Raw genomic sequence first — 222,804 nt, forward strand, 5'->3', positions numbered from 1 at the left:
CGGTCCACCAGTCCGATGCTGTGGGACTACCCGTGCCCGAAAGGTCTGGGAGTCCGGTGATTGGACTCCAAACCTGAAACTCCCACCGCTCGGGATTCCTCCGCGTTCACGCGGAGGAGGATGTCAAGTGCTGATTGTTACCTGGCCGTCGTTGTCGATGCCGATTGTGGTTGCAGAATCGTCGCTCGGGAACGTGTACGTCTCCACGGTCGTGTCCCCGTCGACGGTCACCGCAACCTGGTACTCGCCGTTCTCCGTGAAAGTGTCCAGTTGTGTGTCTGATTCAGCATCGAGCGTACGGCCTGCCGAATACACCAGCTCTTCGCCACTGGTGATTTCCACCACAACCCCGTGACTGGTCTCATCTTGATTGACCAGTTGCATTCTATCTGTCGGGCTACTGCTATTCTGGAACGCACTACAACCCGCCGTCAGGACTAACGCGCCGACGAACAGGCTGAGCGCAAGTTTTCTCGTTGGACTGCTCTCTGACCTATGCCAATTCTACACGCCCGATCACACCCAGAAATGCTAATATTTCTGGTAGAATTTGGGGACGCACGAAGTGCCAGTCCAGAATATTATGAAAACCTAACGTCAGATGCGGGTTTTCGGTCGAGAATCGGGGTTAGAGAACGGCGCTGTAGCTCACAAGGAAGTTGACACGGGGTGAGCTCCGTGAATCAGCCGTAGTCGACAGCCGTGATTTCACGGCGGAACGGTTTTGACCGGATACGGTAGTCGCCGGCGAGATCCCATCCTCGCCAGATTTTGATCAGCATATCCACGAGGACCCACGCATTGTACAGGGCGACGGCCCAGAGCCAGAACAGGACCCTGATAGCGTACTTATCGGTGTTCGTGAACGGCATAAAGTTCTGTTTCACGACCCGATAGTCCGTCTCAACGTTCCATCGCTTAGCGTAGTCCTTGAGCTTCTTCTGGACCGATTCGCGTTCATTTGGCACGTCGTGGCTGGTGACGTAGACGAACCACGGCCCGTCGTAGTCGTCGACGTCGTGGTCCTCGAAATCCTCCAGTTCCAACTGTCCGCTGTCACTGACGAAGTCCTCGAGTGGAGTCTGGCTTTCCGGTAGGCTGAGGTTCGTTTTGCCTCGCTTCACGCGACGAGCAATCAGGCGCGTCTCGTGGCGGTGCGGATGACTCCTGCTCCTGTTGATCGTGTAGTCTCTTGCCCCAGTGATTCGCTGTCCACTCAGCCCTTTGATCCAGGTCTTGATTTTGGACCCGCTCATCCGGAACCGACACGTGTAGTCGATTCCCTCCTTCTCGAAGTAATTCAGAATCGGTCCAGAGGCGAATGCACTGTCAGCGAAGACCTCTCGAACAGACATAAAGTCTCGAATGAACTCCACGAGATAGTGGACAGCAGCATAGCGCAACGACCGTTCACGCATTGGGAAAACGACCGGCTTCATCGTCTTGTTGTGCTGGCGGTCGTAGACGCTGATCGTGATGAACTTGTAAGCCTGTTCGCCGCCTTTCGTCCCGACAGTGCCTTCCGGGAGTTGCGGCTTTCCGTCTTCCCAGTTCTTCGGGTGGAAGACGAAGTCCGTCCCGTCAATAATCACGTCGACGGGACGGGCAAACATCCCGTTCCGTTTGGCTCGCTTGAGGAAGTTCCGGAAAATCTGCTCGAAGTCCTTCATATAGCCCGTCGCCGAATTCGCGTCGAGAGCCTCGAAGAACCCCTTTATCGAGATATCGCCCGGTTCATTGTCGAGGTGCGGGTAGATGTGTTCGTACTCTCGCTGCTCTTCGGGACGATCGCGGTCCTCGATCATATCGCTACAGCTCGTCTTGTTCGCGCTGGCCTCTGAGAGAATACTGAACAACGAGTCCTGTGGATGGGTGATTCTCGCTTGATCCCGTTCGTCTCGGACGGCATCGAACTCGCCTACGAGCTGGCGATAGGCCCTTCGGACCTCTTCGTTCGATACTGGTGCTTCCTTCCGCAGGGCCATCGCATCTGGATTTTCAGTTGCTGCCAGACCGAATTCCTTAGCCAGCGGTCGTCGGAACCCATTTACTGACTGTTCGATCCGGTCGAGCGTGCCGGGGGTTACCCGTTGTGTACAGAATCTACCAATAGCACCCCGGCTTGGTGCCGTTGCGTAGGGATCGTTCTGGTCTGCCTCGAATCCCATCGGTTCGAGTTCGCCCTCAAAGTGCTGGAGGAATCGTACGAGATCAGCACGTGAATCGAGTCCCGGATGCAGACATTTCGCGTAATAGGCCCGACAGAGGGCGTCAATATTGGTTCCTCTACTCTTTTGGCTCCCGCCCTTGAGCTCCGGCTCGAAAGCACTCATCGGATAGTCAGCAGCGATATCGAATACACGCCGATCTAACTTCTCCAGAAGTTCGTTCTGCTGACGGGGAGTTAGATCCTCGAACGTAGCCTCGTTGTCGGCATCTGGTGCTACTTGCTTGAATGCAGGTATCGTCGCTGTGCCTACCGTCCGGGCCTCATCATAGGCGGTCTCAAAATCACGATCGTCGTCGTTGTCATCGTAGAAAATGCAGTCTATCTCAAGACTGCCGTCTTCAGCTACCGTAATCGTCGACAGAGGATAGATCTCGCGCTGGCTACCGTTCCGATGGCGGCGGCGCGAAGACTTCACAGTCACCGGTAATCACCTTGGTGATGTGAGTGAAATAATAGAGGCCGGTGTACAGTCATTATAGATTTGAGTACACTGACTGAGTATAAAATCCGTGGTCAAATCTAAGACAACATATTACTCAGCTTAGCACGTTGAAATTAGAGTACGATGTGGTTGGGGAGACAGATTCTGTCAAATACGAACTTCCCAACGGTAGTGTGCGAGGCTGAACCAGTAACAAAGTTTTGTACCCTGAACTACCTATCTTTGATCTAATGGTGGTCGTTGACTTTGAAGACGGGATTCCGTTACCGATCGGGACCCAACTGAACACACCGGGCAGAAGAGTCCACGCAAATCCACTTATACGTCTATTGGCGGACGATATTGAGGTTCATTCCTCGACTAAGAGCGGGTGGCCCACAATTATTCTCGGGGAGCAAGATGATTCTCGAATCGGGGTCGCAGTGGACTATCCTGGAGACTGGCACGAAGGCCCAATTGACGAGATCAATATTGTCCTCACGGAGGATCAGAACTGGTCAGCCGTCGTCGCCTATCGGAACCAGACCACTGCTATAGAGGACGGAAATTATGAAATTGACAATTATGAGGGCTACGAACTCCACGAGTGGAATCCTGAGACCCACCCAGAGGTTATTGAGGACTGCGTTGACCGAGAGGTAACACCGATATTCTATACAGCAGATGCACCTGACAGCTACAACGCTCATACCTACCAGTTGGCCAACTCATACAGGACACTCAAGAGGATGTTCGGACTCTCTCGCTACTCCCAAATAGAGGATCGGCAAGAACGGTTGTATACTCTTGTAGTCCCTCAGGACGTCCGATGGGAGAAGGAAGACAGGAGTATGCAAAAATTAGCGAAAGATATCCTGAATCAGGATTCTGACTCATAGAATACCTTTCACATCATATAGAAATCGCTCAGTATAGGCAGACGTTCTATCAAATCGGATCGTCATTTTCTCGAGATCTGTTAGGAACGAGTTTCTGAATCGCAGAGTGGATTCAGCAATAAGCCTGTGAAACGCTATGTGGAGAGCACAATTAGTCCTAACAAGGATCCAAATGATGCACACATTATCATAATAATTCGGAATATCCACCTATCTATAGCTTTAAGCTCATTCTTATTTTCCTCACTTGCCGCTTGATATATCCCTACTAATTCTTCAAGAGCCGAATCCCTTGGGATAGCATTCATCTCGGCTGTGACCTCCCGATCAAGACCAAACCCCCAATGTTCACCAAAGCCTTTGTACTTCACTACAGCCAGCACAATAGCCGCCACCTCCAATCCAATTGGAAGTAACAATTCAGAAAATCCGATGGGTAGTTGTGCTTGCAAAGTCACTCCGGCAATAGCTATTAATATACTGAGAAGAATTATGTTAAGCCTCGCAACCCTCAGGAGAGATAGCCGTCTTTGTCGTAAAGTCTGAAGCTGCTGTTTGTGCGTAGCTAATACGGCCTCAAGAATCAGTTCACTATTATCTCCATCCATATGTCATATTTTCCCGGTGAGTAAAAAACAGTATTACGAAAATTAGGCTTGTTCTATTGGCTGATTCCCCATCTTACCGCGTGGAATTAATACCGTGATGAGAGTCCTATGACATCCCGACACATAGATTACCCAGCATCGCACGTTGACGTAAGCGGTGATGATGCCGATTATGGACTACACAGACCAACCTGTCTTCTCACCAGTAGACTGCAACAAAATTTGTTTCCAGGTATATCTTATTTGACTTCCCATCTGATGATCCGCTCGGGTAGTCGCCCTCGAATGAAGATGAGTCAAGGAAATCCGCACGTTTTCGAGGAATGTTTTCCAAACCATACGCCTCTAAATCTGATTCCGATAGTTCGGATGCAAGGGAAACCTCCACTCGTTGAAGAAGGGCCTCTTTAGCTTCATGGGACTCATTCTTAAGAGATGAATCGATTTCGTCTAAGACCGTGCTAACCGTTTCTGGAGGAAAACTACGGTCGGCCTCCGATTCAAGCCAGTTCAAATAATCGCAGACCGAGTCTTCGAAGTCCTCTGATCCACTTGTGGATTCTTCATTCGACTCTTGGAACTCGGAAGGAAGATCTTCGATATCGCTCGCTGTTTCAGGGAAAACAGTGCTAAGTATATCGACTAATTTGAGCGGACTCCAGTCAGAATTCGGCTCGGGATTATCAAGACGACCATAAATTGTAAACTCATTCTCACTGAACAGAACACGGGATGGTTCCTGCCAAAGATTATCCTCATCGATGAACCCCGCAAGGTATAGCTTGTCGGTATCTACGTTATGCTCTTCTGCCCAATCATTAGCGACGATGATTCTGTTTACTTTCTCACTATCTTCCGATTCCATCTCTTCTTTATATACGCCATAATTGGAAACTTCGCATTCAATTGGAATTAGGCCTGCCATCAGAATTTCCATTAATTCCAAAACCATCGCGATCTCGTCAGCTGAGACTCCTTGTTGTTGGAGTTTTTGCCTAAACTCTTCCTCAGAGGAGAATGATTCCACTATATCTTCAAACGCATCAAATATTAGGAAATATTCATATATCTCTGAGCTTTTTAGTGTCGCATCGAGCTCAACTAAGCTTCCTCGTAAAAGCTCCTGAGTTTGAGGGGTTCCGCTTAGTTCAGTAGATTCTATATCTGTGGCAACGGGGGCGGCAACGTCGGTACTCGGCCGTGTATCTCTATGATCAGATATATCCAAGTCGTTCTTCCTGATTTCGTACAACTCCTTAAAATTCGATTGAACTACATACCGCTGGACGGTTTCATTAGTTTCAGATTCATTACTCCCAACGGAGGCACCAATCGGCCCTAAGGAACCTTTTATGCTTGAAGAGATACGTTGCTTCTTACTTGTTGTTTGTTGCTGCGTAATCCCACCTGTAGTAGAGGATAGTAAGCTGATTAGTGCAGTCTGGTCAAGATATACGAACTCTTTAAGTTCTGGATAAGAAGCCCAACCAAGCCGCTCGGCGGCGTTATTTTTTCTTCTGACACCCCACCAGTAGACTGCCTCAACTGCTCTCGTAATTCCACCGATCATAATTGATCGGCTCTCCTCTCATAGCTAATTATCAGATCAGTCATCGTTATCTGTTCTCGTCCCGCATTTACACTAATTATCCCTGCCTCGTTTAACAGAGACTCTAAATCGGCTCCATTCCAACCTTCTGTCATTGAGGCAATTTCTCCTGCATCTACCGAATCTGCTACTTCATATTCCTGTCGTAGTGAATTGAATATCTCAGCCCGTCCTTGAGAGTCTGGGATTTCAAATTTCACCTTCCAATCTAAGCGTCCAGGTCGCAGCAAGGCTTCATCAATATCATCCACCCGGTTTGTTGATCCTATAACCAACAATCCTTCTGATGCCTTATCCACGCCGTCCATCAGCGACAACAGTTGCGCTACAACACGATTTCCAAATTGCTGGTTTGGTCCGTCACCTCGCTTACTCCCTAAACTGTCAATCTCGTCGAAGAACAAAATTGAAGGTTCATTATTTTTAGCATCCTGAAAAAGCGCGCGAAGTATCTCCTCTGTATCGCCAACCCACTTCGTAACGATCTCGGGTCCACGTATTCTGTAAAAATTAGCGTTGGACTCCGATGCTAAAATCTTAGCAAAAAACGTCTTGCCTGTGCCTGGCTTCCCATAAAAAAGAGCACCTAATTTTGGTTCGGTGCCAACCTGTTCAAGTTTATCACGACTATTCAGCATCAGATCGACTCGTTTCTGGACGTGCTCAAGTTGCTCCCACATCCCTCCAAAATCCTCAAAGCCGACGGTGAGCTCTTCAGAAGAGAATCTAAGGTCGTCGACATACTCATTAATATCTGTTTTCTCCGGAATTAGTGAATCTCTCTGAATAGGAGACGGATTGATACAGTCCTCTATTATGGCCCTGTCAGATATTTCAACTGTGTTGTCTTCCTTAACAGTAACTCCGTCTCCAATATCATAAACGGATAGCCGGCCACCAACATCTACGACTGCACGTTCATCAAGAACCTTCTTGACAACGCCAATAGTATTGCCACGGTCGCCACCAACAGGATCAATTATCGCCTCAACCTCATTATGCCGGTTAACGAGTATTGCATTCCCGCTATCAGGTGAAAGATCGTCCGGACATTCCAAGACATCAATACCACCGGTACCCCACTCAACCAACAGCAGATCTACTTCACCATCACTTACTACCCTGGCTACAATTGCATATCTCATAAATCACTCATCTTCACAGACAGTTTCTCTCAGCTCTTTCAACAACTGAGGGTGGTTTTCCTCAAGAATCTCGAGATCTGTGGGCAACTCATCATTAATTCGAGAACGGATTTCGGAGATCGCTTGGTATCGGCGGTTTTGATTCTCTTCATCCGCAAGCAATTCTCTATCTCTTTCTGTAAGCAGTGCTCGGGTCCGTCCCATCTTAGTTTGCCTATCTGGACACATTGACTTCCAATTACCGCTCCCGTCTGTAATAGTTAACCCATATGTGAACGTTAACCCATATGCAAACCTTTAATGTGGTTGGAAAATACAGTTGTTCCTAAGAAGCGCGGGATACCGGCCAGAAACTGGCCGGAGCGTGCTGGAACACGCCCGACCGTGCTTCCCGGTAAGGAAGCATGTCAATGAAGACGTCCGCCGGACTTGAGAATTCCGGCACGGATAGCGAAGAGAGTCGGACAAACAACGACGAAGAGGACGGCGACGTTTCACGCCGCCAGTTCCTCGGCGCTGCAGCTGCACTGTCGGTTCTTGGTTCTGCCCCAAGCAATACAGCCACCAGTTCGAGTGAGCCAGAACAGTCCGAAGAAGAGCTCTGTGCTGATATCTACGAAGAGCAGATCATCCCTGCCCGAACTCACCTAATCGCCATCAAAGGTGAAGGGGCGGAACCGGCCAAAGCAGAACTGGAAGAAGCGGTGCGCCGGCTTGAGGCATTCTTGGAGGGCTCCGATGCCTGAGCCGCGCGTGACCGCCCGCATCGTCCGAACTGAGGACGGTGAAACGTACCCTGAGTACTGCGTCGGCGGCGTCGGCTATGGTAGTCTCGACGCGCTCGAAATGGCTCTCAAGGACCGATAACGCCGATGATTGAAGACATAGACCGCGATGTGTTCGTGCGGGTCCAGACCGACCTGCTGGTGATCGGTGACAGCATAATGACCGACCGCCATCACGCCTCAAGCGGCAACTACGAGGATGATGACCCGCAGAATCAGATCGGTGGGATCATCCCTGCATTCCCGTTGTCGGGCTGGCTTCGCCACGGAATCGAGGAGGTCGTCCAAGAATACGGCGGGACGGCCTGCCATCCTGGTGAGGCCAACGCGAACTTTATGAAAGCCGACGTCTACGACCGCGATCTCGACGCCGGCTACCACGAGAAGGGCGCGTGTACGGATGACCCGAAGGAAGACGACGGCTGTGTCGTCTTCGACCTCTTCGGCGGCTTCGGCGGCGTTCCCGGCAAGGTGATGCGCCGACCGATCCAATTCTCGCCAGTCCGCTCGAACGTCGACTACACGCGCGGGCAGGCCGAAGGCCACTATCGACGGCTGAACCGGAACGTCGTCTCCCGGAATCGAGAGGATAACCGTGAGCCGCTACGGAACGCCGAGATCGACGCTGTCGCGAATCTCGAAGGTGCGTGGCATCTGTCCTTCCGTGAAACAAAGCCCGAGTTCGTCGGCCTACTCGCCGAGGCGATCGACTTCCTTGACGAGCATCGCACTGACTTTATGCACCAACTGGGCGGTGCCCGCAACTTCGGGGCGGGAATCGTCGACTGTGAGCTCATTAACCCGCTGTACAATGAGCGCGAGCTGAAGCGGGTCTTCGACCGCGGAAAGGGCAACACGAACGCGATGGACGAGAAAGACGAGCGGTGGGCAGAGGAGTACCGCCCCAGCTTCGTGGAAACCCTCGAAGATCGCATCGCTGAGGGGCCGTAGGATGACGGAAAACACGACACTCAGCGACTTTCAGAACGTCGGCGAGCGGAACCCTATGGTCGCGGCCTATCGCCACGATGCTCACAAGCTCAACGGCGAACCGCATAGGACTGCTCCGGACACGTTCGCTGGTGTACCGGTCAATCAGTCGATCCCACACGGCGCAGATTCGGATGCATCAGCGTTGAGTCGGCCACCTGGGAAACCAGAGAAGACGGTTGACAATCACGACACTCACTATCGGCTGTCGCTGCTGACTGGAGAGAGCGCCTACGATCCAGATGACTTCGCTCGTCCGATGCTCTCAGAAGCGATCAGCGACCTGCTGACGAGTTCCGACCCAGAGACGATGCATCGGACGTGGCTCACGTCCGACGTGGCCAGCGGATTCAACGAGTCGGTCTACTACCCCTATACGAGCCTGAAGTACCACACTCTGCTCGTGGCGGCGCTCCTTGACGCCTATCAGCAGAACCAGGAGTTCGAAGACCTCCTGCTGATCGTCGACGACTCAGACGAAGTCGAGCCGTTTCGGACGATCTATACCGGAGAACAGTTCTCGCTCCGGCTTGGTTCGGAATCAGGCGGGCGTCCGTGGGCACGCTTGGGTAGCCGACCGTGGCGGTCGTGGGCGGCCACGTGGATGCGGTTGACCGCGAACCCTCTGAAAATCGATCAGAACAAGCAGACGATGGTACTGGACGCGAACCTTCGTCGGATTGGTGCGTGGAGTACCGCACTCCAGTACATCGAGGATTTCGAGGAGGAGTACGGTCTATGACCCGCATTCAGCAAGTCCACTGGGAGTTGGAGATGGACTACATCGGCCATCCCTACTACGTGAGCGGGAACGCGATCCTTCACGCGATTGGGCACCAGCTCACCCACGATGATGCCAAACGTCTGAACGCCAGTCACGGGATGTTCGTCCCCGGTCAGTTCGGAACGTATCCCGAAGAACACGCGCAGGACGGGATACTCCCGTATATGGGCGCGACATTGCCCGATGTCGAGGCGTACGACGACCTGTTCCTCTTCCGGAACCCCCACCATCACTGGCTGCTTGACAGCCGTGCGAGGGACGCGTTGAACACGCACGATCCCCGGCCACAGAGTGGAGAGATGGCATTAGCTCACGAGACGATTATGGGACGTCCTGAGGAGGCATACGCGCAGACAGAGACGACGTCGTGGTTCATCCACGCCTATCTGCACGCCGATGACCCTGATACGCTGCCGCTGGGCGAGGACGTGCTCGATGGCATCCAGTTCGGTGGCAGGCGGAACTACGGCTACGGCAGTGTCCGGCTGAAGGATACGCAGGTCGTGGATCTGGAGGCCTTAGACTACTCCCGGCTGCGAGGCGCAGATACCTACCTCCTCGAGCTGGTGTCACCGTACGTTGTAGACAGTGAGTATCCCGGCGCAGATGGAGATACAGTACCGTGGTGGTGGTCGGTAGATCACGACGATGGACTCCGTCGCCGTGCAGAGAAGATCGTCGAGCAAGGAGAGGTCTACGACCTCGTGACCGTCGACCACGGCCAAGTCGTCGGATATGCGAGCGATTCGCCAATCGAGACGGCGAAGAATGCTATCCGCCGAGTCGGGACCCACTCGAAGTATGGGTTCGGCGAACTTCGCGTGAAGCCGATCGAGACCGAGGAGCCGGAGATGAACGGCAGCGAACTGGCCGGTTATAGAAAGGAATCTGATACATCGGCCTAATCAGGGGGTGATTCACGAGAATAAACATACGCAATCTGTGAGAAAATAGGATTGATTTCAACCACTCAACCGTGTCAAGAATATAGAGCTCAGAGAGCAGTTGGAGGGCTCACAGCCCAACATCGCAAACGGGACGGAAAAAATTTGTCAAGAAACCGTCGTTAGGTTTGCACGCTTGTTCTGACGGGTGATTCGCTTGTGCAAAGAACACTCGTGAGCGGATCTATGCCTCACTCGCTCCGGGCGTTCTCCGGAGCGCGGTACGATGCCGAGGGCTAACGGTCACCTTCATTACAGCCTCGCGACAACCCTGGGTCATCTCACAGATGTCTACTCAGGGGTCACAAGCGGACCTCTCTGGGTTCGATACTGGGCGTTCGACTGTCAAATCGGGTTTGGGTGAGTGTGGGGGCGTACAGGTAAGCCAAGACGTAACCACGTTTTGAGATGCCGATGGCGTCATCTATTTGTAAGGTCACTGAGGGAGTACTGCATATCCGAAATGAGCCAGGCGACGCTTGCTGACCGCCCGTACGTCAACTCGAATCTCTTCTCCGGGCACTATCTGGATGAACGCCTTCGCGATCGCGACGAATGGGAGTGCGACGCCGCCGCTCAGGAAGCCTTCTCTGAGCTGCAGTCGCTCTACGAGCTCGAAGGTGAACTGGTACCGGGGTACAAGGAAGACGCCCTCATAGACGACTGGATCGGGGAGATTCTGGACATCCTTGGATACGGAACATCCGAAGAAGTAACTCTCCCGGAAGGTGGCGGCTTCGTCGACGAACTTCTCTTCGAGACACCAGACGATCGGCGCGACGCCGCGAGGGTCTACCTCCATTCCGAGGAAACGACGGACCTCTTCGAGCGGGGGATCGGGCTCGTCGAGGCCAAACAGTGGGACGCCGACTTCACGAAGCGGTTCAGCGAACAGCGCCCGTACCGGAACGCCTCGCATCAGATCAAACACTACCTCGAAAACACGCCGTCGAATATCCAGTGGGGCGTGCTCACGAACGGGCGGAAGTGGCGGCTCTACGGGACGAACAACTACGAGACACAGACCTACTACGAGGTCGATCTGCCCGAACTCTTAGAGCGCGGTGACCTGGAGGCGTTCAAATACTTCTACGTGTTCTTCCGGCCGGCGGCGTTCCACGAGTCGGGCGGCACAACGTTCCTCGACGAAGTCTGGTCCGAGAGCGAGACCGCATCCCAAGAACTCGGGGAAGATCTGCAGGACAACGTCTTCACCGCGCTGCGCGTGCTCGGGAAGGGGTTCGTCGAGACGGACAACGGCTTCGATATCGACTCCGACGACGACGAAGCGCTCGACGAGCTGAAAGAGCAGTCGTTGGTGCTGCTGTATCGCCTGATGTTCGTGCTGTACGCCGAATCGCGTGGGCTGATCCATCCCGAGGATCGCTCGGCGCAGGACCACTACGACGAGAACTTCAGCCTCGACGAGCTCCGTATCGAGATCCACGACGAGATCGGCGAGGTAGACGAGGGTTTCGCCGAGGAGTACAGCGAGTACTCCACGTCGATGTGGAACCGGCTGGAGAATCTCTTCAGCCTGATCGACGAGGGTGAAGAGGACCTCGGGATTCCGCCCTACAACGGCGGGCTGTTCAACCACGACGAGCACGCCTTCCTCACCGAGCACGGGGTGAGTGATCAGTATCTCTCCGAAGTGATCTACCGGCTCTCGACGGTCGAGAACGACGACGGCCGGTACGTGCTCGCGGACTACGCCGACCTGGACACGCGGCACCTCGGCTCGGTGTACGAGGGCCTTCTGGAGCATCAGTTCCGCATCGCGCCGGAGCAGTACGCGGCCGTCTCGGAGGACGGCGGACAGGTCTGGAAGCCGGCCACGGAGGTCTCAGTCGCCGACGCAGTCGAGACCGTCGACGAAGGCGGACTGTACGTCGTCAACGACGAAGGCGAGCGGAAGGCCACGGGCTCGTACTACACACCGGACTACGTCGTGACGTACATCGTCGAGGAGACCGTCGGGCCGCTCGTCGATGAAATCCGGGAGGATCTGATTGACCAGGGCTTCGAGCCCGGAACACAGGAGTATCTGGGGCCGTTTCTCCGGCGGGTGACCGACCTCCGCATTCTGGATCCCGCGATGGGAAGCGGGCACTTCCTCACGAAGGCAACGGGCTATCTCTCCGAGCAAGTGATGTCGGAGGTCCGAGAGGCCGAATCGGAGTTCGGCGTCGCCTTCGACGAACAGCACATTCGCCGGGAGATCACCAAGGAGTGTATCTACGGCGTCGACCTCAACGGGATGGCCGTCGAGCTGGCGAAGCTCTCGATGTGGCTGGAGACGCTGGCCGCCGATCGGCCGCTGGCGTTCCTCGATCACCACTTCAAACAGGGGAACTCGCTCGTCGGGAGCGACATCGAGGACATCGAAGAGCTGGAGTCGGACGCGAGCGAAGACGACGACTCCCAGTCATCTCTCGCTGAGTTCGGCGCGACTCGTGAGGGCACGATCGAGCGTCTGATGGATATCTACTCGGAGTTCCTCGCGATCGAGAACGAGAGCATCGAGGACGTCCACGAGATGAAGCGGAAGTACGCCGAAATCGAACAGGACGACCTCCGGAAGCGCCTGGTCGCGATGGCGAACGTGCATACGGCCGAGCGGTTCGACGTCGACGTTCCCGGCGGGGCCTACGAGCGGATGGCGAAGGCGCTTGAAGATGATTCCGAGTGGGAGGCCGTTTCAGAGGCGGACTGGTTCAAAACGGCGCAGACGTTGGCTGCGGAGCAGGATTTCTTCCACTGGAAGCTGGAATACCCGGAGGTATTCTACAAGGAGGGCGGCTCAGAAAGAGAAGATGCTGGTTTTGATGTGATTCTTGGCAACCCTCCTTACGGATACCGGAAAATACCCTCAGATGGTCAGAAAAGATACTACGAGTCATCTTTTGAGAGCCACCAGTATAACTATGAATTCTATATGTATTTCACCGAACAAGCAATTGACATCTGTAAACAAGGGGGCCACTCGTCATTTATTATACCAAATACATACCTATCTGCAGAAAACTTCTCGCAATTTAGGGAATACATCCTCGATAAAACTTCAATATCTGAAATATTCTACTTAGGGCTGGGTGTTTTTGACGGGGTTACGATTGAATCGGTAATTCAAAGATTGCAAATCGGAGGCAGTAACGAAGATGTACTGATTAAGTTTGGAGGAAACGGATCTACTGTGGACACATCAAAAGAATACAACATTGACCAATCTCAGTTTGAATCTTCAGAGGACTACGTTTTCAATATAAATGTCTCTCCGGAGCGTAAAGAACTGGTTGAGAAAATGGATCGCGTTTCGGTAGATCTGGGCGAAATATCATACACAACGGTGGGAATCAATACCGGATATATTCGGGATGTCCTCGTCTCTGATAAAAAAGAAGACAATCGGTATCACAAGATGCTGAGTGGGAGTAACATCGGACGATATTCGCTAAATTGGGATGGTAGATGGATTTGCTATGACCCAGATGTTATCAAGGAATATGGCGATAAAGCCCGAACACTACCTCCTGAGTATATTTTCACGGAGCCTAAGATATTGCTCCAAAGAACCAGACGAGGTCTGGATAGGAAGCTTGTAGCAACGCTTGATGAGAATGAGTTTTACAACTTGAATAGGGTCTCAAATGTAGTTTTAGAATCAGATGCTTATCAGTTAGATTTCCTCACAGCGGTGCTAAATTCGACTCTACTGGATAGGTATTTCAATTGGATTTTTGACGAATACGAAGTAAAGCCAACGCACCTTCGGGAACTCCCGATTATTCAGGTAGACGAGATTTCTGTAGGGGAGAAAATCAGAGATATAATCCCGGAAGAGCCACCCAAAAAGATCCAAGAAAAAGTTGGATCCTTAGCAAGAGATATAATAGAGGATAAACAGTCTCGTGAAAATCTGAATCTATCGCTCACAGACTACATTGGTACGGCTTACGACGGCCCTTCTCTGACAGACATAGGGCTTTACCAACCCCCGAAAGGCGTCGGCGACACGAAACTCACGGCCACCAAAGAGGACTACGACAACCTCCGAATCGGCTCAGTATCCACCGAACGCGACACTGGCGACACGGTCGTCATCCACGCCACGGCGCGCTACAAGCCGGAAGACGAAGACGCCCACGAGACCGATCGGTGGGGCTACACCGAGACCGAGCCGATCCCGGCGATGCGGCTCACGGATCTCACCGAGGTCGAAGCCGAGCTGGTCGAGGCGTTCGTCCCGGTCGCCGTCGACGAGGCGGGCGGCTTCGCGAACTTCCGCGAGACCGCGACGAAGACGAACTCGCTCGTCGACCGACTCGAAGCGCTGACACTCCCAGATCCCGACGACGTCGCCGACGGGCTGGAGCGATATATCGACGCAAAAGAGCGCGCTGCGGAGTTAGACGAGAAGATCGAGCGGACCGACGACCTGATCGACGAGATCGTCTACGAACTGTACGGGCTGACCGACGAGGAGATCGAGATCGTGGAGTCTGCTGTCGGGGAGTAGTGCTGATCGAGGCGGCGACACGCAGCTAACCGTCCACCGAGCACCATTGGGGACTGGTGTCGGCGGCGGCATTGGCGTAGGAGTCGCAGTCTCGACGTTTCGGCAGGCCCAGACGTTACGGGTCGCGCTCTGGGCCGTCTGCTCGGCGTCGTAGAAGCGACCCCGGTCCTCGAATTATATCTCTATATATGGGTTCTTTGAATCTTTGAGGTATTCTCTGGCCGGCTTCGACACTCCCTGCTGCTGGTCTTTGCGGAACTGACGCGCCTCCTCAATGTGGGCGAGTCGTCTTGGCTTTCCGAATGTTCGGCGGAATTCAGCATCGGTCCCGAATTTTTGTTTTAACCCATTCCCATTGGGGTCGTACGTTGGTGGGGTAGATGGAAGTCCATCCACATCAGGGAGTGACTGATTAGCTTCCAGATAGCCTTCTAGATCTTCGTTGTTGTCAGACCGAACTTTGAGAGCACGGGCTTCGTTAGGAATCATAGTACTGCCGTACCGATTTGCGCCGCTCGGTCCTCCTTCTGAGGAATATCGTCGATATTCCCAAGCACCATTGAGAAGGGTGCTGAATGCGTGGACACCCAGATCTGTCGCGTAAGAGCCGAACCACTCGGAACGGGGGGCGATAATCGGGATCGACTCCCGAGTGCTGATCTTAGATAGACCTTCAACAAATGTTTCCATTCGAGCAGATCGATTAGTTTGCCAAATTCTATTAGGATAGTAGACAGTTAGGGCAATCCCTGCATAATCAGATCCGGTGACCTCTTCCTCTAAGGTTTGCAGCGCCTTCTCTGCAGTATCAGTGCTTGCATCCGTGTCGAACGACCGTGGGTTCAGATAAATGTGGAAGTACGCATCTGTGTTCTCGTGACCATCTACCGCCTCCAGCATCTTTTCATTCGAGGTGACCCAGGCTGTAACTAGATCCGTATCCCAGTCGCGTTCAAGTTGTGGAACCGGTGGAACTACTACTGAGCTGGGGCGTTTGGACGCTTCAGAGGCGATAGTATCGAAATATCCCACATAGTGGTCTGGATCTAAGCTGGTCCAAGCCTCCTCTGAAGAGTCGACTTTTAGACTAGACCGTGAAACGAGGCTGGCTCCATCGGTCTCTTCCAATAGCCGGTTGACATTTGCGTGAACAAACGGTTGGACAAACTCTGGAAGTTCTGCTTGGGCCTCAGAGTGCTTACCTTCGCGGAGTAGTCGTTCAAATCTGTCTTTATCGTATCCTGGTAGTCTGAAAAGGTAGTTCACTAAAGTCTTCGTTCTTTTATACCAATACAGTTCAGGCGGATCAAAGAAGACTAGTGGATGTTCCTCTTCTAATCGCTCAACTTCGCTTTTTCCGACTTCGTTTCCATCACCGTCAGTTCTACTTGTTACCTCATTTTTGCTCCGCAGCCAAGACCACTTGGCCGCCGGCACTGCGATTGGGTTGCTCTCATCAAGCGAATCGATATGATCAAGCAGGGCGCGCAACCCTTCAGCACCTTTTATTTCCGGTATATACGTGGGCGCGAGAATATCATCGTGAGCGCCGATACGGAGGGCTTTCTGATCCGGTCCAGTCTCATACAGGTAGGAGTCTTGCGTAACCATCGATTGGAAACTGTATCCTAATATTGATTTTGAGGTAACATAATTGTGTTGGTAGTATTAACAATCTCCTACTGTACGTGTCAGACACTAGGTTTGGAGGTCCTGCGTCCCATTTTCGACAGAACCGACGTAGATAGCCGACACTCGATCCTCGTGACCACTATCTAGAGGTTTATAGAATTTCAACGTCCGGTGTGTTTGATCGTGATAACGTACCGTTCCCAGAATTAGATCATCATCAATATAATCGCCTAATGTGATTGTGTGCCACCCTTTTGAGAAGGTCGGCGGATCCCGGACTTGGATATGAATATGTCTGACTCGGGAAGTTCCCTGAACTCCATCAGGGGTGTAATGAGCATCTTCTGAAATTTTCTCGTCGATGCTTTGGAATTCAACCGCTTGATCATCGATTTTCAATTCTAAAGAGGATTCGCCAGTCTCACGAACCGTCTCAAACGCATCTGAATGCGAAGTAGGGTGAACACCGGTTTCAACAATGTCTGTGGCGCCACATTCAGAGCACTGGAATTCTGTTTTCAAAGATTGCGAAAGGGTCCGATCTCCATCGCCCGCAAGCCCGGATTTCGGCGATTGACTAACCTCAACGCGATCGTTTTCTGTAGCCCCACAATTGAGACAGCGAACTTGGAACATAGGTCTCGTTGAATTTCGAACATTTTAGTGGTGGTGGTAAATTTCGGTGGTTGAACCTCTGGACGATCCTGATCGCAATTTAATACAGTCATCATAGACGTGAGCGCGAGCAGGTAGAAGTGGACGCGGCCACGTTCCACGCCACCGAGCTGAAGCACGAACAGACGAAATTCGTGCTCGACGACTTCCACCAAGTGCAGAATCCACGGTGGATGACAGACTAGTACTTTGAGTTGGTGCCAGTGAAGTACGACGAACTGAGAGCTTGAACTAGGCTCTGATTTTGGCTAATTAGTCATCTAACAGCTGTTTCAGGGGTTTAGGAGACTGTTTACGAAGTATTAGAAAATACTATATCCCACAACGCTTACCACTCGGGAGGTTATCTTCCCAACCAAGCGGGAGAATTGGAAACACTACTATGCCCGACGTACTGCTCCCACTGGCACTCGCTTATGTTGACGGCAATGACGAGATCGAGGGAGCGACGCGGTTCCAGAAACTCGCATTCTTGAGTCAGGAAGAGACGAATATTGACCAACTCCATAAATTCCAAGCGGACAAATACGGTCCATTTTCTCCCTCACTGGCGGCGGCAATCGATTCTTTAGAGAACAAGGGCCTGATCAAAAAAAGGGTAGAGAAGACACGATCAGGCAAACAAAAGTACAACTACAGGATCACGGATGCTGGGCGGCGGGTCATTAAATCCCTCCAGCAGGACGATGACAAGAAGGAGAAAGTGGAGGACATTCTGAGTGCCACCCAAGAAATTAAACGCAAAAACAAAGATATGCCGCTGGATCGGTTGCTGAGGTACGTTTACAAAAAGTATCCCAGCTACACCACAAAAAGCGAGCTGGACATCGCAGATGAGGTTCGATAGAAGGGACTACTCATCCGCACCTTCCTCCTCATCACCCTCCAAATCGTCAGTAGACGTCCCTTCTTCGTAGTCCGAGAGATTAGTAGATGCCAGTTTTTCTACAGCCTCTTCTGCTTCCTCTCGATCTTGTTCGTCGATTTCACTCTCTTCCATCCGCCCTTGATTCGGGTCCTCGTTCGTGAAGACGATATACGAGATCGCGTCAGACTGGATTAAGATGCTCCTGCCGAGGTCTTGCGTATCCGTCTCGGTCCCATCTTCACCAATAACAACCTCAAACGGATCTTCAAGAAATAGCTCTCGTTTTGATGATTCCCACGCTGTATCGTTGAAATTACCCCTAACGATGCTACCGTCGTCAAGCACAATGTCCAGCGGCTCACCGTCTACGGGGATTTCGTCGAATGCGTACTCCCACGGCTCGCGTGGGTCAAGAACCTGATCCGATTTGATAACTTCACTGTCGATCAGTCCAACGACTCCTCCACCGACCCCAATCACGACCAAGTGAAGCAGATAAAGAATCGATATCTCTGCAATCGAGAATTCCAACTCGGAACGAAGGACTGTCTGGAGGTTATTTTCGATCGCGCCACCAACGGTCTTCGCCACTGGAACAACTGCTCCGGAGAATGCGTATAGAATCGCGATCGAGACTAAACTCACCAGAACGCTCCAAGCAACCCACTGTATTCTGCTGGGAGATGGATTTCGCTGAGCGTACTTGAAGAAGAGTTGGAGTCCAAGTACACCCGGAGCTAATAGCAGCAGAATCACCACCAGACTCAACGATACGCCGGTCACCATTTTGTCAGCTCACTTCCCAGCACTTGCTTAGACGCCCAGGCTGGCGTCGCCCCGTGAAAGACAAAGGTTGGTGGCGTGGCAGGTCGGTTAAGGCTTCGGTATCGACAGTTCCCTCTCCACATATCCCAAAACGATTACCTAATCCAGGACTGCCCACGATGAATCGGTGTACGCCACTTTTGAGTAAGAAGGTTGGCAGGCCGAAGTGAAAGTGAAATATTGATGTGCTATTCCCACCGCTGTGGTGGGATTATGCAACTGAATAAAGGGGGTACTGAGGCATCTTACAAGTAAGAAACCACAGCCAAGTCAGACTCAGAGCTGTTTTTAAACAAGGACAGAATTTGAATAGAGACATCTCAGATATTCATCCATTTTGGCGCTACCCAAACCCGGCCCACCACCCAGGCCGCACAGCGTGCGGCGGCCGCGGAGCCGGGATCGGCCGTCGGAGATTCGCATCCAGTTCGCCTTCCAGATAGAGATGCCCATCAGTCGTGATCGAGTAGCGATCGTCGAGGCCGTCGCGGCGACGCCGATGTAGGAAGCCGGCCTCCGCTAAGATTTCGCAGCGTTGTCGGACCAGCGCTGCTCGTCCATCAAGATCGACAGCAATCTCCCAGGCCGTCAGCTCCGGGCCTTCATTGAGGTGTTCTAAGATGCGCTCATCAAGGATGATCATCCAGTTTGCCGATTGGAGCATCTACGCCTCCGCCGAAGCGTCCCCGTTGTCGGTTTCCTCCTGTTCCTCCAGTGACGAGGCGTCGAGCTCTCCGTTCAAGTACTGTTCTCCTTCCGAGGTAATACCGTAGACGCCGTTCCCGAGACCGTGTACCAACCCATACTCTTTGAGCCGGCGAAGACGACGAGAGACGGAAGACGGGTTGATATGAATATGGTCGTCGTTGGCGAGAGGTGTCGGAGCCGCTGGTCCTTCCTCACTGAGGAGTTCAAGGAGTCGGTCATCCCAGATAGTCATCCAATCCGCGCTTTTCCTGCGTCTCATTACATATACCATCCCGAATATAACACTTCGTTGCATCGGTGAGCACGAGAAGTAACATCAGATGTTACTTCAGCACTGTCGTTGCATTTATCACATATGGCGTTAGATGTGCAGTTAGCAGGCCCGAGAGAGATACCCTCGGCTCAGTGAGACTCAGTATAGGTCGCAGTACGGTGGTACCAGCACCGTACTGCGGCGGGTTCTGCGGAGGCAGAACCAATGTCGACTTTCGACACTGCGGCCCTTCGAGGCCGCGCGACGACAGACGCACCGACTCCAAATAACAGCGGCGACTGCGCCTTTTGCACGAACCGAGCGACCGGCATCGACGCGCGCACCGGAAAGGCGGTGTGCCGATCGTGCGGTCGGGCACTCGACGACAGCGGGCACCGACTCGTCACCGACGGCGGCTACCCCGAACCGGACGTGCTCGACGTCGTCGACGCCCCGGAAGGGAAGTCCTGCCGGCAGTGGGTCGAAGGCGACGACGGGAAGATGGTCGTCTGCGGCGAGCCGGCGGCCGTGATCGTGGTCTACGACGGGCTGACGAGACCCAATCGAACGAAGCCCCGGAATCTGCTCGCCTGCGACGACCACGGCTGGACGCGCGATCGCGACGTGCGAGCGGCGGTCGCGGGAGGTGCCGCGGAATGAGCGGCAGCACCTCACAGACTCGATTCTTCTCGGAACCCTCGGGCGAGTCCGTCGAAATCGAGACGAGCGGCCGCACGATTCGGCCGCTGATGGCGCTGCCGACGGTGCTGGTGGACGAAGCGAAACTGCGATTCGACGCGGGCGGCCTGCACACGACGGCCGTCGACCCGGCGAACGTGGGAATGGTCGGGATCAATGCGAAGCCGGCGGCCTTCGAGGGCTATCACGTCGACGGCGCGGACGACGTGCTGATCGGCGTGAATCTGACGCGTCTCAAATCCTCGCTCTCGGACGCGCGACTCGGGAAGTCGACGGACGACCCGGTCGAGTTGGACATCGACGCGACGCGGACGCTCGTGAGCATCGATCGCGAGTACGACGTGACGACGCTGTCGCGGACGGACGAACTGCTGAACATCGAACCCGAGTCGATCCGGCAGGAACCGGACATTCCGAACCTCGAACTGTCCTACCGCGCCGAGCTGGACGTCGACGCGTTCTGCGACGCGGTCGACTACATTCCGACGGACCACGTCGAGCTCGGCGAGTTCGACGGGCACCTGATTCTGAAAGGTGACGCCGACGGCGACGAGATGACGCGGTCGACGCGAATCGACGTCGGCGACGTCGCCGAGCCGATCACGGAGACGCCGACCGAGAACGCATCGAGCATCTTCTCGATGAGCTATCTCCGCGATATGGCGAAGGGCCTGAAGAAGGCGAAGGTCACGTCGCTGTCGGTCCGGTGGGGCGAGGAGTTCCCGCTGATGCTCGACTTCGAGCGGCGCGACGACGAGACGGTGCTCTACGAGGGCCGGTATATGCTCGCGCCGCGGATCCAGTCGGGAGGTGCCGAATGACCGACGACGCGCTCACGCTCCGCGCGTCCGGCCCCGCGCTGACGACCACCGAGACGGAACGCGACGGCGTCGCGATCGAGACGACCGTCACGGTCGACCTCGAAGCCACGCTGGACGTCGGCGCCGACTGGCTCGACGAACACGCGACCGTCTTCCGCAGCGGCGGCGCACAGCTCGCCCACGCGAACGTCGCGCGCTTCGTCACCGAGACGCTGAGCGACGCGGAAGCCGAGTACGAGCCCGAAGACGAGAGCGAGTGGGACCTCCGACTCAGCGGCTCGATCGCGGCGTGGCAGGCCGCGGTGGTCCCGCTGGCGAAGCGCCACAGCTCGCGGGTCGCGGGCGAGGACGACGTCGCGAACGCGGTCTGTGCGATCCTCGACGACCTCAGCGAGCACGCGGCCAGCGACCGCCCGCAGTTGGCGCTGCTGGACGTTCTCGAAGACTACGACCCAGACGACTACGCGAAGCAAAACGTCCTCAACGCGCTGTCTGCGCCCGACAGTGAGCTGACGACTGAGGCGACGCCGACCGCGGAGGTGTCTGCGGATGACTGACGACGACGTGCTCGCGCACCTGGCCGGCTACGGCGCGATCGTGGCCGTGCTCGCGTCGGCCTCGTGGTCCGGCGTCGCGGGGATGGCCCTCGGCGGGCTCTTCGTGATCGCCGTGGTGATCGTACTCGGTCTGGAGCTGTTCCGCTATCTCACGCGGCGACTCCGGCGAGAGGCCGAATCTGCGGCAGCGGGGGTGTCCGCCAGTGACTGAGGTGCTCGCCTGTCCGAACTGCGATTCGTCGGCGAACATCTTCCGACGCAGTCCCGAGAAGGCCGTCTCGAAGCTCGACGACGGCGACGGCCGCTGGCGCTGCTCCGATTGTGATTCGGAGTTCGACGAGCCGGTTCGTCGAGAGCCGAAGCGCGGGCCGCGCCCGCAAGGCGGGCTCGCCGGCCGGCTGATGAAAGCCGACAGCAGCGACGTGACTGGGGTGGCAGATGACTGAGTACGTCGAGATGATGGGTCGCGCCGATCGCGCGATGCACGACGTCGCGCAGTTCCACCTGCACGAGTTCGCGGCCGACGTTACGGGGGTAACCGATGGTCGCGGCCGGGAGGGTTCGCAGTGACGCCGACTGCGCCAGAGTTCACGCCACGAGAGGCTGTCGACCGATGGCTCGATCGGCAGTTGCTCGATAAGGCGGATCAGACAGTCAAGGGCTACCGCGGCCGGCTGAAGCACTTCGTCGACTGGGCGGAAGCCGAGGGTGTCGAACGGATGAGCGACCTCTCGGGGTGGGATATCGAGTCCTACGAGACGCGCCGGCGGAGCAACGATTTGGAGCCGATCACGCTCCGCAACGAACTGCTGACGCTGCGGCAGTTCCTTCGATACTGCGCTCGGGTTGACGTCGTCGACGATGCGGTTCCGGAGGCGGTCGATTTGCCGAAGGTGTCGAAGAGCGACCAGACCGACGAGACGTTCCTCGAAGAGGACGCTGCCGGGCAGCTTCTCGAAGCGTTCCGAAGCGGGGAGACGCGGCATACTCGTGGCCACGCGTTCCTCGAACTGGCGTGGTACACGGGCGCTCGGCTGGGCGCGATTCGCGGCCTCGATCTCGACGACATCGACTTCGGACAGGGGTACGTTCATTTCCACCACCGACCGGAACAGGGGACACCGCTGAAGAACGGCGTCGACGGCGAGCGTGTCGTCGGGATTTCCGAGCAGGTCACCGAAGCGTTGCGGACGTACATCAGAGACCTGCGACCGAGTGAGACGGACGAGTACGGCCGGAAGCCGTTGTTCACGACGGCGCACGGTCGAATATCGCGAAATGCGCTGCGGACGACGAGTTACTATGCGACAGTGCCGTGTCGTTTCGGGGACTGTCCGCACAATCGCTCGCAGTCGTCTTGTGAGTGGTTTTCGAGCAATCAGGCATCGAAGTGCCCGTCGTCACGAAGTCCGCACCAGGTCCGTTCTGGCTCAATCACGTGGCAACTGAATCGCGGGCTTCGGGCGGACGTGGTTTCGGAGCGGGTGAACGCCTCGGTCGAGGTGATCGAGCAGCACTACGATCAGGCGAGCCCGGTCGACGAGTTTCAGCAGCGACGGCAACGGCACCTGGACAAACTGGACTTTGAGGGAGACGAAAATGAGTAATCGACAGACGGAACTGGCGGAATCGCAAGACCGGAAAACTGCCCCAACCCACTTCCTTTTGCGCGGAATCGACGCACAGAGCGCACCCTTTTTACTAGTCGGTCCCACAGGATCTGCTCCTTGAGCAGCGACACGTAGCCGCTGGAATCGAGTGACCTAGAGGTTTCAAACCCATTTTGCGGGTGATACACCGGAGACAACGAAAACTGCTATGTACCTCTTTGTGGTCTGTAAAGTGCTCGTCTGCAACGACGAAGCCGCCGACGGGACAGCAATCGCGACGAAGCGATCACCGTAGAGGAGACAGTCAGACGTATCGCTTGGCACGAACCTTTTAGGACTGGTATCCAAGCGTCAGATATGGACATCGACCTCGGATTAGAAGGCAACGTAGCGCTGGTCACCGGGAGTGCGACCGGCCTCGGGCACGCCTGTGCGGAAGCGCTCTCGCGCCAGGGGGCGAAGGTCGCCCTCGCCGCGCCGAATCTGGACGACCTCGCGTACGCCAGCGACAGGCTCCACGCTCTCGGCGAGGGCGAGATTTTCGGTCTCGAACTCGACGTGCGCGACCCTGACCATCTGGGGGCACTCGTCGAGGAGACCGTCGACCAGTATGGTGGCATCGACCACCTCGTGACGGGACCGCGACCACTCGAACCCGAGCGGTTTCTCGACGTCTCCAACGAGGACTGGTTCCGCGGGTTCGACCGGCTGTTTATGAGCGTCGTCTGGGCCATCCGTGAGTCTGCCGCGCACCTCGAAGCCTCCGATCAGGGGACGGTCGTCAACGTTGCCAATCCCGCCATTCCGGCACTCACCGAGGAACTGTCGGTGGCGACCGCATACGGGCGCGCGGTCCAGGGACTCGTCGAGAGCCAGGCCACGGCGTTCGCGCCCGACGTCCGCGTGAACGCAGTCGTACCGGGCCCCCACGAGACCGCAGACTTAGAGGAGTTGCTCGCCCGACGGGTCGATGCCGGCGAGTTCGCCGACATCACGTCGGCGTGGGACGCTGTGCTCGCGGACTGTCCCTACGAGTCGCCGGGGCAGCCGCTCGACCTGGGGAAGGTGGTCACCTTCCTGTCCAGCCAGCACGCGAGTTTCGTCAACGGGGCGACCGTCCCGGTCGACGGTGGGTCCGGACTCTGATACTGTCAGACAGCAGTTCGTGAATGATGTTGGCACCCACGGGGTGCCGATGATTTTCACATCGTTCTGTCCGACAGTATGAGCGCCGGTGTCGAATAGCCGCGGCGAGGGAGAGTCCCCGACGAGATACCGCTATTCCAGGCGTTCGAGGTCTCCGCGACGTTCGCGCTGCATAATCCCGCTCGCGAACAGCCGCAGTTTCGAGACGAGTTCGGCTTCCGTTTCGTACGTGGCGACGCGGAGATCCCACCGCACCTGGGCCGAGCGGATCATCGCGCTCGTGACGTCGTCCCCGTGGAGGAAGATGAGCCGATCACTGTGGGTTTCCGAGAGAGCCTCCAGAACGCTTCCAGCTTCTTCGCCGACGCCGAAATTGTGGCCGAGAAAGGGCAGCACAAACGCAGTCGCGTTGCTGCACCGCGTGTATTCGATGCTCTGTGTCGCCGCGTCGACGTCGTCGGTGTCTACGTCCACGTCGAGCGCGAGGAACGCGTTCACGCCGGGATCGACGCGGAGCTCGCCCTGTATGCGCCGCAAGAGCGCCTGCGCGCCGTCGATCTCGTCTCTGTTCTGAAAGAGACGACGCAGCGGGCCGGGGAGGTCGGCCACGTCGATATCGCGGCGTTCCTCCTCGCTGAGGACGTAGTTGAGGTTGAACGACTTGTAGGGACCCATCAGATAGAACAGAAACCGATCGTACGTCACCTCCCCCAGCCGATCGAGGATGCGGTCGCGCGTGATCGCTGTCATACGCCGCGGTATCCAGCGGCAGTATTTAAAAAGCGGTGTTTTTAGCGATATTCGGCTTGAGAAAAGCTAAACGTCTCGTGTCCGTACTTCGAGGCACGATGGCGACGAATCACTCCCAGACACTCGGGGAGGGGCTGCCCGAGGACCCGGCAGATCTGCTGCCGGAGGAAAGTGTGCTCTCGCTGGACGACTATCTCGCGATGCACGCCGCGGTGGGGCACCGGACACGCTACGAGATTCTCTATCGGCTCGTGCACAGCGGGGATATGAGTCCCAAAGAACTCGAAGCGGCGATGGAGATCGACGACAGCACGCTGCACTATCACCTGAACAAGCTCGTCGACGTTGGTCTCGTGGAGAAGCGCCAGCGGACGGAGCGGGGACAAGACGGCCTCTACACGTACTACCGGGCGACCGTGTTCGGAGCGGTGACGTTGACTGAGGGCGTGGATGAGCTGATCCGCGGCGAGCAGGAGTTCGAGTCGATGTACGACAGTTCCGCCGAGGACTGATTCGGCCCGCGTGTACTCATTTTAGCGCACCGATTCGTGTTCGGTCCGCAAAGCACGGAATTTCCTGGACTTCGGGAGTTCTCGTATTGGCGTCGCCGTCGACGGTGCCGAGTCCGTCTTCGACCTGTAGTTCGGCCGCTCGGGTGTCGATCGTATCCCACGCACTCTCGACGACCGATTCGAGCCGGACAGGGCGGGGGTCGCTGATGTCTTGTCCCTGTGTGGCTAGCATCAGCACCTGCTCGATGAGGTCCTCCATCCGGTCGGCCGCGCGGGCCGCTCGGTCGACGTGCGGCGAGTCCAGGTCCCTTTGTGCAAGGCGCAGGGACCCGGTCACGACGTTGAGTGGGTTCCGGAGGTCGTGGGAGATGACGCCCGCGAACGTCTCCAGCCGCTCGTTCTGGGCTTCGAGCGTCTGCTCGCGCCGCACGCGACCCAGCGAGTGCGTGATCATATCGGCGACCGTCCGCAGAAGGTTCACCTCCGTGTCGTCCCACTGGCGGTGGGACTCGACGACGTCGAATCCGACGAACCCTTCGAGCGACCAGTTGTCGACCATCGGCAGAAAAACGGCCGACGCGACGCCATCGCTCGACAGCAACTCGCAGAGGTGGGTGCCTCGTGGGAGCTCGCTCGTCCGAACGACCGTGTTGTCGAAGCGTTCGAGCCGACGGTGCAGCCACTCGAACTCCTCGAGGTCGAGCCGCTGGGCGCTCCAGGGAACGACGCCCTCGTCGGTCCACTCGGTCGTCCTCTCGAAGCCGCCGTTCTGAGCCTGGAAGACGTAGCCACGGTCGGCACCGATGTGTGTCCCGACGCTTTCGAGCCCCCATCGCAGTTTCGTCTCCAACTCGTCGGGCTCGGCGCTCATCAGACTCGTCGAGATGTCGAGGATGAGGTCGTAGAGTTCGATCTGGTGGGATGCGTCGGTCTCCCGGGAAAACTCGAACTCCGATCGACCGTCGGCTTCTTCGCCGAGCCCGTCCATACCCCCGGTTTCGCCGATTCGCGTTGTATCTTTTGCGCTCCAAATATCAGCGGAGAGTCTCGCTCGAGGGCGGCGCGGTCGGAGAGAAAAACTGTAACGGCCGCCGCGTTGCGACACGCCGGAGTCGCAAGCGCCGCCAGCAGCTATTTAATTTCAGAACACCAACACTTGTGTATGGGACTCAGTGCCCGCAACGATCTGGCTGGAACCGTGACCGCGATCAAGAAAGACGAGATCACGGCGGAGGTGGTGGTCGAACTCGGCGACGGTCAGACAGTCACCTCGACGATCACGCGCGGCTCCGCAGACCGGTTGGACCTCGCGGAAGGCGACGAGGTGTCGGCCGTGATCAAAGCGAGCGAAGTGATGATCGCCAAAGAGTGACGCCGCGCGACTGCGCGATTAGCCCACTTTCGGAAGCTCGACCACGAAGACGGCTCCGTCCGAGTCGTCGCCGGCGTTTCCTGCCGTCTTGTCTTCGATGGCGACGTCGCCGCCGTACATTTCGACCAGCGTCTTGACGAGATACAGTCCCATTCCGGTCCCTTCGCTTTCGAGTCCTTTCTCGCCACGTCCGAAGATTGTGTCTTTCTGACTGTCGGGCACGCCCGGCCCGTTGTCGGCGATTCGGACGGCGACGGTCTCCTCGCGCTCTGTCGTCGACACCTCCACTTTGGGGATCTCCGTGTCGTTGTGCTGGACGGCGTTCGTCAACAGGTTCCGGAAGACCGAGCCCAGCATCTCGTTTGCCCACACCGCCACCGAGGGAACCGTCCCCGAGACGGTGATCACCGCCTCCGAGTACGTCGAACGAACGTCGTCGAGTTCGGTTTCGAGCGCGTTTGCGAGGTCGACCTGCTGGCGCTCCCCGTCGGTCGTGAGCATCACGTCTGCGATGCTCCGCGCGGTTCGTGTCAGTTCTACCGCGTGCATCGCTCCCTCCTGAATCGTCTCGATGTGCTCTCGGCCCTCGTCGTCGACGTGGTCGGTGAGGAAGTCGGCGTACGCCGTGACTAACTGCAGGTCGTTTCGGATGTCGTGGCGGAGCATCTGGTTCAGCACGTCGAGGTTGTCCCGCTGTTCTTTGAGCCGCTGTTGGAACCGTTTGCGCTCGGTGATGTCCTGTACGACGCCGTCGATGACTGTCTCACCGCCGACCTCTCTGGCGATCGCGGTGACCGCCCCCCAGATCGTCTCGCCCGCGAGGGTTTCCAGTTCGAACTCCTCGTCCTGGACGAATCCCTGATCGAGCAGGCGATCGGCGAACTCGCTGTACTCGCTCGGGTCGACGTAGAGATCGCGCACGTGTTGCTCGCGCAGGTGAGCTTTCGAGTCGGCGTCGAAAATGTCGACCATCGCGTCGTTCAGGAGCGTGAACTCGTCGTCGGGGCCGGGTGTGTGCTGATAGACCCCGATCGGGAGGTTCGTGACGAGTCGTTCGTAGCGTTCGAGCGCCTGCTCGCGTTCCTTGCGCTCGGCGATGTCTTGGACCACCTTGTGGACGTGTTCGTTGCCCGCCGCGTCTTCCGACAGCGACGCCGTGACGATCACGTCCTTCGTCGCGCCGTCGAGCGTTTCGAGTTGCACCTCGCGTCTGACCTGGTCACCGTCGGTGTTCCGTAGCGCCTCCATCAAGTCACTGCGCGCTGTAGGGTTCACGTAGAACTCCGCCACGCGCCGCCCGCGGAGTTGGTCGGCCGAGGTGGCCTCTAAGAGCGACACGAGCGCGGGGTTGACGTACTCGAACGTGCCGTCCGGCGTCGGATCGGTTCGGAAGACGCCGCTGGGGACGGTCTTCAGCATATTGTGGGAGAGTTCGAGCTTCTGTCTGTACTGTTCGCGTTCGGTGACGTCGTACTGGAAGCCGACGTAGTTGGCGAGCGCGCCCGCGTCGTCGTACAGCGGGGCGACCGTGATCCGGTTGTAGAACTCGGAGCCGTCTTTGCGATAGTTGCAGAGTTCGACTGTGACGGGCTCCTCGGCGTCGATCGCCTCGCGCATCGCCGCGACAGCGTCCGGATCGGTCTTTTCGCCCTGCAGGAACCGGCAGTTGCGGCCGACAATTTCTTCGGTGGCGTAGCCGGTGAGGTCATGAAATGTCTCGTTCGCGTAGATCAGCGGGTTGTCTTCCTGGGCGGGATCGCTGATCGTGATCCCGATCGGAGCTTCGTCGACGACCTTCGATTTTCGTTCGAGTTCGGGTTCGTGGGTGCCGGATGAAACTCTTCTCACCCGAGCGAGTACGAACTCCCCCGCGTCGTCGCCTTCGTCCATCTCTACAGTCGACGTACGCAGTTCGACGGGGGACACGTCGCCGACGCCGGTCGTCAGTCGAACGACGAGGGTATCAGCGCCAGTGTTATCGCCTGCGAGAGCCGAGGCGACGTCTCGGTCAGACGACGTGAGCGTCGAAAACGCCCGACCGACGAGGTCGTCTCGTTGCCCGCCCACGACATCGCAGAACTGTTGGTTGCACTCGCGAATGACGCCCGCCGGCGAGTCGAGAAGCACGAGGCCGTCCGGGTCGGCCTCGAAGAGGGAGTGATATGCTGACGCTGAAAGAGGCATACCGAGGGTAATCCCACCGTACTCATAAATCAGTTCGGAGCGACGGCGCCGAGTCACAACGCTCATACCGGGAACCTCAAATTAGGATACATCTACCGTCGCACCGATGTTCAAGCCATATAGCGTAATTATCGTTTTCCTGGTAGTATTCGCCGGCTGTGCCGGATCTTCACAGACTGCTGAGACGCCGGCGCCGGAGCCCACGCGGACCGGGACAGCGACGACCACCCAACCGTCGCACCCGCCGAACCTCGATCAGCGGTTGTACGGGGTTGTGACTGCGGATAACCGATCCGAATACGCGTCAAAAGCCGGTCTGGCCTACGACAATAGATCGGTCCAAGTCGTGGTCGAGTTGACTTCGGGTGCATCGCTTCCGGAGGGGTACGACGTGCGCGTCGAACTGCGGCAAGGCCAGCTCGTCCAAGGCTACGTCGCAGTCGACCAACTCGTCGGCCTCTCGCGACACGAGAACGTCTCTGCGGTCCGACCGCCGAAGGAGCCACAGCCGACGTAAGATGGACCGAAAAAAGCTTCTCGTCCTCGCGACGGTCACCGTCCTGATTGTGGCGGGTGCGGTCCCTGCGGTCGGGGCCGGTGGTGCGACGAATACGGCAGCTAGCGACAGTAGCTCGCTGTCTACCCCCGGCATTGGAACGCCCACAGATCAGAGTGCGACTGCCTCGGACGACGACGCGAACGCGACCCCACCGGAGGTCAAAATCGAATCCGGACTCCTCGACGATCAGACCGCCACGTCGTCGTCCGGACCATCGCTCACGACTGACGCACAGAGCGGGGAGATGGTCGACGTCGTCGTCGAAGCAGCGGCGGGGAACGGGGACGCCGTCGCCGATCGCGTTCGCGGCAACGCCGGGGCCGTCGCACTCAGACACGGCAATCTCGTACAAGCGCGCCTCCCACGATCGGCGCTGACAGCCGTCGCGAACACGCCTGCCGTCGAACGCATCCGCCGACCCAACCGTCCGACGACGGCCACCGTCGACCGCGGGAGCGTTGTGAGCGAAGGGCTCGCAACGATGAACACCTCCGGCGCGTACACTGCAGGCCACTACGGCGACAACGTCACCGTCGCCGTGGTCGATATGGAGTTCAATGCGACGAATCCGGAGATCAGCGACAACGTCGCGGACGTGTACAATCCTGGAGGGGACTTCACGAATACCTCGGACGCACACGGGACTGCGGTCTCGGAGGTCGTCGTCGACACCGCACCGAACGTCTCGCTGGTGTTGATCGACGTCGAATCCGGCGTCGACCTCCTCGATGCGATGGATTACATCCGCGAGGACACGTCCGTCGACGTGGCCGTGATGTCGCTGTCGTGGTACAACGTGGGGCCGCTGGACGGCAGCGGGGCGTTCAACGAGGAGTTCGAGCAGTCCGCGGCAAACGGAACCGTCTGGAGCGTCTCCTCCGGCAACGCGGCAAACGGAAACCACTGGCACGGGAGTTGGCAGGACGGTGACGGCGACGACTGGCTGAACTTCACGAGCGACCGGGAGTTGCTGACCGTCGAAAGCAGTGGCAGCGGGAGCGTGTGGCTGCAGTGGGACGATTGGAAGCAGAGCGATCAGAACTACGACCTCTACCTGTACGATAGTAAAAGCGATTATCCCGACAACCCGGCCGTAGTGTCTAATAACGTTCAGAACACGACATACACTGGTGAGCCGACAGAGGCGATCGGTTTAGGAACCGGCGCAACCGGGACCTACTACCTCGCCATCAAGCGCGAAAACGCGGCGACGGAACCAGTCACGTTCACGCTGTTCAGCGGCGACAAACAGTCGCTCACGCCATCCACGGCTGCTCGGAGCGTGACCAATCCGACGACGGACGCAGTGCTGACCGTCGGCGCGACGCGGTACGACACTGACGAGGTCGAAGCCTTCTCCTCGCGCGGGCCGACACTCGACGGCCGAATCAAGCCCGATATCGTCGCACCTGATGGGGTCTCGACGGACGCGTACGAACCCGATCGCTTCTTCGGAACGTCCGCGTCGGCGCCCCACGCCGGCGGCGTCATCGCGCTGATGGCGGATAAAAACGATTCGCTGAGCCCGAGCGAGACGGTCTCGGTGCTCGAAACGACCGCGAACGAGAGCGCCGTACCCGGAACTGAACCCGATAACGGCGCCGGATCGGGCCTCGTCGATGCCGCTGCAGCAGTCGGATCCGTCAGCTATTCAGAGACCACGCCGCCGTCGCTCACGAACACCGCTGCCGTCGACGCGACAGACAGCGACGGGGTCGTCGTCGAAGGCGATACGGTGACCGTCAACGCCACCGTGACGGACGACGACAGCGGCGTGAAGAACGTCACGGCGAACGTCTCGGCGTTCGGCGCGGGGACGATCGCACTCACCGACTCCGACGGGGATGCAAAGTACAACGCGACGTTCACTGTCGACGCGCCGCCGGACGCCTATGGCGCGGAGTACACCGTTCCGATCACGGCGTACGACGTTGCCGAGAACAACGACACGGTCCAGACTAACACGCTCCAGTTGACCGACGCGGAACCGCCGTCGATCACTGACGCGACAGCGGTCGACCTGTCGGACGGCGACGGAGCGGTGACCGCACTCGAGTCGGTGACGATCAACGCGACAGCGACCGACGCCGAAAGCGGGGTGGACCGCGTGACCGCCGACGCCTCTGCCTTCGGGGCTGGAACGGTCACGCTCACCGACGCTGACGGCGATGCGGTCTACAACGCGACCGTCGCGGTCGACGCCGACGAGACGTCGCCAAACGGAAGCTACGCGATTCCGATAACCGCAGTCGACTACGCCGGCAACAGCAACGCGACGGACACGAACGAACTCCAACTCAACGTCAGCGATCGCACGGCGCCAAGCATCTCCGGATTCTCGGTCCGAGTCATCGATACGCGGACCCTGTACACGACGTTCAGCGCGAGCGAGACGCTCTCCGATGTCGAAGTTCGGATTACCGACGTCGCGACTGGAACGACAGTCCAGACGTTGACCGAGGCCGATTTCGGCAGTGAAGACGGATTCTACTCCAACATCACCGGCCTCAAAGAGGCGGGTCGCTACCGCGCCACGCTCGTCGCGGCCAACGACTCGGCAGGGAACAACGGCGCGAGCGGACAGAGCGCGAGCGTCCAACTCGTCGTAGAAGACGTTACGGTCGAGCATCTGAGCGGCCCCGAACCGGACAGCGACAACCTCACGTCGCGAGTATACCTCACGCAGGGACCCGACGGACTGCTCCAGATGCAACTCCGGGATAAATCGGGTTCAGACCTCGTCAACCGCACGGACCTCTCGGACATCGGCGTCGCCTCGGACACGCGGCTCGCGATCAACGTCACCGTGACCGACTGGACCCCGCGTCTCCTCCTCGGTACGGGCCGAAACGCGACGTGGGACACTACCGCCCTGGACGCGAACACGACAGCGATCAACGTCACGACTGCCCCCGCCGACGTGCAGTACAACCAATCACAGCTCGATGGGACGAACGACCCCTGGTCGGAGACCGACCGCGCAGACGTCAGCGCGAACGCGTCGGTCGATATGGCAGTCTCCGATCTGGGGTCCTTCGATGCCGCGCGGCGCGACAGATTCACGGGTGCGATGCTGACGACCGACGCACAGTCGTTCGGAGCGCCGGAGTACGACGAAACTACCGGCGGACTGCGTCTCTACGTCGCCGCTCCGCACTACAACGTCGACGGCGGGCAGAACCAGGGGTTCTTCACCGCATTCCTTCCGACGGCCGTGCTCGACGACTGGGGCGTCTCCGATCCGGCGAACATCGAGGTCTCAGCGATCGGGACGACGGCGGAGCCAGCGTCGAGCACAGTGACCGCCGAGGGAATCCGACTCGAAGTCCCGACCCACTACTCCGCTGGTGACGTCGAAGTCGCGCCGGACGCGACGCCGCCGGCGGTGCGAAACCCGACGATCAGTGACCAGACGGACGGCGACGGGATGGTGGCCGACGGCGACCGCGTCCGGGTCGCGGCGACCGTCACAGACGGCGGCAGCGTCGCTTCGGTCGAGGCCGACGCCTCGGCCTTTGGTGGCGGGACGATCGACCTGCGCGATGCGGACGCCGACGATACCTACACCGGCAACTTCACCGTCGACGGCGCTGCGATCGGATCGGGCGATTCGTACGCGGTCGCGGTGACCGCGACCGACGCAGTTGGAAACGCGAAGACCGCGTCGACCAACGCCCTGTCGGTGCCTGGCAGCGGGGACAGCGGAAGCAGCGGTGGTAGTAGCGGCGGCAGTGGTGGTGGCGGTGGCGCACCCGCTCCGGCGCCTGCACCGACCCCGACTCCGACGCCGAAGACGACCTCGAACCTCACTGAAACCGACGCCGGTGCCGAACTCAGCGTCCGGAACGCCAAGTCCGGTGAGACCGTCGGCGCGGCGTTCGGCAATCGCACGCGGTCGGACGTCGGCACGGTGACGGAGGTACGTATCACCCCGGCCAGCGACACGGAGAGCCTGCGAATATCGGTGACGCCCCCGACGCGGACGACGGCGGAGGCACCCGAACTGACCGACGGGGATCCCGTCGGCTACTTCCACGCGGACGCGACCGGCGTGTCGGACGACCAGATCAGCAACGCGACGCTGCGCGTCTCCGTGTCCAACGCGTCGCTGCCGGCCGGAACCGCTCCCGAGCAGGTACGGCTCTACCGGCACCACGACGGCGCGTGGCAGCGACTGAACACCACGCACATCGGGAACGGCACGTACGAGGCAGAGACACCCGGGTTCTCGGTGTTCGCGATCGGAACCGAGCCCCGTGATGGGAGCGGCGTCTCGGCCGCCGAAGAGTCGACAAACACGCCGACAGTCACCCCCGCTGCGTCGTCGGCGGTCGGACCGGCAGAGACGACTCGATCCCCGTCGACGTCAGTAGCGACGACGGCACCGACGTCGACGGAGCAGTCCGCGCCCGGGTTCGGGCCCGCCGCCGGCGTCGTTGCCGTGGTGGCTGCCGCGCTCCTCGCGCGCCGACATCGGTGACCCCGGGCAGGCCGTCCCGCGGGTGACCCGGGTCACCGAGCATCGTTTTCAGCGCGTGGCATCGAGGAGAGGACTTAACCCCGTCATCTCCTAAGGCGTGCGCGTGGAGTCGCCGTACGACGTACTTGGAATCGACGCCGACGCCGACGAGGACGAGGTCGTCAGGGCGTATCGCCGGCGAGTCAAAGACGCCCATCCCGACCACGGGGGGTCGCTCGCGGAGTTCAAACGCGTCCGGCGCGCGTACGAACACATTACTGCCGGTCGAGACCCGTCCACGTTCGATGCGCACCTGGAAAACGGACACGCCGATACTGCCCAGTCTGGTGGGGCAGGTGCGGCCGACCGCGAACGGGAATCCGGCGCGTCGGGGACGCAGCCCGGAGCCTCCGGTGCGGAGGAGGAAGAAGACGACGAAGACGAGGAACTCGGTCCAACCGTCGAGTACCTGGATTACGAGGTCGTCGAATCGCAGGGCTGGGAGCTGACCGACGAGGACCTCTTCGAGAAGGCCGAAGCGGCCGACCTCGGCATCGACAGCCACGGCCTGCTCGTCGTCGAACCCCAAGAGACCCTACTGGAAGCCGCCGAACGGTACGGCTTCTCGTGGCCCTACGCCTGCCGGGGCGGCGCGTGCGCGAACTGCGCTGTCGCCGTCGTCGAGGGCGAACTCGAGATGCCGGTGAGCACCGTCCTGACTGACGAGATGAAAGAACGGGGGATCCGCCTCTCCTGTATCGGCGAACCGGTCACCGACGATCTGAAAGTCGTCTTCAACATCGAGCGGCTACCCGGCCTCGCCGAGCTCCGACTGCCCGCAGAGCAGTTCGACAACGCGCGGGCGGACGACTGATAGTGATTACTCTCACTGTTGACCGCCGAGCGCCACTCCCGGTGGCGATGGTCGGTGGTAAGAGACGAGAGTAATCATTATGAGGCTGATCGGATCGAGCGAGACGGTCGAATCGGTCACGGCGATCTCGTCGGGACTCGAAACCGCGGGCAGTCGAGCTATTTCGGGTGTCGCTGCTACCAGTCGGCTGGGAACGGGACGAAGTTTCAAGACAGCAGCCGGCGTACGACCAACTGGAGGCTACTCCGACTATGGATATTACTGATATTGCCACTCCTGATTTCGTCGAGGTCGACGCCGACAAGCGCTTAGGGAAGATTCGTGCCATCTTCGAGCGGGAAAACCCCCGCGGAATTGTCGTCACGGAGGATGGCGACTACGTCGGCGTGATCGGCGAAAAACAGCTCGTACGTTCCCGGATGGAAGACGATACGAAGGCCTCCGTCGTTATGAAGTCCGCGCCCCGCGTCGACCGCCACGAGGACGTCCGGGAAGTCGCACGGATGCTCGTCGAAGGCGACGTCAAGGTCGCGCCCGTCTTCGAGGGCGAGAAGCTCTACGGCATCGTCGCCAGCGACGCGATCCTCGAAGCCGTCATCGACAGCCTCGATGCGATCAGCGTCGACGACATCTACACCGAGGACGTCGTCAGCGTCGGCGAGAAGTCCCACGTGGGACAGGCGATCAACAAACTCCGGGAGCACGGAATCTCGCGACTCCCCGTCGTCGACGAGGACTCCGGCAAACTCGCCGGTATCGTGACCACCCACGACCTCGTCGAGTTCGTCGTCCGCGACGACAGCCGACAGGGTCGCGGCGACCGGCGCGGCGATCTCGACCGGATGCTCGATCTGCCCGTGTACGACCTGATGTCCTCGCCGGTCGTCACGACGACGCCCGCAGAGAGCGTCGACGAGGCGGTCGAACGGATGTTCGAAAACGACATCTCCGGGCTCGTCGTGACTGCGGACGACCAGCTGATCCAGGGGATCGTCACGAAGACGGACGTCCTCCGGGCGCTCACCTTCACCGAAGAAGAGAGTATGGACGTCCAGATCACGAACGTCAGCCTGCTGGAGACGCTCTCCCGTCAGGAGATCGTAGAGTCGATCACCACCGTGGTCGACAAGTACCAGCAGATGCAGGTCTTCCACGCGCACGTCCGCTTCCACGAGCACAAAGAGAAGCTCCGCGGCACGCCGCTCATCCAGTGTCAGATCCGCCTGCGGACCAGCCACGGACAGGTCGCCGGCAGCGGTGAGGGCTACGGCGCAGAGCACGCCTTCCACGTCGCACTCGACAAGCTCGAACGCAACGTCTTAGAGCTGAAGGGCCTCAACGCCGACGAGAAGTACCGCGGACAGCTCATCCGGAAGCTCGGCGAACTGTAACCGGCTCTCCCCGCCTTTTTCGACTGCCTACAGTTCGACAGCCGACAGGCCGTCACCGGTGATCTCGAAGGTCGCAGACTCGCCGGCGGGCTTCGCGCGATGCTTTTCCAGCGTCGCTCGGCGATTCCCGCCGCGGAACCGTTCGAGTCGCACGACTGCGCCGGTCCAGTGTTCCAGCGTGTGACCCCCGAGCGCCCTCGTGCGGTCGCTGTCGGGGTCGGTGAACACCTGATTCGTGATGGCCACCGCGAGGTCGTGCTTTCGCGCAAGCGAGAGCAGATGCGTCACCTGTCGGGCGACGCGGCGGAGCGATTCGCCGGCGTCGCCGTCGCCGGTCCGTTCGAGCCGGTAAAAGCCGGTGGCGCTGTCGAGGACGATCAACTCCGCGCGCTCGGCGAACCCCTCGGCGTCGCGGACGGCTTCCTCCTGCTCTTCGAAGTCGTGGGCCTCCGAGACGATGAGCCGGGAGGTGACGTCTTCGACCGTTTGCCCCTCGTCGGACGCGGCCTCCGCGAGCTGTCGGAAACGATCGACTGAGAGCCCCTCGGTGTCGATATAGACGGCCGTTCCGCCGTCGGCCGCGACGTTGACGGCTGCAGAGAGCGCGACGTTTGTCTTCCCCGCGGCCGGCGGGCCGTAGAGTTGCGTGACGGTGCCGCGCTCGAGGCCGCCCCCCAGCAGGTCGTCGAGCGCTCGGCACCCCGTGGTGAGTGCGTCGGACACGCCGGAGTCTCGGGCGGCTTCGGCGAAAAACTCCCCGGTCCCGCGCTCTGCAGTGCCGCCCGACCCAACCACCCGTCGCACCGCGCCGGCCAGCCCTCACAGGCACGACACCTTTTATACCGAGACGCCGAAAAACCGCGCAGTGATCGTCGTCGCCACCGACGACTTCGAACTCTATCACGACGTCGTCGACGAACTACGGGATCGCAGGGTGACGTTCACCACCCAGACGCCGAGCGAAGCGCTTCCCGAGCGCGCTCGGGTGGTGATCCGGTCGCCAGACGACGACCTTACGCTTCCGGCAGGCGTCGACTCGGTGATCGCGACGCCCGAGGAGGCCCGTCGCGCGGTCGAAGAGGCGGTTTCGATTCTCCGTGGGGGCGGCGGCCGAACGATCGTCGGGGTCGATCCCGGAACGCGCCCGGGAATTGCCGTGCTCCACGGCGACACGGTCGTCTCCGCGTTCCAAGTCCCACTCGCTGACGCTGTCGAGACCATTCGGAGGGAGATCGGCGACGCGCCCGACCCGCTCGTCCGCGTCGGCGACGGCGCGCGACTCCAGGGCTCGCAGTTGATCAACGACCTCGACGACGTGACCGTCGAACTCGTCGACGAGACCGGTACGACGCCGTATCTCGGGACCGGCGCGCGCGGGATGGGCGACGTCCTCGCCGCGGTCAACATCGCGCGGCTCTCGGGCGAGGAGCGGGAGTCAAGAGAGATCGAACCGACAGCGGGCGAACTCCAGCGCATCAAGGACCGCTCGCGCCAGCAGTCTGCCGACGGGCGAACGATCGACGAAGGGCTCGCTCGGCGCGTCGCCGCCGGCGAACTTACAGTCAGCGAGGCGCTCGCGACGCACCGCGAGCGCGACGCAGACGACGGGGACGAGGACGAGAACGAGATCGAAGACGAAAAATCGCGAGAGCAGCCACGCAGCGACAGTAATTGAGGCCGAGCCGGTTACTCCGCGTCCCGGACGGCGTCCTCGGCGCGCCGCATCACCTCGCGGACGGGGAGGTCGGTCGCCTCGGTGACCGCGAGCGCGTCGTCGTACTCCGCGCTGTAGTCGTAGATCTCGCCGTCCGCGTCGGCCGCGACCTTGACGGCGACCTCGTAGCGTTCGCCGTCGACGTCCAGCGTCGCCGTGCGGAACTCGCGGGATGCGACCCAGCGGTGTCCGGCCCCGTGCTCGCGAACTCCGAGCGTTCCGGTCTCGACTGCGAGGCGGTGGGCGACGCGCTCGGCGTCCTCGGGCTTGACGATCACTTTTACCAGATGGCCCGGCCGCGACTTCTTCATCGTCGCCGGCAGGATGCTCACGTCGCGTGCGCCGGCTTCCTGCAGCGTCTCCTGGAGGCTCCCGAGCAGTTCGGGCGCGACGTCGTCGAGGTTCGTCTCCAAGACGGTGATCTCGTCGCGGACGAGCCGTTCGCCGCCGTCGCCGACGATCGCACGGAGGACGTTCGGCCGGTCCGGGAAGTCGTACCCGCCTGCCCCGTAGCCCGCGGCGTCGACGTCCAGCGTCGGCAGCGTGTCGACGCCCTCGGCGATGTGCGCGAGAATCGCCGCGCCCGTGGGCGTCAGCAGTTCCGCGTCGACTGGGCCGCCGCGGAGCGACCAGTCGGCGTCGGCCGCGATCTCGACGACGGCGGGCGCGGGGATCGGATATTCGCCGTGTGCCATCCCCTGCGTCCCGTCGCCGGTCGAGAGCGGCGTCGTGACCACGCGCTCGACGCCGAGGTCGTCGAGCAGGAGCGCGACGCCGACGACGTCCGCGATGGCGTCGTCTGCGCCGACCTCGTGGAAGTGGGTGTCTTCGAGATCGGTGTCGTGGACCGTGGCCTCGGCTTCCCCGAGTCGGCGGAAGATGGCCGTCGCGTCCGCCTCGACGCTCGCGGGGAGCCCCATCGCCTCGACGAGTTCGACGACCTCGGCGTAGGTTCGGTGCGGCCCGTGGCCCTCGGCAGGGATCTCAGTCGAGTGGTCGTGACCGTGATCGCTGTCGTGGGAGTGGTCGTCGTGGGAGTGATCGTGGTCGTCGTCGTGGGAATGGCCGTGACTCTCGTCGTGAGAATGTTCGTGTGTGTGGCTATGGGAGTGGCCGTGAGAGTGGCCGTGGTTGTGAGCGCCGTTGTCGTGACCGTCCTCGTCGTGACCGTCCTCGCTCTGGTCGTGATCGTGACCGTGATCGTCGGACGCCGACTCGTCCTCGTCGAGTAACACCCGGACCCGCGTCGCGGCGATCCCGTTTTTGTCGACGGTGTCGATGTCGTACCGAATGCCGAGCGCGTCCTCGACAGGAGCGAGAACGTCGGGGTCCGCACCGGCCGCCAGCAGCGCCGCGAGCAGCATATCGCCGCTGGCTCCCATCCGGCCGTCGAAGGCGAGTGTACGCATACTCGATCCCTCGCTGTGCGGCGGCAAAGATCCACGCATCGATGCCGCGGTCGGTAAGGATTTGTACCCCCGAAGCCAACATTGTCATAGAGTGTCACGGGACGGGTTCGGTCCCCGTACTGGAGGTATCAGGGAAGGACTTAACCGGAGCCGTGACCGACTGGCGGGACGTATCCCCGCGACCCAATCATGAACGAAGTTCAACTCGAAGTGGCGAAGGCGTACCCGAACGACTCGGGCCGCGGCATCGCCCGTCTCGACCCGGACACGCTGCTCCATCTCAAGCTCTCTCCGGGCGACATCATCGAAATCGAGGGCGCCGAGACCACCGCGGCGAAGGTGTGGCGCGCGGACCGGCAGGACTGGAACACCGACACGGTCCGTATCGACGGCTTCACGCGGCAGAACGCCGACGTCAGCATCGGCGAGCGCGTGACGATCCGAAAAGCCGAGGAGACGAAAGCCGACAAGCTCGTCCTCGCGCCGCCCGAGGAAGCGAGCGTGCAGTTCGGCTCCGACGCGGCCGGGATGGTCAAACGGCAGATCCTCAAGCGGCCGGTCGTCGAGCGCGACATCGTGCCCGTGATGTCGTCGACGAATCATCCATTTATGCGATCGCCGGGGCAGGCGATCCCGCTCATCGCCGTCGAAACCGAGCCCGACGGCGTCTGTCTCGTGACCGAAGACACGGAAGTCGAACTCCGCGAGGAGCCCATCTCGGGCTTCGAGAAGACCGGCGGCGGGATCACCTACGAGGACATCGGCGGCCTCCAAAGTGAGATCCAGCGCGTGCGGGAGATGGTCGAACTCCCGATGAAGCACCCGCAGATCTTCAAAAAGCTGGGGATCGAGCCGCCGCAGGGGGTGCTGCTCCACGGGCCGCCGGGGACCGGCAAGACGCTGCTGGCGAAGGCCGTCGCCAACGAGACCTCCGCCAGTTTCTTCTCTATCGCGGGGCCGGAGATCATCTCGAAGTACTACGGAGAGTCCGAACAGCAGTTACGCGAGATCTTCGAGGACGCAACCGAGGAGTCGCCCTCGATCATCTTCATCGACGAGCTCGACTCGATCGCGCCCAAGCGTGAGGACGTGACCGGCGAGGTCGAGCGCCGCGTCGTCGCCCAACTCCTGACGATGATGGACGGCCTCGAAACCCGCGGCCAGGTCATCGTCATCGCGGCGACGAACCGCGTCGACAGCGTCGACCCGGCGCTCCGTCGACCGGGCCGGTTCGACCGCGAGATCGAGATCGGCGTCCCCGACGAGGTCGGCCGGAAGGAGATCCTCCAGATCCACACTCGCGGGATGCCGCTGTCGGACGACGTCTCGCTCGACCACCTCGCCGACGAGACGCACGGCTTCGTCGGCGCCGACATCGAGTCGCTGACGAAGGAGGCGGCGATGAAGGCGCTTCGGCGCTACCTCCCCGAGATCGACCTCGACGAGGAGGACATCCCGCCGAGCCTCATCGACCGGATGATCGTCAAACGCCAGGACTTCCAGGGCGCGCTCGCGGACGTCGAACCCTCGGCGATGCGCGAAGTCCTCGTCGAACTCCCGAAAGTTTCGTGGGACGACGTCGGCGGGCTCGAAGATCCGAAGCAGACGGTCAAAGAGAGCGTCGAGTGGCCCCTGACGTCCGAAGACAGATTCGAGCGGATGGGCATCGACCCGCCGAAGGGCGTCCTGCTCTACGGCCCGCCCGGGACCGGCAAGACGCTCATCGCGAAGGCGGTCGCCAACGAGACGAACGCGAACTTCATCTCGGTCCGCGGCCCGCAACTGCTCTCGAAGTGGGTCGGCGAGTCCGAGAAGGCCATCCGCCAGACGTTCCGGAAGGCCCGGCAGGTCAGCCCGACGATCATCTTCTTCGACGAGCTGGACAGCCTCGCGCCCAGCCGCGGCGGGGAGACCGGAAACAACGTCTCCGAACGGGTCGTAAATCAGCTCCTGACCGAACTCGACGGCCTCGAAGAGAACGGCAACGTGATGGTCATCGGCGCGACCAACCGGCCGGATATGATCGACCCCGCGCTCATCCGCTCGGGGCGGTTCGACCGCTTGGTCCTCATCGGCCAGCCCGACGAGGAGGGTCGTGAGCAGATCCTCAAGATCCACACCCGCAACTCCCCGCTCGCGCCCGACGTGAGCCTGCGCGAGATCGCCGAGATCACCGACGGCTACGTCGGCTCCGACCTCGAAACGATCGGCCGCGAGGCCGCGATCGAGGCGCTCCGCGAGGACGGCGACGCCGAGGAGATCGAGATGCGGCACTTCCGCAAGGCGATGGAGTCCGTCCGGCCGACGATCACCGACGACCTGATGGAGTACTACGAACAGATGCAGGACCAGTTCAAGGGTGGCGGCCGCGAAGGTCTCGGCGAGCGCCGCGACGGCCGGATCGGCTTCCAGTAGCGCGCTTGCTCTCTTTCCGTCTTCTTCTCTAGCGGACGATCGTCACCGGCACCGGAGACCGGCGGGCGACGTGTTCGGCGACGCTGCCGAGCACCAGCCGCGAGACGCCGCGTCGACCGTGACTCCCGACGACGACGTGGTCGACGCCGAGGTCGCGCGCCGTCTCGACGATCGTTGCCGCCGGACGGCCGACCTCGATCTGTGTCTCGATGTCGCCAGTCGTGTCAGCTTCCACGCCGTCCGCCGTGAGGAGTTCCCGTCCCTCCGCGAGAATCTCTCCAGCGTCCGCCTTCGCCTCCTGATACCACTCCTCGGAGCCGCTGGGGAGGACGCCGGCGCTGTAGCCCGCCTGCACGGGGTTGATGACGTGTAGCAACGTCACGTGGGCGTCGCTCCACTCGTCGACGACGAAGCGGAGTGCGTGGCGCGACTGCGGCGACCCGTCGAGGGGGACGAGCACGTGCCTCGGCATAACTGCGGGTAGATTCCCGGGGTATATAAAACGGCCTCTGGCGGCTCGCGATTAGTCCGACCGGCGCTCACTCGCCGTGGCGGGTGAGACAGACCGGCAGCCCCACGAGTTCGACCGGCTCGGAGTTGTCCGGGGAGTAGACGACGGCCTGTCCCTTCTCCATATACGGGACCTTGTCTTCGAGTTCCGGCGGGATGTTGACGCTCTTGATCGCGTCCTCGTCGCCGAGGTTGAGCACGAGTCTGGTGTTGATCTGCTTGAATACGGATTCGGCGACGTCCTGTGGGTCCTGTGTGACCAAGAACAGGCCGAGCCGCTCTTTGCGACCCTGTTTGGCGGCCTCGGTGAACTTCGAGATCACCTTCCGCGCCTGGACGGTGTCGGCGTCGGCGAGGAAGTTGTGGGCCTCGTCCATCCCGAGCAGTAGGGGAGTCTCTTTGATCCGGTTCGAATCCGGCGCGTTCGAGAGCTTGTCGTCGATCAGCATACTGGAGACGGCGAGGACGAACAGTTCCTTCGCGCGGCTGGTCGAGAGGTGATACGTCGGGACGACCGTCAGTCCGCCGGGGCGGACGAGCTGGTGATCCAACTCGGTGATCGGCCGCGCGGACTGATCGAAGACGCCGTTCGGCACGCCGTGAACGCGACGCTTGACCGCGTCGAACGTCGATTCGTGAACCCGGCCGGACTCGTCGAGCTGCTCGCGCAGGGCGGGGTCGTCGAGGAACGTCAGGAACTCCGCGTACGTGCCGCTGTTTCCGTACTCGCGGAAGAACCGTTCGAGGAGGTGTTTGAGCGCGGGGTACTGATTCTCGTTGAGGCTGCTGCCCGCGACGAGCCAGGGGCGGTCGCGCGCCATCGAGAACGGGATCGTGAACTCCAACTGCTCTGCGCGGTGGTTGTCGCCGCCGTAGGGGACGCCGTCCTCTTTCGGGACGAGCGCCAGCGTGTCGTCGTGGCCGCCGTGGACGATGCCCTCGCGCTCGTAGCGCCGGGCGGTCGCGTCGTCCATCGCGGGGTTGTCGTCGTGCATCTGCGCGTACTCGTCCTGGGGGTCGAACTGGACGACCGCGAGCCGGGCGGACCGGCCGTCGTCCATCTCGTAGGTCCGGTCCTCGGCGAGCAGTTGGCGCAGAACGTTCTTCGTGGCGTGCGTCTTCCCGGAGCCGGTGCCGCCGGCGACCAGCGTGTGTCTGAAGACGAGGGGGTCTCCGTGGTCGTAGTCGTCTCTGAGCCGGTAGTCGATCGTCGGCGGCTGTGCCGCGGTCCGCACCTTCTCGCCCCCCACCGAGAGATGGCCGAGGAAGATGCCGTCGCCGGGGATTTTCAGCCCCGTCTTGATCTGGTCGGGATCGGTCGCCTCGGCGACGACGGCGCCCGGCTTCGGCACGCGGTCGACTATCCGGCGTTTGAGGTCGCCGTCGCTCTCGCCGGCCTCGCTCCCGCCAGCCTCGCTCTCGCCGTCGCTCTCGTCTTCGAACAGGACCGCGAGCGGGTCCAACGAGGCGACGAATTTGTAGTCGCGTTCCTCGAACTCGTCGCGGCGCATCGCCCGCCGCGCGTGGATTTCGGTGGCGTCGTCGGTCTGGAACTCCTGGGCGTACTCCAGGGCCGTAATACGAGAGAACAGCAGTTCGTCGTCCGGATAGGGAACGAGGAGGTACTTTCCGAGTCGGACAGTGTCGCGGTTCCCGGTCGTCACGTACGCTCGCAGCGACGTGTCGTCGCCGTCCTCGGCGACGCGGAGGCCTTGAGAGACCGCGATGGCCCCGATTCCGCGGTCCTGACCCGCAGGAGCGGCGTCGTAGCGCTCGAACGCGACGTCGCCAGTTGAATCGTCTGACCCGGCCGCGCTCGACGGCGTGCGATCCGCCGACGTCGCTTCCGCGTCCGTCTCCTCGCTCGTCGACGGCGCGGCGTCCCCCGCGGTCGATCGGTTGCTATCCGCTTGCCCGGAAGCGCTCTCGCCCGAACCGGGCTCGAAGTCGCCGAGATCCACCATATGTCTCGTGACTGCGCCGGCGACGATTAAAACACCTCGCCCGCCGGGCGAACGTCGGTCGGAAGCGCGTCCCCCCGGTCGACGGTCACTGGTTCGTCTGTCGGGCCCCTTTTCCCCGCCGGGACCGAAGGTCTGGTATGCTTCTCATACGCGGCCACGCCGGCGGGACCAACCTGACCGGGACTATCTTCGAGCGCGGCGAGCGCGCCCCTTCCTACAAGGGAGCGCCCGACGAGGACGCGCCGTACGTCTGGGTCTGCGACGAGTTCTACGAGGTCGAAAGCGGCGGCTCGGAGACGACCATCGACGGCGAGACGATCAACGTCGCGTTCGAGTCGCCGATGCCCCGCGGCTTCGAGACGCGCGAGCGGGCGATCGAGGCGGCCAAAGACCACGTCCGGACGCAGTTCGCCCGCGTCGGCGTGGCCGAGTCCGACGTCGAGATCGAAGTCATCAAAGAAGAACCGGGCGCTGAACACCCGTAGTCGGCCCCGAGTCACTACGTTCGGTCCCGACGTTCCGCTTTTTTCTGCTACTCCAGATCGCCCCACCGAACCTCGTCGTAGCGCTTGACCTCGTCGCTGTCGAGCGTCTCCGAGAACTTTCGTCTGAGCGAGGACTTCTCTCTGGCGCTGATACGGGCGAGTTCGTCGGCTTTCGCGACCGCCTCCGGCGGGCCGCGACGGGCCGCGACGTCGCCGAGAATCTGCCGGATGATCGCCTCGCGGATGTCATCGTCGCGGGCGAACGCGTAGGGCGTCTCGACGCGGTAGAGCACGTCAGTCTGGGGCTCGTAGACGACGAAGAAACACGTCTCGTAGAGCTGTGGGTCGAGTTTCCGCTCGACTCCGTACGCGTCGCCGTCCGCCGCGACGGTGGCGTCGACGCCGCCGCGAGAGACGAACCAGTTCGTGAACGTCAGTTCGTCCGTCCGGCGGCCCTCGGGGCCGCGAGTCCCCTCCCGCCCGGGAACCGACGTGTCGTCGTCGCGCCGTTCGAGTAGTTTGGTGAAGAACGCGGCGTCGTCGGTCCACGGGACGTCGATCTCTCGGTCGCCCTCCCGGAGCGTGCCGACGATCCGCTTCGAGGCCGGATTCTTGACGAAGCCGCAGATCGGCACGTCGCGTTCGACGAACGACTCGACCAGCCGGACGTAGTTCTCGACGACCGAACGCGGTTTCAGTTCCTCTGAGAGGGCTCTGAGTTCGGCGTCGCGCTCGCGCCAGTTGAGCAGTTCGACGGGGTACAGCGGGCCGTCGAGGATCAGGAGGTCGGAGACGGTCTCGGCGTGTTCCAGCGCGTGGGAACTCTCAGCGAGGTAGAGCGCGAGCGCGTGGACGATCCCCTCGGCGTAGCGGTTGACCTTCGGGACCTGCATCACGCGCCACCGGCAGTACCCCTCGTCGACTTTCCGCCAGGGTTCGTCCAGCGGGACCGTATCGTCGTTGACGTGGGCCGCCGCGACCATACTCCGGTGGCGGTGAAGCTCCAGATCCGAGGGGACCGACGCCATCGCGGCCTGTGCGAGGTCGACGACGAGTCCGTTCTTGAACGTCGTGGGGTTGATTGTCCCCGAATCGAGGCCGTGGACCGTCTCGAACGGAGCAGACGCGAGCGCGACGTCTTCGGCGTCGACGGCGCGCAGTCGCTTTTCGTCTACTGGTTCGACGACGACGCGCCCGTTGGGACCGTAGAGGGGATCGAGAAAGCCCTCCCAGATCCGCGCCGCGACGTCGACGTGGTCTGCGTCGTCCACGTGGCGTGCGAGGTACGCCGCGAGGTCCGCGATGCTGTCGACGTGGACGGGGTCGAGTGTCACGTCCGTGTCGTGGCGACAGAGCGAGAAAAAGCCCCCGTCGTCGCCGTGAGAAAAGGCAATACGTCTCGGGGACTTACCGGCGTCTGTGACAATCTCTGCGGTGGGGTTCGACCTCGACGAGACGCTCGCCGTCCCGACGCGGGATCGGGCGACGATCCTCGGGGACGCCGCCGACATCGCCGGTGCACCGCCGCTCTCTCGCGAGGCGTATCTGGAGGCGCACGCACGGAACCTCACCGGCGAGACCCGCACGCCGATCTTCGCGGATCTCCTCGCCGACCACGAGACTGACACGGACCCGGAAGCGGTCGCGAGCGCGTATCGGCGGGAAATCGCCGATGCGCTCGTCCCCGTACCGGGCATCGAGGCGTTTCTCGACCGACTGCGCGAGGAGTACCGGGTCGGCCTTCTCACGAACGGTCCGCGCGTGGCCCAGCGCGACAAACTGGGGATCCTGGGCTGGACCGACACCTTCGACGCCGCGCTGGTGACCGGCGAACTCGACGCGGGAAAGCCCGACACGGCCGCCTTCGCGGCGCTCCTCGACGCTCTCGGAACCGACGCAGCGGAGACGGCGTACGTCGGCGACGACGTCGAAGCCGACATCGCGGGCGCGGCCGACGCCGGACTCACGCCGATCCAGGTGCTCTACGAGGGCGGGCCGGAGCCGTCGTCGCGCGCGGCCGTCCATCTCCAGAGAGACGAACTCGTGACGCGGCTGCCGGATCTTCTCGACGAACTCTGATACGCGACGTCCGCAGCGAAGCTCCTACTCCGACGACGACGCGACCGCCCGGAGCGCCGGGAGCAACCACTTGACCTGCGCGCCGTCCTCGACGAACACGAGCGTCCGCGGCGGGTCGACCGCCTTCGGCCGGACGCGAAGCCCTTCCTCGCGGGCCGTGTCGGCGACGGCGTCGACGGCAGTTTCGAACTCCACGCGAACGCGTTCGGGTTGGACGAACACCGACGCGACGCGAGTGCTGTCGCCGTCACCGTCGCCGCTGTCGCTACTATCTTCTCGTTCGATTGCGTAGGCAAACGCGCCGTCCGGCGTCGGCTCGACGTCGGGGTCGGCGTCCGTGACCGAGAGCGACCGCAGGTCGTCCTCGTGCCCGGTGACCTCGGAGGCAAGAAACTGCGCGATGCGACGCCCGTCCGTCAGTCGCTCCTCGACCATACTGGCGCGTTCGACTCGTGGCGAAAAGAGGGCTCCGTTCGCCGACAGCGTTCTTTCGAACTACTCGTGGAGATCTGCTTACTCACCGAGATCTGCTTTCGCGGTCTCGATCGCGTCGCCCGCATCGACGTCCTGTTCGCGGGCGTACAGCGCCGCCGCGGCCTCGACCGAGATGCCGAGTCGCCGCTGACGGTCGTTCACCTCCGCGACGACGTCCTGTTTGTCGTAGCCGGCGGCGACGAGAGCGTCGAGGATGCGCTCGAAGGCCGACTGCTCGCGGAGGATCGACTGGTCGGGCTCGTAGTCCTCGGGGACGACCACGTCCGCGGGCTCGAACTGCGCGACGACCTCGCCGTCTTCGCGCGCGAGCAGCCCGCGACCCGCTGCTACGTCGATGAGCCGCTTTGCCTGATCCGGCGAGAACCAACTCCGATCTAACGAGAGCGCGACGACGAACTCCCCCTCGCCCAGTCGCGTCGTCCCCTGTTGTTTGAACGGGACGGCGACCGCTACTTCGAGGCTCATATCACGTCTGGATACGCGCCCGCACAAGGAGTCCTCGGTTTCCGGTCAGTACTGACCGGCCGTGCCGAGCAGCAACAGGAGCGTCGCGATCACGGACGCCACGCTGCTCGCGGCGGCGAGCGGGACCGCCGAGACGATGCCGACGACGCCGCCGCAGGCGAGACTGACACCCATCCCACCGAGCACGTAGTCGAATCGCGTCGGAGCCTCCTGCGGAACGGCGTCGACCATCCTGTAATTAGATATAATTAGAATCCCAAAAGAATATCTTGTGGTCCCGCGCGGTCGCCGTCGCTACGAGTCCGATGGCGTGTCTGTGTCTGACGCCCCCGACGTGAGGCCCTTCAGCGCCCACAGGACGAGCAATGCGCCTTCGATCCGAGCGGCGGTGTACACCCACGATTTCGCTTCGGCCTCGCCCCTCGTAGCGAGACCCACCCAGAGATCGGTGATTCGACGGGGTGCGAGCAGTTCGGCGATACCGAGCGCGAGTGCAGCGGCTCTGAGGAGCATACGAACATATCGTGTCGGAACGATAATACGTCTTCCGTCGGGTCACTCGGACGAAAGCGCCGAACCGCCGGGCTGTCCGGTCCCGGTCACGACACTTGCGCCGTCGCCTTCCGACTCAGCGGTGGCTCTCTTCGGCGTCTCAGATGGGTCGGGAAAGACGATCGTCGCTCCCGCCATAATCGGAGCCAGGAGACCGGCAGCAACGACTCCTGGGTCCCCGAGCGACCCCTGTACGAACACTTCTGTCCCGGGCTGGAGGTCGGCGTCGGCGACGGTGTCCGACGCAGCGGCGAGCGCCTCCGCGTGCGAGTAGGTCCGGCCGGCAGCCGCGAGCAGTGGGTCGCCCGGCGTGACCGTCGCGGGGTGGACCGCGGGGTTCTCGCTCCAGACCTCGGTCTCCCAGTGAGTCGTCGAGGGGTCTGTCGGCTTATCGCCGTAGACCGCGAGGCGGTGGCCCGGCGGCAGGTCGAAGTCGTCCTCGCGCTCTGCGGGTGCGACGACCGCCCGAGGGACGGTTTCTCCGATGTCGTCGGCGAAGCGCGTCACTGCACCCAACTGGGCCGCGCCGAAGAACGTGAGCACTGACTCGGGAAGCGCCTCCGGCACCACGAGAACCTCGTCGCCCTCGCGGACGCCGAGGTAGCGGAGGACGTTCCCGGCCTTATAAGAGGTCGTGATGAAATCGTAGTAGCTGTACGTGCGACCGGGCTCGTCGGCCCGGAGCGCGAGCCCCGAGGTCCGGCGCTCGCGAGCGACGAGGTCGCCGACGATGTCGGGATCCACGCCCGGCGATGGGAACGCGGCATCGGCGTCGTCGTCGGAGTCTGCGTCCGAGTCGGCGTTCATATCTGTGGGTCGTCTCCGGGGTGCAAAACGGCGTCGGCCGCCGCCGCGCAGGCACTCAGGGCGCGCCGGCCACGACGAACGTGCTCGATTCGTCGGCGTGGAGCTGGCGGCTCGACGCCGGCGCGACGCGGACGGCGTCGCCGGGGGAAAGCGACACGTCGTCGCCGTCGATGGTGATGCTGCCCGCGCCGTCGACGAGGTAGTACACTTCCTCGTGGCCGCCGTCGGCGTGGTCGTGTTCCATCCCGCTCCAGTCGGCGTCGACGTCGACGACGGTGAACCCGAGGTTCTCACAGTCGAGTTCGTCGCGGAGGAAGTACATTCTGGGGGCTTTCTCCTCGCCGTCTTCGTAGCTCGCTTTCGTGTATGACATACAGAGAGTGTTCGGCCGCGAGACACGTGAAAGTGAGGGCCGTGGTGAGCCCAGCCGACAGTATGGACAACTGCCGAGCCATACCCGCTTAGGGCATTGTGTTGTCGCTCTGGCCGATAACACGCACGTCTGGCTCGTCTTCGGCGCGCCGCGGGTCGGCACCGTCGACGACTTCAGGCCTACGTCGTCGACGACGAGGAGGAGTAGCGAGAACAGTCGCGGAGCGGAGGCGGTGCGGTGGCGGTCACGGAGCGGTAGCGGTGCGGTCGCAGTAGCCGAGCAGTAGCGGTCGCGGCGCGGAGGCGGTCTTCCCGTGTCAGTACCGCGAGGCGAGCGGGCGCTCGCCTCGCGGCTTTTTCCTCTAGGTTTTTGCGCGGTGGGTTCCCGCAGCGGCGCGAAGCGCCGCGAGGAAACCCACCGTGGAAAAAGGTAGATTAGAACGAATTCTTGATCTTCTCGAAGAAGCCCTCGTTGACGTCGATGTCCTCGCCGCCGGCCTCGGCGAAGGCTTCGAGTGCCTCTTTCTGCTCTTCGTTGAGTTCCTCGGGCGTCACGACCTGCACCTGCACGTAGAGGTCGCCGTGGCCCCGACCCCGGAGATGCGGCATCCCCTCGCCGCGGATCCGGAACTCCTCGCCGCTCTGGGTCCCGTCCGGAACGTCGAGGTCGGTCGTGCCGCCCACGGTCGGGACCTCGACCGTCCCGCCGAAGACGGCCTTCGGGAACGAGATCGGAAGGCGGTGATAGAGGTCGTCGCCTTCGCGCTCGAAGTCGTCGTGTTCGCGGACGGCGACGTCGATGAGCAGGTCGCCGTTCGGACCGCCGTTCTCGCCGGGCGCGCCCTCGCCTTCCATCCGGAGCGTCTGGCCGTCGCGGATGCCAGCCGGGATGTCGACCGAGAGCGTCGCCTCCTCGCGCGTGACGCCGTCGCCACCACAGGTCGAACAGGTCTCGCTGTAGGTTTCGCCCGAGCCCTCACAGCGCGGGCACGTCTGCGTCTGCTGCACGCGGCCCAGCGGCGTGTCGCGGACGGTCGTGGTCTGGCCGCGGCCGTTACACTCCGGACAGGTGTTCACCTCGGCATCCTCCGGGTGACCGCGCCCGTTACATTCCGAACAGGTCTCGGGGCGGGTGATCGTGAACTGCTTTTCGACGCCCTCGTAGACCTCCTCGAGGTCGAGCGTGACCTGCGTGCGGAGGTTCTGGCCCTGTCGCGGGCGGTTGCGCTGTCGACCCTGCCCCTGACCGCGGCCGCCGCCGAAGAACTGGCTGAAGATGTCCTCGAAGGGGTTGCCCTGGCCGCCGCCGCCCATTCCGCCGAACGGATTGCCTTGGCCGCGACCGCCGGCACCGCCCGCGCCGCCGCCGACGCCCCCGCGCTTTTCAGCCTGTTCGAAGCGCTCGTGACCCAGTTGGTCGTACATCTGGCGCTTCTCGTCGTCGGTGAGGACCTCTTTGGCCTTCTTGACCTTCTTGAACTTCTCCTCGGCGTCCGGCTCCTCGGAGACGTCGGGGTGATACTCTGCGGCCTTCTTCCGGTAGGCCTGCGTGATCTCGTCCTCGGTGGCGTCCCGGGAGACACCGAGTACGTCGTAGAAGTCCTCGCTCATTCGTTGTCGAATCAGTAGTTGGTTGAACTACTTCAACGGAACGGGTCGCAGAGAGTACGCCGTGGCCGAGCCATCCTGGTCGGACCACCACAGCAGGTCCTCGTGGCCGGGCTTTTGTACACCGCGGGTGAGAGGGCAGGTATGAAAGCCGTCCAACTGACCGGGCACGGCGACCGCGACGTCATCGAATACGACGAGTTCCCCGACCCAGAAGTCGGCCGCGACGAGGTGCTCGTCGACGTGAAAGCCGCCGCGCTGAACCACCTCGACATCTGGACGCGACGCGGACTCCCCGGGATCGATCTCTCCTTCCCGCACATTCCCGGGAGCGATATGGCCGGCGTCGTCGCGGAAGTCGGCACGGACGTGACGCGCTTCGAGCCGGGAGATCACGTCGCTCTCATCGCGGGCGTCGCCGGCGACGACGCCGAAGGCAGCGGCTCCGAGTTCCCGCGGCGGGACGATCCGACGCTCGCGCCCGACTTCCACATCATCGGTGAACACAGCCGCGGCGTCCACGCCGAGTACGCCGCGGTGCCGGCTGCGAATCTGGTTCCGGTTCCCGACCACGTCGACTGGGAGGTTGCCGGGTCGGCGTCCCTCGTTTTCCAGACCGCCTGGCGGATGCTGATCCACCGGGCCGAGCTCCGGGCGGGCGAACGCGTGCTGGTCCACGGTGCGTCCGGCGGCGTCGGCCACGCCGCGGTCCAGATCGCCGACTACGCCGGCTGTGAGGTGTTCGCGACCGCCTCCTCCGAGGAGAAACTCGCGTATGCGGCCGACTGCGGGGCGGACCACGGCATCAACTACGAGGAGTCGGACTTCGCCCGCGACGTCTACGACCTGACGGACGGCCGCGGCGTCGACGTCGTGGTCGATCACATCGGCGAGGCCACCTACGACGACTCGCTGAAGAGCCTCCGAAAAGGGGGCCGATTCGTCACCTGTGGGGCGACGACGGGGCCGAATCCGGACGCCGCGCTGAACCGGATCTTCTGGAACCAACTGGAGGTGATCGGCTCGACGATGGCGACGCCCGAACAGGCCGAGGAAGCGCTCGAACTCGTCTGGGAGGGTGTCCTCGAACCGCGGATCCGCGCGACCCTGCCGATGAGCGAGTCCGCGCGCGCTCACGAAATGATCGAGAACCGTGAGGGCTTTGGCAAAGTGGTCGTAATTCCGGACAGTGAGCTCTGACGACGAGGGATACGTCCATCGGCCGGGTGGCGAGGAGACGGCAGCCAGCGGAGCCTCGGCCGACACCGAGGCGGAGCCCGATGGCTTCGGGATGCGCGGTTGGGTGCTCGTCGGCGTCCTCGTCGTCTGCACGCTCGTCGTCCCCGGTATCATCTACATCCGCCCGGGAATCCTCTCTGCGATCGGCATTCCCTACATCGCTTCGTTGCTCGTGCTCCCGCTCGTTCCCGCGGCCGCGCTGGGTCTCACGGCAGTCTGGGCGATGACCGCCGCGACGAAAAACGAGTGAACGTCCGGCGAGTGACGCGGTTTTTCGACGATATCCACTGAATGCGCTTCGACTTGTAGGTTTCCAGAAAGACTTATCAGTATGTATGTGTGAGAACATCTCGCACAGATGTTCGAAACGTTCTCCACGAGCTACTACCTGGGGCGACTGTACGTCGAGCCGTCGGATCGGGACGTCCCCGCGATCCAGCGGGCGGATCACGAGCGGGTAAACGAGCACCTCTACGGCGACGAGGGGCTCTTCCGCACCGACGCGCCGCTCGTGATGAAACTCGATCGTGGCCACATCCCGGTCCTCGGCGACGACGAGGTCCCCTCGGGAACGCTCGCCGTCCCCGAATCGGTCACTGACGCCGACCTCCCGGCCGAACGCGACGTGTTGCTGGCGCGACCCGACCGCGCGGCCGAACTCCTCCGGTACTCGGGCTATCGTTTCGGCGACGACGAAGCCGTGGCGTGAGGTCGGGCCGGTAGCGACCCCCCGACAGCGCTGATTTTTGGTCGTTGCTCCGGTGTGTCCCGCAGTCTGAACGAGAACTGGAGCGCCTGCCGATCTGAGCGATCGAGGGTCGTCTCCGAGAACCGACAGTATAAGTGGCCCGGGGTCGCGCGTCGTGGTATGCTCGACGAGTTGCTCGGCCGCGCAGAGCTCAAAGCCCGGATCGAGGAACTAGAGGAGGAAAAACGCCACCTCGAACGCCGCGCCGAGGCCGAAGAGGAGCGCCGATCGGAGGCGGCCCGGAAGCGACAGGAGGCCGAGGCGGAAGTCAACCGACTCGAAGACCGGATCGAAGGGCTCGAAGAGCGGGTCGAGCGGCTCTCGGGCGACGAGACGGTCGACGTCGACTTCCGCGGTAGCGAGGCCCTCCGCGGCGAGCGCCGGGACGAGATCCTCTCGCGACTCGCGTCTTTCGAGACCGCCCCCGAAGGCGCACTGACCGCGATGGTCGACGAGGAGGTCCCCGAGGCCGTTTCGGACGCGCTCGGCGAGCGTGCGGCCCTGGTTCGTCGCGCCGCGCCCTGTCTCGTCTGCGTCGACGACGCCGGCCTCGTCGCTGCCGCGCTCGAACCGCCGACGCCGCCCGCGCCGTTCGCCGCGTGGGATTCCGAGTTCAGGCTCGATCGGTCGTGGTTCGCTCCCGCCGCACCGACGTGGGTCGCCCTCGTGCGCTCGGATCTGTTCGCGCTCGGGATCTACGACGGCGACGCCGTGACGCTCGTCGACGACATCGAGTCCGACGTGATGGGATCGCACTCGAAGGGCGGGTTCTCGCAAGCACGCTTCGAGCGACGGCGCGACCAGCAGGTCGACGACCATCTCGATCGGGCGCGCGAAGCTATCGAGACGCATCTTGATTCGGACGTGCGCGACGGTTCGATCGAGCTTCCAGACGATGCCGATCTGGTCGTACTCGGCGAACAGACGGTGCTGGGACAGTTCACCGACCTCGCCGACCGGACGGCTGCCGTCGACGCCAGTGGCGCCCCCGGCGAGGCGCTCCAGCGAGCGGTTCGAGAGTTCTGGACGGTCCGGCTGTCGCTGCTCTGATAGAGATTGTCGCAAGTCCTCATATAGTAGCGTTTGCAACTGATTACACAGCCAATCGCACGACTGCGTGCGATTCGGTGCGTGAAGACTTGCAAACGCTACTATGGATTTCTCGCCGGACGGTACGGCGAGAATCTCCGAACAGTGACGATAATCTATGAAGAGTGGCCAAACCACGAGGATTAAAACCGCTGTCGGCCTCGATTCAGGTATGACCGCAGGCTCAGACAGCGACGACCCCGAACGGGTCGTCGTCCTCGCACACGAGAAGTTCCCCGAGCGGGCGAAGACGGCCACGGGCGTCCTCAAGTACGCCGATTACGACGTCGTCGCCGTCCTCGACCGTGACCGCGCCGGAACGGTCACGACAGACCACCGGCGCGACCTGCCCGAGGTGCCGATCGTCTCCTCGATGGCTGACGCGCCCGAGGCGGACACGCTCCTGATCGGCATCTCGCCGATCGGCGGCGACTTCGACGACTCTTGGCGGCCCGACGTGCGTACCGCGATCGAACGAGGCTGTGACGTCGTCGCCGGCCTCCACTACTTCCTCTCCGAAGACGAGGAGTTCGCCGACCTCGCCGCCGAGCACGACGTCGCCCTCCGCGACGTGCGCAAGCCGAAAGAGGACCTGACCGTCGCCGGCGGCCGGAGCGCCGACATCGACGCCGAGGTCGTGCTGACGGTCGGGACGGACTGCTCGGTCGGGAAGATGACGGTCGCGCTCGAACTCGTCGAGGCCGCCCGCGAGCGCGGCGTCGACGCCGGATTCATCCCGACGGGCCAGACGGGCATTATGATCGCCGGCTGGGGCAACCCCATCGACCGCGTCGTCTCGGACTTCACCGCGGGCGCCGTCGAGGAGATGCTGCTGGAAGTCGGCGACGACTACGACGTGCTGTTCGTCGAAGGCCAAGGAAGCATCGTCCACCCGGCGTACTCCGCGGTCACCTGCGGCATCCTGCACGGCTCGATGCCCGACTCGATGGTCCTCTGCCACTCGGCGGGTCGCGAGGCGATCCACGGGTACGAGTCGTTCTCGCTGCCCTCGCTCGACGAATACGTCGACCTCTACGAGAACCTCGCCGCACCCGTCCACGAGGGCGAGGTCGTCGCGGGCGCGCTGAACACCTCTGACATCGAAGACGACGCGGAGGCACAGGCCGCCGTCGACGCCTACGCCGAGGAGCTCGGTCGGCCGGCGACCGACGTCGTCCGGTTCGACGCCGACGCGGTCCTCGATGCGATCCTCGGAGCGGAGTGACCGATGCTCTCGACGGAGTTCGAGCGCGTTACGCTCCCGCTCGCGGACGCGTTCACGATCTCGCGCGGCACCCAGACCACCGCGGAGAACGTCGTCGTCCGAATCACCGACGACGAGGGGACCACGGGCGTCGGTGCCGCCGCACCCTCAGCCCACTACGGGGAGACGGCCGCAACCGTCGAGGCGGTCCTCCCCGACCTGCTCGCGGTCGTCGAGTCCGTCGACGACCCGCACGCGATCGCGGCGATCGAACGGAAACTCCGCGGCGTCGTCGAGGACAACCCGGCGGCGCGTACGGCGGTCGACGTCGCGCTGCACGACCTCGCCGCGAAGCGCCTCGGCGTGCCGCTGTACCGACAGTGGGGTCTCGACCCCGAGCAGGCACCGAAAACGTCGTTCACGATCGGACTCGACGAGACCGACCGAATGCGCGAGAAGACGCGGGCCGCCGTGGACGACGGCTACGACGTGCTGAAAATAAAACTCGGTACCGACCGCGACGAGGAGATCGTCGCCGCCGTCCGCGAGGAAGCGCCCGAGGCGCGGATCCGCGTCGACGCGAACGAGGCGTGGACACCGCGTGAGGCGGTCCGGATGACCGACCGACTCGCCTCCTACGGCGTCGAGTTCGTCGAGCAGCCGGTTCCGGCGAGCGATCCCGAGGGCCTGCGGTTCGTCTACGAGCGTTCCGCGCTCCCGATCGCGGCCGACGAGTCCTGCGTGACGCTCCCGGACGTCCCGGCGGTCGCCGACCGAACGGACATCGTGAATCTGAAACTGATGAAGTGCGGCGGACTCCCGGAAGCGCGGCGGATGATCGCCGCCGCTCGCGCGCACGGACTGGAGGTGATGCTCGGCTGTATGATCGAGACGAACGCCGCCATCGCGGCCGCCTGTCACCTCGCACCGCTGCTCGACTACGCGGACCTCGACGGGGCGCTTCTCCTCGACGACGACGAGTACGCGGGCGTGCCGATCGACGGCAGCGAAATCCGTCTCGACGCGCTCGCGGATCGCGGGCTCACAGGGACGGGCGCACGACGGACTGAGTGAGCCGACTCCCGCCGAGCGAGCCGACGCCTCCGCAGGTTCTTATACCAATCCGACGCCAGCAGGCGTGTGAGATGACGTTCGTCCCGCGTCGGGCCGCGGTCGTTCGGCACGTCGACGCGGGATTGGTTGTCGGTGCCGACTGTTCGCCAGCCCACAGCGACGCGTCGCGGTCGTGTCAGGCCGATCGCTGGACTCGGCCCACCACAGTCGCGACTCTCGGCCGCTTCCGTTCCGCCGGACACACACGCTTAACCGCGCGCGACGAATAGTCGGACGTAGATGTCCCAGGTCACGCTCATCGGCGACCGGCTCGCGTCTCCGGGGACGGAGTTCGTCTACGAGGGCGAGTCGTCGGCGTGCGAGGGCTGTCCCTACCGACAGCAGTGTCTGAACCTCACCGAGGGCGTCCGCTACGAGGTGACGGACGTTCGCGAGAACGGACAACTCCTCGATTGCGCCGTCCACGATACCGGCGTTCGCGCCGTCGAAGTCGAGCCAGCCTCGATCACGGCCAACGTCGCCTCGAAGGGAGCCTACGCCGGCAGCAAGGTGACGCTCCCCGGCCCGTGCCCCCACACGGAGTGTCCGAGCCACGAGTACTGCGTACCGGACGGTGCGGACTTCGAGACGGAGTACCGGATCGACGAGGTCCGTGGCGACCCGCCCCACGAGTTCTGTTATCTCGACCGAGAGCTGACGCTCGTCGAACTCGCCCCGCCGGAATCGTAGTCGGAGCACTCGTCTCGCTCCACCGTTCGACACCCGGTTGCTCCGGATGTCCGCCTCACGCGAGCGTGCCGAGCCGATCGGCCGCGTAACCGAACACGTCCTCGTAGCCGTACGCCGAGAGGAGCACCGGGTAGAACTCGCTGTCTGCGCTGTAGGACTCTCCATCGGCGGCGGCGACGGGGTCGCCCGGCGCGACGCGCTGGAAGTTGTCGACGAAGACTCGGTAGTCTTCGGCGGGGTCCTTCGGAATCTGATCGAGCAGGCGGAAGACCGTCACTTCGTCTTCCTCCCGCCGGTGTAGCGACAGCGGCGGTTCGACGTCGCCTTCGATCGGCGCGGGCAGCACACCCGTCGCCGACAGGAACGCGCGAACGAGCCAGTAGGCGTTCGTCGCAGCCTCCTCGGTTCCCTGTAGCCCGGTCTCGACCTCGATCGTGTGTGCGTGATCGATGAGCCGACCGCCCGCGAACGAGCCCGTCTCGACGAGGTACTCGATCGGGAGGTGCGGACAGATCGCCCGCGACACCGCGCCGACCTCGTCGACGAGTGCGAACGGCTCGGCGTACGACTGCGTCGAGTGCAGCGAGAGGACAGTCTTTCCCCTGAGTTCGCGCACGAGATCGTGCGCGAGTCGGCCTTCGTGCGTCGTTGCGTTCGGATCGCCCGGGAACGTCCGGTTGAGGTCCTCGTCGAGGTAGCGGACGTCGGCCGCAAGCGCCTCCTCGTTGGCGACGATGAGCTTTACCGGCCGCTCGACGTCCGGATCGGACGCGATGAAGCGTTCGATCGCCCGCTCCCCGCAGGGTTCGTCTCCGTGGACCGATCCGACGACGGCGACCTCGGGTGTCCCCTCCCCGAGTTCGTAGATTCGCATTGATTCTCGTCAAGTGACGGAGAGTCAAATCTCTTTGTTTGTGGGGACCGAAGCAGCGAACGTGACAGACCACACCCGCGACGACACAGTGGGGCCGCCGACGACCGGTACGCCGACCGGTTGGGATCCGACGCGGGCCGCGTCGAACGGGTGGGAGCACGGGACGCTTCGCCGGGCGACGATCCACGGGGTCCGACTCTACAACTCGGGGGCCTTCCACGAGTCGCACGACTGCTTCGAGGTGGAGTGGTACAACTACGGTTCGGGGACGACCGAAAGCGCGTTTCTCCACGGAATGGTTCAGGTCGCCGCCGGCGCGTACAAGCACTTCGATTTCGAGGACGACGACGGAATGCGCTCGCTGTTCCGTACCGCGCTGCAGTACCTCCGAGGTGTCCCCGACGACTACTACGGCGTCAACGTCCACGACGTCCGAGGGACGCTGGGCGACGCACTCGACGACCCGACAGTCCTGGAGGGGTGGCGGATCGAACTCGACGGTGAGCGTCCGGCGGCAGATAGACTGGACCGCGAGTACGCCGAGCGGCTAGAGTAAGCGGACGACGGCAGTCACGCGCTGTCTTCCACGTCGCTCGCCCGCGCCAACTCCTCGAAGGCCGCCCACGAGGGATCGACGTCTGGATGTGAAATCTCCGCACCGTCGACCGCGACGCCCGTCCCCGATTCGACCGTTCCAGCGACGCCGACCGGCGTTCCCTCTGACTCCAGCGCGCCGACGACGTCTGCAGTGCGATCGGGATCGACCGTCAGCACGAGCGTCCCGCCGGTGGTCGCCTTCCACGGGTCGATCCCCAGCGCGTCGGCGGTCTCGCGGACGCCCGGCAAAAGGGGGATTTCGTCCGTGGAGAGATCGAATCGGACGCCAGCACCGTCTGCGACCTCGACGAACGCGCCGAAGAGTCCGCACTCGGTCGCGTCGTGCATCGCGTTGACGCCGCCCACCGCGGCCGCCGTTATCGCGTCGCGGACGCAGGACGCGTCGTCGAGGCGGGACTGCGCGGCCGCCAGCGTCGCCGCGTCGAGGTCGAACTGCTCGGGGAACAGCGACGTGAGGAGCCCCGTGGCCTCCACGCCGGGACCCTTCGTCACGAGCACGTCGTCGCCGACGCGTGCGCCGTCCGGGCGGATCAGGTCGTCGTGATCGCCGACGCCGAGCGCCGTCGCGCCGCCGACCCACGGAAACGAACAGCCGCTGTAGCGGGCGGTGTGGCCGGTGACGATCGAGACGCCGAGGTCCGCGGCCTCTCGGTGCATCGACTCCCACAGCGTCGCGAACGACTCGTCGTCGAACTCGGGCGGGAGCGTGAACGAGATGGCGAGATGAGAGGGAGCGAGTCCGGAGACGGCGACGTCAGCGAGGACGAAATCGAGCGCGAACCGCCCGGCGCGCTCGAATCCGAGGCCCGGAAGGACGGAGACGGGATCGGTCGCGATAGCGACGGCCGTACCGTCGAGATCTAGCACGCCGAAGTCGACGCCGTGCGTCGGACCGAGCGCCACGTCGTCGCGGTCGGCACCGAGATGCGGGAAGACGTACTCGTCGAAGAACGAGCGATCGACTTTGCCGAGATCCGCCATATTCGACGGTCTCTCCGGGGCGATTTGAACGTGGCGCTGTCGCCCGATCGTCAGCGGGGACCAGTCGCTCACGACGTTGTTTCGACAGTCGGCCGCAGGGGGTCGCCCCCCGACCGACCGGCTCATGAAGGGACGCGAGCGCGAATCCAACGGAGCTCATCCCGCCGGCGCGACGACCTCGCGTCACCTGACCTTTTCCCGGGTCCGTATAAGTATCTCGCTAAGTGTACTCTTAAGATATATATAGTCCGAGGGGCGGCGATGGAGCCAACTGCGACACCGAAGCGATCGCCGGCTGGAACCGGAGAGCGGAGTTAGGGGGCCGTGCGAAACTGCCGCGTGAGTTCGGCCAGCACCCGATCCGACTCTTCGTGGTGCAGCCAGTGCGTGACGTCACTCGCTCGCCGGAGCCGCGTTTCGAGTGCGGTCACTGGTCGGGATCGACCGAGATCTGGTCGACGAGCGCTTCTTCGACGGAGTCACGCTCCCACTCCCGCGGTGTACTGCCGCCGGCTTCGGCGCGGATCTTCTCTTCGAGGAGGTTCACTGCAACCGTGTTCGCTCCCTCCGGGACGATGAGGTCGGCGTGCCGCTTCGTGGGCTCGACGAACTGTTCGTGCATCGGCTTGACCGTCGAGAGGTACTGATCGATGACGCCCTCCAGATCGCGCCCGCGGTCGATCACGTCGCGTTGGATACGGCGAAGGATTCGGACGTCGGCGTCGGTCTCGACGTACAAGCGGAGATCGAGCATCTCGTTGACCTCCTCGTCGTAGAGCGCGAAGATCCCCTCGACGATGATGACGTCCGTCGGTTCGACCGTCTCGGGATCGTCGGTCCGGTTGTGGGTCTCGAAGTCGTAGGTCGGCATCTCGATGGGCTGTCCTTCCAGGAGCGTCGATACCTGCTCGCGGATCAGTTCCCACTCGAACGCCGACGGGTGGTCGTAGTTGACGTCCTCACGCTCCTCGAAGTCGAGGTGGCTCAGATCCTCGTAGTAGTTGTCCAGCGGGATCCGCGTGACGTCGTCGCCGACGTTCTCGGTGATGAGGCGCGCGACGGTCGTCTTCCCCGCGCCGGTGCCGCCCGCGATCCCGATGACGAACGAGGGGATGGTCATCTCTTGATGGGCGGGTCCCCGAGCGCTTGAGCGTGGCGATTTGGAGGTCTGCTGGTGCGTCTTTGGGACAAGTGAACAAATCCGACCCGGACGAGATTGGACAATCACTGACACGCCTCCCTAAAACATCAGGAGTCGATCAGTACGACCCCACGCTCGTCCTGGCCGGGAATAGCAGACACCGGGTACGGGCGGATCTCACCACGTGAACTGTTGTCATTGTATAGTGCATATACCCGAACGCACAGTATTGTAACGGATACATTTATACGGAGGAGTCCCCTTCCGAGGGATATGGCACGTGATATCGTACGGCGCGACTTTATGAAGCGCGTCGGTGCGGCTGGTGCAATCGGTGCAACTGGACTCGCAGGCTGTATTGGAAGCCCCGGAGATAGCGGCGGCGACGGTGGGGGTACCGAAAGCGGAGACGGTGGCGGCGAAACCACAACGACCGGCGGCGGTGGCGGCGGCAGCGGCGGCCCGGAAGGCCTCGTCGTCATCGGGTACCCCGAAAGTGGGGTTCAGCTGTTCCGTGACTACTACAGCCAATCTGACGGCAGCGAGGAGATTCTCGTTCCCGACGGTCTCCGCGACGGCGCGATGCCGGGCCAGGTCGGGAACGAGATGGCGAACGTCACCGGGACGGCCCCGGCCGCTGGCGGGCCGAACCAGGAGGCGTTCAACACGCTGTTCCAGGACGAGTACGGCTCCTCGCCCGGCGTGTTCACCTCGCAGACGTACGACTCCGTCGCGATTCAGCTCCTCGCGAACGCCGCGGCCGGCGCGAACGACGGAACCGCGATCCGCGATCAGATGCGCCGGATCGCGAACCCGGACGGGATGACCGTCACGCCCGAGAACCTCGTCGAGGGCGTCGAGGCGGCCGCAAACGGCGAAGACGTGAACTATCAGGGCGCGTCGTCGGCGACGAACTTCAACGAAGACGGCGACCCGGCGTCCGCAGCCTACTCCATCTGGGAGTTCGCCGACGGCGGGACGAGCCAGGTCGAAGTCCAGAACTTCGAGGGCGAGAACCCAGACGGCGCCGGTCCTTCCGCCGACAGCGGACCGGGCGGCAGCGACCGCGAGATGTCGGTCGGAATCTTGCTCCCCGAGACCGGTGACCTCGCCTCCGTCGGACAGCCGATGATCCAGGCGGCACAGATCCCCGTGAAGCAGATCAACGAGGCCAACCCCGCTGGTCTGTCGGTCAACGCGCAGATCGAGGACACCCAGACGTCGCCGAGCGCCGGTACCTCGGCCGCCGAGACGCTCGCGAGCGCCGGCGTGCCGAGCGTCTGCGGGTCGGCGTCCTCGGGCGTCAACGTCCCCGTCTCACAGCAGGTGTTCATCCCGAACGAGATCGTCGGCTGTTCGCCGTCGTCCACCGCGCTGTCGGTGTCGAACCTCGACGACGACGACTACATCTTCCGGACGGCGCCCTCGGACTTCCTGCAGGGCCGCGTGATGGCGCAGGTGATGTCCGAACGGCTCGGCGTCAGTTCCGTCTCGACGCTGTACGTCAACAACGACTACGGCCAGCAGCTCTCGGATCGCTTCAGCAGCGTCTTCTCCGAGCAGTTCGGCGGCGAGGTCTACCACAAGGTCGCCTTCAACAAAGGCGAGTCCTCGTACTCCTCCGTCATCGAGACGGCGCTGTCGGGACCGGACAGCTAGAGCGGCCCGTTCGATCGATTCCGAATTTTTTCGACGGCGACAACCGAGTAGCGCCGCGAGCGATCGCTACCCGGCACCGTCTGCTGTCGTCTGAGGTCGTCACCGGACACTGTCTACTGCAGTCCGTGGGATCGAAAAGAAGGTGCGACGGCCGTATTATCCGCCGAGGAAGTCCTGACGGACCTGCTCGTCGTTCAGCAGCACGTCGCCGTCGTCCATATACCGATTCTGGCCGTTCGCGAGGACGTAGCCGCGGTCACAGCGCCGCAGCGCCTCCTTGGCGTTCTGCTCGACCATCAGGATCGCCGTCCCGTCGTCGTTGATCGCGTCGATGCGGTCGAACATATCGTCGACGAGGTCGGGCGCGAGGCCCGCAGAAGGTTCGTCGAGTAAGAGCAGCGAGGGATCGAGCATCAGCGCGCGGCCCATCGCGAGCATCTGCTGTTGGCCGCCGGACATCGTGCCCGCCTTCTGGGTCTGCCGCTCTTCGAGGATCGGGAACCGGTCGAAGACGGCGTCGAGGGCGTCCTGTGGCACCTCGTCGAGGATGTACGCGCCCATCTCCAGGTTCTCGCGAACCGTCAGCGACGCGAAGACGTTGTGGTTCTGCGGGACGTAACCGATACCCTCGTGGATGATCTCCTCCGGACGGAGGCCGGTGATGTCCTCGTCCTCGAAGGTCACGGTCCCGCCCATATGGGTCGTGAGCCCGAAGACGGACTTCATCACCGTCGACTTGCCGGCCCCGTTCGGACCGACGATGGTGACGTACTCGCCGTCGGCCACGTCCATATCGACGTCGGTCAGGATCTGGAGATCGCCGTAGCCGGCGTCGAGATCCCGAACTTCGAGTAAGGACTGGTCTCCGCGCTCCGGAATCGTCTCACGGGAGACCGCGGCGCCGTCGCCGTCGGCTCCCCCAGTAGTGTCTGCGCTCATACGTTCCCTCCGAGGTAGGCCTCGATGACCTCTTCGTTCGCCTGTATCTCTGCGGGCGTGCCCTCCGTCAGGACCCGGCCCTGGTGGAGGACGATGACGCGTTCGCAGTTCTCCATAATCAGGTCCATATCGTGTTCGACGAGCAGGAACGTGTACCCCTGCTCGCGGAGTTCGTGAATGTGATCGAGGAGCCGCCGCTCCAGCGACGGATTGACGCCGGCGAACGGCTCATCGAGCAGCAGCATATCCGGGTCAGTGAGCAGCGCCCGCGCCATCTCCAGGAGTTTCCGCTGGCCGCCCGAGAGGTTCCCGGCGTACTCCTCGGCGATGTGGTCGATCTCGAAGAACTCGAGTACGTTCCAGACGCGGTCGAGCAACTCGGACTCCTGCTCTATGACGTCGCCGCGGAACCCCGGCGTCACCGACCGCCACAGCGCCTCGCCGCGCTGGTACTTCGGTGCCAGCATCATATTCTCGAGCACCGTCATCTCCTGCAGTTCGCGGGCGATCTGGAACGTCCGGACGAGCCCCCTGTTCGCGATGGCGTGGGCCTTCTCCCCGGTGATGTCCTCGCCGTCGAACGTCACGGTTCCGGAGTCCGGCTGGAGCATCCCCGTGATGAGGTTGAACGTCGTCGACTTCCCGGCGCCGTTCGGGCCGATCAGTCCGGTGAGGCTCCCGCGTTCGACCTGGAAGGACGCGTCGTCGACGGCGGTGATCCCACCGAAGGACTTCCGCAGACTGTCCACCTGCAGCGGGTACTCCTCGCTGACGCTCGGGCCGCCGGAGCCGAGGTTCAGTTCCGTCGGCGCGTCGCCGACAGCGCCGGCGCCTGACGTGGCCCCGGATTCGACACCCGGTTCGTCGCCGTCGCCCGCGTCGGCCGCCTCACTCATCGGAACCACCTCCGGAAGCGGATTCGCCGCCATCGGTCTCCGCTGTTCCGCGCGCACGCGCCGCGGTCAGCGGGATGCCGGCGGCCGTCTCCTTGCGGTAGCCGAGCATTCCTTCCGGTCGGTTGTGCATCAGCCAGATGAGCACGAGTCCCATGAACACGAGTTGGAGTTGTCGGATGCTGTCGATCGTGTAGAAGAACAGCGGTGCCGGGTCGAAATTCGAGATGAGCGGCGCGATTGCCGGACCGAATCCCGACGGCGCGTCCGCGTTCGGCAGGACGGTGTCGACGAGGTTCTTCAGGTACCGCGGCCCCTGATAGAGCAGCGCGGCGAAGACCGCGCCGCCGAGAACACTTCCCGTGTTCGACCCCGCGCCGCCGATGATCAGCGCGATCCATACGAAGAACGTGATCCGCGGCCGGAAGAAGTTCGGCGTGACGGCACCGCTCGTCATCAGCCAGAGGATGCCCGCCAGGCCCATCAGCGCACAGCCCAGCATAAACGCCTTAATTTTGAACCGGTTCGTGTTCTTCCCGAGCGAGTTCGCAACGTCCTCGTCTTCACGGATGGCCTTGAGGACGCGGCCGAACGGCGATTCGCCTGTGCGCTTGAGCAGCCAGTAGAACGCCGCGACGAAGAAGAGCAGCACCACGCCGTAGACGAGGCCGTCGACGACGGGTTTCGGGTTGTTGGGAACGAGCACCTCGAACGAGTCGACGAAGCCCAGATACGCGTCCCAGAGGCCGAAGAATCCGAAGAACGCCTCCAGCGGGTCGGTGAAATCGAGGATGAGCCCCGATCCGCCGCCGAAGCCGACGCGCTCGCCGAGCAGTTGGAACTGCTGGAGTTCGCCCGAGAGGAACGAGAAACGGACGATTTCGGACATCGCGATCGTCACGATAGCCAGGTAGTCCGCTCGCAACCGGAGTGCCGGGAGCGCGATCACCAGCCCGAGAAGCGCCGCCGCGACCATCCCGGCGATGATGCCGACGACGAGCGGCAGTCCGAGCCCACCGACCTGCGCCGCGCCGCCAGATTCATAGAGCGGTTTCGAGACCAGCGCCATCACGTAGATACCGACGGCCATGAAGCCGACGATACCGATGTTGAACAGCCCGGTGTACCCCCAGTGGAGGTTGAGCGCGAGCGCGAGCATCGCGAAGACGCCGATGTAGAACGTGAGGACCGCGATGGTGTTGAGTTGGCCGCGCAGCGAGTAACCGAGGCCGACGCCGATCAGGACGTACGCGGCGTAGATAACCAGGAGAACAGCCACGATGAGCCCGGCGTCGCCACCCGGTAAGCGCGCGGAGACGTCGTCGCGGACGCTCATGCTGTCGACCTCCCGGAGAAGATGCCCTCAGGTTTCACGAGCAGCAGGACGATCATCACCGCGAAGGCCGCCGCGCGGGCGAACGCCGACGGGATCCAGATGACCGACACCGACGCTGTCAGCCCGATCGCGAGGCCGCCGACGATAGCGCCGTAGATCGAGCCGATGCCGCCGAGGATGACCGCGGCGAAGATGAGGAGCAAGAGGAGCCACCCGTCGTTGAAGCCGAGTGTGCCCTTCCAGAGGATGAACATATAGCCGGCGACGCCGGTGAGGCCGCCGCCGATGACCCACACCGAGCGCACGACGCGCTCGGTCGGGATCCCCGTGATCTGGGCGAGATCCTCGTTGTCCGCCATCGCCCGCATCGCCTTCCCGAGTTTCGTCATCTGCAAGAGCAGGTGCACGGCGAGCATCAGCCCCCCGGCGACGACGACGACTGCGATGTCGTGGGCGTTGATTCGGACGGCCCCGTCGACGAAGTACAGCGAGATCGACGGCGGCTGTGACGTCGTGCCGCGGACGCTCGATCCGAAGACGAACTGCATCAGATACCGCAGCGCGAACGCGACGCCGACGCTCGTGATGAGAAGCGTGATGCCGTCCTCGTCGCGGATGGGCTTGAAGACGAGCCGATCGATGCCCAGCGCGAGGACGACGGTGGCGACACCGGCGACGAGCGCGCCGGCGGCGACGGCCAGCGGCGTCCCGGTGACGCCGATGCCGAGCGTCCCGCCGAAGACGGATCCGCCCGCGCCGACGAGCAACAGCGCCCCCACGTCGGCCCGACCGAGGCCGGCGACGAGGTACGTCGTCGCCCACCCGGAGAACGCGCCCGCGGTGATGAAATCACCGTGCGCGAAGTTCGCGAAGTTCAGAATACTGTACGTCATAGAGAGCCCGATGCCCGCGAGACCGATCACCAGCCCGCGCATCAGCCCGTCCCAGACGAGCGAGCCGACGCTGCTGAACGACGTCTGTCCGGTCGCGAGACCGGAGAGCAGGTCGTACAACAGAATGATCCCGACGAGCGCCAAGAGAACGGAACCGGGCCGTGCCACCGCGAACTGACGTCCGCGTGTGTATGTCTCGGCGATACCCATTGATAACTATCCTCACGATGTTTGCGGTCGGGAAACGATGATAAGTCTTTCTTCCCGCGGTGACGCGCCGACGTGATTCGGTCCAGGGTCGGGAGCAATCCGAACTGTTTCGTCAGTTGTCAGGTACGTTCCCCTGTCATTAGATATCACTCACCGATTCGTTCAAGCGGCCGGGGTGTCTCAACAGGGACGATGACGTCGCGCACGCGACCGTTGCTCGGACTCGCGACGCTCGTCGCGGGTATCGGCACCGCCGGGAGCCTGTATTTCAGCCTCGGGCTGGGGCTGGTCCCCTGCGAGCTCTGCTGGTACCAGCGCATCCTGTTGTATCCGCTCGTTGTCGTTCTGGGCGTCGCGACGCTCGAAGACCGTCCGGGCGTCGCTCGCACCGTGCTGCCGCTCTCGCTGCTCGGCCTCGGCGTCGCGACGTACCACGTGGTCCTCCAGGTCCGACCCAGCGTCGGTGGGACCTGTTCGGTCGGTGGCGGCTGTTCGTCGATCCTCTATCCGATGCTGGACGGCCTGTTGACGATCCCCCGGCTCTCGCTGATCGCGTTCGTCCTCGTGACGGCCCTCGTGACCGCCTCCTGGCGGCTTCGCGGCCGAGCGTGGCCCTAAACGGGATCATCGCCCGACGTCGTAGGATCGATCATCGGGCGCGGGTAGTCGACGCCGAGTTCGACCCCGTATCTCGCCTGTTCTGATTCCGACAGCGTCCACGGTTCGTGAGCCTTCTGTGGGACTAGCCCGTCGAGTTCGGGAATCCAGCGCGTGACGTACTCGGCTTTGGGGTCGTACTGGTGGGCCTGCGCGAGAACGTCGAACGCCCGCTGTCGGGAGTCGTTGCCGACGCCCGCGATGTACGCCCAGTTGCCGTAGTTCGAGGCCGGATCGTAATCGAGGAGTTGGGTCTCGAAGTACGCCGCGCCGCGTCGCCAGTCGATCGTGAGGTCGTTCACGAGGAAGGACGCGACGTTTTGTCGTCCGCGGTTCGAGAGATATCCGGTCGCGTTCAGTTCGCGCACGTTCGCGTCGACGAAGGGGATACCCGTCTGCCCGGTTCGCCACCGTTCGAACTCCTGTTCGTCCCATCGCCAGTTGACGTCGTGGCGGCGTCTGAGACCGCCGGGGGCGAAGAACTGCGCGCCGTGCTTCGCGAGTTGGAACTGAAAGAAGTCCCGCCAGCGGAGTTCGGAGACCAGCCAGTACGTCGAGTCGTTCGAGACTCGCTCGCGCTCGTAGCGCTTGACCTCCTCGAAGACGCGCCGCGGCGAGAGATTGCCCTCGTTGAGCCACGGAGAGAACTTCGAGGAGTAGTCGGGACCGACGAGACCGTTTCGCGCCTCGCGGTACTCGCGGAGGTGGCCCCCCTCCCAGATGTACGACGTCAGGCGGTCGAGTGCGGCGTCTTCGCCGCCCGGAAAGGGGTGGACCGCGCGCTCGTCGATCTCGTCGGCGTCCTCGCCGGCCCCGAGTTCCGCGTCCGGCGATCCAAGTGAATCGACCGCGACGTCGACGTCCGGGATCGAACCGGGGCGAATCGCGTCAGCGTCGACGCCGGTGTCGTCGCCGCCTGGAATCGGCGCCAGCGACGGGCGCGGATACGTCTCTCGGACAGCCGAGTCGGCCTCGATCGACTTCCGGAACTTCGTGTAGGTGTCGCTGATCGCGGTGTACGGCGTCGGGAGGTCGGCGATATGATGGAGCGTCCGCCCCCAGAACCGACGCGGCGTGACGCCGCGCTCGCGCAGTGCTGCCGTCACCGCTGCACGAACCGCTCGCTCGTCCGGTCCTGGGAGGTCGTGGAACGTCACGACGTCGGCGCCCACGGCGTCAGCGAGGTTGGGCAGCACGACTTCGGGACGACCACGACGCACGAGGAGGTCCGAGCCGAGCCCGCGCAGTCGGTCGCGCAGGCCGTCGAGAGATTCGCGCCGGAAGCGCACTCGCCGCGTCCCCAGTTTCTCGTAGCGGAAGGAGTCGGCGCCACCGTACGGCTGCATCCCGTGCGTCCGCGGGTCGACACAGTAGACTGGGAGGACTCGGTCTGCCGCGGCAGCGGCGGCGAGCGCTTCGTTGTCGTGCGTTCGCAGGTCCCGGCGGAACCACGCGATGGCCGTGTCGGGCATCACTGTCGAGAGGGAGCGGCACGTACCTGAGCGTGACGGCCACAGCCACCCGCAGTGTACGCCGCGTCCGGTCAGTTACCGCTGAGCCGGTGCCACAGGGAACTGCGCTGCGTGAGGAGTTGATAGAGTGCGGAGAGGACGACGACGCCGAAAAGCAACAACCCAATGAGCGCCGGGCTGAGCGCACGCACGACCGGGACGCCGATCATCGCCGCGACCTGTGAGAGCGCGCCGAGCAGCCCGAGTCCCAGGTAGTACTCCGCCCACGAGATGCCGTACTGTGGGACGACCTCCATATAGACGCCGACGTCTTCCGCGTTGTCTGCCAGCGAGACGGTCTTCGCGTCGGGGTCGTACTCGACGATCCCGAGTTTGTCGAGCTTCGGAAGGTGCGTTTGATGCAGCGAGACGTACACGCTCTGTCGGACGTTCCGCGGCGGTGGCGACTCGTCGGCCTCGATGCCACCGATGTGCTCGGAGAGATCGGAGACCGTCTCGGTACCATCACCCGCCCGTAACCGTTCGAGTACGAGCCGCCGCCGATCGTTTCGGAGCACGTCGTGAATCTCAGATGCGGCAAGCTCCGCGCTGTCGGCCTCCGGCTCACTCCCGCCCCCACTCATACTACTCCACTCTGTGAGGGCTACCTACATGAATGTGTCCGAAAATGACGTGTCTGCGACTGCTATCGGTGTGAGAAAGTGGGTCGATATGTGGACCCAGGCCGGCCCGGCGCCGAGACTGCGACGTTACTCGGTCGGGCGCGGACGGGCGGTAAAGAGCGTCTGTACCAGGCTGTACGGATCGTAGACCGACTGGTGGCACTGGCAGTAGACGTCGTTTTCCGCGTTGAACTTCGCCGAACCCTCGCTCTTGTACTTCGGGACGCAACAGAAGTGCGTGCACTTGTTGAGCCACGCGATGAAGCCCTCCTCCGTCGAGGCTTCGATCCAGGGGTCGTTCTGGGCCATCTGTTCGACCTGTTCGGACTTGATGACCTGGATCGGAATGACGTCCTCGGCGTCCTCCGAGCGCCACCGGCCGGTCGCCGGTTTCCCGAGGCCCGGATCACCGACGTCGTTGGACCATTCTCTGTAGTCGGAGAAGTCGTCGACGTGGAGTTTGTCGCCTTCGGAGTACGTCTCGCTCTGCCAGTCGTAGCCGGGGTTCGAGCCGACGCGGAAGTAGTTGTCCGAGTCGTAACCGGGCTCGATCCCAGCGTAGGATTCGACGCCGCAGTACTGGAACCACTCCGACGTGTAGGCCACGCCCGAGCCCTTGTAGTCCTCCGTCTCGGCGATCTGGACCGAGATCCCTCCTTGTTGTTCGGTCTTGACCTCGGGCCAGACGCCCTTGAGATACCCCTCGTCGTCGATCTCGACGGGAATCTGTGGCATTCCGCGCGGCGCCGGACCCGCGGTGTTCTCGATAGCGTACGCCTGCGTCGAACCGCCGCCCGCGCCGGGCGACTGCGTCGCAGAATTGATTGCGGCCGCACCCGTCGCGCCGACGCCGGCGAGTGCCGCGCCCCCCACGACACCTTTGACGAATCGGCGGCGACCCGAGTCCGCCGGGTACTTGTCGCGCTCGCTCATACCCGAGTGTTCGTCCCGCCGGTAAAAAGGATGACGAAACCCCCGGTCCGTCTCTCGTCGCTGGAACTCCCGACGGTCGCTTAGATAATATCACGGATTTCGATCCAGATCTGAAAGGGCGTTCGACCCGAAACACAGAATGGAAATTTCTCGACAACTCGGTGGTTTTTTACTCGGACGACAGAATATCCCACGGTATGGGATTACACAGTAGGGACGTAAATCAGGACGTCCGTGAGCTTGGAGCGCTCTTGGGCGACGTATTGGCCGAGCAGACGTCACGAGGATCGTTCGAGACCGTCGAAGACATTCGGACCGCCGCCATCTCGTACCGGAAGGGCGAACGGGAGTCCCGGGCGGAACTCGATCGACTCCTCGACGGCCTCTCGCCGGAGGGCGAAAGCGTCGTCGCCCGCGCGTTTACGACGTACTTCGAACTCATCAATCTCGCAGAGGAGCGCGAACGCGCACGCGTCGTCCGTGAGGCGTCCCAGGCGGACAACCTCGAAGACGGACTCGTCGCGACTGTCGAGACGCTCATCGAAGCCGATGCCGACGCCGAAACCGTCCAGCAGGTGCTCGACGACGTTCTCATCGAGCCGACGTTTACCGCACACCCGACCGAGGCCCGCCGAAAGACGGTGAAGGCGAAACTTCGATCGATCGCGAGCCGGCTAGAGGAACTCGACGAACGGCGCGTGACGGACCGCGAACACGATCAGTTGTGGCGGAAGATCGACGCCGAGGTCACGAGCCTCTGGCAGACGTCGCAGGTTCGCGAGCGCCGCCCCGAACCACAGGACGAAGCGCGGAACGTTCAGTGGTATCTGGAATCTATCCTCTTCGACGTCGTCGGCGAAGTCTACGCCGAGTTCGAGGATCTTCTCGCAGACGAGTATCCGGAGGTCGACGTTCCCAAACTCTTCGAGTTCCGGTCGTGGGCGGGTTCGGATCGCGACGGCAACCCATTCGTCACGCCCGAAGTGACGACCGATACGCTCGAACGGCAGCGATCGGTGGTGCTCGAAAAGTACAGCCAGTCTCTCAAGCGTCTCTCGGGCGTGCTGAGTCAAGACGGTCGCCGCATCGACATCGGCGCCGAACTGGAACGCTCGCTGAAGGCCGATCGCTCGCGGCTGCCGGGCGTCGCCGACGAGGCGAAAGAGCGCTACCCGGGCGAACCGTACCGTCAGAAACTGAAGCTGATGCGCGAGCGCCTCCGTCGCATCGAGGACGTCCGGCCGGACGGCTACGGCGACGAGGCGGCGTTCCTCGACGACCTCGAAGTCATCGACCGTAGCCTCCGATCGACGGGCGCGGATGTCGTCGCCGACGAGTACGTCGAACCGCTGATGCGGCAGGTCGATACCTTCGGATTCACGCTCGCGAGTCTGGACCTCCGCGATCATCAGGAGAACCACACCGAAGCAGTCCACGAGGCACTCGAACACGAGGGCATCGACTACTACGGCCGCGACGAAGACGGGCGGATCGAGGTACTGACCGAGGCGATTCTCCAGGACGAACCGATCCTCGATCTCGACGAACCCGGCGACGTCTCCGAGACGGCCGAACGCGTCCTGCGACGCTTCGAGATGCTCGGCGAGTGGCAACGCGAGTTCGGCGTCAGCGCCATCGACACGTACTGCATCTCGATGACCGAGGAACCGAGTCACGTGCTGGAGGTGCTCTTCCTCGCCGACCAGGCAGGTGTCGTGTCACTCCCGGACCACTGCGGACTCGACATCGTGCCGCTCTTGGAGACGGAGTCGGCGCTCAACGGCGCGCGCCGGATTATGGGGACGCTCTTCGAGAACGCGGCTTACGCGAAGGCGCTCGACGCCCGCAACGACGTCCAGGAGATCATGCTCGGCTACTCCGACTCCAACAAGGAGAACGGGTTCCTGGCCGCGAACTGGGACCTCTACAAGAACCAGCGTCGCCTCGCGAACATCTGCGACGACTTCGACGTGAAGATGCGACTGTTCCACGGGCGCGGCGGGTCGATCTCGCGCGGCGGCGGGCCGATGAACGAGGCGATGCTGGCGCTCCCCAACGAGACAGTCACCGGACAGATTAAGTTTACCGAGCAAGGCGAGGCCATCGCCGAGAAGTACGCGAACCCACAGATCGCCGAGCGGAACCTCGAACAGATGCTGAACGCGCAGGTTCGCTCGCGGTACCAGGCGATCTGCGAGCCCGAAGAGGACGTCAGCGAGGAGTGGGTCGACGCGATGGACGAGATGGCGACGACGGCCCGAAAGCAGTACCGCGACCTGCTCGAATCCGACGGCTTCGTCTCGTACTTCGGGCAGGCGACGCCGATCGGCGTCATCGAGGACCTGAATCTCGGCTCCCGACCCGCGTCGCGATCGGGCGAACGCACCGTCGAGGACCTGCGGGCGATCCCGTGGGTGTTCTCCTGGACGCAGTCGCGCTGCATCATCACCGGCTGGTACGCACTCGGCGCGGGGATCCGAACGTATCTCGACGAGGGCGGCGACCTCGGCGTTCTCCGGGAGATGTACGAGGAGTGGCCGTTCTTCCGGACGACGCTCGACAACGCGTCGCTGGCGCTCGCACGGACCGACTTCGACATCGCAGAGCACTACGCCGAGCTCGCGGATCCGGACCTCCGCGAGGAGTTCTTCCCGCACCTTCAGGCGGAGTACGAGCGCGCGCGCACCGCCGTACTCGACGTCACCGACCGGGAGGCGCTACTCAAGCGTGAGTGGCTCGACGAGAGCCTTCGACGCCGGAACCCCTACGTCGACCCACTGAACCTCCTGCAGACGCATCTGCTCGCCCAGACGCACCGAACTGACCACGAGGAGCAGACGCTCCGACTGACGGTGAAGGGCATCGCGGCAGGAATGAAGAACACGGGGTAGACTGCGGGTCAGATCCGCTGAGACACTCCGCCTCCGAAGGGGATCTGGGCGAACAGTCGGCACAGCAACTCCCGATGACTCGGGCTGACTCCCGCGTCGACGTGCCGAACGACCGCTGCCCGACGCGGGGTGCGTCCTACGTCACGGCAAGGATGGCCCCGGCTTCGTATATAAACGCTCGTTCGAGAGAGCCGTCGTCCCTGCCCGCCGGGATGATGAGACGGCTACGGCTGATTCCAGGGCGCATCGGGAGCGTCGACGACGCGGTGGCGGCGGTCGATACCGTCGATCGCGGCGACGTCTTCCGCCTCCAATTCGAGGTCGAGCGCCCCGTAGTTCTCGCGGATGTGCGCCCGCGTGGCCGACTTCGGGATCGGTGTGACGTTTTCCTTCGCCAGTAGCCACGCGAGCGACACCTGCGCCGGCGTCGCGTCGTGTTTCTCGGCGACGTCGACGATCGTCGGCACGTCCGCGACCCGCCCGCGGACGATCGGCGAGTACGCGACGAGCCGGTGCTCGTGTTCGACCGCGTATTCGTGGAGTTCCCGCTGGGGGAGCAGCGGATGCATCTCGACTTGGTGCGCCGCGAGCGGGGCGTCGAGGCGCTCGATCGCCGTCTCCAGTTGGTCCGGGCCGAAGTTGCTCACTCCCACGCGGTCGACGACGCCCTCGTCGACGAGCGCGTCGAGCGCCGGCAGCGTCTCGTCGGGATCGTAGCCCGCCGCGGGCCAGTGGACGTACAGGAGATCGATCGTGTCCACGCCGAGGCGCGCGGCGCTCGCGCGTGCGGTCTCGGTTACGTCGCCGTACCCGAGGTTGTCCGTATCGAGCTTCGTCGCCACGAGCACCTCGTCGGCGCCGCGGTCAGCGCGCGCGAGACCCTCTCCGACGAGCGCCTCGTTGCCGTACCCCTGGGCGGTGTCGACGTGGTCGTACCCGAGATCGAGGGCTGTCGCGACGGCGGCCGGGCACGTCTCGGGGTCAGTCAGCTTGTACGTTCCGAGTCCGAGCGCCGGGAAGTCCATACTCGACTTTCGAATACTAGGCTCTCGACAGTTTCGGTGCCCGGAGCAGGTGTCGATCCACTGACGCCGGTGTTCCTTTGTCAGTTCCGCACCAACGTGGCCGTATGTCCCGCTCCGACTCTCCCCGACTCCTCGTCTACGGTGCCTACGGATACACCGGTCGTCTCGTCGTCGAACGAGCCGTAGAACACGGCTACGAACCGCTGGTCGCCGGCCGCGACCGCACGAAGACGCGCGGCGTCGCCACCGCCCACGGCCTCCAAGCACGACCGTTCGCAGTCGAAGACGCCGCCGACCACCTCGGTACCGTCGACGTCGTCCTCAACTGCGCGGGGCCGTTCGACCAGACGGCCGATCCGATGGTCGACGCCTGTATCGAGACCGAGACCGACTACCTCGACATCACCGGCGAACTGCAGGTCTTCGAGCGGATCCACCGCCGCGACGGCGACGCCGAGGCCGCCGGCGTGACGCTTCTGCCGGGAGTCGGCTTCGACGTCGTCCCGACGGACTGCCTCGCGACGCACCTCCACCGTCGCCTGCCCGACGCGACTCACCTCTCGCTCGCGCTCGAATCCGAGGGCGGCGTCTCGCCGGGGACGCTGAAGACGATGCTGTCGGACATCGGGTCCGGCGGAGCGGTCCGACGCGACGGCGACCTCCGCTTCGAACAGATCGGCGCGCGGACCCGCGTCGTCGACTTCGGCGAGGGGTTGCGCCGGGCGATCTCGATCCCGTGGGGCGATCTCTCGACGGCGTATCACTCGACTGGGATTCCGAACATCGACGTGTACCTCTCGCTTCCGAAGAACGCACGCCGGGCATTCTCGCTCTCCCGGTACGCCGGCGGCGTGCTCGACGCCGACCAGGTACAGCGCGCCCTCTCGTGGCTCGTCGACCGGTACGTCGAGGGCCCCGACGAAGCGGCCCGCTCCGCGGGCGAAGCGCACATCTGGGGCGAAGCCAGGTCCGACGACGACCGCGTCGTCTCGCGCCTCCGCACGCCCGACACGTACCGAATGACCGTCCGGACGGCACTGTTGGTCGCCGAAAAAGTGCTCGACGGCGAGGCACCGACGGGCTATCAGACGCCGGCCTCGGCGTTCGGGCCGGATCTCGTCCTCGAAGTGCCCGGCGTCGAGCGGGTCGATCTGAACGGTGACGAGGTCGTCGGAGAGGAGTCGACCGCGGCGGAGTAACGCGCTGCAGGAAGGGTGAGACGGGAAGATTCGGACAACTATGCGTGTGGGTCGCTCGCAGGGGATCGGTCGCTCCGAAACGGTTTTGATGCGGCCTCGCGCACACTCGGTATGCCGAAGGAACCCGACACCGGGTACGACCCCACGCTGGGTCGGAAGTTCATTTTCGTGACCGGCGGGGTGATGTCCGGACTGGGCAAAGGTATCACTGCGGCCAGCACCGGCCGTCTGCTCTCGAACGCCGGCTTCGACGTGACGGCGGTCAAGATCGACCCGTACCTCAACGTCGACGCGGGGACGATGAACCCCTACCAGCACGGCGAAGTGTACGTTCTGAAAGACGGCGGCGAGGTCGACCTCGACTTGGGGAACTACGAGCGCTTCCTCGGGGTCGATATGACCTCGGATCACAACATCACGACGGGCAAGACCTACCAGCACGTCATCGAGAAGGAGCGCGCGGGTGATTACCTGGGCAAGACCGTCCAGATCATCCCACATATCACCGACGACATCAAACGGCGCATCCGCGAGGCCGCCGAAGGCACCGACGTCTGCATCGTCGAGGTCGGCGGCACCGTCGGCGACATCGAGGGGATGCCGTATCTCGAAGCGCTGCGGCAGTTCGCCCACGAGGAAGACGACGAGGATATTCTCTTTACCCACGTCACGCTCGTCCCCTACTCGAAGAACGGCGAACAGAAGACAAAGCCCACCCAGCACTCCGTCAAGGAACTCCGCTCGATCGGGCTCCAGCCCGACATCCTCGTCGGTCGCTGTGAGAACGAACTCGACCCCGAGACGAAAGAGAAGATCGCGCTGTTCTGTGACGTTCCGACGGAGGCCGTCTTCTCGAACTCCGACGTCGAGGACGTCTATCACGTCCCGCTGATGGTCGAAGAGGAGGGCCTCGATCAGTACGTGATGGAACGGCTCGACCTCGACTCCGAGGCGCTTTCCCCGGCCGAGCGCGACAACCGCTGGCGCGAACTCGTCACCCGCGAACGGACCGACGAGGTCGACATCGCCCTGGTCGGCAAGTACGACCTCGAGGACGCCTATATGTCCGTCCACGAGGCGCTGAAGCACGCGGGCATCGAGCGCCGGACAGAAGTGAACGTCCTGTGGGTCGACTCCGACGAGATGCTCGATCATCACGAGGATCGGCTCAAAGGGGCCGACGGCGTCGTCGTCCCCGGTGGCTTCGGCTCCCGCGGGACCGAGGGAAAACTGAAAGCAATCGAGTACTGCCGCGAGAACGACGTGCCCTTCCTGGGGCTCTGTCTCGGCTTCCAGATGGCGGTCGTCGAACACGCGCGGAACGTCCTGGGACTCCCAGACGCCCACTCCGCGGAGCTCGACCCCGACACCGAACACCCCGTCATCGACATCCTGCCCGAGCAGTACGAGGTCGACGAGATGGGCGGCACGATGCGGCTCGGCGCACACGACACGCAGATCGAGGCCGGCTCGCTCGCCGCGGACGTCTACGGCGACACGGTCTGTACCGAGCGGCACCGGCACCGCTACGAAGTCAATCCCGAGTACATCGAGCGGCTCGAAGAAGGCGCGCTCGATTTCTCCGGGCGGGCCAACAACCGGATGGAGATCCTCGAACGAACCGATCACCCGTTCTTCCTCGGGACGCAGTTCCACCCCGAGTTCCGGTCGCGACCGGACCGAGCCAGCCCGCCGTTCGTGGGCTTTCTCGACGCGGTCACCGGCGAACTGGACGCGCGCGAACTGACTGACGAAACAGAGGTACAAGCCTAATGGTCGACGTTGATTCATTCATCGACGAAGCGGTCGAAGAGATTTCAGAACAGGTCGGCGACGAAAACGCCATCATCGCGCTTTCGGGGGGCGTCGACTCCTCGGTCGCCGCGGCGCTGACGTACCGTGCTATCGGCGATCAGCTCACGTCTGTCTACGTGGACACCGGGCTGATGCGGAAAGAGGAGACCGAACAGATCCGCGAGACGTTCTCGTATATGGACTCGCTCCGCGTCGTCGAGGCGCAGGACCGATTCCTCGACGCGCTCGCGGGCATCACCGACCCCGAGGAGAAGCGCCACGCCATCGGCGAGCAGTTCATCCGGGAGTTCGAGCGCGAGGCGAAAGACGCCGACGCCGACTACCTCGTTCAGGGGACGATCTACCCCGACCGGATCGAGTCGGAAGGCAACATCAAATCCCACCACAACGTCGGCGGCCTCCCGGACGTCGTCGACTTCGAGGGCATCGTCGAACCCGTCCGCGAACTGTACAAAGACGAGGTTCGCGAGGTCGCTCGCGCGCTCGACTTAGAGGAGATCATCTCCGAGCGGATGCCGTTCCCCGGTCCGGGGCTCGCGATCCGCGTCGTCGGCGAGGTCACCCGCGAGAAGGTGGAGGTCGCCCGCGAGGCGTGTCACATCGTCGAAGAAGAGACCGAAGAGCACGATCCCTGGCAGGCCTTCGCGGCCGTCATCGGCAAGGGGACCGGCGTCAAGGGCGACAACCGCGTCCACGGCTGGATCGTCTCGGTGCGCTCGGTCGAGTCCCGTGACGGAATGACCGCGCGGGCACAGGAACTCCCCTGGGAGACGCTTCAGCGCATCCAATCGCGGATCACCGGCGAGAACGAGAACGTCGCCCGCGTCGTCTACGACGTGACGCACAAACCGCCCGCGACCATCGAGTACGAGTGATGATCCTGGTCGCCGGCCCCGACGTCGACGGACTCGGAGACGCGCTCGAAGCGCTCGGAGCGGAGGTCGTCCGCGTTGAGGGCATCGCGAACCGCGAGTCGCTCTCTGCGGCCGGTCTCGAAGACGCCGACACGCTCGTCCTGACGGATATGGACGACGCGTCGGCCATCCCGGTCGCGAAGGAGGCGAACCCGGACATCAAGGTCGTGACCTACGCCACCGACTCCCTGCCGGAGTTCGCGCGCGGCCAGACCGACCTCGCTATCGATCCCGCGCTCCTGTCGGCCGAGGTCGTCGCCGACGAACTAGTCGAGGGGCTCGTCGGCGAGCAGGCGGAGTAGCGCGGCGTTCCTGCGTCCGCGTCCGACGCGTCGGACGCGGACGATTCCTGAATCAGTTTTCCCTGTCACTCGGCGAGGCCGAGAACGGCCGTCGCTGCGGTCTCGACGTCGCCGACTGCGTCGCCGGGCGCGTAGACGCCGAGCCGCCACTGTGCGCGTTCGGCGGCCCGAAGCGCGCCGACGAGTTCGGAGGCCTCCGAGAGTCGTTGTACGGCCCCGCCGACGACGACGCGCGAGCGGGACTCCGTGAACCGTGGCCGCGGCGGCACGTCCAGCAGGACGTGGTCCCGGTCGACGCCGGCGCGGTCGGCTATCTTGGCGGCCGCCTCGCGGGACGCCTCGTGTCCCATCTCGACGACGTCCGCGGGAACGCGCCCGAGCGGCTCCCAAACGGCCCGCTTGTAGAGGTCGCGGTACTCGATCCGGCGGGCGAGGTCGGGCGTCGTCCCCCGGAGTGCGACCAGCAGGTCGTGGTCGGCCATCCGGCGGAAGGTCTCGACGTCGACATCGCCCCGTGGCCCGGTCGAGTTTGACGCGTCGCCCTCGCTGTCGAGCAGTCGGATCGAGGCGCGTTCGAGCATCGCGCCCGCGATGCGGGAGACGTGGTGTCGGTACACCGTCCCGTTCATCAGCGCGCGGGCGAGCAGCAGCGACTCGGCCGTTTGGACGTTCCCCGCCGCGAGAACGAGCAGTCCGTCGCGGTAGCGAAGTTCTCGGACGAGTCGCCCCACGTCGATCGTGCCGTAGGGGACGCCGGTGTGGTGGGCGTCGCGGACGAGGTAGTCCATCCGGTCGACGTCCAACTCGCCCGACACGAGCTGTCCGAGTTCGCCCTCGCCGCGGACGAGCGCGGCGACACGCGCGGGATCGAGGCCGTGCCCGCAGAGGACCGCCGCCGCGTCAGTATCCTCCAGCAGCCACCCGATTTCGTCGTGATCCGCCCCGGTTCGTCGCCGGATGACGTCCTCCGTCTGGTGGCCGTACGGGCCGTGCCCGACGTCGTGTAGCAACGCGGCCGCGCGGACGTGTCGCGCCCGCGTACCGTCGATGCCGAGGTGGTCGAGCGCGCGGTCGGCGAGGTGATAGACGCCCAGCGAGTGTTCGAGGCGGGTGTGGTTCGCGGAGGGATAGACGAGTCGAACCGTCGAGAGCTGTTTGACGTGGCGGAGGCGCTGCAGCAGTGGCGTATCGAGGAGGTCGCGCGCGACGGGACCGAGCGAGATGTAGTCGTGGACGCTGTCCTTGATCGCGTTCATACCCGACCTGCGCGAGCCGGCTGCAAATAGCCCCCGCCCGGACAGCCCTCGACTGGCCGGTCTCAGTCCGGCGGCGCTCCTCGAATGCCGGGCGCACAGAGACCGCTGCCGGTGAAGGAACGTTCAAACGGTCTGACCACCTTGGCCCGATATGGTCACGTTTCTCGCCGGCGGAACGGGCACACCGAAGCTTCTCGACGGCGCGGAGCCGGTGTTCGATCCTGCGGAGACGACTGTCGTCGCGAACACCGGCGACGACGTCGAGTTCGGGGGGCACCTCGTCTGCCCGGACGTCGACACCGTGCTCTTCCACGGTGGCGGCGTCCTCGACACCGAGACGTGGTGGGGGATCGCCGACGACACGACTGCGACGCACGAGGAACTCCGCCGGCTGGCCGACGCGGCCGGATTCGACGAGGGGCCGCGCTACCTGGACGGCGACGCGCAGACCGCCGGCCGCGACATCGCCCGCTGGCGGCGCTTCTCGGGCGTCGCCGAGTTTATGGAGATCGGCGACCGCGACCGCGCGGTCCATATCACCCGGACTTCGCTGCTCGACGAGGGGCACTCGCTCACCGAGGTCACGGGAACGCTCGCGGACGCCTTCGATCTCGACGTCGAACTGCTGCCGATGAGCGACGACCCGGTCGCGACGATCGTCCACACCGAGGAGGGTCCGATGCACTTCCAGGAGTACTGGGTACACCGGCGCGCGGAGCCTGCGGTGACGGACGTCGAGTTCCGCGGCGCGTCGTCTGCGACGCCAACGCCCGACGTGCGCGAAGCGCTCTCGGAGCCGGTCGTCGTCGGGCCGTCGAACCCCGTGACGAGCCTCGGGCCGATGCTGGCGATGGAGGAATTCGCCGACGCGCTCGATTCGACGCCCGTCGTCGCCGTCTCGCCGTTCGTCGAAGACGAAGTATTCTCGGGGCCCGCCGCGGAGTTGATGGCGGGGGTCGGCCGCGAGCCCTCGACGGCGGGCGTCGCCGCCGCGTATCCCTTCGCCGACGCGTTCGTCCTCGACGAGGCGGACGGAACCGACCTTGACCGGCCGGTCGTGCGGACGGACACGCGGATCGACGGCCCGGGCGACGCCGAGCGCGTCGCTCGCGCCGCAGCGACGGCGCTCGCGGAGGTCGCCTGATGTTCGAACCGCGCGTCGCGCTCGCGAGTCTCAGCGGGGAGGCCGACGCCGCCTGGGCTCGCGCGGGGAGCGACCACGCCGGCGCGGCGTTCCTCGGCGGCGTCGCACTCGACGAGGCGACCCGCGAGGCGGCCCGCAAACTGGTCGCACGCGACCGCGAGGAGTTTCTCCCCGACGACCCGCTCGTATTCGTCGAGGACCAACTCGACACGCTCTCTGAGGTGCCGATCCGTCCGGGTGTAAACGTCAGGAGTGCGACGCTGGAGCCGATCGCAGACGCGGCGCGAATCTGCGCCGAACACGATGCGATCCTCGAAATCAACGCCCACTGCCGACAGACCGAGATGTGCGAGGTCGGCTGCGGGGAGTCACTGCTCCGCGACACCGGTCGCCTGTGTGACTACGTCGATGTCGCGAGCGACGCTGGTGCGGCGGTGAGCGTGAAGGTCCGCACAGAGGTTTCCGGCGTCGACCTCGTCGAGATTGCACAGGAAATCGACGCCGCCGGTGCGAATGCGGTCCACGTCGACGCGATGGACACCGAATCCGTCGTCGCCGACGTCGTCGACGCGGCACCGGACCTGTTCGTCGTCGCCAACAACGAGGTTCGGGACCGCGAGAGCGTCCGCGAGTATCTTCACTACGGCGCCGACGCGGTGAGCATCGGCCGGCCGAGCACCGACGCCCGAGTCCGTCGTCGCGTCCGTCGCGCGGTCGAGGGGTGGTTCGCAGAAACGGGTCGCGGCGAGCAGACGGACGCCGCCCAGAGCAGCGGGACGACCCCCGGATCGCACGAGGAGGTCGACACACAGTGAACGATCATCGCGTCACTGGGGCGGACGGCAGCCGGCGTGGTCCGGCCGAGAACGCCCAGCTCGCGCTGCTGCTCGACGTCGGGTCCGCACCCAAGCCGGGGAACGTCGACCGCGACCACGACCACGACCTCGCGGAGCTCCGGATCGAGCACTTCCTCGCGGGTGCGGTCGGGTCGGGTGCTGGCCTTCGGCGCGCGGCCGCCGGCGCGCCGGTCGGCGTCGCCTTCGAGCGCGCGGTCGCGGGGATGAGCGAGCAGTCCGGCGGCAACACGCAGTTCGGTTGTCTCCTCCTGCTCGCCCCGCTCGTCCGCGGGGCGGCCGAAGGGCAGTCGCTCTCGCCTGAGAAAGTCACGGACGTCGTCGAATCGACGACTGTCGCCGACGCGGCGGACTTCTACCGCGCGTTCGAGCACGTCGACGTCGCGGTCGGCGATCCGCCGGAGGACCTGGCCGATCTGGACGCGCGTCGCGGCGCGGACGCGATCCCGGCGCTGCGCGATCGCGGGCTGACGCTCTACGACGTGATGGCGCAGAGCGAGGGCGACGGCAACGCGAGAGAGTGGACGACGGGATTCGAGCGGACGTTCGCGACCGCCGCGGCGATCCGCGACGACGACGGGCCGATCACCGACCGCATCTCGCGGGCGTTCGTCGACCGACTCGCCCGCGAGGAGGACACGCTCGTGCGGACGAAGCACGGCCCCGAGGTCGCCGCCGACGTGATGCGGCGCGCGGCGGACGCCCGCGGCGATCCCGACGCCGTCGCCGAACTCGACGAGGAATTCGTCGCGGGCGGGATCAATCCGGGCACCACCGCCGACCTGCTCACTGCGGCGACGTTCGTCGCGCTCGAATGGGGGGTCGAGGTGTGAGCGGCGGGAGCAGCGATCGGGACGGTACGGGCACCGCCGCCGACGGCGACGAGTGGCCGGTCGACCTCCGCGGCGTCACTGAATCGGTGGTGACGACGCTCGGTCCGAACGACCGCTGGAACGTCGCCGCGCTCGGACTGCACGCGCCCGACGAGCGCGGCGGCGACGAGGCTCCGGCCCCGGTGACGGCGACGACGTGGGGAAACACCCGGACGCGCCGGAACTTCCACCGGCAGGGCGGCGGCGTGGTGCAGTTCGTCTCTGACCCGCGGACGTTCGTCGAGGCGGCGGTGACGATTCGCGAGGAGGACGACCCCGTGCTCCCGGACGCGCACGCCTGGGTCGACATCGAGGCCAGGCAGGTCGACGCCGGCGAGTCGGGCGCGACGCGCTGGGAGCGGTGGGAACTCACACCCATCGAGTCCGCGGTCGTCGAGACGACGGTCCCAACGATCAACCGCGGCTTCGGGGCCGTGATCGAGGCGACGGTCGCAACGTCCCGACTCGACGTCCCCGCCTACGACACCGACGAACTGCTCGCGCGGCTCCGCTACTTCGCCGAGACGGTCGAGCGCTGCGGGGGACGCCCCGAACGCGAGGCGTTCGCCGCGCTCGACGACGCGACGGGGTGGCGCGAGCGACTCCCCGCAGACGCGGACGTACCGCGATTCGACGGTGAGGGGGGCTGAGCCCTCCGGAGCGTCCTGTGCGCGTGGTGTCCGACGCCGGTTCGCATCGAAGACTCCTTGTTCCCCCTCGCCGACGAGACGAGTATGAGTGCAGATCAGCTCGACGACGCCGCCGCGACCGCCGAGAGCGGCGAGAGCGGCGGGGCCGACCTCCACGAGAACGCTATGCAGGACGTAATCGCCGTCGACAGCGACGACAACCGGACGGGGCTCGTCAACCGACTCGACGCCCACACCGGCGACGGCATCCGTCACCGGGCGTTCACCTGCCTCGTCTTCGACGGCGACGGCCGCATCCTGCTCGGCCAGCGCGCGCCCGGAAAGCGGCTCTGGGACACGCACTGGGACGGCACCGTGGCCTCGCACCCGGTCGAGGGACAGTCCCAGGTCGACGCGACCGCGCAGCGACTCGAAGAGGAACTCGGCATCACGCCGGATCAGTACAGCGACCTCCGCGTGACGGACAAATTCGAGTACAAGCGCTACTACGAGAACGCCGGCCTGGAGTGGGAGGTCTGTTCGGTCCTGAAGGTGACGCTCGACGACACCAGCCTGGACCCCGACGAGGACGAGATCGCGGGCCTGCTGTGGGCTGATTACGAACACCTCCACGACCACCCGCAGTGGTACCGGCAACTGCGCCTGTGTCCGTGGTTCGAGATCGCGATGCGTCGCGACTTCGAGGAGTAGCCGGCACCTGCGGCGGCCGAGACGGAATCCCCTTTTACGCCCGACGCGTTCCTCCGACGATGACCGAGGACCCACCGGAGCCGGAACTGTACGACTCGCTCGACGGACAGGTCGCGCTCGTCACCGGGGCCAACCGCGGCCTCGGCCGTCAGATCGCCGCGAACCTCCACGATCTCGGCGCGACGGTCTTCGCCGCGACGCGCTCTGTCACCCACGACGTCCCCGACGAGTGGGAGCACCTCCTCGTCGACGTCACCCAGGAGGGCGAAATCTCCGACGCGGCCGACGAGATCTTCCAGTCGGCGGGTCGGCTGGACATCGTCGTCAACAACGCCGGCGTCGCGGAGTTCGATTCCGACATCGTCTCCGAGTCGGTGAAGACGATCGATCGCACGCTGGCAACGAACCTCCGCGGCCCGATGCTCGTATGCAAGCATATGGTGCCGCTGCTGTTGCAGACCGACGGCGGTCGCGTCGTCAACCTCTCTTCGGGGATGGGCGCGCTCGGCGAGGGACAGTCCGGCGGCTCGCCCGCCTACCGCGTCTCGAAGACGGGGCTCAACGGCCTCACCGCCTACCTCCACGGCGAGTACGCCGACCAAGGACTGCTCGCGAACTCGGTCTGTCCGGGCTGGGTGCAGACCGAGATGGGCGGCGAGGACGCCGACCGCTCGATCGAGAAGGGCGCAGAGACCCCGACGTGGCTCTCTCGCTTCCGGCCGGAGTCGCCGGCCGGCCTGTTCTGGCGCGACCGCGAAGTCATCGACTGGTAGGGACCGGACGAGTTGGCGTCGCCCCGCGACGCGATGGGGACAGTTCTTTGATGCCGGCCCGCGTCGGATCGGATATGTCGAAGGAACCCGGCGCCCGGGAGATTCCGGGCGCGCTCGCGGACTACGCGGCGGGCGTCGCCGATGTGATCGCCCGCGGACTCGTCGTCGCCGCCGCGCCGATCCTCCTGCTCGCGCTGCTCGCGCTGGCGGTCGTCGGTGGCGGGGTCGCACTCGTCGTCCTCGCGGTTCTCGCCCCCGCCATCGCCGCTGCGGTCGCACTCGAAGTTCCCTCACGAGTCCGCGAACGGTTCGCGTAACGCCGGCCGGGATACGCGCCGTTCGCCCGCGAGGTGAGTCGGCGAAAAATCGGAGGGTTAAACCTCCGGGAAACAATATCGGAGACTGCGCGAGGGTGGCCGAGTCTGGAAAAGGCGGCGGACTCAAGATCCGCTCTCGTAGGAGTCCGTGGGTTCAAATCCCTCCCCTCGCACTCGAATCCGTGAGCCTCGGCGAACGGTTCGATCACCACGGAAGGGTTTGAATCAGGGAGCAGCTTCGTTGCGACCGTGGTTCAAATCCCTCCCCCCCGTATTTCGGCAGAAGTTCAGAGCGACAGCGTTTCTCGGGCGGTCACGACGCCGTCTCGTTCAGATAGTAGAACTGCGGTCTCTCGGAGTTCCGAACAGTCGTGATCGTCTCGCCATCGAGTCGAACGGCGAGCGTCTCGTAGTCAGGCGGGAGCGCGACGGACGAACTCATCGTCGTCTGGGGGACGCAGTCGGGGTCGGTGGGCTTACTTGGTGTCTCCGGGCGCGCCGTGAACGCGAGCACCCAGCGGCCGTCTGCGGTCTCGCTCAGATTCGCTCGGATTTCGAGGTCGGGGTCGTCGTGCGTGAAAGTGTAGTTCTGGAACACGACGCTCCGGTACTCGGATGTCGCTGTCTGACCGACCCACGCCCGCGGCGCGTCGGCGTCGGCACAGCCAGTCGCTGTCGTGGTCGTCATCGACGGAACGGCGACCGACGACTGCGGAAGTGCCGTGACGTACACGGCACTGCCCGCGATCAGCAGGCCCACGACGAGGCCAGCGAGAAAGACCGATACTCGTTTCGCCATACAGTTAGTTGAATATCTGACACCGTAGTCTTTCCGAGCCGCCAGCAGTCTCGGCGTTCTGGCGGCGAGTCACTGCCCGAAACGGGCGATCCGATCGGCGTACGCGGGATGTGTCGAGAACAGTTGCAGGAGCCACGACCCCTCAGGCTGGTCGACATCGGTCGTCGCTCCGAGCGCCGTCAGGAGAGAGGCGACCGCGTGTGCCGACGTGTGCTGTACGGCGGCCGCGTCGGCGCGGTACTCCAGCCACCGCATCGCGCCGTAGGCGGCGACGCGCTCGACGGCGATCGTGACGAGGAGACTGAGCGTCGAGAGCGGAACGAGCGCGTCGAACAGCGTCGTCGTGACCGCTGCGCCGACGGCGAGGACCACGACGCTGACGCCGCCGCGGACGAGCACGTGACGCTCGCGGTGGTGGCACGCCTCGTGTGCGAGCAGTGCGGCCAACTGCGCGGGCGGAAGCGTCGCCAGCGCGAACTCGCTGACGCCGACGACGTCCCGAAACGGACCGCCGATCGCGTAGCCGTTCACGGGGCCGTTCCGAGTTCCCGTGACGGCAAGCACCTCACAGTCCAGGGCCGGAATGGCCGTCTGTACCGTCTCGGCCTCCGCCGGTGTGAGCGGACGGACGTCGTAGTGGAAGACCGCGAGGACCGGCGAGAGCGCGACAGTCACCGCGAGCAAGCCCACGACGCCCCAGACCCACACCCGGAACGGAGCGGTGAAAACGAGCACGACGGCCGCCACCGACGTCGCCGCTGGAACGGCATTTGCGAGCGCCCGTCGGCTGATCGCGCGCGGCGACGGGAGGTGGCCGCGGGTCGGGTACCGGGGCATCGTGCCGAACTCCAGGTACGCCGAATCCAGAATCCGCTGATAGAGGACGACCACGACAATCGCGACAGCGAGGGGAGTGGCGAGGTGACGCATCCAGGGACCTCAGTTCGAGGGCGGCGCTGTGACTGTTAGCCGCCGAATCCCTCGTGGGCGGTACGCAGAGTGCGACGAGATCCGTATTAGTTAGCCGCGACCTTTCGCGAGAAGCGCGCGATTATCGGATCGAAATCGAATCCTAGCGACCGAAGCGACGACGGCACTTCACTCCAGCAGCGACTCGCCAGTCATCGCCGCCGGTTTCTCGATGGCCATCAGTTCGAGCATCGTGGGTGCGATGTCGCAGAGCGACCCGCCGCTCCGGACCCGCCGCCCGCCGTCGTCGCCGTCGGGCGAGATGTAGATGAACGGCACCGGGTTCGTCGTGTGTGCGGTGTGGGGTTCCTCGGGCGTCCCCATATCGTCGGCGTTACCGTGGTCGGCGGTGATGAGCGCGTGCCCACCCGCTTCCTCGATTGCGGCGACGAGACGGCCGAGCTGTTCGTCGACGGCTTCGACGGCCTCGACGGCCGCCTCGAAGTCGCCCGTGTGGCCGACCATATCGGGGTTCGCGTAGTTGAGCACCATCGCGTCCGGGTCCGCCGAGTCGATGAGATCGATCGCCGTATCCGTCACCTCGGCGGCGCTCATCTCCGGCTGGAGGTCGTACGTGGGCACGTCGGGGCTCTCGACGATGCGGCGGATCTCGCCGTCGAACTCGACCTCGCGGCCGCCGTTCAGGAAGTACGTGACGTGGGCGTACTTCTCCGATTCGGCGAGGCGGAGTTGCGTCTTCCCGGCCGCCGCGAGGGTCTGGCCGAGCGTGTCTGTCGGCTCCTCGGGTGGGAACGCGACCGGGAGGTCGAACGTCTCGTCGTACTCGGTCATCGTGACGACTCGCGTCTCCGGCGGGTGGGTCTCGAAGGGCCACTCGGGATCGATGTCGGCGAGGAGGCGAACGAGCTGGCGGGCGCGGTCCGGCCGGAAGTTGAAGAACAAGACGGCGTCGCCGTCTTCGAGCGCGGGGCCGCCCTCGACAAGCGTCGGTTCGACGAACTCGTCGGTGTCGCCGCGGTCGTAGGACCCGCGGACCGCCTCGACGCCCGTGGTCGCCTCGTGGTCAGCCTCGCGGTGGACGATGGCGTCGTAGGCGCGTTTGGTCCGCTCCCAGTTCTGGTCGCGATCCATCGCGTAGTACCGCCCAGAGACGGTGGCGACGTCGCCGGTGCCGTTGTCGTCGACGACCGCTTCGAGCGTCGCGAGGTAGTCCTCGCCGCCGTAGGGGTCGGTGTCGCGCCCGTCGGTGAACGCGTGGGTGACGGCGTCGACGCCGCGGTCGGCGGCGAGTTCGATCAGCGCGTGGAGGTGGCCCTGCTCGGAGTGGACGCCGCCGTCGCTGAGCAGTCCCATAAAGTGCACGCGGCCGCCCGTCTCTGCGACGTGGTCGAAAGCCGAGACGATTGCCCTGTTCGTCCGAAACGAGCCGTCGGCGATGGCGTCCTCGATGCGCGTGTACGCCTGCTTGACGACCCGGCCGGCGCCGATATTGAGGTGTCCGACCTCGCTGTTGCCCATCTGCCCTTCGGGGAGGCCGACGCGCCGCCCGGACACGTCGAGCGTTCCGTACGCGCCGGCGTCGGCGAACCGGTCGAAGTTCGGCGTCGATGCCGCTTTCACCGCGTCCCGCCGGTCGTGATCCCCGAGGCCCCAGCCGTCGAGGATGACGAGCGCTGCCTGCATACGCGGGGTGAGGCGAGGCCACGGTGAATAGGCTTCGTTTCGCCGCGCCGTTGAGATGACTGGGGCACCACAGCGTGCGCACGGACGCGACACCTTCTTTCGGTTCCCCCCCGTCGGTGGACTCGATGGCTGGTCGGCACGAGGAATCCGGAGCGAAACGCGACTGGCGGGCGCGGCTTCGCCGCCCGTTCCCCGAGCGCTGGGTGGCGTACTATCTCGGCAACGGCGCGAGCCTCGGGTGGCTCCTCGTCGTCGACGGGGCCGCGTTCCTCCTGGGCGTCAGTTTCTACGTCCACTCGGACCCCTCGCTCGCAGACCTCAGTTCGCTCCTGTACCCGCTGTTCGGCGACTCACCGACGGCGCTCGCGCTCGCGACGCTCTCGGTCGCGACGCTGCTTCCCAACCTCGGACGCCGGCTCTCGGAGGCGCCGTCGAACCGACTGTTGACGGTCGTGCACACGCTCGCGTTCGTCTGGCTCGTGAAGTACGGGCTCTGGACGGCCGTCGCGCTCAACCTCCGGCCGGATCTCTACTTCGGCTTCACCCCCGCCCTGCTGTGGGAGTACTGGGGCATCCTCATCACGCACCTGTTCTTCCTCTTGCAGGCGGCGGTGATCCCGTACTACGGTAAGACCTCTCGGGAGGCGCTGGCGGCGGCGCTCGTCTTGCTCCTCGTCAACGACGTCTTCGACTACGGGTTCGGCTTCTACCCGCCGCTGCGATACGATGCGGGCTCTCTCTTGGCGGGGATCACCGTCGCGCTCTCGTTTCTCGTCGTCGGGTACGCCGCCTGGACGTTCGACCGCAACGACTCGCGCTGACCGGGAAAAAGCGGGCGAGCGTCCACCGTACCCGAAAATGCGTCAGCGTCTTACGTCTCCGAGATTTACCTTCGGTTATGGACTCTGCGGTACTCCTAGATCTCCTCGGGAACGAGAACCGGCGGCGCATCCTCCGGCTCCTCTCGCATAAACCCTGTTACGTCACCGAGATCAGCGAGTACCTGGGGGTCAGCCCGAAGGCCGTCATCGACCATCTGCGACGGCTCGAAGAGGCCGGCCTCGTCGAAAGCCGCACCGACGACCAGCGGCGGAAGTACTTCCACATCGCGCGGAACCTCCGATTGGAGGTGAGCGTCTCGCCGTATCGTTTCGGCGCGAAGAGCGCCTATCCGGCCAGCCGGAGTCTCGATATGCGTGGCCGCTGTCAACACATCTCACTCGACATCCCCGGCGAGCAGACGGGCTGTGAACCGAGCGAGGAACGCGAGCGCGACGGCGACGACGACCGGGAGCAGGCAGCCAATGGGCCGATCGAGAGCGGTGCAGACGCGCCGCGGGACCTCGACGAAATCCGGCGGCGCGGCAGCGACGCAGGCGGTGTCGACAGCGACGACGACGTCGCCTCGCTCGCACGCCAGTACGCGTATCTCGAAGACGTCGAGAGCGAACTCTCGCTGGCGCAGCGGTGGGTGCACGGGCGCGTGACCGACGTCCTCGATCAGTTGACAGAGCAGATCGGCGCGGAGGCCGACAGCCGATTCTACGCCGAAGTGCTTGCCGCCATCGCCCGCGAGACGCGGAGCGCCCGCGAGGTCGCCCGCGAACTCAACGCCAGCCCCGAGCGGGTCGAGACCGCACTCGATCGGCTCTCCGAGCGCGGACTCGTCTACCACGACGGGACGGGCTGGACCGTCAACTGATACCGAGACCGCGTCGCACTCACTGCTTCGTGAACCCTGCCGACCCACTCGCTTTTTTCGCTCGGGGCCGAGAGCACGGATATGGACGAAGCAGAACTCGCCGCCCGCATCGATCACACGGTCCTGGGGCCGACGACGACGGTCGACGACGTCGAGCGCGTGCTCGACGAGGCCAGCGAACACGGAATGAACGCGTGCATCCCGCCGTGCTACGTCGCTGAAGCGGTCGCGTACGCGCCGGACGTCACGCTCGCGACCGTCGTCGGCTTCCCGCACGGACAGCACTCGACGGCCGCAAAACACGGCGAGGCCGTCGACGCCTGGCAGACCGGCGCGGACGAACTGGATATGGTGCTCAACGTCGGACGGTTGAAAGCGGGCGACGACGAGCGCGTCGCGGCGGACATCGCCGAGGTCGTCGCCGCCGTTCCGATCCCGGTGAAGGTCATCCTGGAGACGGCGCTCTTGACCGACGACGAGAAACGCCGCGCCTGCGAGGCGGCAGTCGAGGCCGGTGCCGACTTCGTCAAGACCTCGACGGGGTTCGCCGACGGCGGGGCCACCGTCGCAGATGTCGGACTGATGGCGGAGTACCTGCCGGTCAAAGCAAGCGGCAGCATCGGCTCCTACGAAGACGCGATGGCGATGCTCGACGCCGGTGCGGAACGGATCGGCGCGTCCTCGGGGGTCACGATCCTCGACGGCGCGCCCGAGGCGGTGGAGGAGTCCTAGAAACGCCTCTCATAGTGGTCGGAACTGTGCAGAGTTTCTCGCCATACCGTTCGGCGAGGATCTCTCGGACTTCCGACAATCCGTATCAGTCGTCGCGCATCTCGCCGAGTCGGTCGACGAGCGCGTCCGTGTCGACGTCGGACTCGACGTTGACGTCGCCGTCGTGGTCGTGCTCGTGGACGTTGACCGCTTCGCTGTCGTCGTCCTCGTCGGTCGTCTGCTCCTGCTGCTCGGATTCGTCGTAGCTTCCGAAGCCCATACCCTAACATCCCGCCCGCCGGTGAAGAACCACACGAAGCAAAGAGCGCGCGTGAGACGCTCTCACTCAAGGTCCCACCGGATGCCGAACGTCGTCCAATCGCCGCACCAAAACGTTTTGACACCGCTTTGTGTTGGTCGACGTAGATGATGATCGGTCGGTGGAAGCAGACAGCGAGTGGGGCGAGCATCGCGTTTCTCGGAATCCTCTTCGCGTCCGTGACGCTCTTCGACGTCTACGAGGACTACGCGCTGCAGGCCGACCCGCTCTATCTCACCCTTCTGGAGAACGCCGCACCGATCGGACTGGACCTGATTCTCGTCGCCGCGGGGGTGACTCTTGCGAGACGGACAGACGTGCAGACGGCGTTCGTCGCGCGGACCACGACGTGGAGTTTCCTGGGCACGCTCGTGATGCTCGTGATCACGCTGTGGGTGTATCTCTTCCAAGTCATCCAAGGCCAGATCAAACCGCAAATCATCTTCAGCCACGTCGTCGCGATGGGCGCAGTCGCTGGTCTCGGTGTCGGCGTCTACGACGGCCAGCGCCGCCGACGCGAGGAAGAACTCGAAGTCGAACACGACAAGATCTCGGCGCTCTTCGACAATAGCTCGGAATGCATCGCCGAAGTCGAGTTCGTCGACGACACTCCCGTCGTCCGCGCGATCAATCCGGCGTTCCAAGAGGTGTTCGGGTACACGCCCGGATCGATCGAAGGGGAGTCGCTCGACGACGTCGTCGTCCCGCCGGGAGACGAGCAGCGAGCCAGCGCGATCAGCGCACGAGCGCAACGCGGCGAGCGGTTCGAGATCGAGGAGCTGTTCCGGCTGACGGCATCGGGTGAAGTCCGCGTCTTCCGCCTCCAGGCCATTCCGTTCGAGGCGGCCTCCGCGGACACTGACGGGTACGCCGTGTACACCGACATCACTTCCGAGCACCGCCACGAACGGCGTACGACCGCGCTCCACGAGGCGACGCGTGAACTGGTGACAGCCGGCTCCGTCGAGGGGATCGCAGACGCTGCCGTCGACGCCGCGACCGAGATTTTGGACCTCGATTTCACCGGGATCCACCTCTACGACGAGGACTACGGGGAACTGCGTCCGGTCGCATACTCTCAACAGGTGGCCGAGGTCCTCGGCACTCCCCCGACGTTCGGCCCGGGCGATGCGATCGCCTGGAACGTGTTCGAGAGCGGCACACCGCGATACGTCAGAGATCTCGCGGCGTCGGAGGAGGCGTACAACGAGGACTCGACGCTTCGGAGCGAACTCATCGTCCCGCTCGACGACCTGGGCGTGCTGTTGATCGCTGCGCGGCAGCCCGGTGCGTTCGAGGAGTCGGAGTACTCGCTGGCGAAGATCCTCGGGGCCAACGTCGCCGCCGCGATGGAGCGTGCAGAGCGGGAATGCCGGCTCGAAGAGCAGAACGAACGGCTGGAGACGTTCACGAGCATCGTCTCACACGACCTCCGTAATCCGCTGAACGTCGCCGACGGCTATCTCGAACTGGCGCGCGAGGGCGACGAGGCCGCGTTCGACCGCGTCGACGACGCGCTCCGGCGGATGGACGAACTGATCGAGGACCTGCTCACGCTCGCGCGGCAGGGCGAAGCCATCGACGAGGTGCGTGAAGTCGACCTGACCCAGGTCGCGCGGCGGGCGTGGACCAACTCAGCCACGGCGGACGCGACGCTCCACGTCGACGGCGCAGACGCGATCGAAGCCGATCCCGGCCGACTGCAGCAGCTGTTCGAGAACCTCTTCACGAACGCCGTCGATCACGGCGGCGACGACGTCGCCATCCGTGTTGCGTCGATAGACGGCGGCTTCACCGTCGAAGACGATGGACCAGGGATCCCCCAGGCAGAGCGTCACCGGGTACTCACCGAGGGGTACACTACCGAAGACGACGGCACAGGATTTGGGCTCGCAATCGTCGAGGAGATCGCCGACGCGCACGGATGGACGGTAACGATCGACGAAAGCGACTCCGGCGGCGCGAAATTCGAGTTTTCCACCGGCTGCTCATCCGCCTGAGCCCGAGTCGATGGCCGCGTGCTGATGGGACCGACCTGTACGCACCGCGGATCCGTGGATTCGTTCCGTCGGAGGGTCTCCAGCGACCGGGACGACGACTGCGCGCCGTCGACGCCCAATTCCGTCGAAATCGCCTTCGTCAATCGTCTAAAAGCCGATTCGAAAATATGGAGTTATCCCGCTGGAGTGCAGTCACCGAGGTAGACTCACCCACAGGACAGTACTATGTCTGGAAAATACGATCTCGTAATCGTCGGCGGCGGCATCAGCGGGGCATCGCTTCTCTACACGACTGCAAAGTTCACCGACATCGACTCGATCGCGCTGATCGAGAAGGAACCGGAGATCGCGGCGATCAACTCCCATCACACGAACAACTCCCAGACGCTGCACTTCGGCGACATCGAGACGAACTACACCTTAGAGAAGGCCGAAGGCGTCAAGACGGGCGCAGAACTGCTCGCGGGCTACCTGGAGAATCACGATCCCGACCGCGAGATGCACGCAAAGCGCAGCAAGATGGTCCTCGGGGTCGGCGACGAGGAAGTCGAAAAGCTCGAACAGCGCTACCACGAGGACGGCTTCGGCGACCTGTACCCGAAGCTGCAGCCGATCGGTCGCGACGAGATCGCAGAGATCGAACCGAAGGTCGTCGAAGGGCGCGACCCCGGCGTGGATATGCTCGCGCTGCAGACGCCCGACGGCTACGTCGTCGACTACGGCGAGACCGCGAAGTCCTTCGTCGAACTCGCCCGCGAGGAGTCGAACGTGGACGTGTTCACGGGCACGAAAGTCGAAGACGTCACGAAGAACACCGAGGGCTACACGCTCACGACGCCGCAGGGACCGTTCGACTGCGACGTCGCGGTCGTCGCCGCCGGCTCGCACAGCCTCCAGATCGCGAAGGAACTCGGCTACGGCGAGGATATGGCGCTCCTGCCGGTCGCCGGGAGCTTCTTCCTCGCAGACGACAGCCTCCTGAACGGCAAGGTCTACACGCTGCAGATGAAGAAACTGCCGTTCGCGGCGGTTCACGGCGACGCGGACGTACACGACGACAGCATCACGCGCTTCGGGCCGACTGCGAAGCTCGTGCCCGCGCTCGAACGCGGCCGGCTCTCGACCGTCAGTGACTTCCTCGACGTGTTCGGGCTGAACGCCGCGTCGTTCCTCAGCTACGCCAACATCCTCGCCGACCGGATCCTGCTCCCGTACGTCCTCACGAACCTGCTGTACGACGTGCCGGAGGTCGGCGCGCGGTCGTTCCTCCCCGAGGTCCAGAAGGTCGTCCCGAGCGTCGAACTCGACGACATCGAGCGCGCGAAGGGCTACGGCGGCGTCCGCCCGCAGATCGTCGACACGAGCGCGAAATCGCTGGACATGGGCGAGGCGAAGATCGTCGGCGACGACATCGTCTTCAACATCACACCCTCGCCTGGCGCGTCGACCAGTCTGAAGAACGCGATGCGCGACACGAAGACGATCCTCGACTTCTTCGAGGCGGACTACGAGTTCGACGAGGACGCCTTCCGCGCGGACACGATCGAGAACTTCCCGCGCGGGGAGTGAGGCGCGCGTCGACGCCGATCTAAACTCCCGCGTTATAGGGATTATCGTAACTGTTCGGAGATTCTCGCCGTCCCGTCCGGCGAGAAATCTATGGAGACGTACGATAACCCCTATAGTTCTGCGGACCGAGATAGCCCCACGCTTGGAGGCGGTCGCCGTCGCCGCCGATCCACCGCTCGCCGATGTCGTCGCGGTAGTAGCAGTTCGGGATCACGATGTCGTCGACGCGTCCGTAGCACTGCTCGCGGGCGGCCTGCATCGTTTCGCCTTTCCCAGTCACGACGAGTGGCATCCCGCTCTCGCCGGCGGCGCGCCACTGGTCGTCGACCCGCCTCGTGTCTTCGAGATGGATGCCGCATCGATCCGGGGTGTCGAAGACGATCGCGGCGTTGCGCGAACTCTCGTCGTAGGTTTTCGGGTCATCGAACGGGAACGGCGGCAACACGACGCGGACGCCGACCTGGAATCCCCGGTGCGTCGCGAGGTCGGGGTCGTTCCCGCGAGCGAGAGCCGCGAAGAACTGTCCGGTGGGTGACTCGAAAGACTCCTCTTGGAGCGCGATCGTCGGATAGCCGAACCGCGGCGTGAACTCGAGCGGGAAGATCCCGCTCTCGTTGACGATGCAGTTGAGGTCGATGCTCCCGACGTAACCCTCGCCTGCGAGCCAGCCTTCCAGCTTCCCGAGCGTCTCCTCGAACAGTTCGTTCCGTTCGCTCCAGAACATCGAGGTCCCCATCTCGCCGGTCGAGGGGCCGATGTTGCCCGGAAACAGCTTCTTGTGCTCGAAATTGAAGTTCACGCGGTCGACGAATCGCTCGCCGTCGAAGAAGCCGCAGACGGCGACCTCAACGCCCTCGACCTTCCGCTGGAGTTGGAAGCCCTTCATCCGGTGGCCCCACGCCTGCTTGTACGCCCGGAGGACGTCGACGACGTCGCTGCCGTCGTCTTCACTGCCGACGTACAAGAGCCGCTTCACGTTCTGGACTTCGCCGAGCGGCTTGATGACGTATGCGGCCGGATTCTTTTGCACGTGTTGAATGGCCGCGTCGAAATCGTAGAAGACGTGGTGTTCGACGGTGTTTACGCCGTGTTCTTCCAGGATGTCCATCGCGTACCCGCGGTCCGCTTCGAGGCGGTCCGTATTCGGCGTCCCGCCAATCACGGCGTGGCCGTCCGCGCGAAGCTCCTGCGCGAGCTCGCCGGTGCCGACGTCGGAGCCGACCCAGATGTCGTCGAAGACGATCACGTCGGCCCACTCGACTTCGGCGCGCCAGTCGTCGGTTTTGGGGACGAAGCCGTCGCCGATCTCGCGGTCCGCTTCGGTCTCGATGTAGTACTTCACCTCGTGGCCCTCCCGGTGGATCTGCCACGCGAGGTCCGTGACCAGGGCAGCATCGGCCGAGACGAAGAGAAATCGCGCTGGGTCCATAGGGGAAATTTCGGTCGGGACCAACTTGAGTGTGTGCAGTGGTGTCACGGGTCGTCCGGCGGTATTAAGAAAGTCGCTTCCGAGATGTAGCCTGATGGTAGATCTTCGACGCGTCGCCCTCGACATTCTGAAACCACACGACCCGTCGATGCTGGAGTTCACGGAACGAATCGCGGCCGTCGAGAGCGTCGACGGCGTGTCCACGTCGCTCATCGAACTCGATCAGGAGGTGCAGAACGTCAAAATAACCGCGGAGGGGACGAGCCTCGAGTACGACGCGATCGAGGACGTGATCGAGAGTCTCGGCGGCACCGTCCACTCGATCGACCAGGCCGCCTACGGCGAGTACGTCGTCGAAGAGCGGCGGACGTTACAGGACGACTGACTCGACGTGTCATCGACACGCCGCCTCCTTCGGGAACTGATCGGGCGAGAGGACGTCCTCTCGATCGCGCGACGGTACTTCGTCTCGAACGGCTTCGACGGGACCCTGACGAGCATCGGCGTCATCGTCGGCGCGGTCCTCTCTGGGATTCCCGACGGCCTCACCGTCATCAAGATCGGCCTCGGCGCTGCGGTGGGGTTGGGAACCTCGGCGATCTGGAGCGTCTGGGAGATCGAGCGCGCCGAGACGACCGCCAAGATCAAACGCATCGAGCGGGCGATGCTGACCGACCTCGACGACACGCGCGTCCAGCGCGAACAGCGGGGTGCACGCGTCTTTCACGCCGCAGCCAGCGGTCTCGGTCCGCTCATCGGGATCTTGATCCCGCTCGTCCCGTTCACCGTCGAGGGGACGATGCTCTCGATGGCGGAAGCCGGCGTGGCCGGGGTCGCGCTCGGGATCGGGATCCTGGGCGTCTTCGGGGCGTATATGAGTTCGATCTCGGGGCAGCGCTGGTACGTTTCGGCGATCCGAATGGCGCTCGCGGGCCTCGTGGTCGCAGTGATCAATCTGTTTCTGCCCGGCTGAGTGAGGCCGGGTGCCTCACGCAGACTCTGTCAAGTCCGGCTCCGTATCCTCCGCCCCCGACTCCGGCGCTGAGTCCGAATCCGACGCCATATGGTGCTCTATGTCGTGACGTCGCGTCAGCCACCCGACCAGGACGAGAAGCGGCGCGCCGAGGACGAATACGACCCCCAGCAGCCCCCAGTCCGCGAGGCTGAGCGGGACGGTCCCGAAGTAGTCGTTCAGCGGCGTGTACAGCACCGCCAACTGGAGCGCGAGCGACGTGGCGACCGCACCGGCGAGCCAGCGGTTCGTGAGGACGGGCGTCCCGCGCGCCCACCGGACCACGTACAACTTCACGAACTCGAAGCCGACAAAGCCGGTGAAGACCATCGTCATCGCATAGGGCGTGACCGACGGCGCGCCGTCGAGCGTGTAGAACAACAGCCCGAGTAGCAGGACTGTCGCCGTCAGCCCGGCCCCGGCGATGAAGCCTCGCATATCGGCGTCGATGATCCCGACCACTCGCTCTCGGGGCTGGCGCTCCATCACGTCGCCAGCGGGGTCGGTGCCGAGTGCGAGCGCCGGCAGCCCATCGGTGAGGAGATTGATCCAGAGCAGTTGGACCGCCGGGAGGACGAGATAGCCAAACAGTGAGCCGATGAAGACGACCGCGACCTCGGCGGCGTTCGCACTCAGCAGATACGCGACAAACTTCCAGATGTTGTCGAAGATCATCCGCCCGCGCCGGATCGCGTTACGGATCGTCGCGTAGTTGTCGTCCAGGAGGATGATGTCGCTGGCCTGTTTGGCGACGTCGGTGCCGCGGACCCCCATCGCGATGCCGACGTCGGCGTTCTTGAGCGCGGGGGCGTCGTTGACGCCGTCGCCCGTCATCGCGACCGCGTGGCCGTTCGACTGCAACGCGTCGAGTATGCGGACCTTGTGCGTCGGTTCGGCCCGGGCGAACACGTCCACCTCCTCGACGCGCTCGCGCAGGGTGTCGTCGTCGAGGGCCTCGACCTCCTGACCAGTCAGGACGTCCGACTCGATACCGACCTGTGAAGCGATAGCGCGCGCGGTCAACGCGTTGTCGCCGGTGATCATCTTCACGTCGATTCCGGCGCGGTGAGTGTCGGCGATCGCTGATTTGACTTCCTCGCGCGGCGGGTCGATCAGCCCCTGCAGGCCGACGAACACGAGGTTCGATTCGGGTCCGCCGTCGTCGTCGCGGTCTTTGTACGCGAAACCGAGGACGCGGAGCGCCTGCTCGGCGAACGCGTCGATCTGCGCTTCGACCCGCGCTTTCGTCTCCTCGTCCATCTCGACGGGGCCGTCCGGGCCGAGGACGCGCGTCGACCGCCCGAGGATCTCCGTGGGCGCGCCTTTGACGTAGACGACATCGTCGTGGATGGTCGCCATCCGCCTGCGCTCGGAGGTGAACGGCACTTCGTCGCGGCGGGGACGTTCGCTGCGTCGGCTGTCGACGTCCAACCCCTGGGCGGTCGCGGCGGCGACGAGGGCGCGCTCTGTCGGGTCGCCGTCGTCGATCGTCGCGTCGTTGCAGAGTGCGCCGATCTCCAGCAGTCGTTCGAGACGCTCCTCGTGCACCGTGGCGTCGGAGTTGGCCGCGTCCGCGGCGTCGTCAGCAGTTGGTGCGCCGACCTCGAACTCCTCGTCGAGGACCCACGCGGCCCGGACGCGCATCTCGCCCTCGGTCAGCGTCCCGGTCTTGTCCGTGCAGACGACGTCGACGGCCCCGAGCGCCTCGACGGCCGGTAGCGTGCGGACGAGCGCGTTCTCGCCGGCCATCTGCCGCACCCCGAGCGCGAGCGTCAGGGTCACGACGGCCGGCAGTCCCTCGGGGATGGCCGCCACCGCCAGCGAGACGGCAGTTAGCCCCGCCTGGACGAGCCCACGCCCCTGGAAGACGAGCAACGGAACAATCAGCGCCGACAACCCCACGACGCCGATTCCCAACCGCTTGGCGAGGCGGTCGAGATCGCGCTGCAGGGGGGTCTGGGGGTCTTCGGCTCCGATTAGCGCCGTCGCAATCTCGCCCATCTCCGTCTCCATCCCCGTCTCGACGACGACGGCGACGGCACGGCCGCGGGTGACGTTCGTCCCCTTGTAGAGGATACTTTCGCGCTCGGCGAGCGGCGTCTCGGCGTCGACCGGATCGGCGTCTTTGCCGACGGGAACGCTCTCGCCCGTCAGCGCCGCCTCGTCGACTTCGAGGTTGTGGGCTTCCAGTAATCGGGCGTCGGCGGGGACGACGTCACCCTGGGAGACGAGCACGACGTCGCCCGGAACGAGGTCCGTCGCTTCGATCCGCTCCTCGCGTCCGCCACGTCGGACGCGGACGTCCGGGGCCGCCATCTCCCGGAGGGCTTCCAGACTCTGCTCGGCGCGGTACTCCTGGACGAAGCCGAAGACCCCGTTCAAGAGGAGAATGATCCCGATGAGAACGGCGTCGACGACGTGGCCGATCGCGAACGAGAGGATCGCCGCGACGAGCAACACCCAGATGAGCGCGCTCGAAAACTGTGCGAGGAAGATTCGGAGCGCGCCCCGCTCGTGACCGCCGGTGATCTCGTTCGGTCCGACGTCGGCGAGGCGCCCGGCGGCCTCCTCGGGTGCCAGTCCGGCAGACGTCGTCTCTAACTCCTCACACACCTCGTCGCCGGAGCGGCTGTGCCAATCCATCGCTCGTCCGTAACGTCGCAGCACCGACATATATACTGTATGCCGTGTGACTTCACATCACAATGCAGCGACGGCGACGCGCCCCTGCCGCGCTGGCGCGTCCGACTGCTCCGGTGGGTGGAAATTCTCGCGATCGGAGGTGGCTTTTTGGTCTCTGCCCGCACCTCTGGAAGTATGACGACGTACGTACTCGCAACCAACCACGTCGACACGAGCGCGAAACTCTGCGATTACCTTCTCGATCGGGTGTCGGGGAGCGACGAGGTACACGCGGTTAACTCCCTGCCCGGTGGCAGCGCGACCGACACCGACGACGTCCGCGACGGCGAGGAGGCGCTGAACGTCGTCTCCTCGCGACTCGACACGATCACGACCGTCGAGTCCCACCAGTTCGTCCGCGGCAACGAACCCCACGAGGACGTCATCGAACACGCCGAGGAGATCGACGCCGACGAGATCGTCATTGGCATCCGGAGGCGCAACCCGACCGCGAAAGTGGTCTTCGGCAGCACTGCACAGCAGATTATGCTGCACTCGAACCGACCGATGGCGGTCGTCCCGCTCGTCGACGTCGAGTAAGAGGGCTTATCGTAACTGTTCGGAGATTCTCGCCGTATGGTCCGGCGAGGAATCTATGGAGACGTACGATAATCCGTACAAGCACAGTCGACGCCAGCGGAGAAGTTCCCGTCTCGCTCTCGATTCAGTTTTCGGCGTTGCTTTCGCTCTCCGAATCCTCAATCTCGCCGTCTCGCTCCGCGTCGAGAACTGCCTCGGCGAGCATCGGGATGAACGTCCCGATGTCTGTCACCATCCCGATGGCCTGTGAACTCCCGCGGTCGAGCAACTGCGTCACCGTCGCCGGATTGATGTCGACGCAGACGACGCGGGTCGTCGAGGGGAGGCAGTTACCGACGGCGACCGAGTGCAGAAGCGTCGAGAGCAACAGCACCAGATCGGCCTCTCTGGCCTGCTCGCGGATCGCGTTCTGCGCCTCGATGGCATCCGTGATCGTATCCGGGAGGGGTCCGTCGTCGCGAATCGACCCAGCGAGCACGTACGGTACGTCGTTTTCGACGCACTCGTACATCACACCCTCCTCGATGAGCCCCTCCTCGACGGCGGGTCCGATTCCGCCGGCGCGGATGACCTCGCTGATCGTGTAGATGTGGTGTTTGTGGCCCTTCCGGGGGTGCTCCATCGTCTCCATATCCATCCCAAGCGACGTTCCGTAGAGGCCGCGCTCGATGTCGTGCGTCGCGAAGCCGTTGCCCGCCGAGAGCATATCGACGTATCCCTCCCGCACGAGGCGCGCGAGTTCGTCGCCGCCGCCGGCGTGGATCACTGCCGGTCCGGCCACGACGAGCACGGATTCGCCCCGCTCTTTCGTCGCGACGAGCGCCTCGGCGACGTCGTCGATCAACGACTCAGAGGGACGCTCCGCGGAGACGCCGCCCTGCATAAACCCGAACGGGCCGGAGCTGTCGCGCGGTCGGTCCGGGGGCTTCACGCGAATCCCCGCCTCGTCGGTGACGACGAGGTCGCCCTCGCGGATCGCGTTCAGTACCTTCGTCTCGGCTCTGACGGGGTCGCCCTCGTCGCCCTCCTCGACGACGATGGCGCAATCCATCTCGATGTTCTCGACTGGCACCCACTCTCCGTCGTAGCGGATCTCAGTCGGGTGGTTGGTCGTCGAATAAAAGCCCTTGGGGACGACCTGGTCTTTCGGTGCGGGCGTGACGTGCGCGTCGACCGGGTCGGTGAGGTTCGCGCCGTTCTGGTGGAGTTCGTGGAGGATCTCTTGGAGCGTGTCGGCGTCGTCGGCACTGACGCGCATCCGACAGTAGGAAGTCTCGTCTTTGTGTCGTCCGACGTCGAACGTCTCGATCTCGAAGGAGCCGCCGAGATCCATCACGATGCCGAACGTGCGCTGTAGCGTCCCCGAGTCAATAATGTGGCCGTCGAGTTCGACCGTTCGCGTGGCGCTCATTCGGGCAACTGCGTTCGGGAGCTAAAAGACGGTTGCGGCGAGGCCAGTGACGCGGCGTGCTGCAAACGACCCGGCGGATCAGTCATCCACCACGGCATCGAGGAACGCCAGGCCGTGGCCGACAGCCTGCTCGAAGCCGTCCCCGTCGTAGAGACCGAAGTGCCCGACCGGGAGTCGCAGGAGGGTCGCGTCCGCCACGTCCTCGGCGGCCGCTTCGATCTCCTCGACCGGGACGACGTCGTCGCGCTCGCCGCCGAGGAAGAGCACCGGGCAGGCGAGTCTATCGCGGTCTTCGCCGCCGGTGTGCCGCGCGAGCGAGAGGACCGAGCGTGCAGGCGTCTCGTTCTCCCACTCGCCGTCGCCGACGAGGTCGCAGTAGCCGCGATAGGCGCTCGGCGTGGCGACGAGTGCGAGGTTCCCATCGTCGCTGCTGCCGTCGTCGACGACCGGAACGGTGTGGGGACCGACGAGGAGTGATTGGACTCGGTCCCGGACGCCCGCGAGCGTCCCTCTGGCGAGGAATCCGATCCCACGGGCACGGAGGAACGCCCGACCGGAGAGGATCGGCGTCTGGGAGACGACGGCTTCGATCCGCGGGTCGTCGGCCGCGACGTCGAGCACTGCGCCGCCGGAGAGATCCGTCCCCCAGAGGACGATTCGATCGGTGGCGACGTCGCCGCGGCCGCGCAGTCCGGCGAGCGCTGCTTCCCAGTCGGCGCGCTGACGCGCGGGTGAGAGGAGATTCCGCGGCTCGCCGTCGCTGTCGCCGGCATATCGAACGTCGAAGTGGAAGACGGCGTAGCCGGCCGCGGCGAGCCGTTCGGCGTAGCGGTCGAGCCCGAACGCGCTCGCGCCGACGAGGCCGCCGGTCATCACGACGAGCGCCGGATCTGCGGGTCGGTCGGGGCGGTACAGCCGCCCGACGCAGCGCTCGTCACCGCTGTGGAACGTCATCCTGACCGTCGAGAACTCGTATCTCGACGGTCGGTTTCGACGCGCGCGCTGGTCGGGCTCTGCGTCGTTCCACTCGCTGTTCGCGCCGGGACGGGTCACTGTTCGCCCTCCGCGAGGGTTTCGATGACGCGTTCGGAGAACGCCTCGCCGCTGATGTCGTAGTCTATGTACTGCCGAAACCACTCGGCCTCGGCGTACCAGGTCCCCTGGACGTCGTCGTCGTGTCGGAGGACCGTCGCCTCGACGCGCGTGGGCTCCCAGTCGTCGTGTTCGGCGGCCTCGATGAACGTCCGAAGCGCACGGCCCATCTCCTGGTGGTTCACCGACACGTCGGGAAACGCCGTGAGATAGACCAATTCGACCGTCTCGCCGGTCGGGTCGACCGACTCGACGCTGATTCCGTTGGACCGAAGTTCGCCTTCGAGTCCGGAGATGACGTCGTTCATACGTTCCCCTTCCGCGTGGAGCGAGTAAACTGTTGTCGCGCGGACGAAACGTCGGACCCCACCGGCGACCCGTTCGGCCGAAATCCATTTTTTCTCTGACCCCTCTAACGTACGTGACTTCCAGCCGTGCTCCTCTCTCGATTCTCTACGTCGACGACGACCCAGATCTGGTCGCGCTGGTGAAGACCTATCTCGAAGGCGACTCGACTGACGTCGACTGCACTGTCTCGACGGAGACGTCGCCGACGGCCGCACTCGATCGGATTCGGTCGGCCGATTCGGACGTCGACTGCGTGATCAGCGACTACAATATGCCCGAGATGAACGGGATCACGTTCCTCGAATCCGTTCGCGAGAGTCGTCCCGAACTCCCGCTACTCCTGTTCTCCGGCGAGGAGACGAACGACGTCGCCGCAGAGGTCGTGCGAGCGGGCCTCACGGACTACCTTCAGAAAGGGATGGGCACCGACCAGTACACGATGTTGATCCGGCGCGTCGAACACGCCGTCGAGGGCGGGGGACAGTTCGACCCGGAGGCCCAGACCGAACTCGACGGCGTCGGGGTCGTCGGGACGGACGCACACTTCGAGGAGGCCGACGACACCTACGCGTCGTTCTACGGCTACGATTCCGACGACGTCGAGGGCAAGCACTGGACGGAACTGCACCCCGACGAGGAGGTCGAACACATCCGCACCCACGTCCTGCCGGTGGTCCGCCGTGGCGGCGAGTGGAGCGGCCGCAGTCGCGGTCTTCGCTCGGACGGGAGCACGTTCACCGAGTCGAAGATGGTGACTGCACTCGACGACGGACGACTTCTGATCGCCGTCTCGGAACTCGACGACTCCCAACTCAACACAGGCGGCTGAGGGACCGCACTACGCCTCTTGGACGCGGAGTTCTAGCCCCCACGTCGCCTGGACGGTCGGCTCCGCGTCCATCTCGGACTCCGGAGGCGCTGTCGACACCGAGTGCGTCCAGCGGTACGTTCCTGGCTCGTAGTAGCCCTCGGTTACGGGGTCGTCCCAGACCGAGTAGACGTACGTCTGCGACTCGCCGGCCGCCCAGACGCGCCGCGCACAGCCGTAGGCGGGGTAGCCGATCGGACCGTCGGGATCGTACTCCCAGCGACCATCGACGCGCGGTTCCGGTTCGTCGCGAGCGCCGTAGAGCCACAGCCCGCCGTTCTCGCTTCGGCCACGAGATCGGTTGAACGGACGACAACCGTCGACGCCGACGCTGAGTGCGCGTTTCGCGCCGAGATTTCGGGCGGTGAGAACGAGCGTCGCCGGATGTCGATCGGTGACGGTCGGCGTCGGCAGTTCGGCGTCGATCGCGAAGGCGACGTCGTCCGGGAGTGTCCCGAGATGGACGATAGAGACGCGACGCGGGTGAGGATTCCCTTCGGAACCGAACGGGAACGACGAACGATCGAGACAGCCGGCGATCGAACCGACAGAGAGCGTCCCGAGCGCAGCGAGGGCCTGGCGGCGTCGCATACGAGTCCGTCGCCGGAGCCACGCAAAAGGTCTTCTGCGTGGTGCCGGCCGGTGCTCATACTGTCGGACAGAACGATGTGAAGCGTATCGGCACCCCGTGGGTGCCAACATCATTCACGAACTGCTGTCCGACAGTATCACACCTCGACGCGTAGCCCGTCGCGAGCGAAGCACACGTCGCCGTCGTACTGTGACTCGATCGAGGCCAGCATCTCCTCGTGGCGACCTTCGGTGTGTGGATAGAGGTGGGTCAGGTACACGCGGCCGATGTCGTGGCCCGCCAGCACCTCGCCGAGTTGCGACGGCGTCGGGTGATTCGAGACGTCCACGTCGTCCGGGAACGAACAGTCGTGAGCGAGAACGGCCGCGCCGTCGGCGAAGTTCGCGAGGCTAGACGCCGCCTCGCCGTCGCCGGAGAAGACGACGTCTCTCGATACGCCGGACGATCCGTCGCTCTCGCCGTCGCTCGCCGAGAACCGATACGCGAGGCAGTCCAGCGAGTGCACCATCTCCGTCGCCGAGACGTCGAAGCCGGCGACCGAGAACTCGGTCGGCCCGACCTCGCGGACGCTCAGATCGACCCGATCCTGGAGGTAGTCGTGAACGTCGAGGAGGCCGTCGAGAAGCGACTTCGTCCCCGCGGGACCGACGACTTCGAGGTACTCCTCTCCCGCCAGCCAGCGCGCCTTCAACAGCGGGAGGAGGTCCGCGACGTGATCGAGGTGGTGGTGGGTGAGAAGCACCGACGAGACGCCTTCGTACCCTACGTCCGTGCTCGCGAGTCGGTGGAGGACGCCGCTCCCGCAGTCGACGAGCAGCGAGCGGTCGCCTGATTCGAGGAGGAGCCCCGTCTGCACCCGGTCGGGGACGGGCATCGCGCTTCCGGTTCCGAGGAAGGTGAGACGCATCGCCGGGGCTACGACGGGCGACCGGATAGTCGTTCGGGACGGGTCCGTCTCGAACTGAGCGATAGCCGGAGGCTCGTATAGGGATTATCGTAAGTCTCCATAGATTTCTCGCCGGACGATACGGCGAGAATCTCCGAACAGTTACGATAATCCCTAGTAGTTCCGGTGGCAAACAGTCGGCACAGCGGGTGAGCTCCCGCGTCGACGTGCCGAACGACCGCTGCCCGACGCGGGACAGTTCCTACGTCACGGGGTCGCTGGGCCCGTGATCGGATATAAATCCACGCCGATAGCCGGTCGGGGTTCTACCACCCGGTTCGGGCAGAACCCACTTACTCCTGGGCCCCAACCTACGGACGATGGTACAGAGCGGGCGTGAACTGCTCCGATCGGCGGCTGCAGACGCGGCGAGCGGCGGCGCAGGGAACGCCGACAGCGGGGCGGGCAACGGCGCCGCAGACGACGGAGATCTGGGGAGCGCCGACCCCTACGATTTCGATCCCGATTCCGTCGACATCGCCGACAGCGACGTCCTCGATCGGCTGGAACCTGCAGTACGGGAGTGGTGGATCGATCAGTTCGGCCGCTACGTCCAACAGAACGGCGGGTTCTTCACGCCCCCACAGCGCGAGGCGATCCCGCTGGTCGACGCGGGGACGAACGCGCTCGTCTGTGCGCCGACCGGATCGGGCAAGACGCTCGCGTCGTTCACGGCGATCCTGAACGATCTGTTCCGACGGGGACGCGAGCACGAGGACGGCCTCGACAACGCCGTCTACTGCCTCTATATCTCCCCGCTGAAGTCGCTCGCGAACGACATCCACCGCAATCTGACCGTTCCGCTGGAGGGAATCCGCGATCGGATGGACGAGCGCGGCACCGACGTCGAAGTGCGGCACGCGATCCGTCACGGCGATACCGACTCCGCGGCACGGCAGCGGATGCTGGATGAGACCCCACACATCCTCAACACGACGCCGGAGACGCTCGCGATCCTGCTCAACGCGCCGAAGTTCCGCGAGAAGCTCCGATCCGTCGAGTACGTCGTCGTCGACGAGATTCACAGCCTCGCGGAGAACAAGCGCGGGACGCATCTTTCGGTCTCCTTAGAGCGCCTCGAAAATCTGGTCGATACGTCGCCGACTCGCATCGGCTGTTCGGCGACGGTCGAACCGTTGTCGACGATGGCGGAGTTCCTCGTCGGCCGCGACGCCGACGGCGACCCCCGCGAACACGAGATCGTCGACACGCGGTTCGTCCGCGACTTCGACCTCCAGTTGGAGTGTCCGACCGACGACCTGATCCACACGCCGCGTTCGGACGTTCAATCGGGGTTCTACGACCGCCTCGACGAACTGATCCGCTCGCATCGGAACACCCTCGTGTTCACGAACACCCGTTCGGGCGCAGAGCGCGTCCTCGAAAACCTCCGGGAGCGTTACGAGGACTACGACGACGCCAACTCGGGCTGTCACCACGGCAGTCTCTCGAAAGAGCGTCGCCAGGCGGTCGAGGAAGGGCTGAAAGACGGCTCACTCGACGTCGTGACCACCTCGACGAGCCTCGAACTCGGGATCGATATGCCACACCTCGATTTGGTCGTACAGGTCGGCTCGCCGAAGTCCGTCGCCTCGCTGCTCCAGCGGGTCGGCCGCGCGGGCCACAGCCTCGGCGAGACTGTCGAGGGGCGCGTGATCGCACTCGACCGCGACGAACTCGTCGAGTGCGCGGTGATGCTGCAGAAGGCCGAAGACGGATTCGTCGATCGGGTGTTCGTCCCCGAGAACGCCCAAGACGTCGCCGCTCAGCACGTCTACGGGATGGCGATCAACGCCGTCCGGCCCGAGCGGGAAGTCGTAGACACCCTCCGCAGAGCGTATCCCTATCGAAACTACGCCGAGGCGGACTGGGAGCAGTTGCTTCGCTATCTGACCGCGGGCTACGAGGGACTCGAAGACAAGAACGTCTACGCGAAAGTCTGGCGCGACACCAACGACCCGCCGTCGGGTGAACACCACTACGAGGAGTTCGACGTGGGCGAGCGCCTCCTCGGCAAGCGCGGGCGGATGGCGCGCGTCATCTATATGACCAACATCGGAACGATCCCGGACTCGTTCACCTGCGAAGTCTTGACCAGACAGAGCGAGGAGTGGGTCGGCACGCTCGACGAGAACTACCTCGATACGTTGGAGAAAGGCGACGTGTTCGTCCTCGGCGGCGATCGGTTCGCCTATCGCTACCGCCACGGCTCGAAGGTGTACGTCGATCGGACGAACGCACGCGCGACGGTCCCTTCGTGGTTCTCCGAACGCCTCCCGCTCTCGTACGATCTCGGTCGGGAGATCGCCGCCTTCCAGCGGGACCTGCTCGATCGCCTCTCCGCCGGCGGACGGCCCGCCGCCCGGGAGTGGCTCCGGGACTTCCCGGTCGACGAGAACGCCGTCCGCGCCATCGCGCGCCTCTTCGACGAGCAGCGCCGCTACGCCGGGGCAGAGAGCGTCGCCACCGACGAGCGTCTCGTCGTCGAGGAGGAACTCGACCGCGAGACCTACCGGCGGCACTTCTACGTCCACTCGACGTACGGCCGGCGGTTCAACGACGGCCTCTCGCGACTCGTCGCCGCCCAGTGTGCCCGCCGCTCGAACGCGAACGTCCAGATCGCCGTCGCCGACAACGGCTTCTCGCTGTCGATGCCGCTGAATCGGAAGGTGGACGTCGGCGCGATCCTGCGCGACCTCGACCCCGAGGCGGTCCGTTCGGAACTCCGCGCGTCGCTCGACGGCACGGACTTACTGAAGCGCTACTTCCGCATCGACGCCACCCGCGCGCTGATGATTCTGAAGCGCTACAAGGGCTACGAGAAGTCCGCGGCCGAACAGCAGGTCTCCGCTGAGATGCTGCTCTCTTTCGCCGACGACCTCGACGACTTCGCGGTGATAGACGAGACGTATCGGGAGCTAATCGAGGACAAACTGAACGTCGCCGCGATAGAAGACGTGCTGAAAGCGGTCCGTGCGGGCGACGTCGACGTGGTCACGACGCAGGTCGACTCGCCGACTCCTCGCGCGTTCGGTCTCGCGACGCTGCTGGCGAGCGACGTCGTCCTCGCCGAAGACGAGAGTGCGGCGTTACAGGAGTTCCACGCGCGGGTCCTCGAAGAAATCGACGGGAACGTGGCGCGCGCATCGGACGGTGGAGAGCCCTCCAGCCCCGACTGAACTGGCAGACCCGCTGTGAACGGGAGTCGTTGCAGTCGTTCGTGACTGTTTAGGCGGTTCGACCGACAACTATCGACGATGGCCACTACGCCGTCCGTCGACGTAGCCGACCTCTCGCCGCAGGCCTGGCGACTCCTCCGCGTCGCCGCAGGCTACGAACAGCGGACGGTGGAACAGGAAGTCGACGACATCCTCCAGGCGCACGTCTCGATGCTCGAATCAGGAACGCGAGCGCTCTCTCAACCTCGTAAGCAGGAGCTTTTCGACCTCTATGCGGCCGAACTCGACGACGACCAGATCGAGGCGCTCGCGACGCACTTCTGATCGTACACGAGGCCCAGCATACGAGACCGAGACGGGCCGAATGCTCTCTCGTCGCTTTCGAAAATATTAATGATTCAGTTTCGCTAGAGCCGCGTATCAATGATACAGCTGGGTAACTCGCAAACACAGAAGCGACTGATACTGTTCGCGGTCGCGATCCTCGGCACGGCCGTGATTGCGGCCGCGCCCTCGCCGGAGGGCCTCTCGATCAGAGGCCAGTACGCGGTGGCGACGATGTTCTTCGCCGGTTTCCTGTGGGTGACCGGAACGCTCCCGCTGGCGGTGACGGCGGTGTCGATTCCGTTCGTCCTGACGGCGCTAGGCGTGTACGACGACCTCGACACCGCACTCGTCGGGTTCGCCGATCACCTCATCTTCCTGTTCATCGCGGGATTCATGCTGGCGAACGCGCTGCAGAAGTACGACATCGACCGGCGCATCGCGCTGTGGATGATGTCGAAGATGGGCTCGTCGCCGCGGCGCCTCGTCGCGGCCGTGATGCTCGCGACTGCCTTCCTCTCGATGTGGGTCTCGAACACGGCGACGACGGCGATGATGACGCCGATCGCGCTCGGGGTCCTCACGCAGGTCCTCGGCCGCGAGGACGTTGCTGCCGCGGCTGCCGACCCCAGCGCCGACATCGACGCCGACGTCGCCACCGACGGCAGCACCGGGACTGTCGGAGTGGCAGATTCGTTCACCAACCTCCAGATCTCGATGCTGCTCGGCACCGCTTACGCCGCCAGCGTCGGCGGGGTCGGAACGCTCATCGGGACGCCTCCGAACGCTATTTTGACCGCCCAGCTCAACGAGATTCTGGGATACGAGATCGGGTTCGCACAGTGGCTGCTGATCGGCCTGCCGATCGTCTTCGTCACGCTCCCGCTCGTGTGGTACCTTCTGACGTACCAGATCTACCCGCCGGAAGTCTCGAACGTCGAGTCCGCGCGCGAGGAGGCGGCGAAATACCTCGAAGAAGAGGGCGAACTGAGCACGCGCGGCAAGCGCGTCGCGTACATCTTCACCGCGACGGCGGGGCTGTGGGTGCTCGGCGGCCTGGGCGATCTCGTCGGCCCGTTCCTGCCCTCGGTCTGGGCGACGACGATCTTCGGCGGCGGCGGGATGACCGTCTTCGGCGTCGAAGGCCACCAGGGCATCCTCTACTACGTGATGGTCGGGCTGGCGGCGATTCCGGCGCTCGTGCTTGCAGACACGATGGAGTGGGACGAACTGGTCGACATCGACTGGGGGACGATCCTCCTGTTCGGTGGCGGGATCGCACTCGCCGACGCGCTGGCCGCGACGGGCGCGACTAACTGGATCGCAGACACCGTCTTCAGTTCGCTGACGGGCGCGCCGATCGTCGTCGTGGTCGGCGTGGTCGTCCTGCTCGTCATCTTCCTCACGGAGATGACCTCGAACACGGCGACGGCGACGATCATCATCCCGATCCTCATCAGTATCGGGAGCGTCTTCGCCGCCACGCTCGGTCTCGCCGAGGTGTCGGCCGCGGTGTTCCTCGCCGTGTCGGGCGCGGTCGCCGCGAGTTTCGCGTTCGCGCTCCCGGTCGCGACGCCGCCGAACGCCATCGTCTTCGGTTCAGGCTACATCGAACAGCGACATATGATGAAGGCGGGCGTCATCCTGAACCTCGTGATGACGGCCGTCCTCACCGGGCTGATCTGGCTTCTGTTCCGGTTCGTCTGGCCAGTCGTGCTCTGGTGAGCGCGAAAAGCAGCGTCGAATCCGCGTCCGCGTCCTACGCCTGATTCGATTCTTCGTCGGCCGACCACTCGCCGCCGACGCGGTCGACGCCCATCAGATCCTCGCCTTCGTGCTCGGTGAAGGATACCTTCAGATTCTCCTCGGGGACGGCCCACGTGTCCGCTATCAGACCCATCACCGCGAGCGCGAACGAACGACGGCGTTCGAAGGATCGACCCTCGCGGATGTCAGCACTCAAGAAGCAACACGGCCCATCGACCGCGCGGCCGAGCGAGAGGTTCGCATCAGGATGCTCGCGGATCACCACGGCGACGTGACCCGTCGTCGTCGCCATCTCGTCGGCGTAGAGTTCCGTCACCGCGTCGGTGAACGCTTCTTTCTCCGCGTCGGTCGCGGACACCGTCGTATCGAACTGTAGCAGTGGCACGCCCACGCCTACGCGAGGAGTCGGATTATACCATTGGACAGTGCGACGACCTCGTGGACTGGCGACCCCAGCGCACGGAAGCACGCAGTGCAGCAACGTGAGTCGCGAACGTCTGGCTCTGCTTCCCGTCGTGCTCAGCGCCGGGACCACTGGAGGAGCCGCTCGTAGAACGCGTTCGAGGAGAGGGCCTCGGCGTCGCCGACGAGCGCGAGCGCCTTTTTCGCCCGCGTGAGCGCGACGTTGGTGCGGCGGAAGTCCTCGAAGATGGGCCCATCGAGCGCGCCGGTGGCGACGAACGACACCACGATGACTTCCTTCGAGGAGCCCTGAAAGCGGTCGACCGTGTCGACAGTCACGTCGGTGCGGCGGGCGACCTCGGCGACCTGCGCGCGGAACGGGGCGATGACGCCGATGTCGTCGGGATCGACGCCGGCGGCGACGTACGCGTCGACGATCTCGGCCACCCGGTCCGCCTCCACGGGGTTCGTGTTGCCGACGCGCTCGCCGTCGGGATCGACGAAGGCGACGGGATCGCGGAGTGCCGCTGGCAGCGACGCCTCGTCGACGCCGAGATCCGAGAGGCGCTGGGCCGCGACGGCACCGTTCGCCGGGCGGAGCGCGCCGTCGTAGAACTCCGTCGAGGAGAACGCCTGGATGCGCTGGGACATCCGATACTGGCGATCGAGCAAGACGGACGAATCGGGGTGGGACTCGATCAGCCGCTCGAACAGCGACGTCTGGAGGTCGTTTTCGGCCTGGACGACCGGTGGGAGCTGCTCGTGGTCGCCGACGAGGACGAACCGGTCGGCCAGCGAGACCGCCGCGAGCGTTCCGGGCTCGGTCAACTGTGAGGCCTCGTCGACGAGCGCGACGTCGAAGGACTGCTCGCGCATCACGCGCGAACCGCAGGTGGCCGTCGTGGCGGCGACGACCGGCGCCTCGCGGAGCGCCGCGGCACGGTCGTTGGGCTCTCCGCCGCGTTCGAGCCGCACGTCCATCATATCCTCGCGGACGCCGTTCTCGGTCCCGACGCGGACGACGTCCGCGACGCCCTGGTCGCGCACCGCTTCGAGCGCGTTGTCGACCGCGCGGTTCGTGAACGCAGACAACAACACCCTGTCGCCGCGGTCGACCAGCGCGCGGACGATCTGTGCGATCGTGTAGGTCTTGCCCGTCCCCGGCGGGCCGTGGACGAGCGCGAAGTCTTCAGCGTTGACCGCCAGCCGCACCGCGCGGTTCTGTGCGTCGTTGTTGTCGACGTACGTCTCGGCCGCTCGGTCGGCGAACGCCGGGTCGCGACGGCCGAACACGGCGTCTTTTCGGTCAGGGTCGCCCTTCAGAATGAAATCGTGGAGCGCGGTGAGCATCCGGTCGACGCCGATCTCGGAGGGATAGACGTCGAGTCGACGGACGTCGAGCGGTTCGTCTGCGGTGATCACGACCTCCTCGCCCAACTCGCGGATCCGACAGAGCTCGGCGTGTCCGTCGACGGGGTCGCCGTCGCTCGCGAGCGCGACATCGCCAGCGCGGAGTTTCGAGACGGCGTCGCCGGGCTTTCTCGCGCGGAGTTCCCACCGGCCGTCGTCGAGTTCCGTTCGCCCCGCGGGTTCGAGGTCGATCAGCGCTCGGTCGTCGTCGGCTCGCTCGTCGGCGGACTGCTCCCAGAGCTTCCGGTATTCGGCGTGGACCTCCCGGCGCTCGGCCTCGATGGCCTCGTAGAACCGATCGAAGTACTCCCGTTCCTCCGGGGGGACCGCGTTGCCGACCTGGCCGGCCTTCGACTCCTGGTCGAGGCGTCCCGCGACGACCATACAGGTGTCGCGCTCGAAGCAGTACTCGCACTTCGCGTCGGCCTCGTAGCCGGTCGGGACGTCGGCGTCGTACTCCATCGCGGCGATCTCGTTTCGCGTCCGGACGACGAACTGCAGGAGGCCGGTGCCGATCGAGAAGTCCTTGGCCGGCGAGAGGTCACCCGTCTCCTCGTTGCGCTCTAAGGCGGTGTTTTTGGTGTAGAGCAGTGTCCCCGTATCGGCGGGCACGCCGCGCTCGGAGAGGACGAGCGCGTAGGCGGCCGCCTGAATCTTGTCGTGGAAGCGCGGCTCTCGCTTCGTGTTCTTGCCGGTCTTGAGTTCGACGGGCATCCCGCGGCGGAGCGCGTCGGCGCGGCCCTTGATCCCGAACGTCGGCGAGATGAGAGTGTACTCAGAGCGCCACTTGTCCTCCTCGGTGAGCGTGCCCTGGGCGAGCCACCCCTCGATCGCGGCCGCGTTGCGACGCACCTCGTCGCGGACCTCCTCGGCGTCGTGGCCGAGCAGTCCCAGTTCCAGGCCGGCTTCGTGGACTCGGTCCTCGATCGCCGTGTCGAGGTCGCGGTCCCGGAGCAGGTCGCCGAACACCTCGTGAACGATCGTCCCCTTGACCACCGGGTAGTTGAGCGGGATTCCCGAGAGCTTGTTCAGATAGTACATCCGCGGGCACTGCACCCACGAGCGCACGTCGGTCACGTCGACGAGAAAGCCCGGTTCGAGGACGACGTAGGACTCCCCGGTGGTCGAGTAGGTCGTCTCGCCCTGATACTCCGACTCCTCTACCCCCGTCGCGAGAAGTTCCATCCCGGCCTCGGCGTGCTCGACGGTGTGCGTCCACTTGCCCCAGAGGGTGAGTTGGACTGTCGCCGCGTCGGCGTCCACGTCGGTCTCATCCAGCACCGGCGCAGCGCCGAGCGCGTCGCCGTCGGGACGGACCGTCACCTCCGCGAGCGAGCGCGTTCCGTAGGTCGTATCTACCTCGCGTTCGTCGCCAACGTCGACGATGCGGCCGCGCAGCTTCACGTAGCCTACCTGCGGGTCGGGCGGTAAGACGCTATCGGTCGGTCGGATTCCATCGTCGGCCCGGTCTCACTATCCCCGCTCTCGCTGTCGACTGGACCTCACCGCCGACCGCGGTCCGGCGCCGGGAGGAACTCCGCCCACCAGCGGATCAGGAACCACAGGAGGACGGCTCCGAGCACGAGACCGGAAACGAAGCCTGCGGCGACGAATGTGAGCGATCCGCCGGCCTGGATGGCGATGAGTGCCCCCGAGAACGCGACGAGCGCGATAAAGCCGATCTTGAGTCGCTGGCTCGCGAGGTCGCGCTCCTCGTCTGTCATACTTGGCCCGACCACTCAGGATCCCTCCATCTGAGTTCCCATCGGCTGGCGTCTACCGGAAGATGCACAGACTGCGCGTGGTTCCGCGGGAAGACGGCTCACTGGAACCCGCGGCCGACGCCGTCCTCCTCGACGAGGTCGTCGAGATCGTTCGAGAGCAACTCGTCGGCGTCGGCGAACTCGTCTGTGAGGTCGTCGAGGCGGTCCGGTCGGCCGTCGAACTCGTAGTCCATCGGGCCGAACGCCGGGCTGTCGAGTGCGTCCATCATATCCGTGAAGAAGTCCTCCGGCGTCGTCGGCGCCTCTGCGTGGACTTTGACCGTCTCTTCGAGGTGCTTCGCCATCGACTTGGCGTGGTCTTCGTCCTCGGGCGGCGACTGGACGGCGAAGCGACCACCCTCGTCGCGTTTTCGATTCGGAAGGAGGGGTTCGAGGTCGTCGTCGATCCGCCGGGCGACGCGGCTCCCGACCCCCCGGAGTTCGGTCGGATTCTTCGTGTACGTCTTCAGCGCGTACACGCCGGCGTCCGGGTGGCCGAGAAAGAGATCCTCTCCGAGTCCGCCGCGCCGATCGCCGGCGACGGCCCGCCACCCGTCGGGGTCGACGTCAGCGTCGGTCACGTCCGCGAGGATATCCTGCCAGTCTCTGACGCGCATACGCGACCGTACAGCCCCCGACAGAAAGAGTATGACGGTTGCTCCCGGGTGGTCTCGCCGTGCTACGGCTCGACGCGAGCCAGCCACTCGGCCGGGTTGTCGAGTTCTGCGTTAGTCGGGAGGTTCTGCGGACGCTCCCAGACGGCCGCGGCGGCCGCGACGCTCCGACGATCGGCGATCGTCTCGAAGAAGCGCGCGCCGCGCTCGTACTGTCGGCGCTTCAGCCCGAGACCGAGTAGCCGACGGGCCAGCCGTGCCAGCGGACCGCCACCGCGACGCCGCGCGTCGAGTTTCGCGCGCAAGTCCTCGTACTCGGCGTCGAACGCGCGGTCCATCAGCATCTCCGCGTAGCCCTCGACGGCGGTCATCGCGACGTTGAGGTCGTGGAACGCTTCGCTGTCGAGACCGCCGCTGGCGAGCGTCTCTAAGCCGTCTTCCATCCGAGATTCGAGATACTCCGACAGCCACGGGGCGGCACCGAACTCCGCGGCGTGAGCGACTTCGTGGAAGGCGATCCAGCGGCGGAAACGGGGGTAGTCGACGTCGAGTTCCGCGGCGGCCGCGACGATGTTCGGGTGGACGAAGTAGAGGCCGTGGTCGCCGTTTCCGGCGTCGTCACGCCCGTGTCCATCGCGGTCGGCCAAGAGGAGCGGATCGTACTGTCCGAGGACGTGGGAGGCGAGGAACGCGAGCACGAACGACATCGACCCGGTGTTTATCACGCGCGTCGCGTTCGGGAAGGCGACGCGAACGTCCGATTCGAGGGGGTGCATCACTCGGCTGAACGTCGAGACGTTCGCGTCGATCCAGTGGTGGCGGTTCTGGACTTCGATCGAGTCGGGCACGTCGAAGGTGAGGCCACCGACCGCTCGCAGTCGCTCGCGGGCGTCGCGGACGTCGGCCGCGTAGCCTTCGCGGTCCGCGGGCGTCAAGTCGAGATCACCCGCGTCGGCAGCCCCCTTCGCAGCCGTCGCGACCGCCGCCCAGTCGATCGTTCGATCGCTACCGCCGCCGGACGCGCCCGCGATCGCCCGAACGCTCCGATAGAGGTCCATACACACTCGTGGGGGCCAGCCCGCAAAACCCTTGTTCACGGACGGGCGGGTCTCCGGGTCGTGGGAGCCACTACACGGCGCAGTTGTTGGGGCCGAGTTCGACCCCGGTCGCTTCGTCTTCGTCGAGGTCGCGCCGCCCGCGATTCACGTCGATGACGGTCTCGTAGTTCGGCGGCTTCTCGGTCGTTCGGTCGGTGACGCGATCGACGAACGCCGACTTCTCGAGTCGGAAGAGTTCCAGTCCCTCGCGGAGTTCGCCGAGTGTCGCCGCGACGAGTTCGCCCGGCCGGCCGACCCCGAAGCGCCCCTCGGCGTCGACGGAGACGTGGCCGGGGAGGACGACGACATCGTCCGAAAGTGGTGCGTACGTCTCGTGTAACGTCTCGTAGAGGAGTTCCGCGCCGTGCGCCGCGCCGCCCTCGCCGAACTCCAACTCCGTCCGCCCCACGGATTCGACGAACAGCGCGTCAGCCGAGAGGAGATACTGCTCGTCGACGACGAGGTTCATCTGTTCGGTGGTGTGGCCCGGTGCGGCGATGATATCCGCGTCGACGTCGCCGACGGCGAGCGTGTCGCCGTCCGCGATCGGCTCGTACTCGTAGTCCACGTCGCGCTCGGTCGCCGCCGCGCTCAGGTAATAGGGGACCGAGAGCCGCTCGGCGAGCGCGCGCCCTCCGGAGATGTGATCCGCGTGGACGTGCGTGTCCACGACGCCCGTGATCGTCAGCCCCGCGTCGGCCGCGACGAGTTCGAACTCGTGATCCTGGCGGGTGGCGTCGACGACGATCGCCTCACCCGCGTCGTGGTCGCCGACGACGTAGCCGAGACAGCCCTTCGCACGCCGTTGTACCTGCGCGAGGAACAGGTCACTGTCCGTGTCGACGTCGACGACGTCGTAGAGTTTGCTCCAGTCCTCCATCCCACCCTTGACGACGGAGACGTCGTCGTGACCGCGGTCCGACAGTTCGAACCCGAACGACGTCGAGGTGAGCCCCCTCGCGCAGATCACGGCGACCGGACCGCTGCCGGCGATCGCGTCGACGTCGTCCCAGTCGAGATTGTCGCCGAGCCCATCGATCGGATGATACGGGACGTTCACCGCGTCCGGGACGTGCCACACCTCGAAACTCTCGGGTTGGCGCGTGTCGACGATGGTGAGATCGTCACCGGCGTCGGTCGCCGCCGCGAGGTCTTCGACGGTGAGCTGGTGAAGTAGCGTCGGCATACGTGTGTGTATGCGTGTCACACGAATAACTATTGCCACGGTGCGAGCACGACCGCGCGGCCGCTATCTGTCGTCAGCCGTGCGACGAGAAAAGGCGATCGAGCGTCGGAAAGCCGCGTTAGATCTCGGCCTCGAAGTCTTCGAGGGCGTAGACGGTGTCGCTTCCACGGCGGTCGAGCGTCTCGTTGGCGAGCAGCCAGTAGACGACCGACAGCGCGCGTCGACCTTTGTTGTTCGTCGGCACGACGAGGTCGACGTTGCTCGTCTGGTTGTTCGAGTCACACATTGCGATGACCGGGATGCCGACCGTGATGGCCTCCTTGACGGCCTGGGCGTCGCCGATCGGGTCGGTGACGACGAGGACGTCCGGTTCGATGTAGCCGTCGTAGTCGGGGTTCGTCAGCGTCCCCGGGATGAATCGGCCGGTCCGGGCGCGCGCGCCGACCGCGTCGGCGAACTTCGTCGCCGGGAAGCGGCCGTACTGGCGCGAACTCGTGACCAGGATCTGCTCGGGGTCGTAGTTCGCGAGGAAGTCTGCGGCCGTCCGGATCCGCGAGTCGGTCCGGCTGACGTCTAAGACGTACAGCCCGTCGTCGCGGACGCGGTGGATGAACCGCTCCATATCCTCGGTCTTCTGTTGGGTCCCGATGTGGACCCCCGCGGAGAGGTAGTCCTCGACGGGGATGAGGAGGTCGGCCTCCTCGTCGGGCATCACGTCCTCGTCGAACGTGGGTGCCGCGTCCTCTTCTTCGGGTGCTTCGGCCTCGGCAGCCTCGTCGGCCGCGCTCTCGTCGGCGACCTCGTCTTCGGCAGCCTCGGCGACCGTTTCGGCCGTCTCGGCGTCGGCCTCGGTCGTCTCGACGTCGTCTGCGGCTTCGTCCGCGTCCGTCTCGTCGTCGACGACTTCGACCGCGTCGTTGTCGTTCTCTGTCATACTGCGTCGTCCGCGATGCGGATGAGTTCGTTGAGTTTGGCGGTTCGCTCGCCCTGCACCGTGCCGGTCTTGATGAAGCCGGCGTCGGTGGCGACGGCGAGGTGTGCGATCGTCGTGTCCTCGGTCTCGCCCGAGCGGTGGGAGACGACCGTCTCGTACCCGTTCTCGGTCGCCAGCTCGATCGCGTCGAAGGCGTCCGACAGCGATCCGATCTGGTTCGGCTTGATGAGGATCGAGTTGGCGGCGCCGGCGTCGATACCCGCCTGCAGGCGCTCGACGTTCGTCACGAAGAGGTCGTCGCCGCAGATGAGCGTCTGGTCGCCGACGCGTTCGGTGAGGTCTGCGAAGCCCTCGTAGTCGTCCTCGTCGAGGGGGTCCTCGACGTAGACGAGGTCGTACTCCTCGACCATCTCGGCGACGTAGTCGACCTGTTCGGCGGTCGATTTGACGTCGTCACCGTAGACGTAGCCGTCCTCGTCGGCGTCGTAGAGTTCAGCCGCGGCCATATCCAGGCCGAACTTGATCTCGAATCCGAGTTCGTCGGCCGTCTCGGAGACGGCCTGATCGACGACTTCGAACGCCTCGGCGTCCGAGATCGCCGGTGCCCACGCGCCCTCGTCGCCCTTCGCCGCGGGAACCCCGCGTTCGTCGAGGATCTCGGAGATGCGCGCGTGCACGGCGGCGTTCGCGAAGACGGCCTCGGAGATGCTCGGCGCGCCGACCGGCGCGGCGAGGAACTCCTGGATGTACGTCGCTTCCTTGGCGTGCTCGCCGCCGCCGACGACGTTGCCGAGCGGCGTCGGGAACGACGCACCGCGGAACGTCCCACCCAGATGCTGGTACAGCGGAGCACCGAGCACGTCGGCGCCAGCCTTCGCGGCCGCCATCGAGATGGCGACGGCGCTGTTGGCACCGATCTGCGAGAAGTTCTCCGTGCCGTCTGCGGCGTGGAGTGCGGCGTCGACGTCGCGCTGGTTGCCAGCGTGGACCGTCCCGACGAGACGCGGGATCGCGTGTTCTCGCGCCGCCGCGATGGCCTCTGCAGGCTCCAGTTCGATCGCCTCGTACTCGCCCGTGCTCGCCCCGCTTGGGGCCGCTGCACGGCCGAACCCGCCGGATTCGGTCAGCACGTCCGCCTCGACCGTCGGGTTGCCGCGGGAGTCGAGAACGCGCCGGAGCGCAATGCTCGTGATGAGCGTCATTTCAGTTCCCCTCGCGGTTTACCGTGAACGGCAGCACGCCGGCGTCGTACTCTTCGGCGGCGACCAGGATCGGTTCGGACTGGTCGGTGTCTACGAGTACCGGTGCGCCGTAGGACACCTGCAGCGCTCGCGCGCCGAGGATGCGGGCCTTCTCGTATCGGTTGTACTGGGTGCGTCCGCTCATTGGTAAGGTGCGACGACGTCGACGAGGTCTTTGTGCGAGACCATCATCCGCCGACAGCAGTGTCGTTCTACCCCGAGGTCGTCGAGGACCTTCGCCGGATCCTCGTCGCCCTCGCGGGCACGCTCCTTGAACTCGTCCCAGTGTTCGCCGACGACGTTGCCGCAGGTGAAACACCGGACGGGTATCATCATAGTTGGATCACCTCAGCGGTAGGACTTCTGATAGCGCGCTCGTGCACCCGGTCCGCCCCACTTCTTGGGCTCGGACTGGCGCACGTCGTTGACGAGGAGCGAGCGGTCGAAGTCCATGTACGCGTCGCGAAGCTCCGCGTCGTTGAGATGCTGCACTAGCCCGCGGGCGATGGCCGTCCGCGCGGCGTCAGCCTGCCCGGCGAAGCCGCCGCCGGAGACGCTGACGTCGATGTCGACCTGCGATCGGAGATCCTCGCCGGCGATGCGGAACGGCTCCAGCATCTTCAGGCGGGCCATCTCCGGCTCGACGAGCTCGACCGGCTGGGAGTCGATTCGGACGCGACCCTCGCCGTCGCGCACGGTTGCGCGGGCGATGGCCGTCTTCTTCTTGCCAGAGGTATTCGTTACCATGTGACTTTCGCACCCAGGTTCTCGGAAATCTCTCCGAGCGAGAGGAACTTGATGTTCGAGAGTCGATCCAGCGTGGTTCCGTCGAGCGCCTCGCCGTCCTCGTCGAACGGGTTGCCCACGTAGACGCGGACGTTCGAGAGCGCTTCTCGGCCTCGCTGTTCTTTGTACGGGAGCATTCCGCGAACCGAGCGCTTGAACATACCGTCCGGGCGCGTCGGGTAGTGCGGGCCGCGGTCGGAACCGACGTTGGCGCGCTTGCGGTAGGTGCTCATCACGTCGTCCTCGGACCCCGTGATGACGGCGTCCTCAGCGTTGACGATGGCGACCGACTCGCCGGCGAGGGCCTTCTGGGCGACCTCGCTGGCGACACGGCCGACGATGCAGTTTCGCGCGTCGACGACGACGTCGGCGTCGAATTCGGCGAGGCTCATCGAATCACCCGTACGTTGCTGCCGTCGGGGTTCTCTTCGATGATGCGTTCGAGCGCCACCGTGTCCCCGACCTGTTCGATCTTCTTTCGAGCGGACGACGAGAAGTCGACCGCCGCAACTGTAACGTTCTTCTGCAGCGCACCACTCCCCAGCACTTTGCCGGGGACGACGACGGTCTCGTCTTCTCGTGCGTATCGTTCGATACGCCCGAGGTTGACCTCCGCGTGGGTGCGCCGCGGCTTCTCCAGACGGTCCGCGACGTCCTGCCAGACATTGGCACCGGACTCGCGAGAGACCGCCTTCAGCTCGGCGATGAGACTGTTGAGTCTCGGATTCGTCTTACTCATTGTCTACCTCCTGAGAGTGAGAGAAAACGGAGTGCAGGGAGCAGGATTTGAACCTGCGGACCCCTATGGGACAGCGCCCTGAACGCTGCGCCGTTGGCCAGACTTGGCTATCCCTGCTCGCACTCCGTTCTACTGCATGCCCCTTCAAACTCCTTTCGATCTGGCGACGCCGTCCGCGACCGCGTGCGACCGCGCCGTTCGCGGCGCTCAGGGTACGCGTCGCCGGATTCGGCGACGCGGCGGGCGAGCGTCGGGTGATGAGTGAAGGGACAGACATCGTACTATATCGCTACCTTCTCTTCGAGTTCGGCTGCGCGGTCGCCGAGCGATTCGGCGGCCCGCAGGACCAGTTCCTCGACGGTGAACGACCCGTCCGTCTCCACGTGGAAGACGAACGCCTCGGGCACGTCGTGGACCTCGACTTCCTTCCCCGGATACCGGTTCGTGAGGTCGTTGTCGAACGTGTCGGTGGCGACGAGGTCGCCGTCTTCGGCGCTCTCGTCTGCGGCGTGTTCCGCGGCCGCCTCCTCGATCACGCCCCGCAGGATGTTGGGCTCCTGCGACTCGAACTCGCCGGCGTCGCCGACGGCCTCCACGCGCTGGAGGTGTCGGTAGCCGACGGAGACGCCGCCCTGGTGTTTGGCGTGCGCCTTCCCGCTGTCGAGGACCGCGTCGGCCTCGAATTCGAGGTGCTGATCCTCTTTCAGCTCGACGATGGGGACGTTCTGATCGGCCGGCTGCACGAGGTCGTCGGCCGACACGAGGTCGCCCGAGTACGCTGTCGCCGGTCCCTGAACGTCCAGTGAGAGGGTGACGACGTCACCCTCCTCGAAGTCGTCGAGGGGCGTCGTCAGCGGCACGAGCCCCAGTCGGAGGCCGATCATCTCGTCGAACATCACCGACGAGTTCTCGACGAACCGGACGGTGTCGATGCTGAACGTCGGCACGTCGGCGACCATCGCTCGGCGGATGCCGTTAGCGACGGCTGGCGACACGCCGCGGACGAGGAACCGGGCCTTCCGGTCGCCGCGTTCGATGAACTCGACCTCGAAATCGTTCGTCATCTGTTAATCCTTAGAGACGGCTGTTTTTCGGCGCTCGAGTCCCGTCGTGCGGGATCGGTGTGACGTCCTCGATGCGGCCGATTTCGAGACCAGCACGGGCCAGCGCGCGGATCGTCGCCTGCGCGCCGGGGCCGGGGCTCTTGTTGCCGTTCCCGCCCGGGCCACGGACGCGAACGTGCAGGCCCTCGATGCCGGCTGCTTTGATCTCTTCTGCGACGGACTCCGCCATCTGCATCGCGGCGTACGGCGATGCCTCGTCGCGGTTCTGCTTCACCACGGCACCGCCGGACGACTTCACGATCGTCTCGGCGCCGGTCAGATCCGTCACCGTGATGAGCGTGTTGTTGAACGACGCGTGGACGTGGGCGATACCCCACTTGTCTCGGGTTGTCTCGGATTCGCTCATGGATTACTCCTGCCCCTCTGCGCGCTCGGGGTGTAGCTCGTCCGCGAGCGGACTCGTCTCGTCGAACTCGATGCCGTCCTCTTCCGCGACCTCGACCTTCTTCGAGGGACGGGAGACGCGGGCGTCGCCGACGACGACGTGGCCATGGACGATGAACTGACGCGCCTGCTTGGGCGTGCTCGCGAGGCCCTTGCGGTACGCGACAGTCTGGAGTCGGCGTTCGAGAATGTCGGTGACGTCGAGTCCGAGGACGCGACTGATGTCGTCGTCCTCCGAGAGGATGCCGTAGCGGCGGAGCCGAGTGAGGAACTCCGCGCCGGCCGCCTCGGCTTCCTCCAGGTCGCCCTGGGCCTCGCCGATGAGGCGTCGTGCCTCTCGTCGGTAGTTACGGAGCTCCGATTGGGCTCGCCAGAGCTCCTCTTTGTTCTTCAGGCCGTAGCGTCCGAGAAGATCGCCCTCCTGAGCGATGCGCTCGCCCTGGTAGGGGTGATTCGGCGTCTCGTAACGCTTGGTGTTGTTTCCGGTCGCCATCGTTTACTCTTCCTCGCCGCCTTCGGCGGCCTCCTCGGCCGCCTCCTCTTTGATCGCCTCGACGTTGACGCCGATCGTCCCCTCGGTACGTCCGGTGGACTTCGTCCGCTGTCCGCGGACCTTCTGTCCGCGCTGGTGTCGGACGCCCTTGTAGGAGTCGATCATCTTCATCCGGTTGATGTCGTGGCGGCGCTTTTCTTCGAGGTCCGAGCCGGTGACGTGGGTGGTCTCCCCGCTGAAGAAGTCGCTTCGGCGGTTGGCCATCCACTCGGGGATGTGCTCGTCGAAGTTCTCGACGGCGTCGACGACTGCGTCGATCTCGTCGTCCTCGAGCAGACCGAACGTCGCGTGTCGGTCTACGTCTGCGGCCTCGGCAACGATGCGCGCCGTGCGCTTGCCGATACCTTTCATGTCGGTGAGACTCCGCTCTACCGTCTTCGTCCCGTCGAGATCGGTTTGTCCGATCCGGACGAAGTATCGGAGGTCTTCCTCCTCCTCGGGAGCGTCGTCCTGTGGTTCTTCTGCACTCATGACTTTTTGGAAAGTCTGGTGAGCGTTGCGGCGGGGATTCGAACCCCGGAGGCATTACGCCACAGAGTTAGCAACCCTGCGCCTTGGGCCAGGCTTGGCTACCGCAACACACTCGGTCTGGTACTGTCGCCCTCTCGGACTCGGGAGCGGACCTCCCTACAGCGTATCGCAGTCTGAACAAGTCGTGGTCACTACTTAAACATCACGATAGGGCACTGGAGTGAGACCGATCCACACGGCCTCGTCGCAGCCGAAAAGTGGCCGACTGCGACCACCCGACGGCCACGGATCGCAGTCCGCTTCGAGCGGCGCGTCGGGACTGATTCCACCGGCGACGGACCCACACACCGAGGTCGTTCTCAAGTGCGGCTCCCGCTCTGTCACGCCGGTGTGGTACGAGATGACGTAACGGGTGTGCGCGGGATCGGTCAGGCTGCCGGCAATATATACCTGTGGACGACAATTTCACACCTGTGAGCACCGACGCCCCCGCAGCCGATTCGACACCTGGACGACCCGTACGCCTCGACAGCGAAGCCGACCTCGACGCCCTCGTCGCCGAGCACGACCGTGTGCTCGTCGAGTTCTACACCGAGGGCTGTGCGCTGTGTGCGAGCATCGAGCCCGTGATCGGCAACGTCGCCCGCGCGCACGACGACCTCGCCGTCGGCGTGGTGAACCCGCGTGACGATCCAGTGCTCATCGAGCGCTTCCAGATCCAGAGCGCGCCGACGCTCGTCCTCTTCGAGGACGGCGAAATCGTCGGGAGGCTGGCCAGCGGCTTCCAGGGCGGCGACGCTATCGACGCGTTCCTCGAGGACCCAGAATCGGTGTAATCGACCGCTGAGCGAATCACCCGCTGCTCGATTGCTGACGCTATCTGTTCTCTGACCCGTTCGTCGCTGACGCTGTCTGCTCTTTGACCCGTCGTATCTCCAACTGACGGTCGCCGCTTCCTATTCGGAGAGAAATGCGGCATCCCGAGTCGGTCGACGACCTAATCGTCGACGGCAGGGATTTGCTGTCCGGTCACCCGTTCGACCACGGCCAGGAAGTTGTCGAAGAGCTGTGTCACGGCTTCCGTCTCGGCGTGTCGATCGGGCGTGATATCCGCGAGGACCGCCTCGACCGTCGCGTCGGGGACGTCACCGCGCTTGTCTTCTGCGACCTCACGCGCCGTTTCGAGGTCGTACTCGGGGTGGAACTGAACGCCGAACGTCGGTCCCAGCGAGAACGCCTGGCAGGACTGCTCGTTGCCGGCGAGTTCGATCGCGCCGGGGGGGAGCTGCAGCACCTCGTCGGAGTGCGACTCGAAGGCGAGAAACTCGCCGGGCAGCCCCGTGAAAAGCGGCGAGTCGTCGTAGCGCTCGATGCGGCGATAGCCGAGTTCGTACTCGTCCATCTCGGCGACGCACCCGCCGAGCGCGTCGGCGAGCAACTGGTGGCCCCAACAGACGCCGAGCATCGGGACGCCGAGTTCGTGCAGGTCTCGGACGAGTTCGACGAGGGTGTCCATCCACGATTCGCGTTCGTAGACGGCCGTCTGCGACCCCGACACGACGACGGCGTCGTAGGGCCACGAGCCGTCGGCACCGGGCCACTCGGGGAACTCGCTCTCGCTCACTGTGAAGACCGTCACGTCCGCGTCGAGCGCGCGCCGGAAGTTCCGCTCGGCCGCAGTGTCGCCCACGGATGCGTCGAAGAGGGCGATCTCGGGCGTGGTCATATCTCCCGATACGTGGCGGCGACCCATTAATATTGTTTAGAATGTTCACCGACGCGCACAACCGCCACGAAAGCCGGGCCGGTCGGTATGCGTCGGCACTGAGCAGTCACTACTACTGGGACGATGCGGGAGGCGTCGGACGTTCAAACCGGCAGCCAGACGCCAGCGACGCCGTGCGGCACCCAGGAGGACCGAGAATCTCCACACAGGTATGTCCGGCAGGTCAGGAGTGAGAGATCGGCGCGTCGATGTACTCGTCGTTGACGACCCACTCGCCGTCTTCTTTGATCATATACTCGCCGTAGTAGGGGACGCGGTTGGCGACGGTCTCGCGGAAGGTCTCGCGGATCTCCTCGCGTGTCATCTCGCCCATCGAGCGCAGATCGTCGTTACGGTTCAGACAGCCCTTCAGATACCCTTCGTGCGTGACGCGTACGCGGTGACAGTTCGCACAGAAGTTCGGGTTCTCGACGGGATCGACGATCTCGACCATCCCCTCCCCGACGTAGTACCGCCGGCGATTGTGCATCTCGCGGGTCTCGACCCGATCGGCCGTCTCTGCGAGCCAATTGTGGACGCGCTGGATGTCGATGTTCCACTCGGGGTGGCCGGTCAACTCCGGCATATACTCGATGAGTTGGAGTTGGAGTCCGGGGTTCTCTGCGACGTGGTCGACCATCCCTTCGACGTACCCGGCCGTGTGTTCGAAGACGACCATATTCAGTTTCACCGGGTCGAGTCCGGCTTCGAGCGCGGCTTCGACACCTTCGATGACTCTCTCGTACGCGCCGGACTGCGTGATCTCGGCGAACGCCTCGGGGTCGAGCGCGTCCTGTGAGACGTTGACCCGTTCGAGGCCGGCGTCCCGGAGGTCCTCGGCACGACCCGGGAGAAAGGTTCCATTCGTCGTCAACGAGACTTCCATCGAGTCGGGCGTGCGTTCGATGATCTCTTCGAGGTCTCCTCTGAGCATCGGCTCTCCGCCGGTGAACTTTACCTTCCGGACGCCGAACTCCGAGACGACTTCCAGAAAACGCACGACGTCGTCGGCGCTCATCTCGTCGTCCTGTGGGTCCATTGGGCCACGAGTGTCGCCGAGCCCCTCGTTGTGACAGTAGACGCAATCGAAGTTGCATCGGTCGGTCAGGGAGACGCGAACGCCGGACACCTCGCGCCCGAAGTCGTCTTCGAGCATCGTCAGTGTCTTCGTGGGGATGCTGATAAATTCGCCGCCGCTCTGGACCGCTACGTAATCATTTATATTTACACTTTGGGTCGGTATTACCCAGATCCGTTACCTCCCTGGTCAAAACCCTTATCGGCCGTTCCCCCCGACTCCGCTGTATGAACGTCGAAGCCGTCCGCGAACGCCTCCGCGCGGTCTCGGATCCAGACCTCGGCGACGACATAGTCTCGCTCGGTCTCGTCAACGCCGTCGACGTCGACGACGCCAACTCCGTTCGAATCTCGCTCGCGCTCGGCGCGCCCTTCTCGCCGACCGAGACGCAGATCGCGAACGACGTCCGGGACGCACTTTCGGACACCGAGTACGACGTGGACCTCACAGCGAGCGTCCCCTCGGAAGTCGATCCCGACGAGGACGTACTCCCCGACGTGACGAACGTGATCGCGGTCGCCTCGGGGAAGGGCGGCGTCGGGAAGTCGACCGTCGCGGTCAATCTCGCGGCCGGGCTCTCGAAACTCGGCGCGCGCGTCGGCCTGTTCGACGCCGACGTCTACGGCCCGAACGTGCCCCGGATGGTCGCCGCCGACGAGGCCCCGCAGGCCGCAGACGACCAGACGATCGTCCCACCCGAAAAGTACGGGATGAAACTGATGTCGATGGCCTTCCTCGTCGGCGAGGACGACCCCGTCATCTGGCGCGGTCCGATGGTGCATCAGCTTCTCACCCAACTCGTCGAGGACGTCCAGTGGGGCGAACTCGACTATCTGGTGCTCGACCTCCCGCCGGGCACCGGCGACACGCAACTGACCGTCCTCCAGACGCTGCCGCTCACGGGCGCAGTGATCGTCACGACGCCGCAAGACGTCGCGGTCGACGACGCACGCAAGGGACTGGAGATGTTCGGCAAACACGACACGAACGTCCTGGGGATCGTCGAGAACATGTCGTCGTTCCGGTGTCCGGACTGCGGATCGAGCCACGACATCTTCGGCGCGGGCGGCGGCGAGGCCTTCGCCGCCGAGAACGATCTGCCCTTCCTGGGTGCGCTCCCACTGGACCCGTCGGTCCGAACCGGCGGCGATGGCGGCGACCCGGTCGTCTTAGAAGACGGGGAGACAGCCGACGCCTTCCGGCTGATGACCGAGAACGTGGCGGATATGGTCGGCGTGGTTCGCCGGCGCGACGCCGCGACGAGGCAGTAAGCCCGCGCCGAAGCGCTCACTCGTGGCTCTGCCTTTCCCCGGATGCAACATCTTTTGACTGCGGGGGACCGACACCCGGTGTGGACGCCGAACAGGACTCGCTCGAGAACCCTTTCAGTATGGACGCCGACTGCCGAAACTGCGCCGGCCTCTATGACGCCCGGACCAACGTCGTGCACGGCTACGGCGACGTCGGCGGGGAGTTCCTCTTCGTTGCCGAACGGCCCCACGCCGGCGCCGATCGGACCGGCGTGCCCTTCACGGGCGATGCCCCCGGCGAGCGCCTCCAGTCGATTCTGGGCGAACTGGGCTTCGCGCGCTCGGCCCCCGACGCCGACGAACCGGACCTCCAGAACGCCTTCGTGACGTATCTCACGCGCTGTCGACACCCCGAGCGCCCGCCGACCGACGAGGAGGTCCGGACGTGTGAGCCGTACCTCAACGCCGAAATCCGGATGATCAACCCCGAGATCATCGTCCCGATCGGCCAGCGGACGCTCGACGCGCTCGCGACCGACTACACGACGAACAGTCCCGGCGACGTCGACGTCGAGGACGCGCACGCGACGACGATCCGCGGGCGCGGCTTCGAACTCGTTCCGATGCTCCCGCTCGAGGCCCAGACCGACGCCCAGACCGAGGCGTTCGTCGAGCATCTCCTCGACAACGTCTTCTCGCGGGACTATCGGCAGACGAAGGGCCGTCGCGGCCGCTGAGTTGCTGAGTCGGGCGATAAGCCCCTTCCGCGGACGCTAAGTCGCTGACGCAAGCGCAGAGTGAGCGGCCGTGCCGAGTCGGATGCGGGAACGTCGGGTTGAAGAGCGCCGACCGCCGAGAGGAAGGTATGACCGTCGTCGCCGTCTTGGCCGATCCGCCACGCCCGGGACTCGCACTACCGAGGCTCGCAGAGACGAGCCCACTCTCGGAGTCGGAGGCCGCAGAGCTCTCGGAGGCGATGCTCCGCGATACGCTCCGTGCTGTCGAGCGCTCCGGAGGCGAACTCCTCGTGAACTACCGTCCGGACGACCACCTCCCGGACGCCTCCGTCGATCCCGACGAGTCGGCCGAGGACGCGCTGCGTGCGATCGCAACGGACGTTCTCGACGACCCCGAGGAGGCGCGCTTCGAGGTGCAGGTCGGCTCGAATTTCTCCGCGCGTGCGGGGAATACCATCACACACCTCCTCCGCGAGGAGGGCGTCCAGTCGGCCGCCGTCGTCCGCGGTGACGCGCCGTTCTTACTCCGCTCGACGGTGGATTCGGCGGCGATGAAGCTCCGCACCAACGAGGTCGTCCTCGGACCGTCGACCGACGGGCGCGTCTACTTCGCGGGCTTCAAAGCCCCGATCGACTTCGAGGGCGCGTTCACCGCGCCGGAACTGGAGACGCTCGTCGCCAGCGCGAACGACGCCGACCGCGGCGTCGGATTTATGCAGATGCAGCCGACGGTCCGGACCGGCTCGGATCTCGCCACGCTGGTCTCGTCGATCCGCGCACGCTGGCAGGCCGAGCGCGTCGTCCCCGAGCACACTGCGGAGTTCGTCGTCGACGCGGGACTCTCGGTCGTCGCGGACGACGCGAGAGACGGCGACCTGACGCTCGTGCGGGAGTAGGCCGCGCCCGCGCCTCGGTCTCCCGCCTCCGCGGCCCGTCGGCCGCGACCGACAACTCTTAGACGCGCCGTCAGAAACGACCACCTGCGGTGGGATGGCAGAGCGGCCTATTGCGCCTGCCTTGAAAGCAGGTGGCGTTATGCCTCCTGGGTTCGAATCCCAGTCCCACCGCATATTCTACCGCACACGACACCACCGACCACCGCGAGCGGTGCGTCTATCGTGGCCTCGTCGCCATCGCCCGCGCGCCGACAGATGCGTAACGGCTTTGCCGTGGCCTCCCAACACGCGGGTATGGACTGGCCACACGACCCCGACGGCGAGCAGGGATCTGAGGGACGACGCAAGTACGGCCACGCGGTGATCGCAAAAAAGGTCGACGAGGACGAGGACTTCCCGCTGTCCCGCGAGGAGTTCGTCGCGGAGTACGGCGACGACCCCGTTCGACTCGACTACGAGCGCGTCGTCTCCGTCGCTGATATCTTCGAGCACGTCGACCAAGCGGAGTTCGACGACTTCGTCTCGTTCCACAAGGCCGTCGGTCGCGCGATGCGCGAGAACGGCTACTGGTTCTACGAGGGCGCAGAGAAGTTCGTCGGCTCGAACGAAGCCTGATCGCTGACAGCTGTCGATCGTTTTTCATACTGCCGGACAGAACTATAGCAACATTTGCAACTGATAGGGATTATCGTAACTGTTCGGAGATTCTCGCCGTATCGTCCGGCGAGAAATCTATGAGGACTTGCGATAACCCCTATGATTGCTCATCCGATCACACGACAGCGTACGATCGGATGAGTGAAGACTTGCAAATGCTACTATATGTGGGAAGTATCGGCACCCCGTGGGTGCCAGATGATTCGTGAACGGCTGTCCGACAGTATCAGGATCCGTCGCCGAAGAGCCGCTGCCACAGCGACCGATCGCGTGCACGCTCGGCGAGCAGCACCGAGCACTCGACCTCTTCGATGACATCAAGGACGAGCGTAGCCCGCCCGTCGACGGCTGCGAGGTACGGAAAGACCGCCGCGGCCGTTCGCGCCGCGTCGGCGTCGTTCGAGACGGGGACAAGGGGCCGGGCGAACAGCGGATCGACCTCACTCATCGGCTGGGTGTGTCGACCGCTCGTCGTCCGCCGCGTTCGTTGCGTCCGTCGACGGCCAGCGGGGTGCGAACTGATGGCTGAACGAGACGCGTCGCCGACCGAGAGGAGGTGTCGTTCCGGAGTGCAATCATACGGGATTCGTATGGCGCCATCGGGTTCCCACTTCGGGTCGCACAACTGTTCAAATCGCAGTCACCCACGCGCGGTAATCCTCAGCACGGTCGTACACGTCCACGAACACCTGATCGGCGAACGCCGCCAGCCGATTGGCGTCCGAGCGCGCGGTGATGCGAACGTTCGTTCCCTCGGCTTCTTCTGGGGACTCCAACTGCTCGACTCGGAACTCGGGGAAGTCGTCGACCAAGTCGTTCAGCCGCTCTAACTCCGCGTCGTCGACGTCGAGGTTGAACGTGCTCTCGGCGAACTGGACCCACGGAGCCGGGGAGTCCTCCCCGTCGACGTCGGCGTCGTGGTCGGCTTCGAGGGTCAGGAAGGCGCTCGCCCGCTCGCGGTGGGCCGCGATGGCGTCGGCGAACAGTTTGCGTCGCTCCGTCGGGTCGTCGGCGTCGAATCTGCTCATACGGACTCCTCTCGGGCGATCCTGAAAAGATTGCTCGAACCGAGCGACGTGATGTGTACTAACATACGACACGATATTGTACACGGTCGACAGACGCGTTTCTTCAACGTTATACGGGCGGACGCAGACTGGTGCGATATGGGCAAGCACATCCTGCTTCTGGGCCCGCCGGGCGCCGGAAAGGGAACACAGTCGAAACGTCTCGCCGCCGAGTTCGACCTCGAACACGTGACGACCGGCGACGCGCTCCGTTCCAACAAGCAGATGGACATCAGCGATATGGACACGGAGTACGACACGCCGGGCGAGTATATGGACGCCGGCGAGCTCGTCCCCGACGAGGTCGTCAACGCCATCGTCGAGGAAGCGCTCACGAGCGCCGACGGCTACGTCCTCGACGGCTACCCGCGGAACCTCGAACAGGCCGAGGTCCTCTCGGAGATGACCGACCTCGACGCCGTCGTCTACCTCTCGGTCGATACCGAGGAACTGGTCGACCGGCTGACCGGCCGCCGCGTCTGCCCGGAGTGTGGCGCGAGCTACCACGTCGAGTTCGAACCGCCGGAGGAATCGGGCGTCTGCGACGAGTGCGGCGCCGAACTCGAACAGCGCGACGACGACACCGAGGAGACGGTCCGCGAGCGCCTCCGCGTCTACGAGGAGAACACGGCCCCCGTCGTCGAGCACTACCGTGACGAGGGTGTCCTCGTCGAGGTCGACGGCGAGGGCACGCCGGACGAGGTCTTCGAGTCGATCGTCGACGTCGTCGACGAGTAACGACCGCCAGAAGTGAGCGGCCGCCGCGACGGTTCCAGTTATTTCTTGGCGATCAGGCGTGGGCTGACCTGCCGAGTGACGCGTGCTGACACGCCGAGAGTAAAAGCTTCATAACCGATGGGGGGTTATCTGCGGGTAGATGCCACGAATCGAATCGAAGGTTCGCACCCTCGTCTCCAAGGACGACGGGATGCGCGAGGCCGTCGAGACGGTCCTCGATCAGGCCGACGACGGCGAGGTCCGGTGGCTCGACGTGAAGGGCGACCTCACGTCCGGCCAGTGGGGCCGCCTCATCGAGAAAGAGATCCTCGTCGAAGGCGAGGAGGGGTTCCAACTGGCCGACGCCGAAGCGACCCGGGAGGGTCTGGAACCCGCTTCGAGCACGACCACCAGCGGGTCCGCCAGTAGCGCGTCGACGTCGGACTCCGACGACGAGTCGTCGTGGTCGACCTACGACAAGGGCGCGGCCGTCGTCACGCTCGGGCTCTTCGTCGGCTACTCCTGGAAGCCCCTCCGGGACGTCATCGGCACGACGATGGACGTCGCGCTCGGACCGCTCGGAGAGATGCTTCCCTTCTACGCCGTCGTGATGATCCTCGCGCTGGCGACGGGGCTGTACTCGACGCTGCTGCAGGCGAACCTGATGGATATGGACAAGATGTCCGCCTACCAAGAGCGGATGAAAGACATCCAGGAACGCCGGAAGGAAGCGAAGGAAGCCGGCGACGACGCCGCCCTCGACGCGATCCAGGAAGAGCAGATGGACGCGATGGGCGATCAGCTCGGGATGTTCAAAGAGCAGTTCCGGCCGATGGTGTGGATTATGTTCCTCACGATCCCGGTGTTCCTCTGGATGTACTGGGCGATCGGCGTCGGCCAGAACGCGACCGCACACGTTCCACTCGATCCGCTGGTGCTCCCGCTTCGCGGACAGGTCGCGTGGACCGAGTCCGTGATCGGTCCGATCCAGGCGTGGATTGTCTGGTACTTCCTCTGCTCGATGGGCTTCACCCAGATCATCCGCAAGAGCCTGAACATCGACATCTCGCCGACGACCTCCTGAGCGGACACGACACGTCTGCCCTCACACGGCGTCGGCCGTAAAGACAACCTCTTTTACCCGCCTTCCCCCAGCAAGAGTATGTTGTTGACCGTCTCTGGCCCCCCGGGGGCCGGCAAGAGTACTACCGTCACGGCTCTCGCGGAGGCGTTCGACCTCGAGCACGTGAGCGGCGGCGATATCTTCCGCGAACTCGCAGCCGAGCGCGGGATGACCGCCGTGGAGTTCAATCGGCTCGCCGAAGACGACGATCAAATCGACCGCGACCTCGACCGTCGGCTGCGAACCGTCGCACTCGAACGCGACGACGTCCTGCTGGAATCGCGGCTCGCCGGCTGGCTCGCGGGCGACGCCGCCGACCTCCGGCTGTGGCTCGACGCGCCGATCGAAGTCCGAGCCGCACGGATCGCCGAACGCGAAGACAAGCCGGCAGAGACTGCACTCGCAGAGACCCGCGAACGCGAGGAAAGCGAGGCGCTCCGGTACCAGGAGTACTACAGCATCGACATCTCCGATCTCTCCATCTACGACGTCGCGCTGAACACGGCCCGCTGGAGCGAGGAGGACGTCCCCGACATCCTGACGGCGGCAGTCGAGGCGTACGATCCGGCCGCAGACGAAGGAAAGTACCCCGTCGAGGGCGTCAGCTACGACTTCTAATCCGACCCTTCGACAATGACATCACTCCGCGGACCCCCTGACGAACGCTCCGTCGACGAACTGCTGTCGTTTGGCGTCGTAAATCTCGACAAGCCACCCGGCCCGTCGGCGCATCAGGTGTCCGCGTGGGCCCGCGACCTGACGGGCGTCGACCGCGCCGCACACGCCGGAACGCTCGACCCGAAGGTGACGGGCTGTCTCCCCATCCTGCTCGGCGACGCGACGCGGCTGGCGCAGGTGTTTCTCGAAGGCGCCAAAGAGTACGTCGCAGTCTTGGAACTCCACGGCCCGGCACCCGCGGACCTCGACGCCGTACTCGCGGAGTTCGAGGGCGAGATCTATCAGAAGCCCCCACGCAAGAGCGCCGTCGCGCGTCGCCTCCGCTCCCGGGAGATCTACGACCTCGAACTGCTCGAAGTGAAAGACAGGCAAGCCCTGATCCGCATCCGTTGTGAGAGCGGGACGTACATTCGAAAGCTCTGTCACGACCTCGGGCTGGCGGCGGGGACCGGCGCACATATGGGTCATCTCCGGCGGACCGGAACCGATCCCTTCGACGACAGAGATCTCGTTTCGACGGCCGACCTGACGGATGCGCTCGTCTTTGCCGAGGAGGGCGACGAGGAACCGCTCCGCGACGTCGTCAGCCCGGCCGAACGAGCACTGACGCACCTCCCGCGACTCACCGTCGCATTCTCGGCCGCCGAACAGATCGCCGAGGGCGCACCGATCTATGCCCCCGGAATCGTCGACGTCGACGACGCCACAGCATCTGCGACCGACGGAACGCTCGTGGCGTGCTTCACCCCCGACGACGCAGCGGTGTGTCTCGGACGACTCGTCGGCGATCCCGACGCAGATATGGGCGAGGTCGTCTCGATCGAACGGGTACTCGTTTAAGCACTCGGAGCAGCTGTCGGGTCTTCGATAGCGCGCGACCGTCACGTGTGAGCGACTGTCTTCCAGCGCGAGGAAACGAAGGACTTAACGGTGACAGCAGTCTCTGAACGAATGCACCCTGGGACCGTGGGGTAGTGGTATCCTCTGCCGATGGGGTCGGTAGGACCTGAGTTCGACTCTCAGCGGTCCCATGGCCGATTTCTCCAAGAAGTTCGGGTAACAGTTGAATTAGCCGTTAGTCTCGGGGGTGCGTCAGCGTGACGCCGCTCGACTTCGCAGCAAAACGCGACAGTGGCTCGGCCAGCTGGAAACGCGCCGATCCTGAAGCGGCACTAATCGAGCGGCTCTCGTGGGACACGTGGCTCGTCACACTCCCAGACGGCGACGATGTTCTGGGCGACAGCGACGTCCACGACGCGATCTTCGACGCGATGGCGAACGCCGACGCGCCGATCGCGAAAGCCGTCGACGAGTACGTGGCCGGAAAGATGGCCGCGCACCGGTCGAGGGTGTACGAGGGATGACGACGCTGCCCGACTACAGCGGCGGCGTCGATCGCGACGACTGGCGCGAGTACGTCGTCGAGGATTCGCTGACGGGCTACCTGATCGACATCGCGGGATGCAACGAGGTCAAAACGCGAAACGGCTGAAGTTGCTGTGCTGTCCGGTCTGCGGCAACTCGTGGATGTGCAGTGGGACGCGGAAGGCGAGAATCCGCTGGCCGCGCATCTCGAAGTCGCGCACGAGCCTGAAGACTTCGGCCTGTCAAAGCGAGGTGACCGCCAGTGACACTCAGAGAGTGTGTCGCTCGAATCGCACCAGCCAGCGAGGTGCACCCTGACCAGAAGATCGCGGGGTCGCTGACGGCTGAAGAGGCCGGCATCGCGCTGTTGGTTCTGTCTGGTCAGGAACGGCGAGTTCGAGAAGGCTGGCATCGTCGCCAACGCTGGTGCTGCCGAGGAGGTCGACGATGAGCCGGTCTGAACGCGTGGTCGGCGCGGCAGAGAACGTCGACCTCCGCGAAGCGGACGACGTGACGCCGTTCGATCGGGACGTCGACGACCGACGCGTCATCCCGGCGTACTGCTGTACGTGCGAGAAATCGACGACGATTCCCGCGGAATCAGGCCGGACGCGACGCTGGGAGTACGAGGAGCTGAACGCATCACACGTGGTCGATTACTGGAAGGAAGACTAATGAGTACCACGCGTAGCGACGACCGCCGGAGAAGAAGGTCATCTACTGTACCGAGTGCGGCTCGGTCCACCCGCTCGACGCGCAGTGCAAACCGTGGGGTGACGAAGATGTCTGAAAACGGAAACGATAGTCTGCGAGGAGTAGTTACTCAGATTCAGAGTGATGTGACACGACACCGTCAAATTAGGGTAATACTGAAGCTACCGACATCTGAGTCAGTTTTGGGCCGTGAAGTGAAGCGATCCACCACTCCCTGCAGCCACCTCTTCTTGATTCCGGCGGGAATCGATCACCGCTCCACAATTCGGACACTCGTAAGTGAGCGAATTGGCGAAGACGTGGATAATCCAGTCTCCATTGATGTGGCTCTCGTGACCGCACGCAGGGCAATAGAGCGTCGCCTTGTCGGCCGGCTGTCGCTCAGTAGTGGAAGTAGATGGCGTCACTTCCATATATACTCCCCAGACGGGGATAACGGTGTCGTACTTCAGCACGAGCGCTGACTCGTTACTGACGGTAGGCAGGATAGTCCCAAAGACGGAGCCTCGCACTACTGCGAGGCGGTCAACGAGCGACTGCCGTACGCTGAACAGGACTGTGCGTACTGCCGGCGATACTTGGAGGTCAGCGATGGCGACACGTAGCGACGATACGACGGCCTCGAAGCCGCCCGCGGTGATCGACGTGGACGTGGTCGGCGATCGTGTGCTGGCGACGGTCGACCGCGGCGACGTCTCGATCGTCGTCGGGGGACCAGCGGGGACCTCCGGCGAGGAGCTCAAGGAATTGCTCGGCGACGTGCCGGAGAAGATTGAGTTCGTCGCGGAACTGTTCAACGGGGGCGATCGCTGATGGCGGCGTGTAACGCCGACGGCTGTGAGGAGCAAGCCATAGCGATCGTGATCGACGAGGATGGTTACCGGAACGCCTACCGCTGCCGGGGCTGCCTCGCGTCCGATCTCGACCTCGGAGGTTCTGACTGATCGAGTAGCCCTGGGGTAAAATAGACGGACAATTCCGCGCTAACAAGATTTATTCCGTCTCATCTCGTACGGCGCGTATGGAAGAACCGCGCGAGGAGCTGAAGGCCGACGCCGACGAGCGTGCCGAAGCACCCGACTTCGAGGCTCTGACTCCTCCGGAGGAGTTGGTGCGTGGCGACCGAACGCGGGACGACTTCTTCGACGCCGTCCTCGCCCTCGACAGTCCGGCAACGGCGAAGGAAGTCGCCGAGCTTGCGGGCCACGGTGTCGATGCCGCACGCGAGTACTTGGACTGGTTCGAGCGGATGGGGATCGTAACGCAGGTCACGGACTCACCAGCCACCTACGAACGGAACCAGGAGTACCTGAACTGGCGACGGGTCCAGAAGCTCCGCCAGCAGTACGCTACTGACGAGCTTCTCGACTTTCTGAAGATGGAATCAGAGCGCGCAGAGACGTTGCAGAGCGAATTCGAAGTCGAGTCGCCGGACGAAATCTCGATTACACGCTATGCGAGCGAGACAGACCAATCCATCGAGGACGTCTGGGAACGCCTCTCTGCGTGGCAGACAGCCCGCCGTCGGGTGGCGCTGCTCGAACGAGCACTTACGACACGGTCCGGTGACGGTGCCGATATGCAGTCAGCGGTATGAGCGGCGACGACGAGAACGCGTCAGATTCACGTAGCGGTGCACCGATCGATTTCGACCGACTCGACGCGATCCGAGAGCGTTTCTCGGCTGGTGACCGCTTCGAGCGAATCGACGACCAGCCAGCGTTTGCGCCGGAACGACTGGTCGGGGTGTACGACCAGCGGTTCTACCCGGAACGAATTCGTGCTGCCCGCCTGGAGGTCGTCTGGTACGAAAACGGAGACTTCTCGATTCACTACCACGAGGAACACGAGCGTGGCGAGTTCGATCACAGATGGGACAGGCACCCATCCAGTCACAACACCCGTGACCACGTTCACCCGGGGCCTGATGCACCGACGCCCGGTGACGACGCGTCACATCCGGCTGATTGGCGAGACGTGCTCTCGACGGTTCTCTCGGAGATCGAAGCCCGGCAGCGTGCCTTCTGGGGCGAGTAGCGGAGGCTTCTGACCCCCCGTGATCGATCCGCGACTCTTCTTGCGCGATCGCTTGGAGCAGGTCGCTTGCGAGGTGGAGATGCAAGCGAGATATTCAGCAGACGTCAAACGCTATCGTTTCGAAACTGCAGTAGGTCCACTGTGACGGGGAGGTTGTCGAAGTCGTCGTCTGCGCCGACGACCAGTGTTGCGTTCTGCTCGTGTGCGAGCGTCACGGTGTGAGCGTCCGCGAGAGAGATGTGGCCATCGGCTTTGATTTCACCGGCGACCCGCCAATCCGCCCGATCAATTTGCAGACCGCGACGTTCCAGGGTACGGAGATCGCGGTCGGATTCCCGAAGGGATTCTTTCGTTGGCTTCCCCTCATCCGTCCCCTCGAAGCGCGCGATGAGATAGAAGATCTCGCTGGCGTTCGCCTCGGCGATCCGACCCGGCACACCTCCCGCAAAAACATCGGTCAGTAGATCGGCGACAGTATCGTGGCCGGGCTCACTGTAGAGGAACGCGATGATAGCCTCGGTGTCGAAAACGTAGCCCGAACTCATTCGTCGACGTCCTCGTCCGCAGACGGACGAAGCCGTTCAGCGCGCTCATCTTCGCGGCGGCGTTCTTCGTCTTTGTGCTCGCGCACTTTGTCCAGCACCTCACCAGGCTCGTGCTCACCGGCGTGGATGCCGTGGAGTTCCTCAACCGAGGGAACAGGCTCGATGACGATGCGTCCCTCCTCTTCGTAGACGAATACTTCTCCCGGCGTTTCGATGCCGAACTTCTCACGCAGCGCTTTCGGAATCGTTGCTTGCCCTTTCTGCGAGACTTGTATCACTTGCTTAGCTTGGGTATTACTCGACATTATTTGTTGTACTATATTCTTCGTGTATTACTAAGCGTGTCGCCGATGAGATTCGGAACTCCGGACATCTCCGCGACGTACGGGTCCACACAACCGGCACGAGCTTCGAAAAAGAATGCCGTCCCGTGGAAGCTGACAGTCAGGGCTTGAACGGTGCCACCTTTGTACTCGTACCTTCGTCTTCGAGTTCGGTTTCGAAGTTGGAGATCGAGTTTCGAATTAATTTGTTGTTCTCCGCCACGGGTTCATACTCACTGCTCGTATCGTTGTTTTCCTTGTGTACAGCGACGCCGATCTGCCCTTCTGGGTCGGTTTCGCCTTTGAGGGTGTTGTTGACCACTTTGTTGTTGCTGACGGATGCGTCCATCTGGGTTAGCGCTCCTCCATACGGTTCGGTCACTGACTCAAGCAGAGCCCCGTATTCCACCTTCTCCACCTCGTTGTTGGTGAATTGGTTTTTATCAGCAGATGCGTTGAACCATCCCCACGAACCGCACGATAGGCCGATATCAGCATCCTTGACAGTGTTCTGTTTAACACTCACACCATCGCTTTCGAATATGAGGATGCCGGCGGCAACAGGTCCCTCGTCGCTGTACCTGTTCCCAGTGACCTCGTTCTGATGGACGAGTCCCTCAGCTCCGAAGCCAATTTGGATTCCATTCGGACCCCAAGCCTCACCAATATCGCCTGAGGTTTCAACCGTGTTATTTCGGACTTTGGCCGTTGGTGACGGGTGAGCGCCTCCGTCACCGTTTGCGCCGATGCCGCCCCTCTCGTAATCTCGGACAATGTTTCCAGTTATCTGAACGTCGGAGTCACCGTAAGCGAGGATTCCGAACGTCTCTTTCCCGCCAACACCGACGTTTTTGATAGTGTTTGAGTCGATGGTGCCGGACGCGTTCCGATACAGCACTGCGGGTTTGCGTCTTGCATCGGGCTGTTCTGACTGACCATCCAGGGTCAACCCCTCGATGTCGACGTCAATAGTGCCGGCTCCGCTGACATCCCCCGAATCCACTGTCCCGCCGAACGCGAAAACCATCGGCTCCCACGTTGGGCCGCTCTCCGCGATCGTGAAACTCTCCTTTGATGTTCCGGGCTTGATCGTCGGAGTCGTTCCCTCCACGGCTTTCAAATTCAGTGATTTGTTAATTACGAGCTGCTCGGCATAGGTTCCTCCGTCGATGCAGATCGTATCACTCGACGAGGCAGATCCGATCGCGTCCTGGATCGAGGCGTAATCGTCTGGAACAGTAATATCACAATTTCCGTTTCCTTTCCCCTTCCCATTGCCGGGACTCGCGAGTGCAGTACCAGTTAATCCGGAAACACTGACTGTGCCGATTGCTAGTGTTTTCAGTGTCTCTCTGCGGCCGAACGCCTTCGTTGTCGAATTGTCTTTTTCAGCCATAGGCAGTCAGCTCCTCATTCTCGAATATATAATCGTGAACTTTGTTGATATACCTTGACAAGTATAAACCAAATGCAGAGTATAACCAAGAAAGTTGAAGATAACTAGATCACTCAGACTCAATCTGATTACTTTCTCCTCCCACAAATAAAATATAATATTCATTCATTGTCTATATTATACGATCCGAGGTTATGTCGCACATCGTTACTGTAAATCAGGAGACACTAACCCAGCAGAGAGTTCTGGGACGTTGCGACTACTGCACGACCTATGGGAATGTCGAAAGAGTCCAAGCGATGTTAGCTGCTCGTCCCAGTTTGACATTGCGCCGCAGTCTGTTTGAGAAGTAACCTCCGAACCGCTGTTTTCGCGATTGACTCGTTACATCCTATGTGCCCACGTGAGAGCAGCCGATTCGTCGGCCACCCGTCAGGACACACCCTTCTACCCCGGTATAAATCGGTTATACCGTTAAGCTACAGAACAATGCGGTTACGGGCCCTTCATTCAATTGTATGACGAAGAGAAACCCTACCGACGATCGAGGCAGAGAGACCGAACCGAACTTCTATCTCCCCGCCGGATCCCCCTCAATGTCCGTCGCCGGTCGGATTGAGCGTATCTGGGCGAAGTTGTTCAGCCACGGCGTCGAAACGCCGGCGTAGCTGCGAATGAATGCGGTGAACCACCCGGTCCAGGTAGATTGGATCGAGTTCTGAGTGGGACTCATATTCTGACTACCGTGTACGAGGAGTAGGCACTCGAGACAGTATTTATCGTGTCAACCCACCTTGACTAACCGACTCACTTAACACACCACACGCCCACAACTACGACTCCGATAGCAAACATCGCAGTGTACATCTTCGTCGGATATCTCAAAACTCATTGATTGCAGAACCATACAACAAATACGCAGCTACAGAACAATGGCCGATATTAAAGCGGTCGTCAGAGTCGAGCACCCTGACATAGTGCTCACAGAGACAGTCAACCACGACCGAAGCGCGAAAGTCAAATCGGTGTCAGAGGCGGGAACTGATCCCACATCGGGGAAGTTCTTCTATCGTATCGAGTCCTCGGACTTCTCGCGGTTTGAGGAAGGATTGCGGAGCGATAACACCGTCGGCGAATTCGAACGCGTTATCGAAACCAGAGACGAGGAAGCCATCTATAGCTTCGAGTACACGGACGAAGCGAAAATCCTCTCGTCGGTTATTTCGACCGCGAATGGTGTCACACTCGAAATGGAGAACGAGGGAAGGGCGTGGATATTCACGATATGGGTGCCCGAACGAACGAACCTGACCCATCTCTGGAACTATGCACAACAGCACGACATCGACATCGACTTACTGCGCGTGAACGAATACGATAGTTTGGGCACCAAAGACGCGGGGTTGACCGATAGCCAACGAGAAGCACTGCTCGTTGCATTGGAGACAGGGTATTTCGAAGAACCACGGAACGCAACGCTCAGCGAGGTCGCCGCTGATCTGGACATCTCACAACCCGCCGCCAGCGGTCTTCTTCGGCGTGGAACCAAGCGACTCGTCGTATCGTCTCTGGTGGATGACAGTGACGTATCAGATTGATCAACGTCTCAAAACGCACTGACCACCTACCGTCTCTGACAGTAGGCCCTGCGGTCAGCTTGCTACGCGTCAGTCCGAAGTCGACCGCACGCCAGACAGCAGCGATGCCGCCTCGAAGTCCATCTCCAGCCGCCCTTCGACCCCGAGAAGCGTCGCGATCGTCGGCGCCACGGCCCGCGCGTCGACCGGTCCGTCGGGTGACAACGTCTCCGGAGCGGCAGGGCCGCCGAGCCCGTACACTCCTCGCGTCTCCTCGTCGACGCGGCCGTGTGAGCCGCCGATCTGTGTCGGGTCGAGCGAGGCCAGTCCAGCATCGCCGACGAAGAGCTCGCAGGGGTCGAAGCCGGGCTTGGCGTGGATGTCCATATCCGTGGCGTACGATGGGGCCGCCTCGTTGGCGTCCCACCAGTAATACTGGAACCAGGCGTCTGGTTCGGCGACTAACACGAGGTCGCCCGCGTTCGGATGGTCGATACCCCGCGCCGCCGTTCCGTCATCGTCCAGCATCTGGGCCACGCCGTCGAGCGCTTCGAACGTCTCGCGGGCGGCGGCGACCACGTCAGCGTCGGCGTACACGTGCGCGACTTGGTGGTCGACCATCGCGAAGGCTGCCGAGCGTGAGAGATCGACCTCCTCGCCGCCGTGGCCGTCGTCGGTCACCGAAAGTAGCCCCGCTTGTCGAAGCGCGCGGTTGGGGAACACCGGCGTATCGACCGAGTGGAACCCGTACTCGCTGACGACGTTCACGACTGTCTCCTGCCAGCGCTCGTCCGCACGGAGGAACGACAGAAACGAACCGAGGAGTTCGTCGACAGTTTCGAGCGCCGCGTCGGTCTCGGGCGCGTCGGGGCCGTGCCGCTGCGCGTCGTAGTCGAGGTGCGGGACGTACACCCAGAGTAGGTCGGGGTCGAACCGTTCGATCGCCTCGCGCGCGGCGGTCAGGATCCACTCGCTGCTTCGCTCGTTCGCGGCCGGCCCCCAGTAGTTGTGGAGCGGGAAGTGGCCGTACTCGGCCTCCAGATCGTCGTACAACCCGTCAGGATTGGTCCAGCAGTTCATCTCGAGTATGTTGTTGTCCTCGTCTTCGATCGGCGACGGCGTTACCGACACGTCGGCGTTCGTCCCGACGAGGTGCTGGAAGAACAGCGCGCCGGTGGTGAGACCGGCGTCGGCGGCGGCTTCCCAAATCCGAGTGCGGTCACCTCGGTCGCGCTCCCAGAAGGCCACCGCGTCCGCGTCGCGGTCGTACTCGCCGTTCGCCACGTCGCCGTGGGCCGCTGGCGAGCGTCCGGTCGCGAGCGTCGTCTGGGCCGGGACCGTGACTGCGGGAAACGGAGGCCGGAGGTCGGCCGTGTGCTCCTCGTCGAGCAACCCGGTCAGGTTCGGCGCGTGGCCACCGCCGAGGTGGTCAGACTGGAGACCGACGACGTCGAGGACGACGACGCGCCGGTCCGCGGCCGGCCCGTCGGAGACGGTCATTCGACAGCCGCCTCCATCGAGTGGCGGTCGACGTACGCGTCGAGCAGCGCGAACTGTCGCGAGAGGTCGTGTTCGTCGACGCCGATCGGGGCCTTGAAGAACGACGCGAGATGCCGCTGGAGCCCCCCTTCGCCGCGCTCGTCGGCGTGGGCGAGCAAGCGAACGAGGTCGAGCACGAGCGGAGCGGCGAGTGCCGAGTCCGAGCCCTCCCAGGTGAACTGCATCTTCATTTCGGTGTTCAGGAAGCCCTCGAAGTGGACGTAGTCCCAGGCGGTCTTCCAGTCCCCCAGCGACGGTGTGTAGTCGATGCGGACCCGGTTGTGCTCGATATCGGGCAGGATGGAGTCGAGCACGCCTCCCTTGCTCGCCAATTTGCCGGCCTTGTTGGCCTCGTCTTCGAGGACCTGACCGTCGTCGTTGCCGAGGACGTTGTGGCCCTCCCAGGACCGCACGTGGAGGTTCCGCCCGCCGAACATCGGCGCGAGTGCCGACTTCACGAGAGTCTCACCCGTCTTGGCGTCCCGTCCCGTGTGCGGAACGTTCCGATCGTCGGCGAGTTCCCGGAGGCCGCCGAGTGCCGAGCCAGTGCTCGGCGTGAAGTTGACGTAGGGGTGTCCGTCGACGATCGCGGCGTACGCGTAGAGTGCGCTCGCGGGGAGGTCGCGGTCGTTTTCGGCGATCGCCCGCTCGAACGCATCGAGCGTGTCGTATCGGTCCGGATCCTCCAGCGGCGGCTCGGTCGAGGCGACGTTCACCACCACCACACGATCGAGGTCGTGCTCCCGACGGAACGCCCGGTAGTCGTCTCGGATGCGGTCGACGACCTCGCCCACCGGGAGCCGTTCGTCCAGCGAGCCCCTGTCGGCGAGGTCGTCGACGGCCGCCCCGCAGTTCAGCGCCGTTCCCGTCTCGATCCGTCTGTCGATGTGGCGGAGGTCCTCGGCCACTGTGTCGACGATTTCCGGAGATGGGACGCCGTTCTCGGAGAGATTTCGCGCCGACTCCAAGAGGCTCTGCTCTCTGATGTCGTGGCCGCCGAAGACGAACTCTCCGACGTCGGGGAGCGCCAGTCGCGAGTACGGCTCCCGGGCCGTCACCAGGCCAGTCGTGTCCGTTTCGCCGCGGGCCAGTGCTCGCGCGCCTGCTATCGCGGTGGTCGCGACGTTTCCGCGCGCGCCGGTCAGCCAAACACCTGTGCTTGTCATTGGCGTAGGTACTCCGTGTCGAACTAGCGACATTGTTATGACACGCCTGAACGAGACAGGTACCGCTGGGAGGGCGACACTCGATCGAACGGGCCTGAGAGCGCTTATTTGACCTTCTATTCGCTGTTTTTTCTGTTTCTGCAGCCGGTAGTAAGAGACTCATAACGAAGTGAGAACTACCTGATAGCTGAATCGATGCGCGTGATCGACCCCCACATGCATATGGTATCACGGTCAAGCGAAGACTACCGCCGAGCCCGGCGGGCGGGAATCGAGTGCTGCATCGAACCGGCGTTCTGGAGCGGGACAGACAAACGTCACGCGGGCTCGTTCTTCGACTACTTCGAGCACATCACCGACTTCGAGACCGAGCGCGCCGAGCGCGCGGCCGGGATGGACCACTACGTCACCCTCGGGCTCGAACCAAAGGAGGCGAACTACCCCGAGATGGCCGAGGAAGTGATGGAACGGCTCCCCGAGTTCCTCGACCGCGAGAACGTGGTCGGCGTCGGCGAGATCGGGCTCGATCAGGGGACGGACGCCGAGGAGTACGCGTTCCGCAAGCAGCTCCGGATGGCCGAGGAACGCGAACTCCCCGTCATCGTCCACACGCCCCACGAGAACAAGCCGGAGGGAACCGAGCGGCTCGTCGAGATGATCCAAGAAGAAGACGTCACCGAGGAACGGATCATCATCGACCACAACACCGAGAACACGATCGACACCAGTCTGCAGACCGACTGCTGGATCGGATTCACCCTCTATCCGGGCAAAATTGCGGACGAGAAGGCCATCGACCTGCTCGAGGAGTACGGCACCGACAGGATGATACTCAACAGCGCGGCCGACTGGGACCCCTCGGACCCGCTGGCGGTGCCGAAGGCCCGCGACAAGATGCTCGACCGCGGCTGGGACCGCGAGGCGGTCCGCACGGTCGTCTTCGAGAACCCATACGCGTTCTTCGACCAGTCGCCCAACTTCGATTACGAGCCCTGAGAGCCGATGCAATTTGCATTCTCAGCCAACGCGTTCCAGCCGTACGATCAGCTCGAAACCGTCGAGATTCTGGCCGACATCGGGTACGACGGGGTGGAACTCCTGCTCGGCGCGTCGCACCTTCACCCCGCAGACACGGGCCAAGCGGACATCGCCGCGGTCGAGAACGTGCTCGACGATACGGGCCTCGAGATAAGCAACTGTAACGCGTTTATGATGACTGCGGAGGGCTTTCAACACCCTTCCTACGTCGAGACCGATCCCCGGTACCGCCAGCAGCGCATCGACTACACGCACGAGTCGCTCCGTCTGGCCGACGCCATCGGAGCCGACTCGATTTCGATCCAGCCGGGCGGCCCCGTCCCTGCAGACCGGTCCTACGAGTGGGCGATGGAGACGTTCAGAGAGAGTATGCGGTCGATCGTACAGATCGCCGAACCCCTCGACGTCGACGTGCTGATCGAACCCGAGCCGGACCTGCTGATCGAGACGACAGACCAGTATCTCGACATCGCAGACCGTGTCGACTCGGAAGCGGTCGGCTGCAACTTCGATGCGGGACACCTCTTTTGCGTCGGCGAGGACCCCGCCGAGGCCGTCGGCCGGGTCGTCGATCAGACGCCCCACTACCACGTAGAGGACATTCCGGCCGACCGCACGCACGAGCACACCCAACTGGGCGACGGCGCGATGGACATCGACGGCTTTCTCGAAGCCGTCGCGGAGACGGGCTACGATGGATTCGTCACCGTCGAGCTATACCCGTATCAGGAGACCGCGGCTGAGACGGCGCGCGAGGCGTACGAGTATCTCGACGAGCACGGGTGGATCTGATCGGACGATGGCTCACTCTCGACGCGGCACACGCCGGGTTCGACGCACTGTGGCCGCGTACGCCGAGTTAGTTCGCGTTCCGAACCTCTTCACTGCGCCGCCGGACGTGATAGCCGGGGCCGCACTCGCCGTCGCCGCGGGCGGGACGGCCACGGTCCCGGCCGTCGCCGGCGTGGCCGCCGCTTCGGTGCTGCTCTACGCCGCTGGGACGGCCCTCAACGACTTTTTCGACGCCCCCGTCGACGCGGAGGAATGTCCGGAGCGACCGATCCCTGCCGGTCGAGTATCGCGCCCGACGGCCGGTGTTTTCGGAGCCGCGTTGCTGCTCTGTGCGGTGCTCCTCGCAGTCGCTGCAGCCGGCGCTACTGCCGGAATCGGGGCACTCGCGGTCGCAACGGCGGTCGTCGCGTACGACGGCGTGCTGAAGGGCGGACCGGCGGGGTTCCTAGCGATGGGCGCGGCGCGCGGACTGAACGTCCTGTTCGGGACGACGGCTACAGACGCGACGGTCGCGTCGCTGCCCCTGTGGGCGCTCGGTATCCCGGTCGTGCTCGCCACGTACGTCGCGGGCGTGACGCTGGTGGCCGCAACGGAGACGACCGGGGCGTCGCGACGGTCGGTGGTGATCGCTGGCGGCGCCGCCGGAGTCGCCGGGACGGTCGCGGTGACCCTCCTCGCGACTGTCGGCCTCACCGCCCACGGACTCGCTGCCGGCGTCGGCATCGTACTCGCGGCCGCGTTTCTCGTCGTGACGGGACGAGCGCTCGCACGGGCCTACCGTGACCCGTCGCCGGAGACGGTCGGCCCGGTCATCGGGACGTGCGTGCTCGCGCTCGTGCCGCTCGATGCGGCGGTCGCGGCCGTCGCTGGCGCCGGATGGGCGCTGGTCGCGATCGCGTTCGTCGGTCCCGCAGTCGGACTGTCACAACTGTTCGCCGTCTCGTAAGGAGGATGATGACACGTATGCATCAGAGACACACGATTCACCGAGCCGGATTCGAATCGACGACGGCGCACCGACGACGAACCGTAGCTGCCGGCCGCCCCGGCAGGCGCAGAGGGGGGCAGTGATGGTCGAGTTGGCCTTCTCGACGAACGCCTATTCCGAATACGGACTTCCGGAGGCGGTTCGGCGCATCGCCGATCACGGCTACGCTGGCGTCGAGATTCTCGGCGACGAGCCCCACGCCTACTTCCCGACGTTCGACGGCCGCGAAGAGCGCGCGCTGTGCGATGCCCTCGCGGAGACCGATCTGTCGGTGGCGAACGTCAACGCGAACACGGCGATGGGCTACTACGACGACGCGCCGCCCTCGGCGTTCTTCGAGCCGAGCGTCATCACCGACGACGAAGCGGCCCGCGAGTGGCGCATCGAGTACACGCACCGCGCCATCGACCTCGCGGAGGCGGTGGGGTCGCCCGCGGTCTGTCTCGCGACCGGCCGACCGCTCGCGGGCAACCCGCCGAAACGGGCGCAAGAGACACTTCGCGCGTCGCTCCACGAGATCCTCGACTACGCAGAGCCGCGGGGCATCGACGTCGGCATCGAGTTCGAACCGGAACTACTCGTCGAGTGCACCGACGAGGTGTTAGCCCTGATAGACGACGTCAGCCGCGAGTCGCTGGGCGTCAACCTCGACGTCGGGCACGCGGCCGTGTACGGCGAGGACCTCACCGAGACCATACACCGAAGCGCGGGCCACATCACCGGCGTGCACGTAGAGGACATCGTCGGCGGCCGCCGGGGCAAACACTACCACCGGATCCCCGGCGAGGGCGACCTCGACTTCCGGGCCATCTTCGACGCGCTGGACGACGTCGGCTACGACGGGTTCGTCACCGCCGAACTGTACACGTACCCGCACGAGCCCGATCGGGCAGCCGAGCGTGCGTACGAGGAACTGGTGCAATACTGCTGAGGTGCAGGACTATTGAGATCACTCTCGCTTCCTGTCGGGCCTGCGGCGGACGTCAGTGGCCACTGGCAAAACAACGTCCGGCGCTCCCGAGACAACTCTGGAGTGCTGCAATACGTCACGGACGTCTGGCAGACAGCATCAGCACTCGGATATCGACCGACATCACCTTCCTGCTACGCCACAGACTACCGCTGTGTCAGAGACGTTTCACGGCGACGTACTGCGTGTCATTCCACCAGACGAACTCACCGAGCACGATCTCGAACCGGCCTTAGAGGAACTGGCTGCATCGCGTGGCGTCCTGGTCTGTCGCCGCGGGGGCCATCCCTCGCTGTTGGAACTCATATGGGCGTTCGTGAGGCGAGACCCAATCGAGGCGGTCACTGTCGTTGCGGACGTCGAAGACGAGGACATCACCGAGGGCGACGAGATAACCGCACAGATCACAGAGACGGAACTATTCGGTGTCTACGAGGTAACCGGCACTATGGACGTTGACCGGGCTTGATACTGTTCGCGAAATAGTAGGGGCCTGATAGTCGCAGCGCGCGGCAGCGCGAATAGCTGCGTGTTCGTTGTCAGGATCGATCGCGGGATCCAGAGACCGAACCGAGTTGGTTCCGATAGCTATCATTACTCGCCTCCGACTCCACTGCCGGTAGAACGCGGCATAACTCGCGGCGATTGGCCGATTAGTGAGGAAATATGCGTTCTATAACAATACACGCGCCAGCGGACTACAGAAACTGTGACCGACATACCTCGACCAGCGTTGCAACTCTACAGCGTGCGAGCGCTCGACGATTCGCTCCCGGACATCGTTCGCCGGGCCGCGGCGGCCGGCTACGAGGGCGTCGAATTCGCCCATCGCTTCCGGGAGGAACCGCCAGAGGCGGTCGCGGCCGCCCTCAGCGAGACCGGGACTGTCCCTGTCGGCGTCCACGCCGAACTCCCGCTCGTCGAAGCGGCCCTCGAAGGCGAAAACGACCTCCTCGACCGCTGCTCGACGATCGGCTGTGACCGATTGATCGTGCCGCACATCTCGTTCGGACACCTCAGATCGCGGAACGCGGTTCAATCCCTCGCCCAGCGACTCCGCGACGCCTCGGTGGCGTTAGACGACCACGGCATCGATCTCGGCATACACAACGTCCGGCACTACCTCTGGCCGCTGCTGCCGGACGTCGTGGAGACGATCACGGACGCAGCACCGTTGCCTCCCGGCGTCGAGAACGCCGCGACGATGGCGGCCAGTCGTGCACTCCGCGCGGGTCGCCAGCCGAAAGCCACCAACACCGGCCTCTGGAATCTGATCACGCAGACGGAGGCTACGGACCTCTTCTTCGAAGTCGAGGTCGGAGAGATCCGTGCCGCCGGGTTCGATCCCGTCTCCGCGTTTCCGATGTTCGGTGATCGACTCGAACTACTGCACCTGCGAGACGTTGCACCCACCGGACGCTTCGGAGCCTTCGAAGACGCGCCGCACGGGGAGGGCGTCCTCGATATGGAACGGATCTTCGCCGCCGCTCGCGACACGGGCGTCGAGTGGATCGTCTACGAGAACGAACTCGACGTCGACGCCGACTCGAAGATCGATCACGGGGCCGCGTTCCTGCGCAAACACCTCGGCCAGAACCACGATCCCGACGTTCGCCTCGCAGACGCCGAGTAGGGGACGATCTCGCGGTCACACAGCGGGCGGGATCACGCCGCGAGCCACTGCCGGATCGCGCCCACGACCAATCGATCGAGTGCCCGGGTCGCGGTTCCGAACGCGACGAAGAAGACGGCCGTCTCCAGGAACGCCCGAATCACGAAGCCACCGGGATCGGCCGTCGAAACGACCCGGACGAGGGAGGGAATTGTTGTCATCGCGGTATCGAAGGTCCAGGCGGCGACGACCCCGCCGACGAGCAGCGCTGCGAGATAGAACTCCGTTTGCGGTTCCGAGAGCGTGCCGCGCTGTGTTGCCTCGTGACGGACTGCGTCCGCCGTCCCGACGCCGAGCGCCGCCAACTGTCGCCGCGCCTGATCGAGCACCGTAACGACCAGCACGAACCAGAGCGCGGCTGCGAGCCCGAATCCGATAGTCGACGGTGCGACTGATAAGATGTCCGCGAGGACTGCAGTGACGCTCGGAGTGACGCGGTCGACGACGACGTAGAACAGCGCGTATCCGAGGACGGCGTCGATAGGGCCGTACGCCGGCACGGACGGGCCACTGCCCGCTTCGACTGGGCGGTCGGCGTCGGGGGCCATACGTACACAGACGTTTCGGGACAGTATCAAAACCGTCCCCGACGCCACTCTCGTAGCTCCCCCGGGTCGGTCTGCTGTTCGCTGCCGTGACCGCCCCGTCTACCGGAAGAGCACGGTCGGCCGGCGGGCGACTGACGCCACCGATTCGTCCGCGTCGATACCGGGCAGTCGGATCGTCGCCGTCGTGCCACCGTCGTCGGCGGCGCCGATCCGGAACGACCCGCCGTAGCGCGTCACGATCCAGTTGACCAGCCACAGTCCCAAGCCCGAGCCGTGTTGCAGTGCGGTTTCGTTACCAGAGGCGATGACTCCCGCTTCCATCTCGTCGATTCCGGGGCCGTCGTCCCTGACCGTGAGTTCGATCCAGTCGCCGTCGTCGACGACGTCGATCGCCACCCGCGGAGTAGGCGACGGGTCGTGCTTGATGGCGTTCTCGACGAGTTCCGAGACGGCCCGCCGTAGCTCCGGGCCGGCACAGATATCTGTACTCGTTCGGATCGTTCGTTCGATCGTCGCCTCAGCGAAGGCGTCTCGGTGACTTTCGAGGACCGCCGCGACGAGCGCGTCGGGGGCGAGCCGCCGGGGGTCACGGTCGCCGCGTGCGTACTGTTCCAGTTCGCGGGCGCGATCGGACAACTCGACCAGTTCCTGTGCGATGTGCTGGATTCGGTCTTCGGCGTCGGTCCCGGTCTCCATCGAACGCTGTCGCTCGCCGTTCCATCCCAGGATCGCGTTCAGGTCGTTGCGCAGATTGTGCCGGAGCACCCGATTGAGGAGTTGGATCAGTTCCTCGGTTCGCTTACGCTCTGTGACGTCGTTCTGGAACCCGAGATAGTGCGAGAGCGTCCCCCCGTCGTCTTCGACGGGCGCGAGGCGGACCTGATTCCAGAAGGGGGTCCCGTCCTTCCGGTAGTTGATGAGCTCCACCGTCACCGGGTCGCCCGCGTCGATCGCCGACCGGAGGCGACTCACCGCGTCCGGGTCCGTCGCCTCCCCCTGGAGAAACCGACAGCTTTGGCCGGTCGCCTCCGCGGCCGGATATCCCGTTACGCGCTCGAACCCGCGGTTCACGTAGACGAGCGGGTTGTCCGGCTTGCGCACGTCCGCGATCGAGATACCGACCTGCGCCTCCTCCATCGCTCGGTTTTTGACGCGTAGTTCCTGCTCGCGCTCTTTCCGATCCGTGACGTCCCGACCGACGCCCTGGATCCCGACGACCTTGCCTCCGCCCGTCACCGGCGTCGCGTTGACCTCGATGACGACGACAGTACCCGACTGATCGAGGAAGTCCAGTTCCATCCGCGCGACCCCCTGTTCGTCGAGGACGTCTACGTAGCCCGCCATCGCCTCCTCGGCCGACGATTCCGTCATAAAATCGACGAAGGATTCGCCGACCAACTCGTCGGGGTCGTAGCCCAAGATCCGCTCGACGGCCGCGGACACGTAGGTGAATTTGGCGTCGAGATCGAGCCGAAACAGGATGTCGAAGCTCGTCTCGGCGATCCCCTCGAACCGGCGCTTCTCACGCCTCAACCGTCCGTTTTGCTTCTCGATTTCGCGCTCGTAGGCGTCCCGTTCCAGTTCGCTACTGACGAGTTTCGCCAGGAGTTCCTGAAAGACCTCCTCGGCTTCCGAGAACGGTTCCTCGCGCTCGTCGTCGGCGGCAAAGCAGACCGTACCGTAGATCTCGTCGTTCACGACGACTTTGGCGCCGATGTACGTGCCCAACCCGAACGTCTGGATCGCTTGCTCGTCGATAGAGGACGCGGCCGCGTCGTGCGTCGCGAACGGGCTCTCGAGTTCGATCGTTCGCTTACAGTAGGCGTCCCGGAGTGGGCACTGTTCGCCCGGCTGGATGAGGTGGTGATCACCCGTCGCCTGGACGATCTCCTGCATTCCATCTTCGATTCTAGTAAGAAATCCGATAGGAAGGTCGAGGTAAGCGGATCCGATTTCGAGCGCGCGCGTGATCTTCTCTTCAGTCTCCCGATTCGGATCGGCGAACACGTCGTAGAGCCGCTCGCGATACGAATCGGAATCCATACTATTTCACCGTGAGCGCGGTGGTTAGAAAAGCATGACGGCTAGCCGCAGAGGGAGAATCGAGACTCCGCCTCGTTTCAGTGGGGCCGGTGTCCCACCGGGAAGTTCGATTCCCTGGGGAGTGCGAAGTTGTACAAAAATCCATCGACGGCCTGCGCCCCTCCGCGGTCGATGTCGGGTTTATACGGATGAGCCGACCCTCGGACGGACTGCAGTATGTCCCCCGACTCTCGGCCCTCCACCGATCGAACGCGACGGCAGTTGCTCTCCGGCGGCGGCGCGGCACTCGCGGTGTCCCTCTCGACACTGACGGCTGGCTGTCTGTCCAGTCTCCCGCCACTCGGCGGCGATCAGCGCTACGGCCGCGTCGGCGTCCCGCCAGCAGGCGACCCCGGATACCGAAAGTGGTTGCCGGCGCCGTCGAGCGTCGACTCCTCGGCCGATCCGTACCACTTCACCGCGCTGGGTTCGACCGCGCTTCGTCCGGAGGCTCCCGAAAAGTTCGTCGGACGGCAGGCCCACGCCAGAGCCGCACTGGACGCCTTCGGCATCGGCTTCGAGAACTACGACCGATTCGTCGGGTCGAACTTCGGTGTCGTCGTCGAGGCGTCGTTCGACCGCGCCGAGGTCACACGAACCGTCGCCGGCACCGGCTACGAACGCGACGGCGACTACCGCGGATACGCGACGTTCGTCCGGTCTGACGTCCCCCGCCGGGTCGCGATCGGCGACGACGCCATCGTGTGGACGAGCGCGTACCAGCACGACGCCCCGAACCTGGAAGCGCTCGTCGATGCCGGAGCGGGCGAGCGACAGCGGTATCACGAAGCCGACGCCGCCTTCGATCGACTCACGGCGGCTGCGGGCGGCAACCCCTATCTGGGCGTCAACACGGGCGTTCGCGACCCGACAGACCGCCCGGTGATGCTCGCCGACGCGATTCGGTTCGACGACGACACCGCCTATCAGGTCGTCCACTATCACTACGCCGACGGCCGGGCGCCGACGAGCGCGGCTCTCGAAGCAGCACTGCGCGAGGACGACTACCGGTTCGTCGACGGCGCCGACGAGTTCGACGTCCGGGTCGAGGGGCGCGTCGCGACCGTCGAGACGCAGGTCCCGCTTCGCTCCGACCGCGAACTCGCCCCCGAGTACGACCTCCCGCAGGTGACGTGGGGAGCGACCTACGATCCGGGCGCCGACGCGGTGACGTTTAGACACGAGGCCGGCGAATCGGTCCCCGCCGACAGGCTCTATTACGACCTCGATCGCCCGTCTGTGCCCGGGAAGATCGAAAAGCGCGACCTCTGGACCGGCACTCGGGAGGTTGCGGCCGGTGCAGAGACGACCGTCGATCTGAGCGATGATCCGGAGGCGACCGGTGTGAGCCTCGTCTATTCGACCGGCGGCGTCGGATTCCACGTACTCTTCGGCCGCGACGTTCGGGGTGAGACCGATGACTAGCGTCGCTGTCGTGACGCCGAGCGCCGGTTCGTCGCGTTCCACGGCCGACCGACAACCAACCGCAGAGACGATCCAGTATGAGACCCAGAATCTATGCCGGAGTCGGATGATACGTGAGGGTGAGATGGCCGACGTGGACCTCGCAACCGTCGTCGCGCTGCTCGACGACGAGCACGTGCGGTCGATCCTCGTCGCGACGAGCGAGACGCCGCGTTCGGCCACCGAACTCGCAGCGCGCTGTGAACTCTCGACGTCGTCGATCTACCGTCGGCTCGACCGCCTGACAGAGGCCGACCTCGTCGGCGAGCGGACCCGACCGCGGTCGGACGGACACCACGAGACGGTCTATGCCTCTCGGCTCGACCGTTTCGAGGTCACGATCCGCGACGGCGAGTTGTCGTGGGAGATCGAACGCGAGAGCGACGACGTCGCCGACCAACTGACGCGGCTGTGGGGGAAGCTCTGATGTCTGTCGCCGGACTCGGCTCCCCGATCGGCCTGCTGGCGGGCGCTGCAGCGACACTCTCGGCGCTCCTCGGTCTCTATATCGGGTATCAGGCGTATCGCGGCCTCCGCCGGAACGACGAGCGCTCGATGCGGTGGCTCTCTGTCGGAATGATTCTCCTCTTCGGGCTGACGTACACGCTCGCTGTCGCCGGCCAAGGGCTGATCGCGTTCCGCGTCCTCCCGATCCGCTTTCAGAACGTGATCCGCCTGCTCGTCCGGACGACCCAGGTCGTCGGACTGGTATGTATCGCCTACTCGCTTCAGATCGCGACCGGGCGGTGACCACCTCCCGCGCTTCGACAGGATCTGTTCTGCGCCCCCGACAGCGACAGTATAATACCGGACCGGGGTCGCTGTAGCCATATGGAGCGATTCGACGTAGCAGTCGTCGGCGGGGGTCCTGCGGGGTCGGCCGCCGGACACGCCGCCGCGTCGGCCGGCGCGTCCGCGGTAGTCCTCGAAAAGGGGGTTCCGCGCGCGGATCGGCCGGACCGACTGGGACCGGACTCGACGGACGCCGCGGGCATCCTCGACTACTGGGTCGACATAATGGGCATCCACCCCGACGAGATGCCCGACGACGTCGTCCTCGGCGAGTTGGATCGAGCGGAGTTCATCGGACCCAACGAGTCGATCACGCTGCGGTCGACCGGGATCGAATCGTCGTACGACAACTTCGGATTCTGTATGCAGCGGGCGCGCTTCGACGACTTCCTCCGCGGCCGCGCGGAAGACGCCGGAGCGTCTTATCGGGTCGGCGTCTCAGTTCGGGGCGTCGAGAGCGATCACACCGGCGGCGGACCGCGGCACCGCGTCGAACTCGCGAGCGGCGACGCCATCGGCGCCGACTTCCTGATCCTCGCCGACGGCCCGCAGCGACAGGTCACGACCGGCGTGCTCGACGAGTATCTCCCGTTCGACATCACCGAGCGCCTCTCGACGCGGGAGACGAACCACATCGCCTACCAGGAACACCGTCGCCTCCCCGAGGAAGTCTTCGAGGAGGTCGCGGGCGCGATCAAGTTCTGGTGGGGGTATATGCCGGGCCACACCGCCTACCCGTGGATTTTCCCGAACGACGACAACGTCGCGCGGATCGGCCTGACGATGCCGATCGGGATGGAACTCGACGACCTGGCGAACCCCGAAGACTACCCGCTCTTAGAGCCCGAGGACGACCGGATCCCGCAGGGCCGCGAGTACATCCGCCGGCTCCTCGAACAAGAGTACGGCGACGAGTACGACATAGCGGAGGATTTCCCCCTCGTCGAGGACCGCGGGAAGTCCGGTGGGACCGAGACGTACGCCATCTCCTCGACGCGGCCGATCGATTCGCCGACCGACGCGGGCATCGCCGTCGTCGGCGGCGCGATGGGGTCGACCTCGGCGTTCCACGAGGGCGGCGATCACACGGCCGTCCGGACCGGCGCGATCGCGGGCGAACTCGCCGCCGCCGGGGATCTTTCGCCGTACAACGACCGCTGGAAGGACGCCATCGGCGACGAGATCCTCCGCAACGTCGCGATGGCTGACGTCGTCCGCGATTACGACCCAGACGACTGGGACTGGGCGTTCTCGACGGCCCGGAAACTCCTCGACAACAGCGAGGGCTACGGACTGTTCGACACGAGCAACATCAGCGCGGGCTTCAGCGCCGCGCGACTGGTGACGACCTACAAGCGCACAAAGTTCTCGTTCCGCAACGGCAAGTACGTCCAACTCACCGAATCCGAATACACGCTGTAGCGCGCTGAGTCGGAACGGCCTTGAGCGTCGACTTCGTAATACGGGTGCGCACCCTTAGTCCCCGCCCGAGTACTCCCATCACGGGAGCGATGACGAGGCGGCGAACCCGGGTGTGCGACATATGGGACGTCCGTGCCCCAAAGACGGGCCGCCTGACACGAGGGTTTCCCGGCCGACGCGGCACGCAGCCCCGGGATGAGGCCGGCCGTTAGTGTTCCGGGCGTACATCGACCTTTTGCAGCGCTCGCTCCGCTCGCTTGCAAAAGCTCGACCAAAAGCCCGCGTCAGGGGCTTCGCCCCTTCCTTGGCCTCGCGCTCACATTCGCTCGCGCGGGTGAACCATAACTAGTAGAAACTCGCCCGGTAGTGTTCCGGGCGTACATCTTAAATTACTTACTAAAAGTATTATAAATAGCATATAGCATCGGCTACAATCTTTTGTCGAGGTCGGTCTCCCGAAGTAAACTGGTATACTACTGTAAGGCTGGGAAATTGCTGCTGATGAAGAGCATAAAACGATGACTGCTGGGTTGCTTTTCTCCGATGGTGATCGATTCGTATCGGTATCAGAATACGCTTCGTGGTATCAACATCTGCGATCCTCTGGACCACAGACGGACGCGAGAGAGAATCCGGGGAAGCCTTTAGTACATCTAATACAAAACAGTACACACATATGCCAATCAGTGCTGATCGGTTCGAGGAGATCGATAACGACGAGGGACAACCAAGACCCGAGACGAATGCTGCCAGGATACTCGAATTTCTCGAAGAGCATGCACACGAGGCGTTCACTCAAACCGAGATCGCAGAGGCGACCAAGGTCAAGCGTGGCTCGGTCGGACCGACACTGGTTCGGCTTCGGGAACGCGGGCGAGTAGACCACAGAGGACAGTACTGGCGAATCAGTGATCACGACCGGAGCGTTGACGCCGCAACGATTCATGCGAGTGAAGTCGCAGCAAGCCACGAAGAAGCACCGTTCGAGTACGACGAGTGGCAGCAGTACGCGGCCGATCCGCGTGAACAGCGTGAGTGATACCTATCAGAAGGGGGACGTCTTCTGGGCTCCCGATCCCTTCAGACAGGGATCGAATCCTCGACTCTGGTTAGTTCTGGCCGCAGAGCAGCTACCGTATCCCGGCGAGGAGTACGTTTGTGCTGCACTCACGACAAGCGACCTTCCGGCAAACCACGAGGTCGGAGATGCGTGGATTACTGGCCGAAACCCCGATAAGACATCGTACTGTTCTCCGTGGGTTATTGGAACGGTCAAACACCGTGCCGTAGCGAATCCACAGGGATGCATCACAACGGAGTTCACCGATCAAATAATTACTCAGAGTAAAGCGGTTCTTGACGGGTCTTGGGAGCTGTCGGAGTAGATCAGGAAACCGTGTGCTCGACTCATTATACTTCCACCGAGCCTACTAGTATATTTTCGCCCGGTAGTGTCCCGGGCGTACATTCTTATATGCTACTAGAATTAATTGTAAATAATTCAACTAGTTTCAACTGGGTCTATTGTCTGGACAGAGTAGTCCACAGAGAACCCCATTATCGGCGTATCCCCGGGAAAATCGATGATGACGGGCCGGGAATAATGTCTGCCGGGGGTGCTGTGTGTCTGTCAGGTTTGGATGTCCACGCTGAATAAAGCGCGCGTATTGCTCACTCCTGGTTATCGGATTTCAGGGCCACTTCCATATCGTTTGTCTCTATATCCCGAGCCACTCATCGTTGCGGATCTGGTACCCCTTTGCCCGGCAGAACTTGGCCGCTTGTCGCCGTACAGCACGGGATCCCGGAAGTTTTTCTTTGTCTCGAATGCGTTCGATAATCCAATCGCTAATGGCCTGGATCCCTTCATCGTCGTCATCGGCGTCAATGGCTTTGAGCTCCTTGAACGTCATTTCGTAGGCTTTGCGCTGTGACCAACGGAGATCCGCGTTCGGGAGCGTCTCGCTGGCTTCTACAACCCGTTTCATGGCCGCGGCGACGGTCGGCCGCTGGACTGCAACACTGACGGCAACGGGCGAATCGAACGTCTCCTCGTCCGTCGCCGGCAAGAGTTCTTCGATCGTGTAGCTCCCGTCGGCCGATTCAACCTTGAGGTCGCCGGCGGCAGCGATGAGCTGGGCCCCCGTTGCCGGGAATTCAACTGATTCGAGTTCCGACTCAAGATCGCCGAACTCTTCTGCCTCTACCGGTGGCTCCGGTTCGTCCCCCCGCTCTAGTTCTGCGGCAACGTCGCGCTCTCGCTGACGTCTATCGGTGTCCCGCGCTTGCTCCTCTCGGCTGTTCTTGTCATCTGCCATCTTCGATTGTAGGCTCTCTAGTCGGATAGGCCTGTGGCTGGTGAACCAGGAATTCCTAGCGCCTTACTGTCATATTGATGATACTAACGGCTCAAAGTTCACCCGTGTTCAACATTATCACAGAGTCGTGTCTCCAATCCCAGAGTTCGGCATCTGTGTCGTATTTACTGGTTTAAAGCCCCCAAAACGTTCTATTTTAGTTCCACCGGACCTACTAGTAGAAACTCGTCCGGTAGTGGTCCGGGCGCACATTTTGGAGATACTAATAGAGTCAATTACGAATGGTTGACTGGCCCTATGGGAGCCATCATTCATACGTATTGTCACGTAGTGGGTGTCTCTCGCTGTGTTTGGATTCTCAGCCGCACACAAGGAGAGTGCATCACCACGGACGAGAACCCCAGAGCCGATCAACGCCGTTCCATACCCAGATAGAGGACGACAATAGCACACAGATAGAGTGTCATCCCCCCGACGACCCCCCACGTCAACATATTCGACGGGTCGAAGTTGTGCCAGACTCGGGCAACACCAACCAGTACCATCGTGAACCCGAGTATCTGGCTCTGGACCAGTATGCGGGCGGCACTCCAGCGCAGGTCGAGCACGACGACCCCGTTGACGACACCGAAGAGTGCGAACCAGCCGGCAAGAATTCGTGCCGTCAGCGGGGAGACTGCCCACGGCCACGCACCAATCATTATGTCGGGGAAGATAAACAGGATGACGGCACTGACGGTGACGACGACGCCGAGGCCACCTCCCAGCACTCGGACTGCTCGTGGTAGAACGGGTCCACTGTCTCTCTCCTCTCTGGGGTCAGTCCGGCAATTAAGTACCCATAACGCGGGGACGAGCACCGGCGTGACAGCGTAGAGAATCACCCAGAGGTAGAACGTGTGGTGGCTGTGGTTGAAATTTTCCCAGTGGAGGACAGTGGCGATGGCCATCGCCCACGTGAACGTGGCGATGCCGAGAAACACCGGAGCGACCCTGTGCCACTCGTCTACGGTGGCGACTCGGTAGAAAAAATACACGCCCGCTCCGTAGCCAGCACCCATTATGATCGGTGTCATCTCGGGCCGAATCGTCCACGCGAAGAACTCAGCAGTCCGAGTTGGCTCCCCGTAGAGAACCAGAAATGCCGCGGCGAGAAACGGGATGATGAGACGTGCGACCCATCGAGTGATAGGCAGGACCTGGTCCTCCCGATTCTGCGCGTCCCCCAGCAACACCTGTACTCGTGGCTGTTCAGTCAGTTTCATCGGTAATCCGACCCACTCTCTGATCCGATTTCGGGGAGAGTGTTTTCCCCGGTAAACAATCGCCCCGCCGAAGATGGACGCTCAAGCAATGTCGACTGCCAAAGCTACTCTCGGACGGCTTGCGATCTGGTACACGTCGGTTCATACGACACCAATCCCTCATTGTTATTCGTTAACATATATCATAAAGGTTCCCGAATCGACACCGTACCATCGCGTCGAACCGTGGGAGGCAGACGAAAATAGCGCGTCGCCCCGAGGTACTATCGTCCGCCAGGACCGACTAACTCCTGAATCTACCAGGCGTTTGTCGGTTGCGACAGTACCGTTTGCACCTCACGCGCGATCGCACGACAGCGTGTGATCGATGCACGATCGTTGCAAACGCGAACGTTAGTCTTGCGCAACTGTCTGGCCCGCCTGCTCAGGTGCGGGCGCAGGTGGTTCGTGGGTTCCGAAGTCGGGGTGCGTCTCTTCCATCCAGACGTACACGATCGCCCCGGAGACGAACATCAGAGCGGCGATGATGTAGAACGCCGCCTCGGCGTTCACGAACTCCATCGAGAGCCCGATCAGGATTGCACCGACGCCATAGCCCGAGTCGCGCCACATACGGTAGACGCCCATCCCGGTCGCGCGCCACGTCGGATGGGCGGCGTCGCCGGGAACGGTCATCAGATTCGGGTAGAGCAACGCCATTCCGAGGCCGGACACACCAGAGAGCACGGTCCACGGGAGATAGCCCTCGACGAGAACCATCCCGAGGACGCCAGCCCCAGTGAGGAACATTCCGGCGAGGACAGGTGGCCGGCGGCCGATGCGGTCGGCGAGTCCGCCGGTCGCAATCTGCAGGAAGTACATCGCGCTGTGAACGCCGACGACGAACCCGACTGCCGCGATTCCAAGCCCCTGGCTGGTGAGATACAGCGGGACGGCGAGCCAGAACAGCGTATCGACGAACTTCTCGATGTGGCCGGCCTGTGCCGCCGCGAACAGCGTCTTGTCGCCGTAGGTTGCGCGCTTCAGCACGTCGACGAACGGGAGGTTCGCGTCGTGGTGGTCTTCGTCGTCGACCTCCGCCTCTGCGAGTTGGACGGTCTCTTTGATCAGGAAGATCGAGATGAGGAACGCGAGCACGACGACGGCTGCGAGGAAGTAGAACGGCTCTGGCCGGAGGCTCGTCCGGGCCGCGATGACGCCGGTGACCCAAGCACCGACGGCGACGCCGGTGTAGCCGAACGCCTCGTCGATACCGACGGCGAGACCGCGCTGATCCGGCCCCGCGATGTCGATTTTGGCGTTGATCGCCATACTCCAGGTCAGCGCCTGGTTGATGCCCAGCAGGACGTTCCCGACGGTGATCCAGCCCCAACTGGGCGCGAAGATGAGAATGACGGGAAGCGGGAGCGCAGTCACCCACCCGAGGACGAGCACGGGCTTGCGGCCGTACTCGCCGCCCCACTTGCCGGCGTAGAGGTTGAGGAGCGCCTTGACGAAGCCGAACGAGACGACGAACGAGCCGATCACGAACAGCGACTCGACGCCGAGCACGTCCCGGCCGAGAACGGGTACGACCGCCCGTTCGGACCCGATAGTCAGCCCAGTCGCGAACACTAGGAGGACGTGCAGCGAGAACTGCCCGAGGTGTTCGCGGATACCCTGTTTGAGTTCAGTGTCTGTCCTCATAGATCACTCCCGTCGAACGTCACGGCGCGCTGCTCTCCGTTGGCGTCCGGTAATTCGTTACTGACTCGATCAGGGCTGCGTTCCGGCATCAGTATACACCCGTATGAGACATATTGGGATATAGGTACTGCCGGACATAGCCGGTACTGTTAATTTATCTTAGCACAGAGACAACACAATGAGTCTGTACGAGGCTTCGTTTCGGGTCAAACACGAGTGTCCGTATCGCGAAATTTCGGAGCATCACCCGGATCTCACCATCCGTGAGTGGTATCTGAGTGACTGTCAGGTAGTCGAACTCACGTCGCCAGGAACGCCGGCGGACGAACTCCTCGACGAAATAGGCGACCTCGGAACGGTTCTGCACAGGTCGGTCGACGAATCGGGCCTTCACGTCGTCACCCAGTCTTGTCTCTGCTCGCTCGAAGACTCGATCATCGAACGGTTCGAGAAGTACAACACCCTGTATCAGCCACCGACGGTTCACCACCAGGGCTGGGAGCACTACTCGGTGATCGCATTCGACGAGAGCGACGTCCGCGCACTCCTGCAGGATCTGGAAGCCGATCGCGACATCGAGGTGCTCTCGAAGACGGCGATCACGGAACAGCAGATTCCCCACAGTATGCTCGCCCCGGTCGATCAGTTGTTCGAAGACGTGACCGACCGACAGATGGCGGCGTTGCGGTTGGCGTTAGAGAGCGGGTATTACGAGCAGCCCCGGAAGACGTCGCTCCGAGCGCTGGCAAAGCAGACGGCCGTCGCGCGCTCGACGTACGAAGAACACCTCCGGAAAGCGGAGAACAAGATTCTCACGAACGCCGGACAGTTTTTGCGACTGGTTACGGCGACGTCAACGGGAGACCCATTAGAGATAGAACGGAACCGACAGCCCGAGCAGCGAGCAGACTGACCAAGCCGTTTCATACGGACGGTATCGGTACTCCGTCCGGGGCGATCGTGAGGGTTGTAACGGCGTCCTCGACGATCCCGAGACAGACCTGTTGTCTCGTGTGACTGGACGCATTGGTATCGAGCACGTTTCAGGCAGACAGAATCCACCGACCCGCATCCAAACGCTGGAGTCGGCGCCGCTCAGGAAGTGGTCGCGAGTGCGTCGATATTCCGCAGCGCCCGCCGGCAGACCGCCGCGTACGGGGCTGCGAGCAACGGGATCTCGAAGGCGGCGCAGCAGCCCCCATCTACTCTCTCGACGCGATGCCCCGTCGCCGGAATGCCGGCGACGCGCCAGGTCCAGCGGTGGTCGGCACAGGAGGTGACGACGAACGAGACCCGGAGGCCGCCGACAGTTCGAATGCGGCCGGTCGTCCCCTCGCTGATCCGACGGTCCCGACACTCGACGGCAGTTATCGACGGCCCCCACCGCGGCCACTGCTGGGTGTCGATGAACAGGTCCCACACGCGATCGGGTGCGGCGTCGATCTGCCGGGAGACGATCAGTCGGCGGCCGTCCGGCGTCTCCGCGATCTCGCGGTGCGTCGTCACAGTGTGACAGACGACTGCCGTGTGAATAACACTCACGGCGGCGCACGGTGGTTGTCGAGAAGTGGCTCGCCGTTCGATTAGATGTCGGCGACGTCTTCGATGGCGTCCGTCAGGGCCTTGATCGACTCGAGGTCGTGTTCGCCCATATGACCGATGCGGAACGTCTTCTCGCCGAGGGTCGAGCCGTAGCCGTTCGAGAAGACCATATCGTACTGCTCGGAGACGGCGTCGATCGTCCCGGCGACGTCGATGCCCTGCGTGTTCTCGATGCAGGCCACCGTCTGGGACTCATAGCCCGTCTCGGGGAACATATCGAAGTGTTCGTGCGCCCACTCGCGCGTGTACTCGGCCATCTCCCGGTGACGGTCCGAGCGCCCCTCGTGACCCTCTTCGAGCATATACTTCATCTGCTTGCGGTACGCCAGCATTATCGGGATCGCCGGCGTGGAGTGCGTCTGACCTTTCCGATCGTAGTAATCGAGCGCGCGCTGGAAGCCGCCGTACCACGACGCCTCGTCCTTCTCGAGTTCGCGCTCGTAGGCGTCGTCGCTGACGACGCAGACGGCCAGTCCCGGCGGCATCGCGAACGCCTTCTGCGTCGAGGCGAAGATGACGTCGATGTTGTGTTCGTCGATGTCGACGTAGTCGCCGCCCAGCGACGACACCGCGTCGACCACGAAGTAGGTGTCGGGGTACTCGGCGACGACGTCACCGATCTCCTCGATGGGGTTCCGGACGCCGGTCGAACTCTCGTTCATCACGCACGCGACGACGTCGTAGTGTTTGTCACTCTCTTCGATCGCCGCTCGCACGTCTTCGGGTTTGACCGCCTGCCCCCACTCGTATTCGAGGCGGTCGACGTTCTTGCCGAGCCGCTCGGCCACGTTGGCGTGGCGCTCGCTGAAACTCCCGCAAGTCGGCACGAGTATGTTCTCGTCGACGAGGTTCAGCGTGGACGCCTCCCAGAACTCCGTCCCCGACGCCGTGAGGATCATCACGTCGTTGTCGGTGCCGAGGAAGTCCTTCGTGTCCTCGACGATCGTCGTGTACAGGTCCGTCATCCGGTCCATTCGGTGACCGAACATCGGCTGGCACATCTCCTCGATGACGTCCCCGCGTACCTCAGTCGGCCCCGGGATGTACAGCGTCTTGTCCGGATAGTCGTCTTTGTATTCGCGTTTCTGGGTCACGGAATCACCTAGCTACGGTCAACTGCGCAGCGGGAGGTCATGGTACTTTTGATTCCCCACTGGGATGGACGGCGGTGCTTCTGGCGTGGCTACCTGTGCGGGGCCGGTTGGGATCTGACGGCTGATGAGTTGCCCTCGCCTGCTGCTGTACCGCGAGCAATATTAATAACAAGAAAATATCGAATAGCCAAATTTATTATTTTGTGTCATAGATTTATTACTCGATGGCACACATTCACCTCGGCGAAGGTTCGTTCCCGCTCTGGGCGCTCGCTCTCTGGACACTCATCGGTACCGGGCTCATCGGCGTGGTCGTCTACCGCATTCGGAAAGGCGGTATCGAGACCCGCCAGATCGCGCTCGCCGGCATCGCCGGCGCGGCGAGTTTCGCGGTCTTTCAGCTGAACATCCCAGTGTGGGGCGGGATCCATATGAACCTCACCGGCCTCGTCGGCATCCTCGCCGGGCCGCTCCTCGGCGCTCTGATCGCGCTCGTGGTGAACATCTTCTCGGCGGCGCTCGGACACGGGGCCGTCGGATTGTTGGGCGCAAACACGCTCGTCAACGCGTCGGAGGCCGTCGTGGCCTACTACGCGTTCCGCACGCTGGTCGGATTGGACTGGGACGTCTTCCCCGCGAGCACGGGGGCGGCGACGCTCGGTCTCTCGGCCGGCGCGGTGTTGATGGGGGCGATCATCGTCGTCAGCGGCGTCAACGGGAGTGCCCTCCCCCGCGCTGACCTCACGGTCGCTGTCGCCGGATTGGTCGGGCTGAATCTGGGCGTCGCCGTCGTCGAGGGGCTCTTGACCGGGTTCGTCGTACAGTTCCTCGCGTCGGTCCGCCCCGACCTCGTCGGCCTCGTCGACCGCCTCGGCCGCGACGCCTCGGAGGTGACGGCCTGATGAAGCGCTGGACGCAGTACGGCAGCCTGCTCGGCCTCCTGGCGGTGTTTTTCGCCGCGGGGCTGTGGGGTTTCGCTGCCACCGGCGGCGCGGTTCCGTGGGCCAAGCGGTCGGCGACGACGCTGCAGCGCGGTATTCAGGAGGGCGGCGGCGGGCTCGTCGACCTCGGACGCGGGGTCGTCGTCGCCGGCCCGATCCGGAACGGTGGTCTGGTCGTCGAGTTCCTCGCCGTCGCGGCTCTCTTCGCGCTCGTCGGCGTCGGACTGTACGTCTACGCCGACCGATACCGCGGCCTCGAAGACGCAAAACGGACGGGGCGGTAACCGAAGATGCTCTCGAATCACGTGCCGGACCCGCGACTCGTCACGGCCTACGCCGAGCGCCGCGACGGGCCGCTTCACCACGTCAACCCCTGGACGAAACTCGGCGTCGTCGGCGCGCTCGTGCTCGCCGTGACGGTGGTCGACCGGGCCGCAGTGCTTGCAGGCCTCTACGCCGTCGTCCTTCTCGTGTACGTCACGGCGGGGCTCCCGGCCGGGCGGTTGCTGCGCTGGTACACGGTCCCGATGCTCTTTATCGTCTCCGTGGCGGGCCCGCTGGCGTTCCTCGAACCGGGCACGCCGATCGGTGGCGCGCTCGCGACGCCGCTCGGCGACGTTTCGGTGACGGTCGCCGGTCTCGTATTGTTTCTCGAACTCGGCTTCCGGTCGCTGACCGTCGTCACGTTCACGCTGGCGGCCGCGATGACGACCCGGTACTCCGACGTCGCCTACGTCTTGGGGCGGGTCCTTCCGCGGCCGGTCGACCAAGTCGCGCTGCTCACCTACCGGTTCACGTTCGTGATGATCGAGACGCTCGAAGACCTGGTGAAAGCCGCTGTGGCCCGCGGCGGGAACCTCTCGGAGTTCTGGTCGAACAAGCGCCTCTACGCACGCATTCTCGGAATGACGATGCTGTCGGCCATCGAGCGGGCCGAACGGCTCGTCAAGTCGATGGAAGCCCGCGGGTACGACGGCGACCTGACGCTGTACGGCGACGTGCCGCGGCCGCCGGTCCACGAAACCCTTCTGGTCGGCGGTTCCTACGCCGCCGTGCTCGGGTACGCCGCGATCACGACGGGGGTGGTGCTGTGAACCGCGCGGAGACGCCCCTCGTCGATCTGCGATGTGAAGCGCACACGTACCCGGACGGAACAGTCGGAATGCACGACGTCGAGTTCAGCGTCTACCCCGACGAGGTCGTCGCGCTACTCGGCGGGAACGGCGCGGGGAAGTCGACGTTGCTCGAGCATCTGAACGCGACGCTCGTCCCCGACGAAGGCGAACTCGTGATCGAGGGAACGCCCGTCGCCAACGGCGACGAGCGACGCGCCCGGAAGACGGTCGGCTTCGTCTTCCAGGACGCAGACGCCCAACTCGTCGCGCCGACCGTCCGCGACGACGTGCTGTTCGGGCTCCAGAACTACGGCGTCTCGGGCGAGGAAGCGATCGAACGCGCTCGCGACGCGCTCGATGCGGTCGACGCTGGCCACCTCGAAGACCGGATTCCGCACTACCTGAGCGGCGGCGAAAAACGGCTCGTGGGGCTGGCCGGCGTGCTGGCGCTGCAGCCGAGCGTGATCGTCCTCGACGAACCGCTCGCGGGGTTGGATCCCGAACGCTCTCGGCTGGTCGCCAGACATATCGAACAGGTCCATAGGGACGGCGTCAGCGTCGTGCTCTCGACGCACGATCTCGACTTCGCGGCCGAGGTGGCAGACCGCGTCTGCGTGATGGCCGACGGCAACATCGTCGGCTGTGGGACACCGCGAGAGGTGTTCTACGACGACGAACTGCTTGCGACGGCGAACCTCCACCCTCCGAGTCCAGTCCGCGTCGCCCGGTCGGCGGGCCTCGACACGTCCGAACGGCCGGTCACCGAGAGCGAACTCGCCGCCGCCATCGCGGACGCGTCGACGACCGATCGAACCGCCCGCACAGTCGCCGACGGGACGGACGTCTGATACTGTCGGACAGAACGATGTGAGGCGCATCGGTACCCTGTGGGTGCCGATATGATTCGCGAACTGCTGTCCGACAGTATGACCCTGTCGGGACTACTCCTCGCCGGACACTTCCGCGTGGTCCTCGACGCGCCGGCTCACGTCGAGGCGGTAGTTCTTCAGGATGTCGCGCCCCAGGAGAAGCGGATGCGTCATATGCGTCCGGTCTTCGATGTTCGCGGCGACGGTGTACTGCTCGCCGCCGATCCCGACGACGAGGTCAACGACCGGCCGCGTCTTGGACTGCTTCGAACTCCCCGAGCGCACGCGCGAGACAGTATGGATCGGGCCCGCACCGATGTCCGCGGCGAGCCGCAGATCGATGCTCGTTCTGGACGCTCCGGAGTCAGACTTGGCTACGACCGTCTTCCGTCCGCTGGTCCCGCTGACGACCACCTGTTCGGTGAAGCCGATCGTGATCGCTTCCTCGGGAGAGACTGACACCGGCGCCGGTTTACAGGCGGGCACCGAGTCGTCGAGCGTCGACGAGAGGCTCTCTACCCGCTCGAGGTCGACCGAAGCGCCGGCGTGTTCGATCGCCTGCCGAGCGATGTACGGGGCCGGACTGCGCCCCGTCGCCCGGTAGAAGCCTTTGAAGCCGGCCGTCGGGTTCACTTCCAGAATGTACCAGCCGTCGTCGCCCTCGATGAGATCGACGCCGGCGTAGTCGAGGTCGATCGCCGCCGCTGCTTGCCGAGCGAGTTCTAAGACCTCCGCTGGAACGGATTCTGTCACGTCCTCGATGCTCCCGCCGCGGGCGACGTTCGTGCGCCAGTCGCTGTCGGCGGCGTAGCGGCACATCGCGCCGATCACCTCGTCGGCGACGACGTACACCCGAAGATCGTGCGGGGGTTCGTCGTCCCGACCGACGAACTCCTGCAGAAACGCCCGTCGCTTCCCGACGCGGGCTGTCAGCGGATCGCTAGTCTTCACCTTCCACGCGCCGCCGCCGTGCGTCCCGATGGCTGTCTTGTAGACCGCCTCCTCCCCGAACTCCCCGCGGAGTTCGTTGAGCCGGTCGTTGCTGAGCGCCAGTGCGGTGCGCGGAACCGGAAGCCCCTGGTTGATCAGTTCGACTGCGGCGGCGGTCTTGTGCACCGCCTGCGCCGTCGCATCCGGAGTATTCAGCATCGGTCGCACGCCCGCTAGCGTCCGCGCTAGCCCGAGTTCCTCCGCAGGCTGATCCGTATTCGAGAGGAGGAGTCGATTGACGACCACGTCGACGTCGGGATCGAGCGTCGCCTCGTCGCCGCCGAGCCGCACGACCGTATTCTCGGATCGGAGCCACTCGGTGTCGTGGCCGAGCGCCTCGACGGCGTTCAGAATCGCTTTCGTCTCCTTGCTGTTGTGGAGGCTCAAGACGCCGACGCGGACCGGCGTCTCACTCATCAGTAGGTCTCTCCGCGTATCGGATGATTTCGTCCATCGTTGGCACGCTCCGGGGCGGACCGTACCGTCACGAGCGCAATTGTTATGCGGATATTTCTCACGGTCCGAGAACGAATACGGCCGGATTACCGGACGCTGGCGGTCGAGAACGGCGACGCATCCGCCCCAGTCTCAGAAGAGCACGAACGAGGGAAGATACAGCAGCACGCACACGGCCGCACCTCGCCGGTCGATGCCGCGCTGCCAGTACATCAGCCCGAGGACGGCCAACGAGACGGCCAGCATATACCCGGTCGAGACGAACACGGTCTGTGAGTTGGTGACCGCCACGTCGGCGACGAGCGCGCCGATGCCCAGCGAGAATACCGGATCAGTGATGTTACTTCCTAGAAGAGAACCGACCGAGATGCCGGCCTCGCCGCGCCTGGCCGCGAGTCCGGCGACGGCGATTTCGGGCGCGGTGGTTCCGAGACCAGTCAGGAGGCCGACGAGAAATTCGGGGATGCCGAGGAGTCGAGCGATGGCGATCCCGTTCGTCACCATCAGATACCCGCCGACGACTACCAGCGCGATCCCGGCGACGATCCAGGGAATCGCCCGCTGTGGAGGTGTCTGCTCTTCGGCGACTTCTTTCGTTACTTCGCCGCCGCCTTCGTTCGAGTAGAGGTCGTGGAGGAACGCGACGTACGCGAGCATCATCAGCGCCCCCTCCGAGCGGATTATCTCCCCGTCTTCGAGAACGAGGATCATGATCACCATCGCGAGAATCATCGCGCCGCCGTAGACGAGGACGTTCCGTCGCTCGGCTTCGATCCGGGCGATGAAGGCGACGACGCCGATCGCGAGCGTGATCTGCGCCGTCTCTGACCCGACGATGTTCCCGACGAGGAGGTCGCCGGCGCCGTAGACCGACGCGTAGATCGAAGTGGTCATCTCGGGGATCGACGTCCCGATCGAAATGACGGTGACGCCGATGAAGAAGGCCGGCACCCCGTAGTACAGTGCCAACTCCGCGGCCGCGTCGATGGTGCGGTCGGCACCGACTAACAGGAGCGCCAGGCCGGCGAGAAATCCGGCGACTTCGAGGAGCATCCGATATCGGACAGACGCTCCGATCCGAGTAAAAGGTGGGCGCCGACGGCGACGGACGCTGGTCCTCCGAGACGGGGACGGTGCTACGAGGTGGGGGCTGCTTCCAAGAAAACAAGAACCGAAGTGAGAGTAAAACACGAATAGATCAAACAAGCGAATATGGCGGGGCCACAGCAGTCCAGCGGTGGGGACGACGACGCGCTCGAGGAGGGCGAACTGCCGAGCCCGGAGAGCGATGCCGCACGCTCCTGTAAGGCATTCATCGACCGGGAGTGGCGCAAACTGCAGGAGTGACCGACAGCCCGGCGCGCTGCGTCAGGTCTGCGCGCTACGCTTCGCTGTGACTCGTCCCCGCCGTTTCCCGGTGGGGAGAGGGCGCCGACTGCAAAACCGGAGAAAGCGGACTTAATCGGGATGAAACGGGTCCGGAGCTGCTGAAATCCGCACGCACCGTTTTCACCATTGATATGCCATCCGCACCGAGAGCGGACCGGAGGCACCACCGATGAAACTCCAGACGATCGTCGCGATCGGTCTCGCAGCACTGATGCTCACCACGGGAGCGGCCGTGGCTGTGCCCGGTGCAGCGCCGACCGACGCAGCCGGTTCGACGAACGGCGCCGCCGACGCACACGGCGAAGCCACCCACGGAGCCGATACAGCAGCCGCTGACCGAGCGGCCGACCGACCAGAAATCGCGTCGGAAACACCTCACGACGCGAACGCCGCGTCGGGGGACGGTCCCCGCGCGGACCTCCCCGACCCGGTCCCGGACCGCGTCGCGCAGATCCATTCGCTGATCCGCCAGTCGCTGGCCGGGACGCTCGGTGAGCCGCTCGGCCAGGCTATCGACAGTCCGAGCAGCGATGACACAGCCGCTGAACACCCCGCTGACGAATCTCGATACCGATGATCGCTCTCCAGTACGCCGGGCCCCCGCCGCTGGCCGGCGGATTCGATCCCCTCGAAGGGCTCGTCGTCTTCGCCGTGAGTCTCCTCATCGGCGGGGCGGCGATCCACGTCGCGGCCGAACACGTCGTCTCTCGGCGGCGGACGGCCAGCCTGACGTTCGAACACGCCATCCTCACGGCGCTCCTTGGTGCAGTCGTCTGGGCGCTGCTCGCCTGGATCCCGCTTGTCGGCTCGCTGCTCGCGCTCGCGGGCTGGGTCAGCGTCATCCGCTGGCGCTACCCGGGCGGCTGGGTCAAGGCGGGCGTGACCGGCGCGGCCGCCTGGGCCGCCGCGGTCGTCACGCTCGCGGCCCTGGAACTGCTCGGCATCAGCGCCGTGTCGGCCCTGGGCGTTCCCGGGGCCTGACAGACTCCCGATTCTTCTCCGTAGCCGCGCGGCGCTATCCGCTGATGACGGTTCCAGCGGCGTCGCCGGCCAAGAACGTCTCCAGGGCGTCGGGGCCGAACACGTGCGCCGGCGCCCCGAGTTCGAGGAGCGCACGGACTTTTGCGGCCATCCCACCCGTCACGTCCGTCGACTCGGAGCCGCCGAGCGCGTCCGCGACATCGTCGAAAGCCGTGATTTCGGGGATGACTTCGCCGTCGTCGTCGTAGACGCCGGGCACGGTCGAACAGAGCCCGACGCGGTCGGCGTCGAGGCCGTTCGCGAGCCGTGTGACCAGTTCGTCGCCGCTGATGATCGTCGCGCCCGCGTCCGCCTGCGCGATGACGTCGCCGTGGAGGACGGGAACGAACCCCTCGTCGAGCATCGTCGCCGAGGAATCGAGCGGAAATACGAGGTCGGCGTCGGCGTCGCGTGCCCCGACGGAGAACGGGTGGACCGGCAGCGCCGGGACGCCGGCGTCCTGCAACCGCCGGATGACTTCGTCGTTCAGGCGACGCATCGCGTCGTGGATCGCCCACACGCCCGCGGCGTCGTGGCTCCCCTCCGAGAGGCTGACGCCGTGTTTCTCCGCCTGGTGGTGGCCGAAGCTCCCGCCGCCGTGGACGAGAGCGAGCCGGGAGACGTCGGCCGCGGCGATCGTCTCGACCGCCGCGTCGAGAGCTGCGTCGTCGACGGTCTCGGGCGTCTCCTTGTCGGTGACGACGCTCCCGCCGAGTTTGAGGACGACCGTCACCGGCGCTCACCCTCCGCGTTCGGCTCCGCATCGGAGCGCGCGCTCGCGTCCGGCCCCAACTCCTCTACGCGGACGCCCTCGCGGTCCAGTTCGGCCCGGAACGCGTCGCGGCACTCGGCGGTGTAGCGCAGCGCTGTCCGCGTCTCCGGCGTCTCGTCGAGCGCGACGATACAGCCGCCGCCGCCCGCGCCGGTGAGCTTTGCGCCGTGGGCCCCGGCCTCGCGGGCGGCCCAGACCATATTGTCGAGCGTGCGCGAGGAGACGCCGAGCGCTTCGAGCAGCCCGTGATCGAAGTTCATCAGCCGGCCGAGTTCGGAGAGCAGTTCGTCGGTGGGTTCGGATTCGGGGTCGGCGTCGGCGAGCATCGACTCGCCGGTGCGGACGATGTCGCCGATGCTCTCGACGGTGTCGGCCGCGAAATCGTACTCCTCGCGGAGCGTCCGGACGCCCGCGACGAGTTCGCCGGTGTCTCCCGCGCCGCCGTCGAAGCCGACGACGAACGGGAGGTTCGGCGTGTCGATCTGTCGGCAGTCGTCGCCCTCGACGCGCACGGCTCCGCCCATCGCCGAACAGAACGTGTCCGCGCGCGAGGCCTGGCCGTCCTGGACGTCGTACTCCGCGCGGTAGGCGCGGTCGGCCAGTTCCTCGGGCGCGAGCTCGACGCCGAGCTCCCGCGTCGCGGCGTCGATGCCGGCGACGACGACGGCCGCCGAGGAGCCGAGCCCCGCGCCGAGCGGAATCTCGCTCTCGACGGTGATGTCGAAGCCGGCGTCGGGTGCGTCTGCGGCGTCACGGGCCTGTTCGACGGCGGCGTCGACGTAGCCCACCGCGGCGTCGACGAGCCCTTCCGGAACGTCGACATCGGGTCGGTAGCCGGTGTCGCCGGCGTACTCGACGGTGAAGCCGTCGAGACTCAGATCTCGCGCTTCGACTCGGATGTGGTCGTCCGTGCGGGCATCGACGGTGACTGTGGCCCGGCGCTCGATCGCGCAGGGGACCGCCGGTTCGCCGTAGACGACCGCGTGCTCCCCGAAGAGATAGACCTTCCCGGGGGCGCTGGAGACGATCATAGGGGAGGAATACCGGGGGTCCCGCTTAAGCTATCCGACCGGAAGCGAGCGACGCATCCGATGGTGGTAGAGAATCCGACAGCCGGAACAGAGTCACAGCAGGAACGGAACCAACAGCAGGAACGGAACCAACAGCAGGAACGGAGCCAACGGTAGGAGCGGAGCCGACAGTAAGAACGGAACCGACAGATCGGTTACTCCTCGACGAAGTCGTCGAGTTCGGTCACCTCGGCGTCTCCGCGGAGGTATTTCGCTGCGGCGGCGAGCGCGACGAGGAAACCGACCGCGACTAGCGCACCGAGCAGGCGACCGCCGGAGGTCGGGCACATCCCGCTCGATTCGTCGGTCGCGTCCTCGTTCGCGTCGCTGTCAGACGACGCGCTGCCCTCGTCGTCAGTGGAACCGCCGATCGCGGGTGCGGTGTTCGTCGCCTCGAAGCTGAGGCCGTCGTGCAGATGAATCTCGAAGAACGTGAACGATCTCTCTGACATCTCACGTTTCGATACGCCGACACGAGGCATAACCGTTGTGGGGATGGGTCCGAGAGCGAGACCGAGAGCCGGTGGTTTCAGGTGTCAGGCAATCGGAGCAGGCCTATGGACGACGATAAACACGCATTTCTGACGGACCTACTGACGACGCCCAGTCCCTCGGGATTCGAGGCGGTCGGGCAGCGAGTGTGGCTCGACTACGTGCGCCCGTTCGCCGACGAGGTCTGGACCGACGAGTACGGCAACGCCGTCGCGGTCCACGAGGGTAGCGAGGACGCCGACGTCTCCATTGCGTTCACCGGCCACGCCGACGAGATCGGCTACATCGTCCGCGACATCACCGAGGACGGCTTCCTCCGGATCGGCGCGATCGGGGGCGCAGATCGGACGGTGTCGAAGGGCCAGCACGTCACCGTCCACGCCGAGACCCCCGTCGCCGGCGTCATTGGGCAGACAGCGATCCACCTGCGCGATTACGAGGGCGAGGAGTACGACGACATCGACGAGCAGTTCGTCGACGTCGGGGCCGACGGCGAGGACGAGGCGCACGACCTCGTCGAAGTCGGCGATCCAGTGACCGTCGAAACGCGCGTCCGCCCGCTCCACGGGACGCGACTCGCCGCGCGCGGAATGGACAACCGCGTCGGGATCTGGGCCGCCGCCGAGGCGCTTCGCTCGGCCGCCGGAGCCGACGTCGACGCGACAGTCTACGCCGTGAGTACGGTCCAGGAGGAAGTCGGCGTCCAGGGGGCGAAGATGGTCGGGTTCGACCTCGACCCCGACGCGGCTATCGCCGTCGACGTGACGCACGCGACCGACAACCCCGATATCCCGGGCAAACGCACCGGCCCCGTCGAGCTCGGCGCGGGACCGGTCGTCTCCCGCGGCAGCGCGAACCACCCGTCGCTCGTCGATCTCGCTCGCGACGCCGCCGAAGACGCCGACATCGACGTGCAACTTCAGGCGACCGGGACCCGAACGGGGACCGACGCCGACGCGTTCTACACCGCTCGCAGCGGCATCCCCGCGCTGAACGTCGGGATCCCCAACCGCTATATGCACACGCCCGTCGAAGTCGTCGACACCGAAGACCTCGACGCCGTCGGCGAACTTCTCGGGGCGATGGCAGCCGCGGCCGTCGACGCCGCTCCGTTCGGCCTCGACCTGTGAGCCGTCCGGGGAGCACGGACGGTCGATCGTCCGCTGGGCGGAGAACGAGCGGCGTGTCGTACCCTCACACGGCCGTTCGGGCGAAAGAAAACCGTTAAAAGTCGCCGCAGGGTGTTGTGAGGTATGGCTGGAACTATCGAAGTACTCGTTCCCGGCGGGGAGGCGAACCCTGGTCCGCCGCTCGGTCCGGAACTCGGACCGACCCCTGTGAACGTGCAGGACGTCGTCCAGCAGATCAACGACGAGACGGCTGCGTTCGACGGGATGGAAGTCCCCGTCACCGTCGAGTACGAGGACGACGGCTCCTTTACGATCTCTGTCGGCGTTCCGCCGACGGCCGAACTCGTCAAGGACGAGGCCGGCTTCGAGACCGGATCGGGCGAACCCCAGGAGAACTTCGTCGCCGATCTGACCGTCGAACAGGTGAAGAAGATCGCAGAGCAGAAGTCCTCTGACCTGCTCTCGTACGACTCGTTCAACGCCGCGAAGGAGGTCGTCGGTACGTGTACCTCCCTCGGCGTCACGATCGAGGGCAACGACCCGCGCGAGTTCAAAGAGCGGATGGAAGACGGCGAGTACGACGACGTCTTCGCCGACGAGTAACTCGCGGTTCAGACTCCCCCGACGGAATCGGGCACGGTGCGTTGTCGCCGTGACCCCACTCACTGCGGACGCCTTTCTCTCTGCGGTTCGATCGGTCGCGAGCGGCGCGTCTCTCGACGCCCGACCGTCGCCACAGGACCGTCGGGCAACCGCCGCATTGGAACCGGTGCGGCCGCGTTCTACAGAGAAAGCAAGGCGAGTGCCTCGGGGCTTGACCCCGAGGCGGTTCACCGTGTCGACTATTCCCACGAATACGGGGTTTCGCGCCCGAAAACGGCCGGTACGTGGGATCTGCTTCGACGGACTTAAGGCCGCCATTCCCGTTCGATTCGACGAGACAGGCAGACGCCTGTTTCACTGACCCGTAGGAGCAATCCTGCGTACTACGGAGGTGAATAATGGCAGATACGATAGTTGACGCAGTCTCTCGCGCACTCGACGAGGCACCCCCACGGAACTTCCGTGAGACGGTAGACCTCGCCGTTAATCTGCGCGATCTCGACCTTAACGACCCGTCGAAACGTGTCGACGAGTCTGTGGTTCTGCCCAGCGGCACGGGCCAGGAGACACAGATCGTCGTGTTCGCGAGCGGTGAAACCGCTCTCCGAGCCGAGGAGGCCGCCGACCAAGTTCTGGACGGCGACGACCTCGAAGAGCTCGGAGACGACACCGACGCGGCAAAAGACCTCGCCGACGAGACCGACTTCTTCGTGGCCGAAGCCAGCATGATGCAGGACATCGGCCGCTTCCTGGGGACGGTTCTCGGTCCGCGCGGTAAGATGCCGACGCCGCTCCAGCCGGACGACGACGTCGTCGAGACAGTGAACCGAATGAAGAACACGGTGCAACTCCGCTCCCGCGATCGCCGGACGTTCCACACCCGCGTGGGTGCACAGGACATGGACTCCGAGGAGATCGCGGACAACATCGACGTCATCATCCGTCGTCTGGAGGCGAACCTCGAGAAGGGTCCCCTCAACATCGATTCGATGTACGTGAAGACGACGATGGGACCGTCCGTGGAGGTGCCCGCATGAGCGAGAGCGCATCCGCCCGACGAACGGAGACGATCCCCGAGTGGAAGCGCGAGGAAGTCGCCGAACTCGTCGAGTTCCTCGAGCGTTACCAGTCGGTCGGCGTCGTCGACGTCGCCGGCATCCCGAGCCGCCAGCTACAGAGTATGCGGCGCGACCTTCACGGCAGCGCCGAACTGCGGATGAGCCGCAACACGCTCGCTGTTCGCGCGCTCGAAGACGTCGACGACGGCCTCGAAGAACTCGTCGAGTACGTCTCGGGCCAGGTGGCGCTCGTCGGCACCAACGACAACCCGTTCGGGCTCTACAAACAGCTCGAAGCGTCGAAGACGCCCGCACCGATCAGTGCCGGCGAAGTCGCGCCCAACGACATCGTCATCCCCGAGGGTGACACGGGCGTCGACCCCGGTCCGTTCGTGGGCGAGCTGCAGCAGGTCGGCGCCGCCGCGCGCATTATGGACGGTTCGATCCAGGTCACCGAGGACTCGAAAGTCCTCGAAGCCGGCGAACCCGTCTCCGAAGAACTCGAAGGCGTGCTCTCCGAGCTCGGTATCGAGCCGAAGGAGGTCGGTCTCGACCTCCGCGGCGTCTTCTCCGAAGGCGTCCTCTTCGAGCCGGACGAACTCGCGATCGACGTCGACGAGTACCGCGCGGACATCGAGTCCGCCGCTGCCGCCGCACGGAACCTCGCGGTCAACGCGACGATCCCGACGGCGCAGTCCACGCCGACGCTACTCGCGAAGGCCGCTGGCGACGCGAAGGCCCTTGGGCTCTTCGCCGCCATCGAGGACCCCGACGTGCTGCCTGACCTCGTCGCGAAAGCCGACGCCCAGGTCCGCACGCTCGCGGCACAGATCGACGACGACGAGGCACTCCCGGAGGAACTCCGGGGGGTCGAGGCGCCCGCACCGGCTGCCGAGGAGGCGGCCGAAGCGGACGCAGAAGAGGAATCGGCCGACGAAGACACTGACGAACAAGAAGCCGACGCCGACGACACCGACGACGACGATGACGACGACGGTGCCGAAGGACTCGGTGCGATGTTCGGATAACACACGAGGTATACGACAATGGAATACGTTTACGCAGCTCTCATCCTGAACGAATCGGGCGAAGAGATCAACGAAGACAACGTCACCGCAGTTCTCGACGCCGCTGGCGTCGACGTCGAAGAGTCCCGCGTGAAGGCGCTCGTCGCCGCACTAGAGGACGTCGACATCGAGGAGGCCGTCGAGACGGCCGCCGCCGCACCCGCACCCGCTACGGGCGGCGCCGCTGGCGGCGAGCCCGCGGCCGCTGACGAGGGCGACGAAGAGGAAGAAGCCGAAGAGGAAGCCGAGGAAGCAGCCGACGAAGAAGAAGAGGACGAAGAGGCCTCCGGCGAGGGTCTCGGCAACCTCTTCGGTTAATTCCGACACGCCCAAAGCCGACGACGCCGACCGTCCGATCCGGACGTCGCGCCGACTCGTCTTTCGATCCGATTTCTTTCGACGCTCCCGCGTGAGCGACAGCGCTCCGTCGCAGTCTCCAGACTCCCGCCATCAGCGTCCCGCTCGACACGAACGTTCAAATACGAGGCCGGGGCCACTCCGTCGCGATGGCGACGCCGACAACGATACTCGCGTACGCGTGTCTGGGCGTGGGACTCGGCGCGCTCACCGGACTCGTCCCGGGACTCCACGTCAACAGCGTCGCGTTCGTCCTCGTCGGCGTCGCACCGAGCATCGACGGACCGCCGGCCGCCGTCGGCGCGGCGGTTCTCGCGGCCGGCGTCGTGCACACGTTCCTCTCGGTCGTCCCCGGACTTGTGCTCGGCGTCCCGGACGCCGCGACCGCACCGGGAGCGCTCCCCGGACATCGACTCGTGCTGGCCGGTCGCGGCCGCGAGGCGATCCGGCTCTCCGCGCTCGGGAGCAGTATCGCGCTCCTCGTCGCTGTCGGGGTCGCGCTTCCGCTGTCGCACGTCGTCGCCGGCGGCCGCGAGTGGTTGCTCGCCGCCCTCCCAGTGCTACTCGCGGGCGTCACTGCGCTGCTCGTCCTCGCCGAGCCGACGCGTCGGAGTCGGCTGGGTGCCCTCCTCTGTGTCGCACTCGCAACCGGACTGGGACTTCTGACGCTCGATCTCCCCGTGTCGGGGCCGCTGTCACCCGACGGAGCGGCGTCGATGCTCGCTCCGCTGTTCGGCGGATTGTTCGGCGCGCCGGTGCTACTGGACGCGCTGGACGCGCACGGGTCGATCCCGCCACAGGACGGCGTGACGCTCGGACTGTCGCGGCTCGAAGCACTCCGGGCCGGCCTCGCGGGCGTCGGCGGGGGCGCGCTCGTCGGATATCTCCCCGGCGTCTCCGCGGGTGTCGCAGCAGTCCTCGCCCTCGGTGGTTCCGGAGGGAGCGGGCCGGCGGGCCGCGGCTCGGACCGGGCGTACGTCGTCGCCACGAGCGGGGCCGATACGGCGACAGCTGTATTCGCGGTCGCGTCGCTGGCCGTCCTCGGCGCGCCGCGGAGCGGCGTCACCGTCGCGCTCACCTCGCTCGGCGTGGCGGGGCGGACGACGGCGACGAGTACGGGCGAAGCCGCGAGCGTCCCGTTCGGCCTCCTCGATATGCTGCTCGTGATCGCGCTGGCCGCGAGCCTCGGGATTGTGGTCCTCGTCACTCTCGGTGATCGGTATCTCCGTCTCGTGCGCGTGCTCCCGCGACGGCCACTCGTCGTCGCCGTGCTCGGGCTGCTCGTCGCGCTGGCGCTCGGGTTCGGTGGCGTCCTCGGGGGCGCGGTGTTCTGTCTCGCGGCGCTCGTCGGATTGATACCGCCGCGCGTCGGCGCGCGACGCGTGCACCTGATGAACGTGCTCCTCGGCCCGATCGTACTCGGATGAGCGGGAAAGACAACCGTTAAAAGTCGCGGACGGGTGCTGTAGTGTATGAGCCAGTCCGAGCAGCGACACGCCCGGCAGTGCGTGTCCTGTGGCATCAACATCTCCGGCATGAGCGCGGCAACGTTCAACTGTCCGGACTGTGGCCACGAGATCTCGCGGTGTGCGAAGTGCCGAAAGCAGAGCAACCTCTATGAATGCCCCGACTGTGGGTTTATGGGACCCTGAACGATGGGAAAGGTAGCCGCTAAGATCAAGGTGATGCCGAACAGCCCCGAAATCGACCTCGACGAACTGCAGGAGCGACTCGAACAGTCGCTCCCCGAGGGCGCGAAGATCAACGGCTTCGAACGCGACGACGTCGCGTTCGGGCTGGTCGCGCTGCTCCCCACCGTGATCGTTCCCGACGACGCCGGCGGAACGGAAGCGGTCGAAGAAGCGTTCACCGACGTCGACGGCGTCGAAAGCGTCTCCGTCGAGAACGTCGGCCGAATCTAAAAGCGGCGACTGCGGTTACGCCTGCTTTCTCTCGTATCGCTGTAAGAAGAGAACACCGACCACTGGCGAGACGAGAAAGCCCAGCCCCAGCGCCACGAACAGGGGGACGGCACCGAAGTCGAGACTCGCCACGGCCGCGACGCCGAGCAGTGCTCCGAGGAGGATGCTCACGGCGACGCCCATCCCGAACTGTTCGAGACGCGAACTAGAGTCACTGTGCGACGATCCGTCGTCTCCATCGGTTAGCGCGGCATCGACCTCGTCGGGAAGCTGACCGCCTGATGCGTATTGCTGTGCCATACCTGATACTACGACGGCCTCCGTTTTAGGTTTTGTCGGCGATTCCCAGCCTCACAGAAGCCCGTGCGATAGACCCAGAAACGGCGCGGGCTCACGAGACGGGAACGTGCGTTTTATAACCGCGTCGAAAGTACTGACTCCAACGACTATGCCGAGTTCCAACGGTCCACTTCACGGAACGCGAGGAAAGCTCTCGAACAAGCCGCGCGACCGCGGGACGTCGCCGCCGCAGCGCGCGATCCAGGAGTACGACGAAGGTCAGAAGGTCCACCTGAAGATCGACCCGAGCGTGCGCGAAGGCCGCTTCCACCCGCGCTTCAACGGACACACGGGCGAGGTCGTCGGCAAACAGGGCCGCGCGTTCAAGGTCCAGATCGTCGACGGCGGCAAAGAGAAGACCCTCATCACTCGTCCCGCTCACCTGCGCGCCCAGGAGTAACACGCTCCGCCGATGACCATCTTCAAGGAAAAAGTCGACGAGGAGTATCTGACCGTCTCAGAAGTCAAAGCACTCCTCGAGGACGTCGAAGCCGAGCGTGCCGCGGACGAGGAGCGCGAACTCCAGTACGAACTGGCTCGCGCCGTCGAACACGTGAACCGGTTCGCCCACCTCGACCCCGAGGAGTCGCGTGAACTCGTCGAGGAACTACTCGAACTGGAGAAGGTCGACGCCCCGACGGCGATCAAGATCGCGGACCTCCTCCCGCAGAGCCGGGACGAACTCCGCGCAGTGTACGCACAGGAACGGTACGCCCTGAGCGGCGAGGAACTCGACGACGTGTTGAACGTCGTCGCGAAGTACGTCTAATCCGACCAGACGGTTCGTCGCCGTCGGCCAACTATTTAAATAGGCCGTGGGCGTACGTCATCGTATGACCACGACCGAGAGCGGAGACGCCGACGACGCGAGCGAGTCGGAAGGCGGCGACGACTCCGGCGCGCAGGGCGAGACGGACGCCGCAGCGATGCGCTATGCGGTCGTTCTCGATCACCTGCCGCACGGCCGTGCCGACGACGACCGCCCCCGACACCGAAAGTCTCCTCTCGCGTACGCGCTCGGTGAGCGCGATTTCCGTCTCTTCGAACTCACGCTGAGCGACGACACCGACATTTCGATCGGCGACCGGGTCGTGATCGGCCCGACGGAAGCCCGCGACGCCGTCGAGGGGTTCAAAGAGGTACGGTACGACGACATCTCGAACACGGCGAACGCCGAACTGGAGTACGCAATCGAGGAGATCGTCGACGCCAACGAGCAGCGCTTCGTCGACTTCTACAACGACGCCCAGCCGATCACGCTGCGGCTCCACCAACTCAACCTCCTGCCCGGCATCGGGAAGAAACTCCGCAACAACGTCCTCGATCAACGCAAGCGCGGTCCCTTCGAGAGCTTCGAGGACGTCGAAGAACGGGTCTCGGGGCTCCACCGGCCGAAAGAGATCCTCGCCGAGCGGATTATGGAGGAACTCCGCGACGACGACCTGAAGTACAAGACGTTCGTCGGACGCGAATCGTAGCGCAGCGCCGTCGAGAGTCGTTCGGCGGCCGTCTACTTCCTACAGTAGCGTTTGCAACTGATTACACAGCCGATCGCACGACTGCGTGCAATTCGGTGCGTGAAGACTTGCAAACGCAACTATATAGGGATTATCGTAAGTCCGCATAGATTTCTCGCCGGACGGTACGGCGAGAATCTCCGAACGGTGACGATAAGCCCTATAGTTCGAGTTGGGTAGACCACGAGCCGAGACGTTTACACGCGCCCGCCTGCAATCGACGCCAATGACAGATTCGACGCCCGACGCCGCGCCCGATCTTCGCGACCCCGACGAGTTGCGCCGTCGGGCCGGCGTGCGCGGCGATCCCGACCGCGATCAGCACTTCCTGATCGACGACCGGGTGCTCGATCGGATTCCGACGTATCTCCCCGAGGATGCGGATACGACACATATCCTCGAAATCGGCGGCGGGACCGGTGCGCTCACGGATCGCCTGCTCCGCGTCGCCGAGCAAGTCACCGTCGTCGAACGCGACCCCGCGCTCGCGGCGTTCCTCCGCGAGGAGTTCGAAGCCGACATCGAAGCCGGGCGATTAGAAATCATCGAAGGCGACGCCCTGGAGGTCGAACTCCCGGAGTTCACCGCGTGCGTCGCGAATCTCCCGTACGGGATCTCCTCTGAGATCACCTTCCGACTGCTGCCGACGCAGCGCCCGCTGGTACTGATGTTCCAGCGGGAGTTCGGCGAGCGGATGGCGGCCGAGCCCGGCACCGACGACTACGGCCGGCTGTCGGTGAGCGCCCAGCACTACGCGGACGTCGAAGTCGTCGAGATCGTGCCGCCGGAGGCGTTCGACCCCGCGCCGGCCGTCGAGAGCGCGATCGTTCGCCTCCGGCCCCGAGAACCGGACTACGAAGTCACAGACGAGGCGTTCTTCTTCGACTTCGTGAAGGCGCTTTTCACCCAGCGGCGCAAGACGATCCGAAACGGCATCCGCAACACCGCACACATCTCGGGGCTGTCCGACCCCGAGGCCGTCGTCGACGCCGTCGAAGACGTCGACGAGGACCTGCTCCGCGCCCGGGCAGGGTCGCTCTCGCCCGCGGCGTTCGCAGAACTGACCGCCATCGCCGACGAACACGGCCGCTGAGATGTCTCACGTGGGACCCCTCCTCGCACTGCAGATCTTCTCCGACGGGGTCGGCAGCACGCTCGCTGGTCTCCCGCAACTCGTCCCGTCGACCGCCGGTCGAATCGCCGTCACGTTCGCCATCGGCGTCGCGGTGATGGCACTGCTCGCACGGACGGAGTGGCTCCACGCGATCGAGCCCGAACAGATCCCACAGACGCTGTGGCACGTCTTCGTAACGTTCGGCACGATGGTCCTTGCGCTGACGGGCGGCGTCGCGATCGTCGCCGTGTGGGGGCTTTCGGCGGAACTGCTCGGCGTCTTCGGCGACAACTACGGTCCGGAGACCCTCGTCCGGATCGGCATCTCGCTGCTGTTCCTGATCGGTGCGTACACGATGACGGGGCTCGTCCGACAGCTCATCGAGGAGATCGCCGAGACGCGGTCCTCACTCGGTGAGCACGAGCGCGAGATCGCGTTCCGGATCGGGCAGGTCACGCTGTATCTCCTGGCGTTCACGATCGTGCTCTCGCTGTGGCGGGTGAACGTCGGCGGCATCCTCGTCGGGGCGGGGTTCCTCGGGATCGTCTTCGGTATGGCCGCCCGACAGACCCTCGGGGCGCTCATCGCCGGGTTCGTGCTGATGTTCTCGCGCCCCTTCGAGATCGGCGATTGGATCCAGGTCGGCGAGTACGAGGGGATCGTCACCGACATCACGATCGTCAACACCCGGATCCAGACGTTCGACGGCGAGTACGTGATGATCCCCAACGACGTCGTCTCCTCAGAGAGCCTCGTCAACCGGAGCCGGAAGGGACGGCTCCGCATCGAAGTCGAGGTCGGCGTCGACTACGACGCCGATCCTGAACGGGCTGCCAAAGTCGCACAGAAGGCGGTTTCGGGGCTCGACGATCCGATGAGCGTGCCGACGCCGCAGGTCGTGCTCAAGCGACTCGGCGACTCCGCAGTCGTCCTCGGCGTCCGGTACTGGATCGACAATCCGAGCGCGCGTCGGAAGTGGCGCTCACAGACCGCGGTCATCGGCGCGGTCAAGGAAGCGCTCGAAGCCGAGGACATCAAGATCCCGTTCCCGCAGCGCGAACTCACCGGCCGGGAGGAGGCCGGCGGCTTCGTCCTCGCGGGTGACGACACGGGCGCCGAAGCAGCATCGAGCGAGGAGCAAGCGCCGCCGGCGGAAGCGGCGAGCGACGGGGGTGAGTCGTCGTGAGCGAGGAGACGAAGCAGGACCTCGCGGATCGGCGCGGGATGGAAACGAAAGTCTACCAGCCCGCAGAGGACTCCGGGCTCCTCGCCGCCGCCGTCGAAGCGCGTGGTCGCGGGCGGTTCCTGGAGGTTGGTACCGGCTCGGGGTGGGTCGCCGAACAGGCGGCCCGCGAGGTCGACGCCGTGACCGACGTTGTCGCGAGCGACCTCAGCCCGCACGCCTGTCGGGCGGCGCGTCGTAGGGCACTCGGCGACCGCGGTGGCGACGCGGACGAGAGTGAACAGTCTGCGATCGACGGCCGCGACGCCGCCATCTTCGACGTGGTGCGCGGGAACCTCGTCGAACCGTTCGCCGACAGTGCGTTCGACACAGTCGCGTTCAATCCGCCGTATCTCCCAACCGATCCCGAAAACGAGTGGGGCGACTGGATGGAGCAGGCGCTCTCGGGCGGGGAGTCCGGCCGAGAACTCGTCGATCCGTTCCTCGACACCGTCGGTCGCGTCCTCGCACCCGGCGGCGTCGTCCTGTTGCTCGTGAGTTCGCTCACGGGATACGATGCTGTGATCGACCGCGCGGAAGCGTGCGGCTTCGCCCACGAGGTCGTCGTCGAGGAGTCTTATCCGTTCGAGTCGCTCTCGGTGGTCGCGCTGACACAGACGCCACCCGACCCCGGTGAGAGATAACTAGAGCGCATTTTCTGCTTTAGCAAATATTAAGCGGCGGCATTTCGTAGCCTCTATCGATGACAGAACTCGTAGCGACGACGCCCGGCCTGTTCCCGCTGCCGGACTGGGCGAAGTCGGACTTATCGGACCTCAAAGGACACCAGAAAGGCGATCTGATCTCCGGCGACGAGTCCGAAGCGATCGTCTCAACGTACGAGAACGCGCGATCGGAAGTCGTCGACGACCAGCTCGACGCCGGCCTCGACCGCGCCGTCGAGGGACAGCTCCGCTGGGACGATATGATCGCGCACCCGCTCGCGGTCCACGACAACGTCGAGACCGGTGGCATCGTCCGCTACTACGACAACAACAACTTCTATCGCGACCCGCGCGTCGTCGACGATCTGACTCCCTCCGGCGACGTTGCGGCCGAACTAAAACAGGCGTCCGAACTGTTGGACGGCGCCGCGCCGATGCAAGCGGTCCTCCCCGGCCCGTACTCACTGGCCGATCTGGCGACAGACGAACACTACGGCGACGCGGAGACGTTCCTCTCGGCCATCGCGGAGTTCCTCGGCGGCGAAGTCGAGGCGTTCCCCGAGCACGAGACGCTGTTCCTCTTAGAGCCCTCGCTCGTGGAGTCCGCACCCGACGACGACCTCGCCGAGGCCGTCCCCGAAGCGATCGACGCCGTCGCGGGCGCGACCGACGCCGACGTCGTCGTCCACACGTACTTCGGCGCGCTCGACGAGAAGACCTACGCGCACCTGCTGGACGCAGACGTCTCGGCGGTCGGCCTCGACGTCGTCGCCGGCGACCGCGAACAGACAGTCTACAACGCCAGCGAGTACGGCGTCACCGACGACGTCGCGCTCGGCCTCTCGGACGGGCAGAACACGCTCGTCGAATCGCCCGAGACGCTCCGCGAACGCGTCGAGTGGTTCGAAGAGCAGCTTCCTGCGACCGACTTCGAGACCGTGTATCTGAGTACGAACACCGAGCCGTTCTATCTACCCGTGAACAAACACCAAGAGAAGCTCGCCGCCCTCGCTGCAGCCGCCGACCTCGACGCGGAGGTGGCTGCGGAATGACGCGTCACGCCGACAACCGCGAGCAGTTCCGCCCGGACGACCACGACGCCGATCACTTCCTCCTGACGACTGTCGTCGGGAGCTACCCCAAACCGAAGTGGCTCAACCGCGTGCGCGAACTCTCCGAGGACCCCGAATCGAAGTTCGACGCGGAGGACCTCGACGAAGCGCACGACGACGCGGCCCGCCTCATCACCGAGGAACACGAACGAGCGGGCCTCGACACCGTCGTCGACGGCGAGATGCGCCGTGAGGAGATGGTCGAGTACTTCGCCCACCGGATCCCCGGCTACGAGTTCAACGGCCCGGTGAAAGTGTGGGGACACAACTACTTCGACAAACCCTCGGTCGTCTCGGCGGTCGAGTACGACGAACCGTGGCTCGTCGACGAGTTCGAGTTCACCTCGAACGTCGCCACGAAGCCGGTGAAGGTTCCGATCACGGGGCCGTACACGCTCGCCCGCTGGTCGTTCAACGAGGCCTACGAGGACGAGGAAGCGCTCGCGTACGACCTCGCGGACCTCGTCAACGAGGAGATCGAGCAACTGGTCGACGCCGGCGCGCGCTACATCCAGATCGACGAACCCGCGCTGGCGACGACGCCGGACGACCACGCGATCGTCGGCGAGTCGCTCGAACGCATCGTCGACGGCATCTCCGAGGACGTCCGTATCGGGCTGCACGTCTGCTACGGCGACTACTCGCGGATCTACCCCGAGATCAACGACTTCCCGATCGACGAGTTCGACGTCGAACTCTGTAACGACGGCTACGAGCAGATCGACGTGTTCCAGGAGCCGGCGTTCGAGCCGGGTCTCGCGCTCGGCGTCGTCGACGTTCACGACGCGGAAGTCGAATCCGTCGAGGAGATCAAGCGCAACATCAAACAGGGACTGAAGGTCGTCCCGCCGGAGCGACTCACCATCTCGCCGGACTGCGGCGTGAAGCTCCTGCCGCGTGAGGTCGCCTACCAGAAGATCGAGAATATGGTCCAGGCCGCCCGCGAAGTCGAGGCCGAACTCGACGCCGGCGAAATCGACGTGACTGCGCCGCAGGCGTAATCACAGCGGCTCTGTTCGACATTTTTCTTGCCACTGCGCGTCTACTGATTGCCCGGAGTGCCGGCTTCGGACGATAAAAACTCGCGATAGCGCTGGGACGGCGTTACTCGGCGTCTTCGGCCTCCGCGGCGTCCTCGTCGCTATCGCTACCGCACGTAGAGCCGTATTCGAGCGCGAGGACGACGCCGCCGGCGAGCGCCGAGAGCGCCGACTGTGCGCGCGTCGCCGAGACGTACCACTCGGAGGGTTCGAGATCTTCGGGGTTCTCGTAGCCCACGAGGACGAACCGCTCGGCGAGGTCGAGGACGCGGCGCGGGAACAGCGCCCCCACGAGGCCGAAGATCATCGTCGATGCCGCCATCAGTTTCGTACACGTACTACGCATAGCCGCGGCTAGGAACTGGTGAAAAAAGAGGGACGCGGTCGCTCCCAGTCGGTGAGAGCCGCGCGGGGCAGTCGGGCGGGGCCGACCGCGAAGCACCGCTGGCGAGCGCAGAAAGCGAGAGCGAGAGAGAAAGACGCGTGTGGCCGCGTTATTCGTACAGCCAGGCCGCGTCGATCCGCTCGTAGTCGAGCAGTTCGTCCTCGTCGAAGAAGAGGTCGATCTCGCGTTCGTTCGCACCCTCGTCCTCGTGGTCCGAGGCGTGGATGACGTTGCGACCGAGGTCGAGGCCGAAGTCGCCGCGGATCGTACCGGGGTCGGACTCGGCGGGGTCGGTCTCGCCGACCATCGATCGGACCTGACGGGTCGCGTCCGCGCCTTCCCAGACCATCGCGAAGACCGGACCGGAGGTGATGAACTCGACGAGGTCGTCGAAGAACGGCTTGTCCTCGTGTTCACCGTAGTGGTCGTGTGCGAGGTCCTGGTCGATCTGGATGAACTTCCCGCCGACGAGCTTCAGACCGCGCTCTTCGAAGCGGGAGACGATCTCCCCGATCAGCCCGCGCTGGACGCCGTCGGGCTTGACCATCACGAAGGTGCGCTCGTCGTTGCTCACTGTTCGCCCTCGGTGGCGCCACCTGCTTCGGTCCACTCCAGATCGCGGGGCTCGCGACCGAGACGGTAGTTCTTCTCGGCCTTCGAGTCCACGAAGTGGAGGATCGTTCCGTCGTTTTTCACGAGCATCGTGCCCGTGCCGGGTTCGATCTCCTCACCGGTGTAATCACACGTACGGGTTTCGACCATTGGTTATCGACCTCCGATGGAGTCGGCGTCGCGCTGCGTCTCGCGGAGCTGCAGGATGTCGCCCTCTCGGACGGGACCCAGGACGTTTCGGGTGATGATACGGCCCTGGTTCGAGCCCTCGCGGATGCGGCACTTGACCTGCATGGCCTCGCCGTGCATCCCTGTCTTGCCAACGATCTCGATGACCTCCGCGGACGTCGAGTCGCTGGCGGTCTCTTCTGCGCTCATCGTCGCTTACCGCAGTTCCTCGACCTTCGCGGCGATGTCTTCGACCTGACTCTGGGACTCGCCCGCGTCGACGATAGCGGCGGCGGCCGAGCCGACTTCGAGGCCGGCGGCCTGACCGACTTCATCCTGCGTCTCGATGAAGACGTAGGGGATGCCCTTCTCGTCTGCGAGTTCGGGCAGGTGCATCACGATCTCTTCGGGCGAGACGTCCTCGGCGACGAAGACGAGCTCGGCGGTGCCGCGCTCGACGGCTTTGGTCGTCTCGTTGGTTCCTTTCTTTACTGTACCGGTATCTCTGGCGACCTCGAGGGCCTCGAGGGCGTCCTCTGCGAGGTCGGCTGGGACGTCGAATTCTACGTAAACTGGCATTGGTTGTTCACCTCTCCTGCTCGCGGGCTCGACTGCCCCGCCGGCGAGTGCCGAGGACAACGGTCCTCGAAAGCGGATTTCCCTGACGGCGAGGAGCATCATCAACCCCGGGCAGGCTGTACACCTGGATAACTCGGGATGCCATAAAAGCGCTTTCAATGGCGTCCTGCCGTGGCACGCCGCCACACGCGGTCCCCCGATTGGCGAGAGCCCGTTCGACTCGATGCGACTCGCCCCGCCGCGACCGAGCGCAATTCCCTTACTCACGCGTCCCAATTCCGGGATATGAACGTTGCCCCCCTCGCCGCGGACCTCCGCGCGGCAGCACGTCGGACCGGCCACCGACGCCTCCTCGTCCTCGCGGGCGATCGGGACGCCGGCATCGACGCCGCCTACGACGCCGTCGAGGGGGCCGAGATCCCTCCGTCGGAGACGACCATCGTCACAGCGCGGGAGGGGTTCAAATTCGACCGCGTGGACCCGAAGCAGGCGCGTGAACTCCTCGGGACGACGCGGACGGCCGTCGTCTGTGACGCCCACGAGTCGTTCTCGCCGAACGTCCTCGGACGACTCGTCGGCACTGTCGACGGCGGCGGCCTCTTTATCCTCCTCGCGCCGCCGCTCGACGCCTGGCCAGCGCGGCCGGGCTCTTTCGAGTCGTCCCTCGCAGTGCCACCGTACGACGTCGACGACGTCGGCGGACGGTTCCGCGAGCGCCTCGTCGCGACGCTCCGCGATCACCCAGGGGTCGCGATCGCCGACGTCGACGCCGGAACGATCGAACGCCGCGGCGCGGCCGACGACGACGCGCCGATCCGCTCGTCGCCGACGCCGCCGCGGGCCGGGACCCGCGTATTCCCGCCGGCGGCCTACGAGGCCTGTGTGACCACAGACCAGTCACGCGCACTCCACGCGCTGGAGGCATTAGCGCGGCGTGTAACAGACGAGAAGCAGGCCGTCGTCGTCGAAGCCGATCGCGGCCGTGGGAAATCGAGCGCGGCGGGCCTCGCGGGGGCGTCGCTCGCGGCGGCCGGACGCGACGTCCTCGTCACGGCGCCGGACCGGCGGAACGCCGCCGACGTGTTCGCGCGGGCGCGAGAGCTGTTCGCAGATCTCGATCTGCTCGCGTCCGAGGACGACTGGGATCTCCGAACGACGAACGGCGGTCGCGTCCGCTTCCGTTCGCCAGCTGAGGCGGCGACGCTCCCGGACGATCCCGACGTCGTCCTCGTCGACGAGGCCGCTGCGATCCCCGTCAGGCTTCTCTCGGCGTTCCTCGACGCGCCCTCGGTGGCGTTCTTCACGACCGTCCACGGATACGAAGGGGCCGGTCGGGGCTTCTCGGTGCGGTTCCGCGAGCAGTTGACCGCGGCCGACCACGACGTCGTCGACGTGTCACTCGGTGAGCCGATCCGATACGCGCCGAACGATCCCGTCGAGACGTGGGCGTTCCGCGCGCTGCTCTTGGACGCCCGGCCGCCGGTCGACGGGCTCGTCGCCGACGCGTCGCCGTCGTCGGTCACTTATCGGACGCTCACAGCGGACGAACTCGCCGCCGACGAGCACCTGCTTCGGGAAGTGTTCGGGCTGCTCGTGCTCGCACACTACCGGACCGAGCCGGACGACCTCGCGCGCCTCCTGGACGCGCCGAACCTCCGGGTTCGCGTCCTCGAACACGCGGGACACGTCGTCAGCGTCGCGCTGCTCGCGCGGGAGGGCGGCCTCGACGCGGAGACGCGTCGCGCGATGTACGAAGGCGAGCGCATCCGCGGGAATATGCTGCCGGACGTGTTCACGAGCCAACTCCGCGACGAGGACGCCGGCGTGGCCGTCGGCTACCGCATCGTTCGGATCGCGACTCACCACGCCGCGCGCTCGCGGGGACTCGGCTCGACGCTGCTGGCGGAGATCCGCGCCGAGTTCGAGGGTGCGGTGGACTACCTGGGCGTCGGCTACGGCGCGACACCGGAACTGCTCTCCTTTTGGGCCGAGAACGGCTACGAGACGGTTCACCTCTCGACGACGCGAAACACGTCCAGCGGAGAGTACTCCGCGCTGATGCTCGACCCGCTTTCGGACGCGGGCAGCGCGCTCTGTGACCGTCACGCGAGGTGGTTCCGCGATCGGGTGCCCGACGTGCTCGTCGACCAACTCCGTGACGCCGACCCCGACGTCGTCCGGGGGACGCTCGCGGCCTGCTCGGTGGACGAGGAAATCGGCCGAGGCACACCCGATCTCTCGGATCGCGAGTGGCGCGTCGTCGTCGGGGCCGCGTCGGGGCCCGGACAGTACGCCACTGCACCGGGGGCGTTCCGTCGGCTCACGCTTCACGCACTCGTCGGTGGCGTGGCCGACGACGACGACGGCGGACAGGCGGCTCGAACGCTGACCGCCCGAGAAGAGCGCCTGCTCGTCCGGAAAGTGTTGCAGGCCCAGCCCTGGGAAGTCGTCGCCGACGAACTCGAATACGTCTCGACGCGTCAGTGTATGCGGGCGTTCGGCGCGGCCTGTGAGGCGCTCGTGGATCGATACGGGGCTGGCATCGACGTCGTCGAGGCCGAGCGCGCGCGGTTCGAGGACTAGCGCTCCCGATCGATCCGCCGCGTTCATCACCGTCGGCGACGACGTCTCCGTATGGAGCCGCTCACTTGGCTCGCGCTCGGCCTCGTCGCCCTCGGCGTCCTCGGCGCGGTGCTGCCGCTCGTTCCCGGCGGATTGCTCTCCGTCGTCGGCGTCCTCGTCTACTGGTGGTCGACCGGCTACGCGGAGCCGTCAGTCCTCCTCGTGGCCGTCCTGGTCGGCGTCGGCCTGCTCACGATGCTCGTCGACTACTTCGGCGGGGCGATCGCCGCGCGGGCCGGCGGGGCTTCGGCTCTCACGACGGCGGCGGCGGTGCTCGTCGGCCTCGTACTCCTCGTGGTCGCCGGCCCGATCGGGTTCGTGCTCGGACTCGCAGCGACCGTCTTCGCCGTCGAGTTCGCCCAGCACGCCGACGCCGAGGCGGGACTCCGCGTGGCGCTGTACTCGACCGTCGGCGTGCTCGCCTCGACCGTCGTGCAGGTCGCGTTGACCGGCGCGGTCTTCGTCGCGCTCGCGCTCGTCGTCTTGCTTTGAGTTGCGCGCTACGACGACTTCGGGCCGGCCGGCAGCATTAGGAGTCGACGGAGGAATTATATCGGTCGTGGTTCTATTCAAGCGCGTGAGCGTCAACGTCGAGATGCGGGTGGACGCCCCAGGTTCCGCGGAGTACGCCGAAGACGCGTGGGACCTGAAAGAGCGCATCCGAACGCGCGAGGGGGTACTCAAACAGCGCCGGACGTTCTTCGTCGACGCCTACCGGCGCGCGCGCGATCACCTGCTCTACGAGGAGGAAGAACTCGTCGGCTTCGCGTCGGTTCGCCGGGACGGCTACATTCTGTTTCTCGCGGTCTCGCCGGACCATCGCGGCGAAGGCTACGGCAAGCGGCTCGTCGCCGCCGCGCTCCAAGAGCACGATTCGATCTCCTGTCACGCCCGGGCGACCAACGAGTCCGCACTCTCGTTTTACGACCACCTCGGCTTCGAGATCCAGCGGCGGATCACCGGCTACTACGAGGACGGGGGCGACGCGTACTACCTCCGCCTCGGCGACGGCTCCTCGCTTCGCGAGAAGTTCGCCGATTTCTTCCGTCGGTCCGTCGTCGGCGAGTGATACTGTCGGACAGAACGATGTGAAAAGTATCGGCACCCGTGGGTACCAATATGATTCACGAACTTCTGTCCGACAGTATGAGTAGTTTCCGAGCGACTAGAGGTTCTCGACGACGTTGTCCGTGATCACTTCGTCGACCAGTTCCACGGGCGTCGCGTCGTAGGCGGGATTCTCGATCACGACGTCCTCGATCGGTTCGAGCGAGACCTCCGCGGGCGAGCGGAACTCGTTCTCGAAGACGAAGCCGTCGTCGACGATCTTCGCTGCCGAGCCGACGACCGTCACGGGGACGTCGAGGTGGTTCGCGGTCGCGACGATCGGGTACGTGCCGACGCGGTTGTACAGCGTGTCCTCGACGATGCAGTCCATCCCGACGACGACGCGGTCGCAGTCTTCGAGGAAGGTCCCGGCCGCGCCGTCGACCATCAGATGCGTGTCCACGCGGTCGATCTCGGCGAGCCGACGCGCGGCCTTCCGGCCGAGGTAACGCGGCCGCGCCTCTGTGACGTACGCCGTGAGGTTGTTGCCGTCTGCTGCGGCCGTCTCGACCGCTTCGAGGACCGTCGACGAGAAGTCGTGCGTGAGGAACGTTTCGCCGTCCTCGAAGATCGAAACGGCGTTTTGCGCGGCGCGGGATTTCCCCTGCTGGACGTCTTCGACGACTCGGTCGATCACGTCTTCGAGGAGCGACTTCGCCTCCGCGACGGTGTCTTCCCGATCGACGACGTTGACGAGGACTGTCTGCATCGCGTTGAACAGTGACGCGTGCGAGGGGTTCGCGCGCTTGAGCGCGCTCACGTTGCGTTCGAGGTCGCGCTCGAACTCCTCGACGGTGGCGTGATCGCGCTCTGTGAGTTCCGAGAGCGCCCGCGTCGCCTTCACGGCGACGACCGACGAACTGTGCGTCTGCATCTCTCGGATCTCCGCTATGGTCTCGTCGATCATATCCGAGAGTCGGTGACTCGGGTGAAAGGCCTTCCGACGGGGCGCTGGAAGCAGCGGTGTTAGTGCCGACGGCCTCGAGCGAGAGCACCCCGGGTCAGTCGTCGCTGTCGGGGATCTCGTCGGGGTCGCGACCGCCGTCGCCGGCGTCGAACCGCCGCGCGTAGAGGAAGACCGCGAGGGCGACGACGATCCAGACCACCGCGCCCACTCGGATCGCGAACTCGACGCGCGCACCCCAGGTCGGCAGGGTCGTCTGGATCGAGAGCGCGGCGACGACCGGCGCGCCAACGACGATGGTGAGCACGAACGTGGTCTGCATCACCCACCCGTAGTCGACACCCTCGGGGTCGGACGTCTCGACTGGTTGCACGTTCGAGCCTTCGTCGGCCGCGCAAAAGCGGTGCCGGTTTTCGTCGGCTGCGGTGCCGGTCCCCGACGGCCGCTCGCCGGCAACGAACGGTTTAATCGGGCTGACGACGACCTCAGCCTGTGACGACGGTACGCGACATCCGCGAGCGAGCCGATTCCGATGTACAGCCCATCACGATGCTGACTGCGTACGATGCGACGACAGCCGCCGTCGTCGAGGAAGCGGGCATCGACGTGATTCTCGTCGGCGACAGCGTCGGCGACACGGCGCTGGGTTACGACTCGACGCTGCCGGTGACCTACGACGAGATCGCCTCCCGGAGCGCCGCGGTCGCCCGCGCGACCGACGAAGCGCTCGTCGTCGCCGACCTGCCGTTTCTCTCGGTGGGCGTCGACGAGAGCGAGAGCGTCCGCAACTGCGGACGGTTGCTGAAGGAGGCCGGCGTCGACGCGGTGAAGATCGAGTCCGGCGAGCACACCGTCGAACTCACCGAGCGACTCGTCCAGTTGGGGATTCCGGTGATGGCGCACGTGGGGCTGACGCCGCAGCGGGTCAAGGAACTCGGCTACGAGAAGCAGGGCACGGGTGCCGAAGACGCCGATCGGATTCACGACCTCGCGAAGCGCCACGCCGAGGCCGGTGCTTTCTCTGTGGTCCTCGAACACGTGCCCGCGTCGCTGTCGGCACGCATCACGGCAGATCTCGACATTCCGACGATCGGCATCGGAGCCGGCCCCGACTGTGACGGGCAAGTGCTCGTCGTCGACGACGTCCTGGGACTGAGCGAGCGCTCGCCGCCGTTCGCGCGCCGGTTCGGATCGCTCCGCGAGGAGATGTCCGACGCCGTCGAAGCGTACCGCGACGCGGTCGCGTCAGGTGAATTCCCGCCCAGCGAAGACAGCTAAGCGGAGAACACATCCGGGAGTCGGCTGAATCGGCAGACAGTCGATAAGAGCCGGGACGAACCCCGTTGTCACTCCGTCAGGAACCCGCTGACGGCGTCGTTGAACTGTTCTGGAACCTCTAACATCGCGAGGTGTGCGGCGTCGTCGAGGACGGTCACTTCGCAGTCCGGCAGTTCGGCGCAGAGTTGTTCGTGGTAGTACGGTGGCGTGAGGCGGTCGTACTCGCCGACGAGCGCGAGCGTCGGCACGTCGATCACCGCGAGCTCGCCGCGGACGTCGAAGGCGTGGGCCGTCCGAAAGTCCCGTTCGAGGATGTCACTCCCCGTCTCGCGAAGCGCCGCCTGCGACAGTTCTAGCGTGGCGTCGTCGGTGTCGTGAAAGAGGTGATCGGGCTCCTGGAAGAACTCGAGGACGCGCTCGAAGTCCGCTGAAACCCACCGAAGGAGGTCGTCGAGGACCGGAAGTCGCGCGCCAGCCCCTGCGAGGATCGTTTCCGAGACGTCGAGGTCACGCTCCAAGAGCGTCGTGAGCACGACTGCCCCACCGAGCGAGTTCCCGAGGAGGACGTCGGCGTCGACGGCCTCGGCGACCGCGACGACGTCGTCTACGTACGCGGAGAGGGCTTCGTACCCGGGTTCGGCCGAGACGTCCTCGCTTTCGCCGTGACCGCTCAAATCGAGCGCGACGAACTGGAACTCGGTAGCGAGTTTCGACTGCGGGGTCCAGACCCGGTGCGTGCCGCCGCTGCCGTGGACGGCGAGGATCGTCGGCCCGTTCGCCCCCCGATCGAACGTCCGGTAGGCCGTCTCTCGGCCGTGGTGTGTCACGGTTTGCATACCGTTTCGTTGGGCTGGCGGCGATATAAACCCTCAGCGCGGTCGTGTAGCGAATCGACGGCGTCACCGGGAGCCGACGCACACCCCGAATCGCAATTCAACCGCTATTTCGGTATTCCCTCCGCAGTGATGCGATTTATGCACGACAGATTTAAATATCTACGCGACTAACTTGGAGTTAGGAATACCAATGAGTAGCAATCAATTAGCCGGTGAAAGCGAGCGGATCGTCCGCCGGTACGAGTACGACGACTGCTGGGTTCTCGCCGCGGACGTCGGCCTCGCCTCCGAGGACATCGACGTCGACGTCGTCGGTACGACCGCGATCGTCGTGGCCGACACGGGCGAGCAGATCTCCGAGACGGAGTTCGAACTCCCCGGTGAGGAGGCATCGGTCGCGACGAACAACGGCGTGCTCACGATCACGGTCGAAAAATGAATCTCACGGTCAAACCGCTCAAGCAGAAGGACGCCGGACGCGGCCTCGCGGCGATCGACCGCGAGGCGGCCGAGGAGCTCGGCCTCGAAGGCGGTGACTACATTCGCATCGACGGCAACGGCGGCACCGCCATCGCTCGCGTCTGGCCCGGCTACCCCGAGGACAGCGGCACCGGCGTGATCCGCATCGACGGCCGACTCCGCCAGCAGGCGAACGTCGGCATCGACGACCGCGTCGAAGTCGAGAAAGCGGACATCAAGCCCGCCAAACGCGTCTCTGTGGCCCTCCCGCAGAACCTCCGGATCAGCGGCAACATCGGCGCGCACCTCCGCGACAAGCTCGCCGGCCAGCCCGTCACGCAGGGGCAGAACATCCGCGTGCCGTTCGGGTTCGGCTTTATGACCTCCTCGAATCAGCCGATCCCCCTGAAGATCGCTTCGACCGAGCCGAGCGGCACGGTCGTCGTTACGGACTCGACCGAGGTGTCGATCAGCCAGACGCCCGCCGAGGAGATCCAGTCCGCAGAGGAAGCCGAGAGCGAGACGCCCTCGGTGACCTACGAGGACATCGGCGGCCTCGACCGGGAACTCGAACAGGTCCGCGAGATGATCGAGCTCCCGATGCGACACCCCGAGCTGTTCCAGCGGCTCGGTATCGAGCCGCCGAAGGGCGTCTTACTCCACGGCCCGCCGGGCACGGGGAAGACCCTGATCGCGAAGGCCGTCGCCAACGAGATCGACGCCTCCTTCCACACCATCTCGGGCCCCGAGATTATGTCGAAGTACTACGGGGAGTCCGAAGAGCAGCTCCGTGAGATCTTCGAGGAAGCCGAGGAGGAAGCCCCCGCGATCGTCTTCGTCGACGAGATCGACTCGATCGCCCCCAAGCGCGGCGAGGCCGGCGGCGACGTCGAACGCCGGGTCGTCGCCCAGTTGCTCTCACTGATGGACGGCCTCGACGAACGCGGTGAGGTCGTCGTCATCGGCGCGACGAACAGAGTGGATGCGATCGACCCGGCGCTGCGCCGTGGCGGTCGCTTCGACCGCGAGATCGAGATCGGCGTGCCGGACCGCGAGGGCCGAAAGGAGATCCTCCAGGTCCACACGCGAAATATGCCGCTCGGAGACGGCGTCGACCTCGACGAGTACGCCGACAACACCCACGGCTTCGTCGGGGCCGACATCGAGAGCCTCGCGAAGGAGGCCGCGATGAACGCCCTCCGGCGCATCCGCCCCAAACTCGACCTCGAATCCGATGAGATCGACGCCCAGGTGCTCGAATCGCTGTCGGTGACGACGAACGACTTCAAGGAGGCGATCAAGGGTATCGAACCCTCGGCGCTCCGCGAAGTGTTCGTCGAAGTCCCCGACGTGACCTGGGAGAACGTCGGCGGGCTCGAAGACACCAAAGAGCGGCTCCGCGAGACGATCCAGTGGCCGCTGGAGTACCCGGAGGTCTTCGACGCGATGGATATGCAGTCCGCGAAGGGCGTCCTGATGTACGGGCCGCCCGGGACCGGGAAGACCCTCCTGGCGAAGGCCGTCGCCAACGAGTCCGAGTCCAACTTCATCTCGGTGAAAGGGCCGGAACTCCTCGATAAGTACGTCGGCGAGTCCGAGAAGGGCGTCCGCGAGATCTTCAAGAAGGCCCGCGAGAACGCACCCACCGTGGTCTTCTTCGACGAGATCGACTCTATCGCCACCGAGCGTGGCCGCAACACGGGCGATTCGGGCGTCTCAGAGCGCGTCGTCTCACAGCTGCTGACCGAGCTCGACGGCCTCGAATCGCTCGAGGACGTCGTCGTCGTCGCGACGACGAACCGGCCTGACCTCATCGACTCGGCGCTCCTCCGCCCGGGCCGGCTGGACCGCCACGTCCACGTGCCCGTCCCCGACGAGGACGCGCGCCGGGCGATCTTCGAGGTCCACTCCGAGCACAAGCCGCTGGCCGACGACGTCGACCTCGACGAACTGGCCGCGCGGACCGACGGCTACGTCGGCGCGGACATCGAAGCAGTCTGCCGCGAGGCGTCGATGGCCGCGAGCCGAGAGTTCATCAACAGCGTCTCGCGCGAGGAGGTCACCGAATCCGTCGGCAACGTCCGCGTGACGATGGCGCACTTCGAGCAGGCGCTCGAAGAGGTTGGCCCCAGCGTGACCCAGGAGACGCGCGAGCGCTACGAGGAGATCGAAAAGCGCTTCCAGACCAGCGAGGTCGAGCGCGAACCCGACGCCGAGTTCAGTCGGACGTTCCAGTGAGGGCGGCCGCCGAACTGTTTCGTTTTTATCGATTCGTTTCACGCCGACGAGTCGTCGCTGTCGGCGTCACCGCTGTTGGACTGTGTGACCCCGGCATTCGGGAAGAAGTACTCGTAGTGAGTCAGGAGATACAGGAGTACGAGCAGCGAGACGACGACCGCGACGGCGAACCGTGAGTCGCCCGCGAGAATGTTGCTCATCGCGAACAGCGCGCCCAGTCCGTAGACGACCATCGCACCCCACCAGCCCCATCGATGGCGCGTCCAGAGGAGCGCCGCGACTGCGACGAGCACGAGACCGTAGCCGACGCCGAGAACGCTCCTGGCGGTGGCGCCACCCACGACGAACACGAGTCCGTAGAGGCTCGTGAGGGCGGCCGCCACGCCGACGCCGAGGGGTGGCCAGGGGCGACCCCACCGATTCGATCGCTCTCCCGCTGTGTCCGACATATCCACCTCTCGGGGCCGAACCGCCAAAGACCCACAGGTAGCCACGATTTTCGGTGGCTGATCGAGGATCGAGAACCGACGGTGACCGCGTTCTGACTCGATTGATCCGCCAGGACGTGCCCGCTCGGACCGCCTCACGTTCGACCGATCGACGAGTTTTTATCCGGACTGTGGAGTATGTAGTAGTACGTTCTTCTCGATAGCTACAGAATACAACCAGTTTAGAGTTTATTCCAGCGGAAGTCTGGTGTTCGCTCCGGTCGACCAGGACGCTATCTAGCCACCTATAGATTCGACCACGGTGTTTCAGATGCGACCTCGCTACTCCTTACGCGGCGTCGAGTTCCGCGAGGTCGTCGAGGATCGCTTCGGCGTGTCCGTCGGGGGAGACGCCCTCGTACGCGAGGACGACGTCGCCGTCGGGACCGACGACGTAGGTGTTCCGGAAGACGCCGTCGAAGGTGTTGCCGAACATATTCTTCTCCCCGTAGGAGTCGTACGCGCTCGCGACGTCCCCGTCCGGATCCGAGAGCAGACGGAACGGGAGGTCGTACTTCTCGGCGAACGACGCCAGGTCGTCGACGGGGTCGTCGCTGATCCCGAAGACGGTCACGTCGCGCTCCTCGAACGCCTCGAAATTGTCGCGAAAACCGCACGCCTCCGTCGTACATCCAGGGGTGTCCGCACGCGGGTAGAAGTAGACGACGACGTACTCGCCGCGGTGTGCCGACAGCGAGGCGGTCTCGCCGTCCTGATCGGGCAACTCGAAGTCTGGGGCGGTCTCTCCGGTGTCGAGCATCACCGGCAGTTTCGCAGAGAGGCGCTTCAACGTACCGCTCGGCGGTGCAGTCAGTCGAGACGTTCGGCCGCGTCGCGGTCCAACAGCGGGCCCGCGTTGGTCGACGGGAGCGTCACGACGTCTTCCGATGCGAGGTCGTACTCGCGCTCGTCGACGCCGAATATCTGGCCAACGTCTTCGGTGATGCGGAGCGTGACGCGGTCGGCGTCGTCGGCTTCGGAACTATCCGACGGACCAGCGTGGACGCTCTGTGTGGCGGCAGATGCTGGTGCTGCATCTGTATTCTCTAGCGCCGGGGCGACGCCGACGACGCCGCCGTCGGGTTCTCGGTCGTCCCTGTCGTGATCGTTGCCGTTGCGACCGTCACCGACGTTCTCGACGACGGGCGCATCTTGCGCTGCGGCGTCCGGCGGCGCGTCCGGCGGCACGTCCGGCGACGGCCCAGACGACTCCCTCCCAGTGGAATCGTCGTCCGACGCGTCGGCGCCGGCGGGGTCGGCGTCTGTCGACCCCATCGCCTCCGCGAGGACGTCGTCGGGAGCTGTGGCCCCCGACGGGGTGGGTGTATCCACGTCTGCCCCGCTCTCGTGAGACGGGGGATTCGACGGCTCAGTTGTCGACGCCGACGTCTCGGGCGTCTCGACAGCGTTCGCTTCAGACGGTGAGGGGTTGGAAGGCGCAGACTGCGTTGGGTCGGAAGGCTCCGCCGGTGCCGGCTCCTGTGACGACGACGCAGGGGCGGGTGCGTCCCCGGTCACGGCTTGGGTGCCGTCCGGCGTCGCACCCTCGCCTTCACCCGAGAGGACGTCGAGGACGGTTCCGCGGCTCTGTTTGATCCGAGCGACGAGATCGTCGAACAGCGCTTTCTCCTCGGCGGTGAGGCCGTTGGTGTCGGCGCTCATATCCGCGGCCGCGAACGACGCGAGTTTGACTACTTTGCCGACGCGGCGCTCGTAGATCGACTCGACGACGTCTTCGGCCGTCTCGATCTCGTCGGTGAGCTGTCCGACCTCGGGATCTGCAAAGGGGTCCGCGGCTTGCTCGGCCGCGCGCTGTCGCTCGGCTTTGCGCTCTGCGATGTAGGCGGCGACGTCTTCGTAAAACGAGTCGCGGAGGTGCTGGAGGCTGTCCTTTTGGCGCTCTGTGCGTCGGACGCTCCGCAACTCGTCTAAATTCATTCTTTAACTATCTCCGCGCGCCCCCGAGTCATCAGGAAGATCCCGAGGCACTCTTCGAGGGATTGCTCTCCCTCCTCGATAGTAAACGTGTCGCCGTCGAACGTCGTCGGGCCGGGGTCGGTGACGTTCACTTCGATCTCGTGCCCCCGGAATCGGTCCGGGATCGCGTCTTCCAGCGGCCTGAAATCGTCGAGTTCCGCGCGATCCAGCGGCATCACAGTCAGCCCCGAGCCACCGTGGAGACTCCCCGGGAGACGGATGAGCCGCTTCGTGTCCGTCGTCACCGGCTCGTCGATCGGTGCCGTCTCCGAATCGACGGCCTCGGCCGTGAGCGCGTCGACGAGGATGCGAGTCCCCGGACCCCCGGCCTCGACGTTGCCCTCGCGGATCGCCTCGAAGTTGTGCTGGATCTGCCCCAGGATCGTCTGTGCTCGGCCCTCGCCGATGCCGTCGAGTTCCTGGAGTCGGTCGAGCGCGTCCGCCTCGTCCATCTCGCGGAGCGATTCCGCCAGGTCGACGAGGCGGGAGTGGACGCGCGCGCCCCAGCCACCGCGACGGCGGAGCACGCGTCGGGTCGTGCCGCGGTTGGATTCGGTGTCGATGAGGCCATCGACGTCCAGGTCGATCGCGCGGACGTAATCGACGATTTCGCGACGCGCCTCGCTGTCGAGGCCTCTGACGGACGGGTCGCGGACGTGGACGTGGTAGCCGCGGCCGCCGGAGAAGACGACTTCGGTCTCCTCGAAGTCGAAGTCGTCGTCGATGAACGACAGGAGGTTCAGCAGTTCGTCCTTGCAGGCCGCGAGCATCTCCGCGTAGGAGGTCTCCTCGGGGTCGACGCCCGGGAGGTGGTCGGCGTCGAGGTCGAAGACGAGGTCCGCAGACTGCCAGCCCTTCTCGTCCATCGAGTTCGCGCCGGGGTCCGAAAACCGGGCCGACGAGAAGTATACGTGGCGCGGAGCCGTGCGGTGGAGAAAATCGCCCAGATCGCCCACGTCGAGCAGCGACTGGTGACGGATCATCGTCGTCGCCCCGGCGCTCCAGGGGATGTGGCCCCACTCGCGGCGCTCGGCGGCGGGCGGGAGGGAGACGTCGCTACGGCGGTAGTAATCGCCGAATCGGCCTTCGAGATAGGTCCGCGTGCGCGCCTCCATCGGTCGATGGCGATAACACAGGGACTCCTAAAGCGGTTGCGTCTCGCCGACGGCGGCACGGGACTCGTGACGCGCCGGGCGGGACGTGGGACGGTTCATACTGTCGGACAGAAGTTCGTGAATGATGTTGGCGCCCACGGGGTGCCGATACTTTTCACATCGTTCTGTCCGACAGTATCAGAACTGCTCGCGCTCGGGGACGCCGTCGCGGCCGAGGATGATCTCTTGAGCTTCGACGTCTTCGAGCGCGGCGACGAGTCCGCCGACTTCGAGGACGCCGTCGTCCGTCTTGAGGCGAAGCGAGGCGACTTCTTCGGTCTCCTCGAACGTCGTCGTCTCGACTTCTCCTTCGATGATCACCGGATCTCCCGTCTCGATGTCGCGGCCCGTGATCGACGCGTAGAACGGACCGTCGAGTTCGCGGACGTCCTTCACGGCGCGGCGGATCGACGCGTAACGGCGGGGGAACGGGCGGCGCTTGCCGTCGGTGACGAGGGTCTCCGCGGTCGACCAGAGGACGGTCCCGAAGAAGCCCGAGACGAGGAATCCGAGCGCCGAGCGGTTGAAGATGACGCCGTAGCGGTCACGGTCGTCGCGAAGCGCGTCCTGAGTCGCATAGATCGAGTAGTTGCCGTCGGCGACGGCGAGCACCGGCGAGGTGATGCCGCGGCGGGCGCGGGCGACCGTCGCGACTTCCTGGTAGTCGAACTCCGAGGGGTCCGGTGCGCGCGAGGCCGGCGTCACGAGCAGGTCGATGCTCACGCCGTCGTCAAGGGCGGCGGCGAGATCGTCGCGGAAGCGGCGGAGCAGATCGGGAGTGAGAGAGAGCACCAGTTCGTACTCGGCGTCCTCGATGATCTCCTCGAAGTAGCGCAGGATCGTCGAGCGCGACTTGACAAGCGAGACGGCTTCGGTATCTCGCGCCGGGGCAGTATAGCGAGCCTCCAGTTCGGAGACGAGGTCGTCGAGCGACTGCTGGACGTTGCCGAAGGCGTCGTCGGGCGCGACCGCGACGATCTTCATCGGCCGCGACTCACGAAGTTCGACGAGGCCGCGGTCCGAAAGGCTGCGGACGGTGTCGTACACTCTCGGCTGCGGGATCTCGGTTCGGTCGGCGATCTCGGAGGCGGTCAGTTCGCCGTGTTCGAGCACGGCCAGATACGCCTCGATCTCGTATTCGCCGAGATTGAAGCGCTCTCCGACCCGCTCCAGCGTCGTGCGGAGTTCGTCTGCCATACGTGGGCCTCTCGCCCCGTTCACTTACCATTTACTATTGTTCGAGTAGCACAGTGTTTCGGAACAGGGTTGCATCCGGCCGCACGCGGCTGAGTCGGTCGCGTTTCCCCAACCGGTCGACCACTGCGTGCCAGGCAGATCGGTCACATATACATCCTGTCTTCGGGGAGATCGTCGTCACGCGCCTGCATTCGATCTGCGAGTTCGGCGTAGTACTGCTCGACTTCGGCCGCGAACGCTTCGAGCGGCTCGGAATCGATGTCGATGCCGTACACGTCTCCGACCGTCTCGACCAGGCGGATCGCGGCCTCGACGTCCGGGACCTGCGCGTGGACGGGCGTGACGAACGTACAGACTCCGAGTGGCGAGTCGAGGCCGCGTTCGATGAGCGCAGCGTTGGTCCCGTCGAGAAAACCCTGCCCCATCGGCGGTATCGACCCGTCGGCGAGTCGACGCTCGCGATAGTCGTCGGTCGCGATGTAGTACGTTCGGTGTTCGTTCGGGCCGTGTGGGATGGGGACGCCCGAGAGGATAGCCACCTCGCGGACGCCGTTCGCTTCGGTCCAATCGAGGATCACGTCGGCGAACGTCCGGCCGGCCCCCACGGGGACGAACAGTTCTCCGACCAGAACGCTCACCTCGAGGTCGTCGCGGGAGAACAGCCGCGTGTGGTGTCGTGGACGCCCCTCCTCGAACGGCGTCACCGTCGGCAGGCCCTCCGCGGAGAGGTGCCCCTGCTCGTTCAGTTCGAGGTGGTCGACGAGGTAGTCGACGGCGGTCAACCCCGCGAGGCCGAACGACGAAAAGCCCGCGAGGAGCGTCTCGCTCGGCTCGGTGTCGTGAGTGATCGTGAAATCCGGCTGTAGTGGCGGGGGATCGGCCATACTGAGTGTGATGGTAACATACCTCTTATGATTTTCTCGCAGACGACGCCTGCGCCGCCCTCGGGAAGAACGCTTATGCTTCGCCCCCGTCGTGGACGCAGATATGCAGTCGGCGACGACGTCCACGGGAACGCCGGTACCGACCCCTACGCCGTCCGTCGGCGAATCGCTCGGAGGCGTCGTCCCCCAGTGGCTTCAGTTTCCTGGCTGGCGGTGGGTGTTGGCCGCGCTGATCCTCGGATTCGGGATCCTCCTCTCACGATACGTCGTCCGACTCGTCGGGCGCTCCGTCGCAAGACAGTTCCGCCGACAGAGTGTCGCGCAGATGGTCTTGCGGCTGATCCGGGTTGGGGTGGTCATCATCACGCTCGGCGTCGCCGCCAGCGTCCTCGGGCTGGAGATCGGTGATCTCGTCCTCTCGGTGACGGTTTTCTCGGCCGTCCTCGGTATCGTGCTCGCGCCGATCGTCGGGAGCATCATCAACGGGCTGTTCATCCTCGCCGACCAGCCGTACGAGATCGGGGATCTGATCGAGTTAGACGACGGCCGGCGCGCGTTCGTCGACGAGATCACGATCCGCTACACGAAGCTGTTTACCCTCGATAACACGTTCCTCGTCATTCCGAACTCCGCGATCCGTGATCACTTCGTGACGAACTACTCCGCGGAAGACGAACGCGTCCGCCTCAGTCTTGACGTCCTCGTCACCTACGGATCCGATACCAAACACGCCCGGAAGTTGATGCGGCGCGCCGCCGCCAGAGACGACGAGGTCATCGAGGGCGGACCGGACATCCGGATCGGAAGTGCCCGGTATCCCGCCCGTCCGACGGTCCTCCGGTCGGCCTTCGGTGACGACGGCGTCGTCCTCACGCTCCGCTACTGGGCACAGAAGCCCTACAAGATCCCGACCATAGAGTCGCGGGTCCGCGACCGGATCTGGGACACCTTCCACGAGGCCGACGCCGACATCGAGTTCGCCTATCCGCACCGGCACCTGGTCTTCGACGACACCAGCGGGACGCTCGACGCGCGAGTGAGCGGGCAACGCGGGCCGCTGGACGGACGCGAAGCAGGCGGCAGAGTCGCACGCGGCGGGGAGGTAACTGGTGGAGAAGCAAGCGGTAGCGGCGACGAACGGAGCGCAATTGAGCACGCCGCAGTCGAGCGGGGGGCAGTCGACGAACCCACCACCGAGACCGACGCGACCGACGACACAGACGAGTCGTCAGCCGACGACGCATAGGAGACGCGTCGGGCCGTCCGAACACGTCGTCCGCTACTCGTCGTCGCGGACGGTAATCACCGTACAGTCGAGCTTCTCGCGGAGGTACGACTCGATGTCGGGGTCATCGAGGAACCGGCGAAGCATCGTCCGCCACCGGCTCGCCTGCTTCGAGCCGATGACAACGACGTCCGCCTCGTCGGCCGCGATCTCTTCGAGGATCGTCTCCTCGACGAGAAAGCCCCGACGAACGACGTAGCGCGTGCGTTCGAGCGGCCCGAACGACGCTTCGACGGCGCGCTTCAGTTCGGCGCGGGTCACGCCGCGGTTCTCCTGATAGAGGTCGACGTGGAGGACCGTCAACTCGGCCTCCCGGTCCTTGGCGATCCGAATAGCCTCCGAGAGCGTCGCTCGCGAGTGCTTCGACAGCGGATACCGGACGGGAACCACGACGCGCGTCATCGTCGGATCTGACGCCCCCACGGCTCCTGAACGTTTTCACTCCGGAGGGTTTCGCGGCCGCGACCGTCTCGAAAGCGCCGACGCAGTCCCTCGGTCGCGGCCGTCATTCGTCCGTTCCTGTGGGCGTCGTTCGACCGTCCGAAACGCGCTCGATCCGCCCGTCGACCGTCCCGTCGATGCCGAACTCACGAGCGTACGCGGCGAGGACCTCGAACTGGATGTCGCCCTCGCCGGCGCGGTGCCGTTCTTCGAGCGTCGGGAACTCGTGGTCGGTATGCAAGAGATACGCGGAGGTCGCGATCGTATAGCGCTCCTCTCGGTCGATCGGCTCGCCGCCGACCCGCGCTTCGAGGAGTCCCGTCGCGTCGTCGTCCCACCGGAGTTCCGCCCCGGAGACGTGGCCGTGCCACCACTCGGGTTCGCCGAAGTCGACGACCGCCGCCGCCGACTCGCGGAAGACCTCCCAGAGTTCTGCGCCGGTGAGTTCCGCGCGGACGACGCGTTCCTCGAAGGGAATGACGCTCACGAGGTCAGCGACGGTGACGTCGCCCGAGAGTGGCGGACCGTCACGGATCCCGCCGCTGTTCTGGAGGCCGACGTCGGCCTCCAGGGACCACCGGTAGGCGTCGGCGACGAAGTTGCCGATTCGGGCCTCGCCGCCGAACACCGTCGGTTCGCTGCGGTCGATCGGCTGGTCGACGTGGGCGACGACCTCGTCGAGTCCGGCGGCGTCGACGCGCCCCTGGAGTGCGGACACGACGTCGTCGGCAACGGGGGCGTCGGCGGTCTCGTGGCGTTCGACGTCGATCGACCCTGACTCCTCGAGCGTTACCTCGAAGACGACGCGGCCGTTCGCGCCCGGACGGAGCAACAGCGTCTCGTCGACCCACTCGCGCCGCTCCGCGTGGACGTGCCCGCCGAGGATCACGTCGACGTCGACGCGGCGCGCGAGGTCGTCGTCGCCGCCGCCGAGATGTGAGAGCGCCACGACGCGGTCGACGCCCGCCGCACGCAGTTCGGCGACGGCCGTCTCGGCGGCCTCGTAGGGATCGCTGAACCGCAATTCCCCGGCCATCGGGTTGAGCGAGGGCGTCGCGGGGTCGGTGACGCCGACGAAGCCGATCCGGACACCGCCGACCGTCTCGATCGTATGCGGAACGACGTCGTCGGCCGCGAAGCGCTCCCCGTCGCTCTCGTAGACGTTCGCCGACACCCACGTCTGGGGCGCGGCGGCGACGAGCGACCGCGTCGCCTCCGGTCCGTAGTCGAAGTCGTGATTGCCGAAGGTCTCGACGTCGGCGTCGACGGCGCGAAAGAGATCCAACGCCTGTCGGCCCCGTTCGATCAGCGAGAGCACGCCCGGTGCGGTGTTGTCGCCGCTCCCACAGACGAGCGCATCGCCGCCGGCCAGAGAGCGGAGCGCGCCGGCGAGGCGCCCCACGCGGGTCGGGTCGTCGTAGACGTTCTCGACGTCGGAGTAGTGGAGGAGACGCGGCATTCACGCTCTCTGGTGGGGCGACAGAAAAGAAGTCGTCGGTGTGTCGTCTGTGTCGCCACAGTGGGGTCGTACCGCCGCGCAGGGTGCGACGAACTCGTACGCTACTCCGCGCCCTCGCGGAGTTGGAACGCGACGGTGACTTCCGCCTGGTACTCCCGTCCTTCTACCGAGGCGACCTCGACGCCGAGTTCGTCCACTTCGATCCAGTGTACGTTGTCGAGCGTCTCCTCTGCACGGTCGATCGCGTCGTCGACTGCACCGTCGAAACTCTCTCCGCTCCGTCCGATTAGTGTTACTTTTTTGAATACCATCGCCGTGCGGAAATACAACACGGAGCACGATAAGTCTCGGGGCCGTACGGCGACCGCGTTGCACTTCGCTCCCGACTCAGTATTCGTCCGGCCGACGCTGACGACCCGCTACCCGACCCGCCGCTCTTCGAGCCGAGCCGTCAGCGCGTCGATCACCTCCCCGAGCTGCCTGCTGCCGAAGATGGCGACGAGGATCGCCCCGACGGTGTCGAAGACGAGATCAAGCATCGAGTCTTCGAGCCCGTACTGCGTGAGGACGCCCTTCGTTCCGGTGTGCGATGCGGCGAGGCCGATCCCGAACTCGATCACCTCCCAGAAGACGCCGAACGCGAGGACGAAGAGCAGGATGAAGACGAAGTGAAACCGCGGCGGAAACGAGACCGAATCGGAGTGGATGTCGACCGCGCGGGTCGTCGCGTAGCCGACGGCGGCGACGAGACTGGCCGAGAGGGCGTGGGTGAGGTGGTCCCACCACCAGACGTTCGCGTAGGGTTTCCCGATCACGGGGATCGTGAGCGTGCCGACTGCGTGGAGAAAAACCGCCGCAGAGATCCAAAGCGTCAGCCCGGCGTCCATCGGAATCCCGGCGTCGCGTTCGAGGATGCCAGGGAGAAACGTCACGACGAGCCCGATGAGGGCATTGACGACGACGCCGCCACTTCGGAGCAGTAAGCCCGCGAGGAGCATCAGCACCAGAAACGCCTGCATCCCGCGGGCGGCCTGTCGTTGGCGACGGTCGGTGATGTGGAGGACGTCGCGGATCCTCATCGGTCATCAGCCTCCTCTGTGGAGACTCCGACCTCGCCTGGGGGCCGCTTCCCCGCGTCCTCATCCGGCCGTGCACCCGGGTCGCTCTCGGGGATGCGCCGGACGAGACGAGCGTGACGCCGGAAGTAATACTCGAAGAGGACACCCGCGAATATCCCGGCGAACGTCGCGGCCACGAAGTCCCACATCAGCGCCTCCTCGATGACGGCCTCGGGGCGGCCGTCGTAGAGGAATCGCGTCCCGAGCAGGACGTCGGAGAGCCAGCGGACGACCGCCCAGATGCCCGCGGCGGCCATCGTGGTCACGACGACGAACACGACCGCGAAGCGGTGGCTCATCTTCACCCCGGTGAACACGTCGAGCTCGACTGCGATCAGGAGCGCCACCGCAGCGACGGCGACGTACGTGACGATCCGGCCGGAGAACGTCATCCCGCCGACGGTCTCGCCGGCGACGAGCGCTCGCGAGACGATTGGGAGGGCCGCGAGAAGCACGACCTCCCAGGGGAGCATCGCGGTCGGGCTCCGGCGGGCGATGGGTGGCACGAGCGCGACGGCGAGGACGGCAATCGTGAACCCGGCCCACTCGTGATCGCCGTCGACGAGCTGTGCGACCGCGGCGACGGCTAAAAACAGGAGGATCGAAGCGGCCAAAGCGGCGTTGAGCCGCCGACTCTCGACGATAGTCGACAGGCCGGAGTCCGACATACCGTCGGGTAGGCGGCTCGGGTACAAAACGGTTCGTGCGGCCGCGGTCGAATCGCTGCGGCCGCAGATCGAATACGGCGCTAGCTAGCGTCCGGAAGGTGGACGTCGTAGTCGCCGTCGTTGTCGACGCCGATCACGGCCCACTCGTAGCTCGGATCGACGCTCGCGAGTCGATTCTGTACGTCCCCTGTGGCATCTTTCGGTGCGACAAAGCATCGGAATCGATAGTCGTTAGACGGCTCGCCGCCGTCCGCGAGCACGCGGCGTCCACGTAGATCTTCGCCGTCCGAAAGCGCCGTGACGCGAACGGTGCGCCACTTTCGCTCGGCGACGAAGTCCGGTCCGTCGCCCGAGACACTGTAGCCCAGCCGACTGAAGATCGCCCGGGCGTCCTCCGAGGGAGGCATGCTGACAGGGGGCATGTACCTGAGAGTACTGCACCCGACAGCATAAATCTTGTTACGATATGACACACGGATGGTCGCGGACGTTTATCTCCCATTGGGAATCAGTTCGCCCGGATGAACTGCCCATCCTGCGGCACGTCGCGTCGGTACCGGTCGGTGCTCTGCTTCGCTTGTGTGCAAGCGGGCGTGGACCCAACAGAGGTTGCAGGCGGCGACAGCGCGGTCCGCGACCGACTGGAACGCTACTTCGTCGTCTCCGCGCTCAGGTGCGCCGACTGCGGCGGCCCGCACGAAGCTGTGACTGTCGGTGAAACGTCGTACACTGCCGCCGACTTCGGTATCGACTCTCCCACCGAGTGGGTGCGAGAGATGGACAAAGAGGAGGCCTGGATCGCGAAACACGCCTCGGCGGTCGACCGCGCGCTCGACGCGCTCGAACGCGAGTGGCCGACCGCGGTCGCCGCCGTCCGCGACCGCCGTCGCCCTCGGTGAGGCCGGCCCTGCTCACGCAGACGGAGGGGTCACTCGTGTGCTGCGTCCCACTCGTCGGGCTTTCGGATGTTGCCGCAGACGGAGGGGTCACTCGTGTGCTGCGTCCCACTCGTCGGGCTTTCGGATGTTGCCGCAGACGTTGCACTCGATGCGTCCCATCGTGTCCATCGCGTTGTCCGTCGACTCGCAGTTCGAACAGTAGTAACCCCACCGTTGGTCGTGGTCGGGTGTCGTGTACACGACGAAGAACGGTCCCTTCGCACCCCGGAGCGTTTCCGTCCGGTCGACGTAGACGGTCTCTCCGTCGGGCGTCTCGACGGGATCGAGTTCGACAGCCATACCCGCGATTGACGGGGTGTCGGTATAGACCTCACGCTCGGTCGGGTCGCCGATAGACCGCGGAGCCGTCTCAGACCGGAAACGATGAGTCCCGAAAACAGCCGACGTCGCTACGTCCGGAACGACTCGCCGCAGCCGCACTCGCTGACGACGTTGGGGTTCTCGACGTGGAAGCCGGCGCCCTGGAGACCGCCTTCGTAGCGCAGCGTCGAGCCGCCGACGTAGTTCTGGCTCGCGGGGTCGACGAACACCCGCAGGCCGTGCTGTTCGACGATCGCGTCGTCCGCTTCGGGTTCGTGGTCGAAGCGCATCCCGTAGGAGAGCCCCGCGCACCCGCCCTGTTGGACGAACAGTCGGAGACCCGCCACGTCGGTGTCGAGCCCTTCGGACTCGATGAGTTCGAGCGCTTCCGATGCGGCCTCCTGCGTGACGGTCACCGCCGGATCGCCACTGCTGTCGGCCGTTTCGATACTCATATTGTTATACTATAGCAAGCGCAGCGTGTTAATGTTGACGCTGCCGGCGATGCACTCTGGCCCGGTCCTCACGACGGGAGATATTTGTCCGGGGGTTCCGAACCGCCGCGTATGTACGAGACGATCCTCGTTCCGACCGACGGCAGCGACCAAGCGGACGCCGCACTCGACCACGCCGTCTCGCTCGCCCGGGAAAATGACGCGACGATTCATCTCCTCTACGTCGCCGATACGAACCGCGACAGCGTCACGACGGTCGGCGGCCGGGTCGTCGACGCGCTCGAAGCCGAGGGCGAACGGGTCACCTCGGAGACGAGAGAGCGACTCGACAGCGACGTCGAAATCGTCGACACCGTCGAGACGGGCGACCCAGTAGAGACGATTCTCGATTACGGCGAAATGGTCGGCGCCGACGTCATCGTGATGGGAACGCACGGCCGCTCGGGCCTCGATCGATACCTCCTCGGCAGCACGACCGAGCGAATCGTCAGACTGTCGTCGATTCCGGTGTTGACCGTCCGCGAGGAGTCAGAGTGAGCTGCTAGGAGACGTAACCCCGTGCCTCGACTCATCGAGCACTGCTACGCGTCGAGACCGGCTACTCGTCGAGCACCGGAGGGCCGGCGGTCCCCACGTCTGCGGGACCGCCGGTATCGACGGGGCGAACGCCGGCCCCGACGACGATACCCGGCACGTCGCTTTCGCCGGCGACGAGGACGTTCTCGAACCCCGCCGTACGGAGCGCCGCGGTGAGTCCATCGGCGGACGTCGTGTGGACCGCCCGCTTTTCGGTCGTGACCGCGGTCTTGCCCGTCCGACGGTCGGAGATCCGATAGTCGATCGTGGCGACGCCGTCGGCCGCTACGTCGACCGCACGTTCGAGCAGGTAACGCGACCCGCTGTAGGTCTCGACGCCGGAGTCGAGGACAGCGGTCGGGTCGGTCGGCGCGGCGACGACGAAGATTCCACCCGGGCGGAGCGCCCCGTAGGCCGCGACGCAGAGGTCGACCGGGGCCACGTTGCTCGCCACGTCCTCGACGGTGCAGACGCCGTCGAATACCGGCCGGACGGGGGGCCGAGTCGGGTCGCCACGGACGACGGCCGCGCCGCGCGCCGCGGGGAACCGAAGGTACTCGCGCCTGGAGTCGACGCCGACGACGTCGTACTCCGTTCCCAGTTCGCGGAGGAGCGCCCCCACGCCGCACCCCAGTTCGAGCACGCGATCGACGTCCGCAGAGAAACGCGAGGCGACGAGTCGCTTCCGGCGCTCGCCCCACCCGTCGGGAATCGACCGCGCGTGCACGGGAGCGAGCGTCGTCTCGGCACCGTGGCCGTCTCCCGGATTCGAGAGCACGGCCTCACAGGCGTCCGCGAAGGTCGGGGGACGGCGACCGCGGTCCGACATCCCGGATCACTCCGCGTCCGTCGGTTCCGTGCCCGCGCCGTCGGTGTCCGCGCCCTCGAACCGCGTGCGGACGCTCTCGGCGTGCGCTTCGAGCCCTTCGGCTTCCGCGAGCGTCGTCACCGTCTCGGAGAGCGCCGCGAGGCCGTCGCGGTCGAGTCGCTGGACGGTCGTCGAGCGGAGGAACGTGTCGACCGAGAGCCCGCCGTAGCGCTTTGCCCCGCCGGAGGTGGGGAGGACGTGGTTCGTCCCGGAGGCGTAATCGCCGGCCGCGACGGGCGTGTACGGGCCGAGGAAGACGCTGCCGGCGTTCGTGATCCGATCGAGCAGCGCCTCGTCGTCGTCGGCCTGGATCGAGAGGTGCTCGGCTGCGTACTCCTCGGCGAACAGGACGGCCTCGGACATCGACCGCGCGTGGAGGACGCCCGAGGCGTCGTTTTCGAGCGCCGCACGTATCACGTCCGCGCGCTCGCGGTCGTCGACCTGCGCCTCGGCCGCGGCGACGACGTCCTCGGCGAGGCTCTCGTCGTCGGTGACGGCCACGACGGACGCGTTGGGGTCGTGTTCGGCCTGCGCGACGAGGTCGGACGCGACTAACTCGGGGTCGGCGGTGTCGTCGGCGAGGACGAGCACCTCTGAGGGGCCGGCGAGGAAGTCGATGTCGACGTCGCCTCTGACTTCGGCTTTCGCCGCGGTGACCCACTTGTTTCCGGGGCCGACGACCTTCTGGACGGCGGTGACGCTCTCGGTCCCGTACGCGAGCGCACTGATGGCCTGCGCGCCGCCGACGCTGTAGATTCGGTCCGCGCCGGCGACGTGTGCGGCCGCGAGCGTGACGGGATTGAGTTCCTCCGCCGGTGGCGTCGCGAGCGCGACGTGCTCGACCCCCGCGACCTTCGCGGGCACGACGCCCATCAGGACGCTCGAAGGGTACGCCGCAGTGCCGCCGGGCGCGTAGACGCCGACCCGTTCGAGCGGCCGGAAGCGCCGGCCGAGTTCTCGGCGCCCGCTGCTGGAGTCGCCGCCGTTGGCGCCGGAACTGAACGATGCCCGCCAGTCGTCGGGGACCTGACGCTCGTGGAACTCTCTGATGTTTTCTGCGGCGGTCTCGATCGCCTCGCGCACGTCGTCGTCGATCGCCTCGTAGGCGCGCTCGGCGTCGTCAGTGATATCCAGGTTCCCGACCTCGACGCCGTCGAACTCGCGGCAGAACTCGCGGACGGCGACGTCGCCCTCCTGGCGCACGCGACCGACGATCTCGCTGACGTCGGCCCGGACGTCGCTCACGCCGGCGTCGCGATCGAAGAACGACGCTCGCTCGTCGGGCGAGAGGTCAGAAATAGCCCGAACTTCCTGCTTCATACGGCGCGATTCGACGCGGGCGGGTAAGGACGTTCCGGATATGCGACCGCAGACCACGGTCTCGTGATCGATCGAACGGGCCTGCCGCTGATCAGGCGACCTGTCGTTCGTCGGTGAACGTGACGGTCTGGTCGGCGGTCTCGACGGTCGTCTGAACGGTGATCCACCCGTCGGCGTTCTGCACCGCCAGCGCATCCTGGAATCCAAGTTCGACGCGCCGCGTCGTCGTGTAGGACTGTCCGGGACCGAGCGTACCGACGCCGGCGTCGCCGCGCCAGACGACGTCGCCGTCGGTCCCCTGACCGGCGAAGATGCGGGTGTAGACGACGACGTCTTCGGCCGTCGTGTCCTGCTGATTCGTCAGCGTCGACGTGACGTCACGGCAGGTCTGGCCACACTCCTCGATGTTCTCGATCGTGAAACCGAACGGTGGGGTCGGTGTGGCCGTCGGGGTGGCCGTCTCCCCATCCGAGCCACTGGCGACCTGCGTCGTCTCCTCTGCCGACGGTGCAGCCGTCTCCGTCGGGAACGGGTCGGCCGCACCGTCGTCGTTGCCGGGCAGAACGTCCGTGCCCGTGATGACGAGGCCGGCCCCGAGTGCGATGACAAGTGCGATGACGATGATCGGTTTTCCTCTCATAGCTCGTGTGTGCGTGTGGTAGTAAGTTGCCGTGCAGCCGGGGTCGGATCCGAAGCCCCTGGAGACGTCCGGGACCTCACCGGCTGCCTTCGAATATCGGATCTGTCTTCGAGCACCCGGATATGGGTATCGATATCTGTGCTGACAGGTGAGTGCGCCGGTGGCGTCACGCGTCCGGCGTCGACTCTCCTGCGGTTCCACCGGCGTCGGCCTCGTCGCCGTTACCGGCGGCCTCACTCACCTCGGGGCCGAGCGAGTCGAGCGCCCCGTCGAGGAACTGCTGGACCAGTCCGTGGATATTCGAGACGAAGTCCGGAACAGGGCCGGGGAGGTCGTCCGGCGGCCCGGCCTGTCCGGCCGCACCCGAACGGTCGGTTGCGTCGGTCGCCGCTGGCCCGCTGTCAGTGTCTGCCGGGGTTGTGCTGCCGGGCGTCGCGGCCGCCGCACCCGTCACCGCGAGGAGTGCGGCGAGCGCGACGGCGAGTAGCGTCGTTCGTTTCATCGTCGATCCTCATCCGGAGCCAATAGCTGCACTGACGTTAAACGGGCCGTCCGTCAATCGCGTTTCCATCCGTTTTGCGCGACGTTTTACTCGGATTTGGCGGGATTGGAGTCGGTCTCAACGCCGCGGCCAGCGAGAGCGCAGAGTGGTTAAAAAAGTGTCCCGAAAGCTCATAGGAATTGTCGTAAGTCCGCATAGATGTCTCGCCGGACAGTACGGCGAGACTCTCCGAACAGTTACGATAATCCCGATCAGACTCGCGCGAGAACGCGCGCCGGTGCGCCGTCGGCGTCGATCTTCAACGGGCAGACGATCAACTCGAAGACCCCTGTTTCAGGGAGCGCACCGAGGTTGCAGACGTTCTCGACGATGGGGAGTCCCGCGCCCAAGAGCGCGCGATGGGCGGGGAGGTCGTGACCGGAATCGGCGTGAGACGCGCTGTCGGAATCTGGCGCTCCGCCCGATGGATCGGGACTGAGCGCGTCGGTCACGACGGCGACGTCGGCCTCGGCGCATCGGCGCGCGGTTTCGGGCGCCAGATACGGGTGCGCGAGCATCCGGTCGGACCCCCACGCGTCGGCCCACCCGGTGCGGAAGACGAGCGCGGACACGTCGCTGAGACCGGCGTTCGTCCCGTCGCGTTCCAGCACGTCGGGAGCGATCGCCTCACCGGCCTCGACGTCCCGGCAGTCGACGACGCGGGCGTCGAACCGGAGGTCCTCGGGGTCGAACGCGCCGAGCGTTGCCCCGTCCAGTTCGGTGTGCGCGGGCGCGTCGACGTGTGTGCCGGTGTGCGACCCGAGTGCAACTCTGGAGACGCGATAGCCGTCGGCTTCGTGCGTCGCGTGCGGCTCGATTCGCACCTCGGGATCGCCGGGGTACGTCGGCATTCCCGACTCGACAGCGCGCGTGAGGTCGATCAGACTGCCGTCCGCCGCGAGTTCCGAGTCCGACTGGTCGTTCACGGGTGCGTCCTCACGAATGCTTCCTCAGGGGTGCGTCCAGTAGACGACCGACTCCTCGGCGCCGTGTTCGTCGACGCGGGCAAAGCCGATGCGTTCGAACTGGACCACGTCGTCGACCGCAGTGTCGGCGAAGTCGGGTTCGGCGACGCCCGTCACGTCGCCGTCGGGTGAACGCATCCGAACGTCGACGACGTCCTCTGCGGGGGCCCAGTGGACGACGTCGACGTCACCAGAACGAACCACGTCGATACCATCGTCGGTTGCGACGAGGTCGTCGCCCTCGCGGCGGACGCAGGCGTAGCCCTTCAGCCAGACGCGCTCGCCCTCCGCGGGCACGTCGTCGGCTTCGAGCACGACGCCGTCGGTCGCGGGGATTGTCCGCTCGCCGCGCTCCTCGTGATCGGGATGCAGCGGCGGGTGGCCCGCGTCCGGACCGCCCGCGACCTCGAAGCGCTCGCCGTCGCGGACGAGGAAGTAGCGCTCGGCCTCGTCGTCGACGAGCTCGCGGTTCTCGGCGTAGATCGAACTCATCGAGAGGTCGACGTTTGAGGTCGACGTGCCGAGCGCGGTCAGCGCCTCGACGACGGCCTCGCCGCGGATGCCGCGCCGGCGGAGACTCTTCAGCGTCGGCGCGCGCGGGTCGTCCCAGCCGTCGAGTTCGCCAGCCTCGATCTTCTCCTTCAGCGTCGAGGTCGAGAGTTTCACGTCGTAGGCGTCGACCTGGACGTGACCCCAGTGAATCACTTCGGGGTACTCCCAGTCGAAGTAGTCGTAGACGAACTGCTGGCGCTTCGCGGAGTCCTGGAGGTCGATGCCGCGGATGATGTGTGTGACGCCCGTGAGATGGTCGTCGACGCCGGACTGGAAGTCGAGCATCGGCCAGCACCGATACGCTGCGGCTTCATCGCGCGGGTGCGGCGTATCGATCATCCGGAAGGCGACCCAGTCGCGGAGCGCGGGGTTCTTGTGCTCGATGTCGGTCCGCACGCGGAGGACCATCTCGCCGGCGCTGTACTCGCCGTCGATCATCGCCTCGAACTCCTCCATCGTGGTCTCGACGTCCTTGTCGCGGTGCGGACAGGCCTCGCCGCTGTTCTTCAGGTCGGAGAAGGTCTCGCCCGAGCACGAGCAGGTGTACGCGCCGCCGGCGTCGATGAGGTTCCGGGCGTGCTCGTAGTAGGTCTCCAGTCGGTCCGACGCGATGATGACGTCGTCGGGCTCGAACCCGAGGTAGTCGATGTCGTCGAGGATGGCGTCGTAGGCGTCGAGATCCGGGCGCTTGGTCTCGGGGTCGGTGTCGTCGAAACGGACGATGAACGACCCGTCGTAGCGCTCCTTGTAGGAGCCGATGACGGCGGGCATCCGGGCGTGGCCGATATGCCAGGGGCCGTTCGGGTTCGGCGCGGCGCGCATCCGCACCTCGTCGTACGCCTCGGCGTTCGGGAGGTCCGGGAGGTCGTGTTCGTCGCCCTCGTCTTCGGCTTCGATCTCCTCGAGTTCCTCGGGTGCGAGCGTCTCCAGACGTTCGCGCTTCTCCTCGGTCGACAGGTCGTTTACGCGGGCGACGACGCCGCCGACGACGCCGGGGATCTCGTCGCCGTGCGGGCGGAAGTCGGGATTCTCGCCCATCAACGGCCCCATCACGGCGCCGACGTCGGCGTCGCTCTCGTACTTGACTGCGTTGAGCAGCGCGTGCTTCTCGGCCTCGCGCTCGACCTGCTCGCGTAGATCGTCGTCCATTACGCGGCAGTGCGTCCTCCCCGGTAAAAACAGACCCGGATTGGGTGGGTGGACGGCGCAGCGGGCCGCGCGATCCGACCGCCGATCGGCGGACGCTAGTATCCGCGCGAGATCAGGTAGTCGGCGATGTCACACAGCAGCGCGCGCGCCTCGTTGTCCGGGAGGACGTCGAGGTGGTCCTTCGCGTTCGCCGTGAGCTCTTGGGCCTTCTGCTCCGCGTACTCGATCGACCCGGCGGCGTCGAGTTCGGCGACCGCCTGATCGATCTCGGCTTCGGAGACGGACTCGACGTCGTTGGCATCGACGAGGCCGTCGACGTCGACGCCCTGCTGCCGTGCGTGCAGCGTGATGAGCGTCTCCTTGTTCTCGACGAGGTCCGAACCGCGCTGTTTGCCGAGTTTCTCCGAGGGAACTGTCAGATCGAGGACGTCGTCTTGGATCTGGAATGCGCGTCCGGAGTCGATCCCGTACCGATAGAGCGCCTCGACGGTCTCGTCGTCGGCGTCCATCAGGGTCGCCGCCGTCGCCGCCGCCGCGCCGTACAGCACGGCGGTCTTGAGTTCGATCATCTCGAGATACTCCTCGGGGAGGACCTCGGTGCGGTGCTCGAACTCGACGTCCAGCGCCTGTCCCTCACAGATCTGCGTGCAGGTCGTCGCGAGCCGCCGGACGGCTTCGAGACCGTTCGCGGGGTCTGCGCCGGTCTCAGACAGCAGCTCGAAGGCCTTCGCATAGAGCGTGTCGCCCGCGAGGATCGCCGTCTCGGTGTCGTACTCTTTGTGGACCGCGGGGACGCCGCGACGGAGGTCGTCGTCGTCCATAATGTCGTCGTGGATCAGCGTGAACGACTGGATGACCTCGATGCTCGTCGCCGCCGACATCACGTCGATCTCCGAGCCGTCGAGCGCCGGGAACGCGTGGTAGTCGACCGAGAGCGGTTCGACGTCTGCGAGCGCCTCCGCGGTCAGGAGCGACACCGTCGGCCGAAGCCGCTTGCCGCCGGCCTTCAGCAGGTAGCGGGTCGCCTCGTAGAGCCGCTCGGGGGACTTCATCGGGACGTCCTCGTCGAGCGCCTCGTTGACGAGTTCGCGTCGCTTCGTGACCGCTTCGAGTACCCGTTCCTCCGCCGCTTCCGAACTCATCTCACTCCACCAGCTGGATCATATTCCCGTTCCGCGTGACGTGCAGATCCCGGCCCATCGCGTAGCCCTGCGACTCCGCGAGGTCGACGTACGGCGCGAAGCCTTCGAGGTCCTGGTGGGCGGGGATGACGTGCTGCGGCTGGAGCGCATCGAGCATCTGGTAGTGGCCCTCCTCGCGCAGGTGGCCCGAGACGTGGATCTCGTCGTAGATGCGCGCGCCCTGCATCCGCAGGAGGCGCTCGGACTGGTAGCGCTGGCCCTCGTTCGTCGGCTCGGGGATGACCCGCGCCGAGAAGATGACCTTGTCGCCGTCCTCGATTTCGTAGGGAGTCTCGCCGCGGCCCATCCGGGTGAGCATCGCGCGCGGTTCGCCCTGGTGGCCCGTCACGATGGGGAGATACTTCTCCTTACCTTCCTTCATAATCCGCTTGAACGTCCGGTCGACGGACTTCCGGTGGCCGTACATCCCGACGTCGTCGGGGAAGTCGACGAAGCCGAGGCGTTCTGCGGTGCCGGAGTACTTCTCCATCGAGCGGCCGAGCAGGACGGGCTGGCGACCGATGTCCTTCGCGAACTCGACGATCGAGGAGACACGCGAGACGTGCGAGGAGAACGTCGTGGCGACGATCCCGCCGTCGTAGTCTTCGATCGATCGGATCGTGTCTTCGAGGTGCGACCGGGCGTGCGACTCCGAGGGCGTCCGGCCCTTGCGGCCCGCGTTCGTACAGTCTTCGATGTAACAGAGGACGCCGTTGCCCTCGCGGCCGATCTCACGGAAGCGCTGCATATCGATCGGATCTTCCAGCACCGGCGAGTGGTCCATCCGCTTGTCGAGGCCGTAGACGATCGCGCCCTCGGGCGTGTGCACGACCGGGTTGATCGCGTCGATGATCGAGTGCGTGACGTGCACGAACTCGAGTTCGACGTTGCCGGAGTCGCCGATCGACATCGTCTCGCCGGCCTGCATCTTGACGAGGTCGTTGTCGAAACTCTCGCTGAACTTGGTCTCGCCTTCGACCTGCTGTTTCACCAGTTCGATGGTGAACGGCGAGGCCACGACCGGCGCGTTGTACCGGTGGGCGAGCTTCGAGATTGCGCCGATGTGGTCGAGGTGACCGTGCGTGGGCACGATGGCCTGCACGTCGCCCTCGAGGTCGGACATCACCCGGTCGTCCGGGATGGCGCCCATATCGATCAGATCGAGGCTGTGCATCTTTTCGGTCTCCACGTTGTCGTGGATGAGGACCTGACTGAGGTTCAGGCCCATGTCGAAGATGACGACGTCGTCGCCCGCGCGAACGGCCGTCATCTGTCGACCGACCTCTTCGTATCCGCCAATTGTCGCGATTTCGATTTCCATAGTTGAATCCGAGCATCGAAAGCCACTGACGTGGCGAGGGTGCTCACTCAAACGTCCCGTCGTGTTCGACGGCGCCCACAACTCGTGAGCGACGCGTCTCGGGACCGATCGGCCCCGGCGTCTTACAGCGCGTCGGTCGTCGGTCCCGCGTGCCCCGGAACGGCCGAAGCACTTACCCGCGGGAGTCTTGGTACGAAGATGGTTCTCGGCCGGGTACTAAAAACTATCCGGGTTGGATACGCGCGGCGAATCTCTGCGCGCGAGTGCGGCAACGCACGCCGAACAGACGCAGCAGCGGCGGTCTTCCCCTGTACGACAGCCCTCAGGGACGCACAGCGTCAGGGGATGCACACGCAGAGGTTCGGAACCGCCACGTATGTCGCCCAGTGAGAACGTTCGCCGCCGTACGCCGACGATTCGGCGGTGGTCCGGCACATTTAATACCGAAACGGGAGGCGCTTGGGGTATGAGCGGACGACCCCTCGACGTTCTCGAAGCCGCACTCGAAGACGTCGTCACGGTCACTCTGAAGGACGGCACCGCGTACTACGGAACTCTCGCCGGGTACGACCAACACATGAACGCCGTTCTCGAACCGGCGACGGACGCGGACGCGACCGTCCTCGGGGAACTGGACGTCACGGCGGTCGAAGACACAACGATTATACGCGGCGACAACGTCGTCACGATACAAACATGACGGGTGCTGGAACCCCTAGCCAAGGAAAGAAGAACAAGACGACGCACGTCAAGTGCCGCCGCTGCGGCGAGAAGTCCTACCACGTCAAAAAGAAGGTCTGCTCGTCCTGTGGCTTCGGCAAATCGGCGAAACGTCGCGACTACGAGTGGACGTCGAAGGCCGGCGACAACTGAACTGGCGGTCTGACACTACGTCTCTTCTCGCTTCGTTCTCCCGAGTCGCCGTCGGACGACCGACAGGGGGCTCTCGAACTCGACACCCGCGAGCGCCCGGTATCGGGTGACATTTTGTCACCGGGCGCGAAACCGCGTGGTGTGACCCACGACGAGCAGTCCCACTCTGGAGCGGACACGCACGATACCGACCACCAGCACGAGGATCGCGGCCACGAGCACGGCGACGACGACCACGGACATCACCATCACGGCGACGACGACCACCACCACCACGACCACGACGTCGCGTCGCTGTCTGCGGCCGTCGTCACGGTCTCCACGTCGCGAACGATCGACGACGACGCGGCGGGCGACGCGATCGCTGCTGCGTTCGACGATAGCGGCCACGACGTCACCGTCCGAGACGTCGTCGACGACGATTTCGACGGTGTGCAGTCGACCGTCGATCGCCTCGTCGACCGCGACGACGTCGACGTACTGGTGACGACGGGCGGCACGGGCGTCACGCCCGACGACGTGACCGTCGAAGCCGTCGGCGACCTATTCCAGAAGGACCTCCCGGGCTTCGGCGAATTGTTCCGCCGGCGCTCGGAGTCCGAGATCGGCACGCGCGTCGTCGGGACTCGTGCGACGGCGGGAATCGTCCAGGGCGTGCCGGTGTTCTGTCTGCCCGGCAGCGAGAACGCGGCCCGCCTCGGTAGCGAGGAGATCATCGTCCCCGAGGCACCCCACCTCGCGGGGTTGGCGACGCGCGAGGAAGAGGAGAAGGAAGCAGAGCAGGAAGAAGCGGAGGGGGAAGACGAAACCGAAGCAGCGGACGAAGACGAGGACGCACAAGACGCCTCGTGAGGCTCCGAGAACCGTACCGGCAAGGGGGGCGGCCGCAACGACGCGTAACCGGCGAGCGAGAGGGTATGCGTGGCCTTTTAATCCCACTGCGACAACGACTCGTGTATGAGCAAGCAGGAACCCCCCGAACGCGAGGAGGACGGCGAACCGTTCTCCAGTGGGAAGGACCCCGACCTCCCCAGCACGGACGTCACCGAGGGGCCGGACAAGGCCCCACACCGGGCGATGTTCCGCGCGATGGGCTTCGACGACGAGGACCTCGGCTCCCCGATGGTCGGCGTCGCGAACCCGGCCGCGGACATCACCCCGTGTAACGTTCACCTCGACGACGTCGCCGACGCGGCGATCAAGGGCATCGAGGACGCCGGCGGGATGCCGATCGAGTTCGGCACGATCACCATCTCGGACGCCATCTCGATGGGTACCGAGGGGATGAAGGCGTCGCTGATCTCCCGAGAGGTCATCGCCGACTCCGTCGAGCTCGTCGCTTTCGGCGAGCGGATGGACGCACTCGTCACGGTCGCGGGCTGTGACAAGAACCTCCCCGGGATGATGATGGCCTCGATCCGGACGGATCTGCCCTCGGTCTTCCTCTACGGCGGGTCGATTATGCCCGGCCAGCACGAGGGCCGCGACGTGACCGTCCAGAACGTCTTCGAGGGCGTCGGCACCTACGCGCAGGGCGATATGAGCGCCGAGGAACTCGACGACCTCGAACGGCACGCCTGCCCCGGCGCGGGCTCCTGCGGCGGGATGTTCACCGCGAACACGATGGCGTCGATCTCTGAGGCGCTCGGGATGGCCCCGCTCGGCACGGCCGACGCGCCGGCCGAATCCGACGAGCGCTACGACGTCGCGCGACGCTCCGGCGAGGCGGTCCTGCAAGCCGTCGAGGAAGGCCTTCGTCCCTCCGACATCCTCTCGAAGAAGTCCTTCGAGAACGCCATCGCCCTGCAGGTCGCGATCGGCGGTTCGACCAACGCCGTGCTGCACCTGCTCGCACTCGCCGCGGAGGCTGGCATCGACCTCACGATCGAGGAGTTCGACGAGATCTCGAAGCGGACGCCGAAGATCGCGAACCTCCAGCCCGGCGGCACGAAGACGATGAACGACCTCCACGAGGAGGGCGGCGTCCCGGTCGTGATCCGCCGTCTCCTCGACGCCGGCCTGTTCCACGGCGACGCGATGACCGTCACCGGGCGGACGATCGCCGAGGAACTCGAGGAGATGGACCTCCCCGACGAAGAGGAGATCTCAGACGAGTTCATCTACACCGTCGACGACCCCTACCAGGAGGAAGGTGCGATCAAGATCCTCACCGGGAACCTCGCGCCCGACGGCGCGGTTCTGAAGGTCACCGGCGACGACAAGTTCCACCACTCCGGCCCCGCCCGCCTCTTCGAGAG

The 222,804-nt window shown here is 64.5% G+C and carries 242 protein-coding genes, 5 tRNA genes and 1 pseudogene (1 of these 248 only partly in view); 128 read left to right on the top strand and 120 right to left on the bottom strand.

All coding sequences use genetic code 11. The features are described from left to right. Positions 1-123: 123 nt before the first annotated feature. Together NO347_RS10260 and NO347_RS17270 are read right to left on the bottom strand one after the other, a co-directional pair. Positions 124-384, bottom strand: a complete 261-nt coding sequence (locus tag NO347_RS10260; protein ID WP_256289508.1) for an Ig-like domain-containing protein — start codon at positions 382-384, stop codon at positions 124-126. A 299-nt stretch (positions 385-683) separates the two neighbouring features. After that, positions 684-2,651: a transposase gene (locus NO347_RS17270; protein ID WP_256289509.1), complete on the bottom strand. Its 1,968-nt coding sequence runs from the start codon at positions 2,649-2,651 to the stop codon at positions 684-686. Positions 2,652-2,902: 251 nt separating this feature from the next. Between NO347_RS17270 and NO347_RS10270 the strand changes: the two genes are divergently transcribed. Then, positions 2,903-3,550, top strand: a complete 648-nt coding sequence (locus NO347_RS10270) for a hypothetical protein (RefSeq protein WP_256289510.1) — start codon at positions 2,903-2,905, stop codon at positions 3,548-3,550. Positions 3,551-3,684: 134 nt separating this feature from the next. Here the strand turns inward: NO347_RS10270 and NO347_RS10275 are convergent, their stop codons facing one another. The 3 genes from NO347_RS10275 to NO347_RS10285 all read right to left on the bottom strand — a co-directional run bounded on the left by NO347_RS10275 (position 3,685) and on the right by NO347_RS10285 (position 6,912). Further along, on the bottom strand, positions 3,685-4,158 hold the full coding sequence (locus NO347_RS10275) for a hypothetical protein (RefSeq protein WP_256289511.1): 474 nt from the start codon (positions 4,156-4,158) through the stop codon (positions 3,685-3,687). 199 nt (positions 4,159-4,357) lie between these two features. Then, the gene (locus NO347_RS10280; protein WP_256289512.1) at positions 4,358-5,728 is read right to left on the bottom strand and encodes a DUF6414 family protein; all 1,371 of its coding nucleotides are present in this window, start codon (positions 5,726-5,728) and stop codon (positions 4,358-4,360) included. Next, complete coding sequence (locus tag NO347_RS10285; protein WP_256289513.1) at positions 5,725-6,912, bottom strand: ATP-binding protein; 1,188 nt, start codon at positions 6,910-6,912, stop codon at positions 5,725-5,727. The genes NO347_RS10280 and NO347_RS10285 overlap by 4 nt, the downstream gene beginning before the upstream one ends. 410 nt (positions 6,913-7,322) lie before the next feature. On the opposite strand from NO347_RS10285, the gene NO347_RS10295 reads away from it, so the two are divergent. From NO347_RS10295 to NO347_RS10320, 6 genes are all read left to right on the top strand, one after another. After that, the gene (locus NO347_RS10295) at positions 7,323-7,658 is read left to right on the top strand and encodes a twin-arginine translocation signal domain-containing protein (protein WP_256289515.1); all 336 of its coding nucleotides are present in this window, start codon (positions 7,323-7,325) and stop codon (positions 7,656-7,658) included. Beyond that, entirely contained in the window at positions 7,651-7,779 is a 129-nt protein-coding gene (locus NO347_RS10300; RefSeq protein ID WP_256289516.1) for a hypothetical protein, read from the top strand. Before NO347_RS10295 ends, NO347_RS10300 begins: the two co-directional genes overlap by 8 nt. Before the next feature lie 5 nt (positions 7,780-7,784). After that, positions 7,785-8,648 (top strand): hypothetical protein, encoded by an 864-nt coding sequence (locus tag NO347_RS10305; RefSeq protein WP_256289517.1) that lies wholly within the window; start codon positions 7,785-7,787, stop codon positions 8,646-8,648. A 1-nt stretch (position 8,649) separates the two neighbouring features. Further along, positions 8,650-9,429 (top strand): DUF8168 family protein, encoded by a 780-nt coding sequence (locus tag NO347_RS10310; protein WP_256289518.1) that lies wholly within the window; start codon positions 8,650-8,652, stop codon positions 9,427-9,429. Next, entirely contained in the window at positions 9,426-10,376 is a 951-nt protein-coding gene (locus NO347_RS10315; RefSeq protein ID WP_256289519.1) for a hypothetical protein, read from the top strand. Before NO347_RS10310 ends, NO347_RS10315 begins: the two co-directional genes overlap by 4 nt. 502 nt (positions 10,377-10,878) lie before the next feature. Continuing rightward, a complete protein-coding gene (locus NO347_RS10320) occupies positions 10,879-14,934 on the top strand; it encodes an Eco57I restriction-modification methylase domain-containing protein (protein ID WP_256289520.1) in 4,056 nt (1,351 codons plus the stop codon). Between the two features lie 174 nt (positions 14,935-15,108). Here NO347_RS10320 and NO347_RS10325 read toward each other — a convergent pair whose 3' ends face one another. Both NO347_RS10325 and NO347_RS10330 read right to left on the bottom strand, forming a co-directional pair. Continuing rightward, positions 15,109-16,545, bottom strand: a complete 1,437-nt coding sequence (locus NO347_RS10325) for a hypothetical protein (protein WP_256289521.1) — start codon at positions 16,543-16,545, stop codon at positions 15,109-15,111. Between the two features lie 87 nt (positions 16,546-16,632). Continuing rightward, entirely contained in the window at positions 16,633-17,202 is a 570-nt protein-coding gene (locus NO347_RS10330) for a hypothetical protein (protein ID WP_256289522.1), read from the bottom strand. A 421-nt stretch (positions 17,203-17,623) separates the two neighbouring features. Between NO347_RS10330 and NO347_RS10335 the strand changes: the two genes are divergently transcribed. Then, positions 17,624-18,088, top strand: coding sequence for a PadR family transcriptional regulator (locus tag NO347_RS10335; RefSeq protein WP_256289523.1), 465 nt, complete (start codon positions 17,624-17,626; stop codon positions 18,086-18,088). A 6-nt stretch (positions 18,089-18,094) separates the two neighbouring features. Here NO347_RS10335 and NO347_RS10340 read toward each other — a convergent pair whose 3' ends face one another. The 3 genes from NO347_RS10340 to NO347_RS10350 all read right to left on the bottom strand — a co-directional run bounded on the left by NO347_RS10340 (position 18,095) and on the right by NO347_RS10350 (position 19,937). Then, positions 18,095-18,895: a DUF6338 family protein gene (locus NO347_RS10340; protein WP_256289524.1), complete on the bottom strand. Its 801-nt coding sequence runs from the start codon at positions 18,893-18,895 to the stop codon at positions 18,095-18,097. 382 nt (positions 18,896-19,277) lie between these two features. Next, positions 19,278-19,598, bottom strand: a complete 321-nt coding sequence (locus NO347_RS10345; RefSeq protein ID WP_256289525.1) for a winged helix-turn-helix domain-containing protein — start codon at positions 19,596-19,598, stop codon at positions 19,278-19,280. Then, the gene (locus NO347_RS10350; protein WP_256289526.1) at positions 19,599-19,937 is read right to left on the bottom strand and encodes a transcriptional regulator; all 339 of its coding nucleotides are present in this window, start codon (positions 19,935-19,937) and stop codon (positions 19,599-19,601) included. Between the two features lie 183 nt (positions 19,938-20,120). On the opposite strand from NO347_RS10350, the gene NO347_RS10355 reads away from it, so the two are divergent. The 8 genes from NO347_RS10355 to NO347_RS10390 all read left to right on the top strand — a co-directional run bounded on the left by NO347_RS10355 (position 20,121) and on the right by NO347_RS10390 (position 24,728). Further along, positions 20,121-20,555, top strand: a complete 435-nt coding sequence (locus NO347_RS10355) for a hypothetical protein (RefSeq protein WP_256289527.1) — start codon at positions 20,121-20,123, stop codon at positions 20,553-20,555. After that, positions 20,552-21,415 carry a beta clamp domain-containing protein gene (locus NO347_RS10360; RefSeq protein WP_256289528.1) on the top strand — a complete coding sequence of 288 codons (864 nt, stop codon included), beginning with the start codon at positions 20,552-20,554 and terminating at the stop codon, positions 21,413-21,415. The genes NO347_RS10355 and NO347_RS10360 overlap by 4 nt, the downstream gene beginning before the upstream one ends. After that, on the top strand, positions 21,412-21,972 hold the full coding sequence (locus tag NO347_RS10365) for a hypothetical protein (protein ID WP_256289529.1): 561 nt from the start codon (positions 21,412-21,414) through the stop codon (positions 21,970-21,972). The genes NO347_RS10360 and NO347_RS10365 overlap by 4 nt, the downstream gene beginning before the upstream one ends. Then, positions 21,965-22,183 (top strand): hypothetical protein, encoded by a 219-nt coding sequence (locus NO347_RS10370; RefSeq protein ID WP_256289530.1) that lies wholly within the window; start codon positions 21,965-21,967, stop codon positions 22,181-22,183. Before NO347_RS10365 ends, NO347_RS10370 begins: the two co-directional genes overlap by 8 nt. Continuing rightward, on the top strand, positions 22,176-22,418 hold the full coding sequence (locus tag NO347_RS10375; protein ID WP_256289531.1) for a hypothetical protein: 243 nt from the start codon (positions 22,176-22,178) through the stop codon (positions 22,416-22,418). The genes NO347_RS10370 and NO347_RS10375 overlap by 8 nt, the downstream gene beginning before the upstream one ends. Next, the gene (locus tag NO347_RS10380) at positions 22,411-22,542 is read left to right on the top strand and encodes a hypothetical protein (protein ID WP_256289532.1); all 132 of its coding nucleotides are present in this window, start codon (positions 22,411-22,413) and stop codon (positions 22,540-22,542) included. Before NO347_RS10375 ends, NO347_RS10380 begins: the two co-directional genes overlap by 8 nt. Further along, entirely contained in the window at positions 22,539-23,579 is a 1,041-nt protein-coding gene (locus NO347_RS10385; RefSeq protein ID WP_256289533.1) for a tyrosine-type recombinase/integrase, read from the top strand. The genes NO347_RS10380 and NO347_RS10385 overlap by 4 nt, the downstream gene beginning before the upstream one ends. 360 nt (positions 23,580-23,939) lie before the next feature. Beyond that, the gene (locus NO347_RS10390) at positions 23,940-24,728 is read left to right on the top strand and encodes an SDR family NAD(P)-dependent oxidoreductase (RefSeq protein ID WP_256289534.1); all 789 of its coding nucleotides are present in this window, start codon (positions 23,940-23,942) and stop codon (positions 24,726-24,728) included. A 132-nt stretch (positions 24,729-24,860) separates the two neighbouring features. Here the strand turns inward: NO347_RS10390 and NO347_RS10395 are convergent, their stop codons facing one another. Beyond that, positions 24,861-25,478, bottom strand: coding sequence for a DUF7509 family protein (locus NO347_RS10395; RefSeq protein WP_256289535.1), 618 nt, complete (start codon positions 25,476-25,478; stop codon positions 24,861-24,863). 98 nt (positions 25,479-25,576) lie between these two features. Here NO347_RS10395 and NO347_RS10400 point away from each other — a divergent pair, with 98 nt between their 5' ends. After that, a complete protein-coding gene (locus tag NO347_RS10400; protein ID WP_256289536.1) occupies positions 25,577-25,990 on the top strand; it encodes a winged helix-turn-helix domain-containing protein in 414 nt (137 codons plus the stop codon). Between the two features lie 16 nt (positions 25,991-26,006). Here the strand turns inward: NO347_RS10400 and NO347_RS10405 are convergent, their stop codons facing one another. Further along, positions 26,007-26,978 (bottom strand): histidine kinase dimerization/phospho-acceptor domain-containing protein, encoded by a 972-nt coding sequence (locus tag NO347_RS10405; RefSeq protein ID WP_256289537.1) that lies wholly within the window; start codon positions 26,976-26,978, stop codon positions 26,007-26,009. Positions 26,979-27,152: 174 nt separating this feature from the next. Here NO347_RS10405 and NO347_RS10410 point away from each other — a divergent pair, with 174 nt between their 5' ends. Next, the gene (locus tag NO347_RS10410; RefSeq protein ID WP_121569245.1) at positions 27,153-27,362 is read left to right on the top strand and encodes a TOBE domain-containing protein; all 210 of its coding nucleotides are present in this window, start codon (positions 27,153-27,155) and stop codon (positions 27,360-27,362) included. Positions 27,363-27,380: 18 nt separating this feature from the next. Here the strand turns inward: NO347_RS10410 and NO347_RS10415 are convergent, their stop codons facing one another. Beyond that, positions 27,381-29,546, bottom strand: coding sequence for a sensor histidine kinase (locus tag NO347_RS10415; protein WP_256289538.1), 2,166 nt, complete (start codon positions 29,544-29,546; stop codon positions 27,381-27,383). Between the two features lie 355 nt (positions 29,547-29,901). Here NO347_RS10415 and NO347_RS10420 point away from each other — a divergent pair, with 355 nt between their 5' ends. The 4 genes from NO347_RS10420 (at position 29,902) to NO347_RS10435 (ending at position 36,829) form a co-directional block, all read left to right on the top strand. Further along, a complete protein-coding gene (locus NO347_RS10420) occupies positions 29,902-30,063 on the top strand; it encodes a hypothetical protein (RefSeq protein ID WP_256289539.1) in 162 nt (53 codons plus the stop codon). Between the two features lies 1 nt (position 30,064). After that, on the top strand, positions 30,065-34,585 hold the full coding sequence (locus tag NO347_RS10425) for a S8 family serine peptidase (protein ID WP_256289540.1): 4,521 nt from the start codon (positions 30,065-30,067) through the stop codon (positions 34,583-34,585). A gap of 103 nt (positions 34,586-34,688) precedes the next feature. Continuing rightward, positions 34,689-35,438, top strand: a complete 750-nt coding sequence (gene fer, locus NO347_RS10430; RefSeq protein ID WP_256289541.1) for a ferredoxin Fer — start codon at positions 34,689-34,691, stop codon at positions 35,436-35,438. 251 nt (positions 35,439-35,689) lie between these two features. Beyond that, a complete protein-coding gene (locus tag NO347_RS10435; protein WP_256289542.1) occupies positions 35,690-36,829 on the top strand; it encodes a CBS domain-containing protein in 1,140 nt (379 codons plus the stop codon). 27 nt (positions 36,830-36,856) lie between these two features. Here the strand turns inward: NO347_RS10435 and radB are convergent, their stop codons facing one another. Then, positions 36,857-37,552 (bottom strand): DNA repair and recombination protein RadB, encoded by a 696-nt coding sequence (gene radB, locus NO347_RS10440; RefSeq protein WP_121569251.1) that lies wholly within the window; start codon positions 37,550-37,552, stop codon positions 36,857-36,859. A 142-nt stretch (positions 37,553-37,694) separates the two neighbouring features. Here radB and NO347_RS10445 point away from each other — a divergent pair, with 142 nt between their 5' ends. After that, positions 37,695-38,504: a hypothetical protein gene (locus NO347_RS10445; protein ID WP_256289543.1), complete on the top strand. Its 810-nt coding sequence runs from the start codon at positions 37,695-37,697 to the stop codon at positions 38,502-38,504. 11 nt (positions 38,505-38,515) lie between these two features. Here the strand turns inward: NO347_RS10445 and larC are convergent, their stop codons facing one another. After that, a complete protein-coding gene (gene larC / locus NO347_RS10450) occupies positions 38,516-39,952 on the bottom strand; it encodes a nickel pincer cofactor biosynthesis protein LarC (RefSeq protein WP_256289544.1) in 1,437 nt (478 codons plus the stop codon). A gap of 189 nt (positions 39,953-40,141) precedes the next feature. On the opposite strand from larC, the gene NO347_RS10455 reads away from it, so the two are divergent. Further along, a complete protein-coding gene (locus NO347_RS10455) occupies positions 40,142-42,367 on the top strand; it encodes a CDC48 family AAA ATPase (protein ID WP_121569254.1) in 2,226 nt (741 codons plus the stop codon). Between the two features lie 28 nt (positions 42,368-42,395). Here the strand turns inward: NO347_RS10455 and NO347_RS10460 are convergent, their stop codons facing one another. Beyond that, positions 42,396-42,839, bottom strand: coding sequence for a universal stress protein (locus tag NO347_RS10460; protein WP_256289545.1), 444 nt, complete (start codon positions 42,837-42,839; stop codon positions 42,396-42,398). Positions 42,840-42,906: 67 nt separating this feature from the next. After that, positions 42,907-44,841: an ATP-binding protein gene (locus tag NO347_RS10465; protein ID WP_256289546.1), complete on the bottom strand. Its 1,935-nt coding sequence runs from the start codon at positions 44,839-44,841 to the stop codon at positions 42,907-42,909. Positions 44,842-44,978: 137 nt separating this feature from the next. Between NO347_RS10465 and NO347_RS10470 the strand changes: the two genes are divergently transcribed. Further along, positions 44,979-45,326 carry a DUF7113 family protein gene (locus NO347_RS10470; RefSeq protein WP_121569257.1) on the top strand — a complete coding sequence of 116 codons (348 nt, stop codon included), beginning with the start codon at positions 44,979-44,981 and terminating at the stop codon, positions 45,324-45,326. Positions 45,327-45,373: 47 nt separating this feature from the next. Here the strand turns inward: NO347_RS10470 and NO347_RS10475 are convergent, their stop codons facing one another. Further along, complete coding sequence (locus NO347_RS10475; RefSeq protein ID WP_256289547.1) at positions 45,374-46,660, bottom strand: DNA double-strand break repair nuclease NurA; 1,287 nt, start codon at positions 46,658-46,660, stop codon at positions 45,374-45,376. Between the two features lie 85 nt (positions 46,661-46,745). Here NO347_RS10475 and NO347_RS10480 point away from each other — a divergent pair, with 85 nt between their 5' ends. Then, positions 46,746-47,405 (top strand): HAD family hydrolase, encoded by a 660-nt coding sequence (locus NO347_RS10480; RefSeq protein WP_256289548.1) that lies wholly within the window; start codon positions 46,746-46,748, stop codon positions 47,403-47,405. 24 nt (positions 47,406-47,429) lie between these two features. On the opposite strand, the gene NO347_RS10485 is transcribed toward NO347_RS10480, so the two are convergent. The 7 genes from NO347_RS10485 to dnaJ all read right to left on the bottom strand — a co-directional run bounded on the left by NO347_RS10485 (position 47,430) and on the right by dnaJ (position 51,707). Next, complete coding sequence (locus tag NO347_RS10485; protein ID WP_256289549.1) at positions 47,430-47,840, bottom strand: DUF7993 family protein; 411 nt, start codon at positions 47,838-47,840, stop codon at positions 47,430-47,432. A gap of 78 nt (positions 47,841-47,918) precedes the next feature. Next, a complete protein-coding gene (locus NO347_RS10490; protein WP_256289550.1) occupies positions 47,919-48,365 on the bottom strand; it encodes a DUF2240 family protein in 447 nt (148 codons plus the stop codon). A 45-nt stretch (positions 48,366-48,410) separates the two neighbouring features. Further along, positions 48,411-48,596, bottom strand: coding sequence for a DUF8015 family protein (locus NO347_RS10495; RefSeq protein WP_256289551.1), 186 nt, complete (start codon positions 48,594-48,596; stop codon positions 48,411-48,413). A gap of 63 nt (positions 48,597-48,659) precedes the next feature. After that, a complete protein-coding gene (locus NO347_RS10500; RefSeq protein WP_256289552.1) occupies positions 48,660-48,878 on the bottom strand; it encodes a hypothetical protein in 219 nt (72 codons plus the stop codon). 42 nt (positions 48,879-48,920) lie between these two features. After that, positions 48,921-49,724 (bottom strand): acetyl-CoA synthetase, encoded by an 804-nt coding sequence (locus NO347_RS10505; RefSeq protein ID WP_256289553.1) that lies wholly within the window; start codon positions 49,722-49,724, stop codon positions 48,921-48,923. A gap of 55 nt (positions 49,725-49,779) precedes the next feature. Next, on the bottom strand, positions 49,780-50,097 hold the full coding sequence (locus tag NO347_RS10510; protein ID WP_256289554.1) for a cupin domain-containing protein: 318 nt from the start codon (positions 50,095-50,097) through the stop codon (positions 49,780-49,782). Between the two features lie 434 nt (positions 50,098-50,531). Beyond that, complete coding sequence (gene dnaJ, locus NO347_RS10515) at positions 50,532-51,707, bottom strand: molecular chaperone DnaJ (protein WP_256289555.1); 1,176 nt, start codon at positions 51,705-51,707, stop codon at positions 50,532-50,534. A 141-nt stretch (positions 51,708-51,848) separates the two neighbouring features. Between dnaJ and NO347_RS10520 the strand changes: the two genes are divergently transcribed. The 7 genes from NO347_RS10520 (at position 51,849) to NO347_RS10550 (ending at position 57,787) form a co-directional block, all read left to right on the top strand. Then, entirely contained in the window at positions 51,849-52,904 is a 1,056-nt protein-coding gene (locus NO347_RS10520) for a zinc-binding dehydrogenase (RefSeq protein ID WP_256289556.1), read from the top strand. Beyond that, on the top strand, positions 52,894-53,193 hold the full coding sequence (locus tag NO347_RS10525) for a DUF7977 family protein (protein ID WP_256289557.1): 300 nt from the start codon (positions 52,894-52,896) through the stop codon (positions 53,191-53,193). The genes NO347_RS10520 and NO347_RS10525 overlap by 11 nt, the downstream gene beginning before the upstream one ends. Before the next feature lie 108 nt (positions 53,194-53,301). Further along, positions 53,302-53,652, top strand: a complete 351-nt coding sequence (locus NO347_RS10530; RefSeq protein ID WP_121569268.1) for a DUF5802 family protein — start codon at positions 53,302-53,304, stop codon at positions 53,650-53,652. 159 nt (positions 53,653-53,811) lie between these two features. Next, on the top strand, positions 53,812-54,741 hold the full coding sequence (locus NO347_RS10535; protein ID WP_256289558.1) for a Vms1/Ankzf1 family peptidyl-tRNA hydrolase: 930 nt from the start codon (positions 53,812-53,814) through the stop codon (positions 54,739-54,741). 211 nt (positions 54,742-54,952) lie between these two features. Further along, positions 54,953-56,005, top strand: coding sequence for an N-acetyltransferase DgcN family protein (locus tag NO347_RS10540; protein WP_256289559.1), 1,053 nt, complete (start codon positions 54,953-54,955; stop codon positions 56,003-56,005). Between the two features lie 3 nt (positions 56,006-56,008). Next, a complete protein-coding gene (locus tag NO347_RS10545; RefSeq protein WP_256289560.1) occupies positions 56,009-57,058 on the top strand; it encodes a dipeptide epimerase in 1,050 nt (349 codons plus the stop codon). A 279-nt stretch (positions 57,059-57,337) separates the two neighbouring features. Beyond that, positions 57,338-57,787: a UPF0179 family protein gene (locus NO347_RS10550; protein ID WP_256289561.1), complete on the top strand. Its 450-nt coding sequence runs from the start codon at positions 57,338-57,340 to the stop codon at positions 57,785-57,787. 55 nt (positions 57,788-57,842) lie between these two features. Here NO347_RS10550 and NO347_RS10555 read toward each other — a convergent pair whose 3' ends face one another. Then, positions 57,843-58,661: a M14 family metallopeptidase gene (locus tag NO347_RS10555; RefSeq protein ID WP_256289562.1), complete on the bottom strand. Its 819-nt coding sequence runs from the start codon at positions 58,659-58,661 to the stop codon at positions 57,843-57,845. Between the two features lie 61 nt (positions 58,662-58,722). On the opposite strand from NO347_RS10555, the gene NO347_RS10560 reads away from it, so the two are divergent. Then, positions 58,723-59,217 carry a DUF309 domain-containing protein gene (locus NO347_RS10560; RefSeq protein WP_256289563.1) on the top strand — a complete coding sequence of 165 codons (495 nt, stop codon included), beginning with the start codon at positions 58,723-58,725 and terminating at the stop codon, positions 59,215-59,217. A 14-nt stretch (positions 59,218-59,231) separates the two neighbouring features. Here NO347_RS10560 and NO347_RS10565 read toward each other — a convergent pair whose 3' ends face one another. After that, positions 59,232-60,260, bottom strand: a complete 1,029-nt coding sequence (locus NO347_RS10565) for an AIR synthase family protein (RefSeq protein ID WP_256289564.1) — start codon at positions 60,258-60,260, stop codon at positions 59,232-59,234. A 427-nt stretch (positions 60,261-60,687) separates the two neighbouring features. Beyond that, the gene (udk, locus tag NO347_RS10570) at positions 60,688-61,380 is read right to left on the bottom strand and encodes a uridine kinase (protein ID WP_256289565.1); all 693 of its coding nucleotides are present in this window, start codon (positions 61,378-61,380) and stop codon (positions 60,688-60,690) included. Positions 61,381-61,674: 294 nt separating this feature from the next. Between udk and NO347_RS10575 the strand changes: the two genes are divergently transcribed. After that, positions 61,675-63,060, top strand: a complete 1,386-nt coding sequence (locus NO347_RS10575; RefSeq protein WP_256289566.1) for an ABC transporter substrate-binding protein — start codon at positions 61,675-61,677, stop codon at positions 63,058-63,060. A gap of 156 nt (positions 63,061-63,216) precedes the next feature. Here NO347_RS10575 and NO347_RS10580 read toward each other — a convergent pair whose 3' ends face one another. From NO347_RS10580 to NO347_RS10595, 4 genes are read right to left on the bottom strand one after another with little or no spacing between them, the layout of a single operon-like run. Further along, positions 63,217-63,999, bottom strand: coding sequence for an ABC transporter ATP-binding protein (locus NO347_RS10580; protein ID WP_256289567.1), 783 nt, complete (start codon positions 63,997-63,999; stop codon positions 63,217-63,219). Next, the gene (locus NO347_RS10585) at positions 63,996-64,895 is read right to left on the bottom strand and encodes an ABC transporter ATP-binding protein (RefSeq protein ID WP_256289568.1); all 900 of its coding nucleotides are present in this window, start codon (positions 64,893-64,895) and stop codon (positions 63,996-63,998) included. The genes NO347_RS10580 and NO347_RS10585 overlap by 4 nt, the downstream gene beginning before the upstream one ends. Then, complete coding sequence (locus NO347_RS10590; protein WP_256289569.1) at positions 64,888-66,228, bottom strand: branched-chain amino acid ABC transporter permease; 1,341 nt, start codon at positions 66,226-66,228, stop codon at positions 64,888-64,890. The genes NO347_RS10585 and NO347_RS10590 overlap by 8 nt, the downstream gene beginning before the upstream one ends. Next, entirely contained in the window at positions 66,225-67,163 is a 939-nt protein-coding gene (locus NO347_RS10595) for a branched-chain amino acid ABC transporter permease (RefSeq protein ID WP_256289734.1), read from the bottom strand. Before NO347_RS10595 ends, NO347_RS10590 begins: the two co-directional genes overlap by 4 nt. Positions 67,164-67,523: 360 nt before the next feature. Between NO347_RS10595 and NO347_RS10600 the strand changes: the two genes are divergently transcribed. Beyond that, on the top strand, positions 67,524-67,949 hold the full coding sequence (locus tag NO347_RS10600) for a disulfide bond formation protein B (RefSeq protein WP_256289570.1): 426 nt from the start codon (positions 67,524-67,526) through the stop codon (positions 67,947-67,949). Here NO347_RS10600 and NO347_RS10605 read toward each other — a convergent pair. The 3 genes from NO347_RS10605 to NO347_RS10615 all read right to left on the bottom strand — a co-directional run bounded on the left by NO347_RS10605 (position 67,946) and on the right by NO347_RS10615 (position 71,055). Beyond that, the gene (locus NO347_RS10605) at positions 67,946-69,463 is read right to left on the bottom strand and encodes a DASH family cryptochrome (RefSeq protein ID WP_256289571.1); all 1,518 of its coding nucleotides are present in this window, start codon (positions 69,461-69,463) and stop codon (positions 67,946-67,948) included. The two genes, NO347_RS10600 and NO347_RS10605, sit on opposite strands and share 4 nt — an antisense overlap. A 68-nt stretch (positions 69,464-69,531) precedes the next feature. Beyond that, entirely contained in the window at positions 69,532-70,083 is a 552-nt protein-coding gene (locus NO347_RS10610; protein WP_256289572.1) for a DUF7344 domain-containing protein, read from the bottom strand. 126 nt (positions 70,084-70,209) lie between these two features. Beyond that, positions 70,210-71,055: a Rieske 2Fe-2S domain-containing protein gene (locus NO347_RS10615; RefSeq protein WP_256289573.1), complete on the bottom strand. Its 846-nt coding sequence runs from the start codon at positions 71,053-71,055 to the stop codon at positions 70,210-70,212. A 197-nt stretch (positions 71,056-71,252) separates the two neighbouring features. Here NO347_RS10615 and ppc point away from each other — a divergent pair, with 197 nt between their 5' ends. After that, positions 71,253-73,946, top strand: a complete 2,694-nt coding sequence (gene ppc / locus NO347_RS10620) for a phosphoenolpyruvate carboxylase (RefSeq protein WP_256289574.1) — start codon at positions 71,253-71,255, stop codon at positions 73,944-73,946. A gap of 224 nt (positions 73,947-74,170) precedes the next feature. Here the strand turns inward: ppc and NO347_RS10625 are convergent, their stop codons facing one another. Continuing rightward, positions 74,171-74,971, bottom strand: coding sequence for an aldo/keto reductase (locus tag NO347_RS10625; protein ID WP_256289575.1), 801 nt, complete (start codon positions 74,969-74,971; stop codon positions 74,171-74,173). 104 nt (positions 74,972-75,075) lie between these two features. Between NO347_RS10625 and NO347_RS10630 the strand changes: the two genes are divergently transcribed. From NO347_RS10630 to NO347_RS10645, 4 genes are all read left to right on the top strand, one after another. Continuing rightward, the gene (locus tag NO347_RS10630; protein WP_256289576.1) at positions 75,076-76,170 is read left to right on the top strand and encodes a saccharopine dehydrogenase family protein; all 1,095 of its coding nucleotides are present in this window, start codon (positions 75,076-75,078) and stop codon (positions 76,168-76,170) included. 111 nt (positions 76,171-76,281) lie between these two features. Continuing rightward, a complete protein-coding gene (gene pyrG, locus NO347_RS10635; RefSeq protein WP_256289577.1) occupies positions 76,282-77,943 on the top strand; it encodes a CTP synthase in 1,662 nt (553 codons plus the stop codon). Then, positions 77,943-78,860, top strand: coding sequence for a glutamine-hydrolyzing GMP synthase (gene guaA / locus NO347_RS10640; protein ID WP_121569288.1), 918 nt, complete (start codon positions 77,943-77,945; stop codon positions 78,858-78,860). The genes pyrG and guaA overlap by 1 nt, the downstream gene beginning before the upstream one ends. Continuing rightward, positions 78,860-79,201 (top strand): DUF7126 family protein, encoded by a 342-nt coding sequence (locus NO347_RS10645; protein WP_256289578.1) that lies wholly within the window; start codon positions 78,860-78,862, stop codon positions 79,199-79,201. The genes guaA and NO347_RS10645 overlap by 1 nt, the downstream gene beginning before the upstream one ends. 65 nt (positions 79,202-79,266) lie before the next feature. On the opposite strand, the gene NO347_RS10650 is transcribed toward NO347_RS10645, so the two are convergent. Then, complete coding sequence (locus tag NO347_RS10650) at positions 79,267-80,457, bottom strand: HD domain-containing protein (protein WP_256289579.1); 1,191 nt, start codon at positions 80,455-80,457, stop codon at positions 79,267-79,269. 151 nt (positions 80,458-80,608) lie between these two features. Between NO347_RS10650 and cofD the strand changes: the two genes are divergently transcribed. From cofD to NO347_RS10690, 8 genes are all read left to right on the top strand, one after another. Next, a complete protein-coding gene (cofD, locus tag NO347_RS10655; RefSeq protein ID WP_256289580.1) occupies positions 80,609-81,601 on the top strand; it encodes a 2-phospho-L-lactate transferase in 993 nt (330 codons plus the stop codon). After that, on the top strand, positions 81,601-82,416 hold the full coding sequence (locus NO347_RS10660) for a tRNA-dihydrouridine synthase (RefSeq protein ID WP_256289581.1): 816 nt from the start codon (positions 81,601-81,603) through the stop codon (positions 82,414-82,416). Before cofD ends, NO347_RS10660 begins: the two co-directional genes overlap by 1 nt. After that, positions 82,413-83,288, top strand: coding sequence for a triphosphoribosyl-dephospho-CoA synthase (locus NO347_RS10665; RefSeq protein WP_256289582.1), 876 nt, complete (start codon positions 82,413-82,415; stop codon positions 83,286-83,288). The genes NO347_RS10660 and NO347_RS10665 overlap by 4 nt, the downstream gene beginning before the upstream one ends. Further along, on the top strand, positions 83,270-83,977 hold the full coding sequence (locus tag NO347_RS10670; RefSeq protein WP_256289583.1) for a DUF447 domain-containing protein: 708 nt from the start codon (positions 83,270-83,272) through the stop codon (positions 83,975-83,977). Before NO347_RS10665 ends, NO347_RS10670 begins: the two co-directional genes overlap by 19 nt. A gap of 165 nt (positions 83,978-84,142) precedes the next feature. Continuing rightward, complete coding sequence (locus NO347_RS10675) at positions 84,143-84,667, top strand: NUDIX hydrolase (protein WP_256289735.1); 525 nt, start codon at positions 84,143-84,145, stop codon at positions 84,665-84,667. Between the two features lie 59 nt (positions 84,668-84,726). Continuing rightward, complete coding sequence (locus tag NO347_RS10680; RefSeq protein ID WP_256289584.1) at positions 84,727-85,440, top strand: SDR family NAD(P)-dependent oxidoreductase; 714 nt, start codon at positions 84,727-84,729, stop codon at positions 85,438-85,440. Positions 85,441-85,514: 74 nt separating this feature from the next. Continuing rightward, complete coding sequence (locus NO347_RS10685) at positions 85,515-85,757, top strand: hypothetical protein (protein ID WP_256289585.1); 243 nt, start codon at positions 85,515-85,517, stop codon at positions 85,755-85,757. An 89-nt stretch (positions 85,758-85,846) separates the two neighbouring features. Beyond that, positions 85,847-85,930, top strand: a tRNA-Leu gene (locus NO347_RS10690). A 140-nt stretch (positions 85,931-86,070) separates the two neighbouring features. On the opposite strand, the gene NO347_RS10695 is transcribed toward NO347_RS10690, so the two are convergent. The 3 genes from NO347_RS10695 to gpmI all read right to left on the bottom strand — a co-directional run bounded on the left by NO347_RS10695 (position 86,071) and on the right by gpmI (position 89,169). Continuing rightward, positions 86,071-86,556, bottom strand: a complete 486-nt coding sequence (locus NO347_RS10695; protein ID WP_256289586.1) for a hypothetical protein — start codon at positions 86,554-86,556, stop codon at positions 86,071-86,073. A 69-nt stretch (positions 86,557-86,625) separates the two neighbouring features. Then, entirely contained in the window at positions 86,626-87,486 is an 861-nt protein-coding gene (locus NO347_RS10700) for a M48 family metalloprotease (protein WP_256289587.1), read from the bottom strand. 168 nt (positions 87,487-87,654) lie between these two features. Continuing rightward, the gene (gene gpmI / locus NO347_RS10705; RefSeq protein ID WP_256289588.1) at positions 87,655-89,169 is read right to left on the bottom strand and encodes a 2,3-bisphosphoglycerate-independent phosphoglycerate mutase; all 1,515 of its coding nucleotides are present in this window, start codon (positions 89,167-89,169) and stop codon (positions 87,655-87,657) included. Between the two features lie 125 nt (positions 89,170-89,294). Here gpmI and NO347_RS10710 point away from each other — a divergent pair, with 125 nt between their 5' ends. The 3 genes from NO347_RS10710 to deoC all read left to right on the top strand — a co-directional run bounded on the left by NO347_RS10710 (position 89,295) and on the right by deoC (position 91,603). Then, positions 89,295-89,990 carry a DUF1405 domain-containing protein gene (locus tag NO347_RS10710; protein ID WP_256289589.1) on the top strand — a complete coding sequence of 232 codons (696 nt, stop codon included), beginning with the start codon at positions 89,295-89,297 and terminating at the stop codon, positions 89,988-89,990. 77 nt (positions 89,991-90,067) lie between these two features. Further along, the gene (locus NO347_RS10715; RefSeq protein ID WP_256289590.1) at positions 90,068-90,871 is read left to right on the top strand and encodes an ArsR/SmtB family transcription factor; all 804 of its coding nucleotides are present in this window, start codon (positions 90,068-90,070) and stop codon (positions 90,869-90,871) included. Positions 90,872-90,952: 81 nt separating this feature from the next. Then, the gene (gene deoC, locus NO347_RS10720; RefSeq protein ID WP_256289591.1) at positions 90,953-91,603 is read left to right on the top strand and encodes a deoxyribose-phosphate aldolase; all 651 of its coding nucleotides are present in this window, start codon (positions 90,953-90,955) and stop codon (positions 91,601-91,603) included. Between the two features lie 85 nt (positions 91,604-91,688). Here deoC and NO347_RS10725 read toward each other — a convergent pair whose 3' ends face one another. Further along, the gene (locus tag NO347_RS10725) at positions 91,689-91,862 is read right to left on the bottom strand and encodes a DUF5786 family protein (RefSeq protein WP_121569301.1); all 174 of its coding nucleotides are present in this window, start codon (positions 91,860-91,862) and stop codon (positions 91,689-91,691) included. Positions 91,863-92,008: 146 nt separating this feature from the next. Here NO347_RS10725 and NO347_RS10730 point away from each other — a divergent pair, with 146 nt between their 5' ends. Next, entirely contained in the window at positions 92,009-93,901 is a 1,893-nt protein-coding gene (locus NO347_RS10730) for an ATP-binding protein (protein WP_256289592.1), read from the top strand. Positions 93,902-94,126: 225 nt separating this feature from the next. Continuing rightward, positions 94,127-95,470, top strand: coding sequence for an FAD-dependent oxidoreductase (locus tag NO347_RS10735; RefSeq protein ID WP_256289593.1), 1,344 nt, complete (start codon positions 94,127-94,129; stop codon positions 95,468-95,470). A gap of 88 nt (positions 95,471-95,558) precedes the next feature. Here NO347_RS10735 and NO347_RS10740 read toward each other — a convergent pair whose 3' ends face one another. After that, a complete protein-coding gene (locus NO347_RS10740; RefSeq protein ID WP_256289594.1) occupies positions 95,559-96,899 on the bottom strand; it encodes a phosphoribosylamine--glycine ligase in 1,341 nt (446 codons plus the stop codon). A 94-nt stretch (positions 96,900-96,993) separates the two neighbouring features. Here NO347_RS10740 and NO347_RS10745 point away from each other — a divergent pair, with 94 nt between their 5' ends. Together NO347_RS10745 and NO347_RS10750 are read left to right on the top strand one after the other, a co-directional pair. Next, positions 96,994-97,284 (top strand): DUF211 domain-containing protein, encoded by a 291-nt coding sequence (locus NO347_RS10745; RefSeq protein WP_256289595.1) that lies wholly within the window; start codon positions 96,994-96,996, stop codon positions 97,282-97,284. A gap of 6 nt (positions 97,285-97,290) precedes the next feature. Next, positions 97,291-97,872 (top strand): VIT1/CCC1 transporter family protein, encoded by a 582-nt coding sequence (locus NO347_RS10750; protein WP_256289596.1) that lies wholly within the window; start codon positions 97,291-97,293, stop codon positions 97,870-97,872. Between the two features lie 15 nt (positions 97,873-97,887). Here the strand turns inward: NO347_RS10750 and NO347_RS10755 are convergent, their stop codons facing one another. After that, the gene (locus NO347_RS10755) at positions 97,888-100,554 is read right to left on the bottom strand and encodes a cation-translocating P-type ATPase (protein WP_256289597.1); all 2,667 of its coding nucleotides are present in this window, start codon (positions 100,552-100,554) and stop codon (positions 97,888-97,890) included. Between the two features lie 174 nt (positions 100,555-100,728). On the opposite strand from NO347_RS10755, the gene NO347_RS10760 reads away from it, so the two are divergent. Continuing rightward, positions 100,729-101,133: a universal stress protein gene (locus NO347_RS10760; protein WP_256289598.1), complete on the top strand. Its 405-nt coding sequence runs from the start codon at positions 100,729-100,731 to the stop codon at positions 101,131-101,133. A gap of 124 nt (positions 101,134-101,257) precedes the next feature. On the opposite strand, the gene NO347_RS10765 is transcribed toward NO347_RS10760, so the two are convergent. From NO347_RS10765 to NO347_RS10775, 3 genes are all read right to left on the bottom strand, one after another. After that, the gene (locus NO347_RS10765; protein ID WP_256289599.1) at positions 101,258-102,544 is read right to left on the bottom strand and encodes an ornithine cyclodeaminase, nickel-pincer nucleotide-dependent; all 1,287 of its coding nucleotides are present in this window, start codon (positions 102,542-102,544) and stop codon (positions 101,258-101,260) included. A 78-nt stretch (positions 102,545-102,622) separates the two neighbouring features. After that, positions 102,623-103,597: a serine aminopeptidase domain-containing protein gene (locus NO347_RS10770; protein WP_256289600.1), complete on the bottom strand. Its 975-nt coding sequence runs from the start codon at positions 103,595-103,597 to the stop codon at positions 102,623-102,625. Beyond that, positions 103,594-103,944 carry a DUF8159 domain-containing protein gene (locus NO347_RS10775; RefSeq protein WP_256289601.1) on the bottom strand — a complete coding sequence of 117 codons (351 nt, stop codon included), beginning with the start codon at positions 103,942-103,944 and terminating at the stop codon, positions 103,594-103,596. Before NO347_RS10775 ends, NO347_RS10770 begins: the two co-directional genes overlap by 4 nt. A 113-nt stretch (positions 103,945-104,057) precedes the next feature. Here NO347_RS10775 and NO347_RS10780 point away from each other — a divergent pair, with 113 nt between their 5' ends. Then, positions 104,058-104,813 carry a response regulator gene (locus NO347_RS10780; RefSeq protein WP_256289602.1) on the top strand — a complete coding sequence of 252 codons (756 nt, stop codon included), beginning with the start codon at positions 104,058-104,060 and terminating at the stop codon, positions 104,811-104,813. Between the two features lie 9 nt (positions 104,814-104,822). Here the strand turns inward: NO347_RS10780 and NO347_RS10785 are convergent, their stop codons facing one another. Together NO347_RS10785 and NO347_RS10790 are read right to left on the bottom strand one after the other, a co-directional pair. Beyond that, on the bottom strand, positions 104,823-105,443 hold the full coding sequence (locus NO347_RS10785) for a hypothetical protein (protein WP_256289603.1): 621 nt from the start codon (positions 105,441-105,443) through the stop codon (positions 104,823-104,825). 137 nt (positions 105,444-105,580) lie between these two features. After that, positions 105,581-106,351 (bottom strand): MBL fold metallo-hydrolase, encoded by a 771-nt coding sequence (locus tag NO347_RS10790; protein ID WP_256289604.1) that lies wholly within the window; start codon positions 106,349-106,351, stop codon positions 105,581-105,583. A gap of 359 nt (positions 106,352-106,710) precedes the next feature. On the opposite strand from NO347_RS10790, the gene NO347_RS10795 reads away from it, so the two are divergent. From NO347_RS10795 to NO347_RS10805, 3 genes are all read left to right on the top strand, one after another. After that, entirely contained in the window at positions 106,711-109,569 is a 2,859-nt protein-coding gene (locus tag NO347_RS10795) for an ATP-dependent helicase (RefSeq protein WP_256289605.1), read from the top strand. Positions 109,570-109,647: 78 nt separating this feature from the next. Further along, positions 109,648-109,893 carry a hypothetical protein gene (locus NO347_RS10800; protein WP_256289606.1) on the top strand — a complete coding sequence of 82 codons (246 nt, stop codon included), beginning with the start codon at positions 109,648-109,650 and terminating at the stop codon, positions 109,891-109,893. Positions 109,894-109,992: 99 nt separating this feature from the next. Further along, positions 109,993-111,618, top strand: a complete 1,626-nt coding sequence (locus NO347_RS10805; RefSeq protein WP_256289607.1) for an SLC13 family permease — start codon at positions 109,993-109,995, stop codon at positions 111,616-111,618. A 34-nt stretch (positions 111,619-111,652) separates the two neighbouring features. Here NO347_RS10805 and NO347_RS10810 read toward each other — a convergent pair whose 3' ends face one another. The 19 genes from NO347_RS10810 to NO347_RS10900 form a co-directional block, all read right to left on the bottom strand. Next, a complete protein-coding gene (locus NO347_RS10810; RefSeq protein ID WP_256289608.1) occupies positions 111,653-112,045 on the bottom strand; it encodes a tautomerase in 393 nt (130 codons plus the stop codon). Between the two features lie 134 nt (positions 112,046-112,179). Next, a complete protein-coding gene (locus NO347_RS10815) occupies positions 112,180-114,876 on the bottom strand; it encodes an AAA domain-containing protein (RefSeq protein WP_256289609.1) in 2,697 nt (898 codons plus the stop codon). A gap of 98 nt (positions 114,877-114,974) precedes the next feature. Beyond that, positions 114,975-115,196 carry a hypothetical protein gene (locus tag NO347_RS10820; protein ID WP_305148855.1) on the bottom strand — a complete coding sequence of 74 codons (222 nt, stop codon included), beginning with the start codon at positions 115,194-115,196 and terminating at the stop codon, positions 114,975-114,977. Between the two features lie 98 nt (positions 115,197-115,294). Then, positions 115,295-115,852, bottom strand: a complete 558-nt coding sequence (locus NO347_RS10825; protein ID WP_256289611.1) for a hypothetical protein — start codon at positions 115,850-115,852, stop codon at positions 115,295-115,297. Between the two features lie 62 nt (positions 115,853-115,914). Continuing rightward, positions 115,915-116,907, bottom strand: coding sequence for a zinc-dependent metalloprotease (locus NO347_RS10830; RefSeq protein WP_256289612.1), 993 nt, complete (start codon positions 116,905-116,907; stop codon positions 115,915-115,917). A 70-nt stretch (positions 116,908-116,977) separates the two neighbouring features. Next, on the bottom strand, positions 116,978-118,132 hold the full coding sequence (locus NO347_RS10835; RefSeq protein ID WP_256289613.1) for an MBL fold metallo-hydrolase: 1,155 nt from the start codon (positions 118,130-118,132) through the stop codon (positions 116,978-116,980). A gap of 118 nt (positions 118,133-118,250) precedes the next feature. Then, positions 118,251-119,066, bottom strand: a complete 816-nt coding sequence (rpsB, locus tag NO347_RS10840; RefSeq protein WP_121569320.1) for a 30S ribosomal protein S2 — start codon at positions 119,064-119,066, stop codon at positions 118,251-118,253. Next, a complete protein-coding gene (eno, locus tag NO347_RS10845) occupies positions 119,063-120,268 on the bottom strand; it encodes a phosphopyruvate hydratase (RefSeq protein ID WP_256289614.1) in 1,206 nt (401 codons plus the stop codon). Before eno ends, rpsB begins: the two co-directional genes overlap by 4 nt. A 1-nt stretch (position 120,269) precedes the next feature. Next, positions 120,270-120,452 carry a DNA-directed RNA polymerase subunit K gene (locus tag NO347_RS10850; RefSeq protein WP_121559356.1) on the bottom strand — a complete coding sequence of 61 codons (183 nt, stop codon included), beginning with the start codon at positions 120,450-120,452 and terminating at the stop codon, positions 120,270-120,272. Then, positions 120,449-120,643: a DNA-directed RNA polymerase subunit N gene (locus NO347_RS10855; protein ID WP_256289615.1), complete on the bottom strand. Its 195-nt coding sequence runs from the start codon at positions 120,641-120,643 to the stop codon at positions 120,449-120,451. Before NO347_RS10855 ends, NO347_RS10850 begins: the two co-directional genes overlap by 4 nt. 12 nt (positions 120,644-120,655) lie before the next feature. After that, on the bottom strand, positions 120,656-121,054 hold the full coding sequence (locus tag NO347_RS10860; protein ID WP_121569323.1) for a 30S ribosomal protein S9: 399 nt from the start codon (positions 121,052-121,054) through the stop codon (positions 120,656-120,658). Then, on the bottom strand, positions 121,048-121,485 hold the full coding sequence (locus NO347_RS10865; protein WP_256289616.1) for a 50S ribosomal protein L13: 438 nt from the start codon (positions 121,483-121,485) through the stop codon (positions 121,048-121,050). The genes NO347_RS10860 and NO347_RS10865 overlap by 7 nt, the downstream gene beginning before the upstream one ends. Further along, positions 121,482-121,832 (bottom strand): 50S ribosomal protein L18e, encoded by a 351-nt coding sequence (locus NO347_RS10870; protein ID WP_121569325.1) that lies wholly within the window; start codon positions 121,830-121,832, stop codon positions 121,482-121,484. The genes NO347_RS10865 and NO347_RS10870 overlap by 4 nt, the downstream gene beginning before the upstream one ends. Positions 121,833-121,864: 32 nt before the next feature. Further along, positions 121,865-121,949, bottom strand: a tRNA-Leu gene (locus tag NO347_RS10875). A gap of 164 nt (positions 121,950-122,113) precedes the next feature. Beyond that, a complete protein-coding gene (locus NO347_RS10880) occupies positions 122,114-122,896 on the bottom strand; it encodes a DNA-directed RNA polymerase subunit D (protein ID WP_256289617.1) in 783 nt (260 codons plus the stop codon). Between the two features lie 10 nt (positions 122,897-122,906). Continuing rightward, positions 122,907-123,302, bottom strand: a complete 396-nt coding sequence (locus NO347_RS10885; RefSeq protein WP_121559362.1) for a 30S ribosomal protein S11 — start codon at positions 123,300-123,302, stop codon at positions 122,907-122,909. A gap of 3 nt (positions 123,303-123,305) precedes the next feature. Then, positions 123,306-123,833, bottom strand: coding sequence for a 30S ribosomal protein S4 (locus tag NO347_RS10890; protein ID WP_256289618.1), 528 nt, complete (start codon positions 123,831-123,833; stop codon positions 123,306-123,308). A 3-nt stretch (positions 123,834-123,836) separates the two neighbouring features. Continuing rightward, complete coding sequence (locus NO347_RS10895; RefSeq protein WP_121569328.1) at positions 123,837-124,364, bottom strand: 30S ribosomal protein S13; 528 nt, start codon at positions 124,362-124,364, stop codon at positions 123,837-123,839. Between the two features lie 23 nt (positions 124,365-124,387). Then, a tRNA-Ser gene (locus tag NO347_RS10900) sits at positions 124,388-124,472 on the bottom strand. Positions 124,473-124,837: 365 nt separating this feature from the next. On the opposite strand from NO347_RS10900, the gene NO347_RS10905 reads away from it, so the two are divergent. Further along, positions 124,838-125,200 (top strand): thioredoxin family protein, encoded by a 363-nt coding sequence (locus NO347_RS10905; protein ID WP_256289619.1) that lies wholly within the window; start codon positions 124,838-124,840, stop codon positions 125,198-125,200. A 161-nt stretch (positions 125,201-125,361) separates the two neighbouring features. Here NO347_RS10905 and NO347_RS10910 read toward each other — a convergent pair whose 3' ends face one another. After that, complete coding sequence (locus tag NO347_RS10910) at positions 125,362-126,090, bottom strand: type 1 glutamine amidotransferase (protein WP_256289620.1); 729 nt, start codon at positions 126,088-126,090, stop codon at positions 125,362-125,364. A 223-nt stretch (positions 126,091-126,313) separates the two neighbouring features. Next, positions 126,314-127,285 (bottom strand): GTP 3',8-cyclase MoaA, encoded by a 972-nt coding sequence (gene moaA, locus NO347_RS10915; protein WP_256289621.1) that lies wholly within the window; start codon positions 127,283-127,285, stop codon positions 126,314-126,316. Between the two features lie 149 nt (positions 127,286-127,434). On the opposite strand from moaA, the gene NO347_RS10920 reads away from it, so the two are divergent. The 5 genes from NO347_RS10920 (at position 127,435) to NO347_RS10940 (ending at position 130,705) form a co-directional block, all read left to right on the top strand. Next, the gene (locus tag NO347_RS10920; protein WP_256289622.1) at positions 127,435-128,478 is read left to right on the top strand and encodes an Mrp/NBP35 family ATP-binding protein; all 1,044 of its coding nucleotides are present in this window, start codon (positions 127,435-127,437) and stop codon (positions 128,476-128,478) included. Between the two features lie 80 nt (positions 128,479-128,558). Then, a complete protein-coding gene (locus tag NO347_RS10925; RefSeq protein WP_425492377.1) occupies positions 128,559-129,194 on the top strand; it encodes a uracil-DNA glycosylase in 636 nt (211 codons plus the stop codon). 128 nt (positions 129,195-129,322) lie between these two features. Beyond that, positions 129,323-130,090, top strand: coding sequence for a TIGR04282 family arsenosugar biosynthesis glycosyltransferase (locus NO347_RS10930; RefSeq protein WP_256289623.1), 768 nt, complete (start codon positions 129,323-129,325; stop codon positions 130,088-130,090). An 88-nt stretch (positions 130,091-130,178) separates the two neighbouring features. Beyond that, a tRNA-Ser gene (locus tag NO347_RS10935) sits at positions 130,179-130,261 on the top strand. Positions 130,262-130,384: 123 nt separating this feature from the next. Further along, a complete protein-coding gene (locus tag NO347_RS10940) occupies positions 130,385-130,705 on the top strand; it encodes a DUF5785 family protein (protein WP_256289624.1) in 321 nt (106 codons plus the stop codon). Between the two features lie 268 nt (positions 130,706-130,973). Here NO347_RS10940 and NO347_RS10945 read toward each other — a convergent pair whose 3' ends face one another. Together NO347_RS10945 and NO347_RS10950 are read right to left on the bottom strand one after the other, a co-directional pair. Next, positions 130,974-131,195 (bottom strand): hypothetical protein, encoded by a 222-nt coding sequence (locus tag NO347_RS10945; protein WP_256289625.1) that lies wholly within the window; start codon positions 131,193-131,195, stop codon positions 130,974-130,976. A 181-nt stretch (positions 131,196-131,376) separates the two neighbouring features. Next, on the bottom strand, positions 131,377-131,775 hold the full coding sequence (locus tag NO347_RS10950) for a DUF7975 family protein (protein WP_256289626.1): 399 nt from the start codon (positions 131,773-131,775) through the stop codon (positions 131,377-131,379). 138 nt (positions 131,776-131,913) lie between these two features. Between NO347_RS10950 and NO347_RS10955 the strand changes: the two genes are divergently transcribed. The 8 genes from NO347_RS10955 (at position 131,914) to NO347_RS10990 (ending at position 136,372) form a co-directional block, all read left to right on the top strand. After that, the gene (locus tag NO347_RS10955) at positions 131,914-132,552 is read left to right on the top strand and encodes an adenylate kinase (protein WP_256289627.1); all 639 of its coding nucleotides are present in this window, start codon (positions 131,914-131,916) and stop codon (positions 132,550-132,552) included. 139 nt (positions 132,553-132,691) lie between these two features. Next, positions 132,692-133,615 carry a DUF106 domain-containing protein gene (locus NO347_RS10960; protein WP_256289628.1) on the top strand — a complete coding sequence of 308 codons (924 nt, stop codon included), beginning with the start codon at positions 132,692-132,694 and terminating at the stop codon, positions 133,613-133,615. 78 nt (positions 133,616-133,693) lie between these two features. Further along, positions 133,694-134,272 (top strand): (d)CMP kinase, encoded by a 579-nt coding sequence (cmk, locus tag NO347_RS10965; protein WP_256289629.1) that lies wholly within the window; start codon positions 133,694-133,696, stop codon positions 134,270-134,272. A 15-nt stretch (positions 134,273-134,287) separates the two neighbouring features. Then, on the top strand, positions 134,288-135,172 hold the full coding sequence (locus tag NO347_RS10970) for an RNA-guided pseudouridylation complex pseudouridine synthase subunit Cbf5 (protein WP_256289630.1): 885 nt from the start codon (positions 134,288-134,290) through the stop codon (positions 135,170-135,172). A gap of 120 nt (positions 135,173-135,292) precedes the next feature. Further along, positions 135,293-135,363 (top strand) — tRNA-Pro (locus tag NO347_RS10975). Positions 135,364-135,429: 66 nt separating this feature from the next. Further along, entirely contained in the window at positions 135,430-135,696 is a 267-nt protein-coding gene (locus tag NO347_RS10980) for a hypothetical protein (RefSeq protein ID WP_256289631.1), read from the top strand. Beyond that, complete coding sequence (locus NO347_RS10985; protein ID WP_256289632.1) at positions 135,693-135,824, top strand: hypothetical protein; 132 nt, start codon at positions 135,693-135,695, stop codon at positions 135,822-135,824. The genes NO347_RS10980 and NO347_RS10985 overlap by 4 nt, the downstream gene beginning before the upstream one ends. A gap of 320 nt (positions 135,825-136,144) precedes the next feature. Continuing rightward, a complete protein-coding gene (locus NO347_RS10990; protein ID WP_256289633.1) occupies positions 136,145-136,372 on the top strand; it encodes a hypothetical protein in 228 nt (75 codons plus the stop codon). Between the two features lie 215 nt (positions 136,373-136,587). On the opposite strand, the gene NO347_RS17485 is transcribed toward NO347_RS10990, so the two are convergent. Next, positions 136,588-136,824, bottom strand: coding sequence for a DUF8106 domain-containing protein (locus NO347_RS17485; protein ID WP_484494530.1), 237 nt, complete (start codon positions 136,822-136,824; stop codon positions 136,588-136,590). A 178-nt stretch (positions 136,825-137,002) separates the two neighbouring features. Between NO347_RS17485 and NO347_RS10995 the strand changes: the two genes are divergently transcribed. From NO347_RS10995 to NO347_RS11010, 4 genes are all read left to right on the top strand, one after another. Beyond that, entirely contained in the window at positions 137,003-137,224 is a 222-nt protein-coding gene (locus tag NO347_RS10995) for a hypothetical protein (RefSeq protein WP_256289634.1), read from the top strand. Then, positions 137,224-137,355 (top strand): hypothetical protein, encoded by a 132-nt coding sequence (locus tag NO347_RS11000; RefSeq protein WP_256289635.1) that lies wholly within the window; start codon positions 137,224-137,226, stop codon positions 137,353-137,355. Before NO347_RS10995 ends, NO347_RS11000 begins: the two co-directional genes overlap by 1 nt. A gap of 77 nt (positions 137,356-137,432) precedes the next feature. After that, complete coding sequence (locus NO347_RS11005; protein WP_256289636.1) at positions 137,433-138,008, top strand: DUF7342 family protein; 576 nt, start codon at positions 137,433-137,435, stop codon at positions 138,006-138,008. Beyond that, positions 138,005-138,448 carry a toxin-antitoxin system TumE family protein gene (locus NO347_RS11010; protein WP_256289637.1) on the top strand — a complete coding sequence of 148 codons (444 nt, stop codon included), beginning with the start codon at positions 138,005-138,007 and terminating at the stop codon, positions 138,446-138,448. The genes NO347_RS11005 and NO347_RS11010 overlap by 4 nt, the downstream gene beginning before the upstream one ends. A gap of 104 nt (positions 138,449-138,552) precedes the next feature. Here the strand turns inward: NO347_RS11010 and NO347_RS11015 are convergent, their stop codons facing one another. The 3 genes from NO347_RS11015 to NO347_RS11025 all read right to left on the bottom strand — a co-directional run bounded on the left by NO347_RS11015 (position 138,553) and on the right by NO347_RS11025 (position 140,712). Further along, positions 138,553-138,993 (bottom strand): type II toxin-antitoxin system VapC family toxin, encoded by a 441-nt coding sequence (locus NO347_RS11015; RefSeq protein WP_256289638.1) that lies wholly within the window; start codon positions 138,991-138,993, stop codon positions 138,553-138,555. Then, positions 138,990-139,298 (bottom strand): AbrB/MazE/SpoVT family DNA-binding domain-containing protein, encoded by a 309-nt coding sequence (locus tag NO347_RS11020; RefSeq protein ID WP_305148856.1) that lies wholly within the window; start codon positions 139,296-139,298, stop codon positions 138,990-138,992. The genes NO347_RS11015 and NO347_RS11020 overlap by 4 nt, the downstream gene beginning before the upstream one ends. 139 nt (positions 139,299-139,437) lie before the next feature. Further along, positions 139,438-140,712 (bottom strand): right-handed parallel beta-helix repeat-containing protein, encoded by a 1,275-nt coding sequence (locus NO347_RS11025; RefSeq protein WP_256289640.1) that lies wholly within the window; start codon positions 140,710-140,712, stop codon positions 139,438-139,440. A 932-nt stretch (positions 140,713-141,644) separates the two neighbouring features. Here NO347_RS11025 and NO347_RS11030 point away from each other — a divergent pair. Further along, positions 141,645-142,310 (top strand): helix-turn-helix domain-containing protein, encoded by a 666-nt coding sequence (locus NO347_RS11030; protein WP_256289641.1) that lies wholly within the window; start codon positions 141,645-141,647, stop codon positions 142,308-142,310. A 69-nt stretch (positions 142,311-142,379) separates the two neighbouring features. Here the strand turns inward: NO347_RS11030 and NO347_RS11035 are convergent, their stop codons facing one another. Together NO347_RS11035 and NO347_RS11040 are read right to left on the bottom strand one after the other, a co-directional pair. After that, positions 142,380-143,789, bottom strand: coding sequence for an alkaline phosphatase family protein (locus tag NO347_RS11035; protein ID WP_256289642.1), 1,410 nt, complete (start codon positions 143,787-143,789; stop codon positions 142,380-142,382). Next, positions 143,786-144,994: an inositol-3-phosphate synthase gene (locus NO347_RS11040; RefSeq protein ID WP_256289643.1), complete on the bottom strand. Its 1,209-nt coding sequence runs from the start codon at positions 144,992-144,994 to the stop codon at positions 143,786-143,788. The genes NO347_RS11035 and NO347_RS11040 overlap by 4 nt, the downstream gene beginning before the upstream one ends. A 195-nt stretch (positions 144,995-145,189) precedes the next feature. Between NO347_RS11040 and NO347_RS11045 the strand changes: the two genes are divergently transcribed. The 6 genes from NO347_RS11045 (at position 145,190) to NO347_RS11070 (ending at position 150,415) form a co-directional block, all read left to right on the top strand. Next, complete coding sequence (locus tag NO347_RS11045) at positions 145,190-145,990, top strand: TatD family hydrolase (RefSeq protein ID WP_425492378.1); 801 nt, start codon at positions 145,190-145,192, stop codon at positions 145,988-145,990. A 6-nt stretch (positions 145,991-145,996) separates the two neighbouring features. After that, a complete protein-coding gene (locus tag NO347_RS11050) occupies positions 145,997-146,824 on the top strand; it encodes a sugar phosphate isomerase/epimerase family protein (protein ID WP_256289644.1) in 828 nt (275 codons plus the stop codon). 7 nt (positions 146,825-146,831) lie between these two features. Continuing rightward, positions 146,832-147,770 carry a UbiA family prenyltransferase gene (locus NO347_RS11055; protein WP_305148857.1) on the top strand — a complete coding sequence of 313 codons (939 nt, stop codon included), beginning with the start codon at positions 146,832-146,834 and terminating at the stop codon, positions 147,768-147,770. A gap of 124 nt (positions 147,771-147,894) precedes the next feature. Continuing rightward, on the top strand, positions 147,895-148,743 hold the full coding sequence (locus tag NO347_RS11060) for a sugar phosphate isomerase/epimerase family protein (protein WP_256289646.1): 849 nt from the start codon (positions 147,895-147,897) through the stop codon (positions 148,741-148,743). A gap of 193 nt (positions 148,744-148,936) precedes the next feature. After that, positions 148,937-149,251: a DUF7526 family protein gene (locus tag NO347_RS11065; protein WP_256289647.1), complete on the top strand. Its 315-nt coding sequence runs from the start codon at positions 148,937-148,939 to the stop codon at positions 149,249-149,251. Between the two features lie 240 nt (positions 149,252-149,491). After that, complete coding sequence (locus tag NO347_RS11070) at positions 149,492-150,415, top strand: sugar phosphate isomerase/epimerase family protein (RefSeq protein ID WP_256289648.1); 924 nt, start codon at positions 149,492-149,494, stop codon at positions 150,413-150,415. 32 nt (positions 150,416-150,447) lie between these two features. Here NO347_RS11070 and NO347_RS11075 read toward each other — a convergent pair whose 3' ends face one another. Together NO347_RS11075 and NO347_RS11080 are read right to left on the bottom strand one after the other, a co-directional pair. After that, on the bottom strand, positions 150,448-151,002 hold the full coding sequence (locus NO347_RS11075; RefSeq protein WP_256289649.1) for a hypothetical protein: 555 nt from the start codon (positions 151,000-151,002) through the stop codon (positions 150,448-150,450). A gap of 99 nt (positions 151,003-151,101) precedes the next feature. Beyond that, entirely contained in the window at positions 151,102-153,045 is a 1,944-nt protein-coding gene (locus tag NO347_RS11080) for a PAS domain S-box protein (protein WP_256289650.1), read from the bottom strand. Between the two features lie 216 nt (positions 153,046-153,261). Between NO347_RS11080 and NO347_RS11085 the strand changes: the two genes are divergently transcribed. The 5 genes from NO347_RS11085 (at position 153,262) to NO347_RS11105 (ending at position 157,801) form a co-directional block, all read left to right on the top strand. Beyond that, positions 153,262-154,509, top strand: coding sequence for a hypothetical protein (locus tag NO347_RS11085; RefSeq protein WP_256289651.1), 1,248 nt, complete (start codon positions 153,262-153,264; stop codon positions 154,507-154,509). A 124-nt stretch (positions 154,510-154,633) separates the two neighbouring features. After that, entirely contained in the window at positions 154,634-154,975 is a 342-nt protein-coding gene (locus tag NO347_RS11090; RefSeq protein ID WP_121569356.1) for a winged helix-turn-helix domain-containing protein, read from the top strand. Beyond that, on the top strand, positions 154,975-155,298 hold the full coding sequence (locus tag NO347_RS11095; RefSeq protein ID WP_256289652.1) for a DUF7521 family protein: 324 nt from the start codon (positions 154,975-154,977) through the stop codon (positions 155,296-155,298). The genes NO347_RS11090 and NO347_RS11095 overlap by 1 nt, the downstream gene beginning before the upstream one ends. An 81-nt stretch (positions 155,299-155,379) precedes the next feature. Continuing rightward, the gene (locus NO347_RS11100) at positions 155,380-156,762 is read left to right on the top strand and encodes an NAD(P)/FAD-dependent oxidoreductase (RefSeq protein ID WP_256289653.1); all 1,383 of its coding nucleotides are present in this window, start codon (positions 155,380-155,382) and stop codon (positions 156,760-156,762) included. A gap of 676 nt (positions 156,763-157,438) precedes the next feature. Beyond that, the gene (locus NO347_RS11105) at positions 157,439-157,801 is read left to right on the top strand and encodes a MarR family transcriptional regulator (RefSeq protein WP_256289654.1); all 363 of its coding nucleotides are present in this window, start codon (positions 157,439-157,441) and stop codon (positions 157,799-157,801) included. A gap of 679 nt (positions 157,802-158,480) precedes the next feature. Here NO347_RS11105 and NO347_RS11110 read toward each other — a convergent pair. The 3 genes from NO347_RS11110 to NO347_RS11120 form a co-directional block, all read right to left on the bottom strand. Next, the gene (locus NO347_RS11110; RefSeq protein ID WP_256289655.1) at positions 158,481-159,080 is read right to left on the bottom strand and encodes a DUF5789 family protein; all 600 of its coding nucleotides are present in this window, start codon (positions 159,078-159,080) and stop codon (positions 158,481-158,483) included. 410 nt (positions 159,081-159,490) lie between these two features. Continuing rightward, the gene (locus NO347_RS11115) at positions 159,491-160,345 is read right to left on the bottom strand and encodes a hypothetical protein (protein ID WP_256289656.1); all 855 of its coding nucleotides are present in this window, start codon (positions 160,343-160,345) and stop codon (positions 159,491-159,493) included. Positions 160,346-160,738: 393 nt separating this feature from the next. Further along, positions 160,739-162,031 (bottom strand): MFS transporter, encoded by a 1,293-nt coding sequence (locus NO347_RS11120; RefSeq protein WP_256289657.1) that lies wholly within the window; start codon positions 162,029-162,031, stop codon positions 160,739-160,741. Between the two features lie 178 nt (positions 162,032-162,209). Here NO347_RS11120 and NO347_RS11125 point away from each other — a divergent pair, with 178 nt between their 5' ends. Further along, positions 162,210-162,944, top strand: coding sequence for a helix-turn-helix domain-containing protein (locus tag NO347_RS11125; protein ID WP_256289658.1), 735 nt, complete (start codon positions 162,210-162,212; stop codon positions 162,942-162,944). Positions 162,945-163,126: 182 nt separating this feature from the next. Here the strand turns inward: NO347_RS11125 and NO347_RS11130 are convergent, their stop codons facing one another. Together NO347_RS11130 and NO347_RS11135 are read right to left on the bottom strand one after the other, a co-directional pair. After that, positions 163,127-163,537, bottom strand: a complete 411-nt coding sequence (locus NO347_RS11130; protein WP_256289659.1) for an SRPBCC family protein — start codon at positions 163,535-163,537, stop codon at positions 163,127-163,129. A gap of 77 nt (positions 163,538-163,614) precedes the next feature. Continuing rightward, positions 163,615-164,727 carry a pyridoxal-phosphate-dependent aminotransferase family protein gene (locus NO347_RS11135; protein WP_256289660.1) on the bottom strand — a complete coding sequence of 371 codons (1,113 nt, stop codon included), beginning with the start codon at positions 164,725-164,727 and terminating at the stop codon, positions 163,615-163,617. A gap of 224 nt (positions 164,728-164,951) precedes the next feature. Between NO347_RS11135 and NO347_RS11140 the strand changes: the two genes are divergently transcribed. From NO347_RS11140 to NO347_RS11155, 4 genes are all read left to right on the top strand, one after another. Further along, on the top strand, positions 164,952-165,629 hold the full coding sequence (locus NO347_RS11140) for an energy-coupling factor ABC transporter permease (RefSeq protein WP_256289661.1): 678 nt from the start codon (positions 164,952-164,954) through the stop codon (positions 165,627-165,629). Next, on the top strand, positions 165,629-165,952 hold the full coding sequence (locus NO347_RS11145; RefSeq protein ID WP_256289662.1) for a cobalamin transport operon protein: 324 nt from the start codon (positions 165,629-165,631) through the stop codon (positions 165,950-165,952). Before NO347_RS11140 ends, NO347_RS11145 begins: the two co-directional genes overlap by 1 nt. A gap of 6 nt (positions 165,953-165,958) precedes the next feature. Further along, the gene (locus NO347_RS11150; RefSeq protein WP_256289663.1) at positions 165,959-166,762 is read left to right on the top strand and encodes an energy-coupling factor transporter transmembrane component T family protein; all 804 of its coding nucleotides are present in this window, start codon (positions 165,959-165,961) and stop codon (positions 166,760-166,762) included. A 68-nt stretch (positions 166,763-166,830) separates the two neighbouring features. Further along, entirely contained in the window at positions 166,831-167,631 is an 801-nt protein-coding gene (locus tag NO347_RS11155; protein ID WP_305148868.1) for an energy-coupling factor ABC transporter ATP-binding protein, read from the top strand. Positions 167,632-167,724: 93 nt separating this feature from the next. Here NO347_RS11155 and NO347_RS11160 read toward each other — a convergent pair whose 3' ends face one another. Beyond that, positions 167,725-169,059: a RimK family alpha-L-glutamate ligase gene (locus tag NO347_RS11160; protein WP_256289665.1), complete on the bottom strand. Its 1,335-nt coding sequence runs from the start codon at positions 169,057-169,059 to the stop codon at positions 167,725-167,727. 171 nt (positions 169,060-169,230) lie between these two features. Continuing rightward, the gene (locus NO347_RS11165) at positions 169,231-170,151 is read right to left on the bottom strand and encodes a sodium:calcium antiporter (protein ID WP_256289666.1); all 921 of its coding nucleotides are present in this window, start codon (positions 170,149-170,151) and stop codon (positions 169,231-169,233) included. Between the two features lie 159 nt (positions 170,152-170,310). Here NO347_RS11165 and NO347_RS11170 point away from each other — a divergent pair, with 159 nt between their 5' ends. From NO347_RS11170 to NO347_RS11180, 3 genes are all read left to right on the top strand, one after another. Further along, complete coding sequence (locus NO347_RS11170) at positions 170,311-170,445, top strand: hypothetical protein (RefSeq protein WP_255410148.1); 135 nt, start codon at positions 170,311-170,313, stop codon at positions 170,443-170,445. Positions 170,446-170,656: 211 nt separating this feature from the next. Next, entirely contained in the window at positions 170,657-171,064 is a 408-nt protein-coding gene (locus NO347_RS11175) for a hypothetical protein (protein WP_256289667.1), read from the top strand. Then, positions 171,061-171,468, top strand: coding sequence for a hypothetical protein (locus tag NO347_RS11180; RefSeq protein ID WP_256289668.1), 408 nt, complete (start codon positions 171,061-171,063; stop codon positions 171,466-171,468). Before NO347_RS11175 ends, NO347_RS11180 begins: the two co-directional genes overlap by 4 nt. 34 nt (positions 171,469-171,502) lie before the next feature. Here NO347_RS11180 and NO347_RS11185 read toward each other — a convergent pair whose 3' ends face one another. The 3 genes from NO347_RS11185 to NO347_RS11195 all read right to left on the bottom strand — a co-directional run bounded on the left by NO347_RS11185 (position 171,503) and on the right by NO347_RS11195 (position 173,801). Beyond that, on the bottom strand, positions 171,503-172,240 hold the full coding sequence (locus NO347_RS11185; RefSeq protein ID WP_256289669.1) for an isopentenyl phosphate kinase: 738 nt from the start codon (positions 172,238-172,240) through the stop codon (positions 171,503-171,505). Then, positions 172,237-173,310, bottom strand: coding sequence for a mevalonate kinase (gene mvk / locus NO347_RS11190; RefSeq protein ID WP_256289670.1), 1,074 nt, complete (start codon positions 173,308-173,310; stop codon positions 172,237-172,239). Before mvk ends, NO347_RS11185 begins: the two co-directional genes overlap by 4 nt. Before the next feature lie 194 nt (positions 173,311-173,504). Beyond that, positions 173,505-173,801, bottom strand: a complete 297-nt coding sequence (locus NO347_RS11195) for a hypothetical protein (RefSeq protein WP_256289671.1) — start codon at positions 173,799-173,801, stop codon at positions 173,505-173,507. A 105-nt stretch (positions 173,802-173,906) separates the two neighbouring features. Between NO347_RS11195 and NO347_RS11200 the strand changes: the two genes are divergently transcribed. The 8 genes from NO347_RS11200 to NO347_RS11235 all read left to right on the top strand — a co-directional run bounded on the left by NO347_RS11200 (position 173,907) and on the right by NO347_RS11235 (position 179,978). Next, entirely contained in the window at positions 173,907-174,971 is a 1,065-nt protein-coding gene (locus tag NO347_RS11200; RefSeq protein WP_256289672.1) for a M20/M25/M40 family metallo-hydrolase, read from the top strand. A gap of 123 nt (positions 174,972-175,094) precedes the next feature. Continuing rightward, positions 175,095-175,574 (top strand): 50S ribosomal protein L11, encoded by a 480-nt coding sequence (locus NO347_RS11205; RefSeq protein WP_121569376.1) that lies wholly within the window; start codon positions 175,095-175,097, stop codon positions 175,572-175,574. A gap of 398 nt (positions 175,575-175,972) precedes the next feature. After that, positions 175,973-176,611 (top strand): 50S ribosomal protein L1, encoded by a 639-nt coding sequence (locus NO347_RS11210; RefSeq protein WP_121569377.1) that lies wholly within the window; start codon positions 175,973-175,975, stop codon positions 176,609-176,611. Next, complete coding sequence (locus NO347_RS11215) at positions 176,608-177,660, top strand: 50S ribosomal protein L10 (protein WP_256289673.1); 1,053 nt, start codon at positions 176,608-176,610, stop codon at positions 177,658-177,660. Before NO347_RS11210 ends, NO347_RS11215 begins: the two co-directional genes overlap by 4 nt. An 18-nt stretch (positions 177,661-177,678) precedes the next feature. Then, positions 177,679-178,017 carry a 50S ribosomal protein P1 gene (gene rpl12p, locus NO347_RS11220; RefSeq protein WP_256289674.1) on the top strand — a complete coding sequence of 113 codons (339 nt, stop codon included), beginning with the start codon at positions 177,679-177,681 and terminating at the stop codon, positions 178,015-178,017. Between the two features lie 188 nt (positions 178,018-178,205). Then, entirely contained in the window at positions 178,206-179,483 is a 1,278-nt protein-coding gene (locus NO347_RS11225) for a tripartite tricarboxylate transporter permease (protein ID WP_256289675.1), read from the top strand. 45 nt (positions 179,484-179,528) lie between these two features. Further along, the gene (locus tag NO347_RS11230; RefSeq protein ID WP_081927459.1) at positions 179,529-179,708 is read left to right on the top strand and encodes an HVO_2753 family zinc finger protein; all 180 of its coding nucleotides are present in this window, start codon (positions 179,529-179,531) and stop codon (positions 179,706-179,708) included. Between the two features lie 3 nt (positions 179,709-179,711). Next, complete coding sequence (locus NO347_RS11235) at positions 179,712-179,978, top strand: elongation factor 1-beta (protein WP_256289676.1); 267 nt, start codon at positions 179,712-179,714, stop codon at positions 179,976-179,978. Between the two features lie 15 nt (positions 179,979-179,993). Here NO347_RS11235 and NO347_RS11240 read toward each other — a convergent pair whose 3' ends face one another. After that, positions 179,994-180,278 carry a glycine zipper domain-containing protein gene (locus tag NO347_RS11240; RefSeq protein ID WP_256289677.1) on the bottom strand — a complete coding sequence of 95 codons (285 nt, stop codon included), beginning with the start codon at positions 180,276-180,278 and terminating at the stop codon, positions 179,994-179,996. Between the two features lie 148 nt (positions 180,279-180,426). Between NO347_RS11240 and NO347_RS11245 the strand changes: the two genes are divergently transcribed. The 8 genes from NO347_RS11245 (at position 180,427) to NO347_RS11280 (ending at position 186,948) form a co-directional block, all read left to right on the top strand. Beyond that, entirely contained in the window at positions 180,427-180,717 is a 291-nt protein-coding gene (locus tag NO347_RS11245; RefSeq protein WP_121569383.1) for a 50S ribosomal protein L21e, read from the top strand. Positions 180,718-180,729: 12 nt separating this feature from the next. Next, positions 180,730-181,086, top strand: a complete 357-nt coding sequence (locus NO347_RS11250; protein WP_121569384.1) for an RNA polymerase Rpb4 family protein — start codon at positions 180,730-180,732, stop codon at positions 181,084-181,086. Positions 181,087-181,150: 64 nt separating this feature from the next. Then, positions 181,151-181,795 (top strand): DUF655 domain-containing protein, encoded by a 645-nt coding sequence (locus NO347_RS11255; RefSeq protein WP_256289678.1) that lies wholly within the window; start codon positions 181,151-181,153, stop codon positions 181,793-181,795. 265 nt (positions 181,796-182,060) lie between these two features. Next, positions 182,061-182,927 carry a 16S ribosomal RNA methyltransferase A gene (locus NO347_RS11260; RefSeq protein WP_256289679.1) on the top strand — a complete coding sequence of 289 codons (867 nt, stop codon included), beginning with the start codon at positions 182,061-182,063 and terminating at the stop codon, positions 182,925-182,927. A gap of 1 nt (position 182,928) precedes the next feature. After that, a complete protein-coding gene (locus tag NO347_RS11265) occupies positions 182,929-184,134 on the top strand; it encodes a mechanosensitive ion channel family protein (protein ID WP_256289680.1) in 1,206 nt (401 codons plus the stop codon). Positions 184,135-184,172: 38 nt separating this feature from the next. Beyond that, positions 184,173-184,814 (top strand): HemK2/MTQ2 family protein methyltransferase, encoded by a 642-nt coding sequence (locus NO347_RS11270; protein ID WP_425492381.1) that lies wholly within the window; start codon positions 184,173-184,175, stop codon positions 184,812-184,814. Positions 184,815-184,873: 59 nt separating this feature from the next. After that, entirely contained in the window at positions 184,874-185,887 is a 1,014-nt protein-coding gene (locus NO347_RS11275) for a 5-methyltetrahydropteroyltriglutamate--homocysteine methyltransferase (protein WP_256289682.1), read from the top strand. Then, entirely contained in the window at positions 185,884-186,948 is a 1,065-nt protein-coding gene (locus tag NO347_RS11280) for a methionine synthase (RefSeq protein ID WP_256289683.1), read from the top strand. Before NO347_RS11275 ends, NO347_RS11280 begins: the two co-directional genes overlap by 4 nt. A 103-nt stretch (positions 186,949-187,051) precedes the next feature. Here NO347_RS11280 and NO347_RS11285 read toward each other — a convergent pair whose 3' ends face one another. The 5 genes and pseudogenes from NO347_RS11285 to rpl7ae form a co-directional block, all read right to left on the bottom strand. Beyond that, complete coding sequence (locus NO347_RS11285) at positions 187,052-187,309, bottom strand: DUF6199 family natural product biosynthesis protein (protein WP_256289684.1); 258 nt, start codon at positions 187,307-187,309, stop codon at positions 187,052-187,054. Between the two features lie 172 nt (positions 187,310-187,481). Beyond that, positions 187,482-187,946 carry a nucleoside-diphosphate kinase gene (gene ndk, locus NO347_RS11290; RefSeq protein WP_121569390.1) on the bottom strand — a complete coding sequence of 155 codons (465 nt, stop codon included), beginning with the start codon at positions 187,944-187,946 and terminating at the stop codon, positions 187,482-187,484. A gap of 5 nt (positions 187,947-187,951) precedes the next feature. Continuing rightward, positions 187,952-188,134, bottom strand: a pseudogene (locus NO347_RS11295) (50S ribosomal protein L24e); the annotation flags it as partial. Positions 188,135-188,137: 3 nt separating this feature from the next. Next, positions 188,138-188,362 carry a 30S ribosomal protein S28e gene (locus NO347_RS11300; RefSeq protein WP_049986948.1) on the bottom strand — a complete coding sequence of 75 codons (225 nt, stop codon included), beginning with the start codon at positions 188,360-188,362 and terminating at the stop codon, positions 188,138-188,140. Positions 188,363-188,368: 6 nt separating this feature from the next. Then, positions 188,369-188,731, bottom strand: coding sequence for a 50S ribosomal protein L7Ae (rpl7ae, locus tag NO347_RS11305; RefSeq protein WP_121559418.1), 363 nt, complete (start codon positions 188,729-188,731; stop codon positions 188,369-188,371). Between the two features lie 285 nt (positions 188,732-189,016). Between rpl7ae and tmcA the strand changes: the two genes are divergently transcribed. The 3 genes from tmcA (at position 189,017) to NO347_RS11320 (ending at position 192,422) form a co-directional block, all read left to right on the top strand. Continuing rightward, on the top strand, positions 189,017-191,314 hold the full coding sequence (gene tmcA / locus NO347_RS11310) for a tRNA(Met) cytidine acetyltransferase TmcA (RefSeq protein ID WP_256289686.1): 2,298 nt from the start codon (positions 189,017-189,019) through the stop codon (positions 191,312-191,314). A 51-nt stretch (positions 191,315-191,365) separates the two neighbouring features. Further along, positions 191,366-191,845: a DUF456 family protein gene (locus tag NO347_RS11315; protein ID WP_256289687.1), complete on the top strand. Its 480-nt coding sequence runs from the start codon at positions 191,366-191,368 to the stop codon at positions 191,843-191,845. Between the two features lie 85 nt (positions 191,846-191,930). Continuing rightward, the gene (locus tag NO347_RS11320; RefSeq protein ID WP_256289688.1) at positions 191,931-192,422 is read left to right on the top strand and encodes a GNAT family N-acetyltransferase; all 492 of its coding nucleotides are present in this window, start codon (positions 191,931-191,933) and stop codon (positions 192,420-192,422) included. 96 nt (positions 192,423-192,518) lie between these two features. On the opposite strand, the gene NO347_RS11325 is transcribed toward NO347_RS11320, so the two are convergent. Then, entirely contained in the window at positions 192,519-193,367 is an 849-nt protein-coding gene (locus NO347_RS11325) for an eIF2B alpha/beta/delta subunit family protein (RefSeq protein WP_256289689.1), read from the bottom strand. A gap of 94 nt (positions 193,368-193,461) precedes the next feature. Further along, positions 193,462-193,737 (bottom strand): DUF5822 domain-containing protein, encoded by a 276-nt coding sequence (locus NO347_RS11330; protein WP_121569533.1) that lies wholly within the window; start codon positions 193,735-193,737, stop codon positions 193,462-193,464. 119 nt (positions 193,738-193,856) lie between these two features. Between NO347_RS11330 and panB the strand changes: the two genes are divergently transcribed. After that, complete coding sequence (gene panB / locus NO347_RS11335; protein WP_256289690.1) at positions 193,857-194,642, top strand: 3-methyl-2-oxobutanoate hydroxymethyltransferase; 786 nt, start codon at positions 193,857-193,859, stop codon at positions 194,640-194,642. Between the two features lie 68 nt (positions 194,643-194,710). Here panB and NO347_RS11340 read toward each other — a convergent pair whose 3' ends face one another. Next, the gene (locus NO347_RS11340; protein WP_256289691.1) at positions 194,711-195,478 is read right to left on the bottom strand and encodes an alpha/beta fold hydrolase; all 768 of its coding nucleotides are present in this window, start codon (positions 195,476-195,478) and stop codon (positions 194,711-194,713) included. 190 nt (positions 195,479-195,668) lie between these two features. Here NO347_RS11340 and NO347_RS11345 point away from each other — a divergent pair, with 190 nt between their 5' ends. Both NO347_RS11345 and NO347_RS11350 read left to right on the top strand, forming a co-directional pair. Next, complete coding sequence (locus NO347_RS11345; protein ID WP_256289692.1) at positions 195,669-195,917, top strand: Hsp20/alpha crystallin family protein; 249 nt, start codon at positions 195,669-195,671, stop codon at positions 195,915-195,917. Next, on the top strand, positions 195,914-198,175 hold the full coding sequence (locus NO347_RS11350; RefSeq protein WP_256289693.1) for a CDC48 family AAA ATPase: 2,262 nt from the start codon (positions 195,914-195,916) through the stop codon (positions 198,173-198,175). The genes NO347_RS11345 and NO347_RS11350 overlap by 4 nt, the downstream gene beginning before the upstream one ends. A 38-nt stretch (positions 198,176-198,213) precedes the next feature. On the opposite strand, the gene NO347_RS11355 is transcribed toward NO347_RS11350, so the two are convergent. From NO347_RS11355 to NO347_RS11380, 6 genes are all read right to left on the bottom strand, one after another. After that, on the bottom strand, positions 198,214-198,624 hold the full coding sequence (locus tag NO347_RS11355; protein WP_256289694.1) for a hypothetical protein: 411 nt from the start codon (positions 198,622-198,624) through the stop codon (positions 198,214-198,216). A 328-nt stretch (positions 198,625-198,952) separates the two neighbouring features. Continuing rightward, positions 198,953-199,423: a thioredoxin-dependent thiol peroxidase gene (gene bcp / locus NO347_RS11360; protein WP_256289695.1), complete on the bottom strand. Its 471-nt coding sequence runs from the start codon at positions 199,421-199,423 to the stop codon at positions 198,953-198,955. A gap of 50 nt (positions 199,424-199,473) precedes the next feature. After that, positions 199,474-200,601: a hypothetical protein gene (locus NO347_RS11365; RefSeq protein WP_256289696.1), complete on the bottom strand. Its 1,128-nt coding sequence runs from the start codon at positions 200,599-200,601 to the stop codon at positions 199,474-199,476. Next, positions 200,598-201,755: a DNA primase small subunit PriS gene (gene priS / locus NO347_RS11370; protein WP_256289697.1), complete on the bottom strand. Its 1,158-nt coding sequence runs from the start codon at positions 201,753-201,755 to the stop codon at positions 200,598-200,600. Before priS ends, NO347_RS11365 begins: the two co-directional genes overlap by 4 nt. Positions 201,756-201,932: 177 nt before the next feature. Further along, positions 201,933-202,991, bottom strand: coding sequence for an HTH-type sugar sensing transcriptional regulator TrmB (trmB, locus tag NO347_RS11375; protein ID WP_256289698.1), 1,059 nt, complete (start codon positions 202,989-202,991; stop codon positions 201,933-201,935). Positions 202,992-203,134: 143 nt separating this feature from the next. Further along, positions 203,135-203,875, bottom strand: a complete 741-nt coding sequence (locus NO347_RS11380) for a proteasome assembly chaperone family protein (protein WP_256289699.1) — start codon at positions 203,873-203,875, stop codon at positions 203,135-203,137. Positions 203,876-203,978: 103 nt separating this feature from the next. On the opposite strand from NO347_RS11380, the gene NO347_RS11385 reads away from it, so the two are divergent. Then, positions 203,979-205,121, top strand: a complete 1,143-nt coding sequence (locus NO347_RS11385) for a mechanosensitive ion channel family protein (RefSeq protein ID WP_256289700.1) — start codon at positions 203,979-203,981, stop codon at positions 205,119-205,121. A gap of 33 nt (positions 205,122-205,154) precedes the next feature. Here NO347_RS11385 and NO347_RS11390 read toward each other — a convergent pair whose 3' ends face one another. From NO347_RS11390 to NO347_RS11415, 6 genes are all read right to left on the bottom strand, one after another. Further along, positions 205,155-205,562: a universal stress protein gene (locus NO347_RS11390; RefSeq protein ID WP_256289701.1), complete on the bottom strand. Its 408-nt coding sequence runs from the start codon at positions 205,560-205,562 to the stop codon at positions 205,155-205,157. Positions 205,563-205,665: 103 nt separating this feature from the next. After that, a complete protein-coding gene (locus tag NO347_RS11395) occupies positions 205,666-207,060 on the bottom strand; it encodes a bifunctional metallophosphatase/5'-nucleotidase (RefSeq protein ID WP_256289702.1) in 1,395 nt (464 codons plus the stop codon). A gap of 101 nt (positions 207,061-207,161) precedes the next feature. Beyond that, on the bottom strand, positions 207,162-207,371 hold the full coding sequence (locus NO347_RS11400; RefSeq protein ID WP_256289703.1) for a dodecin: 210 nt from the start codon (positions 207,369-207,371) through the stop codon (positions 207,162-207,164). Positions 207,372-207,479: 108 nt separating this feature from the next. After that, positions 207,480-208,139, bottom strand: a complete 660-nt coding sequence (locus NO347_RS11405) for a DUF2238 domain-containing protein (protein ID WP_256289704.1) — start codon at positions 208,137-208,139, stop codon at positions 207,480-207,482. Further along, positions 208,136-208,846, bottom strand: a complete 711-nt coding sequence (locus NO347_RS11410) for a hypothetical protein (protein WP_256289705.1) — start codon at positions 208,844-208,846, stop codon at positions 208,136-208,138. Before NO347_RS11410 ends, NO347_RS11405 begins: the two co-directional genes overlap by 4 nt. Positions 208,847-208,926: 80 nt before the next feature. Next, positions 208,927-209,268 (bottom strand): DUF7116 family protein, encoded by a 342-nt coding sequence (locus NO347_RS11415; RefSeq protein ID WP_256289706.1) that lies wholly within the window; start codon positions 209,266-209,268, stop codon positions 208,927-208,929. 99 nt (positions 209,269-209,367) lie between these two features. Here NO347_RS11415 and NO347_RS11420 point away from each other — a divergent pair, with 99 nt between their 5' ends. Continuing rightward, a complete protein-coding gene (locus NO347_RS11420; protein ID WP_256289707.1) occupies positions 209,368-209,745 on the top strand; it encodes a hypothetical protein in 378 nt (125 codons plus the stop codon). An 87-nt stretch (positions 209,746-209,832) separates the two neighbouring features. Here NO347_RS11420 and NO347_RS11425 read toward each other — a convergent pair whose 3' ends face one another. Together NO347_RS11425 and NO347_RS11430 are read right to left on the bottom strand one after the other, a co-directional pair. Further along, a complete protein-coding gene (locus NO347_RS11425) occupies positions 209,833-210,084 on the bottom strand; it encodes a DUF5816 domain-containing protein (RefSeq protein ID WP_256289708.1) in 252 nt (83 codons plus the stop codon). A 110-nt stretch (positions 210,085-210,194) separates the two neighbouring features. Further along, positions 210,195-210,560: a HesB/IscA family protein gene (locus NO347_RS11430; protein WP_256289709.1), complete on the bottom strand. Its 366-nt coding sequence runs from the start codon at positions 210,558-210,560 to the stop codon at positions 210,195-210,197. Positions 210,561-210,671: 111 nt separating this feature from the next. Here NO347_RS11430 and NO347_RS11435 point away from each other — a divergent pair, with 111 nt between their 5' ends. Then, positions 210,672-211,097, top strand: a complete 426-nt coding sequence (locus tag NO347_RS11435; RefSeq protein ID WP_256289710.1) for a universal stress protein — start codon at positions 210,672-210,674, stop codon at positions 211,095-211,097. Positions 211,098-211,158: 61 nt separating this feature from the next. Here NO347_RS11435 and NO347_RS11440 read toward each other — a convergent pair whose 3' ends face one another. The 8 genes from NO347_RS11440 to NO347_RS11475 all read right to left on the bottom strand — a co-directional run bounded on the left by NO347_RS11440 (position 211,159) and on the right by NO347_RS11475 (position 219,673). After that, a complete protein-coding gene (locus NO347_RS11440) occupies positions 211,159-211,965 on the bottom strand; it encodes a class I SAM-dependent methyltransferase (RefSeq protein ID WP_256289711.1) in 807 nt (268 codons plus the stop codon). Between the two features lie 6 nt (positions 211,966-211,971). After that, positions 211,972-213,324 carry a histidinol dehydrogenase gene (gene hisD, locus NO347_RS11445; protein ID WP_256289712.1) on the bottom strand — a complete coding sequence of 451 codons (1,353 nt, stop codon included), beginning with the start codon at positions 213,322-213,324 and terminating at the stop codon, positions 211,972-211,974. A gap of 91 nt (positions 213,325-213,415) precedes the next feature. After that, positions 213,416-213,964: a hypothetical protein gene (locus NO347_RS11450; protein WP_256289713.1), complete on the bottom strand. Its 549-nt coding sequence runs from the start codon at positions 213,962-213,964 to the stop codon at positions 213,416-213,418. A gap of 166 nt (positions 213,965-214,130) precedes the next feature. Beyond that, on the bottom strand, positions 214,131-214,466 hold the full coding sequence (locus NO347_RS11455; RefSeq protein ID WP_256289714.1) for a hypothetical protein: 336 nt from the start codon (positions 214,464-214,466) through the stop codon (positions 214,131-214,133). Between the two features lie 251 nt (positions 214,467-214,717). Next, positions 214,718-215,431: a cyclase family protein gene (locus NO347_RS11460; protein WP_256289715.1), complete on the bottom strand. Its 714-nt coding sequence runs from the start codon at positions 215,429-215,431 to the stop codon at positions 214,718-214,720. Positions 215,432-215,455: 24 nt separating this feature from the next. After that, complete coding sequence (locus tag NO347_RS11465; RefSeq protein WP_256289716.1) at positions 215,456-217,171, bottom strand: glutamate--tRNA ligase; 1,716 nt, start codon at positions 217,169-217,171, stop codon at positions 215,456-215,458. Between the two features lie 95 nt (positions 217,172-217,266). Further along, on the bottom strand, positions 217,267-218,313 hold the full coding sequence (idsA3, locus tag NO347_RS11470) for a geranylfarnesyl diphosphate synthase (protein WP_256289717.1): 1,047 nt from the start codon (positions 218,311-218,313) through the stop codon (positions 217,267-217,269). A 1-nt stretch (position 218,314) separates the two neighbouring features. Continuing rightward, a complete protein-coding gene (locus NO347_RS11475; protein WP_256289718.1) occupies positions 218,315-219,673 on the bottom strand; it encodes a ribonuclease J in 1,359 nt (452 codons plus the stop codon). A 466-nt stretch (positions 219,674-220,139) separates the two neighbouring features. On the opposite strand from NO347_RS11475, the gene NO347_RS11480 reads away from it, so the two are divergent. The 4 genes from NO347_RS11480 to ilvD form a co-directional block, all read left to right on the top strand. After that, positions 220,140-220,373 (top strand): LSM domain-containing protein, encoded by a 234-nt coding sequence (locus NO347_RS11480; protein WP_121569421.1) that lies wholly within the window; start codon positions 220,140-220,142, stop codon positions 220,371-220,373. Then, positions 220,370-220,546 carry a 50S ribosomal protein L37e gene (locus NO347_RS11485; RefSeq protein WP_121569422.1) on the top strand — a complete coding sequence of 59 codons (177 nt, stop codon included), beginning with the start codon at positions 220,370-220,372 and terminating at the stop codon, positions 220,544-220,546. The genes NO347_RS11480 and NO347_RS11485 overlap by 4 nt, the downstream gene beginning before the upstream one ends. 141 nt (positions 220,547-220,687) lie before the next feature. Continuing rightward, a complete protein-coding gene (locus NO347_RS11490) occupies positions 220,688-221,398 on the top strand; it encodes a MogA/MoaB family molybdenum cofactor biosynthesis protein (RefSeq protein WP_256289719.1) in 711 nt (236 codons plus the stop codon). Positions 221,399-221,503: 105 nt separating this feature from the next. Then, positions 221,504-222,804 carry the 5' portion of a dihydroxy-acid dehydratase gene (gene ilvD / locus NO347_RS11495; RefSeq protein WP_256289720.1) on the top strand. It continues 451 nt past the right edge of the window, so only the first 1,301 of its 1,752 coding nucleotides appear in the window; it begins with the start codon at positions 221,504-221,506; its stop codon lies beyond the right edge, outside the window.

The sequence above is a fragment of the Halobellus inordinatus genome (assembly GCF_024464655.1).
GTDB lineage: Archaea > Halobacteriota > Halobacteria > Halobacteriales > Haloferacaceae > Haloquadratum > Haloquadratum inordinatus.

Bases quoted from the DNA above. Each gene is read 5' to 3' on its own strand.
- NO347_RS10260 (WP_256289508.1), bottom strand. From the start codon at position 384: ATGCAACTGGTCAATCAAGATGAGACCAGTCACGGGGTTGTGGTGGAA.
- NO347_RS10270 (WP_256289510.1), top strand. From the start codon at position 2,903: ATGGTGGTCGTTGACTTTGAAGACGGGATTCCGTTACCGATCGGGACC.
- NO347_RS10275 (WP_256289511.1), bottom strand. From the start codon at position 4,158: ATGGATGGAGATAATAGTGAACTGATTCTTGAGGCCGTATTAGCTACG.
- NO347_RS10280 (WP_256289512.1), bottom strand. From the start codon at position 5,728: ATGATCGGTGGAATTACGAGAGCAGTTGAGGCAGTCTACTGGTGGGGT.
- NO347_RS10285 (WP_256289513.1), bottom strand. From the start codon at position 6,912: ATGAGATATGCAATTGTAGCCAGGGTAGTAAGTGATGGTGAAGTAGAT.
- NO347_RS10295 (WP_256289515.1), top strand. From the start codon at position 7,323: ATGAAGACGTCCGCCGGACTTGAGAATTCCGGCACGGATAGCGAAGAG.
- NO347_RS10300 (WP_256289516.1), top strand. From the start codon at position 7,651: ATGCCTGAGCCGCGCGTGACCGCCCGCATCGTCCGAACTGAGGACGGT.
- NO347_RS10305 (WP_256289517.1), top strand. From the start codon at position 7,785: ATGATTGAAGACATAGACCGCGATGTGTTCGTGCGGGTCCAGACCGAC.
- NO347_RS10310 (WP_256289518.1), top strand. From the start codon at position 8,650: ATGACGGAAAACACGACACTCAGCGACTTTCAGAACGTCGGCGAGCGG.
- NO347_RS10315 (WP_256289519.1), top strand. From the start codon at position 9,426: ATGACCCGCATTCAGCAAGTCCACTGGGAGTTGGAGATGGACTACATC.
- NO347_RS10320 (WP_256289520.1), top strand. From the start codon at position 10,879: ATGAGCCAGGCGACGCTTGCTGACCGCCCGTACGTCAACTCGAATCTC.
- NO347_RS10325 (WP_256289521.1), bottom strand. From the start codon at position 16,545: ATGGTTACGCAAGACTCCTACCTGTATGAGACTGGACCGGATCAGAAA.
- NO347_RS10330 (WP_256289522.1), bottom strand. From the start codon at position 17,202: ATGTTCCAAGTTCGCTGTCTCAATTGTGGGGCTACAGAAAACGATCGC.
- NO347_RS10335 (WP_256289523.1), top strand. From the start codon at position 17,624: ATGCCCGACGTACTGCTCCCACTGGCACTCGCTTATGTTGACGGCAAT.
- NO347_RS10340 (WP_256289524.1), bottom strand. From the start codon at position 18,895: ATGGTGACCGGCGTATCGTTGAGTCTGGTGGTGATTCTGCTGCTATTA.
- NO347_RS10345 (WP_256289525.1), bottom strand. From the start codon at position 19,598: ATGCTCCAATCGGCAAACTGGATGATCATCCTTGATGAGCGCATCTTA.
- NO347_RS10350 (WP_256289526.1), bottom strand. From the start codon at position 19,937: ATGCAACGAAGTGTTATATTCGGGATGGTATATGTAATGAGACGCAGG.
- NO347_RS10355 (WP_256289527.1), top strand. From the start codon at position 20,121: ATGTCGACTTTCGACACTGCGGCCCTTCGAGGCCGCGCGACGACAGAC.
- NO347_RS10360 (WP_256289528.1), top strand. From the start codon at position 20,552: ATGAGCGGCAGCACCTCACAGACTCGATTCTTCTCGGAACCCTCGGGC.
- NO347_RS10365 (WP_256289529.1), top strand. From the start codon at position 21,412: ATGACCGACGACGCGCTCACGCTCCGCGCGTCCGGCCCCGCGCTGACG.
- NO347_RS10370 (WP_256289530.1), top strand. From the start codon at position 21,965: ATGACTGACGACGACGTGCTCGCGCACCTGGCCGGCTACGGCGCGATC.
- NO347_RS10380 (WP_256289532.1), top strand. From the start codon at position 22,411: ATGACTGAGTACGTCGAGATGATGGGTCGCGCCGATCGCGCGATGCAC.
- NO347_RS10390 (WP_256289534.1), top strand. From the start codon at position 23,940: ATGGACATCGACCTCGGATTAGAAGGCAACGTAGCGCTGGTCACCGGG.
- NO347_RS10395 (WP_256289535.1), bottom strand. From the start codon at position 25,478: ATGACAGCGATCACGCGCGACCGCATCCTCGATCGGCTGGGGGAGGTG.
- NO347_RS10400 (WP_256289536.1), top strand. From the start codon at position 25,577: ATGGCGACGAATCACTCCCAGACACTCGGGGAGGGGCTGCCCGAGGAC.
- NO347_RS10405 (WP_256289537.1), bottom strand. From the start codon at position 26,978: ATGGACGGGCTCGGCGAAGAAGCCGACGGTCGATCGGAGTTCGAGTTT.
- NO347_RS10410 (WP_121569245.1), top strand. From the start codon at position 27,153: ATGGGACTCAGTGCCCGCAACGATCTGGCTGGAACCGTGACCGCGATC.
- NO347_RS10415 (WP_256289538.1), bottom strand. From the start codon at position 29,546: ATGCCTCTTTCAGCGTCAGCATATCACTCCCTCTTCGAGGCCGACCCG.
- NO347_RS10425 (WP_256289540.1), top strand. From the start codon at position 30,065: ATGGACCGAAAAAAGCTTCTCGTCCTCGCGACGGTCACCGTCCTGATT.
- NO347_RS10435 (WP_256289542.1), top strand. From the start codon at position 35,690: ATGGATATTACTGATATTGCCACTCCTGATTTCGTCGAGGTCGACGCC.
- larC (WP_256289544.1), bottom strand. From the start codon at position 39,952: ATGCGTACACTCGCCTTCGACGGCCGGATGGGAGCCAGCGGCGATATG.
- NO347_RS10455 (WP_121569254.1), top strand. From the start codon at position 40,142: ATGAACGAAGTTCAACTCGAAGTGGCGAAGGCGTACCCGAACGACTCG.
- NO347_RS10460 (WP_256289545.1), bottom strand. From the start codon at position 42,839: ATGCCGAGGCACGTGCTCGTCCCCCTCGACGGGTCGCCGCAGTCGCGC.
- NO347_RS10465 (WP_256289546.1), bottom strand. From the start codon at position 44,841: ATGGTGGATCTCGGCGACTTCGAGCCCGGTTCGGGCGAGAGCGCTTCC.
- NO347_RS10470 (WP_121569257.1), top strand. From the start codon at position 44,979: ATGCTTCTCATACGCGGCCACGCCGGCGGGACCAACCTGACCGGGACT.
- NO347_RS10485 (WP_256289549.1), bottom strand. From the start codon at position 47,840: ATGGTCGAGGAGCGACTGACGGACGGGCGTCGCATCGCGCAGTTTCTT.
- NO347_RS10490 (WP_256289550.1), bottom strand. From the start codon at position 48,365: ATGAGCCTCGAAGTAGCGGTCGCCGTCCCGTTCAAACAACAGGGGACG.
- NO347_RS10495 (WP_256289551.1), bottom strand. From the start codon at position 48,596: ATGGTCGACGCCGTTCCGCAGGAGGCTCCGACGCGATTCGACTACGTG.
- NO347_RS10500 (WP_256289552.1), bottom strand. From the start codon at position 48,878: ATGCTCCTCAGAGCCGCTGCACTCGCGCTCGGTATCGCCGAACTGCTC.
- NO347_RS10505 (WP_256289553.1), bottom strand. From the start codon at position 49,724: ATGAACGCCGACTCGGACGCAGACTCCGACGACGACGCCGATGCCGCG.
- NO347_RS10510 (WP_256289554.1), bottom strand. From the start codon at position 50,097: ATGTCATACACGAAAGCGAGCTACGAAGACGGCGAGGAGAAAGCCCCC.
- dnaJ (WP_256289555.1), bottom strand. From the start codon at position 51,707: ATGAGCGAGGACTTCTACGACGTACTCGGTGTCTCCCGGGACGCCACC.
- NO347_RS10520 (WP_256289556.1), top strand. From the start codon at position 51,849: ATGAAAGCCGTCCAACTGACCGGGCACGGCGACCGCGACGTCATCGAA.
- NO347_RS10530 (WP_121569268.1), top strand. From the start codon at position 53,302: ATGTTCGAAACGTTCTCCACGAGCTACTACCTGGGGCGACTGTACGTC.
- NO347_RS10535 (WP_256289558.1), top strand. From the start codon at position 53,812: ATGCTCGACGAGTTGCTCGGCCGCGCAGAGCTCAAAGCCCGGATCGAG.
- NO347_RS10540 (WP_256289559.1), top strand. From the start codon at position 54,953: ATGACCGCAGGCTCAGACAGCGACGACCCCGAACGGGTCGTCGTCCTC.
- NO347_RS10545 (WP_256289560.1), top strand. From the start codon at position 56,009: ATGCTCTCGACGGAGTTCGAGCGCGTTACGCTCCCGCTCGCGGACGCG.
- NO347_RS10550 (WP_256289561.1), top strand. From the start codon at position 57,338: ATGTCCCAGGTCACGCTCATCGGCGACCGGCTCGCGTCTCCGGGGACG.
- NO347_RS10555 (WP_256289562.1), bottom strand. From the start codon at position 58,661: ATGCGAATCTACGAACTCGGGGAGGGGACACCCGAGGTCGCCGTCGTC.
- NO347_RS10565 (WP_256289564.1), bottom strand. From the start codon at position 60,260: ATGGCGGATCTCGGCAAAGTCGATCGCTCGTTCTTCGACGAGTACGTC.
- udk (WP_256289565.1), bottom strand. From the start codon at position 61,380: ATGACCATCCCCTCGTTCGTCATCGGGATCGCGGGCGGCACCGGCGCG.
- NO347_RS10575 (WP_256289566.1), top strand. From the start codon at position 61,675: ATGGCACGTGATATCGTACGGCGCGACTTTATGAAGCGCGTCGGTGCG.
- NO347_RS10580 (WP_256289567.1), bottom strand. From the start codon at position 63,999: ATGAGCGCAGACACTACTGGGGGAGCCGACGGCGACGGCGCCGCGGTC.
- NO347_RS10585 (WP_256289568.1), bottom strand. From the start codon at position 64,895: ATGAGTGAGGCGGCCGACGCGGGCGACGGCGACGAACCGGGTGTCGAA.
- NO347_RS10590 (WP_256289569.1), bottom strand. From the start codon at position 66,228: ATGAGCGTCCGCGACGACGTCTCCGCGCGCTTACCGGGTGGCGACGCC.
- NO347_RS10595 (WP_256289734.1), bottom strand. From the start codon at position 67,163: ATGCGCGGGCTGGTGATCGGTCTCGCGGGCATCGGGCTCTCTATGACG.
- NO347_RS10600 (WP_256289570.1), top strand. From the start codon at position 67,524: ATGACGTCGCGCACGCGACCGTTGCTCGGACTCGCGACGCTCGTCGCG.
- NO347_RS10610 (WP_256289572.1), bottom strand. From the start codon at position 70,083: ATGAGTGGGGGCGGGAGTGAGCCGGAGGCCGACAGCGCGGAGCTTGCC.
- NO347_RS10615 (WP_256289573.1), bottom strand. From the start codon at position 71,055: ATGAGCGAGCGCGACAAGTACCCGGCGGACTCGGGTCGCCGCCGATTC.
- ppc (WP_256289574.1), top strand. From the start codon at position 71,253: ATGGGATTACACAGTAGGGACGTAAATCAGGACGTCCGTGAGCTTGGA.
- NO347_RS10625 (WP_256289575.1), bottom strand. From the start codon at position 74,971: ATGGACTTCCCGGCGCTCGGACTCGGAACGTACAAGCTGACTGACCCC.
- NO347_RS10630 (WP_256289576.1), top strand. From the start codon at position 75,076: ATGTCCCGCTCCGACTCTCCCCGACTCCTCGTCTACGGTGCCTACGGA.
- pyrG (WP_256289577.1), top strand. From the start codon at position 76,282: ATGCCGAAGGAACCCGACACCGGGTACGACCCCACGCTGGGTCGGAAG.
- guaA (WP_121569288.1), top strand. From the start codon at position 77,943: ATGGTCGACGTTGATTCATTCATCGACGAAGCGGTCGAAGAGATTTCA.
- NO347_RS10645 (WP_256289578.1), top strand. From the start codon at position 78,860: ATGATCCTGGTCGCCGGCCCCGACGTCGACGGACTCGGAGACGCGCTC.
- NO347_RS10650 (WP_256289579.1), bottom strand. From the start codon at position 80,457: ATGAACGCGATCAAGGACAGCGTCCACGACTACATCTCGCTCGGTCCC.
- cofD (WP_256289580.1), top strand. From the start codon at position 80,609: ATGGTCACGTTTCTCGCCGGCGGAACGGGCACACCGAAGCTTCTCGAC.
- NO347_RS10660 (WP_256289581.1), top strand. From the start codon at position 81,601: ATGTTCGAACCGCGCGTCGCGCTCGCGAGTCTCAGCGGGGAGGCCGAC.
- NO347_RS10670 (WP_256289583.1), top strand. From the start codon at position 83,270: ATGGGGGGTCGAGGTGTGAGCGGCGGGAGCAGCGATCGGGACGGTACG.
- NO347_RS10675 (WP_256289735.1), top strand. From the start codon at position 84,143: ATGCAGGACGTAATCGCCGTCGACAGCGACGACAACCGGACGGGGCTC.
- NO347_RS10680 (WP_256289584.1), top strand. From the start codon at position 84,727: ATGACCGAGGACCCACCGGAGCCGGAACTGTACGACTCGCTCGACGGA.
- NO347_RS10685 (WP_256289585.1), top strand. From the start codon at position 85,515: ATGTCGAAGGAACCCGGCGCCCGGGAGATTCCGGGCGCGCTCGCGGAC.
- NO347_RS10695 (WP_256289586.1), bottom strand. From the start codon at position 86,556: ATGGCGAAACGAGTATCGGTCTTTCTCGCTGGCCTCGTCGTGGGCCTG.
- NO347_RS10700 (WP_256289587.1), bottom strand. From the start codon at position 87,486: ATGCGTCACCTCGCCACTCCCCTCGCTGTCGCGATTGTCGTGGTCGTC.
- gpmI (WP_256289588.1), bottom strand. From the start codon at position 89,169: ATGCAGGCAGCGCTCGTCATCCTCGACGGCTGGGGCCTCGGGGATCAC.
- NO347_RS10710 (WP_256289589.1), top strand. From the start codon at position 89,295: ATGGCTGGTCGGCACGAGGAATCCGGAGCGAAACGCGACTGGCGGGCG.
- NO347_RS10715 (WP_256289590.1), top strand. From the start codon at position 90,068: ATGGACTCTGCGGTACTCCTAGATCTCCTCGGGAACGAGAACCGGCGG.
- deoC (WP_256289591.1), top strand. From the start codon at position 90,953: ATGGACGAAGCAGAACTCGCCGCCCGCATCGATCACACGGTCCTGGGG.
- NO347_RS10725 (WP_121569301.1), bottom strand. From the start codon at position 91,862: ATGGGCTTCGGAAGCTACGACGAATCCGAGCAGCAGGAGCAGACGACC.
- NO347_RS10730 (WP_256289592.1), top strand. From the start codon at position 92,009: ATGATGATCGGTCGGTGGAAGCAGACAGCGAGTGGGGCGAGCATCGCG.
- NO347_RS10735 (WP_256289593.1), top strand. From the start codon at position 94,127: ATGTCTGGAAAATACGATCTCGTAATCGTCGGCGGCGGCATCAGCGGG.
- NO347_RS10740 (WP_256289594.1), bottom strand. From the start codon at position 96,899: ATGGACCCAGCGCGATTTCTCTTCGTCTCGGCCGATGCTGCCCTGGTC.
- NO347_RS10745 (WP_256289595.1), top strand. From the start codon at position 96,994: ATGGTAGATCTTCGACGCGTCGCCCTCGACATTCTGAAACCACACGAC.
- NO347_RS10755 (WP_256289597.1), bottom strand. From the start codon at position 100,554: ATGGATTGGCACAGCCGCTCCGGCGACGAGGTGTGTGAGGAGTTAGAG.
- NO347_RS10760 (WP_256289598.1), top strand. From the start codon at position 100,729: ATGACGACGTACGTACTCGCAACCAACCACGTCGACACGAGCGCGAAA.
- NO347_RS10765 (WP_256289599.1), bottom strand. From the start codon at position 102,544: ATGAGCGCCACGCGAACGGTCGAACTCGACGGCCACATTATTGACTCG.
- NO347_RS10775 (WP_256289601.1), bottom strand. From the start codon at position 103,944: ATGAACGACGTCATCTCCGGACTCGAAGGCGAACTTCGGTCCAACGGA.
- NO347_RS10785 (WP_256289603.1), bottom strand. From the start codon at position 105,443: ATGCGACGCCGCCAGGCCCTCGCTGCGCTCGGGACGCTCTCTGTCGGT.
- NO347_RS10790 (WP_256289604.1), bottom strand. From the start codon at position 106,351: ATGCGTCTCACCTTCCTCGGAACCGGAAGCGCGATGCCCGTCCCCGAC.
- NO347_RS10795 (WP_256289605.1), top strand. From the start codon at position 106,711: ATGGTACAGAGCGGGCGTGAACTGCTCCGATCGGCGGCTGCAGACGCG.
- NO347_RS10800 (WP_256289606.1), top strand. From the start codon at position 109,648: ATGGCCACTACGCCGTCCGTCGACGTAGCCGACCTCTCGCCGCAGGCC.
- NO347_RS10805 (WP_256289607.1), top strand. From the start codon at position 109,993: ATGATACAGCTGGGTAACTCGCAAACACAGAAGCGACTGATACTGTTC.
- NO347_RS10820 (WP_305148855.1), bottom strand. From the start codon at position 115,196: ATGACAGACGAGGAGCGCGACCTCGCGAGCCAGCGACTCAAGATCGGC.
- NO347_RS10825 (WP_256289611.1), bottom strand. From the start codon at position 115,852: ATGCGCGTCAGAGACTGGCAGGATATCCTCGCGGACGTGACCGACGCT.
- NO347_RS10830 (WP_256289612.1), bottom strand. From the start codon at position 116,907: ATGGACCTCTATCGGAGCGTTCGGGCGATCGCGGGCGCGTCCGGCGGC.
- NO347_RS10835 (WP_256289613.1), bottom strand. From the start codon at position 118,132: ATGCCGACGCTACTTCACCAGCTCACCGTCGAAGACCTCGCGGCGGCG.
- rpsB (WP_121569320.1), bottom strand. From the start codon at position 119,066: ATGACAGAGAACGACAACGACGCGGTCGAAGTCGTCGACGACGAGACG.
- eno (WP_256289614.1), bottom strand. From the start codon at position 120,268: ATGACGCTCATCACGAGCATTGCGCTCCGGCGCGTTCTCGACTCCCGC.
- NO347_RS10850 (WP_121559356.1), bottom strand. From the start codon at position 120,452: ATGAGCGGACGCACCCAGTACAACCGATACGAGAAGGCCCGCATCCTC.
- NO347_RS10855 (WP_256289615.1), bottom strand. From the start codon at position 120,643: ATGATGATACCCGTCCGGTGTTTCACCTGCGGCAACGTCGTCGGCGAA.
- NO347_RS10860 (WP_121569323.1), bottom strand. From the start codon at position 121,054: ATGGTAACGAATACCTCTGGCAAGAAGAAGACGGCCATCGCCCGCGCA.
- NO347_RS10865 (WP_256289616.1), bottom strand. From the start codon at position 121,485: ATGAGCCTCGCCGAATTCGACGCCGACGTCGTCGTCGACGCGCGAAAC.
- NO347_RS10870 (WP_121569325.1), bottom strand. From the start codon at position 121,832: ATGAGTAAGACGAATCCGAGACTCAACAGTCTCATCGCCGAGCTGAAG.
- NO347_RS10880 (WP_256289617.1), bottom strand. From the start codon at position 122,896: ATGACGAACGATTTCGAGGTCGAGTTCATCGAACGCGGCGACCGGAAG.
- NO347_RS10885 (WP_121559362.1), bottom strand. From the start codon at position 123,302: ATGAGCGAATCCGAGACAACCCGAGACAAGTGGGGTATCGCCCACGTC.
- NO347_RS10890 (WP_256289618.1), bottom strand. From the start codon at position 123,833: ATGGCGACCGGAAACAACACCAAGCGTTACGAGACGCCGAATCACCCC.
- NO347_RS10895 (WP_121569328.1), bottom strand. From the start codon at position 124,364: ATGAGTGCAGAAGAACCACAGGACGACGCTCCCGAGGAGGAGGAAGAC.
- NO347_RS10910 (WP_256289620.1), bottom strand. From the start codon at position 126,090: ATGACCACGCCCGAGATCGCCCTCTTCGACGCATCCGTGGGCGACACT.
- moaA (WP_256289621.1), bottom strand. From the start codon at position 127,285: ATGCTCGAAGACGACTTCGGGCGCGAGGTGTCCGGCGTTCGCGTCTCC.
- NO347_RS10920 (WP_256289622.1), top strand. From the start codon at position 127,435: ATGAACGTCGAAGCCGTCCGCGAACGCCTCCGCGCGGTCTCGGATCCA.
- NO347_RS10930 (WP_256289623.1), top strand. From the start codon at position 129,323: ATGACCGTCGTCGCCGTCTTGGCCGATCCGCCACGCCCGGGACTCGCA.
- NO347_RS10940 (WP_256289624.1), top strand. From the start codon at position 130,385: ATGGACTGGCCACACGACCCCGACGGCGAGCAGGGATCTGAGGGACGA.
- NO347_RS10945 (WP_256289625.1), bottom strand. From the start codon at position 131,195: ATGAGTGAGGTCGATCCGCTGTTCGCCCGGCCCCTTGTCCCCGTCTCG.
- NO347_RS10950 (WP_256289626.1), bottom strand. From the start codon at position 131,775: ATGAGCAGATTCGACGCCGACGACCCGACGGAGCGACGCAAACTGTTC.
- NO347_RS10955 (WP_256289627.1), top strand. From the start codon at position 131,914: ATGGGCAAGCACATCCTGCTTCTGGGCCCGCCGGGCGCCGGAAAGGGA.
- NO347_RS10960 (WP_256289628.1), top strand. From the start codon at position 132,692: ATGCCACGAATCGAATCGAAGGTTCGCACCCTCGTCTCCAAGGACGAC.
- cmk (WP_256289629.1), top strand. From the start codon at position 133,694: ATGTTGTTGACCGTCTCTGGCCCCCCGGGGGCCGGCAAGAGTACTACC.
- NO347_RS10970 (WP_256289630.1), top strand. From the start codon at position 134,288: ATGACATCACTCCGCGGACCCCCTGACGAACGCTCCGTCGACGAACTG.
- NO347_RS10985 (WP_256289632.1), top strand. From the start codon at position 135,693: ATGACGACGCTGCCCGACTACAGCGGCGGCGTCGATCGCGACGACTGG.
- NO347_RS10990 (WP_256289633.1), top strand. From the start codon at position 136,145: ATGAGCCGGTCTGAACGCGTGGTCGGCGCGGCAGAGAACGTCGACCTC.
- NO347_RS17485 (WP_484494530.1), bottom strand. From the start codon at position 136,824: ATGGAAGTGACGCCATCTACTTCCACTACTGAGCGACAGCCGGCCGAC.
- NO347_RS10995 (WP_256289634.1), top strand. From the start codon at position 137,003: ATGGCGACACGTAGCGACGATACGACGGCCTCGAAGCCGCCCGCGGTG.
- NO347_RS11000 (WP_256289635.1), top strand. From the start codon at position 137,224: ATGGCGGCGTGTAACGCCGACGGCTGTGAGGAGCAAGCCATAGCGATC.
- NO347_RS11005 (WP_256289636.1), top strand. From the start codon at position 137,433: ATGGAAGAACCGCGCGAGGAGCTGAAGGCCGACGCCGACGAGCGTGCC.
- NO347_RS11010 (WP_256289637.1), top strand. From the start codon at position 138,005: ATGAGCGGCGACGACGAGAACGCGTCAGATTCACGTAGCGGTGCACCG.
- NO347_RS11015 (WP_256289638.1), bottom strand. From the start codon at position 138,993: ATGAGTTCGGGCTACGTTTTCGACACCGAGGCTATCATCGCGTTCCTC.
- NO347_RS11020 (WP_305148856.1), bottom strand. From the start codon at position 139,298: ATGTCGAGTAATACCCAAGCTAAGCAAGTGATACAAGTCTCGCAGAAA.
- NO347_RS11025 (WP_256289640.1), bottom strand. From the start codon at position 140,712: ATGGCTGAAAAAGACAATTCGACAACGAAGGCGTTCGGCCGCAGAGAG.
- NO347_RS11030 (WP_256289641.1), top strand. From the start codon at position 141,645: ATGGCCGATATTAAAGCGGTCGTCAGAGTCGAGCACCCTGACATAGTG.
- NO347_RS11035 (WP_256289642.1), bottom strand. From the start codon at position 143,789: ATGACCGTCTCCGACGGGCCGGCCGCGGACCGGCGCGTCGTCGTCCTC.
- NO347_RS11040 (WP_256289643.1), bottom strand. From the start codon at position 144,994: ATGACAAGCACAGGTGTTTGGCTGACCGGCGCGCGCGGAAACGTCGCG.
- NO347_RS11045 (WP_425492378.1), top strand. From the start codon at position 145,190: ATGCGCGTGATCGACCCCCACATGCATATGGTATCACGGTCAAGCGAA.
- NO347_RS11050 (WP_256289644.1), top strand. From the start codon at position 145,997: ATGCAATTTGCATTCTCAGCCAACGCGTTCCAGCCGTACGATCAGCTC.
- NO347_RS11055 (WP_305148857.1), top strand. From the start codon at position 146,832: ATGGCTCACTCTCGACGCGGCACACGCCGGGTTCGACGCACTGTGGCC.
- NO347_RS11060 (WP_256289646.1), top strand. From the start codon at position 147,895: ATGGTCGAGTTGGCCTTCTCGACGAACGCCTATTCCGAATACGGACTT.
- NO347_RS11075 (WP_256289649.1), bottom strand. From the start codon at position 151,002: ATGGCCCCCGACGCCGACCGCCCAGTCGAAGCGGGCAGTGGCCCGTCC.
- NO347_RS11080 (WP_256289650.1), bottom strand. From the start codon at position 153,045: ATGGATTCCGATTCGTATCGCGAGCGGCTCTACGACGTGTTCGCCGAT.
- NO347_RS11085 (WP_256289651.1), top strand. From the start codon at position 153,262: ATGTCCCCCGACTCTCGGCCCTCCACCGATCGAACGCGACGGCAGTTG.
- NO347_RS11090 (WP_121569356.1), top strand. From the start codon at position 154,634: ATGGCCGACGTGGACCTCGCAACCGTCGTCGCGCTGCTCGACGACGAG.
- NO347_RS11095 (WP_256289652.1), top strand. From the start codon at position 154,975: ATGTCTGTCGCCGGACTCGGCTCCCCGATCGGCCTGCTGGCGGGCGCT.
- NO347_RS11100 (WP_256289653.1), top strand. From the start codon at position 155,380: ATGGAGCGATTCGACGTAGCAGTCGTCGGCGGGGGTCCTGCGGGGTCG.
- NO347_RS11105 (WP_256289654.1), top strand. From the start codon at position 157,439: ATGCCAATCAGTGCTGATCGGTTCGAGGAGATCGATAACGACGAGGGA.
- NO347_RS11110 (WP_256289655.1), bottom strand. From the start codon at position 159,080: ATGGCAGATGACAAGAACAGCCGAGAGGAGCAAGCGCGGGACACCGAT.
- NO347_RS11115 (WP_256289656.1), bottom strand. From the start codon at position 160,345: ATGAAACTGACTGAACAGCCACGAGTACAGGTGTTGCTGGGGGACGCG.
- NO347_RS11120 (WP_256289657.1), bottom strand. From the start codon at position 162,031: ATGAGGACAGACACTGAACTCAAACAGGGTATCCGCGAACACCTCGGG.
- NO347_RS11125 (WP_256289658.1), top strand. From the start codon at position 162,210: ATGAGTCTGTACGAGGCTTCGTTTCGGGTCAAACACGAGTGTCCGTAT.
- NO347_RS11140 (WP_256289661.1), top strand. From the start codon at position 164,952: ATGGCACACATTCACCTCGGCGAAGGTTCGTTCCCGCTCTGGGCGCTC.
- NO347_RS11145 (WP_256289662.1), top strand. From the start codon at position 165,629: ATGAAGCGCTGGACGCAGTACGGCAGCCTGCTCGGCCTCCTGGCGGTG.
- NO347_RS11150 (WP_256289663.1), top strand. From the start codon at position 165,959: ATGCTCTCGAATCACGTGCCGGACCCGCGACTCGTCACGGCCTACGCC.
- NO347_RS11155 (WP_305148868.1), top strand. From the start codon at position 166,831: ATGCACGACGTCGAGTTCAGCGTCTACCCCGACGAGGTCGTCGCGCTA.
- NO347_RS11160 (WP_256289665.1), bottom strand. From the start codon at position 169,059: ATGAGTGAGACGCCGGTCCGCGTCGGCGTCTTGAGCCTCCACAACAGC.
- NO347_RS11165 (WP_256289666.1), bottom strand. From the start codon at position 170,151: ATGCTCCTCGAAGTCGCCGGATTTCTCGCCGGCCTGGCGCTCCTGTTA.
- NO347_RS11170 (WP_255410148.1), top strand. From the start codon at position 170,311: ATGGCGGGGCCACAGCAGTCCAGCGGTGGGGACGACGACGCGCTCGAG.
- NO347_RS11175 (WP_256289667.1), top strand. From the start codon at position 170,657: ATGAAACTCCAGACGATCGTCGCGATCGGTCTCGCAGCACTGATGCTC.
- NO347_RS11180 (WP_256289668.1), top strand. From the start codon at position 171,061: ATGATCGCTCTCCAGTACGCCGGGCCCCCGCCGCTGGCCGGCGGATTC.
- mvk (WP_256289670.1), bottom strand. From the start codon at position 173,310: ATGATCGTCTCCAGCGCCCCCGGGAAGGTCTATCTCTTCGGGGAGCAC.
- NO347_RS11195 (WP_256289671.1), bottom strand. From the start codon at position 173,801: ATGTCAGAGAGATCGTTCACGTTCTTCGAGATTCATCTGCACGACGGC.
- NO347_RS11200 (WP_256289672.1), top strand. From the start codon at position 173,907: ATGGACGACGATAAACACGCATTTCTGACGGACCTACTGACGACGCCC.
- NO347_RS11205 (WP_121569376.1), top strand. From the start codon at position 175,095: ATGGCTGGAACTATCGAAGTACTCGTTCCCGGCGGGGAGGCGAACCCT.
- NO347_RS11210 (WP_121569377.1), top strand. From the start codon at position 175,973: ATGGCAGATACGATAGTTGACGCAGTCTCTCGCGCACTCGACGAGGCA.
- NO347_RS11215 (WP_256289673.1), top strand. From the start codon at position 176,608: ATGAGCGAGAGCGCATCCGCCCGACGAACGGAGACGATCCCCGAGTGG.
- rpl12p (WP_256289674.1), top strand. From the start codon at position 177,679: ATGGAATACGTTTACGCAGCTCTCATCCTGAACGAATCGGGCGAAGAG.
- NO347_RS11225 (WP_256289675.1), top strand. From the start codon at position 178,206: ATGGCGACGCCGACAACGATACTCGCGTACGCGTGTCTGGGCGTGGGA.
- NO347_RS11230 (WP_081927459.1), top strand. From the start codon at position 179,529: ATGAGCCAGTCCGAGCAGCGACACGCCCGGCAGTGCGTGTCCTGTGGC.
- NO347_RS11235 (WP_256289676.1), top strand. From the start codon at position 179,712: ATGGGAAAGGTAGCCGCTAAGATCAAGGTGATGCCGAACAGCCCCGAA.
- NO347_RS11240 (WP_256289677.1), bottom strand. From the start codon at position 180,278: ATGGCACAGCAATACGCATCAGGCGGTCAGCTTCCCGACGAGGTCGAT.
- NO347_RS11245 (WP_121569383.1), top strand. From the start codon at position 180,427: ATGCCGAGTTCCAACGGTCCACTTCACGGAACGCGAGGAAAGCTCTCG.
- NO347_RS11250 (WP_121569384.1), top strand. From the start codon at position 180,730: ATGACCATCTTCAAGGAAAAAGTCGACGAGGAGTATCTGACCGTCTCA.
- NO347_RS11255 (WP_256289678.1), top strand. From the start codon at position 181,151: ATGACCACGACCGAGAGCGGAGACGCCGACGACGCGAGCGAGTCGGAA.
- NO347_RS11260 (WP_256289679.1), top strand. From the start codon at position 182,061: ATGACAGATTCGACGCCCGACGCCGCGCCCGATCTTCGCGACCCCGAC.
- NO347_RS11265 (WP_256289680.1), top strand. From the start codon at position 182,929: ATGTCTCACGTGGGACCCCTCCTCGCACTGCAGATCTTCTCCGACGGG.
- NO347_RS11270 (WP_425492381.1), top strand. From the start codon at position 184,173: ATGGAAACGAAAGTCTACCAGCCCGCAGAGGACTCCGGGCTCCTCGCC.
- NO347_RS11275 (WP_256289682.1), top strand. From the start codon at position 184,874: ATGACAGAACTCGTAGCGACGACGCCCGGCCTGTTCCCGCTGCCGGAC.
- NO347_RS11280 (WP_256289683.1), top strand. From the start codon at position 185,884: ATGACGCGTCACGCCGACAACCGCGAGCAGTTCCGCCCGGACGACCAC.
- NO347_RS11285 (WP_256289684.1), bottom strand. From the start codon at position 187,309: ATGGCGGCATCGACGATGATCTTCGGCCTCGTGGGGGCGCTGTTCCCG.
- NO347_RS11300 (WP_049986948.1), bottom strand. From the start codon at position 188,362: ATGAGCGCAGAAGAGACCGCCAGCGACTCGACGTCCGCGGAGGTCATC.
- rpl7ae (WP_121559418.1), bottom strand. From the start codon at position 188,731: ATGCCAGTTTACGTAGAATTCGACGTCCCAGCCGACCTCGCAGAGGAC.
- tmcA (WP_256289686.1), top strand. From the start codon at position 189,017: ATGAACGTTGCCCCCCTCGCCGCGGACCTCCGCGCGGCAGCACGTCGG.
- NO347_RS11315 (WP_256289687.1), top strand. From the start codon at position 191,366: ATGGAGCCGCTCACTTGGCTCGCGCTCGGCCTCGTCGCCCTCGGCGTC.
- NO347_RS11325 (WP_256289689.1), bottom strand. From the start codon at position 193,367: ATGATCGACGAGACCATAGCGGAGATCCGAGAGATGCAGACGCACAGT.
- NO347_RS11340 (WP_256289691.1), bottom strand. From the start codon at position 195,478: ATGCAAACCGTGACACACCACGGCCGAGAGACGGCCTACCGGACGTTC.
- NO347_RS11345 (WP_256289692.1), top strand. From the start codon at position 195,669: ATGAGTAGCAATCAATTAGCCGGTGAAAGCGAGCGGATCGTCCGCCGG.
- NO347_RS11350 (WP_256289693.1), top strand. From the start codon at position 195,914: ATGAATCTCACGGTCAAACCGCTCAAGCAGAAGGACGCCGGACGCGGC.
- NO347_RS11355 (WP_256289694.1), bottom strand. From the start codon at position 198,624: ATGTCGGACACAGCGGGAGAGCGATCGAATCGGTGGGGTCGCCCCTGG.
- bcp (WP_256289695.1), bottom strand. From the start codon at position 199,423: ATGCTCGACACCGGAGAGACCGCCCCAGACTTCGAGTTGCCCGATCAG.
- NO347_RS11365 (WP_256289696.1), bottom strand. From the start codon at position 200,601: ATGAATTTAGACGAGTTGCGGAGCGTCCGACGCACAGAGCGCCAAAAG.
- priS (WP_256289697.1), bottom strand. From the start codon at position 201,755: ATGGAGGCGCGCACGCGGACCTATCTCGAAGGCCGATTCGGCGATTAC.
- trmB (WP_256289698.1), bottom strand. From the start codon at position 202,991: ATGGCAGACGAACTCCGCACGACGCTGGAGCGGGTCGGAGAGCGCTTC.
- NO347_RS11380 (WP_256289699.1), bottom strand. From the start codon at position 203,875: ATGGCCGATCCCCCGCCACTACAGCCGGATTTCACGATCACTCACGAC.
- NO347_RS11385 (WP_256289700.1), top strand. From the start codon at position 203,979: ATGCAGTCGGCGACGACGTCCACGGGAACGCCGGTACCGACCCCTACG.
- NO347_RS11390 (WP_256289701.1), bottom strand. From the start codon at position 205,562: ATGACGCGCGTCGTGGTTCCCGTCCGGTATCCGCTGTCGAAGCACTCG.
- NO347_RS11395 (WP_256289702.1), bottom strand. From the start codon at position 207,060: ATGCCGCGTCTCCTCCACTACTCCGACGTCGAGAACGTCTACGACGAC.
- NO347_RS11400 (WP_256289703.1), bottom strand. From the start codon at position 207,371: ATGGTATTCAAAAAAGTAACACTAATCGGACGGAGCGGAGAGAGTTTC.
- NO347_RS11405 (WP_256289704.1), bottom strand. From the start codon at position 208,139: ATGAGGATCCGCGACGTCCTCCACATCACCGACCGTCGCCAACGACAG.
- NO347_RS11410 (WP_256289705.1), bottom strand. From the start codon at position 208,846: ATGTCGGACTCCGGCCTGTCGACTATCGTCGAGAGTCGGCGGCTCAAC.
- NO347_RS11415 (WP_256289706.1), bottom strand. From the start codon at position 209,268: ATGCCCCCTGTCAGCATGCCTCCCTCGGAGGACGCCCGGGCGATCTTC.
- NO347_RS11420 (WP_256289707.1), top strand. From the start codon at position 209,368: ATGAACTGCCCATCCTGCGGCACGTCGCGTCGGTACCGGTCGGTGCTC.
- NO347_RS11425 (WP_256289708.1), bottom strand. From the start codon at position 210,084: ATGGCTGTCGAACTCGATCCCGTCGAGACGCCCGACGGAGAGACCGTC.
- NO347_RS11430 (WP_256289709.1), bottom strand. From the start codon at position 210,560: ATGAGTATCGAAACGGCCGACAGCAGTGGCGATCCGGCGGTGACCGTC.
- NO347_RS11435 (WP_256289710.1), top strand. From the start codon at position 210,672: ATGTACGAGACGATCCTCGTTCCGACCGACGGCAGCGACCAAGCGGAC.
- NO347_RS11440 (WP_256289711.1), bottom strand. From the start codon at position 211,965: ATGTCGGACCGCGGTCGCCGTCCCCCGACCTTCGCGGACGCCTGTGAG.
- hisD (WP_256289712.1), bottom strand. From the start codon at position 213,324: ATGAAGCAGGAAGTTCGGGCTATTTCTGACCTCTCGCCCGACGAGCGA.
- NO347_RS11450 (WP_256289713.1), bottom strand. From the start codon at position 213,964: ATGAGAGGAAAACCGATCATCGTCATCGCACTTGTCATCGCACTCGGG.
- NO347_RS11455 (WP_256289714.1), bottom strand. From the start codon at position 214,466: ATGAAACGAACGACGCTACTCGCCGTCGCGCTCGCCGCACTCCTCGCG.
- NO347_RS11465 (WP_256289716.1), bottom strand. From the start codon at position 217,171: ATGGACGACGATCTACGCGAGCAGGTCGAGCGCGAGGCCGAGAAGCAC.
- idsA3 (WP_256289717.1), bottom strand. From the start codon at position 218,313: ATGAGTTCGGAAGCGGCGGAGGAACGGGTACTCGAAGCGGTCACGAAG.
- NO347_RS11475 (WP_256289718.1), bottom strand. From the start codon at position 219,673: ATGGAAATCGAAATCGCGACAATTGGCGGATACGAAGAGGTCGGTCGA.
- NO347_RS11480 (WP_121569421.1), top strand. From the start codon at position 220,140: ATGAGCGGACGACCCCTCGACGTTCTCGAAGCCGCACTCGAAGACGTC.
- NO347_RS11485 (WP_121569422.1), top strand. From the start codon at position 220,370: ATGACGGGTGCTGGAACCCCTAGCCAAGGAAAGAAGAACAAGACGACG.